The organism is Streptomyces sp. SD31 (assembly GCF_052068475.1).
Taxonomy (GTDB): Bacteria; Actinomycetota; Actinomycetes; order Streptomycetales; family Streptomycetaceae; genus Streptomyces.
In genome coordinates this window covers 1-229611 of record NZ_JBQHCX010000010.1, presented here as the reverse complement: position 1 = coordinate 229611, position 229611 = coordinate 1, and the positions used below count along the sequence as shown (strand labels likewise).

Annotated in this window: 192 protein-coding genes, 1 tRNA gene, 1 other RNA gene and 4 pseudogenes; 109 read left to right on the top strand and 89 right to left on the bottom strand. The window is 70.9% G+C overall.

Annotated elements, in window-relative coordinates:
• Window positions 1-124 precede the first annotated feature (124 nt).
• The 3 genes from ACTMVF_RS23080 to ACTMVF_RS23070 all read right to left on the bottom strand — a co-directional run bounded on the left by ACTMVF_RS23080 (window position 125) and on the right by ACTMVF_RS23070 (window position 3438).
• Window positions 125-1093, bottom strand: a complete 969-nt coding sequence (locus ACTMVF_RS23080) for a hypothetical protein (RefSeq protein ID WP_441272993.1) — start codon at window positions 1091-1093, stop codon at window positions 125-127.
• A 121-nt stretch (window positions 1094-1214) separates the two neighbouring features.
• A complete protein-coding gene (locus tag ACTMVF_RS23075; protein WP_441272992.1) occupies window positions 1215-2219 on the bottom strand; it encodes a zinc-dependent alcohol dehydrogenase in 1005 nt (334 codons plus the stop codon).
• Between the two features lie 55 nt (window positions 2220-2274).
• Window positions 2275-3438 carry a mandelate racemase/muconate lactonizing enzyme family protein gene (locus tag ACTMVF_RS23070; protein ID WP_441272991.1) on the bottom strand — a complete coding sequence of 388 codons (1164 nt, stop codon included), beginning with the start codon at window positions 3436-3438 and terminating at the stop codon, window positions 2275-2277.
• A 541-nt stretch (window positions 3439-3979) separates the two neighbouring features.
• On the opposite strand from ACTMVF_RS23070, the gene ACTMVF_RS23065 reads away from it, so the two are divergent.
• The 7 genes from ACTMVF_RS23065 to ACTMVF_RS23035 all read left to right on the top strand — a co-directional run bounded on the left by ACTMVF_RS23065 (window position 3980) and on the right by ACTMVF_RS23035 (window position 12689).
• A complete protein-coding gene (locus tag ACTMVF_RS23065) occupies window positions 3980-5026 on the top strand; it encodes a LacI family DNA-binding transcriptional regulator (protein WP_441272990.1) in 1047 nt (348 codons plus the stop codon).
• 154 nt (window positions 5027-5180) lie between these two features.
• Window positions 5181-6179, top strand: coding sequence for an ABC transporter substrate-binding protein (locus ACTMVF_RS23060; protein ID WP_441272989.1), 999 nt, complete (start codon window positions 5181-5183; stop codon window positions 6177-6179).
• Window positions 6180-6277: 98 nt separating this feature from the next.
• A complete protein-coding gene (locus tag ACTMVF_RS23055) occupies window positions 6278-7816 on the top strand; it encodes a sugar ABC transporter ATP-binding protein (RefSeq protein ID WP_441272988.1) in 1539 nt (512 codons plus the stop codon).
• Window positions 7813-8910 carry an ABC transporter permease gene (locus ACTMVF_RS23050; protein ID WP_441272987.1) on the top strand — a complete coding sequence of 366 codons (1098 nt, stop codon included), beginning with the start codon at window positions 7813-7815 and terminating at the stop codon, window positions 8908-8910. Before ACTMVF_RS23055 ends, ACTMVF_RS23050 begins: the two co-directional genes overlap by 4 nt.
• Window positions 8907-9947, top strand: a complete 1041-nt coding sequence (gene yjfF / locus ACTMVF_RS23045; protein ID WP_441272986.1) for a galactofuranose ABC transporter, permease protein YjfF — start codon at window positions 8907-8909, stop codon at window positions 9945-9947. The genes ACTMVF_RS23050 and yjfF overlap by 4 nt, the downstream gene beginning before the upstream one ends.
• A 222-nt stretch (window positions 9948-10169) precedes the next feature.
• Window positions 10170-11219 (top strand): SCO2400 family protein, encoded by a 1050-nt coding sequence (locus tag ACTMVF_RS23040; RefSeq protein ID WP_441272985.1) that lies wholly within the window; start codon window positions 10170-10172, stop codon window positions 11217-11219.
• A gap of 192 nt (window positions 11220-11411) precedes the next feature.
• Window positions 11412-12689, top strand: a complete 1278-nt coding sequence (locus ACTMVF_RS23035) for a hypothetical protein (protein ID WP_441272984.1) — start codon at window positions 11412-11414, stop codon at window positions 12687-12689.
• A gap of 58 nt (window positions 12690-12747) precedes the next feature.
• On the opposite strand, the gene ACTMVF_RS23030 is transcribed toward ACTMVF_RS23035, so the two are convergent.
• Window positions 12748-13191 (bottom strand): MarR family winged helix-turn-helix transcriptional regulator, encoded by a 444-nt coding sequence (locus ACTMVF_RS23030; RefSeq protein WP_441272983.1) that lies wholly within the window; start codon window positions 13189-13191, stop codon window positions 12748-12750.
• Between the two features lie 94 nt (window positions 13192-13285).
• On the opposite strand from ACTMVF_RS23030, the gene ACTMVF_RS23025 reads away from it, so the two are divergent.
• Window positions 13286-14284, top strand: a complete 999-nt coding sequence (locus ACTMVF_RS23025; RefSeq protein ID WP_441272982.1) for an NADP-dependent oxidoreductase — start codon at window positions 13286-13288, stop codon at window positions 14282-14284.
• 104 nt (window positions 14285-14388) lie between these two features.
• A complete protein-coding gene (locus tag ACTMVF_RS23020) occupies window positions 14389-14808 on the top strand; it encodes an organic hydroperoxide resistance protein (protein ID WP_441272981.1) in 420 nt (139 codons plus the stop codon).
• A 167-nt stretch (window positions 14809-14975) separates the two neighbouring features.
• On the opposite strand, the gene ACTMVF_RS23015 is transcribed toward ACTMVF_RS23020, so the two are convergent.
• On the bottom strand, window positions 14976-16127 hold the full coding sequence (locus tag ACTMVF_RS23015; RefSeq protein WP_441272980.1) for a serine hydrolase domain-containing protein: 1152 nt from the start codon (window positions 16125-16127) through the stop codon (window positions 14976-14978).
• Window positions 16124-18727, bottom strand: a complete 2604-nt coding sequence (locus tag ACTMVF_RS23010; protein ID WP_441272979.1) for a M14 family zinc carboxypeptidase — start codon at window positions 18725-18727, stop codon at window positions 16124-16126. Before ACTMVF_RS23010 ends, ACTMVF_RS23015 begins: the two co-directional genes overlap by 4 nt.
• A gap of 170 nt (window positions 18728-18897) precedes the next feature.
• On the opposite strand from ACTMVF_RS23010, the gene ACTMVF_RS23005 reads away from it, so the two are divergent.
• Both ACTMVF_RS23005 and ACTMVF_RS23000 read left to right on the top strand, forming a co-directional pair.
• Window positions 18898-19761 carry a hypothetical protein gene (locus ACTMVF_RS23005; protein WP_441272978.1) on the top strand — a complete coding sequence of 288 codons (864 nt, stop codon included), beginning with the start codon at window positions 18898-18900 and terminating at the stop codon, window positions 19759-19761.
• Between the two features lie 88 nt (window positions 19762-19849).
• Entirely contained in the window at window positions 19850-20644 is a 795-nt protein-coding gene (locus ACTMVF_RS23000; RefSeq protein ID WP_441272977.1) for an EI24 domain-containing protein, read from the top strand.
• On the opposite strand, the gene ACTMVF_RS22995 is transcribed toward ACTMVF_RS23000, so the two are convergent.
• Together ACTMVF_RS22995 and ACTMVF_RS22990 are read right to left on the bottom strand one after the other, a co-directional pair.
• Complete coding sequence (locus ACTMVF_RS22995) at window positions 20634-21902, bottom strand: pyroglutamyl peptidase (protein ID WP_441272976.1); 1269 nt, start codon at window positions 21900-21902, stop codon at window positions 20634-20636. The genes ACTMVF_RS23000 and ACTMVF_RS22995 overlap by 11 nt on opposite strands.
• A gap of 110 nt (window positions 21903-22012) precedes the next feature.
• Entirely contained in the window at window positions 22013-22945 is a 933-nt protein-coding gene (locus ACTMVF_RS22990) for a LysR family transcriptional regulator (protein WP_441272975.1), read from the bottom strand.
• A 58-nt stretch (window positions 22946-23003) separates the two neighbouring features.
• Between ACTMVF_RS22990 and ACTMVF_RS22985 the strand changes: the two genes are divergently transcribed.
• On the top strand, window positions 23004-23408 hold the full coding sequence (locus ACTMVF_RS22985) for a RidA family protein (protein WP_441272974.1): 405 nt from the start codon (window positions 23004-23006) through the stop codon (window positions 23406-23408).
• Between the two features lie 115 nt (window positions 23409-23523).
• Window positions 23524-25965: a beta-glucosidase H gene (locus ACTMVF_RS22980; protein ID WP_441272973.1), complete on the top strand. Its 2442-nt coding sequence runs from the start codon at window positions 23524-23526 to the stop codon at window positions 25963-25965.
• Window positions 25966-26041: 76 nt separating this feature from the next.
• Here ACTMVF_RS22980 and ACTMVF_RS22975 read toward each other — a convergent pair whose 3' ends face one another.
• The gene (locus ACTMVF_RS22975; protein WP_441272972.1) at window positions 26042-27019 is read right to left on the bottom strand and encodes an aldose epimerase family protein; all 978 of its coding nucleotides are present in this window, start codon (window positions 27017-27019) and stop codon (window positions 26042-26044) included.
• A 10-nt stretch (window positions 27020-27029) separates the two neighbouring features.
• Window positions 27030-27920: an SGNH/GDSL hydrolase family protein gene (locus tag ACTMVF_RS22970; RefSeq protein WP_441272971.1), complete on the bottom strand. Its 891-nt coding sequence runs from the start codon at window positions 27918-27920 to the stop codon at window positions 27030-27032.
• Between the two features lie 257 nt (window positions 27921-28177).
• Here ACTMVF_RS22970 and ACTMVF_RS22965 point away from each other — a divergent pair, with 257 nt between their 5' ends.
• Window positions 28178-28672, top strand: a complete 495-nt coding sequence (locus ACTMVF_RS22965) for a DUF3145 domain-containing protein (RefSeq protein WP_302001021.1) — start codon at window positions 28178-28180, stop codon at window positions 28670-28672.
• Window positions 28673-28751: 79 nt separating this feature from the next.
• Here the strand turns inward: ACTMVF_RS22965 and fabF are convergent, their stop codons facing one another.
• The 5 genes from fabF to fasR all read right to left on the bottom strand — a co-directional run bounded on the left by fabF (window position 28752) and on the right by fasR (window position 33704).
• On the bottom strand, window positions 28752-30023 hold the full coding sequence (gene fabF / locus ACTMVF_RS22960; protein WP_441272970.1) for a beta-ketoacyl-ACP synthase II: 1272 nt from the start codon (window positions 30021-30023) through the stop codon (window positions 28752-28754).
• An 85-nt stretch (window positions 30024-30108) separates the two neighbouring features.
• The gene (locus ACTMVF_RS22955) at window positions 30109-30357 is read right to left on the bottom strand and encodes an acyl carrier protein (protein ID WP_004001566.1); all 249 of its coding nucleotides are present in this window, start codon (window positions 30355-30357) and stop codon (window positions 30109-30111) included.
• Between the two features lie 101 nt (window positions 30358-30458).
• On the bottom strand, window positions 30459-31460 hold the full coding sequence (locus tag ACTMVF_RS22950; RefSeq protein ID WP_441272969.1) for a ketoacyl-ACP synthase III: 1002 nt from the start codon (window positions 31458-31460) through the stop codon (window positions 30459-30461).
• Window positions 31461-31476: 16 nt separating this feature from the next.
• On the bottom strand, window positions 31477-32409 hold the full coding sequence (locus tag ACTMVF_RS22945; RefSeq protein ID WP_441272968.1) for an ACP S-malonyltransferase: 933 nt from the start codon (window positions 32407-32409) through the stop codon (window positions 31477-31479).
• 89 nt (window positions 32410-32498) lie between these two features.
• Window positions 32499-33704, bottom strand: a complete 1206-nt coding sequence (gene fasR, locus ACTMVF_RS22940; RefSeq protein ID WP_441272967.1) for a fatty acid biosynthesis transcriptional regulator FasR — start codon at window positions 33702-33704, stop codon at window positions 32499-32501.
• A 237-nt stretch (window positions 33705-33941) separates the two neighbouring features.
• Here fasR and ACTMVF_RS22935 point away from each other — a divergent pair, with 237 nt between their 5' ends.
• A complete protein-coding gene (locus ACTMVF_RS22935) occupies window positions 33942-34610 on the top strand; it encodes a pirin family protein (protein ID WP_441273096.1) in 669 nt (222 codons plus the stop codon).
• Window positions 34611-34662: 52 nt separating this feature from the next.
• Here the strand turns inward: ACTMVF_RS22935 and ACTMVF_RS22930 are convergent, their stop codons facing one another.
• Window positions 34663-35478 (bottom strand): serine hydrolase domain-containing protein, encoded by an 816-nt coding sequence (locus ACTMVF_RS22930; RefSeq protein WP_441272966.1) that lies wholly within the window; start codon window positions 35476-35478, stop codon window positions 34663-34665.
• Window positions 35479-35715: 237 nt separating this feature from the next.
• On the opposite strand from ACTMVF_RS22930, the gene ACTMVF_RS22925 reads away from it, so the two are divergent.
• Entirely contained in the window at window positions 35716-36198 is a 483-nt protein-coding gene (locus ACTMVF_RS22925; RefSeq protein WP_441272965.1) for a MerR family transcriptional regulator, read from the top strand.
• Window positions 36195-37208, top strand: a complete 1014-nt coding sequence (locus tag ACTMVF_RS22920; RefSeq protein ID WP_441272964.1) for an aldo/keto reductase — start codon at window positions 36195-36197, stop codon at window positions 37206-37208. Before ACTMVF_RS22925 ends, ACTMVF_RS22920 begins: the two co-directional genes overlap by 4 nt.
• Window positions 37209-37322: 114 nt before the next feature.
• On the opposite strand, the gene ACTMVF_RS22915 is transcribed toward ACTMVF_RS22920, so the two are convergent.
• From ACTMVF_RS22915 to ACTMVF_RS22905, 3 genes are all read right to left on the bottom strand, one after another.
• Window positions 37323-38189, bottom strand: coding sequence for a DUF4429 domain-containing protein (locus ACTMVF_RS22915; protein WP_441273095.1), 867 nt, complete (start codon window positions 38187-38189; stop codon window positions 37323-37325).
• Window positions 38190-38246: 57 nt separating this feature from the next.
• Window positions 38247-39464 carry an alpha/beta hydrolase gene (locus ACTMVF_RS22910; protein WP_441272963.1) on the bottom strand — a complete coding sequence of 406 codons (1218 nt, stop codon included), beginning with the start codon at window positions 39462-39464 and terminating at the stop codon, window positions 38247-38249.
• A gap of 93 nt (window positions 39465-39557) precedes the next feature.
• A complete protein-coding gene (locus tag ACTMVF_RS22905) occupies window positions 39558-40184 on the bottom strand; it encodes a TetR family transcriptional regulator (RefSeq protein WP_441272962.1) in 627 nt (208 codons plus the stop codon).
• Window positions 40185-40250: 66 nt separating this feature from the next.
• Here ACTMVF_RS22905 and ACTMVF_RS22900 point away from each other — a divergent pair, with 66 nt between their 5' ends.
• Entirely contained in the window at window positions 40251-41870 is a 1620-nt protein-coding gene (locus ACTMVF_RS22900) for an MFS transporter (RefSeq protein WP_441272961.1), read from the top strand.
• A gap of 291 nt (window positions 41871-42161) precedes the next feature.
• A complete protein-coding gene (locus ACTMVF_RS22895) occupies window positions 42162-42467 on the top strand; it encodes a small hydrophobic protein (RefSeq protein ID WP_441272960.1) in 306 nt (101 codons plus the stop codon).
• Window positions 42468-42613: 146 nt separating this feature from the next.
• Here ACTMVF_RS22895 and ACTMVF_RS22890 read toward each other — a convergent pair whose 3' ends face one another.
• Together ACTMVF_RS22890 and aceE are read right to left on the bottom strand one after the other, a co-directional pair.
• Window positions 42614-43375 carry a potassium channel family protein gene (locus ACTMVF_RS22890; RefSeq protein WP_441272959.1) on the bottom strand — a complete coding sequence of 254 codons (762 nt, stop codon included), beginning with the start codon at window positions 43373-43375 and terminating at the stop codon, window positions 42614-42616.
• 94 nt (window positions 43376-43469) lie between these two features.
• Entirely contained in the window at window positions 43470-46217 is a 2748-nt protein-coding gene (aceE, locus tag ACTMVF_RS22885; protein ID WP_441272958.1) for a pyruvate dehydrogenase (acetyl-transferring), homodimeric type, read from the bottom strand.
• 362 nt (window positions 46218-46579) lie between these two features.
• Here aceE and ACTMVF_RS22880 point away from each other — a divergent pair, with 362 nt between their 5' ends.
• The 6 genes from ACTMVF_RS22880 (at window position 46580) to ACTMVF_RS22855 (ending at window position 51168) form a co-directional block, all read left to right on the top strand.
• Window positions 46580-47014 (top strand): DUF3052 domain-containing protein, encoded by a 435-nt coding sequence (locus tag ACTMVF_RS22880; protein ID WP_030054586.1) that lies wholly within the window; start codon window positions 46580-46582, stop codon window positions 47012-47014.
• A 128-nt stretch (window positions 47015-47142) separates the two neighbouring features.
• Window positions 47143-47601: a peroxiredoxin gene (locus ACTMVF_RS22875; protein WP_048582333.1), complete on the top strand. Its 459-nt coding sequence runs from the start codon at window positions 47143-47145 to the stop codon at window positions 47599-47601.
• A 157-nt stretch (window positions 47602-47758) separates the two neighbouring features.
• The gene (locus ACTMVF_RS22870) at window positions 47759-48334 is read left to right on the top strand and encodes a TerD family protein (RefSeq protein ID WP_031476289.1); all 576 of its coding nucleotides are present in this window, start codon (window positions 47759-47761) and stop codon (window positions 48332-48334) included.
• A gap of 121 nt (window positions 48335-48455) precedes the next feature.
• Window positions 48456-49031, top strand: coding sequence for a TerD family protein (locus ACTMVF_RS22865; protein WP_441272957.1), 576 nt, complete (start codon window positions 48456-48458; stop codon window positions 49029-49031).
• A gap of 126 nt (window positions 49032-49157) precedes the next feature.
• A complete protein-coding gene (locus tag ACTMVF_RS22860; protein ID WP_441272956.1) occupies window positions 49158-50306 on the top strand; it encodes a DUF475 domain-containing protein in 1149 nt (382 codons plus the stop codon).
• Window positions 50307-50430: 124 nt separating this feature from the next.
• On the top strand, window positions 50431-51168 hold the full coding sequence (locus ACTMVF_RS22855; RefSeq protein ID WP_441272955.1) for a TerD family protein: 738 nt from the start codon (window positions 50431-50433) through the stop codon (window positions 51166-51168).
• Window positions 51169-51254: 86 nt separating this feature from the next.
• Here the strand turns inward: ACTMVF_RS22855 and ACTMVF_RS22850 are convergent, their stop codons facing one another.
• A complete protein-coding gene (locus tag ACTMVF_RS22850; RefSeq protein WP_441272954.1) occupies window positions 51255-52064 on the bottom strand; it encodes a TerD family protein in 810 nt (269 codons plus the stop codon).
• A gap of 188 nt (window positions 52065-52252) precedes the next feature.
• On the opposite strand from ACTMVF_RS22850, the gene ACTMVF_RS22845 reads away from it, so the two are divergent.
• From ACTMVF_RS22845 to ACTMVF_RS22835, 3 genes are all read left to right on the top strand, one after another.
• Window positions 52253-53437, top strand: coding sequence for an HpcH/HpaI aldolase/citrate lyase family protein (locus ACTMVF_RS22845; RefSeq protein ID WP_441272953.1), 1185 nt, complete (start codon window positions 52253-52255; stop codon window positions 53435-53437).
• A gap of 73 nt (window positions 53438-53510) precedes the next feature.
• Entirely contained in the window at window positions 53511-56060 is a 2550-nt protein-coding gene (locus ACTMVF_RS22840; protein WP_441272952.1) for a phosphoribosyltransferase, read from the top strand.
• Window positions 56060-56878: an HAD family hydrolase gene (locus ACTMVF_RS22835; RefSeq protein WP_441272951.1), complete on the top strand. Its 819-nt coding sequence runs from the start codon at window positions 56060-56062 to the stop codon at window positions 56876-56878. Before ACTMVF_RS22840 ends, ACTMVF_RS22835 begins: the two co-directional genes overlap by 1 nt.
• 67 nt (window positions 56879-56945) lie before the next feature.
• On the opposite strand, the gene ACTMVF_RS22830 is transcribed toward ACTMVF_RS22835, so the two are convergent.
• Genes ACTMVF_RS22830 through ACTMVF_RS22820 form a run of 3 tightly spaced genes read right to left on the bottom strand, consistent with a single transcriptional unit; the run spans window position 56946 to window position 59479 of the window.
• On the bottom strand, window positions 56946-57164 hold the full coding sequence (locus ACTMVF_RS22830) for an FmdB family zinc ribbon protein (protein ID WP_441272950.1): 219 nt from the start codon (window positions 57162-57164) through the stop codon (window positions 56946-56948).
• A gap of 16 nt (window positions 57165-57180) precedes the next feature.
• Window positions 57181-58644 carry a hypothetical protein gene (locus tag ACTMVF_RS22825; protein ID WP_441272949.1) on the bottom strand — a complete coding sequence of 488 codons (1464 nt, stop codon included), beginning with the start codon at window positions 58642-58644 and terminating at the stop codon, window positions 57181-57183.
• 52 nt (window positions 58645-58696) lie between these two features.
• The gene (locus ACTMVF_RS22820; protein ID WP_441272948.1) at window positions 58697-59479 is read right to left on the bottom strand and encodes a DUF4097 family beta strand repeat-containing protein; all 783 of its coding nucleotides are present in this window, start codon (window positions 59477-59479) and stop codon (window positions 58697-58699) included.
• 582 nt (window positions 59480-60061) lie between these two features.
• Between ACTMVF_RS22820 and ACTMVF_RS22815 the strand changes: the two genes are divergently transcribed.
• Together ACTMVF_RS22815 and ACTMVF_RS22810 are read left to right on the top strand one after the other, a co-directional pair.
• Window positions 60062-61390, top strand: coding sequence for an IS200/IS605 family accessory protein TnpB-related protein (locus ACTMVF_RS22815; protein ID WP_441272947.1), 1329 nt, complete (start codon window positions 60062-60064; stop codon window positions 61388-61390).
• A gap of 82 nt (window positions 61391-61472) precedes the next feature.
• Window positions 61473-61544: transfer RNA gene (locus ACTMVF_RS22810), tRNA-Val, on the top strand.
• A 45-nt stretch (window positions 61545-61589) separates the two neighbouring features.
• On the opposite strand, the gene ACTMVF_RS22805 is transcribed toward ACTMVF_RS22810, so the two are convergent.
• Together ACTMVF_RS22805 and ACTMVF_RS22800 are read right to left on the bottom strand one after the other, a co-directional pair.
• Window positions 61590-61934, bottom strand: a complete 345-nt coding sequence (locus ACTMVF_RS22805) for a hypothetical protein (protein ID WP_441272946.1) — start codon at window positions 61932-61934, stop codon at window positions 61590-61592.
• A 138-nt stretch (window positions 61935-62072) separates the two neighbouring features.
• Window positions 62073-63008 carry a ketopantoate reductase family protein gene (locus tag ACTMVF_RS22800; RefSeq protein WP_441272945.1) on the bottom strand — a complete coding sequence of 312 codons (936 nt, stop codon included), beginning with the start codon at window positions 63006-63008 and terminating at the stop codon, window positions 62073-62075.
• A gap of 89 nt (window positions 63009-63097) precedes the next feature.
• Here ACTMVF_RS22800 and ACTMVF_RS22795 point away from each other — a divergent pair, with 89 nt between their 5' ends.
• Window positions 63098-63331 carry a DUF2277 domain-containing protein gene (locus tag ACTMVF_RS22795; RefSeq protein WP_441272944.1) on the top strand — a complete coding sequence of 78 codons (234 nt, stop codon included), beginning with the start codon at window positions 63098-63100 and terminating at the stop codon, window positions 63329-63331.
• Between the two features lie 37 nt (window positions 63332-63368).
• Here the strand turns inward: ACTMVF_RS22795 and ACTMVF_RS22790 are convergent, their stop codons facing one another.
• The 5 genes from ACTMVF_RS22790 to ACTMVF_RS22770 all read right to left on the bottom strand — a co-directional run bounded on the left by ACTMVF_RS22790 (window position 63369) and on the right by ACTMVF_RS22770 (window position 69975).
• Complete coding sequence (locus ACTMVF_RS22790) at window positions 63369-63989, bottom strand: DedA family protein (RefSeq protein ID WP_441272943.1); 621 nt, start codon at window positions 63987-63989, stop codon at window positions 63369-63371.
• Between the two features lie 339 nt (window positions 63990-64328).
• Complete coding sequence (locus tag ACTMVF_RS22785) at window positions 64329-64766, bottom strand: DoxX family protein (protein ID WP_441272942.1); 438 nt, start codon at window positions 64764-64766, stop codon at window positions 64329-64331.
• 92 nt (window positions 64767-64858) lie between these two features.
• On the bottom strand, window positions 64859-66796 hold the full coding sequence (locus tag ACTMVF_RS22780) for an FAD/NAD(P)-binding protein (protein ID WP_441272941.1): 1938 nt from the start codon (window positions 66794-66796) through the stop codon (window positions 64859-64861).
• 666 nt (window positions 66797-67462) lie between these two features.
• A complete protein-coding gene (locus ACTMVF_RS22775; protein ID WP_441272940.1) occupies window positions 67463-69130 on the bottom strand; it encodes an alkaline phosphatase D family protein in 1668 nt (555 codons plus the stop codon).
• A 200-nt stretch (window positions 69131-69330) separates the two neighbouring features.
• Window positions 69331-69975: an HNH endonuclease family protein gene (locus ACTMVF_RS22770; protein ID WP_441272939.1), complete on the bottom strand. Its 645-nt coding sequence runs from the start codon at window positions 69973-69975 to the stop codon at window positions 69331-69333.
• A gap of 445 nt (window positions 69976-70420) precedes the next feature.
• Between ACTMVF_RS22770 and ACTMVF_RS22765 the strand changes: the two genes are divergently transcribed.
• Together ACTMVF_RS22765 and ACTMVF_RS22760 are read left to right on the top strand one after the other, a co-directional pair.
• Complete coding sequence (locus ACTMVF_RS22765; RefSeq protein ID WP_441272938.1) at window positions 70421-71002, top strand: TMEM165/GDT1 family protein; 582 nt, start codon at window positions 70421-70423, stop codon at window positions 71000-71002.
• 294 nt (window positions 71003-71296) lie between these two features.
• Window positions 71297-71974 carry an HAD family hydrolase gene (locus ACTMVF_RS22760; protein ID WP_441273094.1) on the top strand — a complete coding sequence of 226 codons (678 nt, stop codon included), beginning with the start codon at window positions 71297-71299 and terminating at the stop codon, window positions 71972-71974.
• A gap of 239 nt (window positions 71975-72213) precedes the next feature.
• On the opposite strand, the gene ACTMVF_RS22755 is transcribed toward ACTMVF_RS22760, so the two are convergent.
• Window positions 72214-73116 carry a peptidoglycan-binding domain-containing protein gene (locus tag ACTMVF_RS22755; RefSeq protein ID WP_441272937.1) on the bottom strand — a complete coding sequence of 301 codons (903 nt, stop codon included), beginning with the start codon at window positions 73114-73116 and terminating at the stop codon, window positions 72214-72216.
• A gap of 300 nt (window positions 73117-73416) precedes the next feature.
• Between ACTMVF_RS22755 and ACTMVF_RS22750 the strand changes: the two genes are divergently transcribed.
• On the top strand, window positions 73417-75471 hold the full coding sequence (locus tag ACTMVF_RS22750; RefSeq protein WP_441272936.1) for an MDR family MFS transporter: 2055 nt from the start codon (window positions 73417-73419) through the stop codon (window positions 75469-75471).
• 354 nt (window positions 75472-75825) lie between these two features.
• Here ACTMVF_RS22750 and ACTMVF_RS22745 read toward each other — a convergent pair whose 3' ends face one another.
• On the bottom strand, window positions 75826-76317 hold the full coding sequence (locus ACTMVF_RS22745) for a GNAT family N-acetyltransferase (RefSeq protein WP_441272935.1): 492 nt from the start codon (window positions 76315-76317) through the stop codon (window positions 75826-75828).
• 115 nt (window positions 76318-76432) lie between these two features.
• Here ACTMVF_RS22745 and ACTMVF_RS22740 point away from each other — a divergent pair, with 115 nt between their 5' ends.
• A complete protein-coding gene (locus tag ACTMVF_RS22740) occupies window positions 76433-77119 on the top strand; it encodes a hypothetical protein (protein ID WP_441272934.1) in 687 nt (228 codons plus the stop codon).
• Between the two features lie 5 nt (window positions 77120-77124).
• Window positions 77125-77568: a hypothetical protein gene (locus ACTMVF_RS22735; RefSeq protein ID WP_441272933.1), complete on the top strand. Its 444-nt coding sequence runs from the start codon at window positions 77125-77127 to the stop codon at window positions 77566-77568.
• Here ACTMVF_RS22735 and ACTMVF_RS22730 read toward each other — a convergent pair.
• Window positions 77557-77994: a DUF1992 domain-containing protein gene (locus ACTMVF_RS22730; protein WP_441272932.1), complete on the bottom strand. Its 438-nt coding sequence runs from the start codon at window positions 77992-77994 to the stop codon at window positions 77557-77559. The two genes, ACTMVF_RS22735 and ACTMVF_RS22730, sit on opposite strands and share 12 nt — an antisense overlap.
• Window positions 77995-78092: 98 nt before the next feature.
• Between ACTMVF_RS22730 and ACTMVF_RS22725 the strand changes: the two genes are divergently transcribed.
• Entirely contained in the window at window positions 78093-78485 is a 393-nt protein-coding gene (locus ACTMVF_RS22725) for a hypothetical protein (RefSeq protein WP_441272931.1), read from the top strand.
• Between the two features lie 19 nt (window positions 78486-78504).
• Here ACTMVF_RS22725 and ACTMVF_RS22720 read toward each other — a convergent pair whose 3' ends face one another.
• Together ACTMVF_RS22720 and ACTMVF_RS22715 are read right to left on the bottom strand one after the other, a co-directional pair.
• A complete protein-coding gene (locus ACTMVF_RS22720) occupies window positions 78505-79176 on the bottom strand; it encodes an O-methyltransferase (protein ID WP_441272930.1) in 672 nt (223 codons plus the stop codon).
• A gap of 149 nt (window positions 79177-79325) precedes the next feature.
• A complete protein-coding gene (locus ACTMVF_RS22715) occupies window positions 79326-79685 on the bottom strand; it encodes a hypothetical protein (protein WP_441272929.1) in 360 nt (119 codons plus the stop codon).
• A gap of 291 nt (window positions 79686-79976) precedes the next feature.
• Here ACTMVF_RS22715 and ACTMVF_RS22710 point away from each other — a divergent pair, with 291 nt between their 5' ends.
• The gene (locus tag ACTMVF_RS22710; protein WP_441272928.1) at window positions 79977-82028 is read left to right on the top strand and encodes a bifunctional glycosyltransferase 87/phosphatase PAP2 family protein; all 2052 of its coding nucleotides are present in this window, start codon (window positions 79977-79979) and stop codon (window positions 82026-82028) included.
• A gap of 65 nt (window positions 82029-82093) precedes the next feature.
• On the opposite strand, the gene ACTMVF_RS22705 is transcribed toward ACTMVF_RS22710, so the two are convergent.
• The 4 genes from ACTMVF_RS22705 to ACTMVF_RS22690 form a co-directional block, all read right to left on the bottom strand.
• Window positions 82094-83734, bottom strand: a complete 1641-nt coding sequence (locus ACTMVF_RS22705; RefSeq protein ID WP_441272927.1) for a hypothetical protein — start codon at window positions 83732-83734, stop codon at window positions 82094-82096.
• Window positions 83735-83766: 32 nt separating this feature from the next.
• Window positions 83767-87972: an AAA family ATPase gene (locus tag ACTMVF_RS22700; RefSeq protein WP_441272926.1), complete on the bottom strand. Its 4206-nt coding sequence runs from the start codon at window positions 87970-87972 to the stop codon at window positions 83767-83769.
• Entirely contained in the window at window positions 87969-88838 is an 870-nt protein-coding gene (locus ACTMVF_RS22695; protein WP_441272925.1) for a hypothetical protein, read from the bottom strand. Before ACTMVF_RS22695 ends, ACTMVF_RS22700 begins: the two co-directional genes overlap by 4 nt.
• A 227-nt stretch (window positions 88839-89065) precedes the next feature.
• Complete coding sequence (locus ACTMVF_RS22690) at window positions 89066-89491, bottom strand: ATP-binding protein (protein ID WP_441272924.1); 426 nt, start codon at window positions 89489-89491, stop codon at window positions 89066-89068.
• 91 nt (window positions 89492-89582) lie between these two features.
• Between ACTMVF_RS22690 and ACTMVF_RS22685 the strand changes: the two genes are divergently transcribed.
• Window positions 89583-90431 (top strand): helix-turn-helix domain-containing protein, encoded by an 849-nt coding sequence (locus ACTMVF_RS22685; protein WP_441272923.1) that lies wholly within the window; start codon window positions 89583-89585, stop codon window positions 90429-90431.
• Window positions 90391-90660, top strand: a complete 270-nt coding sequence (locus tag ACTMVF_RS22680; protein ID WP_441272922.1) for a DUF397 domain-containing protein — start codon at window positions 90391-90393, stop codon at window positions 90658-90660. The genes ACTMVF_RS22685 and ACTMVF_RS22680 overlap by 41 nt, the downstream gene beginning before the upstream one ends.
• 10 nt (window positions 90661-90670) lie before the next feature.
• On the opposite strand, the gene ACTMVF_RS22675 is transcribed toward ACTMVF_RS22680, so the two are convergent.
• On the bottom strand, window positions 90671-91027 hold the full coding sequence (locus ACTMVF_RS22675; protein ID WP_441272921.1) for a hypothetical protein: 357 nt from the start codon (window positions 91025-91027) through the stop codon (window positions 90671-90673).
• A 9-nt stretch (window positions 91028-91036) separates the two neighbouring features.
• A complete protein-coding gene (locus tag ACTMVF_RS22670; RefSeq protein WP_441272920.1) occupies window positions 91037-92206 on the bottom strand; it encodes a steroid 3-ketoacyl-CoA thiolase in 1170 nt (389 codons plus the stop codon).
• A gap of 204 nt (window positions 92207-92410) precedes the next feature.
• Between ACTMVF_RS22670 and ACTMVF_RS22665 the strand changes: the two genes are divergently transcribed.
• Window positions 92411-93649 (top strand): cytochrome P450, encoded by a 1239-nt coding sequence (locus tag ACTMVF_RS22665; protein WP_441273093.1) that lies wholly within the window; start codon window positions 92411-92413, stop codon window positions 93647-93649.
• A gap of 170 nt (window positions 93650-93819) precedes the next feature.
• Here ACTMVF_RS22665 and ACTMVF_RS22660 read toward each other — a convergent pair whose 3' ends face one another.
• The 6 genes from ACTMVF_RS22660 to ACTMVF_RS22635 form a co-directional block, all read right to left on the bottom strand.
• Window positions 93820-94236 carry a transglycosylase SLT domain-containing protein gene (locus ACTMVF_RS22660; RefSeq protein ID WP_403327863.1) on the bottom strand — a complete coding sequence of 139 codons (417 nt, stop codon included), beginning with the start codon at window positions 94234-94236 and terminating at the stop codon, window positions 93820-93822.
• Between the two features lie 335 nt (window positions 94237-94571).
• Window positions 94572-95438 carry an ECF transporter S component gene (locus ACTMVF_RS22655; protein WP_441272919.1) on the bottom strand — a complete coding sequence of 289 codons (867 nt, stop codon included), beginning with the start codon at window positions 95436-95438 and terminating at the stop codon, window positions 94572-94574.
• Window positions 95435-97141, bottom strand: coding sequence for an ABC transporter ATP-binding protein (locus ACTMVF_RS22650; protein WP_441272918.1), 1707 nt, complete (start codon window positions 97139-97141; stop codon window positions 95435-95437). The genes ACTMVF_RS22655 and ACTMVF_RS22650 overlap by 4 nt, the downstream gene beginning before the upstream one ends.
• Window positions 97138-98226 carry an energy-coupling factor transporter transmembrane component T gene (locus ACTMVF_RS22645; RefSeq protein ID WP_441272917.1) on the bottom strand — a complete coding sequence of 363 codons (1089 nt, stop codon included), beginning with the start codon at window positions 98224-98226 and terminating at the stop codon, window positions 97138-97140. Before ACTMVF_RS22645 ends, ACTMVF_RS22650 begins: the two co-directional genes overlap by 4 nt.
• Entirely contained in the window at window positions 98226-98906 is a 681-nt protein-coding gene (locus ACTMVF_RS22640; RefSeq protein ID WP_441272916.1) for an SCO2322 family protein, read from the bottom strand. Before ACTMVF_RS22640 ends, ACTMVF_RS22645 begins: the two co-directional genes overlap by 1 nt.
• A 2-nt stretch (window positions 98907-98908) precedes the next feature.
• Complete coding sequence (locus ACTMVF_RS22635) at window positions 98909-100123, bottom strand: prenyltransferase/squalene oxidase repeat-containing protein (protein WP_441272915.1); 1215 nt, start codon at window positions 100121-100123, stop codon at window positions 98909-98911.
• Between the two features lie 357 nt (window positions 100124-100480).
• Here ACTMVF_RS22635 and ACTMVF_RS22630 point away from each other — a divergent pair, with 357 nt between their 5' ends.
• Window positions 100481-101131 carry a phosphotransferase gene (locus ACTMVF_RS22630; RefSeq protein ID WP_441272914.1) on the top strand — a complete coding sequence of 217 codons (651 nt, stop codon included), beginning with the start codon at window positions 100481-100483 and terminating at the stop codon, window positions 101129-101131.
• A 13-nt stretch (window positions 101132-101144) separates the two neighbouring features.
• On the opposite strand, the gene ACTMVF_RS22625 is transcribed toward ACTMVF_RS22630, so the two are convergent.
• On the bottom strand, window positions 101145-101624 hold the full coding sequence (locus tag ACTMVF_RS22625; protein WP_441272913.1) for a nuclear transport factor 2 family protein: 480 nt from the start codon (window positions 101622-101624) through the stop codon (window positions 101145-101147).
• A 9-nt stretch (window positions 101625-101633) separates the two neighbouring features.
• Window positions 101634-102674 carry an MBL fold metallo-hydrolase gene (locus ACTMVF_RS22620; protein WP_441272912.1) on the bottom strand — a complete coding sequence of 347 codons (1041 nt, stop codon included), beginning with the start codon at window positions 102672-102674 and terminating at the stop codon, window positions 101634-101636.
• A gap of 138 nt (window positions 102675-102812) precedes the next feature.
• On the opposite strand from ACTMVF_RS22620, the gene ACTMVF_RS22615 reads away from it, so the two are divergent.
• The 3 genes from ACTMVF_RS22615 (at window position 102813) to ACTMVF_RS22605 (ending at window position 104893) form a co-directional block, all read left to right on the top strand.
• Complete coding sequence (locus ACTMVF_RS22615) at window positions 102813-103046, top strand: hypothetical protein (protein WP_441272911.1); 234 nt, start codon at window positions 102813-102815, stop codon at window positions 103044-103046.
• Window positions 103047-103195: 149 nt separating this feature from the next.
• Window positions 103196-104653: an aldehyde dehydrogenase gene (locus ACTMVF_RS22610; protein WP_441272910.1), complete on the top strand. Its 1458-nt coding sequence runs from the start codon at window positions 103196-103198 to the stop codon at window positions 104651-104653.
• Window positions 104654-104659: 6 nt separating this feature from the next.
• On the top strand, window positions 104660-104893 hold the full coding sequence (locus ACTMVF_RS22605) for a ferredoxin (protein WP_441272909.1): 234 nt from the start codon (window positions 104660-104662) through the stop codon (window positions 104891-104893).
• A 256-nt stretch (window positions 104894-105149) separates the two neighbouring features.
• Here ACTMVF_RS22605 and ACTMVF_RS22600 read toward each other — a convergent pair whose 3' ends face one another.
• Complete coding sequence (locus ACTMVF_RS22600; RefSeq protein ID WP_441272908.1) at window positions 105150-105794, bottom strand: TetR family transcriptional regulator; 645 nt, start codon at window positions 105792-105794, stop codon at window positions 105150-105152.
• Between the two features lie 220 nt (window positions 105795-106014).
• On the opposite strand from ACTMVF_RS22600, the gene ACTMVF_RS22595 reads away from it, so the two are divergent.
• The 3 genes from ACTMVF_RS22595 to ACTMVF_RS22585 all read left to right on the top strand — a co-directional run bounded on the left by ACTMVF_RS22595 (window position 106015) and on the right by ACTMVF_RS22585 (window position 109587).
• Complete coding sequence (locus ACTMVF_RS22595; protein WP_441272907.1) at window positions 106015-107721, top strand: glycosyltransferase; 1707 nt, start codon at window positions 106015-106017, stop codon at window positions 107719-107721.
• A gap of 64 nt (window positions 107722-107785) precedes the next feature.
• Window positions 107786-108520: a class I SAM-dependent methyltransferase gene (locus ACTMVF_RS22590; RefSeq protein ID WP_129800810.1), complete on the top strand. Its 735-nt coding sequence runs from the start codon at window positions 107786-107788 to the stop codon at window positions 108518-108520.
• Complete coding sequence (locus ACTMVF_RS22585; RefSeq protein WP_441272906.1) at window positions 108517-109587, top strand: prenyltransferase; 1071 nt, start codon at window positions 108517-108519, stop codon at window positions 109585-109587. The genes ACTMVF_RS22590 and ACTMVF_RS22585 overlap by 4 nt, the downstream gene beginning before the upstream one ends.
• 79 nt (window positions 109588-109666) lie before the next feature.
• Here ACTMVF_RS22585 and ACTMVF_RS22580 read toward each other — a convergent pair whose 3' ends face one another.
• Window positions 109667-109960 (bottom strand): hypothetical protein, encoded by a 294-nt coding sequence (locus ACTMVF_RS22580; RefSeq protein ID WP_441272905.1) that lies wholly within the window; start codon window positions 109958-109960, stop codon window positions 109667-109669.
• Window positions 109961-110144: 184 nt separating this feature from the next.
• Between ACTMVF_RS22580 and ACTMVF_RS22575 the strand changes: the two genes are divergently transcribed.
• The 3 genes from ACTMVF_RS22575 to ACTMVF_RS22565 are packed head-to-tail and all read left to right on the top strand — an operon-like array spanning window position 110145 to window position 113660.
• Entirely contained in the window at window positions 110145-111347 is a 1203-nt protein-coding gene (locus ACTMVF_RS22575; RefSeq protein ID WP_441272904.1) for a hypothetical protein, read from the top strand.
• 17 nt (window positions 111348-111364) lie between these two features.
• The gene (locus ACTMVF_RS22570; RefSeq protein WP_441272903.1) at window positions 111365-112921 is read left to right on the top strand and encodes a substrate-binding domain-containing protein; all 1557 of its coding nucleotides are present in this window, start codon (window positions 111365-111367) and stop codon (window positions 112919-112921) included.
• On the top strand, window positions 112908-113660 hold the full coding sequence (locus tag ACTMVF_RS22565; protein WP_441272902.1) for a hypothetical protein: 753 nt from the start codon (window positions 112908-112910) through the stop codon (window positions 113658-113660). The genes ACTMVF_RS22570 and ACTMVF_RS22565 overlap by 14 nt, the downstream gene beginning before the upstream one ends.
• 21 nt (window positions 113661-113681) lie before the next feature.
• Here ACTMVF_RS22565 and ACTMVF_RS22560 read toward each other — a convergent pair whose 3' ends face one another.
• The 5 genes from ACTMVF_RS22560 to ACTMVF_RS22540 form a co-directional block, all read right to left on the bottom strand.
• Window positions 113682-114692, bottom strand: a complete 1011-nt coding sequence (locus ACTMVF_RS22560) for an LLM class F420-dependent oxidoreductase (protein ID WP_441272901.1) — start codon at window positions 114690-114692, stop codon at window positions 113682-113684.
• A 117-nt stretch (window positions 114693-114809) separates the two neighbouring features.
• Window positions 114810-115565: a hypothetical protein gene (locus ACTMVF_RS22555; RefSeq protein ID WP_441272900.1), complete on the bottom strand. Its 756-nt coding sequence runs from the start codon at window positions 115563-115565 to the stop codon at window positions 114810-114812.
• 200 nt (window positions 115566-115765) lie between these two features.
• The gene (locus ACTMVF_RS22550) at window positions 115766-116698 is read right to left on the bottom strand and encodes an N-acetylmuramoyl-L-alanine amidase (RefSeq protein ID WP_441272899.1); all 933 of its coding nucleotides are present in this window, start codon (window positions 116696-116698) and stop codon (window positions 115766-115768) included.
• 75 nt (window positions 116699-116773) lie between these two features.
• Window positions 116774-117424 carry a class I SAM-dependent methyltransferase gene (locus tag ACTMVF_RS22545; RefSeq protein ID WP_441272898.1) on the bottom strand — a complete coding sequence of 217 codons (651 nt, stop codon included), beginning with the start codon at window positions 117422-117424 and terminating at the stop codon, window positions 116774-116776.
• 91 nt (window positions 117425-117515) lie between these two features.
• Window positions 117516-119258, bottom strand: a complete 1743-nt coding sequence (locus tag ACTMVF_RS22540) for an MFS transporter (protein ID WP_441272897.1) — start codon at window positions 119256-119258, stop codon at window positions 117516-117518.
• 223 nt (window positions 119259-119481) lie between these two features.
• Here ACTMVF_RS22540 and ACTMVF_RS22535 point away from each other — a divergent pair, with 223 nt between their 5' ends.
• Genes ACTMVF_RS22535 through ACTMVF_RS22525 form a run of 3 tightly spaced genes read left to right on the top strand, consistent with a single transcriptional unit; the run spans window position 119482 to window position 122385 of the window.
• On the top strand, window positions 119482-120957 hold the full coding sequence (locus ACTMVF_RS22535; RefSeq protein ID WP_441272896.1) for an MFS transporter: 1476 nt from the start codon (window positions 119482-119484) through the stop codon (window positions 120955-120957).
• A gap of 52 nt (window positions 120958-121009) precedes the next feature.
• Entirely contained in the window at window positions 121010-121549 is a 540-nt protein-coding gene (locus ACTMVF_RS22530) for a SigE family RNA polymerase sigma factor (protein ID WP_441272895.1), read from the top strand.
• Window positions 121549-122385 (top strand): hypothetical protein, encoded by an 837-nt coding sequence (locus tag ACTMVF_RS22525; RefSeq protein WP_441272894.1) that lies wholly within the window; start codon window positions 121549-121551, stop codon window positions 122383-122385. The genes ACTMVF_RS22530 and ACTMVF_RS22525 overlap by 1 nt, the downstream gene beginning before the upstream one ends.
• A gap of 36 nt (window positions 122386-122421) precedes the next feature.
• Here ACTMVF_RS22525 and ACTMVF_RS22520 read toward each other — a convergent pair.
• Window positions 122422-122992 (bottom strand): annotated as a pseudogene (locus tag ACTMVF_RS22520) (response regulator transcription factor).
• 212 nt (window positions 122993-123204) lie between these two features.
• Window positions 123205-123411 (bottom strand): hypothetical protein, encoded by a 207-nt coding sequence (locus tag ACTMVF_RS22515; RefSeq protein WP_441272893.1) that lies wholly within the window; start codon window positions 123409-123411, stop codon window positions 123205-123207.
• 636 nt (window positions 123412-124047) lie between these two features.
• Here ACTMVF_RS22515 and ACTMVF_RS22510 point away from each other — a divergent pair.
• The 3 genes from ACTMVF_RS22510 to ACTMVF_RS22500 all read left to right on the top strand — a co-directional run bounded on the left by ACTMVF_RS22510 (window position 124048) and on the right by ACTMVF_RS22500 (window position 127102).
• Window positions 124048-124908, top strand: a complete 861-nt coding sequence (locus ACTMVF_RS22510) for a MaoC/PaaZ C-terminal domain-containing protein (RefSeq protein WP_441272892.1) — start codon at window positions 124048-124050, stop codon at window positions 124906-124908.
• A gap of 144 nt (window positions 124909-125052) precedes the next feature.
• Entirely contained in the window at window positions 125053-126138 is a 1086-nt protein-coding gene (locus tag ACTMVF_RS22505) for a Zn-dependent alcohol dehydrogenase (protein WP_441272891.1), read from the top strand.
• 25 nt (window positions 126139-126163) lie between these two features.
• Window positions 126164-127102: a 3-oxoacyl-ACP reductase gene (locus ACTMVF_RS22500; RefSeq protein ID WP_441272890.1), complete on the top strand. Its 939-nt coding sequence runs from the start codon at window positions 126164-126166 to the stop codon at window positions 127100-127102.
• 84 nt (window positions 127103-127186) lie between these two features.
• Here ACTMVF_RS22500 and ACTMVF_RS22495 read toward each other — a convergent pair whose 3' ends face one another.
• Both ACTMVF_RS22495 and ACTMVF_RS22490 read right to left on the bottom strand, forming a co-directional pair.
• On the bottom strand, window positions 127187-127351 hold the full coding sequence (locus tag ACTMVF_RS22495; protein WP_302001111.1) for a hypothetical protein: 165 nt from the start codon (window positions 127349-127351) through the stop codon (window positions 127187-127189).
• 95 nt (window positions 127352-127446) lie between these two features.
• Window positions 127447-128646: a hypothetical protein gene (locus ACTMVF_RS22490; protein ID WP_441272889.1), complete on the bottom strand. Its 1200-nt coding sequence runs from the start codon at window positions 128644-128646 to the stop codon at window positions 127447-127449.
• A 245-nt stretch (window positions 128647-128891) separates the two neighbouring features.
• Here ACTMVF_RS22490 and ACTMVF_RS22485 point away from each other — a divergent pair.
• From ACTMVF_RS22485 to ACTMVF_RS22475, 3 genes and pseudogenes are all read left to right on the top strand, one after another.
• Window positions 128892-129725 (top strand): annotated as a pseudogene (locus tag ACTMVF_RS22485) (Nif3-like dinuclear metal center hexameric protein); the annotation flags it as partial.
• 68 nt (window positions 129726-129793) lie between these two features.
• Window positions 129794-130537 carry a zinc ribbon domain-containing protein gene (locus ACTMVF_RS22480; protein WP_441273092.1) on the top strand — a complete coding sequence of 248 codons (744 nt, stop codon included), beginning with the start codon at window positions 129794-129796 and terminating at the stop codon, window positions 130535-130537.
• Between the two features lie 57 nt (window positions 130538-130594).
• Entirely contained in the window at window positions 130595-131878 is a 1284-nt protein-coding gene (locus ACTMVF_RS22475) for a bifunctional RNase H/acid phosphatase (protein WP_441272888.1), read from the top strand.
• Here the strand turns inward: ACTMVF_RS22475 and ACTMVF_RS22470 are convergent.
• Window positions 131861-132523: a bifunctional 4-hydroxy-2-oxoglutarate aldolase/2-dehydro-3-deoxy-phosphogluconate aldolase gene (locus ACTMVF_RS22470; protein ID WP_441272887.1), complete on the bottom strand. Its 663-nt coding sequence runs from the start codon at window positions 132521-132523 to the stop codon at window positions 131861-131863. The two genes, ACTMVF_RS22475 and ACTMVF_RS22470, sit on opposite strands and share 18 nt — an antisense overlap.
• 73 nt (window positions 132524-132596) lie before the next feature.
• The gene (gene yaaA, locus ACTMVF_RS22465) at window positions 132597-133379 is read right to left on the bottom strand and encodes a peroxide stress protein YaaA (RefSeq protein ID WP_441272886.1); all 783 of its coding nucleotides are present in this window, start codon (window positions 133377-133379) and stop codon (window positions 132597-132599) included.
• Window positions 133380-133452: 73 nt separating this feature from the next.
• Here yaaA and ACTMVF_RS22460 point away from each other — a divergent pair, with 73 nt between their 5' ends.
• Window positions 133453-134901 carry an RNB domain-containing ribonuclease gene (locus ACTMVF_RS22460; protein WP_441272885.1) on the top strand — a complete coding sequence of 483 codons (1449 nt, stop codon included), beginning with the start codon at window positions 133453-133455 and terminating at the stop codon, window positions 134899-134901.
• A 15-nt stretch (window positions 134902-134916) separates the two neighbouring features.
• Here the strand turns inward: ACTMVF_RS22460 and ACTMVF_RS22455 are convergent, their stop codons facing one another.
• Both ACTMVF_RS22455 and ACTMVF_RS22450 read right to left on the bottom strand, forming a co-directional pair.
• A complete protein-coding gene (locus ACTMVF_RS22455; protein WP_441272884.1) occupies window positions 134917-135537 on the bottom strand; it encodes a hypothetical protein in 621 nt (206 codons plus the stop codon).
• A complete protein-coding gene (locus ACTMVF_RS22450) occupies window positions 135534-136292 on the bottom strand; it encodes a MerR family transcriptional regulator (RefSeq protein WP_441272883.1) in 759 nt (252 codons plus the stop codon). The genes ACTMVF_RS22455 and ACTMVF_RS22450 overlap by 4 nt, the downstream gene beginning before the upstream one ends.
• A 272-nt stretch (window positions 136293-136564) precedes the next feature.
• Between ACTMVF_RS22450 and rnpB the strand changes: the two genes are divergently transcribed.
• Window positions 136565-136978, top strand: an RNA gene (gene rnpB / locus ACTMVF_RS22445) — RNase P RNA component class A.
• A 594-nt stretch (window positions 136979-137572) separates the two neighbouring features.
• Here rnpB and ACTMVF_RS22440 read toward each other — a convergent pair.
• The 3 genes from ACTMVF_RS22440 to ACTMVF_RS22430 all read right to left on the bottom strand — a co-directional run bounded on the left by ACTMVF_RS22440 (window position 137573) and on the right by ACTMVF_RS22430 (window position 142676).
• A complete protein-coding gene (locus ACTMVF_RS22440) occupies window positions 137573-138553 on the bottom strand; it encodes an acetamidase/formamidase family protein (RefSeq protein WP_441272882.1) in 981 nt (326 codons plus the stop codon).
• Window positions 138554-139237: 684 nt separating this feature from the next.
• Window positions 139238-141460, bottom strand: a complete 2223-nt coding sequence (locus ACTMVF_RS22435; protein ID WP_441272881.1) for a cytochrome P450/oxidoreductase — start codon at window positions 141458-141460, stop codon at window positions 139238-139240.
• 133 nt (window positions 141461-141593) lie between these two features.
• The gene (locus ACTMVF_RS22430; RefSeq protein WP_441272880.1) at window positions 141594-142676 is read right to left on the bottom strand and encodes an NAD(P)-dependent alcohol dehydrogenase; all 1083 of its coding nucleotides are present in this window, start codon (window positions 142674-142676) and stop codon (window positions 141594-141596) included.
• Window positions 142677-142749: 73 nt separating this feature from the next.
• Between ACTMVF_RS22430 and ACTMVF_RS22425 the strand changes: the two genes are divergently transcribed.
• The 8 genes from ACTMVF_RS22425 to ACTMVF_RS22390 all read left to right on the top strand — a co-directional run bounded on the left by ACTMVF_RS22425 (window position 142750) and on the right by ACTMVF_RS22390 (window position 153594).
• On the top strand, window positions 142750-144198 hold the full coding sequence (locus ACTMVF_RS22425) for an aldehyde dehydrogenase family protein (protein WP_441272879.1): 1449 nt from the start codon (window positions 142750-142752) through the stop codon (window positions 144196-144198).
• Between the two features lie 10 nt (window positions 144199-144208).
• A complete protein-coding gene (locus ACTMVF_RS22420) occupies window positions 144209-145408 on the top strand; it encodes a PucR family transcriptional regulator (protein ID WP_441272878.1) in 1200 nt (399 codons plus the stop codon).
• Window positions 145409-145691: 283 nt separating this feature from the next.
• Complete coding sequence (locus ACTMVF_RS22415) at window positions 145692-146714, top strand: quinone oxidoreductase family protein (protein WP_441272877.1); 1023 nt, start codon at window positions 145692-145694, stop codon at window positions 146712-146714.
• Window positions 146711-148090: an amidohydrolase family protein gene (locus ACTMVF_RS22410; RefSeq protein ID WP_441272876.1), complete on the top strand. Its 1380-nt coding sequence runs from the start codon at window positions 146711-146713 to the stop codon at window positions 148088-148090. Before ACTMVF_RS22415 ends, ACTMVF_RS22410 begins: the two co-directional genes overlap by 4 nt.
• Window positions 148091-148830: 740 nt before the next feature.
• On the top strand, window positions 148831-149919 hold the full coding sequence (locus tag ACTMVF_RS22405; RefSeq protein WP_441272875.1) for a BMP family ABC transporter substrate-binding protein: 1089 nt from the start codon (window positions 148831-148833) through the stop codon (window positions 149917-149919).
• Between the two features lie 29 nt (window positions 149920-149948).
• Complete coding sequence (locus ACTMVF_RS22400) at window positions 149949-151505, top strand: ABC transporter ATP-binding protein (RefSeq protein ID WP_441272874.1); 1557 nt, start codon at window positions 149949-149951, stop codon at window positions 151503-151505.
• On the top strand, window positions 151502-152683 hold the full coding sequence (locus ACTMVF_RS22395) for an ABC transporter permease (RefSeq protein ID WP_441272873.1): 1182 nt from the start codon (window positions 151502-151504) through the stop codon (window positions 152681-152683). The genes ACTMVF_RS22400 and ACTMVF_RS22395 overlap by 4 nt, the downstream gene beginning before the upstream one ends.
• Window positions 152680-153594 (top strand): ABC transporter permease, encoded by a 915-nt coding sequence (locus ACTMVF_RS22390; protein WP_441272872.1) that lies wholly within the window; start codon window positions 152680-152682, stop codon window positions 153592-153594. Before ACTMVF_RS22395 ends, ACTMVF_RS22390 begins: the two co-directional genes overlap by 4 nt.
• Window positions 153595-153840: 246 nt before the next feature.
• On the opposite strand, the gene ACTMVF_RS22385 is transcribed toward ACTMVF_RS22390, so the two are convergent.
• A complete protein-coding gene (locus tag ACTMVF_RS22385) occupies window positions 153841-154875 on the bottom strand; it encodes an aldo/keto reductase (protein ID WP_441272871.1) in 1035 nt (344 codons plus the stop codon).
• A gap of 187 nt (window positions 154876-155062) precedes the next feature.
• On the opposite strand from ACTMVF_RS22385, the gene ACTMVF_RS22380 reads away from it, so the two are divergent.
• Both ACTMVF_RS22380 and ACTMVF_RS22375 read left to right on the top strand, forming a co-directional pair.
• Window positions 155063-155515 (top strand): VOC family protein, encoded by a 453-nt coding sequence (locus ACTMVF_RS22380; protein WP_441272870.1) that lies wholly within the window; start codon window positions 155063-155065, stop codon window positions 155513-155515.
• Window positions 155500-155931 (top strand): nuclear transport factor 2 family protein, encoded by a 432-nt coding sequence (locus ACTMVF_RS22375; RefSeq protein ID WP_441272869.1) that lies wholly within the window; start codon window positions 155500-155502, stop codon window positions 155929-155931. The genes ACTMVF_RS22380 and ACTMVF_RS22375 overlap by 16 nt, the downstream gene beginning before the upstream one ends.
• An 891-nt stretch (window positions 155932-156822) precedes the next feature.
• On the opposite strand, the gene ACTMVF_RS22370 is transcribed toward ACTMVF_RS22375, so the two are convergent.
• Together ACTMVF_RS22370 and ACTMVF_RS22365 are read right to left on the bottom strand one after the other, a co-directional pair.
• Window positions 156823-157383: a flavin reductase family protein gene (locus ACTMVF_RS22370; protein WP_441272868.1), complete on the bottom strand. Its 561-nt coding sequence runs from the start codon at window positions 157381-157383 to the stop codon at window positions 156823-156825.
• A gap of 1 nt (window position 157384) precedes the next feature.
• A complete protein-coding gene (locus ACTMVF_RS22365) occupies window positions 157385-157567 on the bottom strand; it encodes a hypothetical protein (RefSeq protein ID WP_441272867.1) in 183 nt (60 codons plus the stop codon).
• A 272-nt stretch (window positions 157568-157839) separates the two neighbouring features.
• Between ACTMVF_RS22365 and ACTMVF_RS22360 the strand changes: the two are divergent.
• A pseudogene (locus ACTMVF_RS22360) lies at window positions 157840-158207 on the top strand (IS701 family transposase); the annotation flags it as partial.
• A gap of 162 nt (window positions 158208-158369) precedes the next feature.
• Here the strand turns inward: ACTMVF_RS22360 and ACTMVF_RS22355 are convergent.
• Both ACTMVF_RS22355 and ACTMVF_RS22350 read right to left on the bottom strand, forming a co-directional pair.
• Window positions 158370-159035 carry a nicotinamide mononucleotide transporter family protein gene (locus ACTMVF_RS22355; protein WP_441272866.1) on the bottom strand — a complete coding sequence of 222 codons (666 nt, stop codon included), beginning with the start codon at window positions 159033-159035 and terminating at the stop codon, window positions 158370-158372.
• Window positions 159036-159379: 344 nt separating this feature from the next.
• Window positions 159380-160489 carry a sugar ABC transporter substrate-binding protein gene (locus tag ACTMVF_RS22350; protein ID WP_441272865.1) on the bottom strand — a complete coding sequence of 370 codons (1110 nt, stop codon included), beginning with the start codon at window positions 160487-160489 and terminating at the stop codon, window positions 159380-159382.
• A 360-nt stretch (window positions 160490-160849) separates the two neighbouring features.
• Between ACTMVF_RS22350 and ACTMVF_RS22345 the strand changes: the two genes are divergently transcribed.
• From ACTMVF_RS22345 to ACTMVF_RS22330, 4 genes are read left to right on the top strand one after another with little or no spacing between them, the layout of a single operon-like run.
• On the top strand, window positions 160850-161710 hold the full coding sequence (locus tag ACTMVF_RS22345; protein ID WP_441272864.1) for a fumarylacetoacetate hydrolase family protein: 861 nt from the start codon (window positions 160850-160852) through the stop codon (window positions 161708-161710).
• A gap of 26 nt (window positions 161711-161736) precedes the next feature.
• Window positions 161737-162900 (top strand): amidohydrolase family protein, encoded by a 1164-nt coding sequence (locus ACTMVF_RS22340; RefSeq protein ID WP_441272863.1) that lies wholly within the window; start codon window positions 161737-161739, stop codon window positions 162898-162900.
• 27 nt (window positions 162901-162927) lie between these two features.
• Complete coding sequence (locus tag ACTMVF_RS22335; RefSeq protein WP_441272862.1) at window positions 162928-163701, top strand: HpcH/HpaI aldolase family protein; 774 nt, start codon at window positions 162928-162930, stop codon at window positions 163699-163701.
• Window positions 163698-164054 carry a cupin domain-containing protein gene (locus ACTMVF_RS22330; protein WP_441272861.1) on the top strand — a complete coding sequence of 119 codons (357 nt, stop codon included), beginning with the start codon at window positions 163698-163700 and terminating at the stop codon, window positions 164052-164054. Before ACTMVF_RS22335 ends, ACTMVF_RS22330 begins: the two co-directional genes overlap by 4 nt.
• A 537-nt stretch (window positions 164055-164591) precedes the next feature.
• Here the strand turns inward: ACTMVF_RS22330 and ACTMVF_RS22325 are convergent.
• From ACTMVF_RS22325 to fdxA, 3 genes are all read right to left on the bottom strand, one after another.
• A complete protein-coding gene (locus ACTMVF_RS22325; RefSeq protein WP_441272860.1) occupies window positions 164592-165389 on the bottom strand; it encodes an IclR family transcriptional regulator in 798 nt (265 codons plus the stop codon).
• Window positions 165390-165592: 203 nt separating this feature from the next.
• On the bottom strand, window positions 165593-166591 hold the full coding sequence (locus tag ACTMVF_RS22320; RefSeq protein ID WP_441272859.1) for an NAD(P)/FAD-dependent oxidoreductase: 999 nt from the start codon (window positions 166589-166591) through the stop codon (window positions 165593-165595).
• The gene (gene fdxA / locus ACTMVF_RS22315; RefSeq protein WP_441272858.1) at window positions 166588-166920 is read right to left on the bottom strand and encodes a ferredoxin; all 333 of its coding nucleotides are present in this window, start codon (window positions 166918-166920) and stop codon (window positions 166588-166590) included. The genes ACTMVF_RS22320 and fdxA overlap by 4 nt, the downstream gene beginning before the upstream one ends.
• A 187-nt stretch (window positions 166921-167107) precedes the next feature.
• Between fdxA and ACTMVF_RS22310 the strand changes: the two genes are divergently transcribed.
• The 6 genes from ACTMVF_RS22310 to ACTMVF_RS22285 all read left to right on the top strand — a co-directional run bounded on the left by ACTMVF_RS22310 (window position 167108) and on the right by ACTMVF_RS22285 (window position 173110).
• Window positions 167108-168460, top strand: coding sequence for an aromatic ring-hydroxylating oxygenase subunit alpha (locus tag ACTMVF_RS22310; protein ID WP_441272857.1), 1353 nt, complete (start codon window positions 167108-167110; stop codon window positions 168458-168460).
• On the top strand, window positions 168457-168984 hold the full coding sequence (locus ACTMVF_RS22305; protein ID WP_441272856.1) for an aromatic-ring-hydroxylating dioxygenase subunit beta: 528 nt from the start codon (window positions 168457-168459) through the stop codon (window positions 168982-168984). The genes ACTMVF_RS22310 and ACTMVF_RS22305 overlap by 4 nt, the downstream gene beginning before the upstream one ends.
• A gap of 21 nt (window positions 168985-169005) precedes the next feature.
• Window positions 169006-170217: a Dabb family protein gene (locus tag ACTMVF_RS22300; RefSeq protein ID WP_441272855.1), complete on the top strand. Its 1212-nt coding sequence runs from the start codon at window positions 169006-169008 to the stop codon at window positions 170215-170217.
• Complete coding sequence (locus ACTMVF_RS22295; protein ID WP_441272854.1) at window positions 170214-171377, top strand: hypothetical protein; 1164 nt, start codon at window positions 170214-170216, stop codon at window positions 171375-171377. The genes ACTMVF_RS22300 and ACTMVF_RS22295 overlap by 4 nt, the downstream gene beginning before the upstream one ends.
• A gap of 306 nt (window positions 171378-171683) precedes the next feature.
• Window positions 171684-172463 (top strand): CoA transferase subunit A, encoded by a 780-nt coding sequence (locus ACTMVF_RS22290; protein WP_441272853.1) that lies wholly within the window; start codon window positions 171684-171686, stop codon window positions 172461-172463.
• Window positions 172463-173110 (top strand): CoA transferase subunit B, encoded by a 648-nt coding sequence (locus tag ACTMVF_RS22285; RefSeq protein ID WP_441272852.1) that lies wholly within the window; start codon window positions 172463-172465, stop codon window positions 173108-173110. Before ACTMVF_RS22290 ends, ACTMVF_RS22285 begins: the two co-directional genes overlap by 1 nt.
• Window positions 173111-173508: 398 nt before the next feature.
• Here ACTMVF_RS22285 and ACTMVF_RS22280 read toward each other — a convergent pair whose 3' ends face one another.
• Window positions 173509-174582: a TauD/TfdA family dioxygenase gene (locus ACTMVF_RS22280; RefSeq protein WP_441272851.1), complete on the bottom strand. Its 1074-nt coding sequence runs from the start codon at window positions 174580-174582 to the stop codon at window positions 173509-173511.
• A 768-nt stretch (window positions 174583-175350) separates the two neighbouring features.
• The gene (locus ACTMVF_RS22275) at window positions 175351-176970 is read right to left on the bottom strand and encodes a PucR family transcriptional regulator (RefSeq protein ID WP_441272850.1); all 1620 of its coding nucleotides are present in this window, start codon (window positions 176968-176970) and stop codon (window positions 175351-175353) included.
• Between the two features lie 280 nt (window positions 176971-177250).
• Here ACTMVF_RS22275 and solA point away from each other — a divergent pair, with 280 nt between their 5' ends.
• From solA to ACTMVF_RS22230, 9 genes are all read left to right on the top strand, one after another.
• On the top strand, window positions 177251-178387 hold the full coding sequence (gene solA, locus ACTMVF_RS22270) for an N-methyl-L-tryptophan oxidase (RefSeq protein WP_441272849.1): 1137 nt from the start codon (window positions 177251-177253) through the stop codon (window positions 178385-178387).
• Window positions 178388-178513: 126 nt separating this feature from the next.
• A complete protein-coding gene (locus ACTMVF_RS22265; RefSeq protein WP_441272848.1) occupies window positions 178514-179194 on the top strand; it encodes a haloacid dehalogenase type II in 681 nt (226 codons plus the stop codon).
• Window positions 179195-179301: 107 nt separating this feature from the next.
• Window positions 179302-180399 carry an extracellular solute-binding protein gene (locus ACTMVF_RS22260; RefSeq protein WP_441272847.1) on the top strand — a complete coding sequence of 366 codons (1098 nt, stop codon included), beginning with the start codon at window positions 179302-179304 and terminating at the stop codon, window positions 180397-180399.
• Complete coding sequence (locus ACTMVF_RS22255; protein WP_441272846.1) at window positions 180392-181558, top strand: ABC transporter ATP-binding protein; 1167 nt, start codon at window positions 180392-180394, stop codon at window positions 181556-181558. Before ACTMVF_RS22260 ends, ACTMVF_RS22255 begins: the two co-directional genes overlap by 8 nt.
• Window positions 181559-181562: 4 nt before the next feature.
• Window positions 181563-182468: an ABC transporter permease gene (locus tag ACTMVF_RS22250; protein ID WP_441272845.1), complete on the top strand. Its 906-nt coding sequence runs from the start codon at window positions 181563-181565 to the stop codon at window positions 182466-182468.
• Window positions 182465-183304, top strand: coding sequence for an ABC transporter permease (locus ACTMVF_RS22245; RefSeq protein WP_441272844.1), 840 nt, complete (start codon window positions 182465-182467; stop codon window positions 183302-183304). The genes ACTMVF_RS22250 and ACTMVF_RS22245 overlap by 4 nt, the downstream gene beginning before the upstream one ends.
• 109 nt (window positions 183305-183413) lie before the next feature.
• Window positions 183414-184694: an NAD(P)/FAD-dependent oxidoreductase gene (locus ACTMVF_RS22240; protein ID WP_441272843.1), complete on the top strand. Its 1281-nt coding sequence runs from the start codon at window positions 183414-183416 to the stop codon at window positions 184692-184694.
• A 41-nt stretch (window positions 184695-184735) separates the two neighbouring features.
• Complete coding sequence (locus ACTMVF_RS22235; protein WP_441272842.1) at window positions 184736-186187, top strand: NAD-dependent succinate-semialdehyde dehydrogenase; 1452 nt, start codon at window positions 184736-184738, stop codon at window positions 186185-186187.
• Window position 186188: 1 nt separating this feature from the next.
• Window positions 186189-187172 carry a D-2-hydroxyacid dehydrogenase gene (locus ACTMVF_RS22230; RefSeq protein WP_441272841.1) on the top strand — a complete coding sequence of 328 codons (984 nt, stop codon included), beginning with the start codon at window positions 186189-186191 and terminating at the stop codon, window positions 187170-187172.
• A gap of 95 nt (window positions 187173-187267) precedes the next feature.
• Here ACTMVF_RS22230 and ACTMVF_RS22225 read toward each other — a convergent pair whose 3' ends face one another.
• The gene (locus tag ACTMVF_RS22225) at window positions 187268-187771 is read right to left on the bottom strand and encodes a cupin domain-containing protein (protein WP_441272840.1); all 504 of its coding nucleotides are present in this window, start codon (window positions 187769-187771) and stop codon (window positions 187268-187270) included.
• 20 nt (window positions 187772-187791) lie between these two features.
• Between ACTMVF_RS22225 and ACTMVF_RS22220 the strand changes: the two genes are divergently transcribed.
• A complete protein-coding gene (locus ACTMVF_RS22220) occupies window positions 187792-188139 on the top strand; it encodes a hypothetical protein (protein WP_441272839.1) in 348 nt (115 codons plus the stop codon).
• A gap of 161 nt (window positions 188140-188300) precedes the next feature.
• Here ACTMVF_RS22220 and ACTMVF_RS22215 read toward each other — a convergent pair whose 3' ends face one another.
• The 4 genes from ACTMVF_RS22215 to ACTMVF_RS22200 form a co-directional block, all read right to left on the bottom strand.
• Window positions 188301-189281 carry a LacI family DNA-binding transcriptional regulator gene (locus ACTMVF_RS22215; protein WP_441273091.1) on the bottom strand — a complete coding sequence of 327 codons (981 nt, stop codon included), beginning with the start codon at window positions 189279-189281 and terminating at the stop codon, window positions 188301-188303.
• A gap of 399 nt (window positions 189282-189680) precedes the next feature.
• Window positions 189681-191822 (bottom strand): beta-galactosidase, encoded by a 2142-nt coding sequence (locus tag ACTMVF_RS22210; protein ID WP_441273090.1) that lies wholly within the window; start codon window positions 191820-191822, stop codon window positions 189681-189683.
• Window positions 191823-191916: 94 nt separating this feature from the next.
• Window positions 191917-193308, bottom strand: coding sequence for a cellulase family glycosylhydrolase (locus ACTMVF_RS22205; RefSeq protein WP_441272838.1), 1392 nt, complete (start codon window positions 193306-193308; stop codon window positions 191917-191919).
• A gap of 441 nt (window positions 193309-193749) precedes the next feature.
• Complete coding sequence (locus ACTMVF_RS22200) at window positions 193750-194217, bottom strand: hypothetical protein (RefSeq protein ID WP_441272837.1); 468 nt, start codon at window positions 194215-194217, stop codon at window positions 193750-193752.
• Window positions 194218-194518: 301 nt separating this feature from the next.
• Between ACTMVF_RS22200 and ACTMVF_RS22195 the strand changes: the two are divergent.
• Window positions 194519-194928 (top strand): annotated as a pseudogene (locus tag ACTMVF_RS22195) (glycoside hydrolase); the annotation flags it as partial.
• A gap of 188 nt (window positions 194929-195116) precedes the next feature.
• Here the strand turns inward: ACTMVF_RS22195 and ACTMVF_RS22190 are convergent.
• Window positions 195117-195644, bottom strand: coding sequence for a hypothetical protein (locus ACTMVF_RS22190; RefSeq protein WP_441272836.1), 528 nt, complete (start codon window positions 195642-195644; stop codon window positions 195117-195119).
• Window positions 195645-196003: 359 nt separating this feature from the next.
• Between ACTMVF_RS22190 and ACTMVF_RS22185 the strand changes: the two genes are divergently transcribed.
• The 15 genes from ACTMVF_RS22185 (at window position 196004) to ACTMVF_RS22115 (ending at window position 212391) form a co-directional block, all read left to right on the top strand.
• On the top strand, window positions 196004-196249 hold the full coding sequence (locus ACTMVF_RS22185; protein WP_302001121.1) for a phosphopantetheine-binding protein: 246 nt from the start codon (window positions 196004-196006) through the stop codon (window positions 196247-196249).
• Window positions 196246-197463 (top strand): beta-ketoacyl-[acyl-carrier-protein] synthase family protein, encoded by a 1218-nt coding sequence (locus tag ACTMVF_RS22180; RefSeq protein ID WP_441272835.1) that lies wholly within the window; start codon window positions 196246-196248, stop codon window positions 197461-197463. The genes ACTMVF_RS22185 and ACTMVF_RS22180 overlap by 4 nt, the downstream gene beginning before the upstream one ends.
• Before the next feature lie 54 nt (window positions 197464-197517).
• On the top strand, window positions 197518-199266 hold the full coding sequence (locus ACTMVF_RS22175; RefSeq protein WP_441272834.1) for an acyl-CoA dehydrogenase family protein: 1749 nt from the start codon (window positions 197518-197520) through the stop codon (window positions 199264-199266).
• Window positions 199250-200236, top strand: coding sequence for a beta-ketoacyl-ACP synthase III (locus ACTMVF_RS22170; protein ID WP_441272833.1), 987 nt, complete (start codon window positions 199250-199252; stop codon window positions 200234-200236). The genes ACTMVF_RS22175 and ACTMVF_RS22170 overlap by 17 nt, the downstream gene beginning before the upstream one ends.
• Entirely contained in the window at window positions 200236-201453 is a 1218-nt protein-coding gene (locus ACTMVF_RS22165) for an FAD-dependent monooxygenase (protein WP_441272832.1), read from the top strand. Before ACTMVF_RS22170 ends, ACTMVF_RS22165 begins: the two co-directional genes overlap by 1 nt.
• Window positions 201454-201558: 105 nt before the next feature.
• Window positions 201559-202347, top strand: coding sequence for a hypothetical protein (locus ACTMVF_RS22160; protein WP_441272831.1), 789 nt, complete (start codon window positions 201559-201561; stop codon window positions 202345-202347).
• 29 nt (window positions 202348-202376) lie between these two features.
• Entirely contained in the window at window positions 202377-203528 is a 1152-nt protein-coding gene (locus tag ACTMVF_RS22155; protein WP_441272830.1) for an inositol-3-phosphate synthase, read from the top strand.
• Window positions 203525-204400, top strand: a complete 876-nt coding sequence (locus tag ACTMVF_RS22150; protein ID WP_441272829.1) for an SCO3242 family prenyltransferase — start codon at window positions 203525-203527, stop codon at window positions 204398-204400. The genes ACTMVF_RS22155 and ACTMVF_RS22150 overlap by 4 nt, the downstream gene beginning before the upstream one ends.
• Window positions 204397-205269, top strand: coding sequence for a sugar phosphate isomerase/epimerase family protein (locus ACTMVF_RS22145; RefSeq protein WP_441272828.1), 873 nt, complete (start codon window positions 204397-204399; stop codon window positions 205267-205269). The genes ACTMVF_RS22150 and ACTMVF_RS22145 overlap by 4 nt, the downstream gene beginning before the upstream one ends.
• Window positions 205266-205928 carry an EboA domain-containing protein gene (locus ACTMVF_RS22140; RefSeq protein ID WP_367669325.1) on the top strand — a complete coding sequence of 221 codons (663 nt, stop codon included), beginning with the start codon at window positions 205266-205268 and terminating at the stop codon, window positions 205926-205928. Before ACTMVF_RS22145 ends, ACTMVF_RS22140 begins: the two co-directional genes overlap by 4 nt.
• A complete protein-coding gene (locus ACTMVF_RS22135) occupies window positions 205925-206788 on the top strand; it encodes a TatD family hydrolase (RefSeq protein WP_441272827.1) in 864 nt (287 codons plus the stop codon). Before ACTMVF_RS22140 ends, ACTMVF_RS22135 begins: the two co-directional genes overlap by 4 nt.
• A 6-nt stretch (window positions 206789-206794) precedes the next feature.
• Window positions 206795-207955: a metabolite traffic protein EboE gene (gene eboE / locus ACTMVF_RS22130; protein ID WP_441272826.1), complete on the top strand. Its 1161-nt coding sequence runs from the start codon at window positions 206795-206797 to the stop codon at window positions 207953-207955.
• Window positions 207956-208008: 53 nt separating this feature from the next.
• Window positions 208009-209328, top strand: a complete 1320-nt coding sequence (locus ACTMVF_RS22125; RefSeq protein WP_441273089.1) for an alkaline phosphatase family protein — start codon at window positions 208009-208011, stop codon at window positions 209326-209328.
• Between the two features lie 132 nt (window positions 209329-209460).
• Window positions 209461-210462: a clavaminate synthase family protein gene (locus tag ACTMVF_RS22120; protein ID WP_441272825.1), complete on the top strand. Its 1002-nt coding sequence runs from the start codon at window positions 209461-209463 to the stop codon at window positions 210460-210462.
• 39 nt (window positions 210463-210501) lie between these two features.
• Entirely contained in the window at window positions 210502-212391 is a 1890-nt protein-coding gene (locus ACTMVF_RS22115) for an ABC transporter ATP-binding protein (protein WP_441272824.1), read from the top strand.
• A gap of 88 nt (window positions 212392-212479) precedes the next feature.
• Here the strand turns inward: ACTMVF_RS22115 and hasP are convergent, their stop codons facing one another.
• From hasP to ACTMVF_RS22095, 4 genes are all read right to left on the bottom strand, one after another.
• The gene (gene hasP / locus ACTMVF_RS22110) at window positions 212480-213388 is read right to left on the bottom strand and encodes a 3-hydroxyasparagine phosphotransferase (RefSeq protein ID WP_441272823.1); all 909 of its coding nucleotides are present in this window, start codon (window positions 213386-213388) and stop codon (window positions 212480-212482) included.
• 58 nt (window positions 213389-213446) lie between these two features.
• Window positions 213447-214265, bottom strand: coding sequence for an alpha/beta fold hydrolase (locus tag ACTMVF_RS22105; protein WP_441272822.1), 819 nt, complete (start codon window positions 214263-214265; stop codon window positions 213447-213449).
• 18 nt (window positions 214266-214283) lie between these two features.
• The gene (locus tag ACTMVF_RS22100) at window positions 214284-221426 is read right to left on the bottom strand and encodes an amino acid adenylation domain-containing protein (RefSeq protein ID WP_441272821.1); all 7143 of its coding nucleotides are present in this window, start codon (window positions 221424-221426) and stop codon (window positions 214284-214286) included.
• A partial coding sequence (locus ACTMVF_RS22095; protein WP_441272820.1) for an amino acid adenylation domain-containing protein occupies window positions 221426-229611 on the bottom strand: 8186 nt, incomplete at its 5' end. The genes ACTMVF_RS22100 and ACTMVF_RS22095, both read right to left, overlap by 1 nt.

The following is a 229611-nucleotide window of genomic DNA, read 5'->3' as shown; positions in this document are numbered from 1 at the left end:
GTGTCTGGCAGTGCTCGGTCGGCGGCGCGAAGACGCTTGCGGGCGGTGCGGGAAGGACCGAGATGAGGTGTGTCGGATTGTGTTCGACTGCGTCTTCTTTTGTGAAGGGGGATTGTCCGGAACGTTATGCGGGAATTTCGAACCGCTTCAGCGTCCCGGGCAGCCGTGAACCGAGAGGCGCCATGTCGCCGTCAGCCCCGTGCCGTGCGAGGAGGTCCAACGCCAGGCGTCCACGCCGTACGCGTTCCTTGGCGGTGGCCAGTGTCAGGTCCCGCATGTGGTGCCCGTAGGGGTAGATCCCGGGGGCCTTGGAGAGCCCGAACTTCAGGTAGAGCGGTGCGCCGCGCCGGATCAGCTCGGCGACCTCGTACATCCGGATGTAACCGCCCAGATCGTCGGGGGCCTCGATGTACATGTCCATGGGGGCGCCGGAGACGCGGCGGATCTCGGTGAGGTGATCCAGCGTCAGGTCGCTCGGCACGTTGATCGAGTCGCCGCCCAGGTTCTCGTACACGGCGTACGCCGTCGGGTTGACCGGACCGATCAGCGCCGACACCTTGAGCGTTGTGTCGGCCGGCAGGATCCCCGCGACCCGCGCCCGGTGCAGCGTCCACAGCACACCCTCGTCGGCGACGAGGAGGCACTTCACGCCCAGCTCGGTGGCGCGTACGGCGTCCTCGACGCACCCGGCGACCGCGTCGTGGCCCCGGGCGCGCAGTCCGCCGCCCTTGGAGTCGGTACGGGTGGAGCCGCCGATGTCCCAGGTGCCGCGCGGGCCGGTGAACAGGCAGAGCTCGATGTCGCGCTCGGCGGTCGCCTCCACCATCTCGGTGATCTCGGCGTCGGTGAGCATCCAGATGCCGCTGCCCTGGCTGATCCGGTGGATCGGCACATCGAGCCGCGAGGCCTCCTTGAGGACCACGCCGAGCGCCTCGGGGCCCTCCACGGAGGGGACCTCGGTGCGCCAGCGGCCGCCGCCGGGGAAGGTGTGCGGAGAGGCGTCGGAGGGGTCGAGGGCGGGTGCCCCCAGGCCGAGTGCGGTGAGCGCCTGCTCACCGGGGCGACGCGGCGTCTGAGCGGTGGTGTCGGTCACAAGCTGTCCTTCATGTTCGATATATCGGACGAGGGTCGCGGCTCTGGTCGTGCGGGGCTTTGGATGTACGCCGGTACGAAGTTGTCAGGCACCCCGTACCGGCGTACGGCTCAAGGGTGTGTCATGGCCGCAGCAGGACCTTTCCGACCTTCGGGTCGCCGGACCCCACCAACTCGATGGCCTGCGGGAACTCCTCCAGCGGCAGCTCGTGCGTGACCAGCGGCAGCGGGTCGAGGAGGCCCGCCCCGAAGACCCGCACGGTGTGTGCCCAGGCCTGAGGCGCCGCGCCGAACACGGTCTGCACCTCCAGCTGCCGTACGACGAGATCGGTCGGGTCGAGCCCGTCCGCGCCCGGCGCCGGGATGCCCGTCAGGATCAGCCGCCCACCGCGGCGCAGCAGGGCGGCGGCGGTGCGCGCCGCGTCCGCGGACCCGGCGGTCTCGATGACGACGTCGAAGTCGTCGGGGAGCTCCTCGTCCTTGGTACGGAAGTCCGTGGCGCCGAACCGCTTCGACAGCTCGGCCCGGTCCGGACGCGTCCCCACGACGAGCAGCTCGGCCGGCGAGCCCGCCTTCAGGAACTGAACGGCGAACATCCCGAGCGTGCCCGTGCCCACCACGGCCACCCGCTCGCCCGGCACCGCGTTCGCCTTGAGCGCGGCGGCCGCGATGCACGCGGCCGGCTCCAGCAGCGCCGCCGCCGTCAGGTCCGCGTCGTCCGGCAGCACGTGCAGCAGCCGGGCCGGCAGCGTGAGCGTGGGGGCCATGGCGCCCGGCTGGGTGAAGCCGGTCTCCTCGTAGCCCGCCGTGCACAGGGTGGTCTCGCCCGCGTGGCAGCGGTCGCAGACCTGGCAGTTCCGGAAGCCCTCGCCCACGACCTTGCGGCCCACCAGGCTCGAAGGGACGCCGTCACCGACCGCCGCCACCGTCCCGGACCACTCGTGGCCCGGCGTGAGCGGATAGCGGACGTACCCCTCCGGCCGGTTGCCCTGGAAGACCTCGCGGTCACTGCCGCAGATCCCCGAGGCGTGCACCCGGACCAGGGCCTCGCCCGCTTCCGGCTGCCGGGGCTCGTGCGGGACGAGCCGGTGCTCGCCCGGAGCCTCGATCACGACGGCGGTGCTCACTGGGTCCTCCCGGGTCCGACCCAGGCCCCGATGCCTGGACTGCGGGTGTGGGCGCTCACACGGTGCCCTTGGGCTTGCGCTGCTCCCAGCCCTCGGCCCACAGGTCGAACCGGGCCTGCTGCTGCGGGAACTCCGCGGCGGCGTCGACGTCCAGCTCCACACCGAGACCGGGCTCGTGGGAGAGGTGGAAGCAGCCGTCCTCGGGGTTCACCTGGGGGGCGCCCTTGATGACCTTCTTGATCTCCGCGTCCGCGAAGTCGTTGAAGTGCTCAAGGATCTTGAAGTTGGGGGCGGTGAAGCCGACCTGCAGGGAGGCGGCCGTCAGGACGGGCCCGCCCACGTTGTGGGGCGCGACCAGCATGTAGTGCGTCTCGGCGGTGGCGGCCAGCTTACGGGTCTCCCAGATACCGCCGATGTGGCCGACGTCCGGCTGGATGATGTCCACGGCCTGGCTCTCGAAGAGCTCCCGGAACTCGATGCGGTCGTGGATGCGCTCACCCGTGGCGACCGGCATGTCGACCTTGGCGGCGACCTTCTCCAGCGCCTTCAGGTTCTCCGGCGGCACCGGCTCCTCCAGCCACGCGGGCTTGAAGGGCGCCAGCTCCTTGGCCAGGCGGACGGCCGTGGCGGGGGAGAACCGGCCGTGCATCTCCAGCATCAGCTCGGCGTCCGGGCCGATGGCGTCGCGCACGGCCTCGATCAGGGAGACCGCGTAGAGGCTCTGCTCGTGGTCGAGCTCGAAGTGGCCGGTCCCGAACGGGTCGATCTTGAGCGCCCGGTAGCCGCGCTCCATGACCCCCTGGGCCGCCTTGTGGTACGCCTCGGGCGTCCGCTCGGTGGTGTACCAGCCGTTGGCGTACGCCTTGACCTTGTCGGTGACCTTGCCGCCGAGCAGCTGCCAGACCGGCACGCCGAGCGCCTTGCCCTTGATGTCCCAGCAGGCCATCTCGATCACGGCGATACCGGACATCACGATCTCGCCGGCCCGGCCGTAGTCGCCGTACTTCATCCGCTTGACGAGATCCTCGACAGCGAACGGGTCGGAGCCGAGAATGTGATTGGTCTTCGCCTCGTGCAGATAGCCGAGCAGCGCGTCGGTGTGGCCCAGCATGCGGGTCTCGCCGACGCCAGTGATTCCCTCGTCGGTGTGCACCTGGACATAGGTCAGGTTCCGCCAGGGCGTTCCGACGACGTGTGTGCTGATTCCCGTGATGCGCACGGTACTCCCTGTCCTCTTCGGTCTGTTCGGTCTGTTCGAAATTTCGGCACTCGTTCGAAATGCTGATCGCGACAGTAGGGACGACCACACGCGAGTGTCAATGGGTCTACAAACAACGGTTTCGATGTGGCGGCGGAGACGGCCGGCGAGGCGGCTGCGACGGGGTGTGCCGCGAGGGTCGCCGGGCTCTTCGAGGGCGCGTGCACGCCTCCTCCGGTGGGTGCTCGAAGGGCTCCTGACCAGGTAAAACGCCCTCGGCGCCGGAACCTCCGCCGCCCGTCGCGTTATTCAACCGTGACGACTTCTCTGGCGCTGCCCTCTTGACCGGCGTGAATTGTTAGCGCTCACAATGGCGTCCGCATTCACCAGTCGGCCCCGACGGCATGCAAGGAGGTATGAGCGTCGTGTCAGCAGTGCTTCAACTCGTCTTCCCGCCCCGTGCCGTTGGTCCTTCCGGAAGACCGGCATGACGCCGCCGGCGCCGAACCATCGGCCCTCGGCGCAGGTCTTATCGGCGGACGACCGCCAAGGAGGTGCGGCTGTGACCCACTCGCAGCTTCGGCCGCCCACCATGGCCGACGTGGCACGCCAGGCCGGCGTGTCCCACCAGACCGTGTCCCGCGTGCTGGGGGACCACCCCAATGTGCGGGACGAGACACGGGCCAAGGTGCTGCGCGCGATCGAGGAGATGGGCTACCGCCGTAACTTCTCCGCACGGGCACTGGCGACCCGGCGTACCCGGACCCTGGGGGTGGTCGCCTCCAACACCACGCTCTATGGTCCGGCCAGTACGTTGTTCGCGCTGGAGGAGGCGGCGCGTGCCGAGGGCTATCTGGTCTCGACGGTCAGTCTGCGCAGGCTGACGGTGGAGACGCTGTCCGAGGCCCTGGACCGCCTCAGTGAGGGCGGAGTGGAGGGGGTCATCGCCATCGCCCCGCAGCGGTCGGCGGTCGAGGCCCTCGCCGAACTCCGCCACCCGTTCCCGGTGGTGGCCGTGGGCACCGGCTCGGGCGCCGGGGTCCCCAGCGTCAACGTGGATCAGAATCTCGGCGCACGGCTGGCCACCGGCCATCTGCTCGCCGCGGGCCACCGCAGGGTCTGGCATCTCGCCGGGCCCGAGTACTGGCAGGAGGCGGTGGACCGGGTCGACGGCTGGCGGGCGACCCTCGAAGAGGCGGACGTGGAACCACCGATGCTGCTGCGGGGGGACTGGAGCCCGCTGTCGGGCTACCGGGCGGGCCAGGAACTGGCGGGCTGGGTGGGACGCGGCCTGACCGCCGTCTTCGTGGCCAACGACCAGATGGCACTGGGGGTGTTGCGGGCGCTGCGTGAGGCGGGCGTGCGTACGCCCCAGGACGTCGCGGTGGCCGGCTTCGACGACATTCCGGAGTCGGAGTTCTTCGCCCCGCCGCTCACCACCGTCCGGCAGGACTTCGCGGCGGTGGGCAAGCGGAGCATCGCCCTGCTGCTGGACCTGATCGAGGGCCGTACCCCCTCCGGGACGTCCCAGATCACCATCGAACCCCAACTCGTCGTCCGCGCAAGCACGTTCCCGTACCTGCCGCAACCGGGAGCCGCTCCCGGCTGACACAGCACCACCCCGGTCGCCTTTCGTCCTTCGGACATACGTGACCGATATTTCGAACAATGATCGACAGGCTGGACGCAGTGCAGCCGGTCCACACGAGTACCAGACGAGTACCAGCGGTCCATCCCGGGCCGGCTCTTCAAAGGAGAAGAACATGCTCAACAGACGGAACTTCCTCACTGCGGCGGTCGGCGTGGCGGCCACGGCCGGTCTGGCGGCCTGCGCCAAGGAGGACGGCGGCTCCTCCGGCTCCTCCGGCGGCAGCAAGACGATCACCCTCGGCTTCGCCCAGGTCGGCTCCGAGAGCGGCTGGCGCACCGCCAACACCGACTCGGTGAAGGCGGCCGCCAAGGAGGCGGGCTTCAAGCTGCAGTTCTCCGACGCGCAGCAGAAGCCGGAGAACCAGATCTCCGCGATCCGCAGCTTCATCGCGCAGAAGGTGGACGTCATCGCCTTCTCGCCGGTGGTCGTCAAGGGCTGGGACGCCGTGCTCAAGGAGGCCCAGGCGGCGAAAATCCCGGTCATCCTGACCGACCGGTCCGTCGAGAGCGACGAGTCCCTGTTCGTCACCCTGGTCGGCTCCGACTTCACCGACGAGGGCCGCCGCGCCGCCAAGATCCTGGAGAAGGTCCTGGAGAAGGCCGGCCACAAGGGCAAGGTGAAGATCGCCCAGCTGGAGGGCACCACCGGTGCCGCACCCGCGATCGAGCGCGCCAAGGGCTTCAAGGAGGTCATGGACGCCGAGCACAAGGACGACTGGGAGATCGTCGCCAGCCAGACCGGTGACTTCACCCGCGCCGGCGGCAAGCAGGTCATGGCGGCCTTCCTGCAGTCCAACCCGGACATCGACGTGCTGTTCGCGCACAACGACGACATGGGCCTCGGCGCGATCCAGGCCATCGAGGCGGCCGGCAAGAAGCCCGGCAAGGACATCCTCATCGTCACGGTCGACGGTGTGAAGGACGGCTTCATCGCCATGTCCGAAGGCAAGATCAACGCGATCGTCGAGTGCAACCCGCTGCTCGGCCCCCAGCTGATGGAGGTCGTGAAGAAGGTCCACGACGGCGAGAAGGTCGAGCGCTGGATCAAGACCGAGGAGAGCGACTTCATGCAGGACCAGGCCAAGGACGCGCTCCCCACCCGTAAGTACTGACCGACCGCACCCACCGGCAGGGAGCCTCCGGCCGACCGGCGACCATCCGGCCCGGAAGGCTCCCTGCGGGCCTGAACCATTTCAAGAGGAGCGCTGCCATGGCAGAGCCGCGGCCCGTCCTGGAGATGACGGGCATTGTCAAAGAGTTTCCGGGGGTACGGGCTCTGTCGGGCGTCGACTTCCGGCTCTTCCCCGGCGAGATCCACGCCCTCATGGGCGAGAACGGAGCCGGGAAGTCCACTCTCATCAAGGTGCTGACCGGGGTCTACTCCCTGGACGGCGGCACCATCACCCTCGACGGCAAGGCCGTGCGGATCGGCAGCCCGCTGGAGGCCCAGCACGCCGGCATCAGCACGGTCTACCAGGAGGTCAACCTCTGCCCCAACCTCTCGGTGGCGGAGAACATCTTCATCGGCCGTGAACCCACCCGCGCGGGCCGCATCCAGTGGAAGCAGATACGCAAGGAAGCCGCGGAGATGGTCGACCGGCTCGGCCTCGACATCGACGTGACGGCGCCGCTGTCCTCGTACCCGCTGGCCGTGCAGCAACTGGTCGCGATCGTACGGTCGGTGGGCCACGGCGACAGCGACGGCGAGGGCTCCGGCACCAAGGTGCTCGTCCTGGACGAGCCCACCTCCAGCCTCGACCGCGACGAGGTCCTCGAACTGTTCCGCCTGATGCGGCGGCTGCGGGACGAGGGCGTCGCGATCCTCTTCGTGTCGCACTTCCTCGACCAGATCTACGAGATCTGCGACCGCATGACCGTGCTGCGCAACGGCACCCTGGTCGGCGAGCACATGGTGGCCGACCTCGACCAGGTCGGGCTGATCGAGCTGATGATCGGCAAGGCCCTGGACCAGCTGGAGGAGCTGCACGAGCACCAGCTGCGCTCCGACGTCGGCGAGACGCTCGTCAAGGCCGAGGGCCTCGGCCGCACCGGCGGTATCGCCCCCTTCGACCTGGAGATCAAGAAGGGCGAGGTGCTCGGCCTCGCCGGACTGCTCGGCTCGGGCCGCACCGAACTGGCCCGGCTGCTGTTCGGCGCCGACCAGCCCGACAGCGGCAAGGTGACCGTCGCAGGCAAGCAGGTCTCGATGAGCGCCCCCAACGACGCCATCGGCGCCGGTGTCGCGTTCTGCTCGGAGAACCGCAAGACCGAGGGCCTCGTCCCCGACCTCACGGTGCGCGAGAACATCATCCTCGCCCTCCAGGCGTCCCGCGGCTGGACCCGGCCCATCCCGGCCGCCCAGCGCGACGAACTCGTCGACAGGTACATCAAGGCCCTCGACATCCGCCCCGCCAACCCCGAGGCCCGCGTCGGCCAGCTGAGCGGCGGCAACCAGCAGAAGGTGCTGCTCGCCCGCTGGCTGATCACCCAGCCGAAGCTGCTGATCCTCGACGAGCCCACGCGTGGCATCGACGTCGGCGCCAAGGCCGAGATCCAGAAGCTCGTGGTCTCCCTCTCCGAGGAGGGCATGTCCGTGCTGTACATCGCGGCCGAACTGGAGGAGGTGCTCCGGCTCAGCCACACCATCGGAGTGCTGCGCGACCGCAAGCTCGTGGCACAGCTGACCAACGGGCCGGAGATCACCACCAGCAAGATCCTGGAGACCATCGCGAGCGGAGAGCACCAGTGAGTACCCCGGCAGTGACCACCCCCTCCCGCTGGCGAGCACTGACGCACCACCACCTGTTCTGGCCGGTCGCGGTCCTGATCATCCTGCTGCTCGTCAACGTCCCCTTCACACCCGACTTCTTCGCGATCCGGATGGCGGACGGCCACCTCTACGGCAGCCTCGTCTCGATCGTGCTGTACGCCTCGCCGCTGATCCTGGTGGCGGTCGGCATGACCCTGGTCATCGCCACCGGCGGCATCGACCTCTCCGTCGGCGCCGTGGTCGCCATCACCGGCGCCCTGACCTGCTCGTACATCAGCGACCAGGCCGACCAGAACGCGCTGGCGGGAGTCTTCCTCGCCATGGGCATCGGCCTGGTGGCGGCCGTGGTCTGCGGCCTGTGGAACGGCTTCCTGGTCGCCCGGATGGGCATCCAGCCCATCATCGCGACCCTCATCATCATGGTCGCCGGACGCGGTGTCGCCCAGCTGATCACCGACGGCCAGATCATCACCATCAACAGCGAGCCGTACAAGCTGATCGGCGGCGGCTACTGGCTGACCCTGCCCTTCTCCATCTTCGTGGTGGCCGCCGTCGTGGCCGTCACCGTGGCCCTGACCCGCCGTACGGCGCTCGGCCTGCTCGTCGAGTCGGTCGGCGGCAACGCCGAGGCCAGCCGCCTGGTCGGCATCAGGTCCATGCGCATCAAGATCATGGTGTACATGTTCTGCGCCCTGTGCGCGGGCATCGCCGGCCTGATGATCAGCTCCAACACCTCGGCCGCGGACGGCAACAACGCCGGCCTGTGGATCGAACTGGACGCGATCCTCGCGGTCGTCATCGGCGGCACCTCGCTGCTCGGCGGCCGGTTCTCCATCGGCGGCACCGTGATCGGCGCCCTCGTCATCCAGACCTTGACCACCACGATCTACACCATCGGCGTGCCCACCCAGACCAACCTGGTCTTCAAGGCCGCCGTCGTCATCGTCGTCTGCCTGCTGCAGTCCCCGAAGTTCCGGGCCAAGGTCCTCGGCGCGAAGGGCGCCCGGACCACCGCCCCGGCGGCGCCCGCCACCCCGGCCGACGCCGCCCCGAAGATGGAGGTGTCGCGATGAGCGCGACCACCAAGACCCGTACGGCAGCGGAAGGCCGTACGCCGTCCACGCCGGCCCGGGCGTCCGCGGCCGCGCGCCTGCTCGGCGACCGGCGGCTGCCCGTCCTGGTCACGGCCGGCCTGTTCCTCGCGATGTACATCGGCGGTCTCAGCCGCTACCAGAACTACGGTTTCGGTGAACCGCAGGTCTTCCTCAACCTGTTCATCGACAACGGCTATCTGCTGGTCGCCGCCGTCGGCGCCACCTTCGTCATCTTGTCCGGCGGCATCGACCTGTCCGTCGGTTCGCTGATCGGCTTCACCACCATGTTCACGGCGTGGCTGGTGGAGCGTCAGGGCCTGCCGCTGCTGCTGGTCATCCCGCTCGCCCTGGCGGTGGGCGCGTTCGGCGGCTTCCTCATGGGCTACGTGATCCACAACTTCGAGATCCAGCCGTTCATCGTGACCCTCGCCGGCCTCTTCCTCTTCCGGGGCCTGTGCCTGGTCATCAACAAGGAGTCCATCTCCATCAGCGACTCCACGGTGAGCAGCATGGCCCAGACCCGGGTGTCCATCGGACTGGGGGAGCTGTCGATCGGCGCACTCGTCGCCCTGGTCGTCGTCGCCGTCGCCTTCTACATCCTCCACTACACGCGCTTCGGCCGCCGGGTTTACGCCGTCGGTGGCAACGAGCAGTCGGCGCTGCTGATGGGGCTTCCGCTGGGCGGCACGAAGATCGCCGTGTACACGGTGAGCGGCTTCTGCTCGGCGCTGGCCGGCCTGTTGTTCATGCTGTACATCCAGTCCGGCGACCCGCTGCACGCCGTCGGCATGGAACTCGACGCGATCGCCGCGGTCGTCATCGGCGGCACGCTGCTGACGGGCGGCTCCGGTTACGTCCTGGGCACCCTGTTCGGCGTCCTCGTGCTGGGTCTGATCAAGAGCATCATCCAGTTCGAGGGCACGCTCAGCTCCTGGTGGACGAAGATCGCCACGGGTGTGCTGCTGTGCGCGTTCATCCTGATCCAGCGGGCGATGACGGCCCGCAAGCAAACCTAGGCCGGACCTGGGCACTTGGGCCGACGCGGCCCGTCGCACGGCGTACGTGCGGCGGGCCGCGTGACGTTGTTGTACGGGCTGTTGCACGGACCCGGCGCGGAGGATCGCGCCGAATGGTCGGACTTGACCCCCACCGACCAAACCGGAAAGGCCAGTTCCGCACACAACCTTCACAGCAGTCGCTAGGAAAGGTGTGGGTCGGTTCCCTAGTCTTCCCGCGTCATGGACTACTGCCACCCGTGCCGCAGGCACCTCAACGGCGCCCTCGCCTGCCCGGGGTGCGGTGCCGCGATCGAAGAGCTGCGCGTGCACGCGGGCGCGCCGGACGAGGCGTACCCGCAGCTGGCCGAGCGGGCCGTACAGGCGCCTGCGGGGGCTGTGGGCGGTCACGGCTCGTACGAGACGTACGAGGGGCAGTACGGGAGTGACGCGGGCCGGTACGGGGGCAGTGAGGGCCGGTACGGCGGCGGTACGGGGCAGTACGGGGTCGGTGCGGGGCAGTACGACGGTGGCGAGTACGGCGACCGCTATGCCGACGCCGGTCACGCCGAAGAGGCCGCGGACACGGACACGGACGCCGGTGAGGCGACCGCGGCGGCTGAGGTCGCGCCGGTCGGCGGACGGGCCGCGCGGCGGGCGGCGCAGCGGCGGGGCCGCAGGCGGGGTCACGAACGCGACGAGTACGCCGGCGGGTACGACGAGCGGGACGAGTACGACGAGGAGGACGACGGCGACCTGGACGAGGAGTCCGGATCGGCCGGTACGAGCCGTCGTGATCGCAAGGCCGCCGCGCATCGCCGTCGCCGTCGCCGGACCCTGCTGATCGCCGCGGGCTTCGTCCTGGCCGCCGGCGGTCTGAGCCTCGCCGAGCTCGGCATGGACGCGCCGGGCACCAGCCCGAAGCCGGCGGCCGCCGGGGACGAGTCGGTGGACGGCGCGGCGGCGGAAGAGGTGACCGCGTCCCCCGAGGCGACGGACGGCACGACGCGGACGGACGGGAACTCGCCGTCGCCGGACCCCTCCGCGTCCCCCTCGGCCTCGAAGTCACCGAAGGACGAGGACAAGAAGAAGGACGGGGACAAGACCCCCGACAAGGACACCCGGTCCGCGACCACGGGCAGCGGCGGCTCCGACACGGCCACCACGGCCCCCACCCCGACGTCCGAGCCGGCGGCCCCGGCACCGACGTCCGAACCGGCCCCATCGGATCCGACCCCGGAACCGACGCCGTCGCAGACGGAGTGCGACCGGTTCCTGTGGTGGTGCACCTAGGCCGTTCCGCCGGCCGACTGCCGACGCGAGCCGAGGGCGTACGTGGCGGTGACACCCGCTACGGCCGGCTCGCTCACGCCGACTGGGCCCCGCATACGAGCAGGACCCGTATGGGCCTGTTGGGCGTGCCCTTCGAGCGCCGCGCGGACGCAATGGAGGGGAGGGAGTGACCCCTGACGAGCTGGAGTCCGCATGAGCGCCGCGCACAGGCCCTCCGCGCCCGGGCGGATCGCCCGTGCCACGGCTTCCGCGGTGCTGATCGTGGTCACGTGCGTCCTCGTGCCCGTCGCACTGATCACGGTGTGGGTCGACGACATCGCGCTCGACACCGACCGGTACGTGTCCACGGTCGCCCCGCTGGCCACCGAGCCGGCCGTCCGGGAGGCGGCCGTCGACCGGATCTCCGAGGCCGTGGACGTCCGTATCGACGGTGACCGGGCCGCCGCGGAACTCGCCGACTGGCTGCGCTCCCAGGGCCTGCCGCCCCAGGCCGCCGCGGCCGTACGGGGGCTCGAGCCGCAAATCGACTCGGCCGTGCACGGCGCGGTGACGAAGGTCGTCCGACGGATCGTGCACAGCGACGCCTTCGCCACCACGTGGAAGAACGCCAACGAACAGGCCCACCAGGCCGTCGTGCACGCCCTCACCGGAGAGGGCCGGGGCGCCGTGGGGGTCGCGGACGGCACGGTCACCCTCGACGTCGGCACGCTCGTCGAGCAGGTGAAGCGGGAGCTCGTCGCCGAAGGACTGTCGCCCGCGGAGCACATCCCCCGGGTCGACAAGCAACTGGTGCTGTTCCAGTCCGAGGAGCTGGAGAAGATCCGCGACGGCGCTCGCCTGCTGGACGTGGCCGGCTACTGGCTGCCCGTCCTCACCGTGCTGACCGGCGCGGCCGGGGTGCTGCTGGCCCGCCGGCGGCGGCGCGCGCTGGCCCGTACCGGGCTGGGCGTCGCCTTCACCGGCCTGGTGGCGGCCATCGCCCTGGTCGTCGCGCGCCGCTACTACCTGGACCATCTCCCGGCCGCCGTGCAGTCGGACGCGGCCGCGGCGGCCGTCTTCGACACACTGCTGCGCTTCCCGCGGGCCGCCCTGCGTACGACGATCGTGCTCGGGATCGTGGTCGCGCTCGGCGCGTGTCTGATCGGCCCCGGCCGACTGCCGGTGGCGATCCGCCGTGCCTCGGACCGCACCGCGGACTCCGTCGCGGCCTGGGCGTACGGGCACGAGATCCGGGCCGGACGGGTGGGCGTGTGGGCGCAGACCTACCGCCGGTCGATCGCCCTGTCCGCCCTGGTGATCCTGGCCTTCTTCTTCGCGCTGTGGAACGAACCCACCGTGCTCACGATCCTGCTGCTCGCCCTCGTCCTGCTCGCCGTCCTGGCGCTCCTGGCGCTGCTCGCGGCCGCAGGCCGGGCCGAGGCCCGACGCCCACCCGTGACGGCACCCAGCATTGACGACACCCAGCCGTGACGACACCCAGCCGTGACGAGGTCCACCCCCGGACCAGGACGGCCCGGCAACCGGCGACCTAGACGTCCACCCCCAGCATCCGCCGCAGCAGATCCCGCAGCGCCAGCCGCTCCTCCTCGGAGAGCCCCGCGAGCGGCTCCCGTGCGAACCGCAGCGACTCCCGCAGGCTGCGGGCCACCCGTCGGCCCTCGTCCGTCGCCGCCGCCAGCTTCACCCGCCGGTCCGCCGGGTCCGGGCGGCGCTCCACCAGGCCCCGGGACTCCAGCCGGTCCACGATGCCGGTCACGTTCGACGGCTCGCACCGCAGCCGCTGGGCCAGCTTCCGCATCGGCAGCGGCTCAAGGGACAGCAGACTCAGCAGCCGCGCCTGCGCGCCGGTGAGGGCGTGCTCGGCGGCGGCCTCGTCGTACTCCTCGTGATAGCGGGCCACGACCGCGCCGATGAGGTCGACGACTTCGAGGGTCAGCTCATCGGGGCGGCGGGTCTTGGGTGCAGTGGCCATGCTCTCAGGGTACCCCGGTTATTTGACATCCTGAAATATTCAGGAGCATGGTTGTTTCAGGTACTGAAGTAAAGTAGACCGGAAAGGCGCCCCCATGATCAACCGCGAATGGCACCTCCTCTCCCGCCCCGTCGGCTGGCCCAAGGCCGAGGACTTCGCCCTGGTCGAGGCCGAGATGCCGACGCCCGGCGAGGGACAGGTGCTCGTCCGGAACAAGTACCTCTCCGTGGATCCGTACATGCGCGGCCGTATGAGTGCCGCCAAGTCCTACGTCGCCCCCTTCGAGCTGGGCAAGGTCATGCAGGGCGGCGCGGTCGGCGAGGTGGTCGCCTCCAACGCCGAGGGCCTCGCCGTCGGCGACCACGTCCTGCACTTCTTCGGCTGGCGCGAGTACGCGGCCGTGGACGCGAAGAACGCCGTCAAGGTCGACCCGGACGCCGCGCCCCTGTCCACGTACCTCGGCGTCCTCGGCATGACGGGCCTCACCGCCTACGCCGGTCTGCTGCGCACCGCGTCCTTCAAGGAGGGCGACGTCGTCTTCGTCTCCGGTGCGGCCGGTGCCGTCGGCAGCCAGGTCGGCCAGATCGCCAAGCTCAAGGGCGCCTCCCGGGTCATCGGCTCGGCCGGGTCGGACGACAAGGTCAAGCTGCTCGTCGAGGAGTACGGCTTCGACGCCGCCTTCAACTACAAGAACGGCTCGGTGAGCGAGCAGCTGCGCGAGGCCGCCCCGGACGGCATCGACGTCTACTTCGACAACGTCGGCGGCGACCACCTGGAGGCCGCCATCGGGCAGCTCAACACACACGGCCGGATCGCCATCTGCGGCATGATCTCGGTCTACAACAACACCGAGCCCGCCCCCGGCCCGAAGAACCTCGCCCGCCTCATCGCGACCCGCGGCCGCATAGAGGGACTCCTCGTCGGCGACCACTACGACTTCCAGCCCCAGTTCGTCCAGGAGGTCGGCCCCTGGGTCGCCTCGGGGCAGCTCAAGTACCGCGAGACGGTCGTCGAGGGCATCGAGAACAACCTGGAGGCGTTCCTCGGGGTCCTGCGCGGCGACAACACCGGGAAGATGATCGTCAAGCTCTGACGCCCGCCGGGGCTGTGCTGGATTTCCGGCATGCGGTAACTTCTTTCCGAATTCCGTCGCGATCGTGGGCGCGAGTCGCGGCGGACCGAGGAGGAAGACACCGCATGTCCATCCAGCAGTCCGACGTCCTGTACACCGCCGTCGCCACCGCCCAGAACGGTCGCGACGGCCGGGTCGCCACCGACGACGGCAAGCTCGACGTCGTCGTGAACCCGCCCAAGGAGATGGGCGGCAGCGGCGCCGGCACCAACCCGGAGCAACTGTTCGCGGCCGGCTACAGCGCCTGCTTCCAGGGCGCCCTCGGCGTCGTCGCCCGCCAGGAGCAGGCCGACATCTCCGGCTCGACCGTCACCGCGAAGGTCGGCATCGGCAAGAACGACGACGGCTTCGGGATCATCGTCGAGATCTCCGCCGAGATCCCGAACGTCGACGTGGAGACCGCCAAGGGCCTCCTGGAGAAGGCCCACCAGGTCTGCCCCTACTCGAAGGCGACTCGCGGCAACATCACCGTGACGCTGCTCTGACGCCGCTCGTTGCGTGGGGCGAGGCCGCACCCTTGGACGTAGGGTGCGGCCTCGCCCTATAGGGGCGCGGGGCTGTGTCGATATGCGGCTCCGCCGCGTGGGCGCGACCAGCCCCCACGAGGCCGCACCCGCGATACGACCGAACCCCCCGAGCTACTGGGCGAGCCTCAGCCGGCCAGCGCCGCGCCATGCACGGCCCTCACCAACCGCTCGTTCTCCGGCGCCGCCCCGCCCGGGAAGGCGCACCGACGCCGCGTGTAGCCGTACGCCAGGCCACTACGCGGATCCGCGAACGCCTGCGAACCCCCCGCCCCGCTGTGCCCGAAGGCCCCCGCGCCCAGGAACGGGTACCACGTGTCGGAGACCGCCTGGAAGCCGAGCCCGAAGGACTTGTGCGTCCGGGCCACCAGGTCGTATCCGGTGGAATGGATCTGGCCGACCTCGGCGATGGTGTCCGGCTTCAGCAGCGGCGGTCGCCCGTCGACCTCGCTGATCGCCGCCGCGTACATCCCGGCGAGCCCCCGCGCGGCCGCCACCCCGCCCGCCGACGCGGGGCCCTTGGCCCGCACCGTACGGGAGTTGGCGTGGTCCACCAGCTCACCCGGGTTCGGCACATGCGTGTTGAAGGCGATCGAGGCCAGCGTGTGCGGCCCCCTCGGCACCGAGTCCAGCACCGCCCGCTGCTCGGGCGTCGGGGCCATCGGCTGTACGGAGCGGAAGCGGGGCTCCAGCGCCTCGGGCAGCCCGAGGTGGAAGTCCAGGCCGTACGGCGCCCGCACCCGCTCCTCGTACACCTCCTGGAGCGAACGGCCCGTGGCCCGCCGTACCACCTCACCGGCGAGCGCGCCGATGACGAGCGCGTGATAGCCGAAGGCCGTGCCGGGGCGCCAGAACGGCCGCTGGTCCGCGAGGCGTTCCGCGATGGCGGCATCGTCGGCCAGCTCGTCCTCGGTGAACCCGGCGTCGAGCCCGATCAGCCCCGCACGGTGCGCGAGCAGATCCCGCAGCGTCAGCCCGCCCTTGCCCTCGCCCCCGAACTCCGGCCAGTAGTACGTCACTTTGCGGTCCAGCTCCAGCGTGCCGTCCTGCACGAGGAGCGCGACCACGAGGTGAGCGGCGCCCTTGGTCGACGAGAACACGCCGTAGAGGGAGTCGGCCTCGCAGCCGTCACCGGTCCACAGATCGACGACCCGGCGGCCCCGCACATACGCGCACAACTGCCCCTCATAGTCGGGCGGTTCCCCCGCCACGAAAGCGGCGAACTCCTCGCGCACCGCCTCGAAGCCGTCAGCGACGGTCCCGTGGATCTCCTGCGTCATCCGCTCTCCTCAGCTGAGCCGCTTGCCTGTGCCATGGTGAACAATGCCCGTCCGACTTGGGCGAATTCCCCCTTCGGATGATCACGGAAGAGCGGCTCGGTGCCGAACAGCACGGCCTGCGGGCCGCTGATCACCGAGGCCTGTCCCGCCGCGTCCGCGGGCCCGCCCGAGCCGTCCTGCGAAGGCCGCCAGTGCCCGGAGACGAGCGGGTTCCCGGTCGCGTAGGCCTGCTCGACGCGTACCTGCGGCCCGAGGTCGGTGAACCACACGGGCGCGTACACGAAGCCGTGCTCCGGAGCGCCATCCATCAGGGCACCGTCCGAATTCACCACGCGCACCACGCCGTTGGCGTCCCCGTTGCCCTTGACCGGCTTCGCCGCCAGCAACCCGGCCGCCGAGTTGAGCGCGGCCCCCGCGGCACCGCGGCCGACCAGACCGTGCCCGTCGAGGAAGGCGTCCAGGGCGGTGCGGGCGGCGGCGCTCAGGTCGTCGTACGCCAGCCCCGCCGACACGAACAGCACATCCACCGACGACCAGTCGAACCCGGCGTTCAGCACGTCCGTCGAGACCGGCGTGACCTCGAAGCCCATCTCCCGCAGGGCGAACAGCTCGCCCGCGGTGACGGCGGCGGCGACCCGGGTGCGGTGCAGCGGGGCGGTACCGGTGAGCTTCGTCGCGTGGAAGGCGACGTCGTGGGCGCGGGCGGCTTCCGCGGCCTTCCGGCGCGCCGAGCCCGGCACGATCGCGCTGCCGTCGGCTGCGCGGCGCACCTCGACGCCCTGCCGCAGCAGGGAGTTGAGCGCGGCGACCTCGCTCGGGTCGCCGAGCCCCAGCCGCAGATCGCCGCGCGGGGCGACGTACGCGACGGAGGCCGCCGCACGGACCGGGCGCAGGAGGCCGCCGTACGGCATGCGCGGCAGGGTCTCCACCGCCGCGCCCCACAGCCGGCCGAGGCTCCAGCCGGAGATGTCGTACATCACCGAGACCTTGTCGCTGATGTCCCGCCCGTCCGCGAGCAGCGCGTTCGCGAGGCCGCGCTTGGGCTGGTGCATGTCGACGACGTACGAGCCCTGGGCGTAGGTCCGTCCGCCCAGCCGGAAGGAGTGGGCCGCGCGGGTGACCCGTACGTCGTTGGCGAGGAGGTGGTCGACGAGGCGGGCGGTGGCGGTGGCTGAGCGTCGGGTGCCGGCCGGGATGACGTACGCGCGGGGGAAGGCGGTCGTGTAGACGTCCTCGGGGCCGATGCCGGGGACGCCCGGGACGGTCTCGGGCGACACCGGCACCTGCGCGGCGCCCGCGGCTCCCCGCCGGAAGACCTCGATCTGGTCGGCGACGAGCGAGACGCGCTCGGACCGCACGAAGTCGAGGGTGGCGCGCAGGGCGGCCCCGGCGACGTCGACGTTGATCGCGGACCGGCGGCGCAGCTCGGCGGTCGGCAGGGTGTTGTAGTCGGCGTTGTTCACCCGCATCGGGATCTCCACCGTGTGCGCGGCGACCGTGCCGTGGAAGGCCGCGTACTGCGGGGTGAAGATCGGCGGCCAGTCGTCCCAGCCCTCCTCCTGGTCGCGGAAGGGGATCTGGGCCGGTTGCACGCCGTCCTCGGCGGGCGTGTAGCCGAGGCCGTTGACGGCGGACTCCATGCGGAGGGCGTTGGCGTAGGTGTTCTTCAGGAAGAGGTCGTACTCGTAGTTCTCGCCGTGCGGGGGAGTGGTGGGCTCGATGAGGGTGCCGTTGACGTAGCCGTGCAGGTCGAGCATGACGGCCGGCTGCTTGGCGGTCATGATCTGCCGCATCGCCCGCACCTCGGGCTGCGAGGCGGTGACGAAGTCCCGGTTCATGTCGAAGCCGTTCGCATTCGCGCGGGTTCCGGCGATACGGCCGTCCGGGTTGGCGGTGATGTTGAAGTACAGGCGGCTGCGGGAGAGCAGGTCGCGCGTGTCCGCGTCCTTGGCGCTCGCGAGCCGCTCGATGAGCTTGAGGGAGGCGTCGGTGCCCTCCCACTCGTTGCCGTGGATGTTGTTGTTGAAGAAGACGGGGGTTTTGTAGGTCCGCTTGATCTCGGGGGACTTGGCGGCGACGGCGGGCGCGTTCTCGATGAGCTCGCGCATCCGCGCCTGGGCCCGGGTCTGAGGGGCGGTCTCCGGGGCGGTGACGGTGACGAGATAGAGCCGGTGCCCGCCGGCCGAGCGGCCCGCGACCTCGACGCTCACCCGGTCGCCGAGGGCCTGCAGGGCGTTCAGCTCGGGCGCGATGGCGTGGTACGGGGTGAGGCCGAGCTTGATGGACTTGTCGGCCGGGTTCTCGGGGTCGGGGGTGAGGACCTGCCGGCGGGGGTAGCCGCGGCTGTCGTCGGCGATCGCCGCGGAGGCCGCTTCGGAGGCCGCCTCGGCGGTGCCCAGGGCGCGCTGGGTGGCGCTCGCGGGAGTCCGCGCGGCCTGCCGGTCGAGCGCGGCCTCGCGGTGGACCGGGGGCCGCGGGTCGGCGGCAGCCGCGGTGTGCGGGGTGAGGAGCAGGGAGCCCGCCGTGGTGACGGCGAGGGCGGTGATCAGAACGGGTCTCGCAGGAACGGGTCTCGCAGGAACGGTTCTTGTGATGCGCACGCGTACCTCCTCCGGAACTACCAAAGATCGGTACGGCGAGGTGTACCTGTTCGACTCAACCGCAACAAGAGGGAGTTGGTGTCACGGATGGCCCGGATGGCCCATGCGGGGGCCTCCGGACGGGGCATGCTGAGAGCGCACCGGCGGCGGCAGGAGGCGAGGAGAAGCCCATGGCAACGATCCCTTCGCTCCCCAGCAGGGACGACGTACTCCGCATGGCACGCGGCACGACGGACATCACCGGCCAACTCCTGGACACGGCCGGGAACATCACCCGCATCGCCATCAACACCTTCGACCCCAGATACGGATCGGGAGCCGAAGCCCTGCGCGTACTGCGGCAGACCACCGCCGAACTGGCCGAGGCAAGCGCCTCACCGCAGGCCCAGGAGGCCTTCTACCGCATCGTCGAGACCCTCACCCGGCTCGGCACCAGCGGAGCGCCCCTCGCGGTCCACCCGGTGAGCGAACCGGCACAGGCCCTGCTGGCCGCGCTGGGCGACAGCCTGCTGCCGGTGCTGGACGCGGTGGAGCCGGCGGTGGAGGAGTTCGCGGCGGCACTGGGTGAGCTGGTCGAGGCGACGTCGCCCCTGCTGCCGGCGACGGCCGGCGTGGCCGCGGGCGCCCTGCTCGCCCTGACCCCGCTGCTCCGTTCCACGGCGGAGGTCCTGCGCGAGTCGTCCCCGGAACTCCGCCGTATCGCCGACGCCTTGACGGCCGCACTCACGCCCTTGATGCCGCTCCAGGTGGCCCTGGCCGAGCGTGCGGCCGCCGCCGGCGCGAACGTGGTCCGCGTGACCCTCCCACCCCTCGCCGACCTCACGGAGGCAGCGGCGGCGACCACGAAGGCGGCGCGTCCGGTGCTGATCGCCGGGGAGGAACTCCTGGTGACCGGGTTGGAGCGGTTACAGCCCCTGCTGCTGGCCGGGGCGTCGCGCGCGGGGCGGGCGGCCCGGGCGGTGGCGGTACGGGTGTCGGCGGCGGTGAGCCCGGCGGCCGAGCAGGGGGTCGTGGTGACGGTGACGCCGGTGTGAGGGGCTGCGGTGACGGTGCGGGCCGCGGTGACCAGGCTCCGAAATGACCGTGACTGCCGCGTGACACGGCCCGGCTAGAGTTCCCTCCATGCGCGATCTTGGGACCGGGTTCAGGTATCTCCTCAAGGGCCAGCGATGGGTGGCCCGGCACGGCAAGCAGTACGGCTTCGGGCTGATCCCCGGCCTGATCACCCTGGTGCTCTACGCGGCCGCACTGGTCGGCCTCGCGCTCTGGGGCGAGGACTTCGTGTCCTGGTCGACGCCGTTCGCCGACGACTGGTCGAGCCCCTGGCAGGGCCTCTTCCGCGGCTTCCTCACCGCCGTCCTGTTCGCCCTCGGCCTCCTCCTCTCCGTGGTCACGTTCACCGCGGTCACGCTCCTGATCGGCCAGCCCTTCTACGAGAACCTCTCCGAGAAGGTCGACCGGGACGTCTCCCCCGACGGCACGGCCCCCGAGTCCGGCCTGCCGCTCTGGCGCGAGCTGTGGATCTCGGGCCGCGACAGCCTGCGGATCGTGCTGCGCGCCGCCGTCTGGGGCGTACTGCTCTTCGCCCTCGGTTTCATCCCGGTCGTCGGCCAGACGGTCGTACCGGTGATCGGCGTCGTCGTCACCGGCTTCTTCCTCACCGAGGAGCTCACGGCGGTCGCCCTCCAGCGCCGCCGCGTCGAACTCCGCGACCGCCTGACCATGCTCCGCTCCCGCAAGACCCTGGTCTGGGGCTTCGGCACGCCCCTCGCCGCGGCCTTCCTGGTGCCGTTCGTGGCGGTGTTCCTGATGCCGGGCGCGGTCGCGGGGGCCACGCTGATGGTGCGGGAGCTGATGGGGGAGGAGACCGAGGAGGAAGCGGCGCCCGCGCCCGACTCGGAGACCGTCAGCTGGTGACCGGGCTGCCCGCCGCCACCTTCAGGATCGTCCGCACCTGGGCGATGATGTCCAGCCGGTTCCGCACGAACCCGGGGTCGGTCACCGACCCGGTCGCCGGGTCCGTGTTGCCCGCCCCGAACTGCAGCACCGGCGTGTGCACATGCCCGCCCGGCAGTGTGTCGTGCAGTCCCAGCCGGTCCCGCAGCAGCGTCGCCCGGTAGGCGATCTCGTTGGAGAGGTAGTCACCGCCGCCCCCGGCCCGCGCGGTGGAGCCGGGCGTCGGCCCGTCCGGCCGTACGACGGCCTGCGTGCCTCCCGCCGGGATCTCGGTCACGCTCGTGTTGTCGTACACCGGGAAATGCCCGGTGTCCGCGGCGACGATCTTCTCGTAAGGCAGGGTCGTCGTCGTCCACTGCGGTTGCGAGGCCGGGTCGGTGACGGGGATCGTCTCGGTCCGGCCGATGTTCTCGTTGTCGCCGAAGCCGCCCCGCCAGGCCCCGTTGGTCCGCTCGACGTCGAACCGCCCGACGCGCCCCTGGCTCACGGTCGTGAACAGATCGACCTGCTTCAGATACGGCCGCAGCGTCCGCTCCACGGTCCCGTCGGTGAAGTCCCGCCAGCGCACCGGGAACACGGCGGTCTCCACCCGCGCCGGACCGTCCGCCGTCTCGATCACCGCGCCGTCGAGGGCGAGCGCGGTGGCCCCGGACGGGTTGGAGATACGGATGTCCCGGTCGAGGGTGAAGGGATCGAACCCGGTGACCAGGATCCGCCTCAGGCCGCTGGTCCCGTGGCCGCCGTGCGGGTACCTGATGTCGGTCTGGCCGCGCGATCCCCGCTCCAACGCGTCCAGCAGCGCGGCCCGTTGGGCGTCACTCAACCCGAACCCCGGCTCCCAGGTCCGCACCTCCCGCGTCATCGACAACCGCGCCCAGTACAGCGGCCGATCGTCGTCCCGGCTGAGATCTCCGCCCGCCGGACCGCGCCCCTGCGCCCGGTCCACGGCCCGCCGCCACAGGGCCGACCCCTCGCGTACGACGACGCGGCGCGCCTGCGCGTAGGAGCTCGCGGCGCCGAGGTCGCGGGCGAAGTCCTTTGCCACGGCGTCGAATCCGGACCGGCGCAGGATTTCCTGGGGGACCGTCCTGTCGAGGCGCTGTTCCTCGACGGTCGGCGCGGGCGCCGCCTCGGCGGCGGCAGCCCCGGTCGTGGGGGCCGAGAGGCCGGCCAGCAGGGCGAGTCCGAGGACGCCGATGCGAACACGTATGGAATTCAAGGGAGTTCCGGTCCTTCCGTCACGGTGGGGGAGCGTGCGTGGTGTGGGACGCCGGAAGTATCGCGTGACGGGAGTGGTCTACGCCATGGTGTGGCGCCGCCATGGTGTGGCTACGCCGTGGCATGGGGAACCTTCACCGCCGCCTCCCGCAGCGCCCCCACGAACGCCGCCACGGCCGGAGCCAGGGACCGCCCCCGCATCGTCGCCGCGTACACCGCCCGCGCCGGGGCGCCCTCGTCCAGCACCGGCAGCAGCGCGACATCCGGTCGTACGGATGCGGCGGCCAGCGCCGGGACCAGGGCCACGCCGAGCCCTGCGGCGACGTAGCCCTGCTTGGCGGTCCACTCACCGACGACGTGCGCGACACGCGGTCGGAAGCCCTGCCGCAGGGCCGCGTCGAGGAGGGTGCCCTCGGGGCGGGAACTGCCGGAGATCCAGTCGGCGTCGGAGAGTTGGCCGAGCCGGACGGGGCCGCTGCCGGCCAGCGGATGAGCGGCCGGTACGGCGACGTACAGGCGCTCGTCGAGGAGGTGGTGCAGCTCGAACGTCTCCAGAGGTGCCCGGCCCGTCGTCGAGACGACCGCCAGATCGAGACGGCCCGCACCGAGCCGGTCCAGCAGGCCTGGCGTGAAGCCCTCCTCGCGGCTGACCAGGACCCCTGGGTGCCGGGCGCGGAAGGCGCCGAGGGCGAGCGGCACCAGCGCCGCGTCAGCCGTGGCGAAGGCACCGAACCGCAGCCGCCCGCCGGCGACTTCGCACAGGGCGGCCAGCTCACGCACGGCTCCGCACAGCGAATCGGCGACGGCCTCGGCATGGGGTACGAGAGCCCGCCCGGCCTCGGTGAGCCGTACGCCGCGCGGCAGCCGGTCGAAGAGCGGGCCGCCGCCCAATGCCCCCTCCAGCGAGGAGATCTGGCGCGACACCGCCGACTGGGTCCACCCCAGCGTCCGCGCGGCCACCGTGAACGAGCCGTGCCGGGCGACCTCCAGGAACGCCCTCAGCCACACGCTGGACACCTCGGGGAACTCATGCTGGTTCTGCATGGCAGCCATGCTGGACATTCGCTTGTCGCATCTCAAGTGCGCACCTAGCGTCGACGGCATGCAGATCACCCTCGACAACCCGCCCTCCGCACCCCAGCCCCTCAGCCCGTACTACTCCCAGGTCGCCCGCGTGGAACACGCCGACGGAGGCGCCCTGTTGTTCCTGTCCGGGCAGATCGCGCCGGGCGCCACCGTCGCCGAGCAGACCCGCGGCATCTTCGAGACGATCGCCGCCCTGCTCGGCGCCCACGGCGCGACCCTGGCGAACGTCATCAACATCCGTACCTGTCTCACCGACATCGGCACGCTGGACGAATACGGCACCGTCCGACGGCAGTTCCTCACCGGCACCCCGCCCACCAGCATGACCTTCGAGGTGCCGAGGCTCTTCCGGCCGGAAGCCCGCGTCGAAGTCGAGGTCGTAGCCGCCGTCAGGGCGGAAGGTGTCCGCCCGGAAGCCTGAGAGACGCCCCCTGGGCAACCGCGCTCGGCGATCAATCGACGGTCGCGGTTTCGAACCCTCCGTACGTGCCGAGGAAGGATGGAGACGCGCCCGGACCCAACGAGGAGGCACCGCGATGGCGGGAACCCGCACCCAGGCCGACGCAGCACGCGAGGCGGTCGTCGAGGCCGCCCTCGCCGGGCTCGACCTCGACGCGAAGGCCCGGCTGCTCTCCGGCCAGGACATGTGGACCCTGCCCGCACTCCCCGAGATCGGCCTGAGGTCCCTCGTCATGTCCGACGGCCCGATCGGCGTCCGGGGGGTGCGCTGGACCGCCGACGACCCGTCCGTCGCGCTGCCCTCACCCACCGCCCTCGCCGCCACCTGGGACCCCGAACTCGCCCGCAGGGCAGGGGTGCTGCTCGCCCAGGAGGCCCGCCGCAAGGGCGTGCACGTGCTCCTCGCCCCCACCGTCAATCTCCATCGCTCCCCGCTCGGCGGCCGCCACTTCGAGGCCTACAGCGAGGACCCGTACCTGACGGGCACGATCGGCGCGGGCTATGTGAACGGCGTCCAGTCCGGCGGCGTCGGCACCACCGTCAAGCACTTCGTCGCCAACGACGCCGAGACCGACCGCTTCACGGTGAACAACACCGTCAGCGAACGCACCCTGCGCGAGCTGTATCTGGCGCCCTTCGAGATCATCGTCGAGAACGCCCACCCCTGGGGCATCATGACCGCCTACAACACGGTCAACGGTACGACGATGACCGAGCACCACTACCTCGTGAACGAGGTCCTGCGCGGCGAATGGGGCTTCGACGGCTTCAACGTCTCCGACTGGCTGGCCGCCCGGTCGACGAAGAGCGCCATCGAGGGCGGCCTCGACGTCGCCATGCCCGGCCCGCAGACCGTCTACGGCGAGGCCCTCGCCCAGGCGGTACGGGACGGGGACGTGGCCGAGGCCAAGGTCGACGACGCCGTGCGCAACGTCCTGCGGCTCGCCGCCCGCGTCGGAATCCTGGACGGTGCCGAGCCCGTCGTCGCCGAGCTCCCCGAGACCGTCGACGGCAGCGCACTGGCCCGCGAGATCGCCCGCCGCTCCTTCGTCCTGGTCCGCAACGAGGGCGGCGCCCTCCCGCTGCGGCCGAACTCCACGGTCGCGCTCATCGGCGCCGCCGCCCGCGACGCCCGCATCCTCGGCGGCGGCTCCGCCACCGTCTTCCCCGCCCGGATCGTCTCCCCGCTCGACGGCCTCACCGCCGCCCTCCCCGAGGGCGCCCTCACCTACACCGTCGGCGCCGACCCCAACAGTGAACTCTCCGTCTTCGACCCCGGCTTCGAGCTGCGAGCCGTGTGCCGGGACGCCGACGGGAGCATCATCGGCTCCGACTCCGCGCCGGGCGGCCAGCTCAAGTGGATGGGCCCCTCGGGCCTGCCCGAAGGCGTCACCCACGAGCGGCTGCACACCATCGAGGTGACCGGCACCTTCACCCCGCGCGAGAGCGGCACGCACACCTTCGGCATCCAGGGCATCGGCAGCTTCAAGCTCACCATCGGCGGCACGACGTACTTCGACGCCGTCCAGCGCCCCGCGAAGGACGACCCCTTCATCACCTTCTTCGGCGAGCCCACGCCCCGCGCCCAGGTGGAACTGACCGCCGGCGAACCGGTCGAGGTCTCGCTCACCCACGTCGTCGAAGGCACCGACGACATCCCGATGCAGGCGGTCATCTTCGCCCTCGCCCACCAGGACCCGCAGCGCGACCCCGACGAGCTCATCGCCGAGGCCGTCGAAGCGGCACGGAACGCCGACACGGCCGTCGTCGTGGTCGCCACCACCGACCGCGTCGAGTCCGAGGGCTTCGACCGCACGGACCTGACGCTGCCCGGCCGCCAGGACGACCTGGTCCGTGCCGTCGCCGCCGCCAACCCCCACACCGTCGTGGTCGTCAACTCCGGCTCCCCGGTGGAGCTGCCGTGGCGCGAGGACGTCGCCGCCGTCCTGCTGAGCTGGTTCCCCGGCCAGGAGGGCGGCGCCGCCCTGGCGGACGTCCTCACGGGCGCGCACGAGCCGGGTGGCCGGCTGCCCACGACGTGGGGCTCCCTGGCCGACGCCCCGGTCAGCCAGGTCGTCCCGTCCGACGGGGAACTCCCGTACGGCGAGGGCGTCTTCATCGGCTACCGCGCCTGGGAGAAGGAGGGCAGGGTCCCGTCGTACCCCTTCGGGCACGGCCTCGGCTACACCGACTGGACATACGAGTCCGTCGAGGCCGAGGGCACGACGGTCAGGGTCCGCGTCCGCAACTCGGGGAAGCGCGCGGGGCGGGAGGTCGTGCAGGTCTATCTGGCGCCGAGCGCGCCGGATGCCGAGCGTCCCGCGCGGTGGCTGGCCGGCTTCGCGAGCGTGGCGGCGGGGCCGGGGGAGACCGCGGAAGCGGTGGTCGACATCCCGCGCCGCGCCTTTGAGATCTGGGACGAGAAGACCAATTCGTGGACCCTTGTGAAGGGTTCGTACGAGATCCGGGCCGGGCGCTCGATCGCCGACCGTCGGGCGACGGCGACCATTAACGTCTGATCCGGGAGAAGTACCCAGGAACAGCCCCGGTCCAGGCCCCTGACACCTGGACCGGGGCTCCTACGGTCAAGGCCCGTCAGCGCACCGAGAAGCCGTACACCGTCTCCGAGCGGAACACCTCGCCCGGCCGCAGCACGGTGCTCGGGAACTCCGGACGGTTCGGGGAGTCGGGGAAGTGCTGGGTCTCCAGCGCGATGCCGTCGCCCGGGGCGAAGGGCTCGCTCAGATGGTCGGCGGTGTAGAGCTGGAGGCCGGGCTCGGTGGTCGCCACGGTCAGCGCCCGCCCGGTCGACGGGTCGTACAGCTCGGCGACCTCCTCCGTACTCGCCGTCACCCCCTTGTCGAGCACGAAGTTGTGGTCGTATCCCGCCCCCACCTTCCGCGCCTGACGGAAGTCGAAGCGCGTGCCCGCCACCTCGTCCAGGGAGCCGGTCGGGATGAGATCCGCGTCGACCGGGGTGAACCGGGAAGCGGCGAGCCGCAGTTCATGCCCGCCCGCGTCACCGGACCCGGCCCCGGCCAGGTTGAAGTAGCTGTGGTTGGTCAGGTTCACCACGGTCGGCGCGTCCGTCACCGCCTCGTACGCGATCCGCAGCGCGCCGTCGGCCTCCAGGGTGTAGGTCGCCGAGACCTCCAGCCGCCCCGGGAAGCCCTCCTCGCCGTGCGGGCTGACCCTGCTGAGCCGCACACCGTGCTCGACCGGCGTCACCTCCCACACCCGCTTGTCGAAACCGCGCTCGCCGCCGTGCAGGGAGTTGGGCGCGTTGTTCGGATCGAGCGCGTACATCACGCCGTCCAGCGGGAAACGGCCGCCCGCGATCCGGTTGGCGTACCGCCCGATGAGCGCGCCCAAATACGGCCCCGGATGGGACAGGTAGCCGTCCAGGTCGGCGAACCCCAGCACCACGTCCGCCACGTGCCCGTCCCGGTCCGGCACCTCAAGCGACTGCACGATGCCCCCGTACGACAGGACACGTACCCGCACGTCCGCGCGCTCCAGAGTCCAGCGTTGTACCGGAGTGCCGTCGGAAAGTGTGCCGAAGTGTTCGTTCATGAGCGGAACACTAGTTCGTGACCGTGTCGTAGGCGATCTCGGCCAGCCGCGCCTGACCGTCCACGCTCGGGTGGAACCAGTCCCACTGGCTCAGTTGCTCGGCACCGAACCGGAACTCGTACACCGCGCCGTCGTCGAACCGGCACCGGCGGTCCTTCGCACAGACCTCCTCCAGCACCTTGTTGTACGCCTCGACCCGCCCCTGCACCGTCTCGCGCCGCTGGTTCGCCGCCGTGGTGAGGGAGTCGGGGTCGCTCAGCATGGACGGGCAGATACCGAGCCCCCACACCTGCTTGCTCATCGGGTTCGTACGGCCCTGCTCCCACAGCCGCATCAGATCCGGCACGCTCGCGACATACACCTGCGCCTTCGGCAGCGCGTCCCGCAGCGTGCCCATGGCGTCCTCGAACTGCGTCCGGAAGTCGGCCACCGACGTCATCGCGTCCGCCGTGTCCCGGCAGGCGTCGTTCGCCCCCGCCATCACCGTGACGAGCTCCGGCTTGCGCGCCACGGCCCGGCTCATCTGACCGGCCATGTCCGCCATACGCGCCCCGGTGACCGCGTAGTTCCAGCTCCGCTCGGCCGCCTTCGCCTTCCCCAGCAGTCGTACGGCGAGACTGTCGACCTGCGCACTGCCGCCGGTCGCCCACGAGACCTCGGGGCAGTCCGCCAGGACCGCACACGCGTCGAAACCGGTCGTGATGGAGTCGCCCACCGCCGCGATCGAGGCAGGGCTGCGGTCCCACGCCGGAGTCGGCTTCGGCGACGGACGCGCGCTCTGCGCGCCGGTCCCGGACGGTGCCGGGGAGTTGCCGCCCACGGCATCACAGCCGGCGGCGCCCAGCACAGCCGCGGTCACGGCGGCGAAGACAGCGCGCGCAACGTGCCGTCGCTTCCGCATGCCCTGGTCCATTCCCTCGCTCGACCCCGTCATGGTTTCCAACCCATAACAACGCACGAGGGTTCCCGCCCGTCTCATGCAACGGCTCACACCCGTACAAGCGTCCTGGCGGGTGAATGGCGGGCGTTTCGCGGCACCGGGACCGACGGTACGTCACACTCCTTGCGCCGCAGCACGGTAGCCTCGCCATCAACGTGGCCGCCCCGGCCACTGCCGTCCGCCAGTTCGCAAGATGTCCGCTCTGCCCGGAGGTCCCGGTGACGACACGTGGAGTTCTGTACGTGCACTCCGCGCCGCGCGCGCTGTGCCCGCACGTCGAGTGGGCCGTCGCCGGCGTGCTCGGCACCCGCGTCAACCTCGACTGGATCCGGCAGCCCGCCGCGCCCGGCACCTGGCGCTCGGAGTTCTCCTGGCAGGGCGAGGCAGGCACCGCCTCCAAGCTGGCGTCGGCCCTGCGCGGCTGGCACCTCCTGCGCTTCGAGGTCACCGCCGAGCCCTGCCCCACCGCCGAGGGCGAGCGCTACAGCTGCACCCCCGACCTGGGCATCTTCCACGCCGTCACCGGCATCCACGGCGACATCCTCATCCCTGAGGACCGCCTGCGCGCCGCCCTGGCCCGCTCCCAGCGCGGCGAGACGGATCTGGAGGGGGAGATCGCGAAGCTGCTCGGCAAGCCGTGGGACGACGAGTTGGAGCCTTTCAGGTACGCGGGTGAGGGAGCGCCGGTGCGCTGGTTGCACCAGGTGGTCTGAAGCCGGACCAGGTGACTTGAACACGTGAAGGGCCCCCACCTTTCGAGGTGGGGGCCCCACACGTACGTATGGACGCTTCTCAGATGGTCCTGAACGCCAGCACCACGTTGTGACCGCCGAACCCGAACGAGTCGTTCAGCGCGGCGATCCGGCCCTCGACGGGCAGCTTGCGCGCCTCACCACGGACGACGTCGGCATTCGCCTCGGCCTCCGGGTCCAGGTTCTCGATGTTGATGGTCGGCGGAGCGATCCGGTTGTACAGCGCGAGCACGGTGGCCACGGTCTCCACACCACCCGCACCACCCAGCAGATGCCCGGTCATCGACTTCGTAGCCGACACCGCCATGTGGTCGGCATCGTCACCGAACACCTTCCGCAGCGCCTTCAACTCGGCGATGTCACCGGCCGGCGTGGACGTCGCGTGTGCGTTGACGTGCACGATCTCCGCCGGGTCGAGATCCGTCCGGTCGAGCAGGTTCTGCAGGGCGTGGCTGATGCCACGTCCTTCCGGCTCGGGCTGCACGATGTCGTGGCTGTCGGCGGAGATGCCCTGCCCGACGGCCTCGGCGTACACGCGGGCCCCGCGCTTCGCGGCGTGCTCGGCGGACTCCAGGACGATCACACCGGCGCCCTCGCCGAGGACGAAGCCGTCGCGGGCGACGTCGTACGGACGCGACGCGCCCTGCGGGTCGTCGTTGTTCTTGGACATCGCCATCATGTTGCCGAACGCGGCGATGGGCAGCGGGTGGATCGCCGCCTCCGTGCCACCCGCGACGACGATGTCGGCACGGCCGGTACGGATCATCTCGATGGCGTAGCCGATGGCCTCGGCACCCGACGCACACGCGGAGACCGGCGTGTGCACGCCCGCCCGGGCGCCCACGGCCAGACCCACGTTGGCGGAGGGGCTGTTCGGCATCAGCATGGGGACGGTGTGCGGGGAGACGCGGCGGACGCCCTTCTCCTTGAGCACGTCGTACTGGTCGAGCAGCGTCGTCACGCCACCGATGCCGGAGGCGATGACGGCACCGAGGCGGTCCGGGTCGACGCTCGCGTCGTCGCCGGCCTTCGCCTCGAAGCCGGCGTCCTTCCAGGCCTCCTGGGCGGCGATCAGCGCGAACTGCGCCGAGCGGTCCAGTCGGCGGGCCTGCGGCCGCGGGATGACCTCGGTCGGCTCCACGGCGACCGGCGCGGCGATACGGACCGCCTGCTCGGCGGCCCAGTCCTGCTCCAGGGGCTTGACGCCGGAACGTCCGGCGATCAGGCCCTCCCAGGTAGAGGCTGCGTCGCCACCCAGCGGTGTGGTTGCGCCGATACCGGTGACGACCACGGTGCGATTGGTCGGGCTCACGGGAATTCTTTCTCCAACGGAATGGGGATTCAGCGGCGCCACCGCCGGGTGGCGGGGCAGTCAGCCCTAAGGCCTGATCGGTGGATCAGCCCTGGTGCTTGAGGATGTAGTCGGTCGCGTCGCCGACCGTCTTGAGGTTCTTGACGTCCTCGTCCGGGATCTTGACGTCGAAGCGCTCTTCGGCGGCGACGACGACCTCGACCATGGACAGCGAGTCGACGTCCAGGTCGTCGGTGAAGGACTTGTCCAGCTGGACGTCCTCAACCGGGATGCCGGCGATCTCGTTCACGATGTCGGCGAGACCGGCGACGATCTCTTCCTGAGTGGCGGCCATCTTGGCGCTCCTTCGTTGTTGTTCTGAGGGTTTGGCGCCCGCCGCGGCAGCGGCAGGTGGTGCGTTTCCCGTGCCGGTTCGCATGATCCGGCACGGAGTGCCTAGGGGAGAGTAACGACCGTGGCGGCGTAAACGAGACCCGCCCCGAATCCGATGACTAGTGCGGTGTCGCCGCTCTTCGCCTCGCCGGTCGCCAGGAGCCGCTCCATCGCGAGCGGGATCGAGGCGGCCGAGGTGTTGCCGGTGGTGCGCACGTCGCGGGCGACCGTGACGTGCTCCGGCAGCTTGAGAGTCTTCACCATCGAGTCGATGATCCGCTCGTTGGCCTGGTGCGGAATGAAGACGTCCAGTTCGTCCGGGGTGATCCCGGCCGCGTCCAGCGCCTGCTGGGCGACCTTCGCCATCTCGAACACGGCCCAGCGGAACACCGCCTGGCCCTCCTGCGTGATCGCAGGGAACTTGTCGACCTCGCCGGTGCGGTAGTCCGTCCACGGCACGGTCTGCTTGATCGTCTCGGACTTGTCGCCCTCGGAGCCCCAGACGGTGGGGCCGATCGCCGGCTCCTTGGACGGGCCCACGACGACCGCGCCGGCGCCGTCGCCGAACAGGAAGGCCGTCGCCCGGTCCTCCAGGTCGGTCAGGTCGGACAGCCGCTCGACGCCGATGACGAGGACGTACTCGGCGGAACCCTCGACGATCATGCCCTTGGCGAGGGTGAGGGCGTAGCCGAAGCCAGCGCAGCCGGCCGAGATGTCGAAGGCGGCGGCCTTGTTCGTGCCGAGCTTGTCGGCGATCTCGGTGGCGACGGCCGGGGTCTGCTTGAAGTGCGAGACGGTCGAGACGATCACGCCGCCGATCTGCTCGGCGGAGATCCCGGCGTCGGCGATCGCCTTGCCGGACGCCTCGATCGACATCGCGGCGACGGTCTCCTCGTCGTTGGCCCAGTGCCGTGTCTCGATGCCGGAGCGCGAACGGATCCACTCGTCGGACGAGTCGATCGTCTCGAGGATCACCTCGTTGGGCACGACCCGGGTCGGGCGGTAGCCGCCGACACCGAGGATGCGCGCGTACGGGGCACCCTTGCTGGGCTTCAGCTTCGCCATGCTCTAGGGCTCCTTGTCAGGCACTGTGCTCTGCGATGAGCTCGCGAGCCGCGTCCAGGTCGTCGGGGGTCTTCAGCGCCAGGGTCTTCACACCCGGCAGCGCGCGCTTGGCCAGACCGGTCAGCGTGCCGCCCGGGCACACCTCGATCAGGGCCGTGACGCCGAGCTCCTTGAAGGTCTCCATGCACAGGTCCCAGCGGACCGGGTTGGCGACCTGCCCGACGAGACGCTCCAGCACCTCGGCACCGGTGGCGACCGCCTTGCCGTCCTTGTTGGAGACGTAGGTGAGCTTCGGGTCGGCGGGGACGAGCTCCTTGGCGGCCTCGGCCAGCTTCTCGACGGCGGGGCCCATGTGGTGCGTGTGGAAGGCGCCGGCGACCTTCAGCGGGACGACCTTGCGCACACCCTCCGGCTTGTCCTCGTTCAGCGCGGCGAGCTGCTCCATGGTGCCCGCGGCCACGATCTGGCCGGCGCCGTTGATGTTCGCCGGGGTCAGGCCCAGCTTCTCCAGATGTGCGACGGAGACCTCCGGGTCGCCGCCGAGCAGCGCCGACATGCCGGTCTCGGTGATCGCGGCGGCCTCCGCCATGCCCAGACCACGGGTGCGGACGAGCCGGACGGTCTCCTCGTCGGAGAGCACCCCGGCCAGGCCGGCGGCGGTCAGCTCGCCGACGCTGTGTCCGGCGATCGCGCCGACCTTGCGGGGCAGGTCCGCGGGGTCGTCGAAGAGCATGTAGGCGGAGGCCAGGCCGGCCGCCACCAACAGCGGCTGCGCCACCGCGGTGTCGCGGATCTCCTCCGCGTCGCCCTCGGTGCCGTAACGGACGAGGTCGAGCTGCACGGCGTCGGACCATGCCTCGATGGCACCGCGGACACCGGGGAGTTCGAGCCAGGGGGTCAGGAAGCCGGGCGTCTGGGCGCCCTGGCCGGGAGCGACGAGTACGAGCACTCTCACACTCTCTCTTGGGGACGGCCACAGCCGCCCGTGGGGACAAGGACGAAGAACACGAGGGGGTTTTGTGGGCCCCCGACAAAAGCCTAGAGCTGGAGATCGCCGTCGGCCAGACGCCCCAGGATCAGCGCGATGCGCAAAGTGAACGCGGAGCGTACATCGGACGGCGACCAGCCGGTGACGTCAGTCACACGTCGAAGCCGGTAGCGCACGGTGTTGGGATGCACGAAGAGCATCCGCGCCGCCCCCTCCAGACTGCTCGCCTGTTCGAGATAGACGGAGAGCGTCTCCAGTAGGGCCGACCCGGCCTCCTCCAGTGGTCTGTAGATCTCCTCCACCAACTGCTCGCGCGCACTCGGATCACCCGCGATGGCACGCTCCGGAAGCAGATCGTCGGCGAGCACCGGACGCGGGGCGTCCTGCCACGCCGTACAGGCTTTCAGCCCTGCGGCCGCGGCCTGCGCGGACCGCGTGGCGGCGAGCAGATCGGGTACGACGGGCCCCGCGACGACCGGCCCGGCGGCATACGGCCCGATCAGCGACTTGGCGACGGCGATCGGATTGTCACTGCCGCCGGCGATGACGACCAGCCGGTCCCCGAGCACCCCGGTCAGCACCTGCAGCTTGGCGTGCCGGGCGGCCCGCCGGATGGCCTCGACGGTCAGCTCACTGTCCCCGTCGGGCGCCGTCCCGAGCACCACACACACATGCTCCGGCGAGTTCCACCCGAGCGCGGCGGCCCGCGACACGGCCCCCTCGTCGGCCTCGCCGCTCAGCACGGCGTTGACGACGAGCGACTCCAGGCGGGCGTCCCACGCACCGCGTGCCTCGGCGGCCTGGGCGTAGACCTGGGCGGTGGCGAAGGCGATCTCCCGGGCGTACACCAGCAGCGCTTCCCGCAGCACGCTCTCGTCGCCCGGCGCCGCCACCTCGTCGATGGCCGACTCCATGACCTCGATGGTCGTGCGCACCATCTCGACGGTCTGCCGCAGCGTGATCGCGCGGGTCAGCTCCCGGGGCGCGGTACCGAAGACGTCGGTGGAGATGGCCTGGGGCGCGTCGGGCCGCCGGAACCACTCGGTGAAGGCGGCGATACCGGCCTGGGCGACGAGACCGATCCAGGAACGGTTCTCCGGTGGCATGGCCCGGTACCACGGCAGCGTCTCGTCCATCCGCGCGATGGCCTGCGCGGCGAGCGAACCGGAGGACTTCTCGAGCCGCTTCAGGGTCGCGGAGTGGGAATGGATCTCGTGCGCGGCGGCTTGGGACTTACGGGATACGGGTTCGGGCACGGGGACAAGACTGCCTTATCGGGACGGGACTGCGTGCCAGAGGGTGCGCGCTTGACGGCTCGGTGGGCTGTGCGGTGCCTTTTGCGGCTGGTGTGCCGAATGTTCGGCTCGGTCGCCTGCGGGGCGCTCCAGCCCCTCCGGCTCCCTCGCGGCCGGTGTCGTCGGCCCCGTGCAGGTGGGTGGGCACTTGCCCGGCGTCGGTGCGGGCTGGTCGGCAGGGCTACCGTGGGTGCTGTGATGGACGTACGGCGCGCCGCGCAGCGCTACCCCGGAGGGGATCCGGCAGCGGGCATCGAGTCACGCCACGCCTTCTCCTTCGGCCCGCACTACGACCCCGACAACCTCCGCTTCGGTGCGATGATCGCCTGCAACGAGGAGCGGCTCGCCCCCGGCGCCGGCTTCGACGAGCACCCCCACAGCCACACCGAGATCGTGACGTGGGTGGTCGAGGGCGAGCTGACCCACCGCGACTCCACCGGCCACGAGACCCGGGTCGGCCCCGGGGACGTCCAGCGGCTCAGCTCGGCGGGTGGCGTACGGCACGTGGAGCGCAACGACGGCGACACCCCCCTCACCTTCATCCAGACCTGGCTGGCCCCTCTGACGCCGGGCGGCGACCCGTCGTACGAGATCGTCCACGGCATCGCGGACTCGACGCCGTACGCCGTCCCGGAGGCGGGCGCGATGCTCCATGTGCGGCGGCTGGAGGCGGGGGAGCGGTCGGCGGTGCCGGACGGGGCGTATGTCTACGTGCATGTCGTGCGCGGTGAAGTGCGCCTGGACGGTGAGGAGTTGACCGCCGGTGACGCGGTGCGGGTCATGGACGCCGAGGGCGTGGAGGCGGTGGGCGTGAGCGCGGCGGAGCTGCTGATCTGGGAGATGGCGCCGTCGGCCGCTCAGGCGTGATGCCGAGGTGACGGAGTGGTTCGGGTGGCGTCCACCCCTCGGGCGGGCCGGGCTACAGCTGGGCGCGCACCGCGTCCGTGAACCCCGGCCACGCCTCGACCGCCCACGGCCCGAACGCCCGGTCCGTCAGCGCGACGCAGGCGGCCCCCGCATCCGGGTCGATCCACAGGAACGTACCCGACTGCCCGAAGTGCCCGAAGGTGCGCGGCGAGGACGAAGAGCCCGTCCAGTGCGGTGACTTGCCGTCCCGGATCTCGAAGCCGAGCCCCCAGTCGTTCGGGTTCTGGTGTCCGTACCCCGGCAGTACGCCCTTCGTCCCCGGGTACTGCACGGTCATCGCCTCGGCGACGGTCCGCGGGTCCAGCAGCCGCGGCGCCTGCACCTCCGCCGCGAACCGCAGCAGATCCTCGACGGTCGACACCCCGTCCTTGGCAGGAGAGCCCTCCAGCGAGGTGGCCGTCATGCCCAGTGGCTCCAGCACCGCCTGCCGCAGATACTCCGCGAACGGGATGTCCGTCGCCTTGGCGATGTGGTCCCCGAGCTGCTCGAACCCGGCGTTGGAGTACAGCCGCCGCTCCCCGGCCGGTGCCGTCACCCGGTGCTCGTCGAAGGCCAGCCCCGAGGTGTGCGCGAGCAGATGTCGCACCGTCGAGCCCTCCGGCCCGGCCGGCTCGTCCAGTTCGACGGCCCCCTCCTCGTAGGCGACCAGCACCGCGTAGGCGGCCAGCGGCTTGGTGACCGAAGCGAGGGGGAAGCGGTGCCCGACGGGGCCGTGGGTCCCGAGGACCGTGCCGTCGGCTCGTACGACACCTGCGGCGGCGGTGGGAACCGGCCAGTTCTCGATCAGCGCGAGGCTCTGCAAGGACATGCCTGTGAGCCTAAGCCGCTCACGGGCACAGCCGCATGTAGGGGTGCCTGTCCCGCGTGAAGCGCAGCGACGCGTACAGCGAGCGGTTCGGCAGCGCCCCAAGGGGCGCGCGGCGGTATGGGAGCGCATATCGAAACAGCCGGTGGAGCGCCGGCCACGACGATCACGCCATGTCCCGTGCATTTCTTACCGTTTCCGCTTGCTTGGAGCGCACTCCAAGGTCATAGCGTGGAGGGCATGACGGTGATGGAGACCACAAGTACCAGGACCGACAGCTGTGCCGCTCCGCCGCATCCGCACCGGCGCCCGGAAGGCCAGGACAGCTACACGATCAGCGAGGTCGTCGCCTTCACCGGTCTGACGGCCCACACCCTGCGCTGGTACGAGCGGATCGGCCTCATGCCGCACATCGACCGCTCGCACACGGGTCAGCGCCGCTACAGCAACCGCGACCTGGACTGGCTCGACCTCGTCGGCAAGCTGCGGCTGACCGGCATGCCGGTCGCCGACATGGTCCGGTACGCCGAGCTGGTGCGCGAGGGCGACCACACGTTCGGCGAGCGCTTCGAGCTGCTGGAGACGACCCGCCGCGACGTCCTCGCCCGGATCACCGAGCTCCAGGACACGCTGGCCGTACTCGACCGGAAGATCAGTTTCTACGCGGACGCGGGGCGTCTGTACGAGCAGGACAAGACGGAGAAGGTGGAGAAGGCCGGATGACGGACAACGGGATCGCGACGGCACGACTCGGCGCGGCGGGCCCCGAGGTGGGTGTCCAGGGCCTCGGCTGCATGGGCATGAGCTTCGCGTACGGCCCCTCGGACGCGGGCGAGTCCAGGGCGACCCTGGAACGGGCGCTGGAACTGGGCGTCACGCTGTACGACACGGCGGACGCGTACGGCGCGGGCGAGAACGAGAAGTTTCTCTCCCCGTTCTTCAAGGCGCACCGCGACGAGGTCGTCATCGCCACGAAGTTCGCCCTGGCGATCGACCCGGACGACCCGACGAAGCGGATCATCCGCAACGACACGCCCTACATACGCCAGTGCATCGAGGCGAGCCTGAAGCGCCTGGACGTCGACGCGATCGACCTCTACTACATGCACCGCCGGGATGTGAACGTCCCCATCGAGGAGACCGTCGGCGTCATGGCCGAGTTGGTCCGCGAGGGCAAGGTCAAGCACCTGGGCCTGAGCGAGGTGACGGCGGACGAACTGCGCGCCGCGCAGACCGTGCACCCGATCGCGGCCGTCCAGTCCGAGTGGTCGCTCTTCAGCCGTGACATCGAGGCCAAGGTGGTCCCCGCGGCCCGCGAACTCGGCGTGGCCCTGGTCCCGTACTCTCCCCTGGGCCGAGGCTTCCTCACCGGCTCCTTCGCCAAGGCCGAGGACCTCACCTCCGGCGACTTCCGCCGCCAGCAGCCCCGCTTCACGGGCGACAACGCGGCCGCCAACGCCGCCCTGCTGGAGCCGATCCGCACGGTGGCCGAGGCGCACGGCGCTTCCCTGGGCCAGATCGCCCTGGCGTGGGTCCAGCAGCAGATGGCACTGCACGGCCTCCCGGTCATCCCGATCCCGGGCACACGCAAGCCGACGCGGGTGGAGGAGAACGTGGCGGCTACGCGGATCGTGCTGGGTGAGGAGGACATGGAGCTGCTGGAGCCGATCGCGGCGAAGGTGGCAGGCGACAGGTACGCGGACATGCGGTTCGCGTCGGCGGGGAGGGAGTAAGACCGCGCCCTGCCGGCGCCGGGAAACCGCAACCCCCAGGGGCCCGGGGAACTGCGCGATCAACCACAACCGGCCCGCAGCCAACTGACAACCGCACCCGGCAGATGCTTGGTCCTAAAGCTCTGCCAACAACTCGGCCTTCTTCACCGAGAACTCCTCATCCGTCACCAGCCCCGCCTGATGCAGTTCCCCCAGGTGACGAATCCGCTCGGCGATATCGGCGGGATCCCGGCGCGGCGCAGCCGCAGCCGGGACAGCCGCCACCCCCGCGGAGCGATCCCGCACCGCCGCCAACACCGCCGCAGCGAACGGCAAGGACTCGTGCACGGGCCCATACCCCAGCCCGAACACCACGGCCGCCGGATCCTGATCGGCCTGCGCGGGCTGCGCGTCGGCGCAGTCACGCCGCAGCAGCCGTAGATGCCCCTCGAACACCTCCGGCGACCGCCACTCGACCCCGCTCAACTCGCCCACCGGAAAGCGCTGGTCCCCGGCCTTCCACTTCGCCGAGGACGCCCCCGTCCAGAACCACCGGAACCGGACGGTCTCCCCGTCGAAGGACGCCTTCCCGTCGTACGCCTTGAACTGCAACGGCACTTCGGGCGCGGCCACGAGGAACTCCTCGGCGGGCCCGGTCTCCGTCAACTGCGCCCGCAACTCGTCGGCGTAGTACTCGGCCAGCGTCTCCTTGTCGGCCGGCAGCACCAGCCGATACGGATCGCTGCCGTCCTTCAACTGCCCGGCCGCGGCCTCCAGCAACGGATCGGCGCCAGGCCGCAGCTCGATGCGCAGGGCCACGGTCCCGCGCTTGCCCGGCGCCGGCGTCACCCCGGCGATCGCCTCCAGCGGGACACGGCGTTCCCCGAGGCTCTGAAAGAGCTTGGGTGTTCGAATCCCCCGTTCGTAACGGATGAGCACGGAGTCGGACTCGAACTCCCAGGCGGCATGAAATCCGGCCAGTACGTCACCCATGCGGCTCATCGTATGCGGCACGTGCTCCTCCGTCGCCACCCCGCGCAACCCGCAATTCCTGCGCTTCTACGCGCGTCCGGCCGACGCGGTGTCGGACAAACCCGCCCGACAGGCCTCGGCATCGTCGGCACACCGCACCGCTTCGTACGCGCCAACCCCGATCTCGGCGAAGTTCAGCACGCTGTCCGTGCCCGGCTCGAAATAGCCGGCGTGCCCCTTCGCCTCCCGCGCCGACAGCACCCGCGCGCCGAACACCGCCGACACCGGGTCCTCCCCGTGTCCCAGCCCGCCGAGCTCGAGATACGGCACGTCCTGCACCCAGTCGTCCGCGTCCCGCATCGCCCACACATGCGCGGACGTACGCAGCTGGGAGGCCTTCGCGACCCGCATGCCGGGGGAGCCGGCCACCGCTATGTCGACCACCCGTCCCGGCAGCGTCGGCGCGGCGAGCCCGCACAGCACCGAGCCGTAGCTGTGGCAGAACAGGGAGACCGGCGACGCGCCGGGCAGGGCCCGCACCAGCGCGTTCAGGCGGATGGCCCCGTTCGCGGCGCGCATCGCCGTCGCCGAGTCGATGCCGAGCCCGCTCGGCGTCGTGTAGTCGGCCCAGGCGATCACGGCCGTACGCGTCGAGGGGCTCACCTCGCGCTCGGCCGCGTACAGGGATTGCGCCATGCCGACCGGCGCCGAGTACCTGCGGCTGGTGCGCTGGAAGGTCAGCAGGTCGGTGTCGACGCCGGGGACGACGACCGAGATCCGCTCGGCCTTCGTCAGGTCGCCGAACACCTCCGCGGCCCGCCCGGAGCCCTCCGGGTCGAAGGCGAGGATGTGCCGGTCCGCCTGCATCATCGACTCGAAGCGCTGCATGCGGCGGCCCGCCTCACGCTGCCCGTCCGGCGTGAGCCCGGCGTCGTGCATGCGTTTCTGCTCGACCTTGCGCGCCTGGCCGAGCGCGATGCGGTTGGCGCTGTAGCGCAGCTCGACGGGGGCGCCGTTCATATTGCCGACGGCGAGCGGATAGCGGTGCGCGAGGCTGCTGCGCTGCGGTGCGGTGAGCGAGGCGAAGAAACGGGCGAGCCGGGTGGGGGAGGAGTCCGTGTCCGGCAACCGGCGTCCGGCGATGCTGCCGTGCTCCCAGGCGCTGAGCGACGCCTCGAGCGGCGAGGCGCTGCGATGGTGCCGCAGGGCGGTCCAGCCGGTGGTCGCCAGCATCACGAACACCACGGCCAGAGCGAGCAGTGCGCGCCAGACGTTCAGTTGCGGGGACGTGTCGAAGGAAGTCACTGGAAGGACACACTAGGAGAACGAGAGGGTCTCGCGTTAACCGAGTGACGGGTATCACGTTTCGATCAAGGCGGCTTTAACAGGCCGATGACCTCAGCGTGTTCGCCAGCTCTCGCTGAGTGCCGGGCCCACCTGTTCGAGATATGAGATGGTCAATGTCCGCATGGCGTCCAGGCTGAAGTCCCCGCCCGTGCTCCACTGACGCTCCGTCAGCCGCATCACCCCGCCGAAGACGGCCACCGCGAGCCGCGGTCGCGGATCGGTGTCCAGGTCGACCCCCTCGCGCTCGGCGAGGATGAGCGCGATCGCCTCCTCGGCCTCCACCGAGCGCCGCAGATGGGTGGCGAGCAGGGCGGGCGTCGACTCGATCACCTTGTGCATGCGCAGATACAGCTCGACGGGTACGACGGCCTCGATCACGTCGTTGAGCGTGTCCCAGCCCTCCAGTACGGCCTGCCGCAGCGCCTCCATGGGTGCCTCGTGCGGCGGACGCTCGCGCACCGCCTCCAAGAAGTGCGCCACCGTCATCCCCTCCAGGGCGAGGGCCGCCTCCTCCTTGCCGGCGAAGTAGCGGAAGAACGTGCGCTGCGACACATCGACGGCATCGGCGATGTCATCGACGGTGGTGCGCTCGTATCCCTGGGTGATGAAGAGCTCCAGCGCAGTACGCAGCAGTGCTTCCCGGGTGCGCTGCTTCTTGCGTTCGCGCAGTGTTTCCATGTCTGTCAGTTACCGACTTGTGAATTGGTTTGTCAATTGTCAGAGGCTGTCACTAGCCTCGAACGCATGACTAGTCAGACCACCATCGACACGACGGGGTCGGGGGACAAGGCGCCGGCGGGCCCGTCGGACGCGACGCCGGCCAAGGGGCTGCGCGGGCACCCTTGGTTCACTCTCATCACCGTCGCAGTGGGGGTCATGATGGTGGCCCTCGACGGCACCATCGTGGCCATCGCCAACCCGGCCATCCAGAAGGACCTCGGCGCCACCTTCGCCCAGGTCCAGTGGATCACCAACGGATACTTCCTCGCCCTCGCGGTCTCCCTGATCACCGCCGGCAAGCTCGGCGACCGCTTCGGGCACCGCCAGACCTTCCTGATCGGCGTGGTCGGCTTCGCCGCCGCCTCCGGCGCCATCGGCATGTCGGACAGCATCGCGCTGGTCGTCACCTTCCGCGTCTTCCAGGGCCTGTTCGGCGCGCTGCTGATGCCGGCCGCGCTCGGCCTGCTGCGGGCCACCTTCCCGGCCGAGAAGCTCAACATGGCCATCGGCATCTGGGGCATGGTCATCGGCGCCTCCACCGCGGGCGGCCCGATCCTCGGCGGCGTCCTCGTCGAGCACGTCAACTGGCAGTCGGTGTTCTTCATCAACGTGCCGGTCGGCATCCTCGCCGTCGTCCTCGGCGTGATGATCCTGCTCGACCACCGCGCCGAGAACGCCCCGCGCTCCTTCGACATCCTGGGCATCGCCCTGCTGTCGGCCGCGATGTTCTGCCTGGTCTGGGCCCTGATCAAGGCCCCGGAGTGGGGCTGGGGCGACGGCAAGACGTGGGCGTTCATAGCCGCGTCGGTCCTGGGCTTCGCGCTCTTCGCCTTCTGGGAGACGAAGGTGAAGGAGCCGCTGATCCCGCTGGCGCTGTTCCGGTCCGTCCCGCTGTCCGCCGGTGTCGTCCTGATGGTGCTGATGGCCATCGCCTTCATGGGCGGCCTGTTCTTCGTGACGTTCTACCTCCAGAACGTCCACGGCATGAGCCCGATCGACGCGGGCCTGCACCTCCTGCCCCTCACCGGCATGATGATCGTCGGCTCCCCGCTCGCGGGCGCGATGATCACCAAGCTGGGCCCGCGGATCCCGCTGGCGGGCGGCATGGCGGCCACCGCGATCGCCATGTACGGCATGTCCACGCTGGACACGGACACCGGCAGCGCCGTGATGTCCGTCTGGTTCGCCCTTCTCGGCCTCGGCCTCGCCCCGGTCATGGTGGGCGCCACCGAGGTCATCGTCGGCAACGCGCCCATGGAGCTGTCCGGCGTCGCCGGCGGTCTCCAGCAGGCCGCCATGCAGATCGGCGGCAGCCTCGGTACGGCCGTCCTGGGCGCCGTCATGGCCTCCAAGGTCGACAGCGACCTCGCCGGCAACTGGACGTCCGCGGGCCTGCCGCCGCTCACCGAGACCCAGGAGGCCCAGGCCTCCGAGGCGGTCCAGGTCGGCGTGGCACCGCTGGCCCCGGGCACGCCGGACGCCATCGCCGCGAAGATCGAGGGCGTGGCGCACGACACGTTCATCTCGGGCATGAGCCTGGCGTCCCTGGTCGCCGCGGGCGTGGCGGTCGTCGCCGTCTTCGTCGCCTTCCTCACCAAGCGGGGCGAGAACGCGCAGGCGGGCGCGGGCGCGGGGCACATCTGACGCGCCGCAGGCCAACGGAGGGATCCGCGGCCGGAGTTCCCCTATCAGGGTGACTTCGCTAAAGATCCCTCCCATCCGGCATGCGCCGCAGGTCAGATTGGGTGGAGCCCTCCGTACGGCATGTTCCTCGGGCAAGTTCGTACGACGAGGAGGGCGAGCTGGGCTGCGGCGCGCTGCCGGAGGGGGACAGCGCGCCGACGGCCCGGAACAACCGGAGGATTAGAGCCCGCACGCGGGGTACTCGATTCAACGAACCCAACCGACCGAAAGGTTCTGGGAGTTGAGTTGACTATGGCGGGCTTCGGACACCGAACGCGCAGGTACCCCCGCTCACGTGGCCGGACGTGGTCACGGACCGGGCCGGATCGCGCGACGCTGGGCATCATCGGAGCCGTCTGCGCGGTTGCCGGGTTCTTCGTACTGGGCATCATCCTGGGTCCCGTGGCGATCGCCTGTGGATGGCTGGCGATGGGCCGCAGTTGGTCCGGAGCCCGTCCTGTCCCCGCGCTGATCGCGGTGGTCCTGGGTGCGATCGACACCCTGCTGGCCATCATCTGGCTGGCGGGGACGGCGACACCGGGCAACGGCCTGTTCTGACAGACCGCCCGGGAGCTCGGGACCTGCGGTTCGATGGCGGTTGCGGGTGGTGAGGGCTGATCGCGCAGTTCTCCGCGCCCGTTGGGGCGCTGCAGCGCCGGCCGCCGGCCGCGGGCGCCCGGGTCCGCCAAGCCGCGGGCAACCAGCTAACGAGGCTGTTCCTTCCGGACCTGCCCCGGCACCGTCGCCCCCGACAACGACGCGACCTCGGCCCGCAACGCCCGCACCTCCTCCGTCAGCCGCCGGATGGCCTCCGTCTGCCGCCGCTCCTCCACGTCGTCCATCTCGAACCGGGCTATGAACCACGCGGCGATGTTCGCGGTCACCACACCCAGCAAGGCGATCCCGGACAGCATCAACCCCACCGCGAGCATCCGCCCCACCCCCGTGGTCGGCGCGTGATCCCCGTACCCCACGGTCGTCATGGTCGTAAAGGACCACCACACCGCGTCACCCAGCGTCTTGATGTTCCCGTCCGGCGAATCCCGCTCCACCGACAGCACGGCCAGCGACCCGAACATCAGCAGCCCGACCACCGACCCGGCGACGTAGGTCGTCAGCCGCACCTGCGAGGCCATCCGGGCTCGTTGTCCGACGAGCAGCAGCGTGGCCACGAGCCGCAGCAGCCGCAGCGGCTGGACCAGCGGCAGGGCGACCGCGAACAGATCGAGCCAGTGGCTCCGTACGAACTCCACCCGCCGCTCGGCGAGAGCGAGCCGTACGACGTAGTCCAGCGCGAACGCGCCCCACACCACCCACTCCACCGCGAGACACGCGGACACCACCTCACCGCTCGCGTCCGGCTCGACGATCGGCACGGCATAGGCCACGGCGAACGCCAGGGCCAGAGCGAACAGGGGCCGCTGGGTGAGCCGTTCCCAACGGGCTTGCGCGGGCGGTTGCTTCATGGGCGCATCGTAGGAAATGTGAAGGGGCGGTGTATCCCGCAGGTCACCCACGGGCACACCACCCCTGCACAGCCCTTGCCGGACGTCGCCGACGCTAGGCGTCGCCTCCGGCGGCACCCGGGTCCGCAGCCGACACATCGAGCAGCTGGTAACGGTCGATCGCCTGCTTCAGCACCGACCGGTCCACCTTGCCCTCCTTCGCCAGCTCGGTCAGCACCCCGACGACCACCGACTGCGCGTCGATGTGGAAGAAGCGGCGGGCGGCACCGCGGGTGTCCGCGAACCCGAACCCGTCCGCACCCAGCGACTGGTACGTCCCCGGCACCCACCGGGCGATCTGGTCCGGCACCGACCGCATCCAGTCGGAGACGGCCACGAACGGGCCCTCGGCGCCGCTGAGCTTGCGCGTCACCCACGGCACCCGCTGCTCCTCCTCCGGATGCAGCAGGTTGTGCTCCTCGCACTCCACGGCCTCGCGCCGCAGCTCGTTCCAGGAGGTCGCCGACCAGACGTCGGCCTTGACGTTCCACTCCTCGGCGAGGATCTTCTGCGCCTCGATCGCCCAGGGGACGGCCACACCGGACGCGATGATCTGCGCGGGGATCGACCCGGACGTGCCCTCGCTGAAGCGGTAGACGCCCTTGAGGATGCCCTCGACGTCGACGTTCTCCGGCTCGGCCGGGTGCTGGATCGGCTCGTTGTAGACGGTGAGGTAGTAGAAGACGTCCTCGCCGTGCGGGTGCTCGGCGTCGCCGCCGTACATCCGCCGCAGACCGTCCTTGACGATGTGCGCGATCTCGTAGCCGAACGCCGGGTCGTACGACACACAGCCCGGGTTGGTCGAGGCGAGCAGCTGCGAGTGGCCGTCGGCGTGCTGCAGGCCCTCACCGGTCAGCGTCGTACGGCCGGCGGTCGCACCCAGGACGAAACCGCGCGCCAGCTGGTCCGACATCTGCCAGAACTGGTCACCGGTGCGCTGGAAACCGAACATCGAGTAGAAGACGTAGACCGGGATCAGCGGCTCGCCGTGCGTGGCGTACGCCGAACCCGCCGCGATCAGCGAGGCCGTGCAGCCCGCCTCCGAGATGCCGTCGTGCAGCATCTGGCCCTGCGGCGACTCCTTGTAGGCGAGCAGCAGATCGCGGTCGACCGCCTCGTACTGCTGGCCCAGCGGGTTGTAGATCTTCGCGCTCGGGAAGAACGAGTCCATGCCGAACGTGCGGTACTCGTCCGGCGCGATCAGCACGAACCGCCTGCCGATCTCCTTGTCCCGCATGAGGTCCTTGAGCAGCCGTACGAACGCCATGGTCGTGGCGATGGACTGCTGGCCCGAGCCCTTCTTCACGGTCGCGTACGTCTTGTCGTCCGGCAGCGCCAGCGGCTTGGAGCGCACCACACGCGTCGGGACGTAACCGCCGAGCCCCTTGCGGCGGTCGTGCATGTACTGGATCTCCTCGGAGTCCCGCCCGGGGTGGTAGTACGGCGGGAGCCCGCTGTCCAGGTCCTTGTCGGCGATCGGCAGGTGCAGGCGGTCGCGGAAGCGCTTCAGGTCGTCGACCGTCAGCTTCTTCATCTGGTGCGTGGCGTTGCGGCCCTCGAAGTTGGGGCCGAGCGTCCAGCCCTTGATCGTCTTGGCGAGGATCACCGTCGGCTGGCCCTTGTGCGCCCGGGCGGCCGAATAGGCGGCGTAGATCTTCTTGTGGTCGTGACCGCCGCGGCCCAGGTGCAGGATCTGGTCGTCGGTCATGCCCTCGACCATCGCGCGCAGCCGGTGGTCGTCACCGAAGAAGTGGTCGCGGATGTAGCCGCCGGTCTCGGTGGCGTACGTCTGGAACTGGCCGTCCGGCGTGGTGTTCATCCGGTTGACCAGCACGCCGTCGCGGTCCTGCGCCAGCAGCGGGTCCCAGGTGCGGTCCCAGATCAGCTTGATGACGTTCCAGCCGGCGCCCCGGAAGATCGACTCCAGCTCCTGGATGACCTTGCCGTTGCCGCGCACCGGGCCGTCCAGGCGCTGCAGGTTGCAGTTGACCACGAAGGTGAGGTTGTCCAAGCCCTCGCGGGCGGCGATGGACAACTGGCCGAGCGACTCCGGCTCGTCCATCTCGCCGTCACCCAGGAACGCCCACACATGCGATTTGGAGGTGTCGGCGATGCCGCGCGCCTCCATGTAGCGGTTCATCCGCGCCTGGTAGATCGCGCCGATCGGGCCGAGGCCCATCGACACGGTCGGGAACTCCCAGAAGCCCGGCATCAGCCGCGGGTGCGGATAGCTGGACAGCCCGTACGGCGCCTTCGACTTCTCCTGGCGGAACGCGTCCAGGTTCTGCTCGCTGAGCCGGTCCAGCAGGAACGCGCGCGCGTAGATGCCCGGAGAGGCATGTCCCTGGAAGAAGACCTGGTCGCCGCCGTCGCCCTCGTCCTTGCCTCGGAAGAAGTGGTTGAAGCCCACGTCGTAGAGCGAGGCGGAGGAGGCGAAGGTCGCGATGTGGCCGCCGACGCCGATGCCGGGGCGCTGGGCCCTGGACACCATGACCGCGGCGTTCCACCGGGTCGCGTTGAGGATCTTGCGCTCGATCTCCTCGTTGCCCGGGAAGAACGGCTCGTCCTTGGTGGCGATCGTGTTGACGTAGTCCGTGCTGCGCATCTCGGGCACGGCCACGCGCTTCTCGCGGGCCCGCTCGATCAGCCGCAGCATCAGATAGCGGGCCCGCTCCCGGCCGCGCTCGTCCACGGCGGCATCGAGGGAATCGAGCCACTCCTGGGTTTCCTCGGGATCGAAGTCAGGAACCTGACTCGGAAGGCCGCCAATGATGATCGGGTTTCGATCGGATCCGGAAGCCACGCTGTTCCTTACCTGTCAGAGGGCTGTGTTTCTGGGGTTTCTGGGCGTCTGCACCGCTCCCCATCGTGTACCTAGGGGCGCCAAACGTCATCTCTACTGTGAGGTAACCGGGTCCTGGTAACGGCGGAGTACCCGCTGAGGGTTCCCAAACGCCCAAAGGGGGCAGATTGGCGTGGCGTGCGTCACCTTGGGACGATGATGGTGTGCCTGAAGTTGCGGTGACACGTTCAGGATCGTCACCGTTTCGGCGGTCTGAACGGCCGGGTACTTGCGCGATCCGTCCCGCCCGTGTGGACTACGGCCAATGCTTCGCGCACGCGCGTGGCTGAGTTATTTCCCAAGACATGATCAGGAGGCAACCCGTGAGCGCGACCGCGGACCACGCGGAGGAGCGGACCCTTGCCGAGAGGCTGGGGTTCCAGCCCGAGCAGGTGGTCCAGGAGATCGGCTACGACGACGACGTAGACCAGGAACTCCGCGAGGCCATTGAGTCAGTCACCGGCACAGAACTCGTGGACGAGGACTACGACGACGTTGCCGATGCCGCGGTGCTGTGGTTCCGCGACGAGGACGGCGACCTGACGGATGCGCTGGTGGACGCCACCACGTACATCGAAGAGGGCGGCGCGATCCTGTTGCTGACGCCGAAGACCGGCCGTGACGGCTACGTGGAGCCCAGCGACATCTCTGAAGCCGCGACCACGGCGGGTCTGTCGGCATCCAAGAGCGTCAGCGTCGGCAAGGACTGGAGCGGCAGTCGGCTGGTGACGCCCAAGGCCGCCAAGACCAAGAAGTAATCGGTAGTAGCCGCTGGCGGTGCCGGGCCGGGCTGAAAAGCCCGGCCCGGCCTCCTGCACGGGCCTGGGTGGTCGCTGCATAGGGTGGGTTCCACCCGAACAGCCCCACCGAAAGGACATCCACGACGATGGCGATCCAGGTCGGCGACAAGGCCCCCGACTTCGAGCTCAAGGACAACCACGGCGCCACCGTGAAGCTCTCCGACTTCCGTGGCTCCAAGAACGTCGTCCTGCTCTTCTACCCCTTCGCCTTCACCGGCGTGTGCACCGGCGAGCTGTGCGAGGTGCGCGACAACCTGCCGCAGTTCTCCGACCGCGACACCCAGGTGCTCGCCGTCTCCAACGACTCCATCCACACCCTGCGCGTCTTCGCCGAGCAGGAGGGCCTGGAGTACCCGCTGCTCAGCGACTTCTGGCCGCACGGCGAGGTCAGCCGCGCCTACGGCGTCTTCGCCGAGGACAAGGGCTGCGCGGTGCGCGGCACCTTCGTCATCGACAAGGAGGGCGTCGTGCGCTGGACGGTCGTCAACGCGCTGCCGGACGCCCGTGACCTGAACGAGTACGTCAAGGCGCTCGACACCCTCTGACCCGTGTGATCCCGTCCGGTCCCTCCGGTGACCGACACCTGTGATTCTTCGGCACCAGGGCCTGCGAGGTACGGGAACCCGTAACTAGGATCGACTCGTTGATCCGATATCAAACGCACGGCGGGGCTCCCCGCCCCTGGAAACCAATGGAGGACTCGTGGGAGTCAGCCTCAGCAAGGGCGGCAACGTATCACTGAGCAAGGAGGCTCCGGGCCTCACTGCGGTCATCGTCGGTCTGGGGTGGGACGTCCGCACCACGACCGGCACCGACTTCGACCTGGACGCCAGCGCGCTGCTGCTGAACCCGGAGGGCAAGGTCGGCAGCGACGCGAACTTCGTCTTCTTCAACAACCTCAAGAGCGCCGACGGCTCCGTCGAGCACACCGGCGACAACCTCACCGGTGAGGGCGAGGGCGACGACGAGCAGATCAAGGTCAACCTCGCGGGCGTCCCGGCGGACGTCGAGAAGATCGTCTTCCCGGTCTCGATCTACGACGCCGAGAACCGCCAGCAGTCCTTCGGCCAGGTGCGCAACGCGTTCATCCGCGTCGTCAACCAGGCCGGCGGCGCCGAGATCGCGCGCTACGACCTCAGCGAGGACGCGTCCACCGAGACCGCGATGGTCTTCGGCGAGCTGTACCGGCACGGCGCGGAGTGGAAGTTCCGCGCCATCGGCCAGGGCTACGCCTCGGGCCTGCGCGGCATCGCACAGGACTTCGGTGTGAACGTCTGAGGCCACCATCCGAGGGGTGACCGTCCAGGACACCACTGGCTGAGTCCGGCGCCGTACCGTTTGGGTGCGGCGCCGGATGTGCAGGACAACCAAAAAGCATCACGCGGGGAGGACCAGCAATATGGGCGTCACGCTCGCCAAGGGAGGCAATGTCTCCCTGTCCAAGGCCGCACCGAACCTCACTCAGGTGATGATCGGGCTCGGCTGGGACGCGCGCTCCACCACCGGAGCCCCCTTCGACCTCGACGCCAGCGCCCTGATGTGCACCGGCGGACGGGTCATGGGCGATGAGTGGTTCGTCTTCTACAACCAGCTCAAGAGTCCGGACGGCTCGGTGGAGCACACCGGGGACAACCTCACCGGTGAGGGTGACGGCGACGACGAGTCGCTCCTGATCGACCTCTCGAAGGTGCCGGCCTGGTGCGACAAGATCGTCTTTCCCGTCTCCATCCACATGGCCGACGAGCGCGGCCAGACCTTCGGCCAGGTCAGCAACGCCTTCATCCGCGTCGTGAACCAGGCCGACGGCCAGGAGCTCGCTCGCTACGACCTGAGCGAGGACGCCTCCACCGAGACCGCCATGATCTTCGGCGAGGTGTACCGCCACCAGGGAGAGTGGAAGTTCCGGGCGGTCGGACAGGGGTACGCGTCGGGTCTGCGCGGCATCGCGCTGGACTTCGGAGTCAACGTCTCATAACGCGATATGAGCAAAAGTCGGGGCCCCGTGGGGTGGGGAGGGGGGCCGACTAGACTTCGGCTTCAAAGTCTTCGTAAAGCCGAGTGCGGCGCGATGGAGCCCCGTACACACAGGATTGGGTAGCCAGTGGTTCTGAAAACCTTCGGCTGGTCGTTCGCGGTCACCGCGCTCGGCCTGGTTGCAGCGGTCCTCTTCGGGGGGTGGACCGCCTTCGGCATCGTGGCGATCCTCTCCGTCCTCGAGATCTCGCTGTCGTTCGACAACGCGGTGGTCAACGCCGGAATCCTGAAGAAGATGAATGCCTTCTGGCAGAAGATCTTCCTCACCATCGGCATCCTGATCGCCGTCTTCGGTATGCGACTGGTCTTCCCGGTCGTGATCGTCGCGATCAGCGCGTCGCTCGGGCCGATCGAGGCGGTCGACCTCGCACTCAGCGACAAGGACCGTTACCAAGAACTCGTCACCGACGCCCACCCGGCGATCGCCGCGTTCGGTGGCATGTTCCTGCTGATGATCTTCCTGGACTTCATCTTCGAGGACCGGGACATCAAGTGGCTCGGCTGGCTGGAGCGCCCGCTCGCCAAGCTCGGCAAGATCGACATGCTCTCGGTCTGCATCGCGCTGATCGTTCTGCTCATCTCGGCGCTGACCTTCGCGACCAACGCCCACCAGCACGGCGGTCTGCACGTCGACAAGGCGGAGACGGTTCTGCTCTCCGGTATCGGGGGCCTGATCACGTACATGATCGTGGGCGGACTCTCCGGCTACTTCGAGGACAAGCTCGAAGAGGAGGAGGAACGCGAGCACGAGGCCGAGGAAGAGGCCGAGCGCACCGGCAAGCCCCGCTCGGCGGTCGCCATGGCAGGCAAGGCCGCGTTCTTCATGTTCCTCTACCTCGAGGTCCTGGACGCCTCCTTCTCCTTCGACGGCGTGATCGGCGCCTTCGCCATCACCAACGACATCGTCCTGATGGCGCTGGGTCTGGGTATCGGCGCGATGTACGTCCGTTCGCTGACCGTGTACCTCGTGCGTCAGGGCACCCTCGACGAGTACGTCTACCTGGAGCACGGCGCGCACTACGCGATCGGCGCGCTCGCCATGATCCTGCTGGTCACCATCCAGTACGAGATCCACGAGCTCATCACCGGCTCGATCGGCGTGATCCTGATCGGCTGGTCCTTCTTGTCCTCGGTCCGCCGCAACCGTGCGCTGGCGGCAGCGGAGGGAAAAGCGGAGACCTCGGACGAGAAGACTGAGGTCTCGTCCGGGGTGTGACATCCCTGCGGGTGAGGAACGCTCTGAGCGGGGCGGCCGGGCCTCCGGCCGCCCCGCCGGTTTTTCCAAGTGACCGTGGTTCTTTCGTGGTGAACGCGGTTCTTTCGTGGGACGTGGGGGCGGAATGGGCTTCTTGGACGGACTCTGGCGTGGCCGGGCGGCCGAGTTCGACTCGGGCAGCGCGTCGTCGAACTCGATCGAGCTGACGAAGCGGCACGACCGGGTCTCGCTCACCAAACAGGGCGCGGCGACCGGGCATCTCCGGGTCAACCTGGCCTGGCGGATGCGGACGTCGGACATCGGAGGATCGCAGCGGGAGAGTCTGTTGCGGCATCCCTTCAAGGCGCTCAAGCCGCCGGAGGTGCTCGGGCACAGTCAGAGCATGGTCAACGTGGACCTCGACCTCGGGTGCCTGTATGAGCTGGCCGACGGGACGAAGGGGGTCGTGCAGCCGCTGGGCGGGTTCCTCGGGGATGTGAACTCGCCGCCGTACGTGAAGCTCAGCGGGGACGACCGGTTCGGGTCGGCGTCCGGGGAGACGATGTACGTCAACCTTGATCATCGGGAGGACATCAAGCGGCTGCTGGTCTTTGTGTACATCTATGACCAGACGCCGGCGTTCGACCGTACGCATGCGATCGTCACGCTGTATCCGAGCAACGGGCCCCGGATCGAGATAGGCCTCGACGAGCGGCACCCGCAGGCTCGGTCCTGTGCGGTGGTGATGATCGAGAACGTGAAGGGGGAGATCTGGGTTCGGCGTGAGGTGAAGTTCGTTTACGGGTTTCAGGCCGAGCTGGATCGGTTGTTCGGGTGGGGACTCCAGTGGGGGCGGGGCTATAAGACGAAGGCGGAGAAGTAGTCGCCTGAGAGCTCGGCGGCCTGGTGTCGTCTGGCGACCGCGGGCTTGTCGTGGCTGGTCACGCGGTCACCCGCGCCCCCAAGACATCACCGTCCGATGAACTGGGGCCCTTGGGGTGGCAGGCGGAATTCCCCCGCCGGTGCTGCCGTTACCGGGGGCGGGTAGCCGTAGCCCGACTGGGCTGTGGCCGGCTGGCTGGTGGGCTGGGGGTAGCCGTATGCCGGTTGGGTCGGCGGGGGCTGCTGCGGGTAGCCGTAGGACGGCTGGGACGGGACCGCCGTCGTCGGTTGCTCGGGGGGCAGGGGCTGGGAGATCTCCGGCGTGGGCCTCGGGGCGGGCTCGTCCAGCGCCTCCGACTCGTCCACCGAGATGCCGAAGTCCGTGGCCAGGCCCTTGAGACCGTTCGCGTAGCCCTCGCCCAGAGCGCGGAACTTCCAGCCCTCGCCGCGGCGGTACAGCTCGCCGCAGATCAGGGCGGTCTCCGCGCCCGTCTCCGGCTTGACGTCGAAGTACGCCAGCGGATCGCCGTCGGCGGCCGCCGCGTCGTACAGCAGGATGCGCAGGTCCCGTACGCGGTCGAAGGTGACGCCGTCCGCCGAAGCGACCAGGAGAATCTGACCGACCTCGGCCTCGACACCGGCCAGATCTGTCTGGATCGTATCGGTGAGGCCCTCGGTGAGTCGCTTCTTGCCGAGTCGCCAGACCTGTCCGGAGGGGTGCCGGGGCTGGTTGTAGAAGACGAAGTCCTCGTCGGAGCGCACACGACCGTCGGGGCCGAGGAGGAGTGCCGAGGCGTCGACATCCGGGACCCCCTGCCCGGGCGTCCAGCGCAGCACGGCGCGTACCGTCGTGACTTCGAGCGGGACGTTCGACCCCTTCAACATCGCGTGCGTCATACGGTCATCCTGCCCTCTCCGTCCTGGTCACGACAACGCGGGGGTGCGACGGACCGTGCGCGCCCGTGTTCGTCCGCGTTACCAGAAATTCATGCCCTGCGGGAACCCCCGACATGGGTATCTACGTACTATTACCGGCCACCTGTGAACCGGTCACAGGGGCCATCGAGTCACCACGGGGGAGCTCTATGCGTCATTTCGGGCACATCGCCCCGGAGGTGCGTCAGCGCCTCTTCCACCAGGAGCCGTGCGAGTTCAGCGCCGACTCCCCGGCCCGGCTGCTCTCCGCGGCCCTGGGCGCCACGCTCTACAGTCCGGCCACGCGGCCGCGGCTCGCCGACGACATCGTCAAGCAGACCGGGCGCGGCGTGGTCTCGATGGTGCTGTGCCTGGAGGACTCGATCGGTGACGAGGACGTGGCGGAGGGCGAGGAGAACCTCGTCCGGCAGTTCACCGACCTCGCGGAACGGGAGAGCGCGGAACCGGCGAGTGCGGTGGATCTGCCGCTGCTCTTCGTCCGGGTCCGTACGCCCGAGCAGATCCCCGATCTCGTACGGCGGCTCGGCCCCGCCGTCCGGCTGCTGTCCGGATTCGTGCTGCCGAAGTTCACCGAAGAGCGCGGCATGCCCTTCCTGGAGGCCCTCGCGAGCGCCGAGGCACAGAGCGGGCGCCGCCTGTTCGCCATGCCGGTGCTGGAGTCGCCCGAGCTGCTCTACCGGGAGTCCCGCGTGGAGACCCTGGAGGGCATCTCCCGCGCGGTCGACAAGTACCGCGAGCGGGTGCTGGCGCTGCGCCTCGGCGTGACCGACTTCTGCTCGTCGTACGGGCTGCGCCGGGCCCCGGACATGACCGCGTACGACGTCCAGATCGTCGCCGCCGTGATCGCCGACGTGGTGAACATGCTGGGCAGAGCCGACGGCACCGGGTTCACGGTGACCGGGCCGGTGTGGGAGTACTTCCGGGTACAAGAACGCATGTTCAAGCCGCAGCTGCGCCGCAGCCCCTTCCTCGAAGGTCAGGCCGAGGAACTGCGCGAAGCCCTCATCGAGCACTCCATGGACGGCCTGCTGCGCGAGATCACCCTGGACCACGCCAACGGCCTCCTCGGCAAGACCTGCATCCACCCCTCCCACGTACTGCCCGTGCACGCACTGTCCGTGGTCAGTCACGAGGAGTTCAGCGACGCCAAGGACATCCTGCGGCCCGAGCGCGGCGGTGGGGGTGTACTCAGGTCGCAGTACACGAACAAGATGAATGAGGTGAAGCCGCATCGCGCCTGGGCCGAGCGGACCATGCTGCGGGCCGAGGTGTTCGGTGTGGCCAACGAGGACATCGGTTTCGTGGAGCTGCTCGCCGCCGGGATCCCGACCTGAACCGGAAACGACCGGCTTCCGACCGCTCGGCCGGCTTCGAGCCGGCTGACCGGCTTCTATATCCAAGGGACGCATGAACAACGCAGTGAACAACGGGGTCTGGTCCGGGAGCTGGGTCGCCGAGCGGCTCGGAGTCCAGCTCGTGGGCGACGACGAGCTCACGCAGATGCTGGGGCTCGCCCTGCGCCGCAACCCCAAGCGGGCGCACCTGCTGGTCTCCCACGTGCTCGGCAAGCACGTACCGCAGTCACCGTCCGTGGTGTACGGCGCCGGCTTCGCCCTCGGCCGCCGGGTACGCGATCTCTTGGGCGCCGAGGAAGCGGGCGCTGCGGTCGTCCTCGGTTACGCGGAGACGGCGACCGGGCTCGGCCACTCCGTCGCCGACGGCATCGGCTGCGCCCCCTACCTGCACTCCACCCGCCGCCCGGTCGCCGGAGTCGCCCGGGCGGGCGGCTTCGAGGAGTCCCACTCGCACGCCACGTCTCATCTGCTGCTGCCTGAGGATCCGGCGCTGCTGGTCGGGGACGGGCCGCTGGTCCTGGTCGACGACGAGTTCTCCACGGGGAACACGGTGCTGAACACCGTGCGGGACCTTCATTCGCGGTATCCGCGGCGGCGGTATGTCGTGGTTGCGCTGGTAGACATGCGGTCGGCGGCGGATGCGGGGCGGCTGGAGGAGTTCGCGCGGGAGATCGGTGCGCGGGTGGATCTGGTGGCTGCGGCTTCGGGGACGGTGCGGTTGCCGGAGGGGGTGCTGGAGAAGGGGCAGGAGTTGGTGGCGCGGTACGAGGCGGAGAGCTCCGCGGGTAGTGCCGCGATGGGTGGTCGGTCGTCCGCGGGACCAGCCCCCACCGGCCCGCACTCGGACGACCACCGCACCCACCCCCACATCACCCGCGTCGAACTGGGCTGGCCCTCCCGCCTTCCCGACGGCGGCCGCCACGGCTTCACCCCCGCGCACCGGGCCCGTCTCGAAAAAGCCCTCCCCGCCATGACGGCCCGCCTCGCAGAGGCACTCCCCGCCGACGCACGCCGCGTGCACGTGCTGGGCTTCGAAGAGCTGATGTACGCCCCTCTCAGACTCGCCCGTGAGCTGGAGCAGGTCGCCGAGGGCGTCGAGGTGCGGTTCTCGACCACGACCCGCTCGCCCGTCCTCGCGGTGGACGACCCCGGCTACGCGATACGCAGCCGCATAGTCTTCCCCGCCCACGACACCCCCGCCGACGGCCCCGGCGAGCGCTACGCCTACAACGTCGCGGGCGCCGGCTTCGATGCCGTCATAGCCGTGGTCGACTCGGTCGCCGACACCCCCGAACTGCACACGCCCGAGGGCCTGTTGGCGCAGCTCGCCGCCCACACCCCGCACGTCCTGCTGGCGGTCGTGCCGTCGTACGTCCCCAGCCCCCTCGCCCTCCCCGAAAGGCACCCGATGCTGCCCGAGCCCCTCCGCGGCCCCGCCTTCTCCTCGTACGCCCCCGAGGAGGTCGGCTGGCTGCTGCAGGACCTCTCGGACGTGACGCTGGAGGCGCCGACCGAGGAACGGGAAGAGGCCATTCAGAGCGGCGGCGCGCACTACGCCGAGTCGCTCCCCGTGGAGTACCAGCCCAGCGAGCAGTACCAGGCACTGTTCCACGCGGCCCTGGAGGAGTCGGCGGCACGGCTGGCGCAGGCGGCCGGCGCGGTCACCGAGCTCGTCCTCGCCGAGCTCCCCCACTCTCGGCTTCGCTCGAGCGGGGGGACCCCCATGTCGCGTCCGGTGCTCGTCTCGCTCGCCCGCGCCGGCACCCCCGTGGGCATCCTCATGCGCCGCTGGGCACAGTTCCGGCACGGCCTGGAACTGCCGCACTACGCCGTCTCGATCGTCCGCGGCCGCGGCATCGACGCCAACGCGCTGCGCTGGCTGGCCGCGCACCACGACCCGCGGGACGTCGTCTTCGTCGACGGCTGGACCGGCAAGGGCGCCATCACCCGCGAACTGGCCGCCGCGATAAGGGAGTTCGAGGCGTCCGACGGCATCACCGGCTTCGACCCGGAGATCGCCGTACTGGCCGACCCGGGCTCGTGCGTGCGGACGTACGGCACCCGCGACGACTACCTCATCCCGTCCGCCTGCCTCAACTCCACGGTCTCCGGCCTCATTTCACGCACCGTCCTGCGCGCCGACCTGGTCGGCCCGCACGACTACCACGGCGCCAAGTTCTACCGCGAACTCGCCGGCGCCGACGTCTCAGTGGCCTTCCTGGACGCCGTCTCCGCGCGCTTCCCGGAGGTCGTGGACGCCGTCGACGCCACGGCCAAGGAACTGCTGTCCGGCGACCGCGCGCCGACCTGGGAGGGCTGGGCGGCCGTCGAGCGCATCAGCGAGGAGTACGGCATCCACGACGTGAACCTCGTCAAGCCGGGCGTCGGCGAAACCACCCGGGTGCTGCTGCGCCGGGTGCCCTGGAAGATCCTCGCGCGGGCCGGCGCCGGCGCCGACCTGGACCATGTACGCCTGCTGGCCGAACAGAGAGGGGTACCGGTGGAAGAGGTGGCCGAACTGCCGTACACCTGCGTGGGGTTGATCCACCCCAAGTACACGCGGGGCGCGACGGGTGCCGACGGCAAGGCGGTGAACCTCTGATGCCGGTGCTGGTGGCGAGCGACCTCGACCGTACGCTCATCTACTCCGCCGCGGCCCTCGCGCTGACCATGCCCGACCCGCGGGCGCCGAGGCTGCTGTGCGTGGAGGTGCACGAGAGCAAGCCGCTGTCGTACATGACCGAGACGGCGGCCCAACTGCTGACCGACCTCGGCGACGCGGCGGTCTTCGTGCCGACGACGACCCGCACCCGCAAGCAGTACCAGCGCATCAACCTGCCGGGCCCCGCCCCGAAGTACGCGATCTGCGCCAACGGCGGCCACCTGCTGGTCGACGGCGTCTCCGACCCCGACTGGAACGCGCGGGTCGCCGCCCGGCTGGCCGACGAGTGCGCGCCGCTCGCGGAGGTGCAGGACCACCTGATGGCGACGGCGTCCCCGGCGTGGGTGCGCAAGCACCGGATCGCCGAGGACCTCTTCGCCTACCTCGTCGTCGAGCGCGAGCTGCTGCCCGAGGAGTGGGTGAAGGAGCTCGCGGTGTGGGCGGAGAACCGGGGCTGGACGGTGTCCTTGCAGGGCCGCAAGCTCTACGCCGTCCCGAAGCCGCTCACCAAGAGCGCCGCCATGCACGAGGTCGCCCGCCGGACGGGGGCGGAGCTGACGCTGGCGGCGGGCGACTCCCTGCTGGACGCCGACCTGCTCCTCGCCGCCGACCGTGGCTGGCGCCCGGGCCACGGCGAACTGGCCGACACCGACTTCACCGCCCCGGCGATCAGTGCCTTGCCGGAGCGGGGGGTGCTGGCGGGGGAGCGGATCCTACGGGAGTTCTTGAAGACGACCCGCACGGAAGCGCCCCGATAGGGGCGCGGGGAACTGCGCGACAAGCCACGAAGCACCCGCAGACGACGACGCGCGACTTCCAGCGGAGCTATCCGCAGCAGCCCCCGCCGCAGCAACCGCCCCCGCCGCTCGCCTTGGGCGCGGGGGCCGGGGCGGACGCCGTACCGCCCACCGCCACCGTCGACAGAAGCTTCACCGTGTCGTCATGCCCCGCAGGGCACGCGGCGGGCGCGGACGACTCCGCCATCGGACGGCTCAGTTCGAACGTGTCGCCGCAACTGCGGCAGCGGTACTCATAACGAGGCATGAGCACAGGCTAACCGTCAGTGGGCGGAGCCCCCACGCTCCTCACGGATCTGCGCGACCACCCGGGCCACCGTCCGCCGCACCGCCTCCGTCTCGGTCAGGAAGTGCCAGTAGTCCGGGTGACGCCCCTCCAGCGTGCCGACCGCCCGCTCCAGCCGGGCGACCGAGTCGTCCAGCGGGCGCGCATGCCGAGGATCGGGCGTGTTGCGGCCCGCCATGGCCAGCCGCTGGGCGTCCCGGATCGCGAAGCGAGTCCGGTCGATCTCCTGCTGGGGGTCCTTCTGCACGGCGTTCAGCCGGCGCAGCCGGTCCCCGGCGGCGGACACCGACTCGTCGGTGCTGTTCAGCAGCGCCCGGACCGTCGACAGCAGCGCGGTGGCGTCCGGCCAGCGCTGGTCATCGCGCGCGGCCTGTGCCTCCTTCAGCTTCAGCTCGGCCTGCCGTACGTTCTCCCCGGCCCGCTCCGGGACGCTCTGCAGGTCCTGCCAGCAGGCCGCCGTGAACCGCCGCCGCAACTCGCTCAGCACCGGCTCGACCTGCCCGGCACGGGTGGTGAGCGCCTGCGCGCGCGTACGCAGCGACACGAGCCGGTGATCGATCTCGGCCGCCTTCTCCGGCAGCCGCCCGGCCTCCACCCGGACCGCTTCCGCCTCCCGGGCGACCCGCTCGGCCCGGTCCAGCGTCTGCGGCACGCCATGCTGCCCGGCGCCCTGATTCAGCTTGGTCAGCTCCGGCGCGAGGGCCGCGAGCCGGGCGGCGAGGTCGTCCGCCTTCAGCCCCGACCCCCGCACGGCGTCCAGGGCGTTCGAGGCGGCCAGCAGGCCCTGCCGGGCGCGCTCGACGGCCGGGGCGAGCCGGGCCAGCTGGGTCTCGGCCTTGCCGAGCAGCGGCCCGAGCCCCTCCTCGAACCGGTCCAGGTCCTGCTTGACCCGCCCCAGCTCGTCCTTGGCCTTCGTCAGCTCCGTGCGGGCGCGGGCGGCGGCCGAGGCCTCCAGGTCGTCGCGGTCGAGGTCGTGCGCGTCGACGGCCTGGATGTACTGGTGACTGGCCTCGTCGATACGCCGCCCGAGCGCCTCGAAGTCGGTGATCGCACGGCGGGCGGCGGGGGAGTCGTCGACGGCCGTGATCGTCTCGATCGAGATCCGCAGGTCCCGCTGGGCGGTGTCCAGCTCGTAGAACGCGGCCGCCGCCGCGTCCTTCGCGGCCTGCGCCTCGGCCCGCTGACTCTCGGCCCGCCCACCGAACCAGCGCCGCGTACCACCACCGGCGAAGGCGGCGGGCAGGGCGAGGACGGCGACGAGGGGGAGGGCGCAGACCAGGGTGAGGGTGTCGCGGAGGGCGTGGTACGTGCCGCGCGGAACCCGACGTACGGGATGCACGACACCCCGCGCGGGATGCCCCCGCGTGCCCGGCACTGACGGCGAGTTCGGCTGCGGAGGTGTCGCCGGTGTCGCCGTCACATCCCTCTCCCGTGCTGTCATTCACCCTGCCCGGTTCATTCTCCCACCGGTTTAGGACGAACACACGGGCCGGTTAGTTCGCGGTTCGCACCGTGACTTTTCCATCGCCGCTACGGGCGGAGACCACGTGGGAACTGGTGTTGTCCCGGGGCACGGACACATCCACCGCGCCGTCACCGGTCTCGGTCGACACGCGGTACGTCGCCCGGGGCAACTCGATCGTCACCGAGCCGTCGCCGCTGCGGGTCTCCACCAGGTCCGGTACGGTGCCGAGTTCGAGCCGGACCGAGCCGTCCCCGGCCTGCGCCCTCACCTGGCGCGAGGAGACGTCGGAGACGTGCAGGGAGCCGTCGCCGGTCCTCAGGTCCAGCGGACCACTGGAGTCGGTGACCCGCACGGACCCGTCCCCCGTACGAATGCTCAACGCGTCCCGGAACCCGCGCGCCCGCACACTCCCGTCCCCGTCCTCGACCTTCACGGTGACCCCGTGCGGCACCTCGATCCGGTGCTTGGCCGAGCAGTTGGCGATCATGCCCGAGCACTTCTCCCGCAGCACCAGCCGGTCGTCCTTCATCGCCCAGGTCACCTTGGGATCCGAGCCGACCACGACCGACCCCTCGAACCACCGCGTGACCTCGACCGCGCCGGCCTTGTTCCCGTCGGCGGCGACGATCTCCAGCGCCGAGTCGTCGGAGTCGATGGTCAGGGCCTTCCCCTCCAACGCGAACGACCGATGCTCGGGTTCCTTGTCGTCCCCGGCAGCGGCCCCGCATGCGCTGATCCCGGCGAGAAGCACCACGACGGCCCCGACGACGACGGTGACGCGGGCGGCGCGGACGGGCACGGTACGGGCCATGACGATCTCCCCCTGAGACTTCCCTGGACCGGCCTTGGCGGGCCGGGGTTACGACGGTGCTTTGACCGTACGGATCCGGAGTTCTGCCGGAAATCCGGCGCGCTACCGGATTGGGGGTGGGGTTAGCCCCCCGCTGCTGCGGGCTGTGTTCTGCGTGCGGTGGCGCACGTGGGCCTCTGGAGTGGGACAAGAGTTCCGGCATCGAATGAGCGACCTTTCCGGTGCTCGGTCGTTGCATGCGATGAACAGATCTTCAGTGTCAGTGGGGGTGATCGGGTGGGCGGCCTGCGTGAGTTGGCGGCGTCATTCGTGGCACCCGCTCCAGCAGGGGTGTCGATCCGGGCGCGGCTGCGGGTGTCATCGGAAGACGCGGCGGTACTGACCGAGGTCGGTACGTTCCTCGGTTCGCTGGCGTCAGGGGATCTGGCGGCAAGATCCCGGCAGGGGGCCGTCCAGGATGCTGTCTCTTGGGCCGAGCGGAAGCGGGCGCTGACAGCGTCCTCTTCGGCGCGGTGGGCGGGCAGTGTCACCAGGGCCACGGACGATCAATGGGCGCTGGCGAGACGTGGTCAGGCCGCAGAGATGGCGTGGCTACGAGGGCAGATCACGCGGATCGGGGCCCGGCTGGCCCGCCCGCTGGGTCTCAAAGGAGACAAGCGGGCCGGGTTGGTGCGTGGCTACGCCACCAGCACGGAGTGGCATGCCAAGTCTCGCCGTCTTCGCGTCCTTCAGGATCGGCTGGCGTCCCTCGAGGCGGACTGGGCGGCGGGCCGGGTGCGCGTGGTGCGCGGCGGCAAGACGCTGGCGCGCAGGCGTCATCGTCTGGACGAAGCGGGGCTGAGCCGGCAGGCATGGCGGGAGCAGTGGCACGCTGCCCGGATGTTCCTGGCCGCGGATGGGGAGACCGGCAAGCGCTGGGGCAACGAGACCATCCGTGTCACCGATACCGGACAACTGTCGATCAGGCTTCCGGCTGCTCTTGCCCACCTGGCCAACGCCCCGCACTGCCGCTACGTGCTCGACGCAACCGTGGCCTTCAGCCACCGGGCTGGGGAGTGGCTGGACCGGATCACCGCCAACCGAGCGGTGGCCTACCGCGTCCACCACGACGTCCTTCGCGGCCGCTGGTACGTGACCGTTTCCTGGAAGCGCCCGCAAGCCCCGGTGCTGCCCCTTGAGGCAGCCTTGGCTCACGGTGTGGTCGCGGTGGACATGAACGACGACCATCTCGCTGCCTGGCAGCTCGACGTGCACGGCAACCCCGTCGGCGCACCCCGGCGGTTCTCCTACGACCTGTCGGGCAGCACCCAGCACCGGGACGCCCAGATCCGGCACGCGCTCACCCGGCTGCTGCACCACACCCGCAGGACCGGGGTGGCGGCGATCGCGATCGAGGACCTCGACTTCGCCGACGGCACGAGCCGCGAGCGGCATGGCGGGAACAAGCGTTTCCGCGCCCTCGTCTCCCGCTTCCCCACCGCCAAGCTCAGGGCCAGGTTAGTTTCGATGGCCACCGAGCAGAACGTCGCGGTCGTCGCGGTGGACCCGGCCTACACCTCCCGATGGGGTGCCCAGCACTGGCAACAGCCGTTGGCCACCTCACGGCGTAAGACCACTCGCCACGACGCTGCAGCCGTGGCGATCGGACGGCGCGCCCTCGGGCATCCGATCCGGCGACGGACGGCACCGCCCCCGCACGACCGGAGAGATCGTGCGGGGCATCGGACCGTCCAGGCCGGACCGGAGCCCCGACGGCGTGAGGGACCCCGCCCCCGCCTCCCTGGACCACGGACACGATCCGTGTCGCCCGGAAGCGGAGCGAAAGCGGGCGACCAGCGTGCCCAACACCGCTCGGGGCACGCGGCTGAGCGGGAGTCCTGGCATCGGGACCCACTCCCGCTCGGTCCCTAGGAAGAGAGCTGACCTCCTGTGCAGACCGCGGTATCGGTTTGCAGTGCAGGGCCCGGGACAATGTAGGCTGTCGACTCGTCCCGGGTGCGTAGCTCAGTGGTAGAGCGCCTGCCTTACAAGCAGGATGTCGGCGGTTCGAAACCGTCCGCGCCCACAGCAGGAGAGGGCCCCGCCGTTCACGGTCGGGGCCCTCGGTGTTTCAGCTTGCTTCCTTTGGCGATGCCTCGTGGGCGTGCTTCAGCTTTGTGCGGGCGTCCACCCGTTCCGGCCCGGAGAGGTCCGACCAGAAGCGGTGGCCGCTGACGAAGACCGCGAGTTCGTGCTCGCGGTGCCGGAGCTTCTCCACCTCGGCCTGCTCGTCCTCCGTCCAGCCGGGGGAGGCGGGGCGCTCGACCTTGCGCCAGCCGTTGTCGTCGCTGAATCCGTCCAGGGGTACGACCGACCAGGGGAGTCGCTTCAGCAGGGCCGACAGCTCGGCCCGGACCTGATGCAGCTCCTCCTGGCCGGCGAGGAGGTCACTCGGAAAGTCATAGGGCGTAGCCACGGCCCAATGCTACGCCTGTTCGATTTTGGGTTGCGAGTTTCTTTGGGTGGTTCATGCGAACGAGTGTGTGAGTCGATGATCGGTGGGCTCGCGCCGTTGAAGGTGCGGTGTGAGTGGCCTTACGGAGGTGGGGTGCGGCTAGTGGCCGGCGGTCCTCAGCTTCTGTACCAGGTGGGTCGTTACCGGTGCGGGTACCCCGTGTCGCTCCGCCGCGCGCAGCAACGCGCCGCCGATCGCGTCCAGTTCGAGGGGGCGGCCCGCCTCGGCGTCGCGTTGCATCGATGACTTCGTGCTCGGGGGGAAGGCGTCGTAGCGGGCGAGGGCCTGGGCGGGGTCGGCGGGGCCGCCGCAGGCGCGGCTGACTGCTGCCGTTTCCTCGACGAGGGACGTCAGCTCCTCGCGGTGGCGGGTGCGTACCTCGCCCAGGGGGAGGGCGTGGTGGGTGGTCAGCAAGGCGAACGGCGCCAGGAAGGACATCTTCGCCCAGAGCGTCGCCGTCTCGTCCTCGAGGACACGGGTGGTGGGGCCGGCCGCGGCCAGGGCGTGGGCGAGGGCGTCGAGGCGGCCGCGGGGGACCGGGTCGCCGGTGAGGTCGATCTCGGCGAAGGGGCTGGCATGTTCGATCTCCCCCGGGGCGACACGCGTCGACTCGGCGCGGATGACGGCGGGGGCGACGCGGTCGGCGCGGTAGTGGGTGCGGAGGGTCTGCGGGTGTTCCACGCCGTTCAGGAAGGGGACGATCAGGGCGTCGCCCGGCGCGGTGGGCGGGACGCGGGTCAGGGCGGCGTCGAGGGCGGTGGCCTTGACCGCGATCAGGCAGGCGTCGACCGGTTCACGGAGCTCGGTGTCCGTCTCGACCTCTGCCGTGAACTCCCCGAACAGGCCGCTGCGGACGTGGATTCCGGTCGTACGCAGGGTCTTGGCCGTCTCTTCGCCGGCCAGGCAGATCACGCGGTGACCGGCCCTGGACAGCAGCGCGGAGAGCAGGCCGCCTATGCCGCCCGGGCCCAGTACCGCCACGGTGAGCCGGTCGGCGGGCGTGATGTCGTGCGCCGCCGTGGGATTCGCCGTCATGTGATTCCTCTCGTCGGTCGGCCCCGTTGTGGTGGCCGCCTCGACGTGATCATGGCAGACAGGCCCCTCTCCGGGGGAGACTGTTGGACATGTGCCGCAGTATCAAGACGCTTCGTCCGCCCGCGTTGCCCGAAGAGGCGACGGAGGAAGAGATCCGGGCCGCCGCCCTGCAGTACGTGCGCAAGGTCTCCGGGTTCCGGGCTCCCGCCGCGCACAATCGGGAGGTCTTCGACCGTGCCGTCGATCTGATCGCCGAGGCCACGGCCGACCTGCTTGAGGGGCTGGAGGTGCGTGGCGCCGCGCCGGCGCGCAAGGCCGGCTGAGGGGTCTGGGACTTCTGTCGGCTGGGGCCCGCGGCGGCTACGCCGGCTTCCGGCGCATCACGTACGTCGCCCCAGCCCCCGCCGCGAACAGTGCCGCCACCGACACCGCCGTCGCCAGCCACGTCGCGCCCAGCCACTGGGCGCCGAAATAGCCGAGGGCCACGCTGTACGTGGCCCAGGTGATGCCTGCCAGGGCGGACCAGGGCAGGAAGTCGCGCGGGCTGCGGTGCGTGGCGCCGGCGCCCAGCGAGACCACCGAACGGCCGGCCGGGGCGAAGCGGGCCAGGACCACCAGGGCGCCGCCGCCCCGGGCCAGGGCCGTGCCGAGACGTTCCTGCGCCGAGGTCAGGCGGCGGGAGCGGGCGATCGCGCGGTCCAGGCGGGCGCCGCCGCGCCAGGCGAGTCGGTAGGCGACCAGGTCGCCCAGGACGGAGGCCGTCGCGGCGCAGAGCGTCAGGGCCAGGATGTCCGGGACGTCGCCGGGGACCCGGCCGGTCGCGGCGCCCGAACCCGCTGCCGCCGCCATCGCTGCCGTGATCACCAGGACACCGCTCGGCAGGACCGGCACGAACACGTCGAGCAGGACCGACAGCGCGACCACCACATAGATCCATGGGCTCGCTGTCAGCAAACCCACGTCATCGAGACCCTCGAACACCGCAACTCCCCGTTTCCCCCGTGGCCGGACCGTGCCGCGACGTCGTGGGGGAGCGGCAGGGGCGGCCTATGACAGCCATACAGCGTACGCGCGGGGTCTGACAGGAGATCCATCGGGGGCTCGTGTGTTCGGCACAGCATGTTCACTCGGGCGCAGGATGTTCACTCGGCTGCCGTGCGGACGAGCAGAGGGAGCAGAGGGAGCAGGGGGAGTAGAAGGAAACGGCGCCCGTGCCGCGTTGAGTTCGCGGATACGGGCGCCGTCGTACGGGCCGGGGCCAGGCCCGGGGCCGGATCTGGGGCCTGGGCCTGGGCCTCGGCTCGGCTGCCTGAGCAGCCGTCAGGCCGCGATCGGCGTCTTGTCGGCCGTCGTCCTGCTCTCGGCCCCGGAACGCTTGGCGAACAGCCGGTCCAGGCCGAGTGCGCCGGAGCCGGTGAAGATCAGCAGGAACATGGCCCAGCAGTACAGGGCGGCGCCTTCGCCCTGGTTCTCGATGGGCCACAGCGCCTGGGGCTGGTGGACCTTGAAGTACGCATACGCCATGGCGCCGGAGGAGATGAACGCCGCGGCGCGGGTGCCGAGGCCGAGCAGGACCAGGCTGCCGCCGACGAGTTCGATCACGGCGGCGTACCAGGCGGGCCAGGTGCCGGCGTCCGGGGTCTGGCCTCCGAAGGTGCCGAAGAGCGAGTTGGCGCCGTGGCAGGCGAAGAGCAGGCCGACGACTATGCGGAACAGGCCGATGGCATAAGGCTGGGCGCTGTTAAGGCGTCCGGTCATGTGGGGGACTCCCTCGGTCTGACGTTTTACCGGTCCCTGTGAGGAACGGCGTGGGGATGGATACTGATCGGTAGCCCCCACGTTAGGTAGACCTAATCAACACTTGCAAGTTCAACATTCGGCCAAGACTTTGCCCCGGAATCCCCATCCGCCCCGGAAGCAACCGCACGTAGGGCCGCCCTCGCCACCGCATCCGCGTCCGAAAGAGTGACCGAATCCACACCCGGCCGCGCCCCCGCCGCCGTCACCCAGTGCACACCCTCCGTAGGCACACCGAACGCGAAGCGCCTCGCGTGCGCCTGGCCCTGACGGTCAATCAGACGGTACGGCCGCTGTGTTACGTCCAGCCCTCCCGTTTCGTAACCGTCGACGGTGTGCGGTCGGCACTGCCCGGTCTTCAGTAGCCGGGCCAGCAGGTCGTCGGCGGTGCGGCGTAGGTCGGGTTCCGGCAGCCGGGCCTCGACGAGGGTCGTCGCCCGGATCGCCGAGCCCGGCACCTCGGGCGAGTGCGCCACCCACGCTCCGTCCTGCGCCCGCACCTCCAGCCGGGGCCCGAGCACCTCCACCACGCCCGCCTCCATCAGGGCCGTCAGCTCCTCCACACGTCGCCTGGGCGGGCCGATGGACAGGAAGGCGTTGAGCGGGGTGTACCAGCGGTCCAGGTGGTCCCGGCGCGAGGTGCCGGTGAGACCGCCGTGGTCGACGATCAGCCGCAGCTCGTTGCGCAGGTCGCGCAGCACGTCGAGGGCCGACTTCAGCGGGCCGCGCACATTGCCCCGGGCGGCCTCGGCGGCGTCCTCGCGCAGATACGCCAGCAGCCACGCGCGCCACCGCACGGGATCCGCGACGTCGCACTCCGAGTAGGGGCGGGAGATCCGGTCCCAGCTCCAGCGCTCGCGTTCCGGGATGCCGAACTCGTCGAGCAGGTACGCCTCTTGAGGGGCGCGGTGCGGGACGGCGAGGAAGCGTTCGGTGAACTCCGGCCGCCGGGCCCGCGGTATCAGCGCCGTGTAGTACACCGTCTCCACCTCCTTCGCCACCAACGGCCATATCTCCGCGAGGAAGTCCGGCGCCTCGCCCGAGTCCGCGCGCTTGCGGAACCCGGCGATCACCTCGGGGGTCAGGACGAGCGGGCGGTGACGGCCGTACGGCCCCTTCGCGTTGTCCCCGCGCGCCTGGTACGGGATGCCGCGGCGCGAACCGGCGTACAGGCGCGGCTCGTTGCCGGACGGGACGTAGCGCAGGCCGCCCCGGCCGCCCCGGTCGTCCCCGCCGTCCTCGGCGCGGACGAAGCGGCCGCCGCGGCCGGTGGTCAGCAGGGCGATGTGGTCGAAGAAGTTGAGGCCCAGGCCGCGCAGCAGCACCGGTTCGCCTGGGGATACGGGGGAGAGGTCGACGTCGGCCGGGTTCGCGGGCGGTACGTAGCGCAGGCCGTGGCGTTCGGCGTACGCGGCGAGATGGCGCTGGGGCGCGTCGGCGGCCGTCGGCAGATGTCCCTGGGCCAGGACCACGGCGGACAGGCCGGTCAGGGTGCGGCCGTCGTCGAGGGTGAGGGCCTGGCGGCCGTCGGGCGCGTCGTCGAGCCGTACCGCACGGGCCGCGTACGTCTCGACGCGTATCGCCGGGGGCGCCTCGCGCACGACCTTCGCGAACACCCACTCCAGGTACCGGCCGTAGTGCGCGCGGGTCGGGTACTCGTCCGGGCCCAGCGCGCCGGCCGCCCAGTCGTAGAGGCTGGGGCCGGGCCGGATCGGGCCCGAGCAGTCGACGCTGTCGTCGGTGAACAGTGTGACCTGCGAGGACACCGTGTTCATCAGCAGCTCGGGCGACTGCGCGGTCCGCCACACGCGACCGGGGCCAGGCGGCGCCGGGTCGACCACATGGACCGTGAGGCGTGCGCCGGGCGGGAGGAGCTCGGGGGCCGAGGCGCAGAGGCGTTCCAGGACGCTGGTGCCGCGGGGGCCGGCGCCGACCAGGGCGACGGAGACCGTGGGGGACTCCGGGGTCGGTACGGAGGTCGGTGCAGACAAAGGGGTGACTCCCGGGCGTGTGGGGCGCAGTGGAGCGTTCCGCCGGATGGAAGCGGACGGTCCGGCTCATCATGCCGTCGGGACCGGGGCGAACCGAGCCCCGGGGTGAGCGAGTGTGGGATGCATCACGAGCATCACATGCCACGTGGGTACCAAGCGGTTGTAATGGGCGGATTATGAGGCGAGGTTGGATCGATCGCGCGGTGAGTCGGGGTTGATCGCGCGTCGACACGCTCGGCGACGCGTCGAGTCGGGGTCCATCACGGACGTGTCCGGGCTGATCGTGGGGCAGGTGAGGGCTGGCCGCGGGGCGAGGGCCGGCCGATCAGCGGCGGGCTCGGGCCGGTTACGGGAGGGGGTAGGGCCGATGTGGGGCGGGTCAGGGCCCGTCACGGGGCGTGTCTGGGCTGATGTGTGTGGGAGGGGGGGGGTGGGCGATCGCGGCTGAGGGTGGGGCGATCAGGCGGTGGTCCGGGGCGGTTGCGCGTCGAGGCAGGGCTGATCGTGGGGTGGGTCAGGGCTGATCGTGGGGTGGGTCAGGGCCTGTCACGGGCCTAGCTGGGCTGAAGTGGGATGGGGTCAAGGCCTGGCACGCGGCGAGTCCGGGCTGATCGTGGGGCGAGTGCGGGCTGGGCATGTGGCAGGTCGGGGGTGAGTGTGGATCGGTCACGGAGCGAGCTCGGACTCCGCCACCTTCCGCAAGCGCGCCCCTGCCCCGCGTCCGTCCACTCCGCGCCCCGCACCCCGCTCCGTCCGTGCCTGTTCCAGCCGCAGCCGGGCTGAACGCCCGCGCAGCGTCAGGGTCATGAGCTGGTTGCCGAACCAGGGGCCGCCCGTCCTGCGCCAGTCGATCGGTGGCCGTGGACAGCCTCCGTGCCCCGCGAACCACCGGCCGAGCATCCGCGCCACCCCGCTCCAGCCGAAGCGGAAGCCGAGCCGGATCGCCAGGTGGATGGCGTTGTGGACGGGCGAGCAGGTCAGCTGGAAGACGCGGGCGTCCGGCCCCTTCCCCGCCGGCCAGGTCGGCTCGGCCACGTACGCGTGATGAACGTCCCCCGACAGCACACACACCGTCGCCGGCGCCTGCGCCCCCGAGCCGGCCTCGGCGATCAGCTCCGCCAGCGCGTCGAAGGACGACGGGAACGCCGCCCAGTGCTCCAGATCCGCCCGCCGCCGCAGATCCTCCCCGAACCGCGCCCAGCGCTCCCCACGTTCGCCCCGGCACAGGGCCGCGTTCCACGCCTCGGCGTCATGCACCAGATGTGGCAGCAGCCAGGGGAGGGACGTACCGATGAGGAGGTGGTCGTACGCACCACGATCCTCCAGCGCCTGCTCGCGCAGCCACCGCGCCTCGCCCGGGTCGAGCATCGAGCGCGCGTCCTCGTCGAGCACCCGGGCCGCCCGCGTGTCCACCATCAGCAGCCGTACGCGGCCGAAGTCGCGTCGGTAGCTCCAGCGGACGGAGGCGGGCTCGGCGTCGGCGCGGCAGGCGAAGTCGCGCAACAGGTCGGTGCCGTCGGGGACTTCGCGTACGGCGGCGTAGAGCGGGTCGGTGGCCAGCTCGCCCGGCGAGAGGTTGCCGAGGTGCTGGTGCACCCAGTACGACATCAGGCCGCTCAGCAGCCGCTCCCGCCACCACGGAGTGGCCCGCATGTCGGCGAGCCAGGCGGCGGAGGTGTTCCAGTCGTCGATGACGTCGTGGTCGTCGAAGATCATGCAGCTGGGGACGGTGGAGAGCAGCCAGCGCACCTCCGGGTCGAGCCAGGACTCGTAGTAGAGGCGGGTGTACTCCTCGTAGTCCGCGACCTCGTCGCCCGGCGGCTCGTTCAGATCGCGCCGGGCGGCCAGCCAGCGCCGGGTCGCCTTGGAGGTCTCGTCGGCGTACACCTGGTCGCCCAGCAGCACCAGCACATCCGGCCGCTCGCCGTCCGGGTCGGCGGCGATCCGGGCGGCCAGTGTGTCCAGGGCGTCCGGGCCGACCGGGTCCTCCTCACCGGACGGCGGCGCGGCCCAGCGGCAGGAGCCGAAGGTGAGGCGGACGGGATCGCCGTCACGGGGGGTCCGGATGACGGAGTCCGGGAACGGGGAGTCGGGCAGCGGCCACACGCGCGTGCCGTCGAGGAGGACCTCGTACGACTGTGAGGAGCCCGGAGTCAGGCCGGTCACCGGGATCAGGGCGTAGTGGTGGCCGGCGATCTGGAACGTGCGGGACGTGCCGTGGGCACCCTCCGCGCCGCGCACCTCGGCGGCGCACGGACGGCTTGCCTCGACCCAGACGGTCGCGGACGAGCCGTCGGCGTACCTCAGCAGTGGTCCCAGCCGCAGTTCGGCCACGTGATCGCCCTCCTCCGTCGCCCCGTACGGTACGGAACGACGGAGGGGAGCGGGGAGGTTCCGCAGGTCACGGTTTGCCGAACTCCGTCAGCGCACCGTCAGCGCACCGTCAGTGCTCCGCCAGTGCTCCGCCAGTGCTCCGCCAGTGCTCCGCCAGTGCTCCGCCAGTGCTCTGTTCAGCAGCTCGCGCAGTGCTCCGTTCAGCAGCTCGCGAGGTAGTTCGTCAGGGCGGACTTCTCCGCCGAGTCGACCGAGAGGTCGTAGTAGTACTTCACCTGGACCCAGGCGCGCACGTAGGTGCAGCGGTACGAGCTGACCGACGGCATCCAGGTGGCCGGGTCCTGGTCGCCCTTGGCCTGGTTCACGTTGTCGGTGACCGCGATCAGCTGCGGGCGGGTCAGGTCGTTGGCGAAGGACTGGCGGCGGGAGGTGGTCCAGCTGTCGGCGCCGGAGTCCCAGGCCTCGGCCAGTGGGACGAGGTGGTCGATGTCGACGTCGGAGGCGGCGGTCCAGGTGGCGCCGTCGTACGGGGAGAACCAGCTGCCGCTGGTGGCGGCGCAGGCGGAGTCCTGGACGACGTTCGTGCCGTCGCGCTTGAGGACGACCTCGCGGGTGTTGCAGGTGCCGGACTGGGTGATCCAGTGCGGGAAGAGGTCACGGTTGTAGCCGGTGCGGTCCTCGGTGGCCACGGTGAGCTGGGCCAGGTAGCTGCGGGCGGTGGCGCCGCTGACGGGCGTGGGGAGCGCGGCGGAGGCGGTCGGGGCGTTGAAGAGGGCGACGGAGGCTATGAGGCCGCTGAGGGCCGCGAGTATGCTGACCCGTCGACGCGCGTAGAACTTCGACATGCGAACTCCCTTGGGAGGTGGGGGTGTTGGCGTGCGAGCGAGGAAATGCTCGCGGCGCCGTGTTGCGGGGAGGTGTGCGTCCGGTAAGAAGCTAATGACGCGCACATGACACGACAAGGTTGAGTGCGGGACTTTCTTCCTGTGAATCGCTCGACTGGGCGTTCGGTGAGCGTTCGGTGAGCGTTCGGCGGGACGTTCGACGGCATCGCGTACGATGGGCGGCGCAGAAGGGGAGTAGCTCTTCGCCGGACCGTCGACATACTGCTCAGCTCGTCTGAGCCGGCGCCCGGAGGCGGGCCTCGTCCATGAGGTCGGCCAGCGAGACCTTCGGCAAGCAGTGCACGCCCGTGTCGTACGGCACGGGCGACGAGTGTGCTGCCGTGCCGAGGTGTCGTAGCGCAGTGACAATGCTCTCGGTGGGGCGGCCCCGACCGATTGAGGAACCTTGATCAGCTTCACCGTGACGGCCGTCGTCTTCGGCGTCGTCTTCCTCGCCGAACTGCCCGACAAGACCGCGCTCGCCGGGCTCGTCCTCGGTACGCGCTATCGCGCCTCCTACGTCTTCGCCGGTGTCGCCGCCGCGTTCGCCGTGCATGTCGCGCTGGCCGTGGCGGCCGGCAGTGTGCTGACGCTGTTGCCGCAGCAGATCGTGCACGCGCTGACGGGTGTGCTCTTCCTGGGTGGCGCGGCCGTGCTGCTCATGAAGGGGGACGAGGACGAGGAGGAGATCCGCAAGCCGGAGAACCAGTCCTTCTGGAAGGTGTCCGGAGCCGGGTTCATGCTCATCCTGGTCGCCGAGTTCGGGGATCTGACGCAGATCATGACGGCGAACCTCGCCGCGCGTTACGACGATCCGCTGTCGGTCGGGCTCGGTGCGGTGCTGGCGCTGTGGACCGTGGCGGGGATCGGGATCGTCGGGGGGAAGGCGCTGATGCGGCGGGTGCCGTTGCGGCTGATCACCAAGGTGGCGGCGCTCGTGATGCTGGGGCTCGGGGTGTGGAGTCTGTGGGAGGCGATCGCCGGGTGATGTGGCGGTGAGGCGGCGGTGAGGCGGCGGTGAGGCGGCGGTGAGGCCGGGGGGGGGTGTCGTGGGCGGGCGCCTTTGGGTGCGTGGCTCTCGGGTGACCGGCTGTGGGTGGGCCGGGGTCGAGCTGAACTGTCGGTGAACTGTTTCTGGAGGCGGTAGCGGATCGGGCCTCGGTTTTGTACCGTGGGGGAACAAAGTGGTTCCCGCCCGTTTTCCCTGACCGGCGGGCGGGGCCACCTTGTCCCTCCCGGGGGCCACCCCGTACCCCCGGTGCCCCTCGCCCTGGAGCTGTCGATGCCGGCCACCACCGCGCCCACCACGCCCACTGTGCTCACCGCCCGTGCTCTTCTGCTCGACATGGACGGCACCCTCGTCAACTCCGACGCCGTCGTGGAACGGATCTGGCGTCGCTGGGCCGAACGGCACGGGCTGGACGGGGACGAGGTGATGAAGGTCGTGCACGGGCGCCAGGGGCACGCGTCGATGGCGCTGCTGCTGCCCGACCGGCCGATGGGGCAGAACCACGCGGACAACGCCCGCATGCTCGCCGAGGAGACGGCGGACGTGGAGGGCGTGGTGCCCATTCCGGGGGCGCCGGAGTTTCTGGCCTCGCTGCGGGGGATGCCGCATGCGCTGGTGACGTCGGCGGATGTGGCGCTGTCCACGGCGCGGATGGCTGCGGCCGGGCTGGAGCTGCCGGAGGTGCGGGTGACCGCGGAGTCTGTGGGCGCGAGCAAGCCCGACCCGGAGGGGTTTCTGAAGGGGGCCGCGGAGTTGGGGGTCGCGCCGGCGGACTGTGTCGTGTTCGAGGACTCGGGGGCCGGGATCGAGGCGGGGCGCTCCGCGGGGATGCGGGTCGTCGGGGTCGGGGCGCGGGCCGGGCTTCATGCTCCGGATGTGGTCGTCCCGGACCTGCGAGAAGTGCGGGTCGAGGCTGCGGTGGGCGGGGGAATCCGGCTGTACGTCGGCTAGTGCCTCGCCTGAGAGCTCGGGGCTTGATGTCGGATCGCGGGTGCGGGTTGGCGTCGGTTGCTCGCGCAGTTCCCCGCGCCCCTGGGGCGGCAGCGGCACAGCCAACCTCCAGGGGAGCCAACCTCCAGGGGCGCGGCGTGCTGCGCGACCAGACACACGCGACCAGACGCACGCGACCAGACACACATGGCCCGGACTCGCCATCGAACCCGGAATCCCGAGCCAGAAGGCGCACCGCGTCACGGCTCTGTCGTCTCCGACTCCAGCTTCTCCCTCGTCACCAGGTCGTACACCCCGTACTCCTCCGACTCGATTCCCCGGGCCCACTGGTACCTGCTGACCGCGTCCTCCACCCCCTCGTTGTAGCTGCCGCCGGGCTTCCTCGTGTAGAGGCCGAGTTGGGTCAGGCGGAGTTCCAGTTCCGTCACCTCGGGGCCACGGTCGCCGCGGCTGAGGGTGGGGGGCTCGGGCTCCCGGGCGGCGGCGGATTCCTCCTGGGCGTCCGGGGCCTCGGTCGCCGAGGGCGGTGGCGTGGGTTCGGTCGAGCGTGACGGTGTCGGGGACGCGCTCGACCTCGACGGCGACGGTGAGGGAGACGCGCTCTCCGTAGGCGACGCGGGCGCGGGCGGCGGAGCCGGACGCGTCGACGCCCCGGTCGGTGACGGCTCCTCGGACGCCTCGCTCGTCGACGGGACCGGGACGCTCGCCCGTACGTCGTCCGGCAGTGCGGTGTCCCGTGACGGCGCCTCGTAGCTGAACAGGCCGCTCGCCAAGCCGGCCGCCGCCACTACGGCCACGAGCGCTCCGCCCACGCCCAGCAGGGCGATACGTGTACGGCGGTGGCGGGTGCCCTCGCCCGGCGCGTCGGTCCCGGTGGCTTCGTCGCCCGCGGCCGCGTCCGACTCGAACAGGCGCAGGTCACGTGCGCTCGGCGTGGTCGCCGGCGGGGACAGGGGGGTGGGGAGTGTCGAGGCCGGGTCGGTGGCGGGTGGGGCGGGGGTCGGGGCGGTCGGCGGTACCGCCCGTAGCGGCATCGTTTCGCCGTCGCCCTCCAGCTCCACGTACGGGCGTATGCGCAGGGGATCGAAGTCCTCCGCCGCGGCCGCCTGTGCCGTACGGGCGTCGCGCAGGGCCTCGGACACGCGCTGCCCGCAGCCGCACGACGGGGTGTTGTCGGCCGCTCTCGGCGCCCCGCACTCCGGGCAAAGGTGGCCATTCGGGCTAGCCAGGTGTTCCAGGCCTTCCGGGCCCTTCGCTCCCTCGGTCTCCCTCGGCTCTGTCACGCGTTCATCCCCTCCCCTCGCGAACTCCCCAGATTATGCAGACGTTCCTCACGCTGCCTCCCCAACCCCCGGAAGGGCCGCTTCCAAACGGACTCGACAGGCCATAACGGGGCACAGCGATCACGATGGGAGGGATAACGACTCGCTCGGGAGGTCTTCATGACCGGGGACGCGCACGGTATGACCGGAAATGTGCGTGACGCGCAGCCCCCGAAGCGGGGAGTCGAGACGCACGAGAACGTGCCCGGCAACGTCCTCGTCTCCATCGGCGCGCTGCTCCTCGGCATGCTGCTCGCCGCCCTCGACCAGACCATCGTGTCGACCGCCCTGCCGACCATCGTCAGCGACCTCGGCGGCATGGATCACCTGTCGTGGGTCGTGACCGCCTATCTGCTGGCGTCCACCGCCGCGACTCCGCTGTGGGGCAAGCTCGGTGACCAGTACGGGCGCAAGCGGCTCTTCCAGATCGCGATCGTGATCTTCCTCGTCGGTTCCGCGCTGTGCGGTATGGCGCAGGACATGGCTCAGCTCATCGCCTTCCGGGCCGTCCAGGGGCTCGGTGGAGGCGGGCTCATCGTGCTGTCCATGGCGATCGTCGGTGACATCGTCCCGCCCCGTGAACGCGGGCGGTATCAGGGGCTGTTCGGGGCCGTGTTCGGGGCGAGCAGTGTGCTGGGGCCGTTGCTCGGCGGGGTGTTCACGGAGCATCTGAGCTGGCGGTGGGTGTTCTACGTCAATCTGCCCGTCGGAGTCGTCGCCCTTGCCGTCATCGCTGTCGTGCTGCGCATCCCGCGCAAGTCGACGCGGCATGTCATCGACTACCTCGGTACGTTCCTCATCGCCTCCGTCGCCACCTGCCTGGTGCTGGTGGCGTCCCTCGGCGGGACGACATGGGGCTGGGGGTCCGCGCAGATCGTCGGGCTCGCCGTCCTCGGGGCTGTGCTCGCCGTCGCCTTCGTCGCCGTGGAGCGCAGGGCCGCGGAGCCTGTGCTGCCGCTCAAGCTGTTCCGCGTGCGGACCTTCACGCTCTCCGCCGTCATCAGCTTCGTCGTCGGGTTCGCCATGTTCGGCGCGATGACCTATCTGCCGACGTTCCTCCAGGTCGTGCAGGGGGTCAGTCCGACCATGTCCGGTGTGCACATGCTGCCGATGGTCGTCGGCATGCTGCTGTCGTCCACCGGGTCCGGGCAGATCGTCAGCCGTACCGGGCGCTGGAAGGTGTTCCCGATCGCCGGGACCGGGGTCACGACGCTCGGTCTGCTGCTGCTTCACCAGCTCGGCATGGACAGCTCCACCTGGGAGATGAGCGTCTACTTCTTCGTCTTCGGGCTGGGGCTCGGGCTGGTCATGCAGGTGCTGGTGCTGATCGTGCAGAACGCCGTCTCGTACGAGGATCTCGGCGTCGCCACCTCCGGGGCGACGTTCTTCCGGTCCATCGGGGCCTCGTTCGGGGTCGCCATCTTCGGCACGCTCTTCGCCAACCGGCTCGATGACCAGTTGGTGGAGGCGTTTCGGGGAGTTCGGCTGCCGGCCGGGGTCTCGCTGGAGGGGCTGGAGGCGGATCCTCGTGACATCGCCGAGCTGCCGGCTGCGCTGCGGCCGGCCGCGCTGGAGGCGTACGCGATCTCGATCACCGACGTGTTCCTGTACGCCGCTCCAGTGGCGCTGGTGGGGTTCGGGCTGGCCTGGCTGTTGCGTGAGGACAAGCTGCGGGGTTCTGTGACCGCTCCTGATGTGACCGAGACGCTGGCCAGTAATCCCGTGGAGCGGTCGTCGTACGACGAGGTGTGCCGGGCGTTGTCCGTGCTCGGTACGCGGGAGGGGCGGCGGGAGGTGTATCGGACGATCATCGAGCGGGCCGGGTACGACCTGCTGCCGGCGGCCGGGTGGCTGCTGCTGCGGATCAAGAAGTACGGCTGGGTGGAGCCGGCGGTGCTCGCCGAGCGCAGTGCTGTGCCGCTGCCTGTGATCCTTGACGCCGCGCGGCAGGTGGAGGTGCGGCGGTTGGCTGTCCGCGAGGGGCTTGATCTTGTGCTGACGGACAGGGGGCGGGAGGTTGCCGAGCGGTTGGCTCGGGTGCGGGAGGAGTCGTTCGCGGAGTTGCTGGGGGACTGGTGGGGGCCGGACCGGCCTACCGATCTGGTTCAGTTGGTGAAGGAGCTGAATGAGGAGCTGTGCGGGTCGGACCGCGAACGGCCTGCCTCCGGCGGTTAGGCGGGGGTGCCTGCGGCGCCTGTGCCGGTTCGGTGGGGGTGCGTGTCGGGTGCCTGCGGCGCCTGTGCCGGTTCGGTGGGGGTGCGGGTAGCGCCTTGGGTTGCGTGGTGGGTCGGGGCCGTGCCGGGGGGTGTCCGTCCTCGGTCGGGCGGTTGGTGTTGCGCTAGAGGTGCCGTGTCTTGACGCCCGACTCTGCGGGCGGACACCCCCCGGCACGTCCCCTTGCCGCCGTACGCGACTGCGGGCCGTCCCGCCCAACCCGCGGGCAGTCGTGCCGCTGGGGCGGCACCCCGCTGGCGCCTGGTCGCGCGATCTACCCCCGCCCGGTCCCGACGCCGCGCAACCTTCGACCCGTCAGTGCAGGGTCTTGGTGAACCAGTGCTCGGCGTACATGTCGTCGTTGTGGGGGACCGTCTCCTCATAGCCGAGTCTTGTGTACAGGGCGCGTGCCTCTGTCAGGTCGTGGCGGGTGTCGAGGATCATGCGGGTCGCGCCGAGGGATCGGGCCGTGGCCTCGGCGGCCTGTACGAGGGCCTGGCCGCCTCCCTTGCCGCGCATCGGCTCGTGGACGAACACCCGCTTCAGTTCCGCGGTGTCCGTGTCCAAGAGGCGTACGCCTGCTGAACCGGCCGGCTCCCCCGTGTAGCGGGCCACCAGCAACCTGCCTTTCGGCGGCCGGAGTTCGTCCCAGGTGTGCGCGGCGATCTCGCGGTCCAGTTCGGCGGGGTCGGTGCGGCGTCCCTCATGCAGGAGGTAGTAGCGGTCGCTGACCTCCGTGTAGTACGCCCGCCAGAGGGCGGTGGCGGCGGGGGAGTCGGGGGGTTCCGGGGCGACGGTCCAGGTCATGCCGGACATTGTCGGAGGGGGGACCAGTCGGCTCGCAAGCGAATATGGGTGGGGTCGGGTCTGATGCGTCCAGGACGCTCTGTTTGAGGGGTGCCTTCCGGGCAACCCGGCAGATATGTCCACAGGTGTGATCGTTCTGATCGTGATTGCGGCGGTCGTCGTCGTGCTCGGCGCGGCCGTTCTGGCCCTGCGCGCTCGGGGCGCGCAGGGCAGCCGGGGTCTGAGGCGGCGCTTCGGGCCCGAATACGAGCGGGCCGTGGCCCGGCACGACGGAGACGCCAAGGCCGCCGAGCGCGAGCTCGCCCAGCGGGTGGAGCGGCACGGCGGGCTGCGGGAGCGGCCGCTGGAGCCGGTCGAGCTCGAGCGGTTCGAGGCCCGCTGGACGGCGGCCCAGGAGCGCTTCGTCGACTCGCCGAAGGAGGCCGTCGACGAGGCGGACCGGCTGCTCGCGGACGTGGCGCAGGCCCGGGGTTTCCCGGACGGCGCCCAGTACGAGGAGCAGCTCGCGGCCCTGTCCGTGCACCACGCGGACCAGGTGCAGGGCTACCGGCACGTGCACCGCGTCGCCCATGCGCGCGTGGGCGGCGGACAGGAAGGCGGTGGGCCCGGTACGGAGGAGATGCGCGAGGCCATGATCGAGGCCCGGGGAATGTTCGAGGAGCTGACGGCCCCGGTCGAGCGTCACCGCAGGCAGCCCCACGAGTCCCGGAGGGGCACCGGCGGGCGGGGGTCCGCCCGCACCGACGGCCACCGCGGCCATCTGCCGTGGACGTTCTCAGGACGCCACGCGAAGGGGAGTTGAGTGAGATGACGGAAGCGATGCCCGGCAGGGGACGACCTGACTACGAGCCGGCGACGAGCGGGCCCGCGGTCGTGCCCACCGGCGGGACGGAGTATGGCGGCGCCGAGTCGCGCGTCATGACGCCGGGCGGGATCGGCACGGAGAGCGGGCACGAGGACGCGCCGCTGTTCCCGCACGACGAGTCCGACAAGTTCGAGCTGCAGCTGCAGCACGCGGTCTCCGGATTCGTCGACGGCCCCCGGGCCGCCGTCGAGGAGGCAGACCATGTTCTGGAAGAGCTCACCGGCCGCTTGACCGAGGAGGTGGCGCAGCGCCGCCGTACGCTGCGGGGCTCCTGGCAGTCCATGGACGTGGCCGAGGACAAGCCCGGTTCGTCCACCGACACCGAGCAGCTTCGGCTTGCTCTGCGCGACTACCGCGAGCTGGCGGAACGGCTGCTACACGTCTGAGCCGTCCGACCGGGAACCGTTCGCCGCCGTCCGGCGCTCCCGCCACTGCCGTACGACCTCTTCGACGTCGTACGGCTTGCGGCCCAGGGGAGGGCCGGGCGGCGGCTTCAGCAGCATGTCGCGGATCTTGACGTTGACGTCCGTGATGATCTTCCGGACGATCCGTTCGCTGGGGGCCGCGTAGGCCGCCGTCAGCGCGTCCTCCGCCTCCTTGCGCAGGGCCAGAGCCGGGGGCAGGACCGACAGGCCCTCGCGGGCCATCTTGCGCTTGACCCACCACAGTTCGTCGTACGGGGATTCCAGGTCGTTCGGCAGGGGTTTGCCGGCTCCGGGCAGTCTGTCGAAGTCGCCGCGCGCTTGCGCGTCGTGGATCTGCTTGTCGACCCAGGACTCGAACGGAACACCGGGGGGCTTTCGCTCGGTCATGAGTTCATTGTGCCGGACGCGGCGGTGCCGGGCGATTTATCATGCGGCGTCGGCGGCCAAAACGGCTGCCGTACAAGGACGTTTCAGGAGGAACGCACGTGCTCGAACTCACCATGGCCGCCGTGTCCGCGGCGGACGAGGGTGCCACGGCCGGCATGCTCATGGCCGACGCGCCCAGCGAGCCGGGTGCCGTGCTGCGGGTGGGCCGGGACAAGACGGTGTGCCGGCTCTCGACGCCGGACGACTGGCTGTTCGTGTCGCGGGTCCACCTGGAGTTCCTGTGCGGCCCGGACGGTGGGTGGCAGGTGAGCTGGCTGCGTGGCTCGCAGGCCGAACCGTCCTCCGAGGTGCGGCTGACCGTGGGGGAGTACGCCCAGCCGATCGGCTACGGCGGGACGGTGCCGCTGCCCAGGGGCGGCAGCGGCGAGATCGTCATCCAGGACCGTACGGCGCCGCGCAGCGTCAACGTCGGTTTCTATCAGGAGGCTTGAGAGGCGAGAGGGCGGTGGCTCACGCCAGTACCCGCGCCAGCGCGAAGCCGTCGTAGCCCTTGCTGCCCACCGTCTGGATCGCCGTGCCGCTCAACCTCGGGTGGCTGCCGATCAGTTCGATGGCGGCGCGGGTGCCCCGGACGTCCGGTGCGGTGGCGTCCGGGTCGGCGACCCGGCCGCCGCGCACCACGTTGTCCACGACGACCAGGCTGCCGGTGCTCGTGAGTCTGAGGGCCCAGTCGACGTAGTGCGGGTTGTTGGCCTTGTCGGCGTCGATGAAGACCAGGTCGAAGGGTGCCGGGTTCTCGTCGGCCAGCTTGGGCAGCGACTCCAGGGCCGGGCCGACCCGCACCTCGACGACCTTGTCCAGGCCCGCCCGCGCGATGTTGCGGGTGGCGACCTCGGCGTGCTTGGGGCTGTACTCCAGCGAGATCAGGCGGCCGTCGGCGGGCAGGGCGCGGGCCAGCCAGATGGTGCTGTAGCCGCCGAGTGTGCCGATCTCCAGGATGTTGCGGGCGCCCTGGATCTCGGCCAGGAGCTGGAGGAACTTGCCCTGCGGCGCGGTGACGTTGACGTGCGGGAGCTCGGCCGCGTCGCTGTCGCGCAGGGCCGCCTGAAGGGTGTCGTCCTCGGGTGAGAGGTGGGTGGAGAAGTACTCGTCGACGTCGTCCCAGAGCTGCGACTCGCTCATCGCCTTGCCTTTCGTATGGCTAGTTAGAAGCGGTAAGTAGAAGCGCTAAGTAGATGTCCTAACGAACATAGTCGCGTGCCCCGTTCCCTGCCGGGATTTTCCTTGTTGCGCCTTTCCGTATCCCCGCCGGGGACTCCAGGATCGTGGATTCAGCCGATCGGCGCAGGCGGCTGCGCCGGGGGCGAGGGCGGGAGCGGGGGTGGGGGTGGGGACGGAGGCATCGGGGGCGTCGGCGCCTCCGGTCGTCGGGACCGTCGTACGGCGAGCGCCGCCCCCGTCGCCACGGCCACGGCCGGACCGCCCGTCACCGTCAGCAGCCACGCCGGGATGCCGGCCACCGTGTGCAGCCGGTCCTCGTGGACCACCTGCTGGAAGGGGTCGTCGGCCGCCGCCCGGCGCAGCACGTGGTCGCCGGAGATCCGCTCGGGGTACGGGAACTCCTGGCCGATCGCGGTGAGGAACGGGGCGTCGGCCGCCGCCAGCTCGGCCAGCGGGCCGGTCCCCTCCACCGTGCTGACGCCAGGGCTTCGGACGGTACGGCGGATGATCGGGTTCCGGGGCCCGGTCCGGCGATGTGAACGATTCCGCACCCACGGGAGGCGACCCGCGGGAGGTGCGACGCCACAGGAGGCGAGGGGACCGGTGCCCGACTATCGTCATCCGGACAAAAGGAGAGCAGACGTCAGGTGAAGGCAGGGTTGCCTGCGTCTCTCCCGGGGGTGGTGCGGGCCTCACCGGGCCCGTGACGATTCCTTGCGCGTGGGACGTGTGGGACGACCGGGGCGGGAGGCCGACGAGGCGTGGCGAATGCGGATCACGGTGGGCGACAGGCGGAGGCACTCGGAGCCACGGCCGTCGGCACTCAGGCACGCCTGCGCGTGGCGCGCCTCGGTCTGTGGCTGGTCGCCGCGATTCTCGGCGTACGGCAGGTGGCCGCCGTCCTCGGCACACCCTCCGGGGAGCGGCTGACGGACCTGGAGACCTGGGTCGGCCCCGACGGCGTCCTGCATGTGAAGGGATCGCTGTACGACTCGACGCAGTTCACCGGTACGCCGTTCGGCGGGCTCGTCCTCAAGCCGCTGACGCGCGCCGCCGAGCAGGCCCTCGGCTGGGGCTGGACCTTCGGCACCCTCCTGCTGGTCGTCGCCCTCGGCCTGGTCGCCGCCCGTGCCCTGCCGCAGCCGGTGAGCAGACGGGCCTCCCTGCTCGCCGCGCCCGTCGCGATCAGCCTGCTCATGCTGTCGCTGCCGGTGCGCAACACCCTCTACCTCGGCCAGACCAGCATCATGCCGGTCCTGCTCGTCCTGCTCGGCTGCTTCGCCGTGCGCGGCGAGCGGGCCAGCGGCGTGCTCATCGGCCTCGCCGCCGCGCTCCAGCCGACCCTGCTGCTGTTCACCCCGCTGCTGTGGTTCACCGGCCGCCGCCGGGCCGCCCTCTCCACGGGGGCCACGTTCGCCGCGAGCACGGTGGTCGCCTGGGTGGCGATGCCGGGCGACTCGTACACCTACTGGGTGCACCATGTGGGCGGCGTCGGTCTCGGCGGCCGGGCCGACGACCTCGCCAACCAGTCCCTGCACGGCGCCCTGTTGCGGCTGGGGCTGACCGGCCCGCTGGAGATCGCCCTCTTCCTGCTCCTCGGCGCCGCCGTCGCCGTCCTCGCGCTGCGTCGCGCCGTGCGTTACGCCCACGACGGACAGCTCCTCCTCGCCGTCGCGATCACCGGCTGCGCGGCGATCGTCGCGTCGCCCACGGCCTGGCAGCACCAGCTGCTGTGGGTGCTGCTCGCGGTCGTCGGGCAGGTCGGCAAGCGGGCGGGTGACCGGTATGTGTGGCCGGTCGCCGTCATCCTGGTGATGACGCTGCCCGCGAAGATGATGGTGCCGGACAAGGTGATCTTCCACCCCCTGCGCGCCGACCTGATCCTCCTGGCCGCGCTCGCCACGGCCGCCGTCGTGCCGTTCCTGTCGCGTACGTCGCCGTACTGGCAGACGCCGATCCCGACCCGGTACGCCGACCCGGTGCCGTCCCGCTTCCGGCACATCCCGCTGGTGCCGTTCCTGCGCCGGGTGCTGAGCCGCCCGAACCTGCTCTTCGAGCTGTTGCTGATCCGGGTCACCTACTACGCGTACGCCCAGATCCGCCTCGCCGCGGCCGGCGGCTCCCACTCGGCCGGCCGGGGCACCGCCGAGGAGCACGGCGCGGAGATCCACTCCATCGAACGCGCCCTGCACATCGACATCGAGTACTGGGCCAATCACGCCGTGGTGAAGGTCGACTGGCTGCGGAACTTCTTCGACTTCTACTACGAGTCGTTCCACTTCGGCATCCCGCTCGCCATACTCGGCGTCCTCTACTGGCGCCGCCCGGTCGACTACCGCTGGGCCCGCTCCGCGATCGGCTTCGCGACAGTGTTCGCCCTGATCGGCTTCTGGCTCTACCCCCTCGCCCCGCCCCGCCTGATGCCCGGCCTCGGCTTCATCGACACGGTCCACGGCCCGCAGGACTTCACCCAGCCCGACTACGGCACCCTCACCGAACTCACCAACCAGTACGCGGCGATGCCGTCCCTGCACTTCGGCTGGTCCCTCTGGTGCGGCCTGGTCATCCTCATCCTCGCCCCCAACCGGTGGCTGAAGACCCTCGGCCTGCTCCACCCCCTCTTCACGGTCACCGCGATCGTCGTCACCGCGAACCACTGGGTACTGGACGCGGCAGGCGGCGCCCTGGTCGTCGCCGCGGGCTTCGGCATGACGCACCTGCTCCAGGGCCCGCGCGCCAGGACGGTCACGCCGGAGGCGGAGCGGGTGAGCAGCGGTTCCCCGATGCCGGTGAAGGACCGTGCTGTGAGCTGATCGGTAACTGGTCGGGGTATGGCGGGGCCCGCGCGCCGGGACGGTCACGCCGGAGGCCGGGAAGCTCAGCAGTGGCTTTCCGGTGACGGTGAAGGACCGTACTCCGAGCTGATCCGGTACTCGCCGGGGGAGGAGACGGTCAGGCGGGTGAACTCGCCCTGTGGGGTGAGGCAGCCGCCGTTGTTCGTGTGCAGCCAGGGTGAGTAGGCCACGCGGACGGTTGTCGTCCCGGCCCGGGGCATGCGTACGACGAGGTCGGCGCTGGATGTCGAGACGATGTCGGCGGGGGAGGTCACGAGGGGGACCGCGTCCCGTACTCGGTAGACCCGCCAGTGCTCGTCCTGCCATACCGGTTCCAGCCACTCGGGCCGGTGGCCGCGTATGAGCGCCGCCTCGACCTTGGCGTAGCCGTCGGGCTTGCCCAGGGGCAGTACGACGAAGCCGACGGCCCAGCGGTCCAGCCAGGTCCGGTAGGTGGCGGCGGAGAAGGAGCCGTCGTAGAACAGGCGGGCGCGCTCCATGTCGAGTTGGCGGTTCCAGCCGCGGGCCATGTTGACGTGCGGGGCGAGGCCGCTGGCCTCGCGGTGGTTGCGGGCCGGGACGACCTCGACGCGGGTGCGGTCGGCGCCGAGGCGGTCGAGGGCGCGGACCACTCCGTGGGTCTCGGTGGCCCAGGCGGGCACCTTCGTGGAGACGTACAGGTCGTCGCCGGTCTTCTTGGTGACCCAGGCGACGGAGAAGACGAGGGCGGCGATCAGGAGGTTCCGGCGGAGCTTCGCGAGCCGGGGCTGGGCCACCAGGACGGCGAGGAGGGCGGCGGGCGCGAACAACTCGGCGAAGCGCTCGACGTTCGTGCCTATCGGCGAGGCGACGAGATACGTCAGGACGGTCCCCGCCGCGTAGACGGCCCCGCTCCAGCGGGCGACGCGCCACGTGCGCGGAGCGAACACCGTGACCGCGAGGCCCAGGAAGAAGGGCGGCCAGATGCGGTCGGCGAACATCAACTGCTCGCCCTTGAAAGGGAAGAGAAGAGTCGTCACGCCGACGGTCACGGCGGGCGGGACCAGGAGGGCGAGGGCGCGGGCGTAGTCGCGGGTGGCGAGGTGGGCGGCGCCGACGACGACCACGAAGAGCCCCGCCACCGGGCTGGCCATGGTCGCGAGCGCGGCGTACGCGGCGGCGAGGACGATCCGCCGCTCACGGGTGAGCAGGAGGCACGCGGCGAGTCCGAAGGCGACGCCGAGGGCGAACGTGGTGCGGCCGGAGGCCACGTTGCACCACAGGGCGAAGGCGGCCAGCAGGGCGGGGCCGAGGGGTCTTCGGACGCTCTTGGCGCGGGTGATGAGGACCGCTGCCAGCCAGGTGGCGGCCAGGCCCGAGACGACCGTGACCGCGCGCACGCCCAGGGCGGCCATCAAGTACGGGGATATCAGGCTGTAGTTGGCGGTGTGCGTGCCGCCGTACCAGAAGAGGTTGTAGGCCGAGCCGCCGTGCCGCTCCGCGAAGCCGGCCCAGGCGTACTGGGCCGCCAGGTCGCCGCCTCCGGTGGCGAGGAACGCCCACCAGATCGCGTAGAGCGGGACGGTGGGGAGCGTGGCCAGGAGCGGGACTCGGTGGCGGTCCCAGAACGTGCGCAGCAGCAGGTTCCGGGCAGGGGGCGCCGTCTGCGGGGCTGGGGCGCGGGTGAGTTGCTCGGCTTGGGCCACGGAAACGAAGACGTGGAATCAGGCGGATGAGTTCATCGGCGGGCGCGTTCATTGGCGGTGAAGACGGCTACGTCGCTGCCGAAGGCGCAGGCCAGGTCGCCGGTGTCGGTGAGGAGCACCGCCTGAGAGACCCCGGGGACGTGCAGGACGCCGACGGGAGCGCAGCTCGCCAGGTCCCAGATCCGGACCGTGTCGTCGAGGGAGCAGGTGACGGCGACGGGGCGGCCGTCCAACGTCCCGCACCTCACCGCGTGGGCGGCCTTGCCGTGGCCGGTCATCGGCCGGCCCAGGAGCCGGCCCGTGCCGAGGTCCCGCACCTGCACCGTGCCGTCCCTGCCGCACGTCACCACCACGGGACGGTCATCGACGGCGCCGCACGCGAGGGCGAGGGCACTGTGCTGGATCTCCGCGATCGAGCGGCGAGTCGCCAGATCCCAGAACTGCGTCACCCCCTCACCCGAGGTGACCGCGATCAGGCGACCGGCCACGACGGTGGCGGCCATCGCCCTGCGCGCCCCTCGGTCGATGCGCAGGCACCGGTACCGGGCCTGACCCGTTTCGAGGTCCCACACCCACACCGTGTCGTCCTGCGCGCTGCCTACGGCGACCGGGCGGCCGGCCAGGACATGGCACGTCACCTGGGTCACGGGTTCGGTGTGGCCGGTGAGGAACCCGGACGTGGCCTGTCGTTCCAGGTCCCACACCCGGACCGAGCGGTCCAGGGAGGCGGTGACGGCTACCGGCCGACCGTGCAACGTGGCGCACGCCACGGCTCGCACGTCATGCCGGTGACCTTTCAGGGCCTCCCCGATGGGCAAGCAGGTGCTCGCATCCCAGATCCGGACCGTCGTGTCGTGGGAGGGGGTGACGAACACCGCCCGCCCCTCCAGCTCGCCGACGTCCACGGCGGTGATCTGCTGAGTGTGGCCGGTCACGGGTCGGCCGAGGGGGCGCGAGACGGACAGGTCCCAGACGCGGACCACGTCGCGCGAGCCACTCACCGCGACCGGTTGCCCGGCCAGCGATGTGCACGCCAACGACATGCCGGCACCGTTCTCGCCCCTGAAGTATGCGACCAGGACGCGGGACTTCAGATCCCAGACGGCCAGCGCCCGGTCGTGGGAACAGGCGACGGCGACCGGACGGCCGTCCAACCGCGTACACACCAGGCCCTGCACCTGAGCGACGTGCGACTCGAACTGCGCCAGGCGCTCACCTGTCTCCAGATCCCAGACATGCAGCAGGTTCCTGCCGCAGGCAACGACCACCGGACGGCCGTCCAGTTCGGTACACGCCATCGCCCCGACGGAGGTTCCCTTGGCGCCGTACAGCCCAGGCCGCTCCCCGCAGCCCGCCAGGTCCCACACCCGCACCCCCGAGCGGGAGGCCGTGACGGCGACCGGGCGGCCGTGCACCATGGCAACCGTCAGCGCGCTGATCCGGCCGTCGACATCCACCGGCTCGCCGACGGGGTCGCCCGTGGCCAGATCCCAGACACGCAGTGCCTCCGAGCCGGTGACGGCGACCGGGCGGCCGTTCAACGTCGTACAGGCCACTGCGTCCACCCTCTTGGCGTGGCCGGACATGGGTGGGCCCAAGGGTGCGCAGGCGGCGAGATCCCAGACGCGGACGGTCGTGTCACTCGATCCGCTGACGGCGACCGGGCGGCCGTCCAGGGTCGTGCAGGCCACCGCGTCCACCTTCCTGGTGTGCCCGGTCATGGGTCTGCCGACGGGTTGGCCGGTGGCCAGGTCCGAGATGCGCAGTGTCTTGTCCACCGAGCCGGTGACGACGACCTCGCGGCCGTCGAGGACCGTGCAGGCCACGGCGGCGACCTGCGAGGAGAGGACGGTGAAGGCGTTGAGCAGGTTGGCGTGGAGAAGCGAACCGGATGCGGCGAGCGGCTTCCAAGTCGCCTCGGACGCCCCGCTGTTGAACTCCTTCAGCAGGGACGGTTCGTTGTAGCGGGCCGCGTCCAGCGCCAGGATGCGGCGCCGGCCGACCGCGTCGAGGTGGCGATGGACCTGGATGGACGCCCGGTAGACCGCGGCATGGAGCCGGGCGGTGTCGCTCCTGACCCCCAGCAGGAGCAGCACCAGTGTGTCGGCGTCGGCGTGGACGAGGTACTCGGGCTCGGTGACCAGTTCGTCGAGCAGGCCCGCGTGGGCGGCATGGACCGCGAGGTGCCGCAGCGCGTAGGGGTGGGCCCGCTCCCAGTCCCGCGCACCGTCGAGCCGGTACGGCACGGCCCGCCGCAGCACCGTGGTGAACGCCCGGTGCGCCTTCCCGGCGTCCCACCCCTGCCGCAGATACTCCGCCATCGCCTCGTGGTACAGCCGGTACACCGACCGCCCGTCCTCCACGGCCTCCACCACATACGCGCCCGCGTCCTGCCGCAGCCGACGCAGATCCTCGTTGGTGCGGCGCCGCCCCGACAACTCCGAGGCGAGCGGCGCCCAGATGTCCTCCCAGGGCAGGCCCTGCCCCTCGGCATACGCCAGCGGACGCAGCAGATCGAGGATCCGCTCGGCGCCGTCGCCGAAGCGCTGATGCAGGTCATGGTGCATGGCGTCGGCGGCCACGCGCGGCAGTGACCGGCGCCAGTCGGGATCCCGGGGGTCGGGCAGCTCCGCCCTCGCCGCGAGGGTGCCCGCCGTGATGCGGGCGACCAGGAAGGAGTGCCCGGCGGCCTGGGCGACCGCTCGTGCCACCCCCAGCCGCAGGTCGTCCGGGCAGTCCGGATACGGCGATCCGGGGTGTGCGTCGATCAGATTGCGCACCGTGTAGGCCAGTACGGCCCTCGGGTCGGCGTAGCGGGGCGAGTCCAGGTCGATGTGGTCGCGCCGTGCCAGGTCCAGCGGGGCCAGGAGATGGGGCCGGGTGCCGAGGAGCAGACGCAGGTGTGGCCGCGCCAGGTCCATCAGGGGGCGCAGCACCTGGCCGCACAGGGAGGACGGTGTCGCCGCCTCGTCCAAGCCGTCGATCAGCACCACGCGGGGCCGTTCGGGCTCGGGACCGGCGTCGAGGTGGTTCAGCAGGTCGGCCACCGCCTCCGTCGGCGGCAGCCGGAGCGCCGCGGCGAGCGCCCGCACGACCTGCTGGTCGGTGAGGTTCTGGGCGTAGACCGCCGTACCGATCGCCTTCGGCGGCGGCAGTTGCCCGGCCCTCAGCCCCAGGCTCGCCAGCGGCACCTCCCGCCGGTACTCCGGGTCGCTCACCGCCGCCAACAGCCCCAGTACGGCCGTCTTCCCGGACCCGGGATCGCCGGTGACCACCAACGCGGGCCGTTCGTCCGGTAGTTCACCGAGCCAGCCCGTGATGTCCGCCAGCGCCCGATGCCGGCCCGAGAACCACCACCCCACCCGGTGCTCGTCCCGGTGCCCCATCGCCCGCCGCAGCAACCGCGTCCGGAACTCCACGTCCCGCCGCTTGCCCTGCTCGTCCCACTCGGCGGCCCGTTGCAGGGCCAGGTCGGTGTGGGACAGCTGCCTGCTGTGCTTGGCGTTGGGCAGGAAGGGCGGGATCTCTCCGGTCAGGCCGATGATCTCCAGGCCGATCCGCTGGTGGTCGGGGCGCTTGGGGTTGTTGCGCGTGGCGTTGACCACCGCGTCCAGCGCCAGCAGCTCCGGTGTGTACCCGGCGGTGGCGAGGCTGGTCACCGCCTCCGACAGCAACTCGGGGAAGGCTCCGGTGCGGGCGAGTTCGTACGGCTGGGTCGAGGTGATCACCGCCAGTCCCGCGTCCTGCTCACGCCAGCCGCTCTTCAACTTGGCCATCGCCGCGAGCAGTTCGTTGCCGCCCTGGCCGGAGTAGCAGGTGTCGAGCATCAGCAGCAGCCGCCGCACCTTCGTCCCGGCGAGGATCTTGCGGACCAGCAGTCCCGGCTGCAGCGCGTCGTGCAGGTCCTCGGGGCGGGTGTCCGAAGTGAGGAGGACGTACTCGTCCTCGGCGCGCAGGAGTTCACCGTGCCCGGTGAGGTACACGGCGACGATGTCATCGGGCCGCCGCTCCGGGGAACGGCAGAACTCCCGCAACTGCCGCAGAAGTTGATGCTGCGTCGGGTTCGTGCCCAGGTCGGAGACGTGCTCGTAGCCGAGCTTGCCGGTGAACAGCTCCACGATCTCGCGGCGCGCCTCGACGAGGCCCGGCCGGTCCCACTCCGGTGCGTGCGGGTAGTGGCTGACCGCGGTCGCGATCAGGAAGCGCCGGGGGACATGTCGAGGGTCACTGACGCTCATGCGGGCCTCAGCCCCTCCGCGACCGCCTCGCCCGTCTCCTTCGCCGTGAGGTAGAGGGTGGCGTCGTGGGCGTGCGAGCCGTTGTGGACGACCTTCCCCTCGACCCCCTTCCCCGCCGCCCCCGTGCCCGAGCCCGTGCCGAAGAACAGCGACAGGTCCCGCACCGCCGCCACCACGTCACCCTCGTCCACGACGTTCGTCCACACTGACGTGCCCGGCCAGCCGCCCGGTTCGGGCCGGAGCCGGTCGTACACCATTCGCATCCCCAGCGGCGACCCCAGCGTCACCAGCGCCCGCACCCGGTGGTCGGGCCGCGCGCACAGGGCCTCGTACGCCACGACCGAGCCCAGCGAGTGCGCGACGACGACCCGGGTGTCCGGCCCGATCGCCTCCGCCACCCGTGCGCGAGCCGCCGCCCGCAAGGCGTCGTCCGTCAGATAACGCCGCACCTGTTTCAGGTCGAACACGAGGGCCCGCAGGGAGAGGTCGGCGAAGAACCGGGAGTGCTGAAGCACCCGTAACGCCGTCTGGACCGCCCTCGGTGAACGTGCCAGGGTGTCCGCCCCCGGCGGCGGTACGGCGGGATCGGTTCGGGCGGCCGCTGTCCACCACTCCAACAGCAGCTCGGTCTCGAAGCCCTCGTCGACGTCGTCCGCCGTGAACACCGGGTCGCCGACGGCGAGGGTGTGACCAGGGGGCCGGAACAGGTCGCCGTAGAAGGCGATGCGCAGGTCGTCCGGTCCGAGCCCCGTCCCGCGGCCCGCCCGGTCGAGGCCGTCGGCGAGTGCCGGTTTCCAGTCCTTCAGGAGCGTGTTGCCGCCCAGCCGCTGCTTGCCCACCCCGTGCACACCGACGATTCGCGCCATCGCCCCGTCTGCCCCGTTCCCCCGCGCCGCGTAAGTCTGCTCACTTTAGACAGGAGGAGCGGGCGGCAGGGCGGGCAACGACCAAGCCGTTCTGATGCGTTGGAGGGTGGAGCGGGCCAGGGTGTCGGCGGTGCCGATCTCGCGGTGGCTTCGGGCGAGGGCTGCGAAGGTTTCCCGGAATGGCGTCACGCTGTGCTCGAAGAGGTCTTCTCTCGGCATCGCCACGCTCAGGTACTTCCGCACCAGCACTCGAACCACACCGCCTTGCCCCCTCCCGGCACGGGATCCACACCCCACTTGTCGGCCACCGATTCGAGGAGCAGCAGCCCGCGCCCGCCCTCAGCCGACGCCGAGAACTCGGGGGTCGGGACCGGAAGTTGGTGGCATCCATCGGCGACCTCCACCCGAACCGCCCCCGCCTGCCGCAGGATCAGCACCTCACAGCGCCGGTCCGGAACATGCCGTACGACATTGGCGACCAGCTCGGTCACGCCCAGCTCGACGGCGTCGGTCAGTTCGGCCATCCTCCACTCGTCGAGCAGCGTGCGGGCGATGGTGCGGATGTGCCGGGCCGAGTGTGCGCCGACGACGAGGCGCAGGCGGTACTGGGCACGGAAGGGGGCCACGGGGGTGGGGGGAATGTATCCGTTCACGGTACGAGCGTGACCTCGCGCGACTACTTTGGGCTACGGAACGGATACAACGGGTCCCGAATTTGGCCCAGTTGCGTGAGAGGGGTTCCGTGTGACCCACATCAACACCCTTGACCCGGGCGCCTCGCCCCTCGACTACTTCGGCTTCGAACTGCGGCGATATCGAGAGGCCGCCGAGCTGACGCAGAAGCAGCTCGGGGACATCGTCTACTGCACCGGCTCGCTGGTCGGCCAGATCGAGACGGCCCGCAAGCTGCCGACGCTGCCCTTCAGCGAGCGGGTGGACATCGCGCTGGGGACGGGCGGCGCGCTGTCGCGGCTGCATGAGCTGGTGATGCGTAGTCAACTTCCGGCCTGGTTTCAGCAGGTGGCGGAGTTGGAGGCGCGGGCGGTCGAGATCGCCACCTTCCATACGCACCTGGTGCATGGTCTGTTGCAGACCAAGGCGTACGCGCGCGCCGTGCTCGGTGCGGTGGACCAAAGCGACCTCGAAGACCGTACGTCGGTACGGCTGGCGCGTCAGCGCATCTTCGAGAAGGCCGAGCCGCCAGTGTTCTGGGCAATCATCAGTGAAGCCGTGCTGCATCAGGAGATCGGTGGCCCGGGGGTTATGCGGGAGCAACTCGAAAAGTTGTTGTCGTTCGAGAACGATCCCCGGATCAACATCCAGGTACTGCCGTTCACGGTCGGGGCGCATGCGGGCCTGCAAGGCTCGTTCGACCTCTTTCGCTTCCCGAGCGACCCGACCATCGTCTACACCGAGGGCTACGGAAGCGGGCATCCGACTGCCAACCCAGACACCGTCAAGGACTGCTCGCTCCGTTACGATCATCTTCAAGCCGCCGCGCTTTCCCTCAAGGACTCGGCGGAGTTGATCCGGCGCGTAATGGAGGAACGCTATGGCGAGCAACGCGATTCCGGCGGGGATCCAGTGGCGTAAGTCCAGCTACAGCGGCGATCAGGGCGGATCCTGCGTCGAATGCGCGCCGCTCGGCGCATTGGCCTGGCGCAAGTCGACGCACAGCGGCGAGAACGGCAGCTGCATCGAGATCGCCGAAACCCCCCACACCACCATCGCCATCCGCGACTCCAAGAACCCGGCGGGGCCGATCGTCACCCTCGACCCCGCCGCGTTCACCACCTTCGTCAACTGGACGGCGCGCAACTAAAGCGGAGCGCTCACGCGGCGGCCCATGGGACCCGGCAGGTGTGTGGCGCGGTCCCTTCCGGGCACAACGCCCTGATCACCGTCTTGCGGATCGCCCGCCACGTCCGCAGGGAACAGGCCAACTGGACGCGCAGTTCGACCGCTTCCCGGGCGCCGTGGCTCTGACCGGGGTTTTCCCAACCCCATTGCTCCGCGAGATGGTCGTACACCTCAGCGGTCGTCGCCCCGCTGGCGGGAAAATCGTGGGCGACCGTCTCGCTGACGATCCGAGCGTTGCGCGCGCCCACGGCCTCGGCCACGAGTCCTCTGACCCATGCGAGCCTTTGCTCGTCCGCGTACAGGCCGAACCTCAGGGTGCGCGTCCTCATGGCATGAGGTTACAACCGTTGGATGATCGTGCCGGTGGCCAGCCCTCCCCCCGCGCACATCGTCACCAGCGCGAACTCCTTGTCCGCCCGCTCCAGTTCATGAAGCGCGGTCGTGATCAGCCGGGCCCCGGTGGCCCCCACCGGGTGCCCGAGTGCGATCGCGCCGCCGTTGACGTTGACCTTCTCCAGGTCCTGGTCGAAGACCTGCGCCCAGCTCAACACCACCGACGCGAAGGCCTCGTTGATCTCCACGAGGTCGATGTCCTTCAGCGACATCCCGGCCTTCCCCAGCACCGCCTTCGTCGCGTCGATCGGCCCGTCGAGATGGAAGTGCGGGTCGGCCCCCACCAACGCCTGCGCCACGATCCGCGCCCTCGGCCGCAGCTTCAGCGCACGCGCCATCCGTTTCGACGCCCACATGATCGCCGCCGCACCGTCGCTGATCTGGGACGAGTTGCCCGCCGTATGGACGGCCGTCGGCATGACGGGCTTCAGGCCCGCCAGCGCCTCCATGGACGTGTCGCGCAGCCCCTCGTCCTTGTCGACGAGCCGCCACATGCCCTGTCCGGCGTGCTGCTCCTCCTCGGTCGTCGGGACCTGGACGGCGAACGTCTCCCGCTTGAACCGCTCCTCGGCCCAGGCGGCGGCGGCCCGTTCCTGTGAGATCAGCCCCAGTGAGTCGACGTTCTGCCGCGTCAGCCCCCGATGGCGGGCGATGCGCTCCGCCGCCTCGAACTGGTTGGGCAGGTCGACGTTCCACTCGTCCGGGAACGGCTTCCCGGGCCCGTGCTTGGACCCCGACCCCAGCGGCACCCGCGACATCGCCTCGACGCCACAGCTGATCCCGACGTCGATGACGCCCGCCGCGATCATGTTGGCCGTCATGTGGGACGCCTGCTGCGAGGACCCGCACTGGCAGTCGACCGTCGTCGCCGCCGTCTCGTAGGGCAGGCCCATGGTCAGCCAGGCCGTGCGCGTGGGGTTCATGGACTGTTCGCCGGCGTGGGTCACCGTGCCGCCGACGATCTGCTCGACGGCGTCGGCGGGGATACCGGTGCGGCCGAGGAGTTCGCGGTAGGTCTCGCCCAGGAGATAGGCGGGGTGGAGGTTGGCGAGCGCGCCGCCGCGCTTGCCGATCGGGGTGCGTACGGCTTCGACGATCACGGGTTCGGCAGCCATGGGTGCGGATCCTCTCCGAGGGCTCTGCGGGGAACTCGGCGGAACTGGTACGCGTTCTAGTTCTGCCTTGCAGTGTGCTGACGGAGGTTCAGTGACGGCAAGGGGTGTGCGGAGAACTGGGACGTCCATGGCTCTTGCTAGTTGTAGAACCCGTTACTACCGTCACGACGACCCTCTTTGCTGATGGACCGTCAGGAGCTGTCCATGCCCTGTCCAGCACTTCCCGACGGGTTCGACTTCACCGACCCCGATGTGCTGCACCACCGCGTGCCCCTCCCGGAGTTCGCCGAGCTGCGCCGCGCCGAACCGGTCCGCTGGATACCGCAGGCCGGCAATGTGGCCGGGTTCCAGGACGAGGGCTACTGGGCGGTGACCCGGCACGCGGACGTCAAGTACGTGTCGACGCACCCGGAGTTGTACTCGTCCACCCTCAATACCGCGATCATCCGCTTCAACGAGCACATCGAGCGCGATGCCATCGATGCCCAGCGGCTCATCCTGCTGAACATGGACCCGCCCGAGCACACCCGGGTCCGCCAGATCGTCCAGCGCGTCTTCACCCCGCGCGCGATCCGCGCACTGGAGGAACGCCTGCGGACGCGGGCGCGGACGATCGCCGCGAACGCCCGGGAACACCACCCCGGCTCCTTCGACTTCGTCACCGAGGTCGCCTGCGAACTGCCCCTCCAGGCCATCGCCGAGCTCATCGGCATCCCGCAGGACGACCGGGCCAAGATCTTCGACTGGTCCAACAAGATGATCGCGTACGACGATCCCGAGTACGCCATCACCGAGGAGGTCGGGAAGGAGTCGGCCACCGAACTCATCGCGTACGCGATGAACATGGCAGCCGACCGGAAGGAGTGCCCGGCGAAGGACATCGTCACGACGCTGGTGGCGGCCGAGGACGAGGGGAATCTGGGGTCGGACGAGTTCGGGTTCTTCGTGCTGATGCTGGCCGTGGCCGGCAACGAGACCACCCGTAACGCCATCACCCACGGCATGCACGCCTTCCTCACCCACCCCGAGCAGTGGGAGCTGTACAAGAGGGAGCGCCCTCGGACGGCGGCCGAGGAGATCGTGCGCTGGGCGACCCCGGTGGTCTCCTTCCAGCGCACGGCGACGCAGGACACGGAGCTGGGCGGCAAGCAGATCAGGAAGGGCGACCGGGTCGGCATCTTCTACGCCTCCGCCAACCACGACCCGGAGGTCTTCGAGAACCCGGACACCTTCGACATCACCCGCGACCCCAACCCCCACCTCGGCTTCGGAGGCGGGGGCCCGCACTTCTGCCTGGGCAAGTCCCTGGCGGTCCTGGAGATCGACCTCATCTTCAACGCCGTGGCCGACGCCCTGCCCGACCTGCGGCTGGTCGGCGACCCCCGCCGGCTGCGCTCCGCGTGGATCAACGGCGTGAAGGAACTGCGGGTCAGCACCGGCTGACCCGTCCCGAGGGAGGCAGGAGCACCCCTCTTCCCTACGCCCCGTTCCTGCCTCCCCCGAGACGCGGGCCGTCCTCGGGTCCGGCCGGTACACGTCGGCGCGGGTATGGCGAAGGCGGCGGCCCCGGGGATCGGGGGCCGCCGCCTTCGGTCCTGTCTGGCGGTGTCGGCTCAGTACCAGCCGTTCGACTGCCAGAAGTTCCAGGCGCCGCACGGGCTGCCGTAGCGGTCCTTCATGTAGTCCAGGCCCCACTCGATCTGGGTGGCCGGGTTGGTCTTCCAGTCGGAGCCGGCGGAGGCCATCTTGTTGCCGGGCAGGGCCTGGACCAGGCCGTAGGCGCCGCTGGAGGCGTTCGTGGCGTTGACGTTCCAGTCGCTCTCGTGGTCGACGATCTTGGAGAAGCACTGGTACTGGGCCGAGTCCGAGATCATCTTCTTCGCGATCTGCTGCGCCGAGCCGGCCCCGGTCGTCGCGGCCTGCGCGGGAGCGGCGGCGAACAGGGTGCCGGCGGTGGCGGCGGCCAGGGCGGCACCGGCGAGGGCCTTCTTCGGGGCGGAGATGCGACGGAAGGTGGAAACGACGGACACGGGGAGCCTTTCTTCGGGGACAGTGGGCCGCGGGCATGCCGGAACCACGCGATGCGAGGCGGGGGCATGCGTCGGCGCCGCGGCCCTGAGGGCACGTCGGCGCCGTGCGACGTCATCCAGAGAAGCAGGCCGGGAGGGTGTCCGCAATGAGCCTGTTTGCTAGTTGTGGCCGTATGTGGCGTGAAGGTCGTTTGTGTGACGTGGCTCTCAATGCGCAGGTCAGCGGCCGAATTGGCGCGTGCATGGCATCCGATTTGTCCGACTAAGATGGATAGTAGGTGATGTGGGTCATGTGGGGTGCTTCACCGGGTGGCTGACGGTCCGCGTGCGGGCCTTCACCCTGCGGGAGCGTCGAATGTGACCGGGCTCTCGAAGGCCGCCCGGCGCGTGGCCCGACGCAGCGCCTTGAGGATCGCCGGACCGAGCGTCACGGTGAGGACGACGGTGACGACCGCCCGGCCGAGGTCCCAGCCGAGCGAGGTGGCCATGCAGTACGCGACGAAACGGGCGAGGTTGGCGAGCGGCCCGGCCTGCGGGTCGGGGGCGAGCGGCGTGACGTCCGGGTCGAAGTAGGGCCAGCCCTGCATGTTCATCACCGTGCCGTAGGCGAAGGCGGCGAGGAAGCCGTAGCAGGCCAGCAGGAACAGCTCCCCGCGACCGCGCAGGCGATCCGGGCCCGGCAGCAGCCCGGCGCCCATCGTGAACCAGCCCATCGACAGCATCTGGAACGGCATCCACGGCCCCACCCCGCCCGTGAGCAGGGCGGACGCGAACATCGTCACCGCGCCGAGAACGAAACCGAAGCCCGGCCCGAGGACCCGGCCGCTGAGCACCATCAGGAAGAACATCGGCTCGATACCGGCCGTACCGGCACCGAGCGGACGCAGGGCGGCACCGGTCGCCGCCAGCACACCCAGCATCGCCACCGCCTTCGGACCGAGCCCGGACTCGGAGATCGTCGCGGCGACGACGGCGACCAGCAGAAGCAGCAGGCCGGTGAAGAGCCAGGGGGCGTCCTGGGCGTGCGCGCTCACCTGCGAGGCGGGCGGGGAGAGGAAGGGCCAGCCGAGAGCGGCCACGCCGACCGCGCTGACCAGGATGAGGGCGGCGATGGAGCGGGGGCCCAGGCGGACGGCTCGGGCCTGGCGAGTGGCCTGGGGAGTGGCCGGGGCAGTCGCCTGGGGAGTGCAGCGGCCGGTCATGCCAGGGCCTCCCGCACCTGCGTGACCGTGAGCCACTGCTGCGGGGCCAGGATCTTGGTGACCTGCGGGGCGAAGGACGGGGAGGAGACGACGACCTCCGCCGTCGGGCCGTCGGCGATCACTTCGCCCTCGGCGAGCAGGATCACACGGTGGGCCAGCTCGGCAGCCAGCTCCACGTCATGGGTGGCCAGCACGATGGCGTGCCCCTCGGCGGCGAGCCCACGCAGAAGGGTGAGCAGGCGGGCCTTCGCCGCGTAGTCGAGGCCACGGGTCGGTTCGTCGAGGAGGAGCAGCGTGGGGCGGGCGGTCAGGACGACCGCCAGCGCGAGCGTCAGGCGCTGGCCCTCGGAGAGGTCCCGCGGGTGGGTGTCGTCGGAGATGTCCGGGAGGAGCTCGGAGACCAGGGCTCGGCAGGTGCCGGGCGCTGCGCCTGCGTCGGCGTCGGCGGCCGTGCACTCGGCGGCGACCGTGTCGGTGTAGAGGAGGTCGCGGGGTTCCTGGGGGACGAGGCCGGCTCCGCCTGCGGTGACCGAGCCGGCGGTGGGTTTGATGAGGCCGACCAGGGTGTTGAGGAGGGTGGATTTTCCGGCGCCGTTGCGGCCCATGACTGCGATGGTTTCGCCGGGGGTGACGGTGAGGTTGATGTTGCGTAGGGCTTGGATGCGGTCGCGGGTTACGGAGAGGGCTTGTACTTCGGCCGCGAAGGACGAGGGCTGTGTGGGGGTGCGCCTGCGCTTGAACCATCGGCGGTGAGTGGTCTTTTCGCCCAATGGCTCGGGAGGCGTGGAGGGTTGGCGGCTGCGGGTTCGTTGTGGCTGATCGCGCCCACGCGGCGGTAGCCGCAAATCGATTACAGCCCCGCGCCCCTTTGGGGCGCTCTCGTCCCGTCCCTCAAGCTGTTGCCGTAGGTCTGCCGCCCTGCGGCGCGCGTCCCGGACCGTCAGCGGCAGGGGGGACCAATCCGCCAGACGGCCGAGGCCTACGACCGGCGGGTACACCGGCGATACGGCCATCACCTCCGCCGGGGTGCCCAGGATCGGGGCCTCGCCGGGAGCGGGCAGCAGGACGACCTGGTCGGCGTACTGGATGACTCGTTCCAGGCGGTGTTCGGCCATCAGGACCGTCGTGCCGAGGTCGTGGACCAGGCGTTGGAGGACTGCGAGGACTTCTTCGGCGGCGGCGGGGTCCAGGGCCGAGGTGGGCTCGTCGAGGATCAGGGCGCTGGGGTGGGGGGTGAGTACCGAGCCGATCGCGACGCGCTGCTGCTGGCCGCCGGAGAGGGTGGCGATGGGGCGGCCGCGGAGGTCGGCGAGGCCGAGCAGGTCGAGGGTCTCCTCGACGCGGCGGCGCATGACGTCCGGGGCGAGGCCCAGGGACTCCATGCCGTAGGCCAGTTCGTCCTCGACGGTGTCGGTCACGAAGTGGGAGAGGGGGTCCTGGCCCACGGTGCCCACGACGTCGGCGAGTTCGCGCGGCTTGTGGGTGCGGGTGTCGCGGCCGGCCACCGTGACGCGGCCGCGCAGGGTGCCGCCGGTGAAGTGCGGGACGAGCCCGCTCACCGCGCCGAGGACGGTGGACTTGCCGACGCCGGACGGGCCGACGAGGAGGACCAGTTCGCCTTCCGGGACCTCGAAGTCGACGCCCTGGACAGTGGGTCGGGGGGCGCCGTCGTAGGTCACCGACACGTTCTCGAAGCGGATCACGACGGCTCCTTGGGAGTGGCGGGACTGCGGGGTGCGGGGGAGACGAACGCCGGGAGCAGGCCGAGGAGGACGGCCGCCGCGGGCCACAGCGGGAGGGCGGGGGCGACGAGGGGGACCACGCCGGGGTGCAGGGCCGCCGGGTCGCGGGCGGCGGCGAGAGCCAGCAGGGCGGCGACCGTCGCGCCGGAACCGGCGACCAGCCAGGCGCGGGCATCCCAGCGGTCCGGCCGGTAACGGGTGCGCAGGGAACGGCGACCGCCGAGGCGCAGCCCCGCGAGCGCGGCGACGAGGCCGGCGAGGAGGACCGGCAGGCCGTACGTGACGCCCTCCGCGGTCAGCAGCCCGTACGTTCCGGCGCAGACACCGAGCAGGCCGCCGAGGGTGAGCGCGGTGGTCGTACGGCGGACGCGGGGCGGGACATCGGCGCTGCGGCCGTAACCGCGGGCGTCCATCGCGGCGGCTAGGGCGACCGAGCGCTCCAAGGCGCCCTCAAGGACCGGGAGTCCGACGTGGCGGAGGCCGCGGATGCCCGTGTCGGGGCGGCCGCGCAGACGGCGGGCGGCGCGCAGGCGCTGGACGTCGGCGATGAGGTGGGGGGCGTAGGTGAGGGCGACGACCACCGCCACGCCCATCTCGTAGAGGGCGCCGGGGAGGGACTTGAGCAGGCGGGCGGGGTGGGCGAGGGAGTTCGCCGCGCCCACGCAGATGAGGAGAGTGGCCAGCCGCAGGCCGTCGTAGAGGGCGAACAGGAGGGTCTCGACGGTGACCTTGCCCCCCAGGCGGATGCCCTGCGCCCAGTGCGGGAGGGGGACTTCGGGGAGGGCGACGATCACGTGCGTGCCGGGGACGGGGGAGCCGAGGGCCACGGCGAAGAAGAGACGGATGAGGAGGACGGCGAGGGCGAGTTTGACGAAGGCCGTGTAGGAGCGGGCCCAGGGGGCGTCGGGGCGGCAGGTCGCCACCACGTAGGCGGAGGTCGCTATGAGGAGGGCGAGGAGGAGGGGGTTGGTGGTGCGGGTGGCCGCGGTACCGAGCGAGAGGGACCAGAGCCACCAGGCGCCGGGGTGCAGCTGTGGCCCTGCCATCACGCTCGCCGCCGCCGCGCCTGCCACACCGCTGCCGCTCCCAGTACGGCCACTACGGCGATCCCGGCGACCAGGCCCAGCGACGGGCCCTCGTCCGATGTCTCTCGCTTCTCAGCGGTCGTCCTGTCAGGAGTCGTCGTCTCATCGGTCGTCTCCTCGGTGGCCGCCGGTTTCCCGCCCCCGGCCACCTGTTCCCCGCACCCCGTCTCCGGATACCCCGAGATCGCGCACAACAAGGCGTTCGTGTCGTACCGCAGGGGCTTGGCCACCGCGGCCAGGGCCTCCGCCGTGGTCGCGTCCGGGGCCACCCGCGCGCATGCCGTACGGCGGGCCGGCGGGGTCTCGCCCGACGGGGCGTCCGCCGTCGTACCGAAGTCGATGACCAGGGCCACCCGCTTCTCGCCGTCCCGCGCGGGCGTCCGCGCGCAGATCACCGCGAACTCGGCCGCGCCCCTGGGCTTCGCCGCGTCCTTCGAGTCCTCGCTCACCGCGAAAAGGAAGCCCTGGACGTCGCCGTCGGAGGGGCGGGCGAGGGAGGGGCCCTGGGTGGCGTAGGTCCAGGTGTCGCCGTCGCGGTCCCAGAAGGACCAGTAGCGGTAGCCGGTGGCGTGGGCGGCCTGCGCCGCGCCGGTCAGGAGGACCAGCGCGGCCAGGAGGAGGGTGAAAACGCGGCGGATCACGGTCACTTGCCCTTGTTGCGGCCGCTGATCAGGAAGCCGACGCCGATGCCCGCGACGGCGCCGACGCCGATGATCCACCAGAGGCTGACGCCGTTGTCGTCGGCCACCCGCTTCCCCACGGGCTTCTCGGACGCGGCCCTCGCCGTCTGCGGTGCCGGGCCCATCGCGTTGAGCTGCTTCACCAGGTCGGTGCCGCCGAAGTCACGCGGGTCGGTGCCCGTCGCGTCGGCGGCGAGGATCAGCTGGGCGTAGGCGGCGGGGCCGCTCTTGGCGGCCCACTGGGCGGAGTTCTGCTCCAGCCACCGCAGAGGCTTTCGCGCGGCCTCGTCACCGCCCTGCGCGGCGAGCGCGACGACCGCGTCCGCGGTGTTGCCGTAGTCCGGCTGGTCCTCGGCACCGGGGAGGGCGGACTTCAGGTAGCCGTCCTTCCGCACCGCGTCCGCCAGGTAGGAGGCTCCGTTCGCCGCAGCCTGCTCCGGAGTGAGGTCCGTCGCATCGGTGCAGGCGATGTCCTTCCCGTCACCGGCCTGCGCCGTCAGTGTGCCCATCCCCAGGGCGCCGACGACGGCGGCCGCCGTCGCGTCGGCGTTGGCCGACAACGTGCCCTTCTTGTCCGGCTGGTAGGCGAAGGCGCCGCCCTTGGAGCATGGCAGGGACAGCTTGACCAGGGCGTCGTAGGGCGACTTGCCGCCCTTGCCGCCCTTGCGGACCTCGGCAGGGTCGTCGCCGACGGCGTTGAGCGCGCCGATCACGACCGAGGTCGAGTTGGCGTCGCTGGCTCCGCCGGGCGTGTAGCCCCAGCCACCGTCCTTGTTCTGCACGGACTTCAGCCAGGTCACCGCCTTCTCGGCCTCGGTGTCGTGCTCGCCGACGGCGGCCAGGCCCTGGACGGCGATGGCAGTGCTGTTGGTGTCCACCATGACCTTGGCGTCGCACGCCTTCGAAGGGGCGGCGCGGAACGCCGCGAACGCTCCGTTGGCGCACTGCTGCCCCGCCAGCCAGTCGATCGCCTTGGCGGCGGGCTCCAGCTCCATGCGGTTCTGCGCGATGAGTACGAGCGACTGACGCCAGACACCGTCGTACGTCGGGTCGGCGGTGCCGTACAGCCCGGCCGGGAGCGAGGCGGACGGCGACGGGGTGGCGGCCTGGGCGAGCGGGGTCGCTACGCCGATCAGGGTGACGGCGGCCAGGGCCACGGCGCTGCGGCGGACGTACATGATCGGCGGGTGCCTTCCCTAAGGGGAACCGCGCAGCACACGGGGAACCCCCGGGCGGCTCGGCTCCGTATACCTCGACGGTGCCGTGCTCCGGCCGGTTGCCGGGGCACGTGAGCCGGTCACGAACCGTACGGGGCGATCCGGCTCACCGGCCGTCGAATGCGACGACCGGTTCACGAGGGGGCACCTCCCAGGCCCTTAAGGCACTGGGGGAGGGGCAGTGCCGGATTTGCACCGGCTTCCCCCTGTACGGGTGTGATGACGACGCCGTCACTCTACCGGCCCGTAAGGAAGCGGCTGAGGGGAGGCTGTGAGCGGGAGTAGGTTCGGGCCCATGGGGATGAGGGGGATGAGGGGATGACCGGGAGGGCGGGACGGCGGCTGCTCGGTTCGGGGCGCGCGTGCGACGTGTACGAGATCGACGAGGCGTGGGTGCTGCGCCACGACCGCGAGGGCTACAGCGACTCACTCGCCGAGGCCGCCCTGATGGAGCGGCTGCGCCCGCACGGCTACCCGGTGCCCCGCGTGCGGCTCGCCGACTCCTCGCGCTCAGAGCTGGTCATGGAGCGCCTGTACGGCCCGACGATGCTGGAGGCCTTCGTCGCGGGCCGCATCGACGCGAGCGAGGGCGGCGACATCCTGGCCCGCCTCCTGCGGCAACTGCACGCCGTCCCCGGACGCGTGGTCCACCTGGACCTCCACCCGGACAACGTGATGCTCACCCCCGACGGCCCCTACGTCATCGACTGGGCCAACGCGGGGGAGGGCGACCCGGGCCTGGACTGGGGCATGTCCGCGGTGATCCTCGCGCAGGCCGCCCTGGCCGACGAGCGGTTCGCCACGCCCGTCCGCGCGATGCTCGCCACCCTCCTCGCGGACCCCTCCGACCTCACCGAGGACGGCCTCACGGAGGCCCGGCGCCGACGCGCCGCCAACCCGACGATGACGGTGCGGGAGGTCGAAGTGCTCGGTGAGGCGGAGGAGTTGATCCGGTCCTTCATGGCCTAGGCGGGCGCGGCGTTCATGGCCTGGGCGGGCGCGGCGTCGGTCCGCCGAAGGCCAGATGGAGGACCCGGGCGGACAGCAGCCAGGCGCCGTCCGGCGACCGGCGGAACGTGTCCTCGTAGTTGCCGACCTGGACCGGCGGGCCCGGCGGGATCAGGTCGCCCTCGTGGCCGTCGACGCGATACGTCGTGAAGTACGAGGTCGCCGTCGCGGTGTCGGAGGACGTCACCGTGACGAGGATGTTGGACATCAGGCGCCGCGAGAGACGGTCGGCGGGACGGGAGCCGAAGTACACGCGCAACGCGTCCCGCCCCTCGACCAGCCGCTCGCCCGCCGGCCACTCCCAGGTGCCGTCCTCGGTGAACAGCTCGGCGACGGAGGCCGGTTCGCCGAGGTCGAGGCGGTGGACGAAGTCGACGACGATGCGCTCACAGGCGCGTTCGGCGAGAAGGCGCTCAAGGTGTCCGAGGCGTTCGAGATGCTCAAGGTGTTCCATGGGCATGCATTAAACGGCCACGTACGTCACCGGCTCGCTCCCCGCCACCGCCTCCGCCCTCCCCAGCTTCACCAGCCGCCGCAGATGGGCCTCGGCCTCCGCGATCGCGATGTTCCGTGATCCGTACGGGATTTGGTCCCAGGGCCGGTTCCACTCCATGCGCTCGGCGAGCTGCCAAGGGGTGAGGGGCTCGGCCAGGAGGGCCAGGAGGTCGGTGAGGCGGGACTCGTGGTGGGCCAGCAACTCCCTTACGCGGGCGGGGGCGTCGGTGAAGGCGTGCTGGTGGGCGGGGAGGATCTCGGCGGGGGTGAGGCGGCCGACACGTTCGAGGGAGGCGAGGTAGTCGCCGAGGGGGTCGATGACGGTGCTGTCGTCGGGGTCCTCGGGGTCCTCGTACAGGCCGATGTGCGGGGTGATGCCGGGGAGCAGGTGGTCGCCGGAGAACAGGCGGCCGTGGCCCGGGAGTTGGGCGGGGTGTTCTTCCTCCAGGTGCAGGCAGACGTGGCCGGGGGTGTGGCCCGGGGTCCAGATCGCGCGCAGGCGGCGGCCGGGGAGGTCGAGGAGGTCGCCGGGGACGATCTCGCGGTCGGGGGCGGCGGGGGAGAAGCCGGGCAGGGTGCTCGGGCGGCGGGCGGCGCGCAGGGGGGCCACGTGGGCGTCGGGGGCGCCGGCCGCCGTGAGCTTGTCCGCCATGTAGGAGAACCAGCGCTCGGGGCGGGTCGCGCGGGTGCGCCGTACGATCGCCGCGTCCGCCGCGTGCATCGCGATCCAGGCGCCGGAGGCCTCGCGCACCTTGCCGGACAGGCCGTGGTGGTCGGGGTGGTGGTGGGTGATCACCACGCCGTGGATCTCGCGGGGCATGGTGCCGCACGCCGTCAGACCCTCGGCGAGAGTGTCCCAGGACGCCGGGTCGTCCCAGCCGGTGTCGACGAGCACCGGGCCACGGTCGGTGTCGACGACGTACACGAGGGTGTGGCCGAGCGGGTTGTCGGGGATGGGGACCTCGATCGACCGGACGCCGCCGCCGTGGTCGTACACCTGCGCCGTCATGGGCTCCCCAATCGCCGCGACACGTTCCGGCCGACTCGGCCACTATAACTAGAACGCGTTTCGATGAGGGCCCGAGTCATCTACCAGCAGTCCGGCGAGAGCGAGTGAGGGAAGTGCTCGCAGGGGATCCAGACAGGCATGTCGGCGGGCTCCGCCTGTCTTGTGCGCTCGGGGGTCCAGAACTCCCTGATCTCCTCCGGGCTCTTCGTCTCCCTGCTGACGGAAACCCCGTTGCCGTGCTGCACGTCGTCCCAGGTCGAGGTCATCCATGCGGCGCCGCAGGCGGCCGTCGTCATGGCCGTCGCGAACACCGCCCATGCGCGCCTGCGCTCACGGTTCGCCGTCACCCGCCGCCCCTCCCCGTCGACTTGATCAGCGTAGGCGTGATTGATGTGCGATCCGTGGACTCCTCGTAGTGGAACTGGTATCAGTTCTGAAACAGCGTCAGAAACCAACTGCGCCAGAAACCAACAGTGTCAGAAACAAGGAAACCCGCTCCAGCTCCGCAGGAGGCGTCGGCCATGACCGAGCTCGTGGAACACGGACAGCTGTTCATCGGCGGGGAGTTGACCGACCCCCTGGGCAAGGACGTCATCGAGGTGATCTCGCCGCACACGGAGGAGGTCATCGGACGCGTGCCGCACGCCTCGTCGGCGGACGTCGACCGGGCGGTCGCGGTGGCGCGGCGGGCGTTCGACGAGGGCCCCTGGCCGCGGATGTCGCTCGACGAGCGGATCGGGGTCGTCACCCGCATCAAGGACGGCATCGCCCTGCGCCACGAGGAGATCGCCCGCGTGATCTCCTCCGAGAACGGCTCCCCGTACTCCTGGAGCGTGCTGGCCCAGGCGCTCGGAGCGATGATGGTGTGGGATGCGGCGATCACGGTCGCGCGGAACTTCACGTACGAGGAGCGGCGCGACGGCGTGCTGGGGAAGATCCTCGTGCGGCGCGAGCCGGTCGGGGTCGTCGCGGCCGTCGTCCCCTGGAACGTGCCGCAGTTCGTCGCCGCCGCCAAGCTCGCGCCCGCGCTGCTCACCGGCTGCACGGTGGTGCTCAAGCCGTCGCCGGAGTCGCCACTGGACGCCTATCTGCTGGCGGAGATCACGAAGGACGCGGGACTGCCGGAAGGGGTGCTGTCGATCCTCCCGGCGGACCGTGAGGTGAGCGAGTATCTGGTCGGGCACCCGGGGATCGACAAGGTCTCCTTCACCGGCTCGGTGGCGGCGGGCAAGCGGGTGATGGAGGTCGCGGCCCGCAATCTCACGCGCGTGACGCTGGAGTTGGGCGGCAAGTCGGCGGCCGTGGTCCTGCCGGACGCGGACGTCGAGGCGACGGTCGCCGGTGTCGTCCCGGCGGCCTGGATGAACAACGGCCAGGCATGCGTGGCCCAGACCCGCATCCTCCTGCCCCGTTCCCGCTACGACGAGTTCGCCGAGGCCTTCGCCGCGGCGGCGGGCGCGCTGGTGGTCGGCGACCCGCTGGACGCGGCGACCCAGGTGGGCCCGCTGGTGGCGCAGCGGCAGCAGCGCAGGAATCTCGACTACATCCGCATCGGCCAGGAGGAGGGCGCGAAGATCCTGACCGGCGGCGGGCGCCCACAGGGCCTGGACCGGGGCTGGTATGTCGAGCCGACGCTCTTCGGGGACGTCGACAACTCGATGCGGATCGCACGCGAGGAGATCTTCGGCCCCGTGATCTGCCTCCTCCCCTACGGCGACGAGTCCGAGGCCGTGAAGATCGCCAACGACTCCGACTACGGCCTGAGCGGCAGCGTCTGGACGGCCGACACCGCGCACGGCATCGAGGTCGCCCGCCAGGTCCGCACCGGCACGTACTCGGTGAACACCTTCAGCCTGGACATGCTGGGCCCGTTCGGTGGCTACAAGAACTCCGGGCTGGGACGCGAATTCGGCCCCGAGGGCTTCGGCGAATACCTGGAGCACAAGATGATCCACCTCCCGGCCGGCTGGGAGGCGTGAGCGGACATGGGCGACCGCTGGCACGTCGAGGTCGACCGGTCGGTGTGCATCGGCTCGGCCCAGTGCGTCCACCATGCCCCCGACGGCTTTCACCTCGACACCGGCCGGCAGTCCCATCCGGCCGACCCGGAGACCGACGCGAACGAGAAGGTCCTGGCCGCGGCGGAGAGCTGCCCGGTGGAGGCGATCGTGATCACGCTGCTGGGGAGCGGGGAGCCGGTGTTCCCTCCGGAGGAATAACGCCCGAAAAAATAACATTTCAGGGTTTCATTCCCGGCCATACGTTCTATCCTGGATGTAGGCCTACGGGACGAGTGAGGGAGTTCGAACCGGAGTAGCCGACTCTGGCAGGAAGTAGAAGTTCTTCCGCTGGGGCCGACGTCGACGGTCCGGGCTGAGAGGCCGGAAGGTCGGAAGACCGAGAGGTCGGAAGACCGGAAGGCGACCCCCATCACCTGATCCGGGTAATACCGGCGAAGGGAACCCGTCTCGTAGGTCATTTTTTGCGTGCTCGGGCCCGTGCCTCCGGTGCCTGCGGCGCCGTCAGGTCGATCAACCGGCACACCGTCTCGATGTCGATCTTCACCTGGGCGATCGAGGCGCGGCCCGAGAGCCAGGTGATCAGGGCCGAGTGCCAGGTGTGCTCGATGACGCGGACGGCGGAGAGCTGCTCGGGTGTCGGGTTCTCCAGGCCCATCGCGTCCAGGATGATCACCGTGGTCTGGCGGGAGACCTGGTCGACCTCGGGAGAGACGCTGCGGTCGGCGAAGGTCAGGGCCCGGACCATGGCGTCGGCCAGGTGCGGTTCGCGCTGCAGGGCGCGGAAGGCGCGCATCAGGGTCTCCGCCACACGCTCCGCCGCCGTCTCTCCCTGCGGCGGCTTCTTCCGCAGCGTGCCGTGCATGTGCTCCAGCTGGTCCTGCATCGTGGCGACCAGCAGATGCACCTTGGACGGGAAGTAGCGGTACAGCGTGCCGAGCGCCACCTGCGAGGACTCCGCGACCTCGCGCATCTGTACGGCGTCGAAACCACCCCGGCTGGCGAGCTGCGCGCTGGCGTGCAGGATGCGTCGCCGACGGGCCTCCTGCCGCTCGGTGAGGGGCGGTGAGGCAGGGCTTGCGCTACTGGCTTCCGCAGGCATGGATCCCGTTCCGTGACAGTCGGTGAGGGTGAGTGACCGGACAGAGCATGCCAGGGCGTCGGCCGTGGCGTGAATCACCTGATCCATCGCTCACAGCGGCGCTACCTGCCGGTAGATTCAGAGCCTCTTGAACGATCAAGTCTGAAACTTGTTCTAGATTAACGTCCCGCGTAATGTCGCGGGACATCGCAGGGAGAACGCAGGGAGAAGGGGGTCCGGAGTGACCGCTGAGGCCAGGGAGGCCGGGCCCGCGGAGGACCCTGCCGCCGACGGCGAGCGACCGCTCGACATCGCGCTTCTCACCTATAAAGGGAACCCGTTCTGCGGCGGCCAGGGCGTCTACGTACGGCACCTCTCCCGCGAGCTGGCCCGCCTCGGCCACCGCGTCGAGGTCATCGGCTCCCAGCCCTACCCCGTCCTCGACGAGGGCGCGGACTACGCGGGCCGCCTCACCCTCACCGAGCTCCCCAGCCTCGACCTCTACCGCCAGCCCGATCCCTTCCGCACTCCCAAGCGCGACGAGTACCGCGACTGGATCGACGCGCTGGAAGTGGCGACCATGTGGACCGGCGGCTTCCCCGAGCCGCTGACCTTCTCGCTGCGCGCCCGCCGCCATCTGCGCGCCCGGCGAGGCGACTTCGACGTCGTACACGACAACCAGACGCTGGGATACGGCTTGCTGGGCGAGGTCGGCGCCCCCCTCGTCACCACCATCCACCACCCCATCACCGTGGACCGGCAGTTGGAGCTGGACGCGGCCGAGGGCTGGCAGCGGCGGATGTCCGTGCGCCGGTGGTACGCCTTCACCCGCATGCAGAAGCGGGTGGCGCGCCGTCTGCCGTCGGTGCTGACGGTGTCGGGTACGTCCCGCGCGGAGATCGTCGACCACCTCGGCGTACGGCAGGACCGTATCCACGTCGTGCACATCGGCGCGGACACGGACCTCTTCTCACCGGACGCGTCGGTACGGCAGATCCCGGGCCGGATCGTGACGACGTCCAGCGCGGACGTCCCCCTCAAGGGCCTGGTCTTCCTCGTCGAGGCACTCGCCAAGGTCCGCACCGAGCACCCCGACGCCCACCTCGTCGTCGTCGGCAAGCGGCCCGAGGAGGGCCCGGTCGCGCAGGCCGTCGAGCGGTACGGCCTCGAAGGCGCCGTCGAGTTCGTCAAGGGCATCTCCGACGCGGAACTCGTCGACCTGGTGCGCTCGGCGCAGGTGGCGTGCGTGCCGTCGCTCTACGAGGGCTTCTCCCTGCCGGCCGCCGAGGCCATGGCCACGGGGACGCCGCTCGTCGCCACGACCGGCGGGGCGATCCCCGAGGTCGCCGGGCGGGACGGCGAGACGTGCCTGGCGGTGCCGCCGGGGGACCCCGGGGCACTGGCCGCCGGCCTGGGCCGCCTGCTGGGGGACGCGGAACTGCGGGACCGCCTGGGAGCGGCCGGACGTGACCGCGTCCTACGGAACTTCACCTGGGCGAAGGCCGCCGAGGGGACGGTGGCCCGGTACCGCGAGGCCATAGCCCGCTCTGCGCACCCGGATTCCGTCCGCTCCGCGCACCCGGATTCCGTCCGCTCCGCGCGCCCGGCCTCCGTCCGCTCCGCGGCACCAGCGCCGTCCCGCTCGGCGCGCGAGACCCCCGACCTCTCAGCGCCCTCGACTGCTGCGGCTGCGGCTGCGGCTGCGGCAAGGATGGCCGGGGCCGCGAGGAACGGCGAGTCCGCCCGCGTGGCTGAGGTGGCCGGGGTCGGTGAGCCTGCCCGCGTGGCCGAAGCGACCAGGGCCGACGAGTCCGCCCGTCTGTCCGAGGCCGCCGGGGCCGGCGAGCCCGCCGGTGTCGGCGAGGTCGCCAGGGCCGGTGAGCCCGCCCGCGTCGCCGATGCCGCCAGGGCCGGTGAGCCCGCCCGTGTTGCCGAGGGCGCCCAGTGAGCGGCGTGCACACGACCTTCGACCCCCGTCCCTCCAACCGTTCCGACCGCGAAAGCAGGCCCACGTGCTGACCGTCGACTTCTCCCGGTTCCCGCTCGCCCCGGGCGACCGCGTCCTGGACCTCGGCTGCGGTGCCGGCCGGCACGCGTTCGAGTGTTACCGGCGCGGCGCCCAGGTCGTGGCGCTGGACCAGAACGGTGAGGAGATCCGCGAGGTCGCGAAGTGGTTCGCGGCGATGAAGGAGGCGGGGGAGGCGCCGGAGGGGGCCACGGCCACCGCCATGGAGGGCGACGCCCTCGCGCTGCCCTTCCCGGACGAGTCCTTCGACGTCGTCATCATCTCCGAGGTCATGGAGCACATCCCGGACGACAAGGGCGTCCTCGCCGAGATGGTCCGGGTGCTCAAGCCCGGCGGCCGTATCGCCATCACCGTCCCCCGCTACGGCCCCGAGAAGGTCTGCTGGACGCTGTCCGACGCCTACCACGAGGTCGAGGGCGGCCACATCCGCATCTACAAGGCGGACGAGCTGCTGGCGAAGATCCGTGAGGCCGGCCTGAAGCCGTACGGCACCCACCACGCCCACGCCCTGCACTCGCCGTACTGGTGGCTGAAGTGCGCGTTCGGCGTCGACAACGACAAGGCGCTGCCCGTGCGGGCGTACCACAAGCTGCTGGTCTGGGACATCATGAAGAAACCGCTGGCCACCCGGGTCGCCGAACAGGCGCTGAACCCGCTGATCGGCAAGAGCTTCGTGGCGTACGCGACCAAGCCCCATCTCCCTCGGGTGGACGCCAAGTGACGACCCCCCGGACAGAACACCTCGTCCTGCCCGGGGTCCTCACCGCCGAGCAGGCCGCCGCGACCGTCGCCGGGATCCTCGCGGTCCAGCGCGAGGACGGGGCGATCCCGTGGTTCCGCGGGCACCACCTCGACCCGTGGGACCACGTCGAGGCGGCGATGGCGCTGGACACGGCCGGTGAGCACGCGGCCGCCGAGCGGGCGTACACCTGGCTGGCGACCCACCAGAACGAGGACGGCTCCTGGTACGCCGCCTACGCGGACGGCGCCTTCGACGCCGTCACCGACACCGGCCGCGAGACCAACTTCGTCGCCTACATAGCCGTAGGCGTCTGGCACCACTACCTGGCCACCGGCGACGACACGTTCCTGGACCGCATGTGGCCCTTCGTCTACGCGGCGATCGAGTTCGTCCTCCAGCTCCAGCAGCCGGGCGGACAGATCGGCTGGCGGCGGGACGAGGACGGCACCGCGACGAAGGACGCTCTGCTCACCGGCTCGTCCTCGATCCACCACGCGCTGCGGTGCGCGCTGGCCATCGCCGAGCAGCGGGAAGAGCCGCAGCCGGACTGGGAGTTGGCCGTGGGTGCGCTGCGGCACGCGATTCGTCGTCATCCGGAGCGGTTCCTGGACAAGGACCGCTACTCGATGGACTGGTACTACCCGGTGCTGGGCGGCGCGCTGACGGGCGCCGAGGCCAAGTCCCGTATGGAGGAGAGCTGGGAGCGTTTCGTCGTTCCCGGGCTCGGGGTGCGGTGCGTCGTGCCCAACCCGTGGGTGACGGGCGGGGAGTCCGCCGAACTCGCCCTGGCCCTGTGGGCGATGGGCGAGTCCGACCGGGCGCTGGACATCCTCCAGTCGATCCAGCATCTGCGGGATCCGGAGAGCGGGCTGTACTGGACCGGGTACGTCTTCGACGACGACGCCATCTGGCCGCGCGAGCTGACGACCTGGACCGCGGGGTCGCTGTTGCTGGCCGTCGCCGCGCTGGGTGGGCATGAGGCCACGTGCGCGGTGTTCGGCGGGGATCGCCTGCCGACGGGGCTGGACCCGGATTGTTGCGCCTGAGGACTCGGATGGGATCCGTTGTGCGGCGGGCGCGGGTTGTGGGGGGCTGATCGCGCAGTTCCCCGCGCCCTAAGGGGTTTCAGTGGCGGTGGACTCGATTGGCGATGGCGTGACCCACGAACAGGTACACGACTGCCGCCAGGCCGTACCCGGCCACGACCCTCGCCCACGCCTCGTCGAAGGTGAACAGGTCGTACGACCAACCCGCCAGCCAGCGGGCCGCGTCGTGGATGAACTGCACGAAATCGTTCGCGCGGTTCGCGTCCAGCAGATACATCAGGATCCACAGGCCCAGGATGAGGGCCATGATGTCGGCGACGATCGCTATGACCGTTCCGGCTTGGTGGGAACCGTTGCGATATCGAGGGGACATGCCCTCCGGGTAGCCCTGGACACGTGACTGAAACACGGTCACCGCAAGCCGAACGGGACATTACGTTCAACTCGCGTTCCCCTCAAGGTCATTCGGTGGTAAACGTGATCACCGACGATCCTGCCCCAGCCACGGGGGGAGACCGCAGGTGCCCGCGAACAGACCCGTTACCGAAGAACCCCGCTTGGTCGTCACCAGACCCCCGCGCCGCCGTCTGCGCAGAGCGCTGGCGCTGGCGCTGCCCGTCCCCGTCATCGGCCTGGTCCTCCTCGTGGCCGGCGGGAACCTGCTGTTACCGCTGCGGCAGGTGGTCACCATCGAGGCGAAGATGGCCTCGAAGCGGGACTTCTTCCAGGATCCCGAGGTCGAGCGGCTCCTGATGAAGCACGGCTTCCGCGTGCACATCACCAGCATGGGCTCCCGCGAGATCGCCAACCAGGACTTCGAGGGATACGACGTCGTCTTCCCCTCCGGCCAGCCCGCCGCCGACCTGATCAGCCGCGAACGCGCCGCGGCGAACCGCCCGGTGCTCCTGTACCGCCCGTTCGTCAGCCCCATCGTGCTGGCCACGTACCGGAACTACGCCGAGGTCCTCGTGGATCACGGCGTGGCGAAGCCGCAGCAGGGCTCGGGCGGCCGGCCGATATACTACACGCTCGAGATGACACCGTTCGTGCAGCTCACCCGGGAGGGCAAGCGCTGGAACGACATCGGCATCGCACGACACGGCGTCCGCAACTCCAACAAGATCCTCGCCCAGACCTCCGACATCTGCGAGTCCAACTCCGCCGGCACCTACCTCGGCCTGGTCGCCTTCGTCGAGAACGAGAACGACGCCCCGAACGACGAGAGGGAGGCCGAGGCGGTCGCCCAGAAGATCAAACCGCTCCTCGTCGAACAGGGACTGCCGGGCTCCGAGCGGGCGGAGACGTATCTGTCCCCCGACGGCCCGAGCATCGCCCCGATCTCGGTGATCTACGAGCACCAGTTCCTCGCCCACCAGATCCGCCACCAGGCCGAGAAGGGCAGCACGGACACCGAACGCGTCCTGCTCTACCCGTCGACGCGCTTCGTCACCGAACCCCAGCTCGTCGCGCTGACCGGCGACGGCGCCCGGCTCGGCGAACTGGTCAGCGAGGACCCCGAACTCCAGCACCGCGCCATGGAACTGGGCTTCCGCGCCCGCAACACCAACAGCGGCACGAACAGCGGCATGAGCAGCGACACAGCCGGCGACGAACTCACCGAGTTCCTCACCGAACGGCACATCCCCGTGCCCACCACCTCCTCCAACGACACCCGGGCGGTCCTGCCCCAGCTGCCCCTCCTGGAACGGATGATCAAGACGGTCGGCGACTGCCCGGACCGCAAGGGCGACGTCAAGTGAGGCCCGGGGCACGTCGGTTGGCGCTCCCTCTCGTGCTCTGTCTGGCGCTCGTGACCGCCGTCCTCACCGCCTGCTCGGGCGACGACGCCGACGAGCCCGTCCGGCTGCGGGTGCTCGCGAGCCCCGACCTGGCCGTACTCACCCCCCTGCTGGCCGAGTTGAGAGAGGAGACCGGTGTCGACCTCCGGCTGGACTTCCGGCCCGACGCCGAGACGAAGGCCCCGGACCGCGCCCGCTACGACCTCGCCTGGCTGTCCTCCGACCGCTATCTGCGGCTCACCGCCAAGAGCGCCGTACAGGGATTGCAGCGCACGGCGACCATGACGTCCCCGGTGGTCATCGGCCTCGAACCGGCCGTGGCACGCAAGCTCCGCGCGGGCGTGCCCGGCGGTCGCCTCACCTGGGCGGACATCGCCGACGCCGCCGCGACCGGCACGGTCCGCTTCGGGATGGCGGACCCCCGGCGCTCCGCCAGCGGACTCGCCGCCCTGGTCGGCGTCGCCACCGCCGCGGCCGGCACAGGCGGCGCACTGCGCCCCGAGGACGTCTCCTGCGACCGGCTGCGCGGCTTCCGCTCCGGCCAGACCCTCACCGCGGACACGGGACCCGCCCTCGTCGACTCCTACGCCGACCACCAGGACCGGGCCAACGCCCTCATCACCTACGAGTCCGACCTGCTCGCCCTCAACGCCACCGACCGCCTCGACGACCCGCTGGAGGTCGTCCGCCCCGAGGACGGCATGGTCCTCGCGGACTTCCCCCTGCTGCTCCTCGACCAGTCCCAGCGAGCCGCCTACGCCGAGGTCACGGAGTGGCTCCAGCGCGACGCGACACAGCGGAAGATCATGCAGCGCACCCTGCGCCGCCCGGTCACCACGACGGTCACCCGCAACCCACAGCTGCGCGAGCCGGTGGGCAACGCGCTCTACTACCCCGACCAACTCGCTGTCGTAGAAGCCCTGTTGGCGGACTACGGCGACCCGGCCCGACGCACGGCCGACCAGGTCGTCTTCCTGCTCGACTTCTCGGGCTCGATGCGCGGCGACCGGATGGCGGGGTTGCGCGAGGCGTTCGCCGACCTGAGCGGCGCGGACTCCACGGCGTCCGGCAAGTTCACCCGCTTCTACCGGGGCGAACGGCTGACGGTGGTCCGGTTCGGCGGCCGCGTCCTGGAGGAGAAGACGGTCACCGTGACCGGCCCGAAGGACCTGAAGACCCTGGCCGACACGGTCGCCCGAGGCGGCTACGGCGACGCCACGGCCGTATGGTCCGCCCTCGACCACGGCTACCGCACCGCCGCCCGCGAACTGGCCGCCGACCCGGACCGCTCCCTCTCCCTCGTCCTGATGACGGACGGCGAGAACAACTCCGGCCTCACCTACGACGACTTCGTACGCCGCCACCAGGCGCTGCCCGCCGCCGTCCGCACGGGCGTCCCCACCTACCCCGTCCACTTCGGCGAGGCCGACGCCGGCGAACTGCGGCGCGCGGCGGCGCGGACCGGCGGGCGGATGGTGGACGCCGCCGACTCGTCCCTTTCCGAGGCGTTCAAGGAGATCCGTGGCTGTCACTGACGCACTGTGGTGGAGCATGTGGTGGCCGTGGATGACGGTCTGGCTGGTGACGGCACTCGGCACGGCGGTCCTCGCGGTGGTCCTGGTACGCCAGTCCCGCGAGCGGCGCCGCCGGATGCGGCGGTGGCAGTCGGCGTACAGCATCTGCCTGTACCTCGACGAGCAGTCCGTGATGGACCTCTACGAGATCGGCAACTACCGCTCCGCGCTGGAGGAGGCCGTGGAGCTGCGGACGAAGGTCGACACGAGCGTCGGCCTGTGGACCCGCTTTCTGGCCTGGCTGTTCCGCGCCAAGCGCGACGTCAGCCAGGAGACGTTCCGCAAGTTCGTCCGCAAGGACAAACCCATCAACGTCATCGGCATGCTCATCGACGCCTTCGAACGCGCCGACGTCATCGTCCACGCCGACCTGCCCACCCTGACCGTCGTACCCAACCGCGCCCTCGCCGACCGCCTCGGCGACGACCGCGAGGTACACCTGAGCCGCATAGGGGAGTTCGTCTCGGTGCGGGCGGAGTTCACCCGGGTCCCGGACACGACGGAGGGCACGGAGGGCTTCGTCCTGCGCGCGGAATACGCCGACCAGCAACCCCCGGTCTACGTCCGCGTCGTGGCCTCGGGCAACGCCCGCCGCTCCATCCCCGCCGGCACCTTCACGGCCCGCTGCCTCGGCAAGATGACGGGGTGGCGCGAGGACACGCGGGAGGCGACGTTGGAGGCGTTGGCGATCTTCTGGTGACGCCGTGGCCGGCTCAGCGGCTCATGTGTTGAGCTCGGCGAGCACGCGCAGGGAATGCGGATCGGGCGCCAGCGCCAACAGATCGGTCACCGGCCCCTTCCGCCACAACTCCAGCCGCTCAGCGATGCGTTCACGAGGCCCGACGAGCGAGATCTCGTCGGCGAAGGCGTCGGGGACGGCGAGGACGGCCTCTTGCCTGCGCCCGCTGAGGAACAGCTCCTGAATCCGCCGAGCCTCCTCCTCGTACCCCATCCGTGCCATCAGGTCGGCATGAAAGTTGCGGGCCGCGTGCCCCATGCCGCCGATGTAGAACCCGAGCATGACCTTGACGGGGAGGAGCCCCTCGGAGACGTCGTCGCAGACCTGGACGCGGGCCATGGGGGCGACGAGGAAGCCCTGCGGGAGGTCGCGCACCGCGTCCCCGTAGACGTCGGGCCTGCTCGGCGACCAGTACAACGGCAGCCAGCCGTCGGCGATCCGCACGGTCTGTGCGACGTTCTTCGGCCCCTCGGCGCCGAGCAGGACCGGGAGATCGGCCCGCAGGGGATGGGTGATCGGCTTCAGCGCTTTCCCGATGCCGGTGGCGTCCGGGCCGCGGTACGGGTGGGAGTGAAAACGCCCGTCGAGCTCAACGGGCGCCTGACGCTTGAAGACTTGCCGTACGACATCGACGTACTCGCGCGTGGCGGTCAGCGGTGAGCTGGGGAACGGCCGCCCGTACCACCCTTCAACGACTTGTGGTCCCGACAACCCGAGCCCGAGCATCATGCGCCCGCCGGAGAGATGATCGAGGGTGAGCGCGTGCATGGCCGTGGCGGTGGGGGAGCGGGCGGCCATCTGGGCAACCGCCGTACCGAGCTTGATCCTCGATGTCTGCGCGGCGATCCAGGTGAGCGGGGTGAAGGCGTCGGAACCCCAGGACTCGGCGGTCCACACCGACTCGTAACCGAGCCGCTCGGCCTCCTGAGCGAGGGGCACATGGTCCGCGGAGGGGCCGCGCCCCCAGTAACCGAGTGCGAGCCCGAGCCGCATGTCTGCCTCCTGAGGGGTTCCTGACGATGTGTCAGCTCTGCGGTGGAGGCTTGCGACTGTACGACGACGGCCCCTCACCGGGAAGGGTGAGGGGCCGTCGTACGGGTTGCTGTGGGTTCAGCCGCGCTGGATGCCGGACGTGTCCTGCAGCACGCCACGGCGCCCGTCCTGCGTCTGCGCGACCAGGGCCGGGCCGCGCTGCTCGACGGCCAGGTACCAGGTGCCCGGCGCGAGTTCGGCGATCGGGGTCGGCGAACCGTCCTCCGCGAACAGCGGCCGCGCCACGGGTACGGCGAACCAGAACGGCGAGAAGTCCGCGGCGGGCGCCGGCTGCTGCTGCGGCTGCTGGGCCTGTTGCGGCTGCCCACCGAACGGCTGCCCGGGCTGCGGCTGGCCGCCGTAGGGCTGCTGCGGCTGCTGGGCGCCGGGGTAGCCGTAACCGCCGGGCGGCTGGGCGCCGTAGGGCTGGGGGGCGGCGGGGCGGGGGGCCGGGATGAGGGGGGCCTGGAGGGCGGGGACGAGGGGGGCAGCGACAGCGCCGCCGGCGAGGGCCAAGGCAGCGATGAAGCCGAGGATCAGCCCGGCGGCGGCGCTGCCGCCCTCGGGAACATCCACCAGCGTCCAGAACAGGCTCCACGCGGAGAGCACTGTGAATGCCGCCCCGACTGTCCCGAGGTCCAGGCCTACGACCTTGCGCGGCTGCGGCAGGCAGCGGTTGACGACGATAAGGGCACCGCCGATGACCCCGCCCATGTAGGTGCCGAGGCCGACTCCGAGGTTTTCCCACGCGGTCATGTCAATGTCGTACCCGGAGGCGGAGTAGAGCTGGAGGAACGACGCGATGAACAGCAATACCGCTGCTCCGATCACCACGCCGTCGCCTCGAGTGAGGGAGCGGATATTCACTTCAGGAGGTCCTTCGTCAGTCGTCTAGTCATCGGCATCGCTGGAGGCGTCGCTGTCACCATGTCGCCGTCAGGCCCCGGTGTGAAGCGCGGGGGTGGCCCCTCATCGTAAGGACGACCTTATCGTCCGACCGACGAGGGTGTCCGCCGGGATGAGCCCGCTGATCACTACCCGCGCAGGAAACTCACGATTCCCTCAGAGATCCCTCGCGCCGCCTTCTGCCGCCAAGCGCCACTGGTGAGCAACGCCGCGTCCTTGCTATCGCGCATGTTGCCGCACTCGATGAACACCTTGGGAACCGTTGACAGATTGAGACCGCCAAGATCCTCACGCGTGACGAGTCCGGTGCCGTCGCCGACGTAGTTGGACGGCGCGCTGCCCGTCGCGCGGACGAAGGAACCCGCGATGCGCTCGCCGAGGTCGCGGGAGGGGGTGACGATCGGGCCGGTGTTCGCGGCGCCCGCGTTCACCTTGCCCGGGAGGATGACGTGGAAGCCCCGTTGGCCGGCGCCCGCGCCGTCCGCGTGGATGGAGACGACGGCGTCGGCGTGCGCCTTGTTGCCGATCTCGGCCCGCTCGTCGACGCAGGGGCCCCAGGAACGGTCGTTGTCCTGGGTGAACTTGACCGTCGCGCCCTGCTTCTGGAGCAGCGTGCGCAGGCGGTGGGCGACGTCCAGCGTGAACTTGGCCTCGGTGTAGCCGTCGTTGGTCGACGTTCCCGTCGTATCGCATTCCTTCCAGTTCGTGCCGATGTTCACCTTGCGGTTGATTTCGGACGTGTGCTGGAAGTTGCTGGGGTTGTGGCCCGGGTCGATGACGACGACCTTGCCCTGGAGGGGGCCGGAGGCGGTCGTGGAGTCGGTGGTGGGGGTCGGGCCCGGCGGCTTGTCGTCGCTCGTCCCGGAGATCGTCGGCGTGGTGGCCGACGGCCGTACGGCCGCGTTGCCCGACGCATCTCCGCCGCCGGGGTCACCCACCGCCTCGTACAACACCCAACCGAGCAGGGCTCCCGGCACGAGGGCGGCGAGCGCGACGGTCAGGGCTCGGCGGCGGCTGCGGCGGGGCTGGGGAGGATCGAAGTCCGGACCTACGTACGACACGCCTGCCACCATACGGGCCGACCGCACCCTGTGCCGGGAAGGCGCGGTCGGGCGGCGCCGGAGTTCAGACCCCGTTCAGACCCCCGGTCCCGTCCGCTTCAGCACGCGCAGCGAGTCCGTGACCGACACCTCCGTGAACGCCCCGGACCCCAGTGCCCGCAGATACACCCGGTACGGCGCCTGGCCGGTGAACTCGTCCTGCGGGTTCGGGAACACGTCGTGGATGACGAGCAGGCCGCCCTCGACGACATGCGGGGCCCAGCCCTCGTAGTCGGCGTTCGCGTGCTCGTCGGTGTGGCCGCCGTCGATGAAGACCAGGCCGAGGGGAGTGCCCCAGATCTTCGCCACCTGGGGGGAGCGGCCGACCAGGGCGACGACGTGCTCCTCCAGGTCCGCCTTGTGCAGCGTGCGGCGGAACGTCGGCAGCGTGTCCATCAGGCCGATCTCGGGGTCGACCGTCTCCGGGTCGTGGTAGTCCCAGCCGGGCTGCTGCTCCTCGCTGCCGCGGTGGTGGTCGACCGTGAGGGCGGTCACCCCGGCCTGGCGGGCGGCGTCGGCGAGGAGGATCGTGGAGCGGCCGCAGTACGTGCCGACCTCCAGGAGGGGGAGACCGAGGCGGCCCGCATCAAGGGCTGCCGTGTAGAGCGCGAGCCCCTCGCCCACGGGCATGAAGCCCTTGGCCGCCTCGAACGCGGCCAGGATCTCCGGCTTGGGGGCCGTGGACATGGGGTTCCCTTCGGTCGTACGAGCGTATGGGCGCCCATGGTGCACCACACCCCCCGTCACATGGGCGACGGGGGGTGCCGGCGGCCGGGCCTCAGGCCGTGACCGTCTCCCCCGGCAGCGCCAGGTCCACGTCCACCGGGCTGTCGTCGCCCGTGTGCGTGGCCGACGAGGCGAGCGGGGGGTGGCCGTCGGCTCGGGCGGCCAGGACGTAGGCGCCCTGGGTGGGGACGGTGAGGGCGTAGCTGCCGTCGTCCGCCGAGAGGGTGGCGCCCGCCTGGCGGCCGCGGCGGTCGATCAGGGTCACCTTGGCGCGGGGGACGGGGGTGCCGGTGGCGTCCAGGACGCGGCCGCGGAAGCCGCGCAGTGCCTCTTCGGCGCGCTCCAGGTTGGCGTCCTCCTCGCTGCTGGCGCGCAGCTGCGGGTGGGCGGCGGCCGGGCGCTGCTTCGGGAGGAAGAGGGCCAGGAGCAGGCCTACGGCGACCGCGGCGGTCGCGATCAGGAAGGAGACGCGGAAGCCGTGCATCGTCGGGATCTCGACGCCGCCGACGTTGTTCGCGGTGTTGGCCAGCACCATGCCGATGACGGCGCTCGACACGGACGTACCAATGGAGCGCATCAGGGTGTTGAGGCCGTTCGCCGCGCCCGTCTCCGAGGCCGGGACGGCGCCGACGATCAGGGCGGGCAGGGAGGAGTAGGCCAGGCCGATGCCCGCGCCGAGGACCACCGAGATGACGAGGCTCTGCCAGGGGGCGCTCATCAGGCCGAGGCCGGCGCCGTAGCCGATGGCGATGATCAGCAGGCCGAGGATCAGGGTGGTCTTGGGGCCGTACTTCGCCGAGAGGCGGGCGTAGACGGGGGCGGTGAACATCATCGTCAGGCCCAGGGGGGCGACGAGCAGGCCCGCGACGACCATCGACTGGCCGAGGCCGTAACCCGTCTCCTTCGGCAGCTGGAGGAGCTGGGGGAGGACCAGGGAGACGACGTAGAACGAGACCCCGACCATGATCGAGGCGAGGTTGGTGAAGAGGACGGCCGGGCGGGCCGTGGTGCGCAGGTCGACGAGGGGGGCCTGGGTGCGCAGCTCGTAGACGCCCCAGAGGAGGAGGACGGCGGCCGACGCGGCGAACATGCCGAGCGTGCTGCCCGATGTCCAGCCCCAGTCGCTGCCCTTGGTGATCGGCAGGAGGAACAGGACGAGGCCGGCGGAGAGGCCGAGCGCGCCGAGGAGGTCGAAGGAGCCTTCCGCGCGGACCTTGGACTCCGGTACGACGAGGAGGGTGAGGGCGATGGAGAGGACGCCGAGGCCGGCGGCGCCGTAGAAGAGGGCGTGCCAGTCTGCGTGCTGGGCGACCAGGGCCGCGGCGGGCAGCGCGAGTCCGCCGCCGACGCCGATCGAGGAGCTCATCAGGGCCATCGCCGAGCCGAGCCGTTCGCGGGGCAGCATGTCGCGCATGAGGCCGATGCCGAGCGGGATGGCGCCCATCGCGAAGCCCTGGAGGGTGCGGCCGACGATCATGGGGAGGAGGGTGCTGGTGAACGCGCTGATGAGCGCGCCGGCCACCATCACCGCCAGGCTGGCTATCAGCATGCGCCGCTTGCCGTACAGGTCACCGAGGCGGCCCATGATCGGGGTGGCGACGGCGCCGGAGAGCAGTGTGGAGGTCAGGACCCAGGTGGCGTTGCTGGGCGCGGTGCTCAGCAGCTGCGGCAGGTCCTTGATGACCGGGACGAGCAGGGTCTGCATCACCGCGACAACGATGCCCGCGAAGGCGAGGACCGGGACGAGGGGGCCGGTCGCTCTGCCGGTGGGCTGCTCGTTCGTCGTTTGTGTCATGTGGGGGATCAACCCGGTGTGCCTGGGCAACTATTCCGATGCTTTGCCCAGCTAACGATTTCTTGACCTTCTCTTGGGGAACGGGCCGGCCCAGGTCGCAGGGATCCGCGGCCTAGGTCGGAAGGGAACCGCGGCCTAGGTCGGCAGGGAACCGCGGCCTAGGTCGGCAGGGAGGTCGGCCTGGTTCGAATTCCTGATGCCAGGAGCGTCGGTCGTTGAGAGCATGACAGTCATGCTCGGAGCCGCTGACCCCACCACCCGCCTATCCCGCCGTACCGTGCCGCCCACCTGGCTGGTGGTGGCGCTCGCGTGCGCCGGGCAGTTCCTGGTCGTGCTCGACGTGTCCGTCGTGAACGTGGCGCTGCCGTCGATGCGGGCCGATCTGGGGCTGAGCGCGCAAGGCCTGCAATGGGTGGTGAACGCGTACGCGATCGCCTTCGCGGGGTTCATGCTGCTCGGCGGGCGGGCCGGCGATCTGTACGGCCGTAAGCGGATGTTCCTCGTCGGGCTCGGCCTGTTCACCCTGGCCTCGCTGGCCGGCGGGCTGGCTCAGCAGGACTGGCAGCTGTTGGTCGCGCGGGCCGTGCAGGGGCTGGGCGCCGCGGTGCTGGCGCCCTCGACGCTGACGATCGTGACGGCGGCGGTGCCGGAGGGGGCGGCGCGTGCGCGGGCGATCGGGACCTGGACCGCCGTGGGCGCGGGGGGCGGTGCGGCGGGCGGGCTCGTCGGTGGGGTGCTGGTGGATGTGCTGTCGTGGCGGTGGGTGCTGCTGATCAACGTGCCGGTGGGCGCGGTGGTGCTGGCCGGTGCCGTGTGGTGGCTCGCGGAGAGCCGGGCCGGGGACGGGCGGCGGCTGGATCTGCCGGGGGCGGTGCTGGTGACGGCCGGGCTCGCGACGCTGGCGTACGGCATTTCGCAGACGGAGGCCGAGGGCTGGACGGCGACGGCCACGGTGGTGCCGTTGCTGGCCGGCCTGGCGCTGATCGGCGCCTTCCTCGTCGTGGAGTCGCGTACGGCGGCTCCGCTGATGCCGCTCGGGCTGTTCCGGGTGCGGGCGGTGTCGTCGGCGAACGTGGCGATGTTCCTGAGCGGGTCGGCGATGTTCTGCATGTGGTTCTTCATGACGCTGTACGTGCAGAACGTGCTCGGCTACACCCCGCTGGAGGCCGGCCTTGCGCTGGTGCCGAGTTCGCTGGCCGTGCTCGTCGGCTCGAAGCTCGCGCCGCGGCTCATGCCGGTGCTGGGCGCGCGCAACGTGGCGGTGCTGGGCACGGTCGTCGCGGCCGTCGGCTTCGGCTGGCAGTCGACGCTGGACGTGCGGGGCGCGTATCTGACCTCGATCATGGTGCCGGGGATTCTGATGATGCTGGGCGCGGGTCTGGGGGCGACCCCCCTCGCGGCGCTGGCCACGGCCGGGGCACAGCCGGGTGAGGCCGGGCTGGTGTCGGGGCTGGTCAACACCTCGCGCACGATGGGCGGTTCGCTCGGGCTCGCGGTCATGTCGACGCTTGCGGCGGCGCGTTCGGGACTCGCAGGAGATTCGGCGCATTCAGTGCATTCAGTGCATTCGGCGGGGAGTGGGGTGCCGCAGGCGCTGACGGACGGGTACGCGTTGGTGTTTCGTACGTCGGCGGTGGTCCTCGTGGCGGGGGCGCTGCTGATGCTGCTGTGGCTGCCGAGAAAAAGGTCCGCGTCCTGAGGCAACGGTCCGGGCGGCTCATGGACTCCTTTGAATATCTAGGGAGGTGCCCATGGGGGATCGCAAGGCGGCTCGGGACTCGGAGTTCCAGAGCTTTGTCATCGGCCGCTGGCCGCGGCTGATGCGGACGGCATTTCTCCTCACGGGGGAGCAGCACGCCGCGGAGGATCTGGTCCAGTCGACGCTCGAGCGGGTCTACGTGGCCTGGCGCAGTGTCGGCTCGGCCGACGACCCGGAGGCGTATGTACGGCGCGTGATGATCAACGCGCACGCACGCAAACACCGCAGAAGGCTCAGGGAGTTCCTCGCACCGAAGGACGACTCCGGCCTGGTGCGCGAGGTGGCGGACACCGGTGACCGCATGGCCCAGGCCGAGGACCGCAGCGCCCTGCTGTCGGCGCTCGCCCAACTGCCGCCACGGCAGCGGGAGGCGGTGGTCCTGCGGTACTGGGAGGACCTGACCGAGACGCAGACGGCGGAGGCGATGGGCTGCTCCGTCGGCGCGGTGAAGAGCAACGCGGCCAAGGGGATCGCGAAACTCCGCGCCATACCGGGACTGGCCGAGATGGTGACGCAGGGAGGGCGAAGCTGATGAGCGCGGACCGGGAGACGAACCACGGCATGACCAGCCACGACATGACCCACACGGACATCGCCCTCCTGCTGGCCGACGCCGCGGACGAGGTCGAAATCGGTATAGCCCCCTACCAGGCGGTGATCCGGGGCGGCCGCCGCCGCAGGGCCCGCCGCTGGGCGGTGGCGACGGCCACGGCGCTGGTGCTGGTGGGCTCGGCGGGGACGCTGGCGGTGGCGGGGATGCCGGGCGGGGACGGGAGCAGGGGCTCCCACGTGGCGACGCAGCCGCCGTCGGCGGAGGACCGGCATGTGTACGTGCCTCAGCGATCCACCATCGCGACCGGCAATGACCACGGCAAGGAGTGGTGGGTCACGATCGACGTGTGGGGTGCGCCGAGGAACGCGGCGGAGGCACAGGACCAGTGGGAGGCGATGGCCACCTACGGCGGCGACCGGCCCGTGGACAGGCCCTCCGACCTGATCGGCAAGAAGGCGTTCTTCGTGGCCCGCACCTACGGCGCCGGCGCCGAGCCGCAGATCACCATGCTGGACGTGTTCACCAAGGACGACGGCAGCATGTCCGGCAGGGACATCGAGACCGCCGCACTGCCGCTCGACCCGGACTCCGAAGGCCCCAACCGCCTGGTGATCGGCCAGGTCGGCAAGACCGCCCGGACCGTCACCTGCACCTGGCAGGACGGCACGATGACCGACGTCCGCAGGGTGCCGGCGGGTTACGACATCAACACCGACGACCAGGTGATCCGCCCGGTGGACGGCTCCCCGGTGAACTGGTTCGTGTGCCTGGCGCCGGACGACACGGTCGCCAAGGAGGCGTATGTGTCGGAGTAGGGACAGGGAGCGGAGAGACCCGGAGTGGAGGCACGGCTACAGCCACCCCTGCTGCCGTGCCTCCCGCAGAGCCTCCCTCCCGTTGCGGGTGCCGGTCTTGCCGATGGCGGAGGAGAGGTGGTCGCGGACCGCGGACTCGGACAGGTGGAGCTTGCGGGCGATGTCGGCGGCCGTCGCGCCGTCCACCGAGGCGTTGAGGACATCGCACGCGCGGGCGGTGAGCGGGCTGGGTCCGGTGCCGAGGGCAGCCGCTGCGAGGGCCGGGGCGATCACCGTCTCGCCGGTCAGGACGCGGCGGATGGCGACCGCCAGTTCCGCCACCGGGCCGTCCTTCACCGGAAAACCGGCGGCTCCCGCCGCCATGGCCCGGCGCAGATGGCCGGGGCGGCCGTGCTTGGTCAGGATCAGCACCCGACAGTCGGGGACCTGGTCGCGCAACTCGGCCGCGGCGTCCAGCCCGCTGAGGTCCGGGAGTTCGATGTCGAGGAGGGCGACGTCCGGGCGGTGGGTGAGGGCGGTGTCCACGATGGCGTTCCCGGCCGAGACCTGCGCCGATCTCGATGTCCGGCTCCATCCCGAGCAGTGAGGCGAGCGCCCCGCGTGCCATGCCCTGGTCCTCGGCGAGCAGGACCCCGAGGGACTTGGCGGGCCGGTGGTCCCGGGGCGTCTCGTTCGCAGGGCCAGCGTGTGGGGAACGGGCCTGGTGAGAGCCGGGTGGCGCGACCCCGGACCCCCGGGGGAACGGTTGTCGAGGGGCGCCACCCGTCGCGATCACGTCAGGTCGCGATCACGTCAGGTCGCGATCACGTCAGATCGCGATCACGTCAGACCCACGGCGTTCGTGATGAGCAGGCTCACGGTCACGGAGGAGACGAAACCGCCCCCACCCCCGATGAGAGCTGCCGGGAGCCCGGCGCCCCCCGCGCTCATGAGGATTCCGACGACGATGCCCGCGATGATCGACAACAGGGCAACGATGACAACGACGAAGACCCGGTGATTGCACACCGGCGACGGAGCAGACAACGACGATCCTTCCGAGTTCTGTCAGAACATCGGCATCCGGATCCCGTGGGAGCAAGCGCACACGTCACCCGGACGGCCCATGTCCGTGCACTGAGGCCGTAACCGCGGAAAGCCGCTCATGGAGCGGACCCGGGGTAACCACGCGGCGGAACCGGCGTGGCCCAAGTGGTTCATGTGCATCCCCCTGCGCGTCGTCCTGGCTCTTCGGGACCGATGACTCGGAACCCGATGAGTCGAAACCCGTTGACTGGGCCCCGGCCAGTCTACCGCCGGGGCATACAACAAGGCGTGATCGCAAGGGAGTTGATGACCGGATAGCGGCGATCGGTGGTTCGGTCGACCGTCACGAACGGCAGGCGAAGGCGTGAAGGGGCCGGTGAAGGAACTCGTGAAGAAAGCTGTGAATGTGGCTCGAAGTCGCCAGTGGGCTCACAGCCTTCGGTGGCGATCGGGCCGGATCGGGAACCGTGATCTGATGAATCGTCAGGAGCCTTCACAAGTGCGGTGCGCTCGGCTATACAGGGTGCGCCGGACTGGAACGCGTTCTAGAACGGCCCGTGACGACCTCGGTGCGGCCGACGGTGCGGACGGCCGTACCGAGGTCTCCGATCCCAAGAGCGAGCCTTCAGGAGCCCCATGCCCATCGACGCGGCCAAGGCCGTCGCAGCAGAGCCCCGGACGGGCGAGATCACCTGGACCTCCAAGGACGTGCAGCTCTACCACCTCGGTATCGGAGCGGGCACCCCGGCGACCGACCCCGACGAGCTGCGCTACACCCTGGAGTCCCGGCTGCACGTCCTGCCGAGCTTCGCCACCGTCGCGGGCTCCGGCTCGCCCGGCGTGATCAGCAGCCTGTCCATGCCCGGCATCGAGGTCGACCTCGCCCGCGTCCTGCACGGCGGGCAGACGCTGACGATCCACCGGCCCATCCCGGCCGAGGGCACCGCGACCGCCACCGGCCGCATCGCCGCTGTCTACGACAAGGGCAAGGCGGCCGTGCTCGTGATGCGCACCGACGTCGCCGACGCCGACGGCCCGTTGTGGACCAACGACGCCCAGATCTTCGTACGAGGAGAAGGGGGGTGGGGCGGCGACCGGGGACCCTCCGCCCGCCTCGAACCACCCGCGGGTGAGCCCACCCGGACCGTCGAACGGCCCGTGCGCGAGGACCAGGCCCTGCTGTACCGCCTGTCCGGCGACTGGAACCCGCTGCACGCCGACCCGGAGTTCGCCAAGGTCGCCGGTTTCGAGCGACCCATCCTGCACGGGCTGTGCACCTACGGCATGACCCTCAAAGCGGTCGTCGACACGCTGCTCGGCGGGGACGTGACCCGGGTGCGTTCGTACACCACCCGGTTCGCCGGGGTCGTGTACCCGGGGGAGACCCTGCGCATCCGCATGTGGCGGCAGGAGGGCGACGCCGTCCGTGTGGCCGTGAGCGCGGTCGAGCGGGACGACGTGCCCGTCCTCGCCGACACCGTCGTCGAGCACGCCTGATGCCGGACGCATCTGACGTCGAGCAGGCCTGACGTCGAACACACCGGATCGGACGCACCTGACGTCGAACCCACCTGACGTCGGACGTATCTGACGTCGTCGAACACACCTGAGTCCAGAACGCCGTACGAGGGGAGCCGCACCATGCGAGCAGCCGTACTGCACGAGATCGGTCAGGACAAGCTCGAGGTCCTCGACGACGTCGAGGCGGTGGGCTTCGGGCCCGGCAAGGTGAGGGTCCGGGTGCGGGCGACCGGGCTGTGCCACTCGGACCTGTCCGCGATGGCGGGGGTGCTTCCGCAGCCGGGGCCGTTCGTGCCCGGTCACGAGGGTGCGGGCGAGATCGTCGAAGTCGGGGAGGGCGTGAGCCACCTGAAGCCCGGCGACCGGGTCGTCGTCTGCTGGCTGCCCGCCTGCGGCGCCTGCCCCGCCTGCAAGCGCGGCCAGACCGAGCTGTGCCTGGCCGGGTTCATGAACGCCGGCACCCCCAACTTCAAGCGCCCCGGCGGCACTCCGTCGGACGTCTTCGGCTTCGCCGGTACCGGCACCTTCGCCGAGGAGGTCGTCGTCGACGCCGGATGCGCGGTGCCGATCCCCGACGACGTGCCCTTCGACATCGCCGCCCTCATCGGCTGCGGGGTGACCACGGGACTCGGCGCCGCCCTCAACACCGCGGACGTGGAGGCAGGTTCGTCGGTCGCCGTCATCGGCTGCGGAGGCGTCGGCATCTCCGCGATTCAGGGCGCCCGGCTCAAGGGGGCCGCCGAGATCGTCGCCGTCGACCCGGTCGCCTCGCGCCGGGAGTCCGCGCTCAGGTTCGGGGCCACCAGGGCCGTTTCGCCGGACGAGCTGGCCGACGCCAAGCAGCAGGTCACCGCCGGCGAGGGCTTCGACTACGTCTTCGAGGTCGTCGGCAAGTCCGCCACCGCCCGCACGGCCTACGAGACCACCCGGCGCGGCGGCACGCTCGTCGTCGTGGGCGCCGGAGCGATGGACGACTTCCTCCAGCTCAACATGTTCGAGCTGTTCTTCGACGAGAAGCGGATCCTGCCGTCCATGTACGGCGGCGGAGACGTCCTGCGCTCCTACGAGCGGACGATCGCGCTGTGGCGCGCGGGCCGCATCGACCTCGCCGGCCTGATCACCCACCGCGTGCCGCTGGCCGACATCAACGAGGCCCTGGACCAGATGCGGACGGGCACGGCGCTGCGTACGTGCATCGAGATCTGAACCCACCGCCTGCGAAGGGACGTCGATGTCACTGCCACTGGAGGGACTGTCCGCCATCGTCACCGGCGCCGGCCGCGGTCTGGGCCGGGCCGAGGCGCTCGAACTCGCCCGGCTCGGTGCGGCCGTCGTCGTCAACGACTATGGGCAGCCGGGCCGGGACGGCTCGGGCGAGGCCTCCGCCGGCCCCGCCGAGGAGGTCGCCGCCGAGATACGGAAGGCGGGCGGCAGGGCGCTCGCCCACACCGGGGACGTCGCCGACTTCCCACAGGCGGGCGCACTGGTCGGGTTGGCGATCGCCGAGTTCGGCAAGCTGGACATCCTGGTCAACAACGCGGGCATCCTGCGCGACCGCATGATCTTCTCCATGGCGGAGGAGGAGTGGGACTCCGTGATCCGGGTCCACCTCAAGGGCCACTTCAACACCATCCGCTTCGCCGCCGCGCACTGGCGCGAGCGCTCCAAGGCGGCGGGAGGGCCGGTGTACGGGCGGGTCGTGAACGCCTCCTCGGAGGCGTTCCTCGCCGGGTCCGCCGGACAGCCCAACTACGCGGCCGCGAAAGGCGGCATCGTCGGGCTCACCACCTCCACCGCCCTCGCGCTCGCCAAGTACGGCGTGACGGCGAACGCCATCTGCCCCCGCGCCCGGACCCGTATGACCGAGGACGTCTTCGCGGGCCTCGACCAGCCGGAGAACGGCCTGGACCCGCTCGCCCCCGAGCATGTCGCCCCGCTTGTCGGCTACTTGGCCTCGCCCGCCGCCGCCCGGATCAACGGCCAGCTGCTCGTCGTACACGGCGGCATGGTGGCGATCGTCGAACGGCCGCGGGTCGCCGCGAAGTTCGACAGCAAGCAGGAGGCCTTCACGTACGACGAGCTGGATGCCGTACTCGGTCCGCACTACGCGGACCGGCCGCAGGGGGAGACCTTCGGTGCGGTGGAAGTGCTGGGCCTGAAGAGGACGTAGAGACGGGAACGGAACGGGGGACGAAACGGGAACGGCCCCGTCCCGCAGGGGGACAGGGCCGTATGCCGTTGCCGGCGCGCGGCGTCAGGCCGCCGTCTCGGTCTCCTCGACCGGCTTGCGGTGACGGCCGCGGGGAGCCGCCTCGCTGTCGTGGGCCGAGACGGGACCCCGGTGCCTGCCGTGGCCGGAGGCCTTGTGAACGTCGTGAACGTCGGCCGGCCCCGGCTGGGTCGTGCTGGCGTTACTCATCGGAAAACTCACCCCGTCAACATGATCTTTCTTACAGCCGGGCGAGTTTAACCAGACGACCACGGGCCGAATCCAGGCGGCCACGCCAACCGCCACTACTTCGTTACAAGACCACCCAACGGCGCTTGCTGCAACGGCACGGGGCGCGTCGCCGCGGGGACCGAGGGGGCGTCCGTAGGTGCCGCGCCGGCCTGTTGGCCCTGTGCGGCGCCGTCGTGGCTTGTCGCGCCCGCGCGGCGGTAGCCGCAGTTCGAATCCGGCCCCGCGCCCCTTTGGGGCGCTTCCCAACGCGCCACTCCACAGGGCACCGCCCCCGTCGTGCAGGGAAGTTGAAGCACCCCGTCCCGACTCCACCACCCCGCCCCCGCCAACCACCCTTCGGGCGCCGGAAGATGACGTACCTGTCGTTCGGCGGGCCGCCACACACCCACCCAGCTCCCGACCGGCCCATCGATGCGCAGCGCCACCCCGCAGCTCTCCGGCGTCAGCACCTGCCCCGGCTGGATCGCGAACGGCGTCACCGCGCAGTCGGGCACCCGCAGGCACTCCGGGAAGCGCACCGGCAGCGTGCTGCCCAGCACCCCCCAGCCCAACCGTTCCCGCCCCGGCGAGGGAGCGTCCGACCGGATCAGCAGCAGCCCGCTGTCCGGGTCGGCGAGCAGCAACCGGTCGTCGCTGTCGTCCGCGATCTGCAGCAGCGGCGACACCTCGCCGCCCCGCTCCAGATCGACCACGACGGCCTTCGTACGGCCCCCGGACTCCCGGTCGAGCGCCAGCATCCGCCCGCTCCGGTCCAGCCACACCCCGCCCGAGCAGCGCCCCGGGATCTCCGCGAGATGCTCGGGCCCGAAGGCGCCCCCCGCCACCAGCCACACGGTGCTGGAGCGCCGGCCCACCGCGAGGGCGTACGCCTTGTCGCCGCCCGGTGCCGGGGGCAGCATCCGCAGCCGGGTCCCCTCGTCCGGGCACTGGACCGCGCCCAGCAGCAGCTCACCGGTGCCGGGCCCGGTCGGGTAGAGCAGCGAGAAGATGTGCCGTCCGTCGGTGGGGCGGCGGATGAGGACCCGGCCGTCGCCCATGGGCTGCACCTCGGTGCCGGGCTCCTCCGGCTGGTGGGCGGGCAGCGGCACGGCGTAGGGCTCGGGGCCGTCCAGGGTCCAGCGCTCCGGGAACCAGCAGTCGCCGTCCAGCGCGAGGCGGGCGGCGTAGGAACCGTCCGCCGTGATGGTGCATACCGCCCGAGGCACATCGTCGTCCTCATGCTCCGCCGCGGGCTCGATTGCACAGGCCGTCATGGTCCGGTCACCTCCAGTGACGAAGCTAGTTTTCGCACGCACAGGCGTGGGATCAGCGGGGTCCCCCTTTCACACAAAGGGGTGGCCGAGGAACGATTCGCCTGAGGAAACGGGGGGATTGTGCTGAGCCGGGCCGGTCGCGGCCACGGGGTGGCCAGTAGCGGGCCACGGACGCGATCCGCGCAGGACGCCAGCGGCTCCGGCACCGGTACAGCCGTACGGACCAGCCAGGTAGCCTTGCCCTCGTGCCCCGTCTGTCTGAAGTCATCGCCGCGCTGGAGAACCTGTGGCCCGCCGAGCGGGCCGAGTCCTGGGACGCGGTCGGCACCGTCGTGGGCGACCCCGACCAGGAGGTCTCCCGGATCCTGTTCGCCGTCGACCCGGTCCAGGAGATCGTGGACGAGGCGGTGAAGCTGGGCGCCGACCTGCTGGTCACCCACCACCCGCTCTACCTGCGCGGTACGACGACGGTCGCGGCCTCGACCTTCAAGGGCCGGGTCGTCCACACCCTGATCAAGAACGACATCGCCCTGCACGTCGCGCACACCAACGCGGACACGGCCGACCCGGGAGTCAGCGACGCGCTGGCCGGCGCGCTCGACCTGCGGGTCGTACGACCGCTGGTGCCCGACGCGAGCGATCCGGACGGCCGCCGGGGCCTGGGCCGCATCTGCGAGCTCGACCACCCCCTCACCCTGCGCGAACTCGGCGCCCGCGCCGCCGAACGGCTGCCCGCCACCGCACAGGGCATCCGGGTGGCCGGCGACCCCGAGGCGACGGTCCGCACGATCGCCGTCAGCGGCGGCTCCGGCGACAGCCTCTTCGACCAGGTGCGCGCCGCCGGCGTCGACGCCTTCCTCACCGCGGACCTCCGCCACCACCCGGCGTCCGAGGCCGTCGCCCACAGTCCTCTCGCGCTGCTCGACGCGGCGCACTGGGCCACCGAATGGCCCTGGTGCGAGCTGGCGGCCGCCCAGCTCGACGAGATCTCCGACCGCAACGGATGGGACCTGCGCGTCCACGTCTCGAAGACGGTCACCGACCCCTGGACCGCCCACGCGGCATCCACCGCCCACCCGTAGCCCGCCACCACCCTTCCAACGAGCGCTTCGCGCGCCCCCTCCCACTCGACATCTGGAGCCCCCAACTGAACGCCGAGCCCGCCGACCAGATCCGCCTCCTCGACGTCCAGGCCCTCGACGTCCGTCTCCAGCAGCTCGCGCACAAGCGGAAGTCGCTGCCGGAGCACGCCGAGATCGAGACGCTGAGCAAGGACCACACGCAGCTGCGTGACCTGCTCGTGGCCGCGCAGACCGAGGAGAGCGACTGCGCCCGCGAGCAGACCAAGGCCGAGCAGGACGTGGACCAGGTGCGCCAGCGCGCCGCCCGCGACCAGCAGCGCCTGGACTCCGGCGCCATCAGCTCCCCGAAGGACCTGGAGAACCTCCAGCACGAGATCGCCTCCCTCGCCAAGCGCCAGGGCGACCTGGAGGACATCGTCCTGGAGGTCATGGAGCGCCGTGAGTCCGCGCAGGAGCGGGTCGCCGAACTGACCGAGCGCGTCGGGTCCGTCCAGTCGAAGATCGACGACGCGACCGCCCGCCGGGACGCCGCGTTCGAGGAGATCGACGGCGAGGTGGCGTCGGTGACGAAGGAGCGCGAGGTCGTCGCGGCCGCCGTCCCGGCCGACCTTCTCAAGCTCTACGACAAGCTGCGCCAGCAGCAGGGCGGCGTCGGCGCGGCCAGGCTGTACCAGCGCACCTGCCAGGGCTGCCGCCAGGAGCTCGCCATCACCGAGCTGAGCGAGATCCGCGCGGCGGCGCCGGACACGGTGGTGCGGTGCGAGAACTGCCGCCGGATTCTGGTGCGTACGGCGGAGTCGGGCCTGTAGGACTCGGTAGTTCGGTAGTCGGTAGTGCGGTAGTTCGGTACGTAAGGGGCGTTGCTCGTGCGGGAGTTCATCGTCGAGGCCGACGGCGGTTCACGGGGCAACCCGGGGCCGGCGGGCTACGGTGCCGTGGTCGTCGACGCGGCCACGGGCCAGACGCTCGCCGAGCGGGCCGAGTACATCGGCATCGCCACGAACAACGTCGCCGAGTACCGGGGCCTGCTCGCCGGTCTGCGTGCCGCACGTGAGCTGGACCCGACGGCCACGGTCCACGTCCGTATGGACTCCAAGCTGGTCATCGAGCAGATGTCGGGCCGCTGGAAGATCAAGCACCCCGACATGAAGCCGCTGGCGTTCGAGGCGGCGCGGATCCTGCCGGCGACGCAGGTGACGTACGAGTGGATCCCCCGGGAGCAGAACAAGCACGCGGACCGGCTGGCCAACGAGGCGATGGACGCCGGGAAGCGGGGGGAGCAGTGGTCGGCGGCGGCCTCCACGGCGGAACTGGAGGCGGCCGACGCGAGGGCCGCGCTGGCCGCGGTGACGGAGGCGGCGTCGGTGACGGAGGTGGTCGCGGGGACCGAGGAGGTCGCGGGCACCGCGGCGGAGCCTGAGCCGGCCGGCCCTTCGGCGGACGCCGCCGTGAAGGCGGAGGCCGATGTCAGGGCCGCGCGCACCGTGGCCACGGCCTCCTCCGGCTGGGCTCCCGCCGACATGGGGGCGCCGGCCACCTTCGTGCTGCTGCGGCACGGGGAGACGCCCCTCACCCCCCAGAAGCGGTTCTCCGGCAGTGGCGGCACGGACCCGTCCCTCTCCGACGTCGGCCGGGAGCAGGCCGAGCGCGTGGGCGCCGCTCTCGCCCGGCGCGGCACCATCCAGGCCATCGTGGCGTCGCCGCTCTCGCGTACCCGCGAGACCGCCGGCATCGTCGCCGCCCGCCTCGGCCTCGACGTGACCGTCGACGAGGGCCTGCGCGAGACCGACTTCGGTGCCTGGGAGGGGCTCACCTTCGGCGAGGTCCGCGAGCGCTACCCGGACGACCTCAACGCCTGGCTGGCCGACCCGGAGGCCCGCCCCACCGGCGACGGCGAGAGCTTCGCGGCGACCGCCACGCGCATCGCCGCCACGCGCGACAAGCTGATCGCGGCGTACACGGGCCGCACGGTCCTCCTCGTCACGCACGTCACCCCGATCAAGACGTTCGTACGCCTCGCCCTGGGCGCCCCGCCCGAGTCCCTGTTCCGCATGGAACTCTCGGCGGCCTCCCTCTCGGCCGTGGCCTACTACGCCGACGGCAACGCGAGCGTACGGCTCTTCAACGACACGTCACACCTGCGCGCCTGAACCCTGGGCGCTGTCGGTCCGGAGCCCGGCCGCCTCCCGCGCCAGCGCCTCGACCCGCCCCCAGTCGCGCGCGGCCACCGCGTCCGCCGGAAGCATCCAACTCCCGCCGACGCAGCCGACGTTGGGCAGGGCGAGGTAGTCGGGGGCCGTCGCGGGTCCGATCCCTCCGGTCGGACAGAACCGCGCCTGCGGCAACGGTCCCGCCAGCGACCTCAGGTATGCCGCACCGCCCGCCGCCTGCGCCGGGAAGAACTTCATCTCCCGCACCCCGCGCTCAAGGAGCGCCACGACCTCGGACGTGGTGGACACCCCGGGCAGGAACGGCACCCCGGACGCCCGCATCGCCCCCAGCAGTACGTCCGTCCAGCCGGGACTGACGAGAAACCGCGCCCCGGCCGCCACGCTCTGCGTCACCTGCGCCGGCGTGATCACGGTCCCCGCTCCGACCACTGCCTCCGGCACGGCACCCGCGATCTCCCGGATCGCGTCCAGCGCCGCCGGCGTCCGCAGCGTCACCTCGATCGCGGGGAGTCCGCCGGTGACCAGCGCCCGCGCCAGCGGTACGGCGTCGGAGGCGTCCTCGATGACGACGACGGGAACCACGGGGGCGAGATCCAGCACGGAGGCAGGCAGGGGAGAGGCCATGGCCTCATCCTGCCGTGCGGTGAACAGCATGCGCAAAGGCCATTGCGCATGCTGCAATGGTTGGACGGTCGGCTCAGTGGACGTCCGTCACCAGCACATCCAGCGTCCACGCCTTGCCGGCCTTGGCCGGCGCCTCCACCTCCACCTCGTACCCGAGGTCCCGCAGCGCCTCGACCAGCTCCGCCGGCCCACCGGGAGCCGCCCCCTCCGTCAGCAGACTCCGTACGATTCGCCCCTTCGTCGCCTTGTTGAAGTGGCTGACCACCTTCCGGGTCGGCGCGTGCAGCACCCGTACCGTCGCCGTCCGCCCGGCCACCTCGCCCTTCGGCTTCCACGCCGCCGCGTAGGCCGACGACCGCAGATCCAGCACCAGGCCGTCCTCGGCCGCCTCGGGCAGCACGTCCGCCATCGGCGCCCGCCAGTAAGCGCCGAGCGCACCGAGGGCGGGCAGCTTCACGCCCATCGAGCAGCGGTAGGAGGGGATGCGGTCGTTGACGTGCACCGCACCCCAGAGCCCCGAGAAGACGAGCAGCGACCGGGCCGCCCGCTTCTTCGCCGCCGCGTCCAGCGACGCCAGGTCGAGGGCGTCGTACAGCACGCCGGTGTAGATCTCCCCGGCCGGGCGTGCACCCGCCGTCCGCAGCCCGGCGTTCTTGGCGACCTCGCCGCGCAGCCCCTCACTCAGCCCGAGTACGTCCCGCGCCTTGTCCTCGTCGCCGCCGCACAGCTCGACCAGCTCGCTCAGCACGGCCTCCCGGGCCCCGCTCAGCCCGGGCAGGGACAACGACTCCAGCTTCAGCGGCGCACCCCGACCGGACGAGGCCTTGCCTTCGGAAGGCGGCAGCAGGACAAGCACACGTACTCCTTCAGTCGAACTCCGCCACAGCGTACGGCGTGCCGCTGGGCGGTCCTCGCCCTACGCTCGTCGTATGCCTCGCCGCCCCATCCGCGTGACCGGCGCCCCCGAGGGCCCGCTGCGGGCCGCGCTCGCCGCGCTGCGTACCAAGCTCAAGGTCCCCGCCGGGTTCTCGCCCGAGCTGCTCGCGGCCGCCGAGCAGGCCGCGAAGGCGCCGGCGCTGCCGGAGCACGACGCCACCGACATCCCCTTCTTCACCATCGACCCGCCCGGCTCCACCGACCTGGACCAGGCGATGCACCTGTCCCGGCAGGGCACCGGCTACCGCGTCCGGTACGCCATCGCCGACGTCGCCGCCTTCGTCGTACCCGGCGGGCCGCTGGACAAGGAGGCGCACCGTCGGGTGATGACCCTGTACTTCCCCGACCTCCGCATCCCGCTGCACCCACAGCTGCTCAGCGAGGACGCCGCGAGCCTGTTGCCCGAGCGGACCCGCCCGGCCGCGCTGTGGACCATCGACCTCGATGCGAGCGGCCGTACGATCGCCGTCGACGTCCGCCGCGCCCTGGTGCGCAGCCGGGCCAGGCTCGACTACGCGGGTGTGCAGGCACAGATCGACGCCGGTACGGCGGAGGAGCCCCTGGTTCTGCTGAAGACGATCGGCCTGCTGCGCGAACAGCTGGAGATCGAACGCGGCGGCATCTCACTGAGCGTCCCCGAGCAGGAAATCGTCGAACAGGACCACAGCTACGAGCTGACCTACCGCGTCCCGCTCCCGGTCGAGGGCTGGAACGAGCAGCTCTCCCTGCTCACCGGCATGGCCGCCGCCCAGCTGATGCTGGCGCACGGCACGGGCATCCTGCGCACCCAGGCACCGACCACGGCCGGCAAGCTCGACGAGCTGCGCCGTACCGCGCACGCCCTGCACATCGACTGGCCGCACCATGTCTCGTACGCCCAACTGGTGCGCTCCCTCGACCCGGCCGAGCCGCGGCACGCGGCCTTCCTCCAAGCGTGCACCGGGCTGATGAACCGCGCCGAGTACACCGTCTTCAAAGGCGGCAACCTGCCACCGCACCCCACACACGCCGCCGTCGCCGCACCCTACGCGCACTGCACGGCCCCGCTGCGGCGCCTCGTCGACCGGTACGCCGCCGAGATCTGCCTCGCCGCCGTCGCCGGCCGGGAGCCGCCCGCCTGGGTGCTCGCCGGGCTCGAAACCGTACGGCGGCGGATGGCCGAGAGCGGCGGGCGCGCGGGCAGCATCGAGCGCAAATGCGTCGACCTCGTGGAGGCCGCCGTGCTCAAGGACCGGGTTGGCGAGGTCTTCGAGGGCTGCGTGGTCGAGCGGGAGCACCCCGGGCACGACGGAAAAGTGGAACCCGGCGTCGTACAACTGGCGTCCCCGGCGGTCATCGGCGACATCACGGGAACGACCGAGGATTCCCTCGGCGAGCGCCGCCCCGTCCGCCTCACCCGGGCGGACATGAAGGCCCCGACGGTGAGCTTCGCGCTCGCCTGACCGGCTGGGTGCGGCTCACACGGGCCGATCCGGGAGTGGTGAAGGCGCGGTCCGCTCCGGCGTGACGGCTGTGATCTCCCGGATTTCCCTTACGAGGCGGTCGGCGTCGTCGGCGTGGAAGCGGACGAGGTGGACGTCGCGCCGACGGCCGAGGAAGGTGAAGTGGGGGACGGCCTCGCCGAGTCGAAGCGTGACGGAGGTCTGCGAGCCCACGGCGACGTCGAGTTCCCCGTCGGCCCGCTCATGGGTGGTACGCAGCTCGCGCCGCACGCTCGCGACCTTCTCCAGCGGTATGCGAAGGTCGACGTGGACGCCACGCCGGATGCGCAGGAAGCCGGAGTCGAGCACGTGTGGCCGTACGACGGAGGCGGCGTGCAGACCGATGATGATCACGACGGTGTACACATCGAGTGCGAGCCACACCCGGTGCAGGGTGGGGAAGTCCCGCAGCAGCACCGACATGGTCACCGACTCGACCACGCACACGAAGGCGAACCCGAACATCACCGGTCCCTGCCCGCGCGCATAGCCGAAGGCGAGCCCGCCGTCCGTGACGTGCCGACGCCGGGCCACCCAGAGCACGAGGCAGACCAGCAGCCGCAGTTCATGCCGGACCAGCGCGCGTACGGCTGTCACGATCCCTCCTCCATGAGCGACCGCAAGGCACGGCGGATCGCCTCCGCCTGTGCCGGGGCGAAGTCGGCGTAGAAGGCGCGCAGGAAGCTGTTGTCCTGGTCGATGTCGGCCTCCGTGAGCAGTTCGCGGGGGATCAGCTCGGCGAGCAGCCGGGCCGCCTCGGTCACCCGCGGGTCGTCGGGCTCGGCGTCGGCGAGGGCGTCGAGCAGCGCATACGCCTCGTGCGCCCGCGCCACGGCATCCGGACTCCCCAGCGCACCGCTCCACAGGGACATCAACTGCTCCCGGACCTCCGGCGACGCCGCCGTGTCGAGCAGCGCGAGGATCTCCCGGTCCTTGGCGGCCATGGGGGAGTCGGACAGGCCGGACAGCCGGCCGGTCCGGGCGAACAACTCACTGAGCTCGGGCGAAACGGGCCCCTCGGCGGGCAACTCCTCCGCCTCCAGCAGCGCCCGAAGCCGGGCCCGCCGCTCCCGGAGCGCCGCCTCCTGCCGGGCGAGGTCCTCATCCAGCTCGGTGAGCACTTCCACGAGATCCTTCCCGGCATCCTCGGCCAGCACGTCCCGCACCTCCGCGAGCCCCAGCCCCAGCTCGGTCAGCCGCCGGATCCGGGCAAGGACGACGGCATGCCGCAGGGTGTAGTCCCGGTAGCCGTTCGGACGCCGCTCGGGCTCGGGCAGCAGCCCCTGATGGTGGTAGTGCCGCACGGTCCGCGTGGTGACGCCGACGGCGGCGGCGAGTTCTCCGATCCGCATGGGATCAGTAGAGACGCTGACGTTGCGGCAGGGTCAAGCGAGCACGTTCGGGGAGACGGACGGGGCGAGGTGGCGAGATGGGGGAGGCGTCGTCGTGGTGGCAGGTTTCGGGGTGGCGGGTCACGGTGGCAGGTGGTGGTTGCACGGAGGGGTGGCGGAGTCGTGGTCGCACGTAGGGGTGGCGGGTCGTGGTGGCACGTCGCGCCGGCGCCGGGGCCGATCATGCGCGGCGGGCGCCCCCGGCAGACGGGTAACATGGTCGACACGGCAGACGAGCCGGGCGGGCGGCCGCGTGGAGTACCCCCAGGGGGCTCCCCGAGGAACGTCCGGGCTCCACAGGGCAAGGTGGTGGCTAACGGCCACCCGGGGTAACCCGCGGGACAGTGCCACAGAAAGCAAACCGCCCAGCGCTCAGGTGCTGGGTAAGGGTGAAACGGTGGTGTAAGAGACCACCAGTGCCCAGGGTGACCTGGGCAGCTAGGTAAACCCCACCCGGAGCAAGGTCAAGAGGGGCCGCCTTCTCGAAAGAGGGGCGACCCTGCGCGGACGTTCGAGGGCTGCCCGCCCGAGTCCGCGGGTAGACCGCAGGAGGCCGGCGGCAACGCCGGTCCTAGATGGATGGCCGTCGCCCAGGGCTCCGCGAGGAACCCTGGGAACAGAACCCGGCGTACAGCCCGACTCGTCTGCCGCTCTACATTTCCGCAGGTCAGGGCCTGTCTTATTAGTCGGGCAACGCCAAATGTGGTCTGGCATCGGTCTGTAGCGGACATCCGGGCGTCGGATGCACCCGCGTCCTGCGGTGCGCCGCGTCAACTCCGGTGGGCGACTCGGACGCCGTACGCCGCCACCACGGGAACGTCTGGTGCTCGCGTCGTCGAAGGCGTGGTAGGTGGACCGAGGGCGAGGCGGTTTGGCGCCCGAGCCATACGTTGGCATCCATATCTGTTCTGCATAACGGGACGTCGTAGGAATCGGCTCGCCGCTACGACGTCCTGTGCGGGGAACGACGAGGTGCCGCGGTCCGGTCCCTGCGCGGTGGGTCGGCTCCTCCGATCGCTCCGTCGCACTCGCTGCCCTGGCGAGTGCGTGCGGAATGACATCGGCGGATGGGGGGCTGGAGCGAGTTGGAGGCGGTGCCGCAGCCCCTGGGCCCGTCCTGCGCCCACATCCTGACCGCCGTCGCCGAGTGCGTGGGGTCCATGGCGCATTGCGACTGGAGTTGAGCCCCGCCGCCCCCGTCCGTGTGGCCATGCGGGGGCGAGGACCGGCGCAACCGCCGGTCAAACAGGGCGGCCGATCTCGCTGAAGTCGGACTTGCGGATCCTTCCGTGGACTCCCTTCACGCCGTCGACGACCTGGGAGATCGCGAAGTCGCCTGCCGCGCTGAGGTACGCCATCGCCAGGTGGCGGTCGATGCCGTAGTCGGTCGTGAGCAGGTCCAGCGCGCAGCGCACGCAGTCGCGCATCGCCTCGTCCAGGTCCTCGTCCAGGCCGATCGGCACCAGGTACTCATCTGTCTCGGCGAAAGGGGTGACGCGGCCGTGGCCGGGGCGCACGGCCGCACCACCTGGCACCACTTCGAGCTTCACGGTGGCGCGGAGCGACGCCTCGAACGCGGTCAGGGCCACCTCGCCGTCGCCCTGCGCGAAGTGGGGATCCCCGAAGTAGACCAGCGCGTCGTCGACCTGCACCGGAAGGAACAGGGTGGCGCCCACGCCGAGCAGGGAGACGTCGATGTTGCCCCCGTGGCTCCCCGGCGGGACCGAATGAGGTCGCTTGTCCCCGGGCACCGCCACACCCATGACGCCGAGGAACGGCCGCAGCGGGAAACGCAGCGAGCCGCGGCAGGGATCCGTCGGGTCGACCGCCATCCGGCCCCACGCGCCGTGGCGATCTGTGTGTGCTGTCGCGAAGGTGATCACAGGACCGGGCAGTGCCGGCATCTCGCCGGGGAGTGCGCCGAAGCCGTGCCGTGCGGAGACCATGCCGTACGGAACTCGCGGTGTGAGGTCGAGGACGGTCACGGCGAGCAGATCGCCAGGCCGAGCGCCGGTCACGGCGATCGGGCCGGTGACCAGGTGCGGCCCGTCATCGTCGAAGTCGTGGGGCGTTCCGGAGTCAGCCACCTGCTGGGCGTCGTCGAGCACATGGCCACCGCTGACGCCGTAACGGCCGAAGAACTCACGTGGGTTGCGGCCCTGATCCTCGAGAACTCCCTCGTGGCTGATCGTGTCGACCGTGACCACGGCGCCCGGTCGCACGACCGCGCAGGGTGAATCCGCCTCGCATGGAAGCCGACCCCAAAGGGTGTTCCCGGGCGTGGCCGGGACGTAGGTCGTCGATGCGATCGCTCCGTGGCCGGGCTGGAGAATCGGAAAGCCGGTCGCGGCAACGTCGAGGAGGGGTGAGTCGGTCGCTGTCATGGTCCACCTTTCGTGAATCGATGGCCCGACGCTAAGAACGCCCCGTTGCCGTGATGTTTCCTATCGAGGTCCGACCGGTAACCTTGTCTCGCATCGCAACATGACGTCTCGCAATGGGTGGCGATACCTGAGGGAGTGAGACGTCGGCGGGTCGGACACGGAGGCTGCCGTGCTCTGCGTCGGCAGAGTCGTCGGCCTGGTGGCGGCGGCTGCCGTGGAGGCGGGGCGGATGGCGCCGGGGAGCCGCGTACGGCCTGGCAGTTGGCAGCTGGTGGCTCGGTCGGCGCAGGGGAACGCGTCGGCGGGGGAGTGGCGACCGGTCGTGGGCACAGCGGCGGTCGGCGTGTGGGTACGGTCGGCCCGCGCGCTGGTGATTGGGTCGTCGTCGTGCCGTAGTCCCTGAAGGTGCGTCGCTGTGTGCTCGGATGCTGTTGAACAGCAGGTCGGCCGATCCCCCGCCGCCCGCATGGTGCCGGGCGGCGGGGGATCGGCCGAGAACGCGCTCCGTCGGCCGACCGGTGTTCAGAGGTCGAGGACGAGTCGGTCGCCCTGGCAGCGGCCGACGCAGATCATCATCGTGCGCCCGGCAAGGCGTTCCTCGTCGCTGAGCACGGAGTCCCGGTGCTCCGGCGTCCCGGCGAGCACACGGGTCTCGCAGGCGCCGCAGTAGCCCTTCTCGCAGTCGTAGGACAGGCCGCTGACGTTGTCGCGCAGGACCTCGATGAGGCGGCGGTCGGCCGGCACGGTGAGGGTGACTCCCGTGCGCGCCAGCTGGACTTCGAAGGCGCGGTTGTCCGCGGCGTCGAACGCCGTCTCGAGGTCGTCGCCGGCGGCGAAGCATTCCAAGTGCAGCCGGTCGGTGAGGTTCAGGCGGGCGCACTCGCGCTCGATGGCCGCCAGCATCGGTGCCGGGCCGCACGCGTAGACGGCGGTGTCCGCCTCCAGTTCGCCCAGCAGCCGGGGGAGGTCCGGCAGGCCGGCCTCGTCCTGCGGGAGGAGGGTGAGTGCGTCACCGGCGACGGTGGCGAGCTCGTCGGCGAACGCCATCGTCGAGCGGGTGCGTCCGCCGTACACGACCGTGAAGGGCGTGCCGCGTCCGGCGGCCTCGCGGACCATGGCGAGGATCGGTGTGACGCCGATGCCGCCGGCGAGGAACAGGTAGGACGGCGCCGGCATGAGCGGGAAGTGGTTGCGTGGCCCGCGTACCGAGAAGGTGGCTCCGGTGCGGGCGAGTTCGTGGAGTTCGACCGATCCGCCCCGGCCCTTCGGCTCGCGGAGGACGCCGATGCGCCACGTCCTGGCGTCGGCGGGGTCGCCGCACAGCGAGTACTGGCGCAGCCTGCCCGAGGGCAAACGCAGCTCGACGTGCGCACCGGGCTGCCACGCGGGCAGTTCGCCTCCGTCCGGCAGGCCGAGGTCGACGGCGACGACGCCGTCGGCCGCGGCGCGCACCCCGGTCACCCGCAGCGGGGTGGGTGTGGTCAGCGCGCGGATCGAGCCTGCCGCCGCGGTCGCCCGGGGACCGGGCGTGAAGACCGCCGGGACCGCGTCCCAGCCGGACTGGTTGCCGCGCGTGGGGTAGGGGACGAGCCCCTCCTCGATCACCCGGTAGTCGGGCAGCCGGGTCAGGACCTGCGTCATCATCGCGCGGAACATGGCCCGGGCGAGGTGCGCGCCGGCGCACCGGTGCGATCCGATCCCGAAGCTGAGGTGCCGGCTGGCGTCGCGGTCCAGTCGTACCTTGTCGGGGTCGGGGAACACGGCGGGGTCGTGGTTCGCGGCGACCCACGGGATCAGCACCCGGTCGCCCGCGTGCATCGGGCAGCCACTGACCTCGACGTCCTGGGTGACCGTGCGCGCCATCGACTGCGACGGGGCGAACGCGCGGAGGAACTCCTCGGTCGCGGAGTCCAGCAGATCGGGGGAGTCGATCAGCCGCTGCCGCTGCTCTGGGTGGCGAGCGAGGTGGACGAGGGTCGATCCGGTCAGGGAGGTGGTGGTGTCGACGCCGCCGGCGATGAGCAGGCCGATCACCGACACCAGCTCGTCCTCGCCGAACTCGCCGCCGTCGTCGCGCCGGGCGGCCACCAGCGTGCTGACCCCGTCGGGCCTCGGCTCCACCCGCCGCTCGGCGATCAGCTCGCGGATGCGCTGGTCCATGTAGGCCAGTCCGGCGGCCCCCCTCGCGGCGCGCTCGCTGCCGGCCGGTGCGGCGAAGATGTCGTGGATCGGCCCGGCGAGCTTCGCCCAGTCCTCCTCGGGGAAACCGAGCCAGTCCAAAGTCACCGCGGCCGGCAGTGGGTTGGTGAGGTCGCGCACGAGGTCGCAGGAGCCGAGCTCGATGAACTCGTCCACGATGCGGGCGGCGTGCCGCTCGATCATGGGGACCAGGTGCTCGACCGCCTCCGGGGTCAGCAGTGGGTTGATCAGTTTCCGGTACTCGGTCGAAGTCGGCGGGTCGAGCTCGATCGGATACTGCTCCAGCCCCGGTCCTTTGGGGATGACGATGCCGACGCCCTGGCCGCCGTGGTCGCTGCGGGCCGAGGAGAACGTCTCGTCGTCGCGGGCGATGCGGGCCACGTCGGCGTATCGCGTCGTGTAGTGGAAGCCGCCGTGGGCGGCGGAGCGGCCTACCGGGCAGCTCTCGCGGAAGCGCGCGTAGTAGGCGACCGGATCGGCGTTGGCCTCGTCGGAGTGGTGGTCGAAGTCGGTGTCGGCGGGCATGAAGTCGATGTCGGCGGACATGGTGGGCACGCTCCACGTGCTCGGGCCTTGTGCGCGGTGTTGTCCGGCCGCGCCACCGGATGTCTCAGTGCCTCATCGGCGTCGGCCACCCTAAGGTGTCGCGCCGCGTGCGACAACGTCTCGTGGAAGACGCTCAGAAGGTCAGTACGGCCTTGCCGACCGCGCCGGACCGGACCGCCGCGACGGCCTCGTTGATCTGCTCGAACGGGAAGTAGGTGATCATCTTCTCGACCGGGAACAGGCCCTTGGCGTTGAGGTCGAGCAGCCGCGGCAAGAACAGTTGCGGCAGGCTGGACCCGCCGATGATGCCGGTGACGGTGCGTCCGTTGAGGATGCTGCGCCACTCGAAGCTCATCGACTCGCTGGGGCCGACACCGATGACGCCGGCGCGACCGAGCGGCCCGAGAGCCTCCACCGCGGTGCGCAGGACGTCCTCCCGCCCCGTCGTGTCGATCACGAAGTCGAAGCCCTCGGGTACGAGGGCGGCCAGCTGCTCGGCGGTGTCCCCGGCCGAGGAGTCCACGGTGTGTGTGGCTCCGAAGCCGCGGGCGGCATCGAGCTTGGCCGGGTTCACGTCGACGGCGGTGACGACGTCGCAGCCGCTCAAGCGTGCGGCGATGACGGCGGCCACGCCGACGGCCCCCGCCCCGAACACCGCGATCGACGAGCCGGGGCGCGGCTGCAGCACGTTGAGCACGCCGCCGGCACCGGTCTGGAAGCCGCAGCCGAAGGGGCCTGCCCGCAGCAGGTCCAGCGACGGATCGATCCTGATGACCGCCCGCTCCGGTGCGACGACGTGACTGGCGAACGACGACTGGCCGAGGAAGTGGGCGTTGACCTCCCGCCCCTGGTGGGTCACCGCGGTGGAGCCGTCGGGCCGGCGGCCGGAGAAGTTCACCGCGTCGAAGCCGCGACAGTAGGCGGGCGAACCGGTGCGGCACAGCGCGCACGTGCCGCACGACGCGAAGGACATGGCGACGTGGTCGCCGGGACGCACGGAGGTGACGTGCGCCCCGACCTTCTCGACGACACCCGACCCTTCGTGCCCGAGCAGCGCGGGTGTGGGGAAGAAGTTGGCGAACTCCAGGTCGGTACCGCAGATGCCGACCGCGCCGACGCGGACGAGCACCTCGTCGGGTCGGGGTTCGTCCAGATCCACCTCGGTCAGGACGAACGGCTTGCCGGGTTGCTCCAGCAGAGCGGCGGTGGCGCGCACAGGGCCTCCTCTATGCCTCACAAAGCGAGACCGCATATTGACATGCGTGACAAGGTCGGTCAAGGTTCACCCCATGGCGGCTGTTGACTTCCCTTCTTCCCAGCACTTCATCGACGGCGAGTGGGTCGCGGCCCGCGACGGCGGCAGGCTCGATGTCCTCGATCCGGCGACGCGACAGGTGATCACCCAGGTGGCCCGTGCGGGCGCAGCCGATGTCGAGGACGCGGTGGCCGCGGCGCGCCGCGCCTTCCCCGCTTGGGCGGCGACCAACCCGAGCGAGCGCGGAGCACTGATCCGGCGCTGGGCCGACCTCGTCATCGCCGAGGTCGAAGCCCTGGCGGCCGTCGAGGCCCAGGATGTGGGCAAGCCACTGTCGGGTGGCCGGACGAACATCTACATCGCGCACGGCATCATCGACTACTTCGCCGGCGCGGCCGACAAACTGACCGGCGTCACGCTGCCCACCCGCAGCCCCGACTACCTGGGCTACACGGTGCACGAACCGTACGGCGTGTGCGCCGTCGTGATCCCGTGGAACGTGCCCGCCGTGCTCACCGCCGCGAACGTCGCGCCTGCGCTCGCCGCGGGAAACACGGTCGTGCTCAAGCCGTCCGAGGTCGCGCCGCTGGCACCGTTCGCCCTCGTCGAACTCGCTCGCCGCGCCGGCTTCCCGCCCGGGGTGATCAACGTCGTCGCGGGCCTCGGCCCGGAGACGGGCGTCGCGCTCACCACGCACCCGGGCGTCGACCACATCAGCTTCGTCGGCTCCACCGCCACCGGGCGGGCGATCATGGCGGCCGCCGCGCAGAACCTCGTCCCGGTGAAGCTGGAACTCGGCGGCAAGTCGCCGAACGTGCTCTTCGCCGACGCCGACCTCGACACGGCGATCCCCGCGATCGTCGCCTCGATCACCGAGAACGCGGGGCAGAACTGCTACGCCGGTTCCCGGCTGCTCGTGGAGGCCTCGGTGCACGACGAGGTCGTGGAGCGGGTCGCCGCAGGCATGGCCGACGTCAAGACCGGGCCCTGGGAAGCCGACCTGGACATGGGGCCGCTGGTCAGTGCCGCGCAGTTCGCCCGCGTCAGCGGCTTCCTGGAAGAGGCTCCTCGGGAGGGGGCACGGTTGGTCACCGGTGGCGCGCCCACCGGCGACGGGTGGTTCGTCCGCCCGACCGTGTACGACCGTGTGGACGCGGGCATGCGCGTCGCTCGCGAGGAGGTCTTCGGCCCGGTTCTCGCCGTGCAGACGTTTCGCGACACCGCCGAGGCGACCGAGCTGATGAACGCCTCCGACTTCGGCCTGCTGGCGTGCCTCTGGACCAACGACGTCTCCCGGGCGCTGCGGCTGGCGAAGGACGTTCGCTCCGGGCAGGTGGCGGTCAACCAGTTCCACGACGCGGGTGTGATCGGCTTCCCGTTCAACATGCAGAAGGACAGCGGCTTCAGCCGGGGCGGTGGGTACGCGGCGCTGCGCGAGTACACCCAGGAGAAGGGCGTGGCCATCCGGCTGCTGGCCCGCTGAGACCGACACCATGACAACCATCGCCGGACTGCGGCCGGAACCGGCCCGGGAAGGGCCGGGGCCGGACGCCTCACCTGCCGTTCTGGAGCGGGAACTGACCGAGGCCGTGCTCGCCGGCGCCGCGCGCTCGGACGTACTCCGCGCGCTTCTCCGGGCGACCGGCCGGCAGGTGCGCCTGCTGTCCGCCGAGGGCGCGCCGCTGGAGACCACCGACGGCGGCGCGGGAGTGTCGGCGGCGGTGGCGGACGGCGTGCTCGCCCAAGCGGCCGGGCCGGTGGTCCCCACGCTGGACGGGCTACGGGCCACGGCCCTGCCCGTGCGTGCGGGGACGACGGTGGCCGGTGTGCTGCTGACCGTCGGCCCCGGTGATCCGCGGGTGCGGGCGCTGGCCGGTGCCGCCGTCACCGCGCTGCTCATCGACGCCGTACGCGCGGGGGAGGGCACTGCCGAGGTCTCGTCGCAGCACACACCGGCCGACGTCATCGGCGCGCTGCGTTCGGGGACGGTGAGCCCCTCGGTGTGCGCGGCGGCCGCGGGACTGGGGATCGATCTACGGCGCCCGCCGGCCGGCGCCGTACTGCACTACAGCGGCTCCCGCTCGCGCGCCTGGTCCACGGCGCTCACCTGGCTCGAGCACCCGGTGCGGCAGGAGGGGCCCACCGCCTGGACGGTGGTGCCCGACGAGGCCGTGCTCGACCGCCTGCGGAACCGGCTGCGTCTCATGACCGGCGACGACTCCGCCGACCACGTCATGGCGGCGAGCGGCTCCCGCCCCGACTCACCCACGGGCCTGGCCCGGTCCTTCACCGAGGCCGAAAGACTGCTCGGCCTTGCCCGGACCCAGAAGGTCCCGCTCCTCACCTTCGACCGCTGCGGGGTCGTCCAGGTGCTGTTGCCCCTCCCTCGTGCGCAGCTCGAGGCCTACGTCGAGGCGCACCTCGGGCCGATCCGGCAGCGTCCGGAGCTGATGACGACCCTGCGTGCCTGGCTTGCCGAGAGAGGCAGTCGGCAGAGCGTCTCCGCACAACTCCATCTGCACCGCAACTCGGTGGGCTACCGGGTGCGCCAGATCAAGAGCTTCCTGGGCACCGACCCCCTGCTTCCCGCCGTGTCGGCGCAGCTGCACCTGGCGCTCGCGGCCCTGGATCTGCTCGCCGCCGACGAACAGCGGCTGCGCGGCGACGACGAGCCGGTGTCGGCGGGGCGCTGAGCCGCCGTACGCCGCGCCCCTGCGTGACGCGGACGCCATACGCCGCCGCCGCGCGGACGGCGCAGTCCCGTGCACTTTCTCGTTCTCGTACCTGCCTTGGTACCCGCCCCCACCTGCGGCGGTCTGGGCTGTCAGCCCTTGAGTGGGCGATACACCGACGAAATCAAGATGTTCCACAGGAGCGTTGACAGCACCGGTCGGCGGGGGCAGAGTACCTCGCAATACGTTCCACCGACTCGCAATGCGAGACGGATGAGGTGAGGAGGGCAGCGCGGTGCGAGCCATGGTGCAGACCGATTTCGGCGGGCCCGAGGCCGTGTCCCTGCAGGATGTCCCGGAGCCGGTGTGCGGCCCCCGTGACGTCGTCGTCGAGGTCGCGTACTGCGGGCTGAACCGCCTGGACCTGCTGCAGCGCAAGGGGCCGGGCCTGATCCCCGGCTTCCGCCTTCCGCACGTGCCGGGCATGGACTTCGCCGGGACGGTGGTGGCGACCGGGTCCGCGGTCAGGTCGCTCGTCCCCGGTGACCGGGTCATCGCCGATCCCACCCAGGGCTGCGGCAGTTGCCCCCGGTGCGCCGTGGGCGACCGGGCGTACTGCTCGAGCCCCCGGATTCTCGGCGGCAACGCCCCCGGCGCTCTGGCCGACTACGTACTGGCCTCTGCGGAATCGATTGTTCAGGTTCCCGAGTCCCTGCCGCTCGCCGAGGCCGTCACCCTGCCCACCGCCGCCGCGACCGCTTGGCACGCGGTGTACTCGGTCGGGTCACTCGCCGCCGGTGAGACCCTCGTCGTGCACGCCGGCGCGAGCGCCGTCAGCCTGGCGGCCATCGCGCTGGCCAAGCGGGCCGGTGCCTCGGTCGTCGCGTTCGCCGGCACCGAGGCGAAGCGGGACGCGGCCCGCACGGCCGGTGCCGACCTGGTGCTGCCCAACGGGGACCCCGACGCGGCGAAGACCGTGTCGGTTTTCACCGGCGGTGCCGGAGCGGATCTGGTCCTGGACCACGTCGGCACCCAGACCTGGCGCACCTCATTGGACTGTCTGGGCATCCGCGGGCGTCTGCTCCTGATGGGCAACACCAGTGGCGACCAGGTCTCGTTCTCGCTCCGAGAGGTCTTCCACCGGGGCCTGAAACTGCTGGGCACCGGCGGCTACACCTCGGCCGACTTCGTCGCCGCCACCTCGGCCTGCTTCGCCGACGGTCTGCACCTGCCCACCGCCGCCCGGTTTCCGCTCGAGGATCTGGCCGACGCCTGGGACGTGCTCGCCGCCCGCGAGACGATCGGCAAGGTCGTGATCGAGCCATGACCGACCTTCTGATCGTGGGTGGCGACGTCGTCACGATGGACCCCGCACGACGCGTCCTCACCAGTGCGACGGTCGCCGTCTCCGGAGACAGCATCGCCGCGCTCGGCACGGCCGAGGACCTGCGTGCCCGCTTCCCGGGTGCTCGGGAGATCGACGCGTCGGGCTGTGTCGTGATCCCGGGCCTGGTCGACGCCCACCAGCACACGACCGTCGACCCCCTCGTGCGCAGCATGATCCCGGATCACATCAGCTCGCAGGAGTCGATATTCGACTGGATCGTCCCGCTGCACGCCCACGCCGACGGTGACGACGACGAACTGGCCGCGACCATCACCGCGGTCGACTGTCTGTCGCGGGGCATCACCACGGTGCTGGAGCCGGGCACGGTGGCCTACCCGGAACGCGTCGCAGCGGGACTCGGCGCCGCAGGTATCCGCGCGCGGGTCGGCGGCTGGGGCTGGGACGCCCAGGGCGTGCCGTTCGGTGCGCCCGCCGACGAGGTACTCGCCCGGCAGGAGGACATCGTCCGGTCCCTGCCGGTCGCCGGTCCGGTCACCGGGTGGGTGACGCTCGTCGGCCACGACCTGGCGAGCGACGAGCTCTTCGCCGGGGCGGCGAGCCTGGCCGAGCGGCTCGATGTCGGACTGACCTGGCACATCTCGCCGGGACCTGCCGACATCGAGGCCTACGCCCGGCGCTGCGGGCGCAGGCCGGTGGTCCACTTCCGCGAGCTCGGAGTACTCGGCCCGCGGCTGCTGCTCGGGCACGCCGTGTGGCTCGACGACGCGGAGACCGACGCGATCCTGGAGACCGGCACCGCGGTCGCCGCCTGCCCGGGGGCCTACCTGCGTCTCGCCCAGGGGTACACGCGCGCGTCGCGCCATGCCGAACTGGTGCGCAGGGGCGGACGGGTGGCACTGGGCTGCGACGCGCACAACGCCGGTGACGGCCCGGACGTTCTCCTGGCCGCCTACCTGTTCGCCGCCCTCGAACGCGACCGTGATCTGCCCGATCCGGTCCGCGCCGAGGAGGCGTTCGCGCTGGCGACGATCGACGGCGCCCGGGCGATCGGTCTCGGCGACCGCATCGGCTCGCTGGAGGTGGGCAAGGCCGCCGACATCGTCGTCCTCGACGCCGACGACCCCGCCTGGATCCCGCGGGGCGACCTCGCCCGCCAGCTCGTATGGGGCCATGTGTCGCGCACTGTCCGTGACGTGCTGGTCGACGGCCGTGTGGTCGTCCGCGACCGGCGCCCGACCGGCGTCGACCTGGCGGCCGTCGCCGCGGCGGCCGCCGAACGATCCGCCGCCCTCCTGGGGCGCGCCGGCATCACACCCCGCCCCACCTGGCCCACGGAGCGGGCGGCCGACCGGTAAGGAGACCCGCCGTTGAACGTCATCGACACGTCCGGGCTTTCGCCGGCGAAGAAGCAGGGCCCGCTGTCGCGACCGACGGTTCCGCAGCCGCCCGACACGATCGATCCGGAGCGTCCCCGACAGAGAGGCCGACGCAGCGCCGTACGGCTGCTGCATGCAGGTCAGCGAGGGCCGCCGCCGATCGCGGTCTTTCCAGTGGCGCCCGGCGCCGGACACCCGGGCCGAAGGGCGCCTGGCTCGACATCGAGCACACCGCCGCATACGTAGCGAACGTCACGAGCTGAGGGATCCCCGAGCACATCGAGGCGATGCCCCTCGAACACCACCGTGTGTCAGCGACATGGCCATCGCCGACCGGCGAGCCCACCCCTTGTGGATCGTCGACACGCCGTCGTCCGCCGGCAGCCCCTTTCTCTGGAGCGCCGCGTGCGCGAGGCGAAGACCGCGGCGACCACAACCCCTGCTTTCGGGACGCACCTCGCGCTCGCGGAGGTGCGTACGCATCACCACTGACTTTTCGATCACGTCCGCTCCTGGCCGCGTGACCCCACCCGGGTCCGAGCGGTCGGGCGGATGGTCTCCCGCGGTTCGTCGCCGCGGGTGAGGAGCCCCTCTCCCACCAGGACCGTGTCTCCTGTGCCGAACCCGACCGGGCCGTCGGACCCCGCCGACTGATGCCACCCCCCGATGTCACCACCGCCGCGAAGAGGCGGTGCCACTCAGCGAACGGAAGCACACAGATGACCACAAGAAGCATGCTCTGGCATCGTCGGGCCGCGGCCGGCCTCGCCCTCGCGGGAGCCCTGGCGCTCTCCGGCTGTGCCGACAACGCAGCGACGGCGTCCAAAGCGACCCCGGCGGCGAGCGGCGGCAGCGACGCCGGCCTCAAGGAGCCCGACGTCAACGGCGACGGCAAGGTCGTCGTCGGAGTCCTCAGCCCCGGCGACATCAACGACCACGGCTATTACCAGAGCTTCGTCGACTCGGCGGAGGCCTTCGCCAAGGAGAAGGGCTGGACGATCATCAAGCGCGGCAGTGTGGCCCCGAGCGACGCGCTCACCGCGGCCCGCGCGATGTGCCAGCAGAACGTCGACCTGGTCGCGCTCGGCGCGAGCGAGCTCAAGACCGCGACCCCGGCCTCCGAGGAGCCGGTCTGCAGCAAGACGGTCTGGTACCTGCCGTCGTCGTCGGACACCGACGTCCACCCGCGGGTCCTGCTGTCCGCCGACGACCCCAACCAGTCCCTGCTCGCCGCCGGCTACGCCGCGGGCCTGAAGATGAAGGCGGCCGGCTACACCAAGGCCGGGTTCATCACCGGCAACAAGGCCGACTTCAGCGTCAACGCCGCCACGGCGTTCCTGGCCGGGATCCGGGAGGTCGTCCCGAAGGCCACCATGACGAGCACCTACACCGGCGATTTCAACGACTCGGCCAAGGCCAAGGAAGCCACCCAGGCGCAGATCAGCCAGGGCATCAAGGTCATCTACCCCTACCTCGGCGGAGCGACCGACGCCGCGGCGCAGATGGCGAACGAAGGCGGCGCGCTGACCCTCACGCCGGGCACCGACCGGTGCGACTCGACCAGCCCGAAGTACGACATCTCGGTGATCTTCAGCCCGGGTGACTACTTCCGCTCAGCGCTGGAGGAGTTCGCCAAGGACAACCTCAAGATGGGCACGACGCGTGTGTGGAAGCTGGGCGTCGACCCGTACCCGACCGTCAAGATCTGCCGGCCCCAGGGTGACGAGGCGCAGCGCCTCGACCAGTTCATGAAGAAGATCGGCACCGACAAGATCGATCCGGCGGCCGAGGTCAAGCGTCTCGGCTGACACGCCGACAGCGACGAGGAAGATCAGCGATGACACCGACGACCTCAGCGGTTCCGATTCTCGAGCTGCGCGGCATCACGAAGTCATACGGATCCGTCAAGGCCTGCGCCGGCGTGGACCTCAAGGTCGACGCCGGCGAGATCCACGGACTCCTTGGTGAGAACGGGGCAGGCAAGTCCAGCCTCATGAAGGTCCTGCTCGGGCTGGTCCGGCGGGATGCCGGCACCGTCCTGGTGCGCGGGGAGGAGGTCGCGCTGGACAGCCCGCAGGAAGCGGCCGAACTGGGCATCGGCATGGTGCACCAGCATTTCAGCCTCATCAACGGGCTCACCGTGTGGGAGAACGTGGCGCTCGGCGACAACGGCAAGGTGAACAAGCAGGCCATCTGTGCCGACATCGCCGAGGTCTCCGCCCGGTACGGGCTGCCCATCGACCCCGACGCGCGCGTCGGGACCCTTTCGGCCGGTGAGCGGCAGCGGGTCGAGGTGGTCAAGTGCCTTCGGCGCAACCCTCAGATCCTGATCCTGGACGAGCCCACCTCGGTGCTGACCCAGGCGGAGTCGGAGGAGCTGTTCGCCGTGCTCGGCCGGGTGGTGCAGGAGGAGGGGCGCGCTGTCATCCTCATCAGCCACAAGCTCGCCGAGATCGCGCAGGCCACCGACCGGGTGACGGTGCTGCGCAAGGGATGTGTCGCCTTCCGGGCGGTCACCGCCGAGACCACTCCCCAGTTGCTCGCCCGGCAGATGGTGGGCCGGGAGGTGTCCCTGGGCGAGGAGGCCGCCGCCCTCGGCCTGGTGCCGACCGGTGAGAGGCGCATGGGCAGGGGCGGCGGTCCCGAAGGACAGCCGCCCGTCCTCCGCCTCGCCGGACTCACCGTCGAGCAAGGCGGCGTCAGGCTCCTCGCGGACGTCGACCTGACCGTGGGCCCGGGCGAGATCGTTGCCCTCTACGGCGTCGAGGGCAACGGCCAGGCGACCCTCGGTGATGTCCTCGCGGGACTGATCCCACCGACCGCAGGCACTGTCGAGGTCGCCGGGGACAGGGTGGACGTGACCCGGCCCGGCGCGCTCTCGAAGGCCGGTCTGGGCATCGTGCCGGAGGACCGGCACCACAGCGGCGTCGTCCTCGACATGAGTGTCGCCGAAAACCTGACGATGAAGTCGCTCGACAAGGTCAGCGGCCGGTTCCTGCTGCGGCGGCGCGCCATGCTCGCCGAGGCCCGTCGCCTCGCTGACGAGTTCAACATCGTCACTCCGTCGCTTGACGCACCCGTGCGCAGCCTGTCCGGCGGCAACCAGCAGCGGGTCGTCCTCGCCCGGGAACTGTCCGGTGACACGAGGGTCCTGGTGGCCGCGCAGCCCACCCACGGCCTTGACGTCGGCGCCATCGAGGACATGTACGCCCGACTGCGCGCAGCGGCCGCCGAGGGCGTCGGAGTGCTGCTCATCTCCACCGAATTCGAGGAAGTCATGGCCCTTGCAACCCGGATCGCGGTGATCTCGTCGGGGCGGATCACCGGAGCACTCCCCGTCTCCGACGCGACCCCCGAACGGCTCGGCATGCTGGTCGGCGGTGAGGCCGCATGAGCGCCGCCTCACTGACGGATCCGGACGAACTCGGCCGGCGCCTCCTCGCCCGGCTCCGGCCAGGGCGCCGTGACTGGATGACGGCGGGCCTCACACTCGCGCTCATCGGTGTCGCCGGCGGCGTGTCCGCGCTGCTGCTCACGCTGACCGGTGCCTCGCCGAGCGCTTCCCTGACCGCGATATGGACCGGGTCCCTGGCCAACGCCACCGGCTGGACGACGACGCTGCTCAACACGGCGCCTCTGCTGCTGGTCGCGGTCGGTGCGTGCGTCTGCGCGTCCGCCGGCACATTCAACATCGGCCAGGAGGGACAGGTGCTCATCGGCGGCCTGGCCGGAGCCTGGGTCGGGCTGCGCCTGGCCATGCCCGGCCCGATGCTGGTCGCCGTGGTGCTCGTCGCCGCCGCGGTCGGCGGGGCCGCCTGGGCCGGGCTCAGCGCCCTGATGCTCCGCTTCCGTGGTGTCAACGTCCCGGTGAGCACGCTGCTGATGACGTTCCTCGCGATCCAGCTCGTCGCCTTCGCGGTCAGCACGCCGTGGGTCCTGCAGGAGAGCGTGCAGGGCGCCGGGGACATCGCTGACGCGCAGTCCAACGCCCTGCCGGCCAACGCCCAGCTCGTCGGCTTCGGGCACTACCCCTCGCTCCAGCTGAACACGGGCCTGTTCCTCGCACTCGTCGCCACGGTCGCGGTCGCCCTCCTCCTGAGCCGCAGCCGGTGGGGCTTCAAGGTGCGCATGGTCGGACTGAACCCGCGCACGGCCCAGCACGCCGGTGTCCGGGTGGCCGCGCTCGGCGGTCTCACCCTGGCGCTGTCGGGCGCCTTCGCGGGACTGGCCGGAGGGCTGCTGCTGGCGAGCCCGGTCAGCACGAACCGGCTTCAGTCCGGGCTCTCGGACAACGTCGGCTGGGACGGCCTGCTCGTCGCGCTCGTCGCGCGCAACCGGCCCATGGTCGCGATCCCGGTGTCGTTCCTGTTCGCCGTGCTGCGTGCGGGCGGCGATTTCCTCTCGGCCACCGGCGTGCCGTCGTATCTCGTCGACATCGTCAAGGCGTTGCTCGTCCTCGCCTTCGTCGCACCGCCCGTCCTCGTCGACCTCTTCCACGGGCGTCGCGGTGCCACACCGCGGGCGGCGCCCACCGTTTCCGTTGTCCCGGCCAAGACGGAGGCAGCCGCGTGAGCGTTCTGGACAGCACCACGACCATCCTCGCGAGCGGCGTCCGGCTGACCGTGCCGTTGGCCTTCGCCGCCTGCGGTGAGTACCTGGCCGAGCGCGCCGGCGCGATGAACATCTCCGTCGAGGCGATGATGCTCAGCGCCGCCTTCACCTCGGTCGCCACCGCCAGCGCGACCGGCAATGCCACCGTCGGCCTCATGGCCGGTGTCATGACCGGCCTCGTCGTCGGTTTCGTGCACGGCAACCTCTCCCACCGGGCCCAGATCAACACCTTCGTGGTCGGGCTCGTGCTGAACGCGCTGGTGCTCGGGCTGACGAGCTACCTGATCACGACCGAGCAGTTCGCCTCGCACCAGGTCGGGCTGCTGTCGATCCCGCTGCTCGAGGACATCCCGCTCATCGGCAAGTCGCTGTTCTCCGCACGCTGGCCCGCCTACCTTCTGATTCTGCTGATACCGCTGACCTGGTGGTTGGTGGAGCGCAGCCGCTGGGGCCTGGAACTCCGGGCGGTGGGGGAGAACCCGCAGGCCGCCGACGTCACGGGCATCAAGGTGAACGTGCGCCGCCGGCAGGCCCTGCTGTGGTGCGGCGCACTGGCCGGCCTCGGCGGCGCGTACCTCGCGGTCGGCGAGGTCGGATCGTTCAACCAGAACATGACCGCCGGACGCGGCTACATCGTCATCGCCGCGGTGATCTTCGGGGCCTGGCGGCTCGGCCGGACCATGCTCGGCTGCCTCGTGTTCGGCCTCTCCGACGCCATGCGCCTGGCCCTTCCCGCGCTCGGCGTCACCCTCAACGCCCAACTGCTCGTCGCGGCCCCGTATCTGCTCGCGCTCCTCGCCATGCTGCTGTTCACCACCCAGCACCGAGAACCCGCGGCGCTCGGCCGCCCCTTCGAGCGCGGGTCGACCTGACGGCAGGGTCCGAAGAAGGCCCCCTCAGGCATGCCGGTGCAGGCCCACGTACGTCCAGTACGTGGGCCTGCACCGGCACGCCGAGAGCACGAGTCGGACGCCTCCCATGGCCGGCGTGCCCAGCGGTCCAAGCGCACGGCCACGCCGAACAAGCACGGCCATCCAGACCGACAGCGTCCGGATGGGAACACCACTCGGCGCATGCCGGTCCCGCGAAGGGCCGGCATGCGCCGTTGCACAGCGGTGTCAGCGGCGGCGGAGCGCCGCGGTCTCCAGCGCCGGAGGCGTATGGCCGATGTCGCGTGGGTTGAGCACGCTGCCCGGCGCGACGAGTTCGTCGATCCGGTCCAGGGCCTCGGCCGACAGCGGCCGGTCCACCGCGGTGAGCTGCGTCAGGAGCTGGTCATGGGTGCGCGGGCCCATGAGGGCCGAGGTGACGCCGGGATGGGCGAGCACGAACCGCAGCGCCAGCTCGACGAGTGTGCAGCCCTCGTCGGCGGCGAGGCGCACGAGTTCCTCGACGACCGCCAGCTTGCGCTCGCGTATCCGCTCGTCGGCGTAGTCGAAGTGATCACCGTGGGTCCGCGCGCGCGAGTCTCCCGCCGGTTCGGAGCCGGCCCGGTACTTGCCCGTCAGCCAGCCGCCGTTCAGGGGGCTCCACACCATGACGCCCATACGGTGCCGCTGCGCGGTGGGCAGGGTAGCGGCCTCCGCGTGCCGGGCCAGGATCGAATACGACAGCTGCTCCACGGTGAACCGCTCGCGGCCGGCGCGCCGCGCCGCCCACTGCGCCTCCACGATCTCCTCGGCCGGGAAGCTGGAGGTGCCGATCGCTCGCACTTTGCCCGTCCGCACCAGGTCGCTGAGCGCACCGAGCGTCTCCTCGATGTCGGTCCGGGGATCGGGACGGTGGACGAGGTACACGTCGAGGTGGTCCGTCCGCAGCCGTCGCAGGCTGTCCTCCACGGCACGCATGATCCAGAGCCGGGAGTTGCCGCGCCGGTTGCGGTCGAGCGGCCTTCCGGGCATCAGGTTGTGGAATTTCGATACGAGTACGACGTCGTCGCGGCGTCCTTTCAGCGCGCGGCCGAGGATCTCCTCGGACTCGCCGAAGGCGTACACGTCAGCCGTGTCGACGAAGTTGACTCCCGCGTCCAGCGCCGTCGACACGATGCGGTGGCACTCCGCCTCGTCGGTGTTGCCCCAGGCCCCGAACATCATCGACCCGAGGCAGAGCTCACTCACCTCGATGCCCGTCCCACCCAGAATCCGGTAGCGCACGTCTTCTCCTCGTCCTCCCCGGTGACATTCGTCGCCGTCATGCCGCAGGCTTCCACCGCGGCGGGCGCGGAACCGATGTCGCGCGGGGTCAGTGTTCTCGGCGTACGCGTTGTGTCCGCAGCACATCGACCTCCGGGCGCGCGCAGACCTAGGCTCGAGGAAAACCGCACCACTCACTGGAGGTACCGTGGCCACCGGTCTCACCTCGGCCCGCTGGACTCACGTCGCGCTGCCGACCGGCGATCTCGACAAGGCGATCGAGTTCTATACCTCGCTGACTCCCCTGGTCGTCGTCGAGCGTTTCAAGGACGCCGACGGCGAAAGCGTCTGGCTCTCCAACGACAAGCAGGCCGAGACGCCCTTCGTGCTCGTCCTGGTGTCGTTCAACAAGGACAAGGGCACCCAGCAGGGCCTGCTGCACCCGTTCGCGCACATCGGCATCGAAGTGCCGGAGCGCGGGGACGTCGACGCGCTCGCGGACAGGGCCCGCGAATTGGGCTGCCTGCACTGGGAGCCCCGGCAGATGCCCGACCCCATCGGCTACATCTGCGCTCTGAAGGACCCCGATGGCAACGTCATCGAGATCTCCCACGACCAGCGTGTCTTCGACACGGTCCGGCAGAAGTGGGGTTCGTCCTGAACGAAACCCGCGCCGCGGTCGAGGCGTACCTGGCGGCGCTGAACGCACATGACGCCGACGCCGTGGCCGCCCGCGTGGCAGAGGACTTCGTCAACGAACACACCTCGTCGACGGGGCAGAGCCGCAGGGGCCGCGCCGCGTACCGCGCCGCGCTGACCGGGTTCCTCGAGGACTTCGAGGACCTGCACTACGCGCCCGAACGCGTCGTCGTCGACGGTGAGTCGGCCGCGGTGCCGTACGTCATGACGTTCCGGATGCGTTCTGCGGGCGACCGCCCCGTGCGCATCCGCGGTGTCTTCGTGTTCACCGTCACCGACGGTCTCATCACACGCCGCACGGACTACTGGGACAGCGGCGAGGTGCAGCGACAGCTCGCCTGCGGACCCGAGCCGGCAGATGCGGAATCGGTGCCCTGACCTGACAGAACCTGCCCCAGTGGCACCCCGCCCGCCTCTTGTGCGGACGGGGTGCCCGTGCTTTCCCGGACTGGCATAGCCGCGTACTCATGAACGTGCAGAGTTCTTGATGTGCTGAGGGCCGCCGTTCGGCACTCTTCTGCCTGTTGTTCGAGGTCGCCAAGGAGACCGGACTCAACCGGCGGACGGTCAGCACGTACTTGTCCGCCGAGGGCCCGTGTCGCCACCACGTCGGTCGCCGAACGGGCGGTCGCGGGCGAGGGTGGTCGACGAGTTCGCGCGCGCTCGCACGCGAGTACGCGTTCACCGGCAACTACCGGCGGACCAAGCTCTCCCTCTGATCTTGTGAGGTGCTCCCGACCGGGACGAGTGGCTCACACCGAAGGAGAAAGCCAAGCTGCTCCGCGTGGAGCGGCCGGCCGCACACCGCGAGACCTTCCGTAAACGCGGCGAGAAGTCCTCCCTGCCCCCGGTACCTCCCAGCGCTGCTCAGCGTGCGGCTTCACCACACCGGGCAGCCGCCAGGACCAGCCCACGTGCGTGTGCCGACCTCAACGCCGCCCGGAACATCCCGCGCTTGTACCGGATCAGCCACACCGTGGCGATCCCGGCTGCCGGAAGGTGCAGTCGTCAGGCGCGGAAACGCGTCAAGCCCGCCACCGCACCCCACCGGCAAGGGCCGGGTCGAGCGCCAAGTCCCGCTGACCAGAGCCTCACCGAAGGCGGGCAGTCGCGGGCAGTGGGAGGCCCTTCCGAAGAGCGTCGGGCTGCCGCTTTCGTACGCGTCGATTCAGCTGTGAGGGTCCGTGAGCGTGTCGGGTGCCGGACGCTCCGCCGAGGTCTTCGACGGAGCCGGGGACGGCCATGGAGTGCCGAGGTCGTCCGGGGTGGTCATGACTGGCCTTTTCCGGCCGACTGCAGTGCGGATGGCTCCAGCGGGTTCAGGGTGTGGAACCGGCGTCCCTGATAGGTGAGCGGCTCCTGTGCGCCGACCACCACGTCGGCCACCTCGATCAGGATGATCGTGTGGTCGCCGGCGGTGAGGCGCTGGTGAACGACGCCCTCGAGCGACACGGTGGCGCCGTCGAGCAGGGGTGGACCGAGCTTTCCCGGACTGAAGCGCGCCGCAGCGAACCTGTCGACGCCGGGCGTCGCGAACGCCGTCGCCACTGGGTGCTGGTCGGCCGCCAGGACGTTGACGGCCACCGACTCGGCCTGACTGAAGGCCGGGTGGACGTCGGCGGTGTCGGCCAGACAGACCGAAATCAGCGGCGGGTCCATCGACACGCTGGTCACCGAGTTGGCGGTGAAGCCGTACCGCTTCCCGTCCACTTCCGTGGTGACCACACAGACGGACGTGACCATCGAGGACAGTCCGTCGCGGTACGCCTGCGGGTCGTAGCTGGTGACAGGCCGGCGCGTGACGGCCTCATCCCTTGCGGGGGTGGGCATGTCAGACCACCGCCATCTCGCCGGCACACTCCGGCGCGCCGTCCGCCGTTGGCTCGGTGGCTCCGCGGATGTGGCCGGGGGAGCAGGGGCCGTCGCCGCCGACGGCGATGCGGGACGGTCGTTGTGTCGCGGGATTCGGCAGGAAGGTCGTCCCGGAGGCCGACGGGGAAAAAGTGGATCTCATCAAGGCTCGCCTTTTGTTGAGGGATGCCCCGACGCTAGGACTCGCTATCTCGTATGTCAATATGCCGTCTCGCAATGGTTGCTGTGGAGGGACCGAGGGCGGCGGCGAGTTGTTCTCATCGACGGCGTCGGCCTCGCCGGCGGGTTCGTCGACCCCGCCGAAGACCACGCTGATGCGGTGGCGGGCCAGACGGAGAAAGAGGCTGGGTGTGGGTACTTCCGCAGGCTCGGCATAGGGCGCAGTAGGCTCGCCCTGGATCGAGGTCTCTGAGGACTTCCATCACCTGCTGGTTCATCGACCACCCCGTGCACGAGCTGTTTCCCGGCCTGCGGGGCAGAAGTGGAAGCGGCAATCCCCGCGGGCAGGGGCTCACGGGTCCGGCCGGGACCACGCTGGACGAACTGATCCGCGGCGCGGGCAGCCGATGGCCTGTCGTGGAGTGCTTACAGGGCGCGAGCAGGAGTGCGCCTTGGACGACTGTCAGGCCTGTTGCATCCCGGCTGGCACCGCCACTTGACGGCCGGCCATGGCGGCCCACACCTGCTTGACCGTCCTGCGGGCCCGAGAGTTGGTCACGGAGAAAGAAGAACCGGATCCTCGCAGCTCATCCACCTCAGCGTCGCCGAGATCCAACGCTTGACGACCCGCCTCACCGGTCTGCGCCCGACCCTGGTCGATGACATCCTGCGCTGGTCACGCCGGCGATGACGCCGCCAAGGGGCCCACATCAGCCACTACGAACGACGCGGACACAGCCCCTGAGAACCGGGGAGGAGGGGGCTGAGGCGTCTCGACCGCCCCTTTACTTCGGCGCTCCCTCGGACGCGTGCGCACCGGGCAGTCCCAGAGCGGGCTGCGGACCGTTGCGGGAGCGCAGCCACCATTCGCGCATGCCCCACAGGACCAGTGCGCCGTAGATGACGTAGACGAAGCCGGAGAAGGCGTAGCCGTTGGCGAAGGTCAGCGGGACGCCGACCAGGTCGACCAGCAGCCAGGAGATCCAGAATTCGACCATGCCGCGGGCCTGGGCGTACATGGCGACGATGGTGCCGACGAAGATGTAGGCGTCCGGCCAGGGGTCCCAGGACAGGGTCGGGTAGGCCTTGAAGAGGAGGGCCACCGCGACCGTGCCGACGGCCACGGCGCCGACCATCGCCGCGCGCTCGCCCCAGGTGGCGAACCGCGGGGTGATCTGGCCGTGCTCGGACCGGCCCTTGTCGCGGTTCCACCGCCACCAGCCGTACACGGCGACGGTCATGACGACAGCCTGCTTGCCGGCGCTGCCGGTCAGGTGGCCGAAGAAGGCCCCGAAGAGGATGAGGCCGGACAGGAACTGCACCGGCCAGGTCCACAGGGAGCGGCGCCAGCCGAGGGCGAGGGCTGCCAGGCCGAGGATGTTGCCGATCATGTCGGACCACAGGATGTGCTGGTCGAACAGGACGAACGCCTCGGAGTTCAGCCCGTTCACCGGGCCGCCAGGCCGGTTTCATACGAGTGGAGTGTGAGCCTGCCGTCCGGTGATTCGTCGGGTATCAGGCTTCGCAAGCGATCCATGCGCCACAGCTTCACCCCCTGTATGGCATCTTGTCGAGACTTGCAGCTGATGAGCCGCTACAAGGTAGAAAAGGGTTCCGAAGTCGTCGATACGGGCGATGCGGCGTCGGCCCCTCCCGCGTTGCACGGCTCAGCCTCTCGGGCCGATCCAGCCCTTCATGAGCGCGCGCATCGGCGCAGGCCGCGAGCAAGGCGCGAGTCCCCACACAGGAGTCGTCGCATCGGCTCTGCGGCCACTGCTCCCTCGTTCCCGGGGGCCTACTTCTTCAGGCCTGTCGCCGTGCAGTCGGCTGCGAGTTGGGGCGTGCATATGTCGGACGGTTCGTACATGCCATCCCTGATGACGGTGTCCTTGATGTTGTCCTTCGTCAGGGCGACAACGGGCACCAGATATGCGGGGATGCCCTTGTGGGTGGGGCTGTCGATCTCGTCACGCGTGAGGGCGTCAAACTGTATGTCTCTGCCCTGGGCCTTCGCCACGGCCATCTCCGCGGCGTGTTCGGCCTCCTGCGGGTACGGCTTGTAGACACTCATGTACTGCTCGCCGGTGACGATCCGCCGCACCGCCGAGAGCTCGGCGTCCTGCCCGGTGATCGGCGGCAGGTCGGTTACGCCTGCGGCCTTCAGCGCCTCGATGATGCCGCCCGCCAGACCGTCGTTGGCGGCGTAGACGGCCTTGATGTTGTTCTTGCCGATGTCGTTGATCGCCGCGGTCATGTTCTTCTCGGCGGTCTGCGGCTTCCAGTCCTTGGTGTCGAACGACTTGGCGATCGTCACCTCGCCGTCGAGAACGGAGAGCGCGCCCGCCTTGAACTGCTTGGCGTTCGGGTCGTTGGCTGAGCCGTTCATCATGACGATCTTGTCGGAGATGTCGGCGTCCTCGCCGAGGGCCTCCAGCAGGGAGCTGCCCTGTACCTGGCCGACGAGCTCGTTGTCGAAGGTGATGTACGCGTCGATCGGGCCCTCGGGCAGCCGGTCGTAGGCGATGACCGGGATACCGGCCTCCTTGGCCTTCCTCACCCCGCCGGCGATGGCGTGTGTGTCGACGGGGTCCAGCAGGATCACGTCGACCTGTTCGTTGATCATCTGCCGCAGTTGTCGTGCCTGCTCGCCCGCGTCCGCCTCGGCGTTGGCGTATTCGACCCGGCCCTGGCCGTGGGTGAGGGACTCGACCTTCGCCTCGATGACGGGGTAGTGGAACTGCTCGTACTGGGGGTTCGACTTTTCCGGCAGCAACAGCCCCACGGTGATGTCATCGCCTTTGGCCGGGCTCGCGTCGTCGCTGCTCCCCGCCGCGTTGAGCCCGCCGCAGCCGGCGAGTGAGACAGAGATCGTCGTGATGGCTACGGACAGGGCGATACGACGCATCGGGAGCTCTCTTCAGGCGCGATTCGGAGGTGGGCGCCTGCATCGCGGCCCACCTGACTGAAAAAGCCGAGACAGAGGCGACCCTCGGCATCGAGCGGAACTACTGTACGAGATGAGAGACGGCATCTCGCAATCTGTTCACTGGGCTCGCCCCGACCGTGGTGTGGCGCGCTCCATGGGCCGCTGAGGCGGCGGCGAGGTGCAGCGGCGGCTCGCGTGCGACCGGCACCCCTGGATCGGTGCTGTGTCAGTCACCTGACAACCCGTCAGTTCTTGTCCAGGCGGGGTGTCGGCCGGGTCCACGCCCGGCGGATTCGTTTCGCTTGACACGATGCCATCTCGCATTGAAAGATGCTCGCCATGCGAGTAGTGACGACGGATGCCGGCCTGGGCCGGATCGAGGACGGGGCTGTCGCCCTGTTGAACACTGCTTTTCCGCACGTCGGCGCGGTCCTCGAGCAGGAGGGCTCGCTGCGGTGTCTGGCGTCCTGCGCGGTGCGCGGACGCATCCCGATCGACGAGGCCACGCTCGTGGCGCCGCTGGGTCATCCCCACGCGGTGTGGGGCGTCGGGCTCAACTACGTATCGAAGGCGGCCCGCACCGGCCGGGGACTGCCCGAGCAGCCGATCCTGTACCTGGCCGCGTCGTCCGGCGTGTCGGCACCCGGCGCGCAGGTGGTGATTCCGCAGTCGGTGACCGAACCCGACTACGAGGGGGAGGTCGCGGTCGTCGTCGGGCGCCGGCTGTACCAGGCGGCCGAGTCGGAGGTCTGGCCCGCGATCGCCGGCATCACCGCCGCCAACGACATGACGGCGCGCGATGTCATGCGCACTACAGGCACGCCCGCCCTCGCCAAGAGCTACCCGGGTTTCACCCCGCTCGGCCCGTCGATCTGCACCCCCGACGACCTCGAGGACCGCCACGGGATCCGCGTACGGACGCGGGTCAACGGCGAGCTGGTGCAGGACGACACGAGCGACGGGATGATCTTCCCGGTCACCGATCTGCTCAGTCGGCTGTCGTGGTTCGCCGCGCTCGAACCCGGCGACGTCGTCCTCACCGGAACCCCGGCCGGCACCGGCCAGGACCGCGCGTGCTTCCTCGCCGACGGCGACGAGGTGCGTATCGAGGTGGACGGCGTGCTGCCCCTCGTCACCCGCATCGTGCGTCCCGCGGACGCCTCACGGCGCGAGCACCGGCTGACCGAACCGGTCAGCTGACCTTCCCCACCCTGGAGCACACATCGATGTCCAACTCCTCCCAGTCGTCCTACGACCTCGTCCTGGCCGGCGGCACCGTCATCGACCCGGCGTCGGGCACCAACGCCCGGCTCGACGTGGCGGTCACCGGTGACCGCATCGCCGCGATCGGGGAGGGGCTGGCGGCGAACGCGACGCGCACGATCGACGTCACCGGTTCCACCGTGCTGCCGGGCCTCGTCGAGGGCCACACCCACATCTTCCAGTACGTCTCCGCCGTCGGCGCCCCGGCCGAGGAGGCCCATCTGCGCCGCGGCGTGGTCGCGGCGGCAGACGCCGGCACGGCCGGCGCCTCGACGTTCGCGGCCTTCCGCAAGCTGGTGGTCGAGGCGAACCCGCTGCGCATCGTCAACTTCCTCAACGTCTCGGTGCTCGGTCTGATCGACTTCCGGTTCGGCGAGCTGCTGAACCCCGACACCCTGGTCCCCGAGGACGCGCTCGCGACCGCCGAGGCCCACCCCGACATCGTGCGCGGCTTCAAGATCCGTCTGTCCGAGGACGTCGTCGGCGAGAACTGGGAGTCGCTTCTCAAGAAGTCGGTGGCGCTGGCCGAGCAGGCCGGTCTGCCGCTGATGCTGCACATCGGCGAGACCTCGGAGCCGCTGCCCGTCGTCCTGGACCATCTGCGCCCCGGCGACATCGTGGCGCACTGCTACACCGGCAAGCCGTACGGCATCCTCGACGGCGACCACGTCCAGCCCGCCGTCAACGAGGCCCGTGAGCGCGGCGTCCTGTTCGACTCCGCCCACGGCAAGAGCAACCTCAGCTTCGAGGTGGCGCGCCGGGCGATCGCCGACGGATTCCTGCCCGACGTCCTCAGCTCCGACACCAGTGCCCGTAACTGGCGCGGCCCGGTGTTCGACCTGCTCACCAGCATCTCCAAGCTGGTCGCGCTCGGCGCGCCGCTGGAGGAGTGCGTCCGGCGGGCCACCGTCGCGCCGGCCCAGCTGCTCGGGCTCGACACCGAGGGCTACGGGCGCCTGGAGGTCGGCGGGCGGGCAGACGTCACGGTCGTCGACTGGACCGACGAGGTCACCCTGCCCGACGCCGCCGGCAACACGATCGTCGCGCCGCGTCTGGAGCCGACCGTGGTGCTGCACGGCGGTGCCGAGGTCGACATCGTGCCGTGGCGGGGTCTGCAGTCGGCCTGATCGCCCGCACATCCCCGGGAGGAATCCATGAGCGTCGGTGACGTCCATCTGCTGCGGCGCCGACTGCGCGCGGCCCTGACGGCGGGGCGACCCGCCGTCGGTACGTTCGTCAAGCTGGCCTCGCCCGACGTGGTGGAACTGGCCGAGGCGGCCGGGTTCGGGTTCGTCGTCGTCGACCTCGAACACTCCACCCTCACCGAGCGGGACGCCGTCGACCTGGTGCGCCACGCGGACGCGTGCAGGCTGCCGGCCCTGGTCCGTGTGCCCGAGGTGGACGCCGCCGCCGTCAACCGGCTCCTGGAAGCCGGGGCGGCGGGCATCCAGCTCTCCATGCTCACGCGCCTCACGCAGGCCGAGGCGCTCGTGGCGGCGACCCGGTTCGCTCCAGCCGGCCGCCGGTCGGTGAGCCTGGCCAACAGGGCCGCCCGCTTCGGCATGGCTCCGCTGGCCGGATTCCTGCGCGCCGAGCAGGACGACCCGCCGGTACTGGTGGGCCAGATCGAGACGGCGCACACCGATCCGCTGCCGGATCTGGTCGCCGCTCTCGACGTGTGCTTCGTCGGCAGCACCGACCTCGCGGTCGACCTGGGCCTGCCGGCGGACCCAGCGGTGCTGCGTGCCGCCGTGGACCGGGTGCGCGACGCCGCCCGCTCCGCCGGGGTGGCGTTCGGCGGCTGGGCGCCGGCCCGTGGCGCCGCGGCGGACCTGGGCCTGGGCGACGCCGACTACCTGGTCGTCGGCTCGGACCTGCAGATGTTGGCGGCCGGCCTGCGGGCGGCCGCCGGAGAGGAAAACCAGTGAGCACACGCAACGCAGCCCTGTTCAACACCGTCGTCAACTGGGACGAGCTGCCGGTGACCCAGGTGCGGCCGGGGGTCCGCCGTCGCGTATACGCGACGGACGAGGTGATGATCTGCCACCACGAGCTCGAGGTCGGCATGACGCTCAACCCCCATCGGCACGAGGACTTCGACCAGCTGGTCCACATCGCCGAGGGGCGGGCGAACTACTACGTGGACGGTGTCGCGCACGACATGCGTGCGGGATCGTTCCTGCTGGTTCCCCGCGGCAGCGAGCACTACGTGGAGCCGACCGAGGCGCCTTGCGTGAACATCGACTTCTTCGTCCCGCCGCGGGCCGACCTGCTTCCCTGAGCGACGGACGGGCGCGCTGTTGCGCGGGAACGTGGCCGATGCCGATCGGACGATGAGCCGGGAGCGGGCAGTACTGCGTCTCCGGGCTCAGACATACGGGCCCGTCACCCATATGGACACGGCGGGTGGCGGGCCATTCGCAGTGGCGGCATCGGACCGCCCGCACGCTCCGCTCGACCAGCGCCGGCCGGCGCGGGCCGTGGCCCCGGATCCCGCCATGCCCCGGCACCCAGGGCTTCCGCCTGGGTGCCGCGCTGGGGTTCCGGGGCGCAGCCCTGCGAATCGAGAGAAGCCGAAGATGCCGCTGCCCCCCCGCACCGCACGACGGGGCCCGGCGATCTCGTCGCTCCGCCCCCCCCGTCGACACCGGGCAGTTCGGCTCCTGGCCCGCCCCGCAATGATCCCCTGACCCGGATGTGCGGGCCGGCGTGGCACGGGCTCACACCAGACCCGAAACCTCCGCGGGCTCCCACAAGACCCGAAACCTCAGAGGGCCCACCGCCGCGGTGGGCCCTCCACTGTTGCTGCGGCCGGGTTTCAGCCGCCGTTGGGCGCGTCTTCGGAGGTGCCCAGCCGCTGCGACAGCGCGCGGGCGGTCTCCAGCAGTGCTTGGGCCATCGGCGACTTGACGTCGTCGGACACGGTCGCCGTCGTGCCGACGATGGCGAGCGTTCCGCTGATCTTGTCCCCCTCGAAGATCGGTGCCGCGACGGTGCGTACCCCGTTGACGGTGGGGGAGTTGACCGACAGCCCGTGCTTCCGGATGGCCTCGAGCTCCGCGGTGAGCTCGGCCGACTTGCGGACCGAGCGCGGCAGCGTCGGTACCTGCTCCGGGGGCAGGAACGCGAGGAAGACACGTCCCTGCGCCGAGGCCGTGAGGTCCAGGCGTGAGCCGACCCGGACGCTGATGCGCACCATGTGGTCGGTGTTGTCGACCGAGCGCACCACGGTCGCCGACTCACCGTCCCAGACCGACAGCACGATCGTCTCGTCGATGCGCCTGACCAGTTCCTCCATGTACGGCTCGGCGGCGGCGACGATCGGCAGGCCGGCCCGCGCCGCCGTGGCGAGCGTCAGCACCTGGGGGCCGAGGGAGTACAGCGAAGTGCGCTCGTCGTACCGCAGCAGGTTCGCCGCCCGCAGTGCCTTCGTGTACCGGTGCGCGGTCGCCTTGCTCGCCCCGAGCCGCGCGGTGATCTCGTTGAGGCTCATATGCGGCTTGCCGACCGTGAACGAGCCGAGGATCAGCGCCGCACGCTGCACCGTCTGGATGGTCGGCGCCGTCCTGTCCGGGCCGTCCTGCTCGCCGGTGCCGTGTTGCGCCTTAGCGGCCATGGCTTTCTCGCTCCTGTCCCTGTCCAGTCAATGGTTAAGACGCCGAATGAAACGCCGTCTTGCATAAAGCAATGGTAAGGGTCGTGTCATGGTGGGTGAAAGAGCATCGGGACGCTCATCCCGCAGAGTCGCGGCGGTGAACGGGAACCTGGCGGCCGACAGCCGCGGATCGCTCACGCTCACCGCCGCCCCGTGCGGAGATCTCACGCGTCGGAGGAGTGCCCCGGAGTGATCGAGCGTGCCGGGTCGAGCAGGGCGGCGATGTGGTTGACGGCCAGGGCCGCCTCACCGAAGCCGATGGAGATGAGGCTGACCTTGCCGTCGTGGTCGGCGATGTCGCCGGCCGCGAAGACGCGCTCCCGGTTGGTGCGCATCGTGCGGTCGACGAGGATGCGCCTACGGCGAAGCTCCAGCCCCCACTGCTCGATCGGGCCGAGATCCGCGATGAAGCCGAGCGCCGCCACGACGGACTGGGCGGGCAGGGCGATCCGGTCGCCGGTCGAGCACGCGACCACGACCTCCGACACCGCCCCCTCGCCGGAGACCTTCTCGACCTCGTAGGGCGTCAGCACCCGCACCGAGGAGGCGTGCACCTGCTCGACGCTGCGCTCGTGGGCCCGGAACCGCGTACGCCGGTGTACCAGGGTCACCGACGAGGCGATCGGCTCCAGCGACAGCGCCCAGTCCAGCGCGGAGTCACCACCGCCGACCACCACGACGTCCTGTCCGGCGAGCTCGTTCAACCGCGGTACGAAATACCGCAGCCCCCGGCCCAGGTACTCGGAGCCCACCGGGAGCTCGCGGGGGATGAAGTTGCCGATCCCGCCGCAGACCAGCACCGCGCCCGCGGTGATCCGCGCGCCGGCGTCGGTCGTGGCGACGATGCCCTCGCCCGTGTCGTCCAGCCGGGTGACCCCGTGCCCGAGCAGGTAGGTGGGGTTCCACCGCCAGGCCTGCTCGGCCAGGCGGTCCACCAGGTCCTGGCCGCGGACGGCGGGGAAGCCGGCCACGTCGTAGATGAGTTTCTCGGGGTACAGCGCGGCGATCTGACCGCCCACCGCGGGCAGAGCGTCGGCGACAGCGACGCTCATGCCGCGGAAGCCGGCGTAGTACGCGCCGTACAACCCGGTCGGGCCGGCGCCGATGATGAGCAGGTCGACGGAGACCTCGGGGCCGGCGCCTGTGGGCGCGTGGCCGGTCACGCGCCCACCTCCGGGTGGTCGTGGCCGACCTGGCCGACCTTGCGAGCGCCGCCGGGTGATCCCAGTGGTTGGGCGCCGAGGGTGAAGAACTCGGCGTTGATGCGCTCGAACTGCTTGCTCTCCTCGGGCAGATCCTCGTGGTGGAAGATCGAGATCTGCGGGCAGACGGGTTCGCAGCGCCCGCACTCGACACATTCGTCGGGCTGGATGTAGAGCATCCGGTCGCCCTCGTAGATGCAGTCGGCCGGGCACTCCTCCATGCACGACTTGTCCATGACGTCGATGCAGGCCTGCGTGATGACGTACGGCACGAGCTTGTTGCCCTTCACACGGTCGCACAGAATGCGAGACGGTGTATTTCAATGTGGAACAGGATGATGGCCGTGCCGAGGTGGGGTGTCAACCGCGAAACGAATGCTTGACACCTTGAGAATGCTGGGGGACTCTGATGCGACATACGAGATGGCGTCTCATAGCGCGCCACTCGGGTCGGGACTTGTGAGAGGCAAACTCCCCATGGGAAGCAACCCCCGGACCGTCCCAGCGCCGATGATCGTCGAGGACTGGGACCAGCTCACCTTCCGGGTCAACCGCGAGGCCTACCGAAGCGCGGAAATCTTCGCCCGGGAACGCGGCTGGGTGTGGATGCACACCTGGCTCTACCTCGGGCACGAGACCGAGATCCCCAACCCCAACGACTTCAAGGTCCGTACCCTCGGCGGCCGGCCGCTGATCTTCTGCCGGGACAGCGCCGGCGAAGTGCACGCGTTCCTGAACTCCTGTCCGCACCGCGGCACCGTGCTGTGCCGCGAAAGCGAGGGTTCGACCAGGCTCTTCCAGTGCTTCTACCACGCCTGGACGTTCCGCAACAACGGCGAGGTCGCCGCGATCCCGGACGCCGGGGCGTACGAGTCGAGCGACGAGTTCCGGGCCTCGATGGGGCTGCGCGGCGTGCCGCGCCTGGAGACCCACGAGGGGTTCGTCTTCGTCTCCTTCGACCCCGACGTCCCGCCGCTGCTCGACTACCTCGGCGACGCGGCCGACTACATGACGATGATCCAGCAGCAGCACGCCGGCGGCATGACCACACTGCCCGGCACACAGCTCTACAGCGTGCGCGGCAACTGGAAACTCGCCGTCGAGAACGCCATGGACGGCTACCACTTCGCCCCGACGCACAACACGTTCGTCGGCTACCTGCGCGAGAGCGGCTACGCCGTCACCGACGACAACCAGTACGCGTACAACCTCGGCAACGGCCACGGGCTGCTGGTCCTGACCGGGCACGGCGGACGGATCAGCATGCTCTGGGAACCGCGCTTCGGCGAGGACGAGCGGGTCCGCACCGAGGCCCACCGAGCGGAGATGACACAGCGGCTGGGGGAGGAGCGGGCGCACTACGTGGCCGACGAGAGCCACATCCTGTTCGTCTTCCCGAACCTGCTGCTGTTCGACATCGAGGGCCTGTCGATCCGGCAGCTGGAGCCCGTGGCACCCGACCAGACCGACGTGCGCGCCTGGCAACTGGTCCCGCGCGAGGAGGACCCGGACACGCGCGCCCTGCGCATGAAGACGGTCGTCAGCTTCGTCGGCCCGGGCGGACTGGCGACGCCGGACGACATCGAGGCGTACGAGGCGGTCCAGCGCGGCATCCAGGCCACGGCGGGCACCACCGCGCCCGAGCTGGACTACAGCGACATGTCACGCGGCATGGCCGACGAGGTCAAGGGAGTCCAGGGCAGATCGATCGACGAGGGCGCGATGCGGGGCTTCTGGCGGCAATGGGTCGAAGCCATCGGACTCGACGGCGGTCTTGAGACCCACGGCGAGCGGCCGGCGTCCTTCCTGGTCGGGAGGGACGTGCGATGACCGAGATCAGCAACCGCGGGCTGGTGCCGTGCGCCGGGCGCACCGTCACCCGGCAGGAGGTCGAGGATTTCCTCTACGCCGAGGCGGACATCCTCGACCACTGGGACTACGACAGCTGGCTGGCGCTCTTCGAGGACGGTGCCCGCTACGAGATCCCGACCACCGACTACCGCCCCGGCTGGTCGCCGCACGAGACCGGATCGTTCGTCGACGACGACTGGGACCTGCTCCGGGCTCGCGTCAAGCGGCTGAAGTCCCGCAAGGCACACGCCGAGAACCCGCACTCGCGCACCCACCGGCTGGTGTCCAACGTGCGGCTGTCCGAGGGCGACACGGAGGACTCCTTCCGGGTGTCGGCGTCCTTCGTGGTCCACCGCGCCCGCGACGGTCACTTCGACGCCTACGTCGGCTGGTACGACCATCTGCTGGTGCCGACCGAGGCCGGACTCCGTTTCCGGTTGCGGCGCTCGATCCTCGGCCACGAGTCGCTGGCGGCAGGCGCCCGGCTCAGCTTCATCCTCTAGCCGGCGACGGAAGGCGACCCGATGATCCGACACACCCTGTCCTTCCGTTTCGCCGACGGAGTCGACGAGGCCACACGGGAGTCCGTGCTGGCCGAGCTGCGCACCTTCCCGGACCGGTACCCGGCCATGCGCGGCTTCGTCCTTGGCGAGAACATCAGCACCCGCGACCAGACCTTCACCCACACGATGGCCGTCGACTTCGACAGTCAGGACGACCTGCTCGCCTATCTCGGCAGCGAGTCCCACGAGAGCTTCGTGCGCACGCGCTGGCGGCCGGTCATCGCCCAACAGGCCATCACCTCGTTCGAGTTCGCCGAGCGTCCCTCGCTCGCTGCAGGAAGGACACCGCCGGTGAGCACGCGCCCGCACGGCCCGTACGGCATGGAGTACGCCCGGATCGAAGTTCCGGACATGCAGGCCACGATCGACTTCCTCCAGTACCACGTCGGTCTGCAGTTGGAGCAGCGCACGGACGAGTATGCCTACCTGCGCGCCGACATCGAGCACCACGCGATCGAACTGATCCACGCCCCCGAACGCACCGACGGATGGACGACCGCGGTCGGCTACAGCGTGGAGAACGAGGAGATCCTCGAACAGCTGCACAAGAGCGTCCTCGACGCCGGACTGGAGGTGCTCGAGCTGCAGGAGCGGCAGAAGGCGCTGTGCGACAACGGCTTCGCGGTGAAGGACCCCGACGGCCTCATCGTCGAGCTGTTCACCGAGTTCCACGAGTATGCCGAGCCGCCGCACATCGAGATCCGGCCGCTCGACCTGGTACACCCCTTCATAGCCACCGCGAAATTCGATGAGACGGTGGACTTCTACCAGAACGTCCTGAAGTTCCAGCCCTCGGACCACGTCGTCGGCTCGACCACGTTCTTCCGCTGCGAGGACCGCTACCACCACAGCCTCGCGATCCAGAAGAACACGGAGCACTACGTAGCGCACCTGTGCTTCGCCATGAAGAGCCTCGACCACGTCATGCGGATGCGTGCCCGCGCGCTGTACAAGGGCGCGCCGATCGCCTCCGACATCGTCAACCACTCGGCGTCGACGTCGATCGCGTTCTACATGCACGACACCCGCTTCGGCCCGCGTTACGAACTGTGCGACCGGCACAGGGTGTTCACGCCGGAGGAGCACGAGACGCACCGGCCCCGCAGGATGGTGGCCGATCCGCGCAACATCGATGTGTGGCGTCCGGCTTCCGACGACTGGGGACGTTTTTGAGACAGCAGTTGCTCGACGTCCTGCACCTGCTCGACGTGCTCCCCGCCCCACGCGGCGGGGAGCGCACGGCGGCCCACCGGTTGCGCGCCTGGTGCGCCGAGCGGTGGCCGCACATCGAGTGGCAGGTGCTGGAGCACGGCTCCGCGGGCGGCAGCCTGGTCGCCGCCCACGGAGCCGGGCCGCTGCTCTACTCCCACCTCGACACCTCGCTGGACGAGGGAGGTGCGGCCAACCGCCTCGTCACCGGAGACGACGCGCCCGTCGGTCCGCTCACTGTCGACGGCGACACGGTGATCGGCTTCGGCCTCGGGGTCGCCCGCGGGCCCGCGGCCGCCGCGCTGGTCGCCTTCGCCGAGGCCGGTGCCGGGCGGCTCCTGCTCGCAGGCTCCGGGACACACCGCCGCATGAGCGGGATCACCGGTCTGGAGGCATACACCGACGCCTACCCGCTGCCGCCCTCGGCGATCGTGGCCAAGTGCGGCCCGCCGACGCTGCTGTGGCACGAGCCGGGCGCGTTCTACCTGACCGTCCAGGTGACCGGACGCTCCGGGGCCGCCATGCTGGCGGAATCCGCCACGCCACCCGGGGGAGTCGTCGCTCAGGCCGGCATCGTCCTGGACGAACTGGCACGCTGGCGCACGGCCTACCTGGCCGCCGATCCCAGGGTGGGGCAGACCGGCCGGGCGTGCGGTATCGGAGCGATCAGCGGGGGTTGGCAGGACAAGCCGGACCTGCTGCCGGCCCAGCTGCGGATCGATCTGTATGTCGTCGCCGGTGACCAGGTGGAGCCGAGGGCGCTGGCGGCCGAGCTGACCGACCGGCTGCGGGGGCGGTTCGCGCGGTCGGCGCTGCGGGACTGCGCGGTCGACGTGGAGGCCGAGCCGGTCGCGTCCGCCGCGGCCACGCCGGCCGACGCCCCGCTGATGACGGTCGCCCGGGCGGCTTGGCTCGACGAGTTCGGTACGCAGCCGCCGTCGATCACCGGCTGGACGGGATCGACCGACGGCGTGGTGCTGCGCGCCCACGGCGTCGACACCGTGCGCCTCGGCCCGCAGGCGAAGCCGGCCGCCGACGATCCACGGCGCGATGCCCTGTCGTTGGCGCAGCTGACCGCCTATGCGCGCATCTACCGAAAGCTTTTGCGGGAGCTGCCGGAGTAACGGGGCCGGTCCCCTGTAGGTGCCGCCAGGAGGCCCTGCCAGGGACGTCTGCCATGGCGGAAGGAACGTTCCGGGCGGGGCGCGGCGCGCCCCGCCTTCCCCGCGCGTCCGGCCCCGTCCCGGAAAGCGAGCGAGGCGTGACGGTGCAGGGCAGCGGCTTTTCGACCCGTACAAGTCCTGCGGAAACGGCATACACACCCGAAACCGGGCGAGCGTCATGAGCCATCAGGACCATGGGGCAACTGCACTACGCCATCGAACAAACCCCTATGGGCGGGGACGTCTTGAAAGGAAGTGGACGGACAGATGGACAAGGTCGTCGCCTCAGCCGCCGAGGCCGTGGCGGATGTCCCTGACGGGGCCTCCCTGGCGGTCGGCGGCTTCGGTCTGAGCGGAGTCCCGGAAGTCTTGATCCAGGCCCTGCACGACGCCGGCGTGACAGAACTGGACGTGTTCTCGAACAACTGCGGGGCCATGGAGTCCGGCCTCGCCGTGCTGCTCACCGCGGGCCGCATCGCTCGGGTGACCGGCAGCTACATCGGCGGCAACAAGGAGTTCGCCCGCCAGTACCTGGGCGGCGAGATCGAGCTGGAGCTGATCCCCCAGGGAACGCTCGCCGAACGTCTGAGGGCCGGGGGCTGCGGCATTCCCGCTTTCTACACCCCGGCCGGTGTCGGCACCCTGGTCGCAGACGGCGGACTGCCGTGGCGGTACGACGTCGACGGCGGCATCGCCGTCGCCTCGCCGCCCAAGGAGGTCCGAGAGTTCGACGGCGAGGACTACGTCCTGGAGCGCGGGATCGTCACCGACTTCGCCCTGGTGCGGGCGGCGAAGGGGGACCGGCACGGCAACCTGGTCTTCAGCAAGTCCGCCCGCAACTTCAACCCGCTGACGGCCATGGCCGGCCGCATCACGATCGCCGAGGTGGAGGAGCTGGTCGAGCCGGGCGAGATCGACCCGGACCAGGTCCACCTGCCGGGCCTCTTCGTGCAGCGGGTGGTGGCCCTCACCACCGAGCAGGCCGCCGACAAGAAGATCGAGAAGCTGACGGTCATCCGCGGGGACGACAGGGAGGCGGGGGCCTGATGGCCTGGACACGTGACGAGATGGCCGCGCGCGCGGCCCGTGAGCTGCGCGACGGCGAGTACGTCAACCTGGGCATAGGCCTGCCGACCCTGATCCCCAACCACTTGCCCGAGGGCGTCCACGTCGTGCTGGAGTCGGAGAACGGCGTCCTCGGCACCGGCCCCTTTCCCTACGAGGATCAGGTCGATCCCGACCTGATCAACGCGGGCAAGGAGACCGTCACGGTACTGCCCGGCGCGGCGTTCTTCGACTCGGCGCTGTCCTTCGGCATGATCCGCGGCGGTCACATCGACACCGCCGTGCTCGGTGCCATGCAGGTCTCCGAGTGTGGCGACCTCGCCAACTGGGCGATCCCGGGCAGGATGGTGACCGGCATCGGCGGAGCCATGGACCTCGTCCACGGCGCCCGCAGGGTGATCGTCACCATGACGCACACCGCGAAGGACGGCAGCCCGAAAATCGTCCAGGAGTGCGACCTGCCGCTCACCGGCAAGTGCTGTGTGGACAGGATCATCACCGACCTCGCCGTCCTCGATGTCGTCGACGGCGGTCTGGTCCTCGTCGAGACCGCCCCCGGCGTCACCTTTGAGGAGGTCGTCGGGAAGACGGCTGCGCAAGTCCTCATCCCCCACGAGAGCGGCTCCTGAGCCTGCGAGACGTGCCCAACGCCTCGGCGGTTCCGCGCGGGCAGGCCCTTCGACCGCGCGGAGCCGCCGAGGAGCAGTGGAGGCACGCTCTCGTCGCTGGCCGACGCCGGCCATCCGGACCGGTCCCTGGAGATCGCCGGTGCGGCGGATACTGCGGCGGGTGCGCCGGCTGCCGCCCGGTTGCGTGGTGGACGTCTGTGCTGGGCAGAAAGCCGCCGCAGCCCTGCGTCGGCATGGCTGCGGCGGTGCGGAGTACCGTCTGGCCGGCTCCGGAGGAGCGCTGTGTCGAACGGGGTGTTCACGGCCGGGCGGCCGAGTCGGCCGGTGGACTCCACCGGCGTTCAGGGCGCCCAGCCGTGACCCACCCGGACTGACCGTCACCGGGAGAGGGCGGTGTGTCACACGCCCCAGTCGTCGTTGACGGTGACGGCGTCGAGGATGCGGAACCGGCCGCCGGGCACCAGCGGTTTCGTGGGCTCACCCATTTCGACGACGTGCTTGCCGAACTGAGGGGCCAGCGGGCGGCCGACGTCCCGCTTCAGCCACAGACGCAGCAGGTGTCGGCGACGCTTCGGCTCCGGGTGGTCGATGTAGCTGGTGCGCGAGTGCAGCGCGGCATAGTTGAGCAGCCACTGCACGTCCCCCGGCTGGAAATCCATGTCGATCGGCAGGCCGGGCTCCTGCGAGATCTCGTCGAAGAGGGTGATGGCCGCGACCTGGTCGGGCGTCAGTTGCGGGACACCCGGGTACTCCTGGGCGCTGAAGATCATCGAGCTGCCCGCGTAGGTGCTGAAGACGCCGCCGACGTAGCTGATGATCGGCGAGGTGTATGTCAGTTCCGGGGAGTCGGGGTCCTGACGCCGCCAGTCCCAGTGGTAGGTGTCGAAGAGCCGTGGGGCGAGGTCCGGTCGGCGGCGCAGCATCTCGTTGTAGATCGTGGTGCCACTGACCAGGCTGGAGGCCCCGCCTTCCTTCGCGCCGCGCAGGCACATGAGGGCGACGACGTCGGAGCTGTCCGAGTGGAAGGGCAGCCGGTCCCGTACGCGGGAGGGCAGTGCGCCCTCGTCGGACAACGTTTTGTTCGACGTCGCGATCACGTGGTCGAGCAGGTCCCCTCGCTGGTTCTGCCCGATCGGCTGGCCGAGGTGCAGGCCCATGATGAAGAAGACGGCCGCGGCCATGGCGTCGCCGTACTCCTCGGTGCGCAGGCCGCGGACCAGGATGAAGCCGCGGCCGGCGTCCATCTGGGCGGCGCACTCGTCGTTGAGGGCGCGACAGGCGTCGAACGGGTAGTCGGCGGCGGTGACGGTGCGCAGGTCGGGGTCGTCGGCGACGAGTCGCCGTCCGAGGGCCTCCAGCTCGGCGCGTTCGGCGTCGCTGAGCGTGTAGATCCATTCGGTGGACTTCGACAGCTCGTCGCCGCGCCAGGCGGACGGCCCCGAGATCGGCTGAAGGCCGACAGTGGTGGTCATGATGATGCACTCCTCGAAAACGTGATGAAGGCCCGTGGCGAGAACACGACGGACGACGAAGGCTTCGGTGCGGCAGGGTTCGTCGCGCGGCGACGAACGGCATTCAGAACACTCAGAACGGGGTCTGAGGCTCGCCGACGGCCGTACCTGGGCGCAGTCCTTCCCGGGGTGGGAAGTAGCTGAGCGGCTCGTCATAGGTCCGGCGGCCAGCACACGAGACAAGCAGAACGCCGATCAGGGCGACTGTCCTCATGTTGGTCCCGTCCTTTCGAGAAGTGCCTCAACCATAGGGGAGGGGAAACTTGTAGTCAACGGGCGGGATGGCGTCTCGTAATGCAGTACGCAGTGCATCAATGGATTCGTGGCGGGACGTCGCACGGCGGCTGGGCGCCCGCGTCCCCTCGGCCATCCCGCCGCGTCCGTGTCCTGGGCGGAACCGCGACCACCGCCGAGTTCACCGACAAGCTGATCGAGCTCCTCTGAGCCCTCCCTCTCGGTGGGCGGCAGGGACGGCGCCGCCCACCGCTCACCCACCCTGGCGACCCCTCGCCGACGGCGTGCACTCCTCGGCGACGGAAGAGGCCCTCGCGCAGCCGCGGCACACCGGTCTGCACGCATCTCACGAAGCTGCCCCGGTGCCGCCCAGTCCTGCGCGAGCGCCCCCGGCCATGACGTGAACTCAGGGTCGGACACGACGCGCGTACACAGGCGTCTCCCCTCGGGCACCGGTCGCCGCGAGGCGCCGCGCGTGACGGCCGACGTGCCCCGTCATGCGTCGGGCACAGTTGCTTCTCCCGCGTCCAGGACCAGCACCGCGACATGCAGGGACGTGCGCTGCAGACCTGATTCCAGGTCGCAGCCGAGGAGCCGCTCGATGGTGTGCAGGCGCTGGTAGTACGCCTGCCGGGACATGCCGGCGCGTTTCGCCGCGACCGACTTGTTCCCGGCCGCCGCCAGATAGGCGCGCAGTGCCGGGAGCAGATCGCCGCCGTTGCGGCCGTCGTGCTCGATGAGGCGGGTCAGTTGCCGTTCCGCGTACCGCTGAAGACGGGTGTCCTCCCGAAGGACGCCCAGCAACTCCGGCAGCCGGACGTCGGCGGGGGCGTAGAACCACCGCTCAGGGGAGGCCGGTGTGATGGCCTCGGCCGTCTGCTCCGCCTCCTGCCACGACCGGGCGATCCCGCCAAGGTCGGTCACCCCGGGGCCGATGGCGACGACTGCCTGCGGTCCGAGCTCCTCCCGGGTCAGACGGCCGATCCGCTCGGCGACCGGCTGCCAGGCGCTCGCATGTGCCAGAGCCAGGAGTACGCCGATGCGGCCGGGGGCTGTCTCGCCGACCAGGGCGCGGATACCGGTGTGCGTCAGAGCCTTCGCGATCCGTTCGTCGTGATCCCCCTCGGTGCCGGTGTACGGGTGGCGGATGACCACGGCGAAGAGGCGGTGTCCGAGGGTGGGCAGTCCCAGTGCCTCGGCGCGGGCGCGGGCGTCCGCGGGGGAGCGGAAACGCCGTTCGTACAGGTCTCGCAGTACGGAGCGGTGGGCCCGGCGCTCCCACCAGGCCTGCCCCGCCAGGCGCGCCATGGTCAGCGCGACCGCCGCACGCTCCAGCACCAGGACGTGTTCCGGGTCGGGCTCGGCACTCAGCCGGTCCTCCAGCAGGACCAGCCGCCCCCACGGGCCGCGGTGGTCCTGCACCGGCGCGATCAGCCACCCCTCCGGGCCGCTCGGCGTGATCCTCTCCGGCGTCGGGGCGGCCCGCGAACGCCGCGACCAGGCCGATACCACCGGCTCGTACGGCCGGCCGAGCAGCTCGCACATCAGGACCCGGTGGGTGAGATCCTCCAGCACCACGGGGGCTCCGGTGAGCTCCGCGGTGGTGTGCACCAGTTCCTCGGGGTCCGCGCCCCGCAGCGTCAGGGCCGTGAAGATGTCCTGGATGTCCCTCCCGCGGCGCAGCAGGGCCCCTTGGGCGTCGAGGATGAGCGCGTGCACCGTCTGCGTGACGTCGATGAACCGGACGCCACGGGCCAGCTCGACCAGCGGCACGTCACGGGCACGGCACGCCGCCACCAGCTCGTCGGGCACCTTCCGGTACCGGTAACCGAGCTCCACAATCAGACCGGCCGCGCCGACGTCGGCGAGCTGGTCGACGTAGCCGCGCAGCTCGGAGGCGTCCTGGGGATACGGCATGCCGGTCGTCAGCACCAGCTCGCCGCCCTCCAGGAAATCGGCGGGATTGAGCAGCTCGGTGACATGCACCCAGCGCACCGCCCTGTCCAGCTGTGACTCACCGGCCAGCACGCGCGGCATCCCTTCGGCGAGCACGGGCAGGCGCAGCACCTCCGTGATGGTGGGGAACTGCCCGGCTGCAGGACGTCTGGGCGGCATAGGGAGTGCTTTCGTCCGAGGGGGATCGGGCTCACCCTCGCACCGGCCAATCACCGTGACAAGAGGGTGCCCGGCAGTTTGTGCGGCCCGGCCGTCCGCAGTGACAGACCGTCTCGAGAAGGCCCCAAGGCGGAACACAGTGTGGGTTGACCTGCAGGTTCCCCCGGGCGGAAAGTGAACGCCATCCCCAGCGGGACCCGAACCGGAAAAGTCCGCACGGTGTCCGCACCGTGCTGGGGACCGACTGCCACCCAGCCACACCATCGAAAGGAGCGACCTCATGCGCATCCCGAAGCGCGTCGCCGTGATCGGTGCCGGCACCATGGGCAGCCAGGCAATGTGGCGACTGGCCGACCGCGGAGCCGAGGTCATCGGCTACGACCGGTACGCGCCGGGTCACGACCGCGGCGCGGCCGGGGGCGAGAGCCGCATCTTCCGAGCAGCCCACCTCGGCGAACCCGGGTACATTCCGCTGCTGCGGCTCGCGGACGGGCTGTGGGAGCAGCTCCAGGCGGAGACGGGCCGGTCGCTGCGACGCCGCAGCGGCTGCCTCGTGATGGGAGAGACCGCATCACCGGCCATGCGCCGGCTCCTCTCCTCCAGCGCCACCCATCGACTCGATCACGAGGTACTGGACCGGGAGGAACTCGCCCGCCGCTACCCGCAGCACCGCCTCCCGGACGGACACACCGCCGTCCTCGACCGCGAGGGCGCCATCATCCGGCCCGAGGCGTCGGTCCAGGCGGCCGCCACCCGCGCCGAACAGCTGGGCGCCCGGCTGCACCGCTACACCCCGGTGCGGGAGATCGTCCCCGCGGTGGGAGGCGGCGTGCAGATCGTCACCGACCACGGCACGGACCACGTGGATGCCGCCGTGGTGACCGTGGGCCCCTGGATCAACACACTGCTCCCGGACCTCCCACGGACCGTCGACGTCCGCCGGGTGATCTGCTCGTGGCACCTGCCCACCCGCCACGACTGGTTCGCGGGCGGGGCTCCCCCCTTCGTGCGCGCCACACCCCACGACTGCTTCGGGCTCCCGTCGCCCGACGGCATCTCCGTCAAGCTCGGTCTCTCCTTCGCACGTCATCTGCCGGTGCCCGAGCCCGAACGGCTCGACCGTACGGTCCGCCCGGAAGAACTCGGCACCTTCCGCGAGCTCATCAGTGAACTCATGCCCGATCTGAACCCCGACCCCATCAGGATGTCGGCCTACATGGAGGGCTACACGGAGTCCGGAAACCCGCTCGTCGGTCATCTCCCCGGCGAGGACGACATCATCGTCATGGCCGGATTCTCCGGCAGCGGCTTCAAGCTCTCGCCCGCGATGGGCGAGATCGCCGCCGACCTGGCGCTCGACGGCACCACTGATCACCCCATCGACTTCCTCGCTCCGGCAGGAGTCGGCGCCGCCTGATCCCCGGCGATGTCGACGGCATCGCCCCCCATCGCCCCCCACCCCCACATCTCTGTCATGGGCATGCCTGAAAAGCCCATGCACCGGCCACAACCAGTTCCCCGAAGCAATGACAGGAGCATCCCCATGCCCATTCCCTCGTTTCAGTTCCGCCCGAAGTACGTCTCGTTCGACTGCTACGGCACGTTGGTCGAGTGGCCGATGACCCCCATCACGCGTGAGCTCGTCGGCGACCAGATCCCCGCCGAGCAGTGGGACCAGTTCGTCCGGGAGTTCCGCGGCTACCGCTACGACCAGGTCCGTGGCGAGTACTACCCCTACGAGCAGGTGCTGCAGGACTCCTTCGAGCGGGTCTGCCGCAAGTGGGGTGTCAAGGCCGCGCCGGACGCCGGCAAGCGGTTCGCCGACGGCGTGCGCAGCTGGGGCCCGCACGCCGACGTGCCGGAACCGCTGAAGAAGATGGGCGAGAACTACAAGCTGGTGATCTTCTCCAACGCCGGGGACTCCTTCCTGGAGGAGACCGTGCCCCGGCTCGGGGCGGACTTCCACGCCGTCTTCACCGCGGAGCAGGCCGGCTACTACAAGCCCCGGTACGCCGCGTTCGAGTACATGCTCGACCAACTCGACGCGTCCCCCGAGGACTTCGTACACGTCTCCTCGCACACCCGCTACGACCTGATGCCGATGCACGACATGGGCTTCCGCAACCTGGTCCTCCTGGACCGGGGCTGCGACCCGGTCACTCACGGCTACGACTACGTGACGGTGAAGTCCCTGGACGACGTCAACACCATGCTCGGCATCTGACTCGCGACGCCCTCGTCCCGCACGGACAGCCCCGAAGGACCCCCCCACCCCCCACCTCAGCGTTTTCCGCTCCCCCCGAATCCACACCCATCACCAGGAGGCGCCCGATGGAAGCCAACCGGATAGGACGCAGAACCGTACTCCGCACCGCAGGCGCGCTGGCCGCCACCACCGCGGTGACCGGCTGCGGCACCCTCATGGGCAACGGCGAAAGCCGAGGCTCGTCGGGCGGCGGTAAGAAGGGGCTCGTCGTCAGCAACAGCGGCGGCGCCTACAACGACGCCTTGACGAAGGCGATCTACGAGCCGTTCGCCAAGGAGACCGGCATCACGGTCACGACGGTCAACTACCAGTCGGCGCAAATCATCGCCCAGGTCAAGCAGGGCCGTCCGCAGGTGGACCTGATGGACAACACACTGCTGAACTTCCAGAAGATGACGCGGCTGGAGTGTCTGGAGCCGGTGGACCACGACCGGCTGAAGAGTGTCAAGGGCGCCGGGATCGCGGAGCACAACCTGCCGGAGCACGCGGTCGGCAAGAACGTGTGGGCGAGCGTGATGGCCTACCGCACGGACAGTCTCAAGCGGGTCCCGAAGAGCTGGGCCGACTTCTGGAACACGGACGCCTTCGCCGGTCCGCGCTCGCTGCAGAGCGCGGAGGCGGACCTGCCGGAGCTGGAGTTCGCGCTGCTGGCCGACGGGGTGCCGCTGGACAAGCTGTACCCGCTCGATGTGGACCGGGCCTTCGCGTCGATGTCGCGGATCCGCGGTGATGTGAAGAAGTTCTGGAACACCGGCGCCCTGCCGGCCGTCCTGCTCGGCCGCAAGGAGGTCGTCGCGACCAGCCTGTGGGGCGGTCGCGCGGACGAGCTCATCAAGCAGGGGATGCCGGTCGCCTACCAGTGGAACGGCGCTCGCAGGATGACCAACGGCTGGGGCATCCCTAAGGGCGCGGACAACACGGACGCGGCCTACAAGCTGATCGACTTCTCGCTGCGGCCCGAGGTGCAGGCGGCCTTCGCCAAGCTCAGCCCCACCGGCGGCCCGGTCGTCCCGGCGGCAGCCAAGCAGCTCTCGGACGATGTCCTGGCCACGCTGCCGACCTCGCCGCAGAACCTCAAGACCGGGTTCGATATCGATGCCGCCTGGTGGGACGAGAACCGTGACGCCGTCATCAAGCGCTGGCAGGAGTGGGCCGATGCCTGAGCGGACCCAGAGTCTGACCGCCGGAAAGCTGTCCGCCGACGACCTCGCCGCTGCCCTGGCCCCTCGCTCCTCCTCACCGACGGGCAAGTCGCTGTCGGTGACGGGGCTGCGCAAGTCCTACGGCGGGACGACGGTGGTCGACGGCGTGGACATGGAGATCGCGGCCGGTGAGTTCGTCACCTTCCTCGGCTCGTCGGGCTCCGGCAAGACGACCACGCTGATGATGCTGGCAGGGTTCACCGAGCCCGACTCCGGCTCCATCGCCGTGGACGGCCATGACATCACCCGGCTCAATCCGGGCAAGCGTGACTTCGGTTTCGTCTTCCAGCAGTACCTGCTCTTCCCCCACATGACGGTCGCCGAGAACGTCGCCTTCCCCCTGCAGCTGCGGGGGGTGGACAAGGCGGAGATCCGCCGCCGCGTGGGTGAGACGCTGGAGGCGGCGGGCCTGTCGAAGTTCGCCGGCCGCAAGCCCCGTGAGCTCTCCGGTGGCCAGCAGCAGCGCGTCGCCCTGTGCCGGGTGCTGGTCTACCGCCCGCCGATCGTGCTGATGGACGAACCGCTCGGCGCGCTGGACAAGAAGCTGCGCGACCAGATGCAGACCGAGATCAAGTCCATTCAGCGCGAACTCGGCCTCACCGTCATCTATGTGACGCACGATCAGGAGGAAGCCCTGGTCCTGTCGGACCGCATCGCCATCATGAAGGACGGCCGCATCGAGCAGTTCGACACCCCCCGCGGCCTGTTCGAACGCCCCCGCACCCCTTTCGTCGCCGACTTCCTCGGCGCCGCCAACTTCCTCACCGGCAAGATCGAGGACGGCCGGGGAGACGACCGCACCCGCGTGCGGCTGGACACCGGCGGCGTCCTCACGGCCCGCGCCCACCCGTGTGCTCCCGGTCAGCGGGTGCGCGCCGCGGTGCGGCCCGGCAAACTCCGCCTGGTCAGTGCCGAGGAGGGCTGCTGTACCGGCACGGTCGAGACGGCCGTCTACGTCGGCTCGCTGACCCGGATCACCGTCCGCCTGGACGGTGCCGCTCCGGGGACGCAGCCGCTGCGGATCGAGACCGCCCACACTCCGCCCCGCCCTGGCGAACGCGTCTGCGTCACCGCAGACCCCGAGGACGTCAGTGTCTTCGATGAGAAGGACGGGGGGTGAGCCCGTGGCCGGCACCGCTCTCGCACCCGGCAAGGTGCGCGTGAAGAAGACGTCCGCGATGCGCGGGCACCGCTCCCGGATCGCGCTGGTCAACGCCGTCCCCGTCACGGTGTTCCTGCTGGTGCTCTTCGTCTACCCGATCATCGGCGTCCTCTCCCTCAGCCTGGAAGGCGACACCGGCGGGTTCACCCTCCACTGGTACGCCGACGCGCTCAGCGGCGTGAACCTGTCCGTGCTGCTCTCCACCCTGCGGATCTCCGCGGAGACCGCGGTGCTCAGCCTGCTGGTGGGGTTCGTCCTGGCGCACGCCATCGCCCGGATGCGGCCCGTCTTCGCCGCGCTGGCCATGCTGATCGTGGTCGTGCCGCACTTCATCAGTGCCCTGGTCCGCACCTACGGCTGGATCATCATGCTGGGTGAACACGGCCTCATCAACACACTGTTGACTTCCCTGCACGTGCCCGGAGCCCCGTTCTCGCTGCTCTACAACGAGATCGGTGTCGTCATCGGGACCACCTCCGTCATGCTCCCCTACACGGTCCTCGTGCTCCAGGGCGTGATGCGGGGCGTCGACGGCCGGCTCCTGGCCGCAGCGGCAGGCTTCGGCGCGAGCCGGTTCACCATCTTCCGCAGGATCTACCTGCCGCTGGTGGCGCCCGGGATCGGCACGGCCGGGCTGCTGAGCTTCATCCTGTGCCTGGGCTACTACATCACCCCAGCTCTGATGGGCGGCGACAAGCAGACCGTGGTCGCGGCGCTGATCGACCAGCAGGTGATGAAGCAGGACCAGTGGAACTCCGCCGCCGCCTTCGGTGTGATCCTGCTGCTGCTCACCTTCGCCGGCCTCGGCGTGCTCGGCCTGGCCAAGCTCCGCCGCAAGAAGGCGCACGCACGAAGGAGCGGCTCATGATGGAACTGCCTCCCACTCGGGCCGGACACATCGGCCGCGCCCTGAGCGCCACCGCCATCCTGCTCTTCCTGGCCATGCCCATCGTCATCATCCTGGTCACCTCCTTCGGTGCCGACGGCATCGGCACCTTCCCGCCCAAGGAGTACAGCACCCGCTGGTACGAGCAGATGGCCGCACCCGGCGGCAACTGGGCCACCTCCATCGCCCTGTCCAGTCTCGTCGCCTCGCTGACCACGGTGTTCTCCCTGATCCTGGGCGTCACCGCCGCCACCGCCCTGGCCCGCGGCCGACTGCCCCTGCACGCGGCGGTCTACGGACTGGTCCTGGCCCCCATGCTCATCCCCCAAGTGGTCATCGCCCTCGGCCTGTTCCTGTTCTTCGAACCCGTCGGCATGCTCGGCAGCCCCCTCGCCATCGCCCTCGGCCACACGGTGCTCGCCGCACCGATCGCGATCCTCATCATGATCTCCACCCTGAAGGGCATCGACGAACGGCTCGAAGACGCCGCCGCCAGCATGGGCGCCAGCCGGATGACCATCGCCCGGCGGATCACCTTCCCGCTGGCCACACCCGGCCTGATCGCGGCAGCGGTGTTCTCCTTCATCACCAGCTTCGACGAGTTCTTCATCGCCCAGTTCATGTCCACACCGGACACCCGAACCCTGCCGGTCCTCGTCTTCAACGCCCTCCAGTTCGACGTCGACCCGACCGTCACCGCCGTCAGCGCCGTGCTCATCGCACTCGCCATCCTCGCCCTCGCCCTGGTCGCCCTCGTCCGCAAACTCGGCGGCCACCGCAACGGCCAGAACGCCCTCCCCGTCGAACCCCTCACCTGAGCCTTTTCGCCGGCACGGGCCGCCGTGCCACCGCTGACAGCGCCGTCGGCCGGGCCCCTGGTACTGCCCGGCCGCGCCCCGCTTCGAAACTCCCCGCAGAGGACCCGACATGAAGACGATTCCCTACTGGATAGAAACCGCTGGGGTGTTTCCCGACCGGTCCGGCAAGCCGCTGACCGAGGACACCGACCTGGTGGTCATCGGCGCCGGCCTGACGGGTCTGTCCACCGCCCTGCACTCCGCCCGCAAGGGCGCCCGCGTCACCCTCGTCGAGAAGGGCCAGATCGGCTCCGGTGCCTCCGCCCGCAACGGCGGCATGGCCAACCTGGGCTTCACCATCGGCGTGAGCCAGGCCATCCGCCGGTACGGACTCGACCGGGCCCGCGAGATCTACAACTCCTACGGCGAGGCCGTGGACACCGTCGAGCGGCTCGTGAACGAGGAGTCCATCGACTGCCAGTTCCGCCGCGTCGGACGCCTGGGCGTCGCGTCCCGCCCCGCCCACTTCGAGAGCAAGAAGGCCCAACAGCGCGACTTGGCCAAGTACTTCGGACACGAGACCACTCTGATCGGCAAGGCCGAGCTGCGTTCCGAGATCGGCTCCGACGCCTACCACGGCGGCCTGCTCGACCCGTTCAGCGCCGCACTGCACGTCGGCCGCTTCGTGCGCGGTATGGCCGAGGCGTGCGAGCGCACCGGTGTCGAGATCCACGAGCGCAACGCGGCCATCGGCGTGCGGCGTACCGCCGCCGGCCGGTTCGAGGTCAGCACCGAGCGCGGTGTGATCCGCGCCGGGCAGGTCATGATGGCCACCGACGCCTACACCGACAAGAACTTCCCGTGGCTGCGCCGCCAGCAGGTCTGCGTGGGCAGCTTCATCATCGTCACCGAGCCGCTCGGCGAGGAACTCGCCCGGGACATCATCCCCAAGGGCCGCCTCATCGTCGACTCCAACAAGGTCTGCCACTACTTCCGGCTCACCCCGGACAACCGGCTGCTGTTCGGCGGCCGCGCCCGCTTCGCACCGTCCGACCCGACCTCGGACAAGAAGAGCGGAGCGGTCCTGTTCCGTGAGATGTGCGAGATCTTCCCCCAGCTCTCCCGGACCAAGATCGAGTACGTGTGGGGCGGCTCCGTCGGCTTCGCCATGGACCGCATCGTGCACGCCGGGCAGACCGAGGACGGCGTCTACTACTCCATGGGATACGCCGGCCACGGCGTGCAGATGGCCACGCACATGGGGCACGTCATGGCCGAGGTGATGGACGGCCACCCCGAGGTCAGCCCCGTCCGCGACATCGCCCCGCCCCGCATCCCCCTCTACAACGGCACCGCCTGGTTCCTGCCCTTCGCGGGCGCCTACTACAAGACGCTGGACCGCATCCGCTGACCGGTCGACAGCCCCTCTACACCTACAAGGAGATACCCACGATGACTGTCGTCCGCGATGTTCCCAAGCAGCTGTTCATCGGCGGTGGCTGGCAGGACGCCGAGTCCGGCCGGACCCTGTCCGTCGACAACCCGGCCACCGGCGAGGAACTGTGCCAGGTCGCCGACGCCTCACCCGCCGACGGCCGGCGTGCCGTCGAGGCGGCGGTCGCCGCGCAGGCCGCCTGGGCCGCCACCGCGCCCCGCGTGCGCAGCGAGATCCTGCGCCGCGCCTACGACATCATCATCGCGCGCACCGAGGACCTCGCGCTGCTGATGACCCTGGAGATGGGCAAGCCCCTGGCCGAGGCACGTGCCGAAGTCGCCTACGCGGCGGAGTTCTTCCGCTGGTTCTCCGAGGAAGCCGTCCGCATCGACGGCGGCATGATGACCGCCCCCGACGGCAGGAACCGCCTGCTGGTCACCCGTCAGCCCGTCGGCCCCTGCCTGCTCATCACCCCCTGGAACTTCCCCCTGGCGATGGGCACCCGCAAGATCGGCCCCGCCATCGCCGCCGGCTGCACCATCGTCCTCAAACCCGCCCCTCAGACCCCCCTGTCCAGCCTCGCCCTGGCGGAGATCCTCACCGAAGCGGGTCTGCCGGCCGGTGTGCTGAACATCGTCACCACCACCGACGCGGCCGGCGTCGTCGAACCCCTGCTGCGCGGCGGGCAGATCCGCAAGCTCTCCTTCACCGGCTCCACCCAGGTCGGCCGGATCCTGCTGGCCCAGTGCGCCGACACCGTCATCCGCACCTCCATGGAACTGGGCGGCAACGCCCCCCTCATCGTCTTCGACGACGCCGACCTCGACGTGGCCATCGAGGGCACCATGGTCGCCAAGATGCGCAACATGGGCGAATCCTGCTGCGCAGCCAACCGCATCTTCGTCCACACCTCCGTCGCCGAGGAGTTCGCCTCCCGCCTCGCCGCCCGCATGGCCGCCCTCACCGTCGGGCCCGGCACCGAACCCGGCACCGACGTCGGCCCCCTCATCGACATCGCCGGCCGCAGCAAGGCCCACGACCTGGTGCGGGACGCCGTCAAACGGGGCGCCACCGTGCTGACCGGCGGTGAACTCCCCGAAGGACCGGGCTGCTTCTACCCGCCCACCGTCCTCACCGGCATCGCCCCCGACTCCGCGATCATCGACACCGAGATCTTCGGCCCCGTCGCCGCGATCCGCACCTTCGAGACCGAGGACGAGGCCGTCTCCGCCGCCAACGACACCGAATTCGGTCTGGCCGCCTACCTGTTCACCCAGAACCTCGACCGTGCCCTGCGCGTCGCCGAACGCCTCGAAAGCGGCATGATCGGCATCAACACCGGATTGGTCTCCAACCCCGCCGCGCCCTTCGGCGGCGTCAAGCAGTCCGGCCTGGGCCGCGAAGGCGGACGCGTCGGTATCGACGAGTTCCTGGAGTACAAGTACCTGGCCGTCCCCGTCGGAGCCTGACATGCGCGCCCGACTCGTCGTCCTCTACCGCGGCAACCGGCCCCCCGCCACCGCACTCATCGAACGCCTCGCGGACACCGTCTACGCCACCGAGGAGGAACTGCCCTACCTCCTCCCCGGCGCCGACGTCCTCCTGGCCTGGGTGACCATCACCCCGGCCATCCGCGAGGCCTGGCCCGACGATCCGGAGAAGGCACCCCGCTGGGTCCACGCGGCCTCAGCGGGCGTGGACTCCTTCCTGTTCCCCGCCCTGGTGGACGATCCGCGCGTTGTCCTGACCAACGCCCGCGGGGTCTACGAACAGCCGACCGCCGAGTACGTCCTCGGAATGATCCTCGCCCTCGCCAAGGACTTCCCCGGCACCTGGGAGCACCAGCGGCGCCGCGAGTGGCGTCCGCGCCCCAGTGACGGCATCACCGGATGCACCGCGCTGGTCTGGGGGACGGGGCCGATCGGCCGGGCCATCGCCCGGCTGCTGCGCGCCGTCGGGATGCGTGTGTGCGGCGCGGGCCGCAAGGCCCGCACGGACGACCCCGACTTCGGCACGGTCCACGGTGCGAGGACCCTGCGCTCCGCGCTGACGGAAGCGGACTACGTCGTCCTGGCCGCACCCCTCACCCAGGACACCCGGGGCATGGTCGACGCCTCCGTGCTCGCCGCCATGAAGCCGGGGGCGCGGCTGATCAACGTAGGCCGTGGCGGACTCGTCGACGAGGAGGCGCTGGTCGACCACCTCGCCGCCGGACGGCTCGCCGGCGCAGCCCTGGACGTGTTCGCCCAGGAACCGCTGCCTGCCGATTCTCCCCTGTGGGACATGCCCGGCGTGATGATCTCCCCGCACACGGCGGGCGAGACCACCAGCGAGCGGGAGGCACTCGTCGAAGTGTTCCTCGACAACCTCACCCGACACCTTGAGGGCCGGCCGCTGCGCAACGTGGTGGACAAGCGGCGCGGATACGTGGTCGACGACACGCACCCCGCCTGAAGGCGAGCAGCACGCGACGCCGAGCAGTATGGGGCGATGGGACCGGGCGGTAGCCGCCCGGTCCCATCGCCCCATACCGCATCGCTGAGCTGGGTTTATGAAACGGTCAGGTAGATCTTGCGCACGGTTTCGATGGTCTTCCAGACTCCGACGAAGCCTGGCTTCATGACAAAGCTGTCCCCTGCCTTGTAGACCACCGGCTCGCCGCCTTCCGGCGTGATTTCGATGACGCCGGAAAGGATGTGGCAGAACTCGAAGAGCTCGCCCTTGATCGAGCGTGTCTCGCCGGGCGTGGCTTCCCAGACGCCCGTTTTGATCGTTTCCCCGCGGGCGGCGTCCTGGGCCCAGGTCTTGTAAGTCGGGTTGCCGGAAATCAGGCGTTCCGGCAGCGGGTCGGACTCCTGGGGTGCGAAGGAGGGGTTGGGATCGATGGTCTTCAGGAGCGACATGCTTTTCCTCCACTGGATTTGACAACGACGAAAATCGGGAGCGGACATGCCAGGCGTCACCGGGCGCCTCCGTGTTCCGGCCTCCGCCGCCATGGTGGTGAGGGCGTGCCGATCACCGAAGGCGACATGATGGGCGGCCTCGGCAAGCACCGGATGGACCGTGCCCGGGCATGGTGCATCGAGTATTTCTGACGCCCCGCACGGAGCCCACGCGTGAACTGTCCGTTGCGGGCACGATGTTCGGACGTTGTGTCAGGCGTGAGGCCAAGGGCGGCATTGAGGGCCCCGATCGGTCCAAGGAGCTGCTCATCGTTACCGCCGGCGAGGTCGGCCAGGCGCTGGTCATACCGCAGCGTGGCCAGCATGATCACCGCGATCCGCCCGGCCGGCTTCGACAGCTTCCCCCGCAATGGCTCCATCCGACCCGGCACCGCGGCGTCGATCCCGAGCTCGGCTCCGACGTCCTTGACCATCACCGGCCGCCCGCAGCCTGCACGATCTGCAGCATCCGCTGGTAGTGGGCGGGCAGCGCGGACGCATCCGCCGCCTCGCCGCGATGCGGCATCTTCAGCACCGACCGGCCCGCGACCTGCACCCGCTGCGGTGCACCGGCGATGACACCCTCGACATCGACAGGTGGGGTGGCGTGGTGCGGGGCGCCGCTCCCGTACCTGGACGCTCAGTCCTGCGGCGGCGGGGCCGTGCTCTCGCGGACCACGAGGTGGGTGGCGATCTCGAGGCCGAGCTGAGGGATCTTCTCGCCGCGGCCGAGGGTCAGGGCCAACTCCGTTGCCGCCGCGGCCATTTCGGTCAGTGGCTGGTGCACGGTCGTCAGTGGCGGGTCCACCCAGGCCGTGACCGGTACGTCGTCGTAGCCGACCACGCTCAGGTCCTCCGGGATGCGCAGGCCGGCCTCGCGTGCCGCCTGGTAGACGCCGAGCGCCTGCATGTCGTTCGCGGTGAAGATCGCGGTCGGCCGGTCGGGGCGGGCCAGCAGTTCGGCCGCCGCGGCGTGCCCGTCCTCCCGGGTCAGCTGCACGCGGACGATCAGCTCCGGGTCCACCGGAAGCCCGGCCGCCTCCAGCGCCGAGCGGTAACCGGCCATCCGCGCCAGGCAGAACGCGTGATCGGGGCCGCTGATCATGGCGATGCGCCGATGGCCGAGGCCGATCAGGTGGCGTGCCGCGGACTGGCCGCCTCTGAAGTGCGTGGCGGCGACGTACGGGACACCGTCGGGGACGTCGTCGATCGGGTCGAAGACGACGTACGGGATGCTGTTCGACGCGAGGCGGTCGCGCTCCGCGTCGGAGAGCCAGGACACCGACAGGACGGCCTGCGGGCGCCGCCCCGCGGTCTCCTCCATCGCGGTCTTCGAGTCGTGCAGGCCGAGCTTGGAGACCAGCACCCCGATCCGGTTCTTGCTGGCCACCTCTTCCACGCCGCGCAGGATCTCCACGCCCCACATGCTCTCCAGCTCGCGGAAGACCAGCTCCACGATCTTCTGGCGGCGGCTTCCCGGGGGCTTGCGGTACCCGTACTCGTTGATCAGTTTCTCGACCCGGGCCCGGGTCTCGTCGGACACCCCCGAGCGGCCGTTGAGCACCTTGGACACGGTGGGTACCGAGACGCCGGCCGACTCCGCGATGTACGCGATGGTCACCGACGGCAGCCCGCCGCCCGACGCGGCCTCCTTGCCGTCCTTCGCCGCATCCTCGCTCTTGGCCGCCACGGCTGCCTTTCCTCGTTCCTTGGGCCTGCCTTTCGCCCACCTCTGCGTGCGCCCGCCCACACGGCGCCATTCTGGCATCGGAGCACGAGCGGGCTCAGCCGGTCCCGGGCCGTGCGCGTGCGGGGACGGCGGCGGGGCGCTCACCCGTACTCCTGATGGTGACTTTCCGCCCGACTTTCGGCCGCGGTGAGCAGCGACCCCATGATCTCCCGTACGTGTCAAGCGAGTTGACCGCTCGCGGTGTGCGGGGGTGCCGGTGGCGAGGGCGGTGCGGCGACGGGAGCGTGCCTGTCCCCGCCGCCGCGGACAGCCCAAGCCTGCCGGCGGATGTCATCGCTCCTCCGCGGGGGCGTCCGGTTCGGCGGCGAGGACGCGGACGTCCCAGGCGCCGAGTCGTACGGGCGTACCGGCCGGGAGCACGCCGCCGTCGAGGGCGTCGGTCAGCTGCACGGGTACCGTGACGGTCGCAGGCTCCCAGCTCCAGTTGTGGACCACGTGGACGCGGCGGCCGTCGGGGGAGGTGCCGGTCGAGACCGTGACCGAGCCGGGCAGGTCCCGCCAGCCGCTGCGCGGGGTGGGCGCGAGCCATGCGGCGAGCGCGCGGGCCGGCTCGCGGCCGGGCACGGTGCCCACGCACGTGACGCGACCCGCGCCGTGGCGGCGGGTGGTGACGGCCGGCCAGCGCCCGAAGTGCGGGTGGTCGTACTCGGCCAGGACGTCGGCGTCCTCGACGGCCAGGCCCTCCACCCAACGGGTGGCCACCGCGTCGCCCGCCAGCTGGAGCGGGCTGTCCGGTGCGGTGCGCAGCGGCAGGTCGGCGTGCAGGTTGCTGAACTCGTCGTACCGGACGCCCGCGGCCCGCACCAGTCGCGCCGGTGTCACCTCGTGGCGGGCCCGCGCCTCATGGTCGCCGTAGCCGGTGCGGGGACCGAGGACGAGGTGGCCGCCCGCCTCCGCGTAAGCGCCGAGCCAGTCGAGCATCCCGTCGTCCGCCACGTACAGCGCGGCAGCGATGAGCACGGGGTGCAGCTCGGCCGCCGACTCCGGTGTCAGCCCCGGGCGTTCGCCGCGCGGGTCGTGCAACTGGCGTGCGTGCAGGATCCGTACCTGGCGCCCCGCCTCGAACGCGCCCCGGTAGAACGGGTCGAAGATGCCCTCGTACGCATCCCCGTCCGGACCGCCGTCGGGACCCGCGAGCGGCGGGTACTTGTTCATCAGCCACTTGCTCGGCGCCGAGTACACCATCGCGATGTCGGCGTCCGGTGTGATCCCGGCGACCAGGTCTCCAGCCCGCTCGAACTCCGCTCCCAAACGGGCGAGTTCGCGGTAGGCGCGGCCCGGCCGTCCGCTGTGCGGGAGGATCCCGCCCCAGTACGTCTCGGCGCCGAAGTGCAGCGTGTGCCAGTGCCAGTACTCGATCATGCGGGCCCCGCGCGCGACCAGCACCCACGCGGCCTGTCGCCACTGCCCGTCGAAGGCGGGCCGGTTGTCCGAAGTGCCGCCGATGGCCTGGGCGTTGGTCTCCGTGATCAGGAACGGCTCCTGGCGCGAGGAGTAGATCCGGTCGGCGCTGTGGTACAGCGTCCATGCCCCGTACGACATCCATTGCCCCGGCAGCTTCTCGTGCGGCGGCTCCGGCATGGTGAGGCTGTCCTGCATGTCGTAGTACGGGTTGCCCGCGGTGACGTCCAGGCTGTCGGTGAGTTCGTCGTCCTCCAGGCCGGGAGACCAGTAGGCCAGGCACGTGGTGACGAACTGGCCCGGCCTCGCGTACTCACGCACGATGCCGGCCTGCCAGGCGATGAACTCGGTGGTCTGCCGGGCCGAGAACGCCCGCCAGGCCAGGTCGTACTGCGGCTGTGCGTTGCCCTCCGGCTTCCACAGGTCGGCCCAGGTGGACAGTCGGTGCGACCAGTACACCAGCCCCCACTCGCGGTTGAGGGTCTCCACATCGCCGTACCGCTGCCGCAGGTCGTCCACGAACCGCTGGAAGACACCGTGGTTGTGCGGCAGCCGCGGGCCGGGCTCGTTGTCGACCTGGAAACCGATGACCGCGGGATGGCCGGCGTAACGGGCCGCGATCGCGCGGATCACCCGCTCCGCGTGGAAACGGAAGGCCGGGTGCGTGATGTCGACCTCCTGCCGGCCACCCCACGCGGCGCGCCGCCCGGTGGCGTCCTCGGCGGCGATCTCCGGGCACTGCCGGGCCAGCCACGGCGGCACCGCGTAGGTGGGGGTGCCGAGCACGACGGAGATGCCGCGCTCGTGGGCGCCGTCGAGGACGGGCTGCAGCCAGTCGAGCTCGAAGCGGCCGTTCTCGGGCTCCCAGGTGGACCACACCGATTCGCCGACCCGTATGACGGTGAACTTGGCCTCGGCCATGAGATCGAGGTCGGTCTTGAGCCGCTCGTACGGCTGGTACTCGTGGTAGTAGGCGGCGCCGAACAGGACGCGCGGGGGCAGTGTGGTCATGGAAGTGCTCATGAAATGGAAGTCCTCATGAAGGGTCCCGGCTGCCGGGAGCGGGAACGTTGGACCCGGCAGCCGGGAGGATGGGGGGCGGGGATCAGACGGTCGAACCGGCCACCGACGTACCGGACTTGACCACCTGATAGGTGATCTTGGTGCCACTGTAGAAGTGGAACGTCAGCGTCACCGGTGCGTTGTCACGCAGCGAGGTGAGGAACTTTTCGGTGAGGGTGATGGTGTTGGCCGCGTAGTCGGGGGTGAAGGAGATGTTGAACTCCTGGAACGGCGTCCAGGCGGTGGGCCCGGCGGTGGTGCCGTCGCCGTACTTGGCCTCCATGGTGGCGAGGTGGTCCCCGCGGAACCGGGTGGGGATGGCGAGCGCGGAGGTGGTGCCCGAAGCGCCGGTCTGCCGCGGGGCGTCGTACGTCGCCACATGGAGCTTCCAGGGCCGGCCCTGCGAGAACCTGGCCTGGAGCGTGGCGTTGTCACCGTACGAGCGGTCTCCGACCAGGCGGGTCAGTGCGGCGGTCTTCAGGGTGAGCTTGTCTCCGGAGACGGTGTAGTCCTTGCCCGCCACCAGCCTCCGGTCACCGTGCCAAAGACCGCGGAACGACAGGCCGTTGCGGTTCAGCGTGAGCGACTGGTCCGTGATCTGTCCGGACTTGGGGACGAAGAGGCGGTCGAAGGACGTCGAGCCCGAGCGGGTGGTCCAGCTCGTCCTGATCAGGTCGAAGAGCTCCTGGTCCCGCCACTGGAAGGTCTCGCGATTCAGATAGGCGAAGGGGTCCCACAGGGCGGTGGTCACTCCGGTCCGGCGTGCCGCGTCGCCGAAGTGCTCGAAGTACTTGAGGGCCTCGCCCCGCTCGACACGGGAGGGGTGGTGGTGGTCCGGCCAGCTGAGCAGCCCGTACTCACCGAGGTAGACCGGGATGCCGCGCGCGACGAAGGTGTCGCGCATGCGCTGGAAGGCACCGTCGAGGTCCTTGCGTGCGGTCTCGTCGTAGTGGGTGCCACCCGCGATGTTCACGCTGAACGGGAACCAGCTGTAATAGTGCACGGTGGCGACCAGGTTGGGGTCGTTCAGGGACTTGATCGTGTTGTAGAGCGTGTCCATGAGCGGCTGGTCAGGCTTGCAGTAGATCGTGGGCAGCACGAGCAGGCGGTTGGTGTTCTGCCCGCCCGAGCCGCGGACGATCTTGTGGAACGACGTGTTCAGCTCGTTCAGGAACGTGGCCTTCTGCTCGTCAGTGGCGTTCTCGAACTCGGGCTCGTTGATGCTCTCGAAGAGCAGGGTGCGCGGTTTGTCCTTGAACGTCGACGAGATCTGCGTCCAGAGGGAGTTGAAGCGGGCCATCACGCCGTCATGGTCGGTGGCCATCTTGCCGACCCACTGCCACGAGTCGTGGTGCACGTTGAGCACCACATAGAGCCCTTCGGCCAGCGCGAAGTCGGTGACCTCCTCCACCCGGTCCATGTACGTGGCGTCCACGGCGTACGGTGGTGGACTGGTGGTCGGTCCAGGTGACCGGGATACGAACGCTGCGGAAGCCCTCCGAGCGGATCTTCGCCAGGTGCGCCCTGGTGGTGAGCGGGTTGCCCCAGGAGGTCTCCTGCGGGAAGGCGTCCAGGGTGTTGCCGAGGTTCCAGCTGGGCTGCATCGCGGCGACGGCGCCCTTGGCGTTCGCGGGCACGCGCGGCACCTGCGGGGCGGCGTTGGCCGCCGGAGCGGTGAGCCCGGCGCCGAGCAGCAGTCCGGCGGTGGCGACCAGGGCGAGCAGCATGTTCGCTATGCGCCTCGGGAGCCGTCTCGCGGCTTGGTACGAGTCGGTCATGTCCCTTGGGTCCCTTTCGGTTTCTGGATGGGTGTGGGGGTGCCCCGCCTGCGGGACGTGCGTACAGGCGGAAATCCAGGGGTTTCTCCGGCGTCGGGTCAGGCCGTCGGCTCGTACGCGAACCAGTCGGCGTGGACAGTGCCTTCTTGATCTTGCCGCCGGACAAGTACCGGCTTCATGGTCAGTTCGACGCCGAGCGCCTTGTTCATGGCCTCGTAGAACGAGTTGCCCGGCGAGGGCACGGTGCCCCACAGCGGCGTGACCGCGGTGTACTTTCCTCCGCGGCCCGGCACCCCGTCGACGGTCTCCGGGCGCTCGGTCGGGTAGCGCAGGAAGCCCGGGTCCGTCACCGCGCCCTCGCTGCCCTGGACGGGGGCGATGTCGGGCTTGACGGCGTTGCGCGGGACGTAGGCCGGCAGGGCCTTCTTCAGGCCGGACTTGGAGTTGCCTCCGGTGTTCTGCCTGCCCCCGCCTCCGCAGGCCGACAGCAGGGGACCCGCTGCGGCGACCGCGGCGACCGACGCTGCCGCGCCGACGAACCTTCTGCGGTTGAACTCTTGAGTCATGGGGGTGGCCCTTTCGCCCTCGGATGGCACTCGGGATCGCACGGGAACCGCGCTCGGTGGCAGCCGGAACTGTCGAAGCGCTTCACCTAGAGGTGGAAGTTAACGAGGTGTTTCGTTCGAAACAAGGGGTCGAACGAAAAGAAACTTTCTTCAGCTTGGGGCGTTGACGCCCTGTGACGGGCGATGGCAGCGTCGATCGCGCTTCCCCAACTTCCGTCTGTCTCCCGCATGTCGAGGTTGTCGCCCCGTGAGTTCTGCTCTCTAGGCGGAGACCGACCGGCCCCCGTTCTGCGATCCCGCCCTGCCACTGTCGAAGCGCATCGACGACGTGGTCGGAGGGCTCACGCTCGACGAACGGCTCGCGATGCTGCATCAGTACGCACCGGCTGTGCCGCGCCTCGGCATCGCCCCCTTCCGTATCGGCAGCGAGGCCCTGCACGGCGTCTCCTGGCTCGGGGTGGCGACCGTCTTCCCGCAGGCTGTCGGCCGCCGAGCAGGGAGCCAACTCGCTGCAGGCCTGGGCACCCGTGCTCAACCTGCTGCGCGACCCGCGCTGGGGGCAACGAGGAGGGCTGCTCCGAGGAGGAGTACGACCTGGCTGCCTTCCGCCCCGTCGTCGCCTCCGGCGCCGCGACCGGCGCCATGGCCGCGTACAACCCGGTCAACGGCCGTCCCTGCCACGTCAGTCCGCTGATCGAGACGGAGCTGCGCCATGGCCGGGCGTGCGCACGGCGCTGACCTGCGCATGTGCGCCACCGTGGCGGTTGAGCGGCGGTAGCGGCTGGTGCCGCTACCGCCGGGAGTGGCCCGCGCGGCTGCCGAACCCCAGCCCAGGATGGAGAACTCGTCCGACCCGGGCTGAAGCCCATGGTGACCGACGGGCTGTCGGCAGGCCCCTCTTACAGGTCTTCGTCGTCGATGGGTTCGGGTTCGCGGGTGTAGGCCAGGTCGAGGACGTAGCGTTCGGCGAAGGGACTGTTGTTCCAGGCTTCGGTGAGCTGGTCTTCGGGGGAGTCGTCGGTGAGCTGGTCGAGGGTGGTGTTGTAGTAGTCGCCTGCGGCCTGGCGGCCCTGCCACCAGGCGTGGCCTTCGTAGACGCCGGGGCGGGGCAGGGTGATCTCGTCGGCGGGGCCGCGGTCGAGTTGGCCGATGACCAGGGTGCCCGTTTCGGATTCGAGGCTGATGTCGGTGTGGCCTTCGGCCTCGGTGGGCGGGGCGGGTGGGGTGTCCCAGATGCGGATGGTCATCTGGACTTCCATGTCCTGTTGCAGGCTGAGGAGGTACAGGTGGTAGCCGTTGCCGGCCACCACCTGTGTCTCGGCGGCGTCCAGGGCTGCTTCGTCGCCGAGGTAGGCGTCAGCGTCGTAGACCTCCAGCACGCGGCGGCCGGGGGTGGCGGTGACGTTGTGTTCGGCGAGAAGCGCCATGGTCAGTGGTGTCTTCCTGCTAGTGGGACGGCGTCCTGCCCGTCCAGACACTCCTCGCCGAATGGCCGGACGGCCAGGCACTCCGACGGACTACTGGATATCGAACCTGCCCGCCACCGCACCGGCCGCTGTCCACGCCTGCACCGCGGAGCGCAGCGTGCCGGTCGTCCCGATGCGGACGGCCTGAATTCCCTTTTCAAGCCCGCCGGTTCGTCCGGCGGGTTTTGGCGTTCTCGCTCTTTCCGCCGCTTTCTCTTGATAACGGCGCGATACGTGCTCCATATCCGGCGTCAGCACAGTGGAGCCGATCTCGTTTCGAGGTGCCGAATCAATCCTGAGCCCCCACAGAGGTGAAAGACATGAGCATGGACCCGAAGACTGTCGTGCACGGGATCCTGGCCGAAGACCTGGAAGTGGACCCCGCGGAGATCACGGACAGCGCCCTGTTGCGCACCCTCGAACTGGATTCCCTCGCCATCGCCGAACTCATCGTCAGGATCAAGGAAGAGACGGGTGTGGATCTCGGCGGCGAGGAGACCCGGATAGCGGACCTCACGGTCGGGGACGTCGTCTCGCTGGCCGGCTCGGGGCTGGAAGCGGCGTGACCGAAGGACCCGTCGCCATCACGGGTGCCGGCCTGGTGACCCCGGCGGGCACCGACTCCGACACGACCTGGGAGGCGCTGTGCGCGGCCAGGTCCCTGGAGTCCGGTGACCCGGAGCCGCTGGCCGGCACCGGGGCGTGGCACAGCCTGCGCGTGCCGCCCCTGCGGCCGGGGCAGCTCACCGGGCGCGGCACCGCCCGTACCGACCCCTTCATCCGGTTCGCCCTGGCGGCGGTGGACGAGGCGTTGGTCCAGGCGGGGCTCGACCCGCGGAGCTGGGACGGCAGCCGGGTCGGCATCGTGGTGGGGTGCGCCTTCGGCGGGGTCACCACGCTGGAGGAGCAGCACCGGCGGCTCGACCGCCACGGCCCCGAGATGGTCTCGCCGTATCTGCACCCCCGATCACTGATCAACATGGCGGCGGGCACCCTCAGCGTGCGGTACGGGATCACCGGGCCCAGCCACACGGTGGCGGCCGCCTGCGCGTCGGGCGCCTCGGCGCTCGGCCTCGGCAAGACGCTGCTGGACGCCGGGGTCTGCGACACGGTCATCGCCTGCGGCACGGACGCGGCCGTCACCCCCCTCGTGGTCTCCGGATTCGCCCGCATGGGCGCGCTCTCCGAGCACAAGGGTCCCGACGCGTCACGGCCGTTCGCCGCGGACCGCGACGGCTTCGTCATCTCCGAGGGCGCGGCGGCCGTCGTCATGGAGAAGCCGGCGAAGGCCTACGCCCGGGGCGCCGACGTACTCGGCCGGCTCCTCGGCTACGGCAGCACGTCCGACGCCCATCACCCCACGTCCCCCCGCCCCGACGGGGCGGGCGCCGCGGCGGCCGTGGAACAGGCGCTGGCCGCGGCCCGCATGACAGCGCGGGACGTCACGACCGTCAACGCGCACGGCACCTCGACACCGCAGAACGACCAGACGGAGGCCCGGCTCATCGCCCGCCTCTTCCCCCACGGACCGTCCGTCACCGCGAACAAGGGGCTGCTCGGCCACACCCTCGGCGCGGCCGGCGCCATCGAGGCCGTGCTGACCCTGCGCAGCCTGCGCAGCGGCACCCTGCCGCCGATCGCGCACACGGAGCGGGCCGACCCCGACCTGCCCGAACTGGACCTGGTCCTCGGCAGCGCGCGCAGCCACGGCGGAACCGTCGCCGTGAGCACCTCCTTCGGATTCGGGGGCAGCAACTGCGCGCTGGTGCTGGACGCCTGACCCGGCACGACCGCGCGCAGGCACAGATCCGTGCGACCCATCCCAGGAGAGTCCATGACGCAACGCGAAGAAGAGCTGGCCCGGGTCCTGTCCGGGCCCGAGTTCGCCACCATCAGACCGGACGACGGAAGCGTTCTCGACTACAGTCTGCTGACGCTTCGCCGGGCGAAACTCCTCAACGGTGCCGGTTTCACGGCGAATTCCCTCTGGCTGGGCCGCGGCGACAGCGCCCGCTTCCCCGACTTCCTGCGCACCATGGGCTGGATCGGTGCGTACGACCTGTCCCTGCTCAACGTCCTGGTCTCCCACCAGATCGCCGGTGACGCACTGCTCAGCCACGGCGGGCAGCAGCAACTGCGCTCCTACGGCCCGGAGATCGACCGCATGGCCAAGGTGTACTGCTTCGCCGGCTCCGAGCTGCACGCCGGCTCGGATCTGAAGCAGGTGCGGACCACCGCCACCTACGACCCGCAGAGCGGGACGCTGGTCCTGAACACGCCCCGGCCCGCCGACAGCAAGGTGTGGATCGGCAACAGCCTGCACACCGGCGACGTGGCCATGGTGCTGAGCCGGCTGCACGTCGGCGGACGGGACGAGGGCCACCACTGGATACGGGTTCCGCTGCGCGAAGGCGGCAGGGTGCTGCCCGGTGTGCGCATCGGACGGGCCGAGCCGAAGGGCGGCGTCACCGCCAACCAGACCGGCGTCCTCTCCTTCACGGACTACCGCCTGCCGGTGTCCGCCCTGATGAACCGCTGGGCGTTGATCGACGCGGACGGCACCTACCGCTCCCCGCTGCCGCGCCACCGGCGGTTCGAGGAGTGCCTGGCGACCTTCACCCACGAGCGGCTCTTCCCCTCGGTGGGCGCGGCGTACGCGCAGCTCCTCGCCTGCGCGATCACCACCCGTTTCGCGGCCGTCAAGCAGACCTTCGGCAGACCGCTGATCGGTCACGAGCACTACCGCATGCGGCTGTCGACCGCCGTGGGCCGGTCCCTCGCCGCCCGGCACGCCATGGAGGCGCTGTCCGAGATCGCGGTCGCCCGCGCCGCACAGGGAGCACCGGCCCGCGACCAGGTGCTGCACGCGCTGATCTCCTGCGGGAAGTCCGGATGCACCGGCGACGCCCGGCACACCCTCGCCGAGACGCGGGAACTGTGCGGTGGACTCGGATACCACGACGCGAACCAGATCACGCCCCTGCTCCACGACTACGAGATCGCCGTCACCTTCGGCGGGGACAACACCGTCCTCGGCTACCAGGCGTCCCGCTTCGCCCTGCGCCACCGCAAGGAGTTCGACACCGTGCTCGACGAGGCGGTCGCCGGGGCCGGCGGTCTGGACGCCGCCCGCCGGCTGCGGGCCGTCTGCGACGTCCTGCTCGACCACGTCGAGCGGCACGGTCCGGGCGAGGCCAGCGCGCAGTGGACCCGCGCCGTCCACCAGACGCTGGCGATCGGCCACTGGGCGGCCCACACCGAGACCCCCCTGTCCGAGCGCCTCCTCGGCCAGTACGCGGCGACCTGCGTACTGGAGCACGCGCTCGCCGCGCTGAGGGCCGGAATCCTCGACCAGGACGCGGTCCTGCGCCTCGAAGAGATCCGCCACGAGGCCGCCGGCGCCCCCCTCGACGCAGCGGAACTGATGCGGGAACTCGGCGTGCCCGAGGAGCTGATCACCGCACCCATCGCCCGCCAGGACTTCGCGGAACTCCATACGGCCCTCGCCCACGCCGGGCCCGCCCCGGTGTCGGCGTCGTCCGCGTCCTCGGAAGGAGGTGCCGTCCATGACCGCGGCGAATGACCGGGTCGGCGCCGTCGTCACCGGCCTGGGCACCTGCCTGCCGGAGGCCGTCGTCACCAACGACGAGGTGTCGCAGCACCTCGACACGGACCACGCCTGGATCCACAGCCGTACCGGCATCGAACGGCGTCGCCGCGTCTCCGAGGGGACCGGCACGGGAGGCCTCGCCGTCGCCGCCGGAGCCGCCGCGCTGAAGTCGGCCGGGCGCGACGGCTGCGACCTCGTCCTGCTCGCGACCACCACGCCGGACCGGCGCTGCCCCGCGACCGCCCCCTGGGTGGCGTCCCAACTGGGCCTGGCGGCCGCCGCGTTCGACCTGTCCGCCGTCTGCTCCGGGTTCGTCTACGGGCTCACCGTGGCCTCCTCGATGATCACCGCGGGCAGCTGCGACCGGGCCCTGGTCATCGGCGCGGACGCCTACTCCTCGATCGTGGACCCCGACGACCGGACGACGGCCGTCGTCTTCGGAGACGGAGCGGGCGCTGTCCTCCTGGAGCGTGGCCGGACGAGCGACCCAGGTGCCGTGCTGCACACCGAACTCGGCAGCGACGGCACCGGGGACGATCTGATCACCATCCCGCCGCGCGGCGAGTACCTCACCATGCGGGGCAGCGACGTCTACAGCCGGGCCGTCACCACCATGACGGAATCCGCCCGCTCCGTCGCCGGGAAGGTGGGGTGGGACATGGCGGACGTCGACGCGTTCGTCGGCCACCAGGCGAACATCCGCATCCTCAAGTCGGTCGCCAAACGCCTCGGCCTGCCACCGGAGCGGGTGATCTCGAACATCGCGGACGTAGGCAACACGGCCGCCGCCTCCATCCCCCTCGCCCTGGCCGACGCGGCCACCGAAGGACGTATCGGCACCGGGGACCGCCTGATCCTGACCGCCTTCGGCGGTGGCCTCACCTGGGGCTCCGCCGCCGTCGTCTGGTCGGGCGCGGAACCCGTCCACGAGGTGAGGGGCTGATGGCACCGAAGGTGCGGATCGCGGTCGTCGGGGCCGGCATCGGCGGGCTCGCCGCCGCCCTCGCCCTGACCCGGAAGGGCCACGAGGTACGCGTCTACGAACAGGCGCCGGAACTCAAAGAGGCGGGCGTGGGCATGCACCTCGGCCCCAACGGCAGCCGCATCCTGCAACGTTGGGGCCTCGGCGAGCGGCTGCGCGCGAGCGGCGTGCGGCCCGTCGGGATGGAGGTGCGGGAGTGGTCCGGCGGGACCACCCTGGTGCGCCAGCCCATGGGCGAGGAGTGGCTCGCTCGATTCGGGGCGCCCTACTACACGATCCACCGTGCCGATCTGCACACCATGCTCGCCGAGTCGCTGCCGCCGGGCACCGTGCGGGTGGGACACCGGCTCGAACGGTTCACCGACACCGCCCCCGTGATCCGGCTGGAGTTCGCCGACGGCACCACCGCCGAGACCGATGTCCTCATCGGCGCCGACGGGGCCCACTCGGTGGTGCGCCGGGCCGTCGCCGGACCCGATACCGCCGTCTTCTCCGGCCAGAGCGCGTTCCGGGGACTCGTCGCGCGCGACCAGGTTCCCGACCTGCCCGGCGACACCCTGCTCGTGTGGGCGGGACCCGACGCCCGCCTGCTGGTCTACCCGGTGCGCGGCGGGGAGTTCCTCACCTTCGTGGCCGTCGTGCCCGACCCGCACTGGCGCCTGGAGTCCTGGAGCGCGCCCGGCGACCTCGACGCGCTCGCCGCGGTCTTCAGCGGCTGGAACCCCGACGTCAAGTCGCTGGTCGCCGCGGTGCGCGAGGCACGGCGCTGGGCGCTGTACGACCGTGAGCCGCTCACCCGCTGGGGCAGCGGCGCGGTGACCCTCCTCGGCGACGCGGCGCACCCCATGCTGCCCCACCACGGACAGGGCGTCAGCCAGGCCGTCGAGGACGCTGCGGTCCTCGCGCACTGTCTCGACGCACTGGACGACGCCGCACCCGCGACCGACGCCACGCGACGGCGGATCGCGGGCGCACTGCGCTCCTACGAAGCCGTCCGCAGGCCGCACACCACCCGGGTCCAGCTCGGTTCCCGCGGCGGCGGCTCCCAGCGGCTACGGCCCGACGAGGACGGCAAGGCGGCCACGGGCACGATGTCGTCCCTGGTCCAGGACGTGTCCTGGATCCAGCGCCACGACGCGGAAGCCGATCTGCCGCCCCTGCCCGACCGGTCGCACTGACCGGCCGCCACAGAATCCGGCGCCCTGCCAGGCCGCCGGCGCACCACCGCTCTCGTACCACGCGCACGTCGAACCTGTCCGCACGAGAGATCCAAGGGGAACTCCATGTCGAACCACCTCGGCCGCAGACGGCTGCTGTCCACGACCGTCGGAACCGCCGCGGCCCTCGGCCTCGGCGCCGGCGGCCTCCTCACCGCCGCCCCCGCCGGTGCCGCCGAACCGGCCGCCGCCCGCCACGGCGGCGACTTCCCCGACGTACCCGGCATGCTGGGCGACCGCAGGGCCAACGAACTCTGGTACCTGTTCGACGAAACCACGCTCTACAACGTGGCGCCGGAGCTGGAGCAGGCCTACACCGACATCGCCACCGCCCTCGGCGACAAATGGGAACGGGCCATCTTCGACACCTGGATGGCCATGGCCAGGACCAGTGACTACCCGAACAACTTCATCGAGTACGTCACCCCGATCAAGCAGCCCCTCCAGGTGCTGTCCAAGGCGCAGCTCGGCGTCTTCGACAGCCTCTACAAGCCGTACGGCCGCGGACTCGTGGGCGCCTTCGCCGACTTCGCCCAGGGCGTGCTCTACGACCCCCGACGTGCGCGCCCGGTGCACACCATGAACGGCAACCCGCCCCCCGGCTACCACATCTGGTTCATCTTCATGCGGGCGATGATGCTGCTGGACGTCGACCGCCCGCGCTGGGAGCGGATAGCCCCCGTCAACGCGATGGCCTGGGCCCTGCAGACCATCGCCAAGCCCACCCAGATGGAGGTCAAGGAGCCGCTGCCGCGCGCCGTCGTGGCCCGCGAGGCGGCGAAGTGGCTGCCGCGCAGCGTGCGCCGGCTGGACCGTGACTTCCTGTCCTACCCGCTGCCCGAAGGCATGAGCTGACGGACGACCCGGGCCCAGGAGGAGAGACCATGCGTACAGGAATCTGGCTGGTGGGGGCGCGTGGTTCGGTGGCGACGACGACCGTCGTCGGCGCTGCCGCGCTGCGTGCGGGACTGGTGCCGGCCACCGGATGTGTGAGCGCCCTCGAACCGTTCCACGGGGTGCCCCTGCCCGGCTTCGACGACCTGGTCTTCGGCGGACACGACGTCGTCGACACGGACCTGGTCAAGCGGGCCGAGCAGCTCGCCGAGGCGGGTGTCGTCCCGCGGGGCCTGCCCGGCGTCCTGGGCGCGGAACTCGCCGCGGCCGACACCGAGATCAGGCCCGCCCCGCCCGGCACCGAGACCGGCGACCAGTCGGCGGCCGCCGAGGCGCTCACCGCCGACCTCACCGGGTTCCGGGAACGCCTGGGCCTGGACCGGGTCGTCGTGGTGAACGTCTCCTCCACCCAGCCGCCCGCCGTGCCGCACCCCGGCCACGCCTCGCTGTCCGCGCTGCGGGACGCCCTGGCCCGCGGCGAGCGGCCGCTGCCCGTCAGCTCCCTGTACGCGTACGCGGCGCTGCGGGCCGGCTGCGCCTTCGTCGACTTCACCCCGTCGACGGGGGCGCGGCTGCCCGCCCTGGACGAACTCGCCAGGGAGCAGGGCCTGCCGTACGCCGGCAGCGACGGCAAGACCGGGGAGACCCTGGTCAAGTCGGTGCTCGCGCCGATGTTCGCCCGGCGTGCGCTGCGGGTGCGCTCCTGGTCCGGCACCAATCTGCTCGGCGGCGGCGACGGGGCCACCCTCGCGGACCCGGAACGCGTCGTCAGCAAGAGCGAGTCCAAGGGTCTGGTCCTCGAAGCCGTGCTCGGCCACCCCGTGGACGGCGGCGTGCACATCCACCACGTCCCCGACCTGGGGGAGTGGAAGACCGCCTGGGACCACGTGACGTTCGAGGGTTTCCTCGGCGCCCGCATGTCCCTGCAGTTCACCTGGCAGGGCTGCGACTCCTCACTGGCGGCACCGCTCGTCCTCGACCTGGCCCGGTTCATGGCCCTCGCGCACCGGACCGGCGCCGTGGGACCGGTGCCGGAACTGGGCTTCTTCTTCAAGGACCCGGTCGCCACCACCGAGCACGACCTCGCGGCGCAGTACGCCACCCTGGTCGATTGGGCGCGTACGGCGGGGGCGGGGACGTGACGGCGCTGCCACGGCCGCACGACCTGGCCCGCCTGGTCCGCGCCCCCGCCGCCCTGTCCGTCCCCGGCGACCTCCTCGCCGGCGCGGCGGCGGCGCGGGTGCCGCTGTCGCCCTCCCTGCTCGGCACGGTGGCCTCCTCCGTCTGCCTGTACTGGGCCGGAATGGCACTCAACGACTACGCGGACCGCGAACTCGATGCCGTCGAGCGGCCCGAACGCCCCATCCCCAGCGGGGCCGTCACCCCGGCCGCGGCCCTCGCGGTGGCCGGGGGCCTCACCGCGGCGGGCCTCGGCCTCGCGGCGCTCGCACGCGGCCGCCGGGGCTTGGCGACCGCGCTGCCCCTGGCCGGGGTCGTCTGGGCGTACGACCTCGCTCTCAAACCCACCCCGGCCGGTGCCGCGGCCATGGCGACGGCCCGCGCGCTGAACGTGCTGGCCGGGGCCGGACCCGGCGGACTGCGCCGGGCCCTGCCCGCCGCGGCCACCATCGGCCTGCACACCGGCATGGTCACGCGGCTGAGCCGGTACGAGGTCGGCGGCGCACCTCGGTCGATGCCCTTGCAGGCGCTGGCCGTCGGCGGCGTGATCAGCGCCTGCGTACTGCTGCGCGGACGCCACCGGCCGCTCCTGGACCGGGCGTCCGCCGCCCTGCTCACGGCGGTGTACGCGGGCGACGGCGGACGGGCCCAGCTCGCCGCCGCCCGCACTCCGTCGTCGCTGCGCGTCCGGCAGGCCGTGGCCGCCGGTATCCACGGACTGATCCCCCTGCAGGCGGCGCTGACCGCGACCGCGGGTCGGGGCGCCGCGGGCGCCGCGCTGGCCGGCGCGTTCCCGTGGGCCCGCCGGCTCGGCAGAAAGGTGTCCCCCACATGACCGCCCCGACGAGATTCGGATACGGCACCAACGGCTTCGGCGACCACCCCCTGGAGGACGCCCTGACCGTCCTCGCCGACCTGGGCTACCAAGGCGTCGGACTCACCCTGGACCCACGCCACTTCGACCCGTTCGCCGACGACCTGCCGCGGCGCCTGCGGCGGCTGGCGGGGCTGCTCGACCGGCTCGGTCTCGCCGTCGTCATCGAGACCGGCGGCCGCTACGTGCTGGACCCCTGGCGCAAGCACCAGCCGGTGCTGATGTCCCCCGAGGGTGCGGAGCGCAGGGTCGACCTCCTGCTGCGCGCCGTACGGATCGCTGCCGAACTCGGCGCCGAATCGGTGTCCTTCTGGAGCGGCACCGCCCCCGCCGGCATCCCCGAACAGACCGTCTGGGACCGGCTCCTCGCCGGCTGCGCCACGGTCGTCGAGGCCGCCGAGGACGCCGGGGTCACCCTCGGCTTCGAGCCCGAGCCCGGCATGTTCATCGACACCCTCGACGCCTACGAGGAGCTGCACCGGCGGCTCGACGGCCCGTCCGCCCTCGGCCTCACCCTCGACATCGGGCACTGCCGCTGCCTGGAACCGCAACCGGTCGCCGACTGCGTACGACGCTCGGCCGACCGCCTGGTGAACGTGCAGATCGAGGACATGCGCCGCGGCATCCACGAACACCTGGAGTTCGGCAGCGGCGAGATCGACTTCCCGCCGGTCCTGTCCGCCCTTGCCGATACCGGCTACCGCGGGCTGGTCTCCGTGGAACTGCCCCGGCACAGCCACGCCGCCCCGGAAGTGGCCCGGCGCTCCCTGGACTTCCTGCGCGCGGCCGAGACCCGGGCCCGCGAAGCGGCGCGGGGAGCGGCCGCGTGACCGCCCGCGCCCCCGGCACGACGGCCGACGAACTCACCGCCGCCCTGCCGGAATCCGCCGCCGACTGGCTGGCACAGGCGCGCGCTGCCGTACGGGCCGACCCGCGCGCCGTCGACGCCCTCTTCGCCGTCGCCGCACGCCGCTGCGGCCGCGCCGTCCTGCGCGTCGGACCGGCGGCCGGGCCCGCCTGGAGCGTCGACGACGCCGTACGCGCACTGCTGCTTGTCGCGCTCCCACCGGGCGGCGCCGATCCGGCGGTCGTCGCGGAGCGCCTGTACCGCACCGGGGACGCGGCCGAACGGCGGGCCGTCCTGCGGTCGTTGCCGCTGCTCGACGCCGCCGGCGACCTCGGTGACCGGGGGCTGCCGCTGGTCGAGGACGCCGTCCGGTCCAACGACCCCCGGCTGATCGCCGCGGCCCTCGGCCCCTACAGCGGTCACCGTCTGCCCGCCCCCGCCTTCCGGCAGGCCGTCCTCAAGTGCGTGTTCGTCGGCATCCCGCTGGCCGTGGTGGCCGGCCTCGACGAGCGGGCCGACGCCGAACTCGGCCGGATGATGGCCGACTTCGCGCACGAGCGGCGCGCCGCGGGCAGGGAGGTCCCGCCCGACATCCTGGACTTTCTGCACACTCATCCCGTACCGACGGAGGCCACGGCGTGACGCGCATCTTCGATCCGCACATCCACATGACGTCCCGCACCACCGACGACTACGAGGCGATGGCGGCGGCCGGGGTCCGTGCGCTGGTGGAACCTGCCTTCTGGCTGGGCCAGCCCCGCACCGCGGTCGGTTCGTTCACCGACTACTTCGACTCGCTCCTCGGCTGGGAACCCCACCGCGCCGAGCAGTTCGGCATCCGGCACCACTGCGCGCTGGCCCTGAACCCCAAGGAGGCCAACGACCCCCGCCTGACCGAGGTCCTCGACGTACTGCCGCGCTACCTGGTCAAGGACCGGGTGGTGGCCGTCGGCGAGGTCGGCTACGACTCCATGACGCCGCAGGAGGACAAGGCGTTCGCCCTCCAGCTGCAACTCGCCGTCGAGTACGAACTCCCCGTCCTGGTGCACACCCCGCACCGCGACAAGCGCAACGGCACCCGCCGCACCCTCGATGTGGTCCGCGAGTCCGGCATCGACCCCGCCCGGGTCGTCGTGGACCATCTCAACGAGGTGACGGTGCGCGACGTCGCGGACAGCGGCTGCTGGATGGGGTTCTCGATCTACCCCGAGACCAAGATGAGCGAGGACCGCATGGTCGCGCTGCTGCGGGAGTACGGCACCGAGCGGATGCTCGTCAACTCCGCCGCCGACTGGGGCCGAAGCGACCCGCTGAAGACGCGGCGCACCGCCGACGCCATGCTCGCCGACGGGTTCGGCGAGGACGACGTCGACCAGGTGCTGTGGCGCAACCCGGTCGCCTTCTACGGTCAGAGCGGGCGGCTCGAACTCGATGGCCCCGACGACCCGTCCGCCGTCCCCGCCGAGTTCGAGGGCAGCTCGATCCGACGCGGGGAGAGGTAGCCCGACGTGCGCCTCAGGCACGCCGACGGCACCACCGTCCACCTGGCCTACTGCACCAACGTGCATGCGGCGGAGGACCTCGAAGGTGTCCTCGGCCAGCTGGCCCGCTACGGGGAGCCGGTGCGCCGACGCCTCGGCGCCGACCGGATCGGCCTCGGACTGTGGCTGGCCGCCCCGGTCGTGACAGCCCTGGCCGACGACCGGGCAGCCCTCGAAGGACTCCGCGAGGAACTGGACCTGCGCGGCATCGAGGTCGTCACGCTCAACGCCTTCCCCTACGCGGGCTTTCACGCCCCGACCGTCAAGAAGGCGGTGTACCGGCCGGACTGGACGGAACGGGCCCGCCTCGACCACACCCTGGCCTGCGCCCGCGTCCTGGCCGAGCTGCTGCCGGCCGACGCGGCTCGCGGCTCCGTCTCGACCCTGCCGCTGGCCTGGCGCGAACCGTGGTCGCCCGGCCGCGGCGACCTCGCCCGGCGTCACCTCGACCTGCTGGCCGAGGGCCTCGCCGACCTCGCCGCGACCAGCGGGCGCACGGTCCGCGTCGGCTTCGAACCGGAGCCCGGATGCCTGATCGAGACGACCGGCCAGGCAGTGCGGCTGCTCGCCGCTGCCGACCCCGAGTGGCTGGGTGTCTGCGTGGACACCTGCCACCTCGCCGTCGCCTTCGAGGAACCCGGTCCCGCCATCGCCCGGCTGGCCGCCGCCCTGCCCGTCGTCAAGACACAGGCGTCCTGCGCCGTCCACGCCGACCGGCCGGCCGACCCGGCCGCCCGCGCCGCGCTGGAAGGCTTCGCCGAGCAGCGGTTCCTCCACCAGACACGGGAAGCGGCGCCGGACGGCCCCCTGGCCGTGGACGACCTGCCTGAGGCGCTCGACGGCGCGCTGCCGGGCGACGCGGCATGGCGGATCCACTACCACGTACCCGTGCAGCGGGACCTGCCGCCACCCCTGCGCAGCACCCGCCCCGAACTGGTGGCCGCGCTGGCCGCGTTGCTCGGCGGCCCGGCCGCGCTCACCGACCACGTCGAGGTCGAGACCTACACCTGGCCGGTGCTGCCGGGCGCCCCCGCCGACAGCGGGCTCGTCGACGGCATCGCCGGTGAACTCGCCTGGACCCGCGACACCTTGACCGCGCTCGGCCTGACGGAGGAGAACGCCTCGTGAAGCGCCTGCTCGTGCTGGACGTCGTCGGCCTCACCCCACGGCTCCTGCGCCACATGCCGCACCTCGCGGCGCTGCGCGACGGCGGCTTCGGTGCCCGCCTGGACACCGTCCTGCCCGCGGTCACCTGCTCGGTGCAGTCCACCCTGCTGACCGGGGAACCGCCGGCCGGCCACGGCATCGTCGGCAACGGCTGGTACTTCCGCGAGCTCGGCGAGGTGCTGCTGTGGCGGCAGCACAACCGGCTCGTCGGCGGCGAGAAGATCTGGCAGGCGGCCCGCGCGCTGCGGCCCGGCTACACCGTCGCCAACGTCTGCTGGTGGTACGCGATGGGTGCCGACGTCGACTGGACCGTCACCCCCCGGCCGGTGTACTACGCCGACGGCCGCAAGGAGCCCGACTGCTACACCCGGCCGCCCTCGCTCCACGAGGAGCTGACCGAACGCCTCGGCCGCTTCCCGCTGTTCCGCTACTGGGGGCCCACCGCGGACATCGTCTCCTCCCGCTGGATCGTCGACGCCGCCCGCTACCTGCTGCGCACCCACCGGCCCGACCTGAACCTGGTCTACGTGCCGCACCTCGACTACGACCTCCAGCGGTACGGGCCCGACAGCCGCCAGGCCCGCCGCGCCGCCGCCGAGCTGGACCGGACCCTGGCACCGCTGCTCGACGACGCCCGCCGCGAGGGCGTCACCGTCGTGGTGCTGAGCGAGTACGGCATCACCCCGGTCAGCAGGCCCGTCCACATCAACCGGGCGTTGCGGCGGGCCGGTCTGCTCACCGTGCACACCCAGGACGGCATGGAGTACCTGGACCCTTGGACGTCCCGGGCCTTCGCCGTCGCCGACCACCAGGTGGCGCACGTCTACGTACGCGACCCGGCCGACCGGCCCCGCGTCGCCGAACTGCTGCACGGCCTCGCCGGCGTGGCGCAGGTGCTCGACGAGACCGGCAAGAAGGAGCACGGCCTCGACCACGAGCGCGCCGGTGAACTCGTCGCGGTCGCCGCGCCGGAGGCCTGGTTCACGTACTACTACTGGCTGGACGACGCACGGGCCCCCGACTTCGCCCGCACCGTCGAGATCCACCGCAAGCCCGGCTACGACCCGGCGGAACTGCACTTCGACCACACCGACCCGAAGGCCAGGCTCCGCGCGGCGGCCGCCCTGGCCCGCAAGAAGCTGGGCCTGCGCTACACGATGAACGTGATCCCGCTGGACCCCTCCCGGGTGCGCGGCAGCCACGGACGGCTGCCCGACGACCCCCGGGACGCTCCCGTGCTCCTCGTCTCCGATCCCAGGGCGCGCCCCCGGGACGCCGTCGCCGCGACCGAGGTCAAGGACCTGCTCCTCGAACTGGCCGAGCTGGGGGACTGACCCCAGGCCTGTGAAACGTGACCGCGGAGACGGAACCGGGATATCCGTTCATGCTCAGTCGATACGCGGCCGATAACGCGCCGCCATAGCGTCCGGAGTGCACGCAAAATACCGTGGACGGAGGCTCTGTAAATGGCTGCGAATGCCGAACGATCGGCTCCGCGCTACGACGTGACACTGGACCCGTCGGATGCGGAACTCGTCGAGGAAGTAGCCTGGAAACTCGCCACTCAGGCGACCGGACGCCCAGACGACGTCGAATGGGTCGAGGCCGCCAGGAATTCATGGCACGAATTGCCGGTCGCCCTGCGCAGAACCCTCGCCGAATTCCGTCGGGATTCCGGCCCCGGCGGCGGGCTGCTGCTGCGCGGACTGCCCGTCGACGCCCTGGGCCTGCCGCCGACCCCGAGCGTCAACGGCTCCGTACAGCGTGAGCCCGCACTGGGCGCCGCCGTCCTGCTGATGATCGCCTGCGGTCTCGGCGACCCCGGCGCGTTCCGGCCCGAGAAGGGCGGTGCCCTCGTCCAGGACGTCGTGCCCGTCCCGGGCATGGAGGAGTTCCAGGGCAACGCCGGCTCGACGCTGCTGACCTTCCACAACGAGAACGCCTTCCACGAGCACCGCCCCGACTTCGTGATGCTGCTGTGCCTGAGGGCCGACCCCACCGGCCGCGCCGGCCTGCGGACGGCCTGCGTCCGGCAGGTGCTCCCGCTGCTCTCCGACCACGCCCTGGAGACCCTGTGGGCCCCGGAGTTCATCACCGCGCCCCCGCCCTCCTTCAACATGGGCGACGTCGAGGAGCCGCCCGCCCCGGTCCTCACCGGCGACCCGTCGGACCCCGACATCCGGGTCGACCTGGCGGCCACCAAGCCGGTCACCCACCGGGCCGCCGAGGCTCTGCGCGAACTGCAGGACCACTTCGACGCGACCGCGGCGACCCACCGCCTCGCTCCGGGAGAGCTGGCGATCGTCGACAACCGCGTCACCGTCCACGGCCGTACCGAATTCACTCCCCGCTACGACGGCACCGACCGCTGGCTGCAGCGCACCTTCGTGATGACCGATCTGCGTCGCTCGCGCGCGATGCGCCCGGCTGACGGCTATGTGCTCGGAGACGTGGCGCAGCCCGCCTGACCGGCGAATCCCCCGCAGTGAAACAGGAGTTGGAGTCCGATGACGAGCACGCAGACCAGGGAGCGGCCGCCCGCTCCGCGCGCCGGGGCGGCGATCACGCCGAAGCCGGAGCCGCCCGCCCCGCCGGCCCGGAAGGTCGGATTGCGCTCCCTGTTCCCGTATCTCCAGGGCCACTGGCCGACCTTGGGGATCGTTGCGGTGCTCTCCCTGGTCGTGACCCTCCTTACCCTCAGCCAGCCGGTGCTGACCCGTGACGTGCTGGCCGACATCGAGGCCGACAAGCCGGTGGGCCGGCTGGTGGCGCTGCTCATCGGCGTCCTCATCGTGGTGGCCGTGCTCAGCGGAGTGCGCGACTACATGCTGCAGCGCGCCGCCGAGGGCCTCGTCCTCACCGCCCGCCGCCGCCTGGTGGCCCGGCTGCTCAGGCTGCCCATCACGGAGTACGACCAGCGCCGCACCGGAGACCTGCTCTCCCGCGTCGGCGCCGACACCACGCTGCTGCGCGCGGTGGTCACCTCGGGCCTGTTCGACACCGTGACCAACGTCGTCATGGTCGGCGGCTCCGCGGTCATGATGTGCCTGATCGACCCCACCCTGTTCGCGGCCACCGCCCTGGGCCTCGGCCTGGGCGTCGTCGCGGTCGTCGGGCTCTCCCGCCGGGTGCGCGGAGCGTCCCGGGACGCCCAGGACCGCATCGGTGAGATGACGTCCGCCGTGGAGCGGGCGATCTCCGCCGTCCGCACGATCCGCGCCAGCGGCGCCGAAGAGCGGGAGGCGCGCGCCGTCGACGGCTACGCCAAGGACGCCTACACCGCCGGAATGCGCATCGCCAAGCTCCAGGCGATGATCAACCCGATCACCTCGACCACCATCCAGGTGGCGTTCCTCGTCGTCCTCGGCCTCGGCGGCGCCCGGGTGGCCAGCGGCGCGATCCAGGTCGGCGACATGGTCGCGTTCGTGCTCTTCCTGTTCATGCTCTGGTTCCCGCTCGGCCGCGCGCTGACCGCCTACTCCCGGCTCCAGTCGGGGCTCGGCGCCCTTCAGCGCATCGAGGAGATGGTGGACCTGCCGCAGGAGACCGACACCGCCGGTGCGGCCGACGCCGCCGACGCACCCGGCATCCCGCGGACGCCGCCCGGCGGCGCGCTCTCGGTACGCGAACGGACCCGGCCCGAGGCGGACACCGGCGCCGGACGGCCGCCCGCCATCGAGTTCGACCGGGTCAGCTTCGGCTACGCCGGCGGCGAGAGAGTCCTGCGGGACGTGTCCCTCACGGTCCCCCGAGGCACCCGCACCGCGCTGGTCGGCCCGTCCGGAGCGGGCAAGTCCACCCTGCTGTCGCTGGTGGAACGGTTCTACGACGTCACCTCGGGCGCCGTGAAGGTCGGCGGGATCGACGTACGCGACCTGCCGCGCCGCGAACTGCGGCACAGCCTCGGCTATGTCGAGCAGTCGGCGCCGGTCCTCGCCGGAACCGTCCGTGACAACCTCTCCCTGGCCTCGCCCGACGCCACCGACGACGACATGCGCGAGGTGCTGCGCTCGGTCAACCTCGAAGACGTGATCATGCGTGCGCCGCTCGGCCTGGACACCCAGGTCGGAGAGGGCGGCGTCCTGCTGTCCGGCGGGGAACGCCAACGCCTCGCCCTGGCCCGCACGTTCCTGGCCGCGCCGCCGATCATGCTGCTCGACGAGGCGACCAGCAACCTCGACGCCCGCAACGAGGCCCTCATGCGGAACGCGATCAGTACGGTCACCGCCGACCGGACCCTGCTCGTGGTCGCCCACCGGCTCTCCACCGTCGTGGACAGCGACCAGATCGTGGTCCTCGAACACGGCGAGGTCGTCGCCGCGGGCCGGCACGACGAACTGACCGGCAGCAGCCCGCTCTACCGCGAACTCGCCAGCCACCAACTGCTCATCGAGTGACAATCGAGTGACAGAGTGACACCGCGACGAAGGGGCCTCCCGGTCGATGACCGGGAGGCCCCTTCGTCGCGCCCTGCGGTGCGCCCCGTCAGGCCGCCGTCGCCAGGCAGTGCCCGACCCGTTCCCGGGTCAGCTCCCAGGCGGCGTCGAGCCGTACCGCGCGCTCCCTCGACGCGTCGTCCGTCAACCGCTGGTGGGCGCGCCGCTCGCGATACAGCAGCAGCGTCAGGTTCAGCAGGAAGGGCGCGAGCCCGTCCCGTACGTCACCGCGCCCGGCCACCTCCGTCTCGATCCGCTCCCGGGCGCCCGGAACCTCCCCCAGGAGCATCCAGAGCTGGGCCAGATCGAGGCAGGGCAGATACACCGCGCTGCTCGCCCAGTCGATCAGGGCATGTCCACCACCGGTGCGGACCACGTTGGCGAGCACCAGGTCCCCGTGTCCGAACTCCCGCGGCTGCCCGGACAGTTCGAGGAGCGCGAGCATCGCCGTCCAGTCCGTCTCGTCGAACACGCCCTGGGCGTACATGCCTTCCAGCATGGGCCGGTAGTCGACCCACCACTCGCGTGACGTGCTGGGGTGCCAGTGCCGCAGACGCTCCACGGCATCGAGCACGCCGGCCAGATCCTCGCCGGAGACGGGGCCGGCCGGGAACCGGTCCGGCGCCACCACCTCCCCGGCCAGCCGTTCCATCACGAGCACCGCGCGCTCCTTGTCGGAGCCGAAGCGACGCGGCACCGGCACCGGAGGGGGTGCCGCGTCGAAGAGGTCGTACGCCTCGATCTCGCGCAGGCACTGCCGGCGCCAGTCGGGCGTACGGACCTTGGCGAGGGCCTCGATGCCGTCCAGCGAGCCGCCGACCACCAGGGATGTGCGGCTGCGGTAGACGACCTCCGAGGGCTCGAAGCCGGGGCACACCTCGAGTGCCAGAGCGAGCAGCTCTCCGTCGCCGGCCGTCAGATCCTCTTCGAGCCCGGCCTTCACTGTGCTCCCCTTCATCGCCTCATTCCCTTCATCCGCCTCATCCCCTTCGTCTGCTTCACCTGCTTCACCTGCTTCATCCGCGCAGGAATTCGACGATGCTCTTGTTCACCGCGTCCGGAGACTCCAGATAGCCGTAGTGCCCGCAGTCGGGCACGACCTCGAACTCGGCACCGGGGATCGCGTCGGCCACCTCCCGGCCCAGGCCGGGCGGGGCGATCAGGTCGTCCTGGAAGGCGATGACCCGGGTGGCGGCCCTGATGCCGCGGTAGGCCTCCCGCCGGTCCGGCATGAGGCCCACCCCGAGCTGTGCCCGGTGCCCCGGTCCGGAGGCACGGGTCAGCTCCAGCATGTCGAGCCAGTCGCGTGCCTGCTGGTCGTCGTCGAGGGTGCGGGGCGAGAGGTTCTGCATGGCCTGCACGACCGCCGCGTAGGCGGCGGGCAGCTCCACGCCCCGGTCGTACAGCTCGATCTCCGCGCGGGACAGCGCGTCGCGCAGCACGTCGGGGCGGGCCCGGGTGGCCATCAGGACCATGCGGCTGACGAGTTCGGGCCGGACCAGGGCGAGCTCCTGCGCGATGTGCGCCCCCATCGAGATGCCCGCCACCAGGCAGGGGCCCAGGCGCAGTTCCTCGATGAGCGCCGCGGTGTCGGCGACCAGGTCGTCGATGCCGAAGCCGGCGGGGCACTCGTCGCTCGGGGCGATGCCGCGGTTGTCGAAGCTGATCACCCGGAAGCCGGCGGCCACGAGGGCGGGCACCTGGTGCAGGTGCCAGGCCCGGCCGCTGCCGCCCGAGCCCATGACGAGCAGCACGGTGGGCGCGGAGGGGCCGCCGCCGGGCGGCTTGTTGTCGTAGTAGTTGAGCTTGATGTCATTGACGGTGATCACGGGCATGGTGTCGGGCGACCTCGCTCAGTCCAGTCGTTCGGTCAGGGCACGCCCGACGACCGCGAGCGCGGCGTCGGACTGGACGAGCCCGAGGTGGTCGGCGTCGACACCGACCCGCTCGATACGGCCCGTCACGTAGGGGCGCCACGATTCGGCGCCGCGGCGCGCCAGCTTGTCGCCGGGCACCCGCTCGGCCGACAGGACCAGCACGTCGCCGTCGAAAGCGCCCGGCGTGTGGCCGCGCATCAGCCCGGCGTTGTTCATGAACACCTTGAGGACCGCGGCCAGTTCGGCCTCGTCGAGCCGGCCCATCGGGTCACCGGCGGCGTTCAGGAACGCCCGGTAGCGGGCCGCGGGGAACGCGCCGTCGGCGAGCTCCTCGGTGCCGATGTCGAACCCGGCGTCGCGCAGATTGTGCGCGAACACCTCGGCCAGCGGGGTCTCCTCGCCCTGCGTCACGCGGCGCGGGTAGGCGTCCAGGAACGCCAGGAGCTCCACCTCCTGGCCGCGTGCGCGCAGCTCGCCCGCCATGGCGAAGGCCACGTTGCCGCCGAGCGACCAGCCGAGCAGCCGGTACGGCCCCTGCGGCTGCGCCTGCTGGACCAGATCGGCGTACTCGGCGGCCATCTCCTCCAACGTGTCGGGCAGCCGCCCGTCGCCGTCGAGGCCCGCGGCCTGGATGCCGTACACCGGGATGTCGGCGGGCAGATGGCGGACGAGACCCGAGTAGCACCAGCTCATGCCGGACCCGGGGTGGACGCAGAACACCGGACGCCGTGAGCCGGACGCCCGCAGCGGAAGGAGGCGCTCCATCGGCTCGTGGTCGCCGCGCGCGGCGAGCCGCGCCGAGAGGTCCGCGACCGACGGCGCGGCGAACAGGTCGCGCACGGCCATCTCCACGCCCAGCTCGGCGCGGGCCCGCTCCACGAGCCGGATCGCCAGGAGCGAGTGGCCCCCCAGGTCGAAGAACCCGTCGTCGGGACCGACCAGGTCCAGTTCCAGCACCTCGGCGAAGAGCCGGCACAGGGCCTCCTCGCGCGGCGTGCGCGGGGCCCGCCCGTCCGTGGCGCGGTACTCGGGGGCCGGCAGTGCGCGGTGGTCCAGCTTGCCGTTCGCGGTGAGCGGCAGCGCGTCCAGGACGACGAAGGCGGCGGGCACCATGTACTCGGGCAGGAGCTCGCGCAGCCGCTGTCGCAGCGTGGCGGTGTCCACGGCCGTACCGGCGTCCGGCACGACGTAGCCGACCAGGCGGCGGTCGCCGGGCGAGTCCTCGCGGACCAGGACCGCCGCCCGCCGGATCCCCGCCTGGCGGGTCACCACGGTCTCGATCTCCGCCGGTTCGACGCGCATGCCGCGCAGCTTGATCTGCGTGTCGGTACGGCCCAGGTACTCCAGGGCGCCGTCGGCGTTCCAGCGGACCAGGTCTCCGGTGCGGTACATCACGCCGCCCGCGGGCCCGTACGGACTCGCCACGAAACGGCCCGCGGTGAGGGACGGCCTGCCGAGGTAGCCGCGGGCGAGCCCGGGACCCCGTACGTACAGCTCGCCGGGCACACCCGGCGGCACCGGCTGGAGCGCGCCGTCCAGGACGTGCACGGCGGTGTCGGCGATCGGGGCGCCGATCGGCGGGACGACCGAACCCGTCAGCGGGCCGCTCATGGTCGCGCAGACCGTCGCCTCCGTCGGGCCGTACGAGTTGAGCATCAGGCGCCCCGAGGACCAGCGTTCGACCAGCTCCGGCGGGCAGCTCTCGGCGGCGACGACCAGCGTCATGCCGGCGGGCAGCGCCCCCTCGGGGATCAGCTGGAGCACCGCCGGCGGGATCGCCGCGTGCGTGACCGCCTGCCGCACCGCGAGGTCCGCGAGGGCCGGGCCCGGGGTGATGCCGGGCTCCGCGACGACCAGGGTCGACCCGGTCAGCAGGCCCATCGACAGTTCCCAGAACCCGCCGTCGAAGGAGGGGGACAGGTGGTGCAGGACGCGGCTGCCGGGGACGACCCCGCAGTGCGCGGTGAAGATGTCCACCAGGCCGGGCAGCCCCGCGTGCGTGACGGTCACGCCCTTGGGGCGGCCGGTCGTGCCGGACGTGTAGATGACGTAGGCGGGGTGCGACGGCAGGAGCGGCGCGAGCCGGTCGGTGTCGGTCAGGTCACCCGCCGCCTCGCCGGCCGCCGGCTCCTCGTCCAGCAGGATCCGGGGCACGGCCACGTCCGGGAGCGAGGCGGCGACGCCGCTCGTGGTGAGGAGCGCCACCGGTGCCGCGTCCTGGAGCGTCCCGGCGATCCGTTCGGCCGGGTGCCCCGGGTCGAGCGGCAGATAGGCCGCACCGGCCTTGACCACCGCGAGGACGGCGACGGCCAGCTCCGGGGAGCGGGGCAGCGCCAGTGCGACCCGGCGCTCGGGCCCGGCACCCCGCGCGACCAGCAGCCGGGCCAGCCGGTTGGCGCGCGCGTTGAGTTCCCCGTAACTCAGCGACTGGTCACCGAAGACGAGGGCCTCGGCGTCGGGCCGCTCCCGTACATGCCGCTCGAAGAGGTCCGGCAGCGTGGCCGGAGTCAGGCCCTTGGCTGTGGCGTTCCACTCCTCGACGACCCGGTGCCGTTCCTCGGGACCGAGGACGTCGATCCGGCTCAGCGGCAGGTCGGGGCGGCCGGCCGCCCCGGCGAGCACCCGCACGAACCGGTCGACCAGCGCCTGGGCGGTGCCGCGGTCGAACAGGTCGGTCCGGTAGTCGAGGACGCCCACGATCCCGGCGGGGGCGTTGTCCGCGGCCCGGCGCTCCGACACCGAGAACCCGAGGTCGACCTTTGCGGCGGTCGCCGCCGTGCCGCCCAGGCCGGAGATGACCAGACCGCCCGGCAGGGACGGGGCGCCCTGGGCGGCGGCCTCCCCGCCCGTCCGCTGCGGGCCCGCGCTCTGCAGCGCGAGCACCACCTGGAACAGGGGGTGGTGGGAGAGGGAGCGGGTGGGGTTGAGGGCCTCCACCAGCCGCTCGAACGGGAGCTCCTGGTGGGCGTAGGCGGCCAGGTCGGTGTCCCGGACGCGGCCCAGGAGGTGCCGGAAGGTGGGGTTGCCGCTGGTGTCGGTGCGCAGGACGAGGGTGTTGACGAAGAAGCCGATGAGGTCGTCGGTGGCGTCGTCGGTGCGACCGGCGATGGGAGTGCCGATGGGGATGTCCTCGCCCGCGCCGTGCCGGGCGAGCAGCGTGGCGAGCGCGGCCTGCAGGACCATGTAGAGGGTCGTGTCGGTGGCGCGCGCCAACTCGGTGAGCCGGGCGTGCAGTTCCGCGGGAACGGCGAAGGACACCCGGTCGCCGGTGTGGTCGGCGGTGGCGGGGCGGGGCCGGTCGGCGGGCAGGTCGAGCTGCTCGGGCAGCCCGGCCAACTGTTCCTTCCAGTACGCGAGTTGCCTGCCGGCGATGCTGTCGGCGTCGGCGTCGTCGCCGAGGACCTCCTGCTGCCACAGGGCGTAGTCGGCGTACTGGACCGGCAGCGGCTCCCACACGGGCGCCCGGCCCGCGCACCGGGCCGTGTACGCGCTCGTCAGGTCGTGCGCGAGCGGGGCACGGGACCAGGCGTCACTGGCGATGTGGTGGATGAGCAGCAGCAGGACGTGCTCCTGCGCGGAGAGGCGCAGCAGACGGGCGCGCACGGGAATCTCGGCACCGAGGTCGAAGCAGTGACGGGCCGCCCGCGCCAGATCGGCCTCGTACTCGGCCTCGGTGGTGTCGGCCGTCTCGAAGGCGAGCGGGACGTCCTCGGGGCCCAGCACCACCTGCCGGGGCCCGTGCTCGTCCTCGGTGAACGTCGTCCGCAGGACCTCGTGACGGGCGATCACGTCCAGCAGCGCCCGGCGCAGGGCCTCCTGGTCCAGAGGGCCCATGAGGCGAAGCGCCGTCGGGATGTTGTAGGTGGGGCTGGGGCCCTCGAGCCGGTGGAGGAACCACAGGCGTCGCTGGGCGTAGGAGAGGGGGATGCGCTCGGGCCGCGGGCGCGCCGTGAGAGCGGTGCGCGCCCGGCCGGCCCGGTCGAGCACCCCGGTGAGCGCGGCGATCGTCGGCGTCTCGAAGAACTGGCGGATGGAGAGCTCGGCGCCCAGCGTCGTACGGATGCGGCTGACGAGGCGGGTGGCGAGCAGGGAGTGCCCGCCCAGGTCGAAGAAGTTGTCGTCGATCGTGACCTGCGGCAGCGAGAGGACCTCCGCGTAGAGGCCGCAGAGGATCTCCTCACGGGGGGTGCGGGGCGCCCGCCCCGAGACCCGGCCGGTGTAGGTGGGGGCGGGCAGGGCCGCGCGGTCCAGCTTGCCGTTCGGGCTGAGCGGCAGGGCGTCCAGGGTGACGAACGCCGACGGCATCATGAAGTCGGGGAGTTCGCGGCCCAGCGCGGTGTACGCCGCCGCCTCGTCCCACACGCCGCGGTCCGCCACGACGTACGCGACGAGGCGCTGGTCGCCGGGCTGGTCCTCACGCAGCACGACCGCCGCCTGGGCGGCGCCCGGCAGGGCCACGACGGCGGCCTCGATCTCGCCGAGTTCGATGCGGTACCCGCGCAGCTTGATCTGGCGGTCCGCGCGGCCGACGAACGTCAGCTCGCCCACGTCGTTCCAGCGGGCGACATCGCCCGTGCGGTACATACGGCTGCCCGCCGCGCCGAACGGGTCGGCCGTGAACCGCTCGGCGGTCAGCCGGCTGCGGCCCAGATACCCGCGCGCCAGCTGAACGCCCGCCAGATACACCTCACCGTCCAGGCCGGGGGCGACCGGCCGCAGCGCCGAGTCGAGGACGTACAGCCGCACCCCCTCGTGCGGGGTGCCGATCGGCACCGGCCCCGGCGGCAGCGCGGTGTCCGGCCTGATCCAGTGCTCCAGGCAGTGGCCCGTGGCCTCGGTCGGACCGTAGACGTTCACCACGGTCACTTCCGGCATGCCCGCGCGCCACGGAGCGAGGACCTCGCCGCGCAGTTCCTCGCCGCCCAGCGTGAGGATCCCGGAGGGCGAGACGGTCTCGGGCATCGTCGCGAGCAGAGCCAGGTGCGACGGGGTGCCCTTCATGAACGTCGCCCGGCGGAACCCGGGTTCGGTCACGGCCGTCTCGGCGAGATCCCGCAGATCCGTCAGGCGCACGCAGCCGCCGCTGATCAGCGGGGCGTGCAGCGAGCCGACACTCTGGTCGAACGACGCCGAGGCCTGCATCACGGACAGCCCCGAGATGTCCGGGGCCTGCGAGGAACGGCAGTGTCTGACGAACGCCGACAGCGCCTGGTGCTCGATGACGACGCCCTTGGGGCGGCCCGTCGAGCCCGACGTGTAGATGATGTACGCCGGGTGGCGCGGCAGCAGCGGGCCGCTGCGGTCCGCGTCGACGAGGTTGATCCCGGAGTGCTGACGCAGCGACCTCCCGGTCTGCGGGTCGTCCATGACGAACGTCAGCGGGCCGCAGCACTCCTCCCGCACCTGGGGGTCCACGTCGGACGTGGTCAGGACCAGCGCCGGGTCGGAGTCCTCGATCATGTGCCGGATGCGGTCGGCCGGGTACTCCGGGTCGATCGGCACATACATGCCGCCCGCCTTGAGCACCGCGAGCATGCCGACCACGAGCTCGGTGCGGCGCGGCACCGCGATCGCCACGGGGCGCTCGGGGCCGACGCCCAGCTGGACCAGGCGGCGCGCCAGACGGTTGGCGGACGCGTTGAGTTCGGCGTAGGACAGAGCCCCGTCGGGGGCGATCAGCGCCGTCTTGCCGGGGGTGCGGGCCACCTGCTCCTCGAACAGGTCCGTGAACCGCTCGGCGGGCCGCACGTCGTCCGAGCCGCTCCACTTCTCCAGGACCGTGCTGCGCACCTCCGGGTCCAGGAGCGCGACCGCACCCACCGCGGTCCCCGGAGTGTCCAGGATCGTCCTGAGCGCCCGGCGGAACGCGGCGATCACCGACCTGACCTGCTCGGCGTCGAAGACCTGCGGAAGATAGCCCAGCGAGAACCGCAGGGTCTCGCGCGGCAGGGCGAGCAGGCCCAGCGGATAGTGCATCTGGTCCCGCGAGTGGACCTTCAGGACCGTGGGGAGGTCCGCGTCGGGACCGGCGCCCGGGGGCCGGCCGCGGCTGGAGTTCAGCGGATAGTTCTCGAACACCATGGCCGTGTCGAACAGTTCACCCGAGCCCGCCCAGCGCTGGATGTCCGCGAGAGACACCCACTGGTGGTCGATCAGCCGCGCCTGCTCGCTCTGCACCCGGCGCAGGAAGCCCGTCAGCGACTCCGCGGGCCGCAGCCGGACACGCAACGGCAGGGTGTTCATGAACAGGCCGACCATCGTGTCGACGCCGGGCAGCTCGGGCGGGCGGCCGCTGACCGTCACCCCGAACACCACGTCGTCACGGCCCGTCAGATGCGACAGGACCAGGGCCCAGGCCCCCTGGATCACGGTGTTGACGGTCAGCCCGTTCGACCTGGCGAACCGGGTCAGCGCGGCGCTCGCCGCCTCGTCCTCGGAGAAGTCGATCCGCTCCGGCGCAGCGGTCAGCGCCCCCCGGTCCGGCGCCACGATGCTCGGCGTGTCGAACCCGGCGAACGCCTCCGTCCACGCCTCCTCGGCCGCGTCCCGGCCGCGGCCGCCGAGCCAGTTGAGGTAGTCGCGGTACGGACGCACCCGGGGCAGCGCCGTCACGTCCCCGTGGACCGTGTACAGCGTCAGCAGCTCGCGCAGCAGCACCGGCATGGACCAGCCGTCGAGCAGGATGTGGTGGTTGGTCATCACCATGCGGTAGCGGGTCGCGCCGAGCCGGATCAGGGTGAAGCGGATCAGGGGTGGTCGGCCCAGATCGAACCGGGTCCAGCGGTCGTGCGAGGCGATCCGCTCCGCCTCCTCCTCCCGCTGCGCCTCCGCCACGCCCCGCAGGTCCTCCTCGCGCCAGGGCAGCTCGACCTTGCGGGGGATGAGCTGCACCGGACGCTTCAGCCCCTCGTGACGGAAGGCGGCGCGCAGATTCGCGTGCCGCTCCAGGAGCGCCTCGCCCGCCCGGCGCAGCCGGACCGGGTCGACGTTGCCGTCGAGCTCGATGAAGACCTGGACGTTGTAGGCGTCCAGCTCCTCGTCGTCGAAGAGGTTGTGGAACAGCATCCCCTCCTGCAGCGGGGACAGCGGCAGGATGTCTTCCAAGCCGGACTTGGCCATCAGAGGGAACCCCATTCGCTTTCGAGTCGTGTGATGTCGTCCTCGCTGAGCGAGGTGAGGGAGACGTCCGAGGGGGTCAGACCGCTCGCCTCGGGCCGGCCCGCGTGCTCGACCAGCGCCTTCAGGGCCCTGAACCAGCTTTCGCCCAGGCGCCGTACCTCGTCCTCGGAGAGGACGGCGCTCGCGTACGTCCAGACGCTGTGCAGCCTCGGCCCCTGCTCCGTGTCGTGGGCGCCCGCGACGAGTTCGACCGGATGCGCGAGCACGGTGTCCGGATGCTGGCCCGCGACGCCCCGGCCGAGCACGCTCCACGGCTCGGGCTCGGAGGCGCCGCCGGTGCCGCGGCCGCCGGTGTACCGCCCCAGGTAGTTGAACCCGTACGCGGGCGCCGGGAGTTCGGCGAACCGGTCCCGGGTGCGGGGGTTGAGGTAGCGGAGCAGGCCGTAGCCGAGCCCGTCGCCCGGTACGGCGCGCAGCTGCTCCTTCACCCGCTTCAGGGCACGCCCCGCCGCGGCCCCGCCGTCCCACACGTCGGCCCAGTCGCTGACCCCCGGGCTCAGCAGGACCGGGTGCATCGCCGTGAACCAGCCGGTGGTGCGGGTGAGGTCGGCGCCGGCAGCGACGTGCTCGTGGCGGCCGTGGCTCTCCAGGTCCACCGCGACGGGCGTCTCGGCGCTGTGGCCCCGGCCGCGCCGCCAGTCGGCGACGGCCAGGCCGAACGCGGTGAGCAGCAGATCGTTGATCTCCGCGCGGAACACTCCCGGGACCCAGGTGAGGAGGGCTTCGGTGGTGTCCGCGTCGAGGTCGAGGACGACCTGCCCGGACCGGGCGTGGGTGTCGCGCGAGGGGTCAAGGGACAGTTCGGCGGCGGGGCGGACCGCGTCCAGCCAATGGTCCGCCTCGGCCTCGGTGGCGGGACGGGCGGCGAGGTCCTGGAGCGTACCGGCCCACTGGCGCCAGGTGGTTCCGGCCGGGCTGAGCGGGCGGCCCTCGTAGGCGGCGGCCAGGTCGGGGACGAGCAGGCGCCAGCTGACGGCGTCCACGGCGAGGTGGTGGGCGACCAGGACCAGCAGTCCGTGCCGCCGCGGACCGCGGTCGATCCGGCAGGCCCGCAGCACCCGCCCCTCGGCCGGGTCGAGCCGGTCGCGTGCGGCCGCGGCCGACGCGGCGACGACGGTGTGCAGTTCGGCGTCGTCGAGGTCCGGTGCGCTGTGGTGCGTGAGGAGACCGGCCGCGTCCACGGACCCGGGTTCGAGGATGGACATGGTCCAGTCGTCGGCGACCCGCAGGCGCAGCGTGTCGTGCCGGTCGACGACGGCCTGCACAGCCGCCACGAGCCGTTCCTCGTCGAGGTCCGCGGGGACGGACACCACCACGGACTGGTTGAACGGGGCGACGGGCCCGCCCAGTTCGGCGAACCACCGCATGATCGGCGTGGCCGGCACCGGCCCGCTCGCCCCCTGTTCCTCGGCGTCCGCGGGACCCGTCTCCGGCTCCGCGTCACCCAGCGCCTCGGCGATGTGGGCGACGCTCTGGTGCTCGAAGACGTCCCGCACGGAGAGGGCGAGGCCCTGTGCGCGGGCCCGGCTGACGAGCTGGATGGACAGGATGCTGTCGCCGCCCAGGTCGAAGAAGCCGTCGTCCACACCGACGGACTCCAGTCCCAGCGCCTCGGCGAACAGCGCGCACAGCAACTCCTCGCGCGGCGTGCTCGGCGCCCGGCCCGTGCTGATCGTCGCGTAGTCCGGCGCGGGCAGCCGCCCCCGGTCCAGCTTGCCGTTGGCCGTCAGCGGCAGCTCGTCCAGGCGGACGAACGCCGACGGCACCATGTAGTCGGGCAGCGCGTCCTGCAGATGCCCCCGCAGCTCCGCGTCCGTCGGCACCGGACCGGCCCCCGCCACCAGGTACGCGACCAGACGCCGGTCGCCCGGCCGGTCCTCCCGTACGACCGCGACGGCCTCCGGCACCCCGGGGTGCCGCGACAGAGCGGACTCGACCTCGCCCAGCTCCACCCGGAAGCCCCGGATCTTCACCTGGTCGTCGACCCGGCTGATGAACTCCAGGTCGCCACGGCGGTTCCAGCGCACGATGTCACCGGTGCGGTACATCCGCTCGCCCGGCCCCTCGAAGGGGTTGGCGACGAACCGGGAGGCGCTCTGCCCGGGCCGGTTGAGGTAGCCACGCGCCAACTGCACACCGGACACGTACAACTCGCCCGGCACACCGGCCGGCACGGGCTGCAGATACGGGTCGAGCACCAGCATCCGGGTGTTGGGGAACGGGCGGCCGATGGTCAGCACGCCATCCGCGAGGTCGTCCGGCGACTCGACGCGCCAGGTGGTGCAGCCGACGATCGTCTCGGTCGGGCCGTACTCGTTGAGCACGGTGGCCCCCGGGTGCGCCGCGAGCAGCGTCCGCACCGCGCGACCGGTCAGCGACTCGCCGCCGAGGACCAGCTCCCCGCGCGGCACACAGGCCCCGGGCAGCTCCGTGATCAGCGGCAGATGGCTCGGCGTCGCCTTCAGGAACGTCATCTGCGGCAGGTCGGCGGGCACGTCACCGGCCAGGGACCGCTCGTGCAGCTCCTCCAGGTCGGCGAGGTGCACGCAGCCGCCGTTCAGCAGCGGCGCGAACAGGCCCGTGACCGTCAGGTCGAAGGACAGCGGCGAGTGCAGCAGCGCGTGGCCCGCCACCCCCGGGTACAACTCCGCCGACACCGCCAGGTAGTTGACGACCGGCTGGTGCTCGACCAGCACACCCTTGGGGCGGCCCGTCGAACCCGACGTGTAGATGATGTAGGCCGCGTTCCACGGGGACAGCGGCTGCGTCCGGTCCTCGTCCGTCAGATCGTGCGCGGGCTGCCCGGCGAGCCGCCCGGTCACGTCCGGGCTGTCCAGGACCAGCCGGGCCAGCTCCGCGGGGAAGACGTCGTCGGGGACCGACAAGGTGGTCAGCGCGCAGATCGGGTCAGCGTCCTCGATCATCGTCGCGATCCGCTCACGCGGACTGCTCGGGTCGACCGGCAGATACGCGGCACCGGTCTTCAGCACCGCGAGGACCGCCACCCCCATCTCCACCGACGGCGGCAACGAGATCGCCACCACCTGCTCGGGGCCCGCCCCGCACTCCGCGAGGAGATGGGCGAGCCGGTTGGCGCGGAAGTTGAGTTCGGCGTACGACAGCGTCGTCCCGTTCGCGGAGAACGCGGGCCGCCGAGGCGTCCTCGCCACCTGCTCCTCGAACAGCTCGGGCAGCGTCGCCTCCCGCTGCTCACGCGCGGTGTCGTTCCACCCCACCAGCAACTGCTGCCGCTCGGCCGGGTCCAGCAGGCCGATCCCGCCGATCGGCCGGTCCGGGTCCGCCGTGACCGAGCCGAGCACGCCGAGCAGCCGCGAGATGATCGACTCGGCGGTCTCCCGGTCGAACAGCTCCGTGCGGTACTCCAGCGAACCCCGCATGCCCGTCGGCGCACCGGACTCGTCGTGCCCCTCGCCGAGGGTGAGCGACAGATCGAACTTCGCCACCCCGGTGGCCGCCGCCATCCGGGTCGCGTTCAGCAGCGTGCCGCCCCCGGCGACAGCCGCCCGGTCCTCGTCGCGCACCGCGCCCGCCGTGTTGTTGAACGTGATCATCACCTGGTACAGCGGGTGATGGGCGAGGCTGCGGGTGGGGTTGAGCGCCTCCACCAGCCGCTCGAACGGCACCTCCTGGTGGGCGTACGCGGCGAGATCCCTCTCCCGCACCCGGCCCAGGAGATCGCGGAAGGTGGGGTTGCCACTGGTGTCGGTGCGCAGCACCAGCGTGTTGACGAAGAACCCGACGAGGTCCTCGGTGGCGTCGTCGGTACGTCCCGCGACCGCCGTACCGATGGGAACGTCCTCGCCCGCTCCCAACCGCGTCAGGAGCGCGGCGAACGCCGCCTGGGTCACCATGAACAGGCTGGTGTGCGTGGCGCGGGCCAGATCCGTCAGCCGCGCGTGCAGCGCCGCGGGGATCGTGAAGGGGATGCGGTCACCGGTGTAGCCGGCGGTCGCGGGCCGGGGCCGGTCCGTGGGCAGTTCGAGCTGCTCGGGCAGCCCGGCCAGGGCATCCTTCCAGTACGCCAGCTGCCGCCCCGCCACACTCTGCGGATCGGACTCGTCCCCCAGCACGTCGTGCTGCCACAGGGCGTAGTCGGCGTACTGGACCGGCAGCGGCTCCCAGCCCGGCGCGTCGCCCGCGCAGCGCGCCGCGTACGCGGTGACGAGGTCACGGGCGAGCGGGGCCATCGACCATCCGTCGCTGGCGATGTGGTGGATCAGCAGCAGCAGGACGTGCTCGGTGTCGGAGATCCTGAACAGCCGTGCCAGGAACGGGATGTCGGCCGTCAGATCGAAGACGTGCCGGGCCGCTCGGGCCACCCGCTCCTCGACGTCCTCCTCGGTGGCGTCGACGACGTCGAGGCGGTGGCCGACCCGGTCGGCGGGCAGCACGATCTGACGCGAGCCCTCCGGGTCCTCGGCGAAGACGGTCCGCAGGCTCTCGTGCCGCGTCAGCACGTCACCGACCGCCCGGTCGAGCGCGGCCCGGTCCACCGGGCCGGTCAGCCGCAGCGCCGTGGGCACGTTGTACGTCGCCGAGGGACCCTCGAACTGGTAGAGGAACCACAGCCGTTGCTGGGCCGGAGACAGCGGGACGCGCTCCGGACGCGGCCGGGCCACGAGCGGCGCCCGCGCCCCCGCCGCCCGGTCGAGGACACCGGACAGACCGGCGATCGTCGGCGTCTCGAAGAACTGCCGCACGGACAGCTCGACCCCCAGCGCCGTCCGGATGCGGCTGACCAGACGGCTCGCGAGCAGCGAGTGCCCGCCCAGCTCGAAGAAGCTGTCGTCGATACCGATCCGGGCGGCGCCCAGCACCTCGGCGAACAGCGTGCAGAGAATCTCCTCACGCGGGCTGCGCGGGGCCCGGCCCACCGACTCGGCGGCGTAGTCCGGCGCGGGCAGCGCCTTGCGGTCCAGCTTCTTGTTCGGCGTCAACGGCAGCGCGTCGAGCGTGAGGAAAGCCGTGGGCACCATGAACTCCGGCAGCCGCAGCCGCAGATGGTCCCGCAGCACGCCCGCGCCCGGCGCCGTGTCCGCCGCGACGACGTACGCCACCAGACGCTGGTCGCCCGGCCGGTCCTCGCGCACCGCCACGGCCGCCTCCGCGACCGCCGGATGGCGTACCAGCTCCGCCTCGATCTCACCGAGCTCGATACGGAAACCACGCAGCTTGACCTGCTGGTCGACCCGGCTCAGATAGCGCAGCGCACCGTCGCGCCGACGGACCACCAGGTCGCCCGTCCGGTACATACGGGCGCCGGGCGGGCCGTACGGGTCGGCGCAGAAGCGCTCCGACGTCAGCCCCGGACGCAGGTGGTAGCCCTCCGCCAACTGCTCGCCGGACAGGTACAGCTCACCCGGCACCCCCACGGGGACCGGACGCAGCGCCCCGTCCAGCACATACGCCGACGTGTTGGCGACGGGCCGGCCGATGACGGGACCGGCCTCGGCCACGTCGGCGGCCGTGGCCCAGATCGTCACCTCCGTCGGGCCGTACAGATTGGTCACGGAACGGGCCTGGGCGGTGAGCGTGCGTGCCAGCTCGGTGGGCAGCGCCTCGCCGCCCACCAGGACGTGGACACCGGCCAGCTCACCCGTCGCCGCGGCCGCGACGCCCTGCCACAGGCTCGGCGTCGCCTGCACCATGGTGATCCGCGCCGCCGAGACGGTCCGCAGCAGCGCGTGCGGGTCCTTCGCCGTCTCCTCGTCGGCGAGCACCAGCACCGCTCCGTGCAGCAGCGGAAGGAAGAGCTCCAGACCCGCGATGTCGAAGCCGACCGTGGTGACCGCGAGAAGCCGGTCGTCGGCGCCCGGCGCGAACCGCCGACCCATGGCCGCGAGGAAGTTGCCCAGTGCCCTGAGCGGCACGACCACGCCCTTGGGGCGTCCGGTGGACCCCGAGGTGTAGATCGTGTACGCCGGATGCGCGGGGGAGAGCGACGCCCGCAGCTCCGCGTCACCGAGGTCCGTACCCGCGTACCCGGTCAGCGTCTCCTCCCCGACCGGCTCGGTCAGGGTGAGGGCCGGCGCGGCGTCGTCGAGCATGTGGCCGACGCGGTCGGCCGGGTAACCGGGGTCGATCGGCAGATAGGCCGCGCCCGACTTGAGGACCGCGAGCAGCGTGACGACCAGGTCGAGCGAGCGCGGCATCGCGACGGCCACGAACCGGCCCGGCGCCGCGCCCTGTGCGACCAGGTACCGGGCCAGCCGGTTGGCGCGTGCGTTGAGCTCCGCGTAGGACAGCCGCGCGTCCGCGAACTCCACGGCCGTCGCGTCCGGGGACCGCCGCGCCTGCCGCTCGAAGAGACGGGTCACCGACTCGGTGGGCACCTCGGCGGCGGTGTCGTTCCACTCCTGAAGGACCAGCCGCCGTTCGGCCGCGTCCATGATCTCCAACTGCCCCACGGGCCGGTTGGGATGGGCCACGGCCGCGGCCAGCAGTCGGACCAGACGGTTGGCGATGTCCTGGACGGTGGCACGGTCGAAGAGGTCCGTGCTGTACGTGACGCTGCCGCTCATGCCCTCGCAGACATTGCCGTCCCCGAACCGTTCGGCCAGCGCGAATGACAGGTCGAACCGGGCCGACACCGACTCCGACGCCATGACCTCGGCCGACAGACCGGTGAACTCCTCCCCCTCCGTCCCCTGCGTGTTGTGCAGGGTGAGCATCGTCTGGAAGAGGGGGTGGTGGGCGAGGGAGCGGGTCGGGTTGAGCGTCTCGACGAGCCGCTCAAAGGGCAGGTCTTGGTGGGCGTAGGCGGCCAGGTCGGTGTCGCGCACACGGCCCAGGAGCTGCTGGAAGGTGAGGTTGCCGCTGGTGTCGGTGCGCAGGACGAGGGTGTTGATGAAGAAGCCGATGAGGTCGTCGGTGGCGTCGTCGGTGCGTCCGGCGACGGGAGTGCCGATGGGGATGTCCTCGCCCGCGCCGAGCCGGGTGAGGAGAGCCGCGAGGGCTGCTTGCACCACCATGAACGTGGTGGTGTTGCTGGAGCGGGCCAGTTCCGTGAGCCGTGTGTGCAGCTCCGCCGGCACGGTGAACGCGATGCGGTCGCCCGAGTAGCCCGCGGTGGCGGGGCGTGCCCGGTCGGTGGGCAGGTCGAGCTGCTCGGGCAGTCCGGCCAACTGCTCTTTCCAGTATGCGAGTTGCTTACCGGCGATGCTCTCCGGATCGGCGTCGTCGCCGAGGACTTCCTTCTGCCACAGGGCGTAGTCGGCGTACTGGACGGGCAGCGGCTTCCAGCCGGGCGCGTCGCCCGCGCACCGCGCCGCGTACGCGCCCGTCAGGTCCCGAGCCAGGGGTGTGCGGGACCAGGCGTCGCTGGCGATGTGGTGGATGAGCAGCAACAGCACGTGTTCGGACTCGGAGATCCTGAACAGCCGTACCCGGATGGGGATCTCGGCCGTCAGATCGAAGGCGTGCCCGCTCGCCTCTGCCAGCCGGTCACCGACCTCCTCCTCGGTCACGTCCACGACCGCGAACGGCACCTCGGCCCGCTCGACCGGCAACACGATCTGCCGCGGCCCGAGCTCCCCCTCCGCCTCCTCCGCGAAGACGGTCCGCAGACTTTCGTGGCGGGCGACGAGGTCGCGCAGGGCGTGGTGCAGGGCGTCCTGGTCGAGGGTGCCGGTGAGGCGCAGGGCGGTGGGGATGTTGTAGGTGGGGGTGGGGCCTTCGAGCTGGTGGAGGAACCACAGTCGCTGCTGGGCGTAGGAGAGGGGGATGCGCTTGGGCCGCGGCCGTGCGGTGAGCGCGGCGCGGACGGCGCCGGACGCGTCGAGGGCGGAGGAGAGCCCGGCGATGGTGGGCGTCTCGAAGAGCTGCCGGATGGACAGTTCGACGCCCAGGGTGGTGCGGACGCGGCTGACGAGGCGGGTGGCGAGGAGGGAGTGGCCGCCCAGCTCGAAGAAGCTGTCGTCGATCCCGACATCGCTCACCGCGAGGATCTCCGAGTAGAGGGCGCAGAGGATTTCTTCGCGGGGGGAGCGGGGGGCTCGTCCGGTGGTGCGTGCGGTGTAGTCGGGGGTGGGGAGGGCTTTGCGGTCGAGTTTGCCGTTGGGGGTGAGGGGGAGGGCGTCGAGGGTGACGATGGCTGAGGGGACCA

What these genes read in the sequence shown, in the direction of transcription:
- ACTMVF_RS23060 (WP_441272989.1), top strand. Translation starts at nt 5,181, where the DNA reads ATGCTCAACAGACGGAACTTCCTCACTGCGGCGGTCGGCGTGGCGGCC.
- ACTMVF_RS23055 (WP_441272988.1), top strand. Translation starts at nt 6,278, where the DNA reads ATGGCAGAGCCGCGGCCCGTCCTGGAGATGACGGGCATTGTCAAAGAG.
- yjfF (WP_441272986.1), top strand. Translation starts at nt 8,907, where the DNA reads ATGAGCGCGACCACCAAGACCCGTACGGCAGCGGAAGGCCGTACGCCG.
- ACTMVF_RS23040 (WP_441272985.1), top strand. Translation starts at nt 10,170, where the DNA reads ATGGACTACTGCCACCCGTGCCGCAGGCACCTCAACGGCGCCCTCGCC.
- ACTMVF_RS23035 (WP_441272984.1), top strand. Translation starts at nt 11,412, where the DNA reads ATGAGCGCCGCGCACAGGCCCTCCGCGCCCGGGCGGATCGCCCGTGCC.
- ACTMVF_RS23030 (WP_441272983.1), bottom strand. Translation starts at nt 13,191, where the DNA reads ATGGCCACTGCACCCAAGACCCGCCGCCCCGATGAGCTGACCCTCGAA.
- ACTMVF_RS23025 (WP_441272982.1), top strand. Translation starts at nt 13,286, where the DNA reads ATGATCAACCGCGAATGGCACCTCCTCTCCCGCCCCGTCGGCTGGCCC.
- ACTMVF_RS23020 (WP_441272981.1), top strand. Translation starts at nt 14,389, where the DNA reads ATGTCCATCCAGCAGTCCGACGTCCTGTACACCGCCGTCGCCACCGCC.
- ACTMVF_RS23015 (WP_441272980.1), bottom strand. Translation starts at nt 16,127, where the DNA reads ATGACGCAGGAGATCCACGGGACCGTCGCTGACGGCTTCGAGGCGGTG.
- ACTMVF_RS23005 (WP_441272978.1), top strand. Translation starts at nt 18,898, where the DNA reads ATGGCAACGATCCCTTCGCTCCCCAGCAGGGACGACGTACTCCGCATG.
- ACTMVF_RS23000 (WP_441272977.1), top strand. Translation starts at nt 19,850, where the DNA reads ATGCGCGATCTTGGGACCGGGTTCAGGTATCTCCTCAAGGGCCAGCGA.
- ACTMVF_RS22990 (WP_441272975.1), bottom strand. Translation starts at nt 22,945, where the DNA reads ATGCAGAACCAGCATGAGTTCCCCGAGGTGTCCAGCGTGTGGCTGAGG.
- ACTMVF_RS22985 (WP_441272974.1), top strand. Translation starts at nt 23,004, where the DNA reads ATGCAGATCACCCTCGACAACCCGCCCTCCGCACCCCAGCCCCTCAGC.
- ACTMVF_RS22980 (WP_441272973.1), top strand. Translation starts at nt 23,524, where the DNA reads ATGGCGGGAACCCGCACCCAGGCCGACGCAGCACGCGAGGCGGTCGTC.
- ACTMVF_RS22975 (WP_441272972.1), bottom strand. Translation starts at nt 27,019, where the DNA reads ATGAACGAACACTTCGGCACACTTTCCGACGGCACTCCGGTACAACGC.
- ACTMVF_RS22970 (WP_441272971.1), bottom strand. Translation starts at nt 27,920, where the DNA reads ATGCGGAAGCGACGGCACGTTGCGCGCGCTGTCTTCGCCGCCGTGACC.
- ACTMVF_RS22955 (WP_004001566.1), bottom strand. Translation starts at nt 30,357, where the DNA reads ATGGCCGCCACTCAGGAAGAGATCGTCGCCGGTCTCGCCGACATCGTG.
- ACTMVF_RS22950 (WP_441272969.1), bottom strand. Translation starts at nt 31,460, where the DNA reads ATGGCGAAGCTGAAGCCCAGCAAGGGTGCCCCGTACGCGCGCATCCTC.
- ACTMVF_RS22935 (WP_441273096.1), top strand. Translation starts at nt 33,942, where the DNA reads ATGGACGTACGGCGCGCCGCGCAGCGCTACCCCGGAGGGGATCCGGCA.
- ACTMVF_RS22930 (WP_441272966.1), bottom strand. Translation starts at nt 35,478, where the DNA reads ATGTCCTTGCAGAGCCTCGCGCTGATCGAGAACTGGCCGGTTCCCACC.
- ACTMVF_RS22925 (WP_441272965.1), top strand. Translation starts at nt 35,716, where the DNA reads ATGACGGTGATGGAGACCACAAGTACCAGGACCGACAGCTGTGCCGCT.
- ACTMVF_RS22920 (WP_441272964.1), top strand. Translation starts at nt 36,195, where the DNA reads ATGACGGACAACGGGATCGCGACGGCACGACTCGGCGCGGCGGGCCCC.
- ACTMVF_RS22915 (WP_441273095.1), bottom strand. Translation starts at nt 38,189, where the DNA reads ATGAGCCGCATGGGTGACGTACTGGCCGGATTTCATGCCGCCTGGGAG.
- ACTMVF_RS22905 (WP_441272962.1), bottom strand. Translation starts at nt 40,184, where the DNA reads ATGGAAACACTGCGCGAACGCAAGAAGCAGCGCACCCGGGAAGCACTG.
- ACTMVF_RS22900 (WP_441272961.1), top strand. Translation starts at nt 40,251, where the DNA reads ATGACTAGTCAGACCACCATCGACACGACGGGGTCGGGGGACAAGGCG.
- ACTMVF_RS22895 (WP_441272960.1), top strand. Translation starts at nt 42,162, where the DNA reads ATGGCGGGCTTCGGACACCGAACGCGCAGGTACCCCCGCTCACGTGGC.
- ACTMVF_RS22890 (WP_441272959.1), bottom strand. Translation starts at nt 43,375, where the DNA reads ATGAAGCAACCGCCCGCGCAAGCCCGTTGGGAACGGCTCACCCAGCGG.
- ACTMVF_RS22875 (WP_048582333.1), top strand. Translation starts at nt 47,143, where the DNA reads ATGGCGATCCAGGTCGGCGACAAGGCCCCCGACTTCGAGCTCAAGGAC.
- ACTMVF_RS22865 (WP_441272957.1), top strand. Translation starts at nt 48,456, where the DNA reads ATGGGCGTCACGCTCGCCAAGGGAGGCAATGTCTCCCTGTCCAAGGCC.
- ACTMVF_RS22855 (WP_441272955.1), top strand. Translation starts at nt 50,431, where the DNA reads ATGGGCTTCTTGGACGGACTCTGGCGTGGCCGGGCGGCCGAGTTCGAC.
- ACTMVF_RS22850 (WP_441272954.1), bottom strand. Translation starts at nt 52,064, where the DNA reads ATGACGCACGCGATGTTGAAGGGGTCGAACGTCCCGCTCGAAGTCACG.
- ACTMVF_RS22845 (WP_441272953.1), top strand. Translation starts at nt 52,253, where the DNA reads ATGCGTCATTTCGGGCACATCGCCCCGGAGGTGCGTCAGCGCCTCTTC.
- ACTMVF_RS22840 (WP_441272952.1), top strand. Translation starts at nt 53,511, where the DNA reads ATGAACAACGCAGTGAACAACGGGGTCTGGTCCGGGAGCTGGGTCGCC.
- ACTMVF_RS22835 (WP_441272951.1), top strand. Translation starts at nt 56,060, where the DNA reads ATGCCGGTGCTGGTGGCGAGCGACCTCGACCGTACGCTCATCTACTCC.
- ACTMVF_RS22830 (WP_441272950.1), bottom strand. Translation starts at nt 57,164, where the DNA reads ATGCCTCGTTATGAGTACCGCTGCCGCAGTTGCGGCGACACGTTCGAA.
- ACTMVF_RS22825 (WP_441272949.1), bottom strand. Translation starts at nt 58,644, where the DNA reads ATGACAGCACGGGAGAGGGATGTGACGGCGACACCGGCGACACCTCCG.
- ACTMVF_RS22820 (WP_441272948.1), bottom strand. Translation starts at nt 59,479, where the DNA reads ATGGCCCGTACCGTGCCCGTCCGCGCCGCCCGCGTCACCGTCGTCGTC.
- ACTMVF_RS22815 (WP_441272947.1), top strand. Translation starts at nt 60,062, where the DNA reads ATGGCGTGGCTACGAGGGCAGATCACGCGGATCGGGGCCCGGCTGGCC.
- ACTMVF_RS22800 (WP_441272945.1), bottom strand. Translation starts at nt 63,008, where the DNA reads ATGACGGCGAATCCCACGGCGGCGCACGACATCACGCCCGCCGACCGG.
- ACTMVF_RS22795 (WP_441272944.1), top strand. Translation starts at nt 63,098, where the DNA reads ATGTGCCGCAGTATCAAGACGCTTCGTCCGCCCGCGTTGCCCGAAGAG.
- ACTMVF_RS22785 (WP_441272942.1), bottom strand. Translation starts at nt 64,766, where the DNA reads ATGACCGGACGCCTTAACAGCGCCCAGCCTTATGCCATCGGCCTGTTC.
- ACTMVF_RS22770 (WP_441272939.1), bottom strand. Translation starts at nt 69,975, where the DNA reads ATGTCGAAGTTCTACGCGCGTCGACGGGTCAGCATACTCGCGGCCCTC.
- ACTMVF_RS22760 (WP_441273094.1), top strand. Translation starts at nt 71,297, where the DNA reads ATGCCGGCCACCACCGCGCCCACCACGCCCACTGTGCTCACCGCCCGT.
- ACTMVF_RS22750 (WP_441272936.1), top strand. Translation starts at nt 73,417, where the DNA reads ATGACCGGGGACGCGCACGGTATGACCGGAAATGTGCGTGACGCGCAG.
- ACTMVF_RS22745 (WP_441272935.1), bottom strand. Translation starts at nt 76,317, where the DNA reads ATGACCTGGACCGTCGCCCCGGAACCCCCCGACTCCCCCGCCGCCACC.
- ACTMVF_RS22740 (WP_441272934.1), top strand. Translation starts at nt 76,433, where the DNA reads ATGTCCACAGGTGTGATCGTTCTGATCGTGATTGCGGCGGTCGTCGTC.
- ACTMVF_RS22735 (WP_441272933.1), top strand. Translation starts at nt 77,125, where the DNA reads ATGACGGAAGCGATGCCCGGCAGGGGACGACCTGACTACGAGCCGGCG.
- ACTMVF_RS22730 (WP_441272932.1), bottom strand. Translation starts at nt 77,994, where the DNA reads ATGACCGAGCGAAAGCCCCCCGGTGTTCCGTTCGAGTCCTGGGTCGAC.
- ACTMVF_RS22720 (WP_441272930.1), bottom strand. Translation starts at nt 79,176, where the DNA reads ATGAGCGAGTCGCAGCTCTGGGACGACGTCGACGAGTACTTCTCCACC.
- ACTMVF_RS22700 (WP_441272926.1), bottom strand. Translation starts at nt 87,972, where the DNA reads ATGAGCGTCAGTGACCCTCGACATGTCCCCCGGCGCTTCCTGATCGCG.
- ACTMVF_RS22695 (WP_441272925.1), bottom strand. Translation starts at nt 88,838, where the DNA reads ATGGCGCGAATCGTCGGTGTGCACGGGGTGGGCAAGCAGCGGCTGGGC.
- ACTMVF_RS22680 (WP_441272922.1), top strand. Translation starts at nt 90,391, where the DNA reads ATGGCGAGCAACGCGATTCCGGCGGGGATCCAGTGGCGTAAGTCCAGC.
- ACTMVF_RS22675 (WP_441272921.1), bottom strand. Translation starts at nt 91,027, where the DNA reads ATGAGGACGCGCACCCTGAGGTTCGGCCTGTACGCGGACGAGCAAAGG.
- ACTMVF_RS22670 (WP_441272920.1), bottom strand. Translation starts at nt 92,206, where the DNA reads ATGGCTGCCGAACCCGTGATCGTCGAAGCCGTACGCACCCCGATCGGC.
- ACTMVF_RS22665 (WP_441273093.1), top strand. Translation starts at nt 92,411, where the DNA reads ATGCCCTGTCCAGCACTTCCCGACGGGTTCGACTTCACCGACCCCGAT.
- ACTMVF_RS22655 (WP_441272919.1), bottom strand. Translation starts at nt 95,438, where the DNA reads ATGACCGGCCGCTGCACTCCCCAGGCGACTGCCCCGGCCACTCCCCAG.
- ACTMVF_RS22645 (WP_441272917.1), bottom strand. Translation starts at nt 98,226, where the DNA reads ATGGCAGGGCCACAGCTGCACCCCGGCGCCTGGTGGCTCTGGTCCCTC.
- ACTMVF_RS22635 (WP_441272915.1), bottom strand. Translation starts at nt 100,123, where the DNA reads ATGTACGTCCGCCGCAGCGCCGTGGCCCTGGCCGCCGTCACCCTGATC.
- ACTMVF_RS22630 (WP_441272914.1), top strand. Translation starts at nt 100,481, where the DNA reads ATGACCGGGAGGGCGGGACGGCGGCTGCTCGGTTCGGGGCGCGCGTGC.
- ACTMVF_RS22625 (WP_441272913.1), bottom strand. Translation starts at nt 101,624, where the DNA reads ATGGAACACCTTGAGCATCTCGAACGCCTCGGACACCTTGAGCGCCTT.
- ACTMVF_RS22620 (WP_441272912.1), bottom strand. Translation starts at nt 102,674, where the DNA reads ATGACGGCGCAGGTGTACGACCACGGCGGCGGCGTCCGGTCGATCGAG.
- ACTMVF_RS22615 (WP_441272911.1), top strand. Translation starts at nt 102,813, where the DNA reads ATGTCGGCGGGCTCCGCCTGTCTTGTGCGCTCGGGGGTCCAGAACTCC.
- ACTMVF_RS22610 (WP_441272910.1), top strand. Translation starts at nt 103,196, where the DNA reads ATGACCGAGCTCGTGGAACACGGACAGCTGTTCATCGGCGGGGAGTTG.
- ACTMVF_RS22605 (WP_441272909.1), top strand. Translation starts at nt 104,660, where the DNA reads ATGGGCGACCGCTGGCACGTCGAGGTCGACCGGTCGGTGTGCATCGGC.
- ACTMVF_RS22600 (WP_441272908.1), bottom strand. Translation starts at nt 105,794, where the DNA reads ATGCCTGCGGAAGCCAGTAGCGCAAGCCCTGCCTCACCGCCCCTCACC.
- ACTMVF_RS22580 (WP_441272905.1), bottom strand. Translation starts at nt 109,960, where the DNA reads ATGTCCCCTCGATATCGCAACGGTTCCCACCAAGCCGGAACGGTCATA.
- ACTMVF_RS22560 (WP_441272901.1), bottom strand. Translation starts at nt 114,692, where the DNA reads ATGCGGCTCGGGCTCGCACTCGGTTACTGGGGGCGCGGCCCCTCCGCG.
- ACTMVF_RS22545 (WP_441272898.1), bottom strand. Translation starts at nt 117,424, where the DNA reads ATGTCCACGGCCCCCAAGCCGGAGATCCTGGCCGCGTTCGAGGCGGCC.
- ACTMVF_RS22540 (WP_441272897.1), bottom strand. Translation starts at nt 119,258, where the DNA reads ATGACACAAACGACGAACGAGCAGCCCACCGGCAGAGCGACCGGCCCC.
- ACTMVF_RS22535 (WP_441272896.1), top strand. Translation starts at nt 119,482, where the DNA reads ATGACAGTCATGCTCGGAGCCGCTGACCCCACCACCCGCCTATCCCGC.
- ACTMVF_RS22530 (WP_441272895.1), top strand. Translation starts at nt 121,010, where the DNA reads ATGGGGGATCGCAAGGCGGCTCGGGACTCGGAGTTCCAGAGCTTTGTC.
- ACTMVF_RS22525 (WP_441272894.1), top strand. Translation starts at nt 121,549, where the DNA reads ATGAGCGCGGACCGGGAGACGAACCACGGCATGACCAGCCACGACATG.
- ACTMVF_RS22510 (WP_441272892.1), top strand. Translation starts at nt 124,048, where the DNA reads ATGCCCATCGACGCGGCCAAGGCCGTCGCAGCAGAGCCCCGGACGGGC.
- ACTMVF_RS22505 (WP_441272891.1), top strand. Translation starts at nt 125,053, where the DNA reads ATGCGAGCAGCCGTACTGCACGAGATCGGTCAGGACAAGCTCGAGGTC.
- ACTMVF_RS22500 (WP_441272890.1), top strand. Translation starts at nt 126,164, where the DNA reads ATGTCACTGCCACTGGAGGGACTGTCCGCCATCGTCACCGGCGCCGGC.
- ACTMVF_RS22495 (WP_302001111.1), bottom strand. Translation starts at nt 127,351, where the DNA reads ATGAGTAACGCCAGCACGACCCAGCCGGGGCCGGCCGACGTTCACGAC.
- ACTMVF_RS22490 (WP_441272889.1), bottom strand. Translation starts at nt 128,646, where the DNA reads ATGACGGCCTGTGCAATCGAGCCCGCGGCGGAGCATGAGGACGACGAT.
- ACTMVF_RS22470 (WP_441272887.1), bottom strand. Translation starts at nt 132,523, where the DNA reads ATGGCCTCTCCCCTGCCTGCCTCCGTGCTGGATCTCGCCCCCGTGGTT.
- ACTMVF_RS22460 (WP_441272885.1), top strand. Translation starts at nt 133,453, where the DNA reads ATGCCTCGCCGCCCCATCCGCGTGACCGGCGCCCCCGAGGGCCCGCTG.
- ACTMVF_RS22450 (WP_441272883.1), bottom strand. Translation starts at nt 136,292, where the DNA reads ATGCGGATCGGAGAACTCGCCGCCGCCGTCGGCGTCACCACGCGGACC.
- ACTMVF_RS22435 (WP_441272881.1), bottom strand. Translation starts at nt 141,460, where the DNA reads ATGTCCGCCGACATCGACTTCATGCCCGCCGACACCGACTTCGACCAC.
- ACTMVF_RS22425 (WP_441272879.1), top strand. Translation starts at nt 142,750, where the DNA reads ATGGCGGCTGTTGACTTCCCTTCTTCCCAGCACTTCATCGACGGCGAG.
- ACTMVF_RS22420 (WP_441272878.1), top strand. Translation starts at nt 144,209, where the DNA reads ATGACAACCATCGCCGGACTGCGGCCGGAACCGGCCCGGGAAGGGCCG.
- ACTMVF_RS22415 (WP_441272877.1), top strand. Translation starts at nt 145,692, where the DNA reads ATGGTGCAGACCGATTTCGGCGGGCCCGAGGCCGTGTCCCTGCAGGAT.
- ACTMVF_RS22410 (WP_441272876.1), top strand. Translation starts at nt 146,711, where the DNA reads ATGACCGACCTTCTGATCGTGGGTGGCGACGTCGTCACGATGGACCCC.
- ACTMVF_RS22405 (WP_441272875.1), top strand. Translation starts at nt 148,831, where the DNA reads ATGACCACAAGAAGCATGCTCTGGCATCGTCGGGCCGCGGCCGGCCTC.
- ACTMVF_RS22400 (WP_441272874.1), top strand. Translation starts at nt 149,949, where the DNA reads ATGACACCGACGACCTCAGCGGTTCCGATTCTCGAGCTGCGCGGCATC.
- ACTMVF_RS22395 (WP_441272873.1), top strand. Translation starts at nt 151,502, where the DNA reads ATGAGCGCCGCCTCACTGACGGATCCGGACGAACTCGGCCGGCGCCTC.
- ACTMVF_RS22370 (WP_441272868.1), bottom strand. Translation starts at nt 157,383, where the DNA reads ATGCCCACCCCCGCAAGGGATGAGGCCGTCACGCGCCGGCCTGTCACC.
- ACTMVF_RS22365 (WP_441272867.1), bottom strand. Translation starts at nt 157,567, where the DNA reads ATGAGATCCACTTTTTCCCCGTCGGCCTCCGGGACGACCTTCCTGCCG.
- ACTMVF_RS22350 (WP_441272865.1), bottom strand. Translation starts at nt 160,489, where the DNA reads ATGCGTCGTATCGCCCTGTCCGTAGCCATCACGACGATCTCTGTCTCA.
- ACTMVF_RS22345 (WP_441272864.1), top strand. Translation starts at nt 160,850, where the DNA reads ATGCGAGTAGTGACGACGGATGCCGGCCTGGGCCGGATCGAGGACGGG.
- ACTMVF_RS22340 (WP_441272863.1), top strand. Translation starts at nt 161,737, where the DNA reads ATGTCCAACTCCTCCCAGTCGTCCTACGACCTCGTCCTGGCCGGCGGC.
- ACTMVF_RS22335 (WP_441272862.1), top strand. Translation starts at nt 162,928, where the DNA reads ATGAGCGTCGGTGACGTCCATCTGCTGCGGCGCCGACTGCGCGCGGCC.
- ACTMVF_RS22325 (WP_441272860.1), bottom strand. Translation starts at nt 165,389, where the DNA reads ATGGCCGCTAAGGCGCAACACGGCACCGGCGAGCAGGACGGCCCGGAC.
- ACTMVF_RS22310 (WP_441272857.1), top strand. Translation starts at nt 167,108, where the DNA reads ATGGGAAGCAACCCCCGGACCGTCCCAGCGCCGATGATCGTCGAGGAC.
- ACTMVF_RS22305 (WP_441272856.1), top strand. Translation starts at nt 168,457, where the DNA reads ATGACCGAGATCAGCAACCGCGGGCTGGTGCCGTGCGCCGGGCGCACC.
- ACTMVF_RS22300 (WP_441272855.1), top strand. Translation starts at nt 169,006, where the DNA reads ATGATCCGACACACCCTGTCCTTCCGTTTCGCCGACGGAGTCGACGAG.
- ACTMVF_RS22290 (WP_441272853.1), top strand. Translation starts at nt 171,684, where the DNA reads ATGGACAAGGTCGTCGCCTCAGCCGCCGAGGCCGTGGCGGATGTCCCT.
- ACTMVF_RS22285 (WP_441272852.1), top strand. Translation starts at nt 172,463, where the DNA reads ATGGCCTGGACACGTGACGAGATGGCCGCGCGCGCGGCCCGTGAGCTG.
- ACTMVF_RS22280 (WP_441272851.1), bottom strand. Translation starts at nt 174,582, where the DNA reads ATGACCACCACTGTCGGCCTTCAGCCGATCTCGGGGCCGTCCGCCTGG.
- ACTMVF_RS22275 (WP_441272850.1), bottom strand. Translation starts at nt 176,970, where the DNA reads ATGCCGCCCAGACGTCCTGCAGCCGGGCAGTTCCCCACCATCACGGAG.
- solA (WP_441272849.1), top strand. Translation starts at nt 177,251, where the DNA reads ATGCGCATCCCGAAGCGCGTCGCCGTGATCGGTGCCGGCACCATGGGC.
- ACTMVF_RS22265 (WP_441272848.1), top strand. Translation starts at nt 178,514, where the DNA reads ATGCCCATTCCCTCGTTTCAGTTCCGCCCGAAGTACGTCTCGTTCGAC.
- ACTMVF_RS22260 (WP_441272847.1), top strand. Translation starts at nt 179,302, where the DNA reads ATGGAAGCCAACCGGATAGGACGCAGAACCGTACTCCGCACCGCAGGC.
- ACTMVF_RS22255 (WP_441272846.1), top strand. Translation starts at nt 180,392, where the DNA reads ATGCCTGAGCGGACCCAGAGTCTGACCGCCGGAAAGCTGTCCGCCGAC.
- ACTMVF_RS22245 (WP_441272844.1), top strand. Translation starts at nt 182,465, where the DNA reads ATGATGGAACTGCCTCCCACTCGGGCCGGACACATCGGCCGCGCCCTG.
- ACTMVF_RS22240 (WP_441272843.1), top strand. Translation starts at nt 183,414, where the DNA reads ATGAAGACGATTCCCTACTGGATAGAAACCGCTGGGGTGTTTCCCGAC.
- ACTMVF_RS22235 (WP_441272842.1), top strand. Translation starts at nt 184,736, where the DNA reads ATGACTGTCGTCCGCGATGTTCCCAAGCAGCTGTTCATCGGCGGTGGC.
- ACTMVF_RS22230 (WP_441272841.1), top strand. Translation starts at nt 186,189, where the DNA reads ATGCGCGCCCGACTCGTCGTCCTCTACCGCGGCAACCGGCCCCCCGCC.
- ACTMVF_RS22220 (WP_441272839.1), top strand. Translation starts at nt 187,792, where the DNA reads ATGGTGCATCGAGTATTTCTGACGCCCCGCACGGAGCCCACGCGTGAA.
- ACTMVF_RS22210 (WP_441273090.1), bottom strand. Translation starts at nt 191,822, where the DNA reads ATGACCACACTGCCCCCGCGCGTCCTGTTCGGCGCCGCCTACTACCAC.
- ACTMVF_RS22200 (WP_441272837.1), bottom strand. Translation starts at nt 194,217, where the DNA reads ATGACTCAAGAGTTCAACCGCAGAAGGTTCGTCGGCGCGGCAGCGTCG.
- ACTMVF_RS22190 (WP_441272836.1), bottom strand. Translation starts at nt 195,644, where the DNA reads ATGGCGCTTCTCGCCGAACACAACGTCACCGCCACCCCCGGCCGCCGC.
- ACTMVF_RS22185 (WP_302001121.1), top strand. Translation starts at nt 196,004, where the DNA reads ATGAGCATGGACCCGAAGACTGTCGTGCACGGGATCCTGGCCGAAGAC.
- ACTMVF_RS22175 (WP_441272834.1), top strand. Translation starts at nt 197,518, where the DNA reads ATGACGCAACGCGAAGAAGAGCTGGCCCGGGTCCTGTCCGGGCCCGAG.
- ACTMVF_RS22170 (WP_441272833.1), top strand. Translation starts at nt 199,250, where the DNA reads ATGACCGCGGCGAATGACCGGGTCGGCGCCGTCGTCACCGGCCTGGGC.
- ACTMVF_RS22165 (WP_441272832.1), top strand. Translation starts at nt 200,236, where the DNA reads ATGGCACCGAAGGTGCGGATCGCGGTCGTCGGGGCCGGCATCGGCGGG.
- ACTMVF_RS22160 (WP_441272831.1), top strand. Translation starts at nt 201,559, where the DNA reads ATGTCGAACCACCTCGGCCGCAGACGGCTGCTGTCCACGACCGTCGGA.
- ACTMVF_RS22155 (WP_441272830.1), top strand. Translation starts at nt 202,377, where the DNA reads ATGCGTACAGGAATCTGGCTGGTGGGGGCGCGTGGTTCGGTGGCGACG.
- ACTMVF_RS22145 (WP_441272828.1), top strand. Translation starts at nt 204,397, where the DNA reads ATGACCGCCCCGACGAGATTCGGATACGGCACCAACGGCTTCGGCGAC.
- ACTMVF_RS22125 (WP_441273089.1), top strand. Translation starts at nt 208,009, where the DNA reads ATGCCGCACCTCGCGGCGCTGCGCGACGGCGGCTTCGGTGCCCGCCTG.
- ACTMVF_RS22120 (WP_441272825.1), top strand. Translation starts at nt 209,461, where the DNA reads ATGGCTGCGAATGCCGAACGATCGGCTCCGCGCTACGACGTGACACTG.
- ACTMVF_RS22115 (WP_441272824.1), top strand. Translation starts at nt 210,502, where the DNA reads ATGACGAGCACGCAGACCAGGGAGCGGCCGCCCGCTCCGCGCGCCGGG.
- hasP (WP_441272823.1), bottom strand. Translation starts at nt 213,388, where the DNA reads ATGAAGGGGAGCACAGTGAAGGCCGGGCTCGAAGAGGATCTGACGGCC.
- ACTMVF_RS22105 (WP_441272822.1), bottom strand. Translation starts at nt 214,265, where the DNA reads ATGCCCGTGATCACCGTCAATGACATCAAGCTCAACTACTACGACAAC.
- ACTMVF_RS22100 (WP_441272821.1), bottom strand. Translation starts at nt 221,426, where the DNA reads ATGGCCAAGTCCGGCTTGGAAGACATCCTGCCGCTGTCCCCGCTGCAG.